Annotated in this window: 178 protein-coding genes, 2 tRNA genes and 6 pseudogenes (1 of these 186 only partly in view); 110 read left to right on the top strand and 76 right to left on the bottom strand. The window is 71.6% G+C overall.

The features are described from left to right. Nucleotides 1-1,123 (bottom strand): IS4 family transposase (locus ABD346_RS22690; protein WP_344377153.1); only part of this gene is annotated, 1,123 nt, incomplete at its 3' end. Nucleotides 1,124-1,322: 199 nt separating this feature from the next. On the opposite strand from ABD346_RS22690, the gene ABD346_RS22685 reads away from it, so the two are divergent. Then, nucleotides 1,323-1,757 (top strand): hypothetical protein, encoded by a 435-nt coding sequence (locus ABD346_RS22685; protein ID WP_344377150.1) that lies wholly within the window; start codon nt 1,323-1,325, stop codon nt 1,755-1,757. Nucleotides 1,758-1,887: 130 nt separating this feature from the next. Beyond that, nucleotides 1,888-2,595, top strand: a pseudogene (locus ABD346_RS38655) (winged helix-turn-helix domain-containing protein); the annotation flags it as partial. 40 nt (nt 2,596-2,635) lie between these two features. Here the strand turns inward: ABD346_RS38655 and ABD346_RS38650 are convergent. After that, nucleotides 2,636-3,139, bottom strand: coding sequence for an RICIN domain-containing protein (locus ABD346_RS38650; RefSeq protein ID WP_381228105.1), 504 nt, complete (start codon nt 3,137-3,139; stop codon nt 2,636-2,638). 141 nt (nt 3,140-3,280) lie between these two features. On the opposite strand from ABD346_RS38650, the pseudogene ABD346_RS22680 reads away from it, so the two are divergent. Then, nucleotides 3,281-3,400 (top strand): annotated as a pseudogene (locus ABD346_RS22680) (hypothetical protein); the annotation flags it as partial. Nucleotides 3,401-3,428: 28 nt separating this feature from the next. Next, nucleotides 3,429-3,614, top strand: coding sequence for a hypothetical protein (locus ABD346_RS22675; RefSeq protein ID WP_344377190.1), 186 nt, complete (start codon nt 3,429-3,431; stop codon nt 3,612-3,614). A gap of 44 nt (nt 3,615-3,658) precedes the next feature. On the opposite strand, the pseudogene ABD346_RS38645 reads toward ABD346_RS22675, so the two are convergent. Beyond that, a pseudogene (locus ABD346_RS38645) lies at nt 3,659-4,085 on the bottom strand (transposase); the annotation flags it as partial. Between the two features lie 32 nt (nt 4,086-4,117). On the opposite strand from ABD346_RS38645, the gene ABD346_RS22670 reads away from it, so the two are divergent. Next, nucleotides 4,118-4,699 (top strand): MepB family protein, encoded by a 582-nt coding sequence (locus ABD346_RS22670; RefSeq protein WP_344377148.1) that lies wholly within the window; start codon nt 4,118-4,120, stop codon nt 4,697-4,699. Between the two features lie 28 nt (nt 4,700-4,727). Here the strand turns inward: ABD346_RS22670 and ABD346_RS22665 are convergent, their stop codons facing one another. From ABD346_RS22665 to ABD346_RS22650, 4 genes are all read right to left on the bottom strand, one after another. Continuing rightward, a complete protein-coding gene (locus ABD346_RS22665) occupies nt 4,728-5,567 on the bottom strand; it encodes a serine hydrolase domain-containing protein (RefSeq protein ID WP_344377146.1) in 840 nt (279 codons plus the stop codon). A gap of 153 nt (nt 5,568-5,720) precedes the next feature. Further along, a complete protein-coding gene (locus tag ABD346_RS22660) occupies nt 5,721-6,986 on the bottom strand; it encodes an NAD(P)/FAD-dependent oxidoreductase (protein ID WP_344377144.1) in 1,266 nt (421 codons plus the stop codon). Between the two features lie 218 nt (nt 6,987-7,204). Further along, nucleotides 7,205-8,797: a serine/threonine-protein kinase gene (locus ABD346_RS22655; RefSeq protein ID WP_344377142.1), complete on the bottom strand. Its 1,593-nt coding sequence runs from the start codon at nt 8,795-8,797 to the stop codon at nt 7,205-7,207. A 91-nt stretch (nt 8,798-8,888) separates the two neighbouring features. Then, nucleotides 8,889-11,126 carry an MMPL family transporter gene (locus ABD346_RS22650; protein ID WP_344377140.1) on the bottom strand — a complete coding sequence of 746 codons (2,238 nt, stop codon included), beginning with the start codon at nt 11,124-11,126 and terminating at the stop codon, nt 8,889-8,891. A gap of 632 nt (nt 11,127-11,758) precedes the next feature. Here ABD346_RS22650 and ABD346_RS22645 point away from each other — a divergent pair. The 6 genes from ABD346_RS22645 to ABD346_RS22620 all read left to right on the top strand — a co-directional run bounded on the left by ABD346_RS22645 (nt 11,759) and on the right by ABD346_RS22620 (nt 19,058). Next, entirely contained in the window at nt 11,759-12,883 is a 1,125-nt protein-coding gene (locus tag ABD346_RS22645) for a sensor histidine kinase (RefSeq protein ID WP_344377138.1), read from the top strand. Then, a complete protein-coding gene (locus ABD346_RS22640) occupies nt 12,880-13,569 on the top strand; it encodes a response regulator (protein WP_344377136.1) in 690 nt (229 codons plus the stop codon). The genes ABD346_RS22645 and ABD346_RS22640 overlap by 4 nt, the downstream gene beginning before the upstream one ends. A gap of 91 nt (nt 13,570-13,660) precedes the next feature. After that, entirely contained in the window at nt 13,661-15,022 is a 1,362-nt protein-coding gene (locus tag ABD346_RS22635; RefSeq protein ID WP_344377134.1) for an aspartate aminotransferase family protein, read from the top strand. A gap of 97 nt (nt 15,023-15,119) precedes the next feature. Further along, a complete protein-coding gene (locus ABD346_RS22630) occupies nt 15,120-15,791 on the top strand; it encodes a GntR family transcriptional regulator (RefSeq protein ID WP_344377133.1) in 672 nt (223 codons plus the stop codon). After that, on the top strand, nt 15,788-18,211 hold the full coding sequence (locus ABD346_RS22625) for a dolichyl-phosphate beta-glucosyltransferase (protein ID WP_344377131.1): 2,424 nt from the start codon (nt 15,788-15,790) through the stop codon (nt 18,209-18,211). Before ABD346_RS22630 ends, ABD346_RS22625 begins: the two co-directional genes overlap by 4 nt. A 196-nt stretch (nt 18,212-18,407) precedes the next feature. Continuing rightward, the gene (locus ABD346_RS22620) at nt 18,408-19,058 is read left to right on the top strand and encodes a hypothetical protein (protein ID WP_344377130.1); all 651 of its coding nucleotides are present in this window, start codon (nt 18,408-18,410) and stop codon (nt 19,056-19,058) included. A gap of 41 nt (nt 19,059-19,099) precedes the next feature. Here the strand turns inward: ABD346_RS22620 and ABD346_RS22615 are convergent, their stop codons facing one another. Continuing rightward, nucleotides 19,100-19,843, bottom strand: a complete 744-nt coding sequence (locus ABD346_RS22615) for an SLATT domain-containing protein (RefSeq protein WP_344377128.1) — start codon at nt 19,841-19,843, stop codon at nt 19,100-19,102. A gap of 387 nt (nt 19,844-20,230) precedes the next feature. On the opposite strand from ABD346_RS22615, the gene ABD346_RS22610 reads away from it, so the two are divergent. From ABD346_RS22610 to ABD346_RS22580, 7 genes are all read left to right on the top strand, one after another. Continuing rightward, nucleotides 20,231-20,566: a YbaB/EbfC family nucleoid-associated protein gene (locus ABD346_RS22610; RefSeq protein WP_344377127.1), complete on the top strand. Its 336-nt coding sequence runs from the start codon at nt 20,231-20,233 to the stop codon at nt 20,564-20,566. Between the two features lie 114 nt (nt 20,567-20,680). Further along, nucleotides 20,681-21,280, top strand: a complete 600-nt coding sequence (gene recR, locus ABD346_RS22605; RefSeq protein ID WP_161248166.1) for a recombination mediator RecR — start codon at nt 20,681-20,683, stop codon at nt 21,278-21,280. A 32-nt stretch (nt 21,281-21,312) separates the two neighbouring features. Then, nucleotides 21,313-21,972: a DUF5063 domain-containing protein gene (locus ABD346_RS22600; protein WP_344377125.1), complete on the top strand. Its 660-nt coding sequence runs from the start codon at nt 21,313-21,315 to the stop codon at nt 21,970-21,972. Between the two features lie 242 nt (nt 21,973-22,214). Further along, nucleotides 22,215-23,495, top strand: coding sequence for an aspartate kinase (locus ABD346_RS22595; protein ID WP_189961838.1), 1,281 nt, complete (start codon nt 22,215-22,217; stop codon nt 23,493-23,495). Beyond that, on the top strand, nt 23,492-24,550 hold the full coding sequence (locus ABD346_RS22590) for an aspartate-semialdehyde dehydrogenase (RefSeq protein WP_344377123.1): 1,059 nt from the start codon (nt 23,492-23,494) through the stop codon (nt 24,548-24,550). Before ABD346_RS22595 ends, ABD346_RS22590 begins: the two co-directional genes overlap by 4 nt. A 268-nt stretch (nt 24,551-24,818) precedes the next feature. Further along, on the top strand, nt 24,819-25,490 hold the full coding sequence (locus ABD346_RS22585) for a SigE family RNA polymerase sigma factor (RefSeq protein ID WP_344377121.1): 672 nt from the start codon (nt 24,819-24,821) through the stop codon (nt 25,488-25,490). A gap of 224 nt (nt 25,491-25,714) precedes the next feature. After that, a complete protein-coding gene (locus tag ABD346_RS22580; protein ID WP_344377119.1) occupies nt 25,715-26,809 on the top strand; it encodes a hypothetical protein in 1,095 nt (364 codons plus the stop codon). Nucleotides 26,810-26,916: 107 nt separating this feature from the next. On the opposite strand, the gene ABD346_RS22575 is transcribed toward ABD346_RS22580, so the two are convergent. The 4 genes from ABD346_RS22575 to tatA all read right to left on the bottom strand — a co-directional run bounded on the left by ABD346_RS22575 (nt 26,917) and on the right by tatA (nt 31,373). Beyond that, nucleotides 26,917-27,753 carry an SURF1 family protein gene (locus tag ABD346_RS22575; protein WP_344377184.1) on the bottom strand — a complete coding sequence of 279 codons (837 nt, stop codon included), beginning with the start codon at nt 27,751-27,753 and terminating at the stop codon, nt 26,917-26,919. A 349-nt stretch (nt 27,754-28,102) separates the two neighbouring features. Beyond that, nucleotides 28,103-29,878 (bottom strand): S9 family peptidase, encoded by a 1,776-nt coding sequence (locus ABD346_RS22570; protein ID WP_344377117.1) that lies wholly within the window; start codon nt 29,876-29,878, stop codon nt 28,103-28,105. Nucleotides 29,879-30,130: 252 nt separating this feature from the next. Then, the gene (locus ABD346_RS22565; RefSeq protein ID WP_344377116.1) at nt 30,131-31,090 is read right to left on the bottom strand and encodes a threo-3-hydroxy-L-aspartate ammonia-lyase; all 960 of its coding nucleotides are present in this window, start codon (nt 31,088-31,090) and stop codon (nt 30,131-30,133) included. A gap of 22 nt (nt 31,091-31,112) precedes the next feature. Then, nucleotides 31,113-31,373, bottom strand: coding sequence for a Sec-independent protein translocase subunit TatA (tatA, locus tag ABD346_RS22560; RefSeq protein WP_344377115.1), 261 nt, complete (start codon nt 31,371-31,373; stop codon nt 31,113-31,115). 174 nt (nt 31,374-31,547) lie between these two features. Here tatA and ABD346_RS22555 point away from each other — a divergent pair, with 174 nt between their 5' ends. The 3 genes from ABD346_RS22555 (at nt 31,548) to ABD346_RS22545 (ending at nt 35,315) form a co-directional block, all read left to right on the top strand. Continuing rightward, a complete protein-coding gene (locus tag ABD346_RS22555; RefSeq protein WP_344377113.1) occupies nt 31,548-33,059 on the top strand; it encodes an LCP family protein in 1,512 nt (503 codons plus the stop codon). Between the two features lie 140 nt (nt 33,060-33,199). Further along, nucleotides 33,200-34,720 carry an alkaline phosphatase gene (locus tag ABD346_RS22550; RefSeq protein WP_344377112.1) on the top strand — a complete coding sequence of 507 codons (1,521 nt, stop codon included), beginning with the start codon at nt 33,200-33,202 and terminating at the stop codon, nt 34,718-34,720. Between the two features lie 76 nt (nt 34,721-34,796). Next, the gene (locus ABD346_RS22545) at nt 34,797-35,315 is read left to right on the top strand and encodes a hypothetical protein (protein ID WP_344377110.1); all 519 of its coding nucleotides are present in this window, start codon (nt 34,797-34,799) and stop codon (nt 35,313-35,315) included. A 27-nt stretch (nt 35,316-35,342) separates the two neighbouring features. Here the strand turns inward: ABD346_RS22545 and ABD346_RS22540 are convergent, their stop codons facing one another. Next, nucleotides 35,343-36,434 (bottom strand): type III polyketide synthase, encoded by a 1,092-nt coding sequence (locus ABD346_RS22540; RefSeq protein ID WP_344377108.1) that lies wholly within the window; start codon nt 36,432-36,434, stop codon nt 35,343-35,345. A 283-nt stretch (nt 36,435-36,717) separates the two neighbouring features. Next, nucleotides 36,718-38,361, bottom strand: a complete 1,644-nt coding sequence (locus ABD346_RS22535; RefSeq protein ID WP_344377107.1) for an IclR family transcriptional regulator domain-containing protein — start codon at nt 38,359-38,361, stop codon at nt 36,718-36,720. A gap of 161 nt (nt 38,362-38,522) precedes the next feature. On the opposite strand from ABD346_RS22535, the gene ABD346_RS22530 reads away from it, so the two are divergent. The 7 genes from ABD346_RS22530 to ABD346_RS22500 all read left to right on the top strand — a co-directional run bounded on the left by ABD346_RS22530 (nt 38,523) and on the right by ABD346_RS22500 (nt 45,328). Then, the gene (locus ABD346_RS22530) at nt 38,523-39,290 is read left to right on the top strand and encodes a CoA transferase subunit A (protein ID WP_344377105.1); all 768 of its coding nucleotides are present in this window, start codon (nt 38,523-38,525) and stop codon (nt 39,288-39,290) included. Next, nucleotides 39,287-40,042, top strand: coding sequence for a 3-oxoacid CoA-transferase subunit B (locus ABD346_RS22525; RefSeq protein ID WP_344377104.1), 756 nt, complete (start codon nt 39,287-39,289; stop codon nt 40,040-40,042). Before ABD346_RS22530 ends, ABD346_RS22525 begins: the two co-directional genes overlap by 4 nt. Continuing rightward, nucleotides 40,039-40,761, top strand: a complete 723-nt coding sequence (gene pcaH / locus ABD346_RS22520) for a protocatechuate 3,4-dioxygenase subunit beta (protein ID WP_344377102.1) — start codon at nt 40,039-40,041, stop codon at nt 40,759-40,761. The genes ABD346_RS22525 and pcaH overlap by 4 nt, the downstream gene beginning before the upstream one ends. Beyond that, on the top strand, nt 40,761-41,345 hold the full coding sequence (locus ABD346_RS22515; RefSeq protein WP_344377101.1) for a dioxygenase family protein: 585 nt from the start codon (nt 40,761-40,763) through the stop codon (nt 41,343-41,345). Before pcaH ends, ABD346_RS22515 begins: the two co-directional genes overlap by 1 nt. A gap of 40 nt (nt 41,346-41,385) precedes the next feature. Continuing rightward, on the top strand, nt 41,386-42,786 hold the full coding sequence (gene pcaB, locus ABD346_RS22510) for a 3-carboxy-cis,cis-muconate cycloisomerase (RefSeq protein WP_344377100.1): 1,401 nt from the start codon (nt 41,386-41,388) through the stop codon (nt 42,784-42,786). Nucleotides 42,787-42,903: 117 nt separating this feature from the next. After that, nucleotides 42,904-44,061 (top strand): bifunctional 3-oxoadipate enol-lactonase/4-carboxymuconolactone decarboxylase PcaDC, encoded by a 1,158-nt coding sequence (gene pcaDC, locus ABD346_RS22505; protein ID WP_344377099.1) that lies wholly within the window; start codon nt 42,904-42,906, stop codon nt 44,059-44,061. 1 nt (nt 44,062) lies between these two features. Further along, entirely contained in the window at nt 44,063-45,328 is a 1,266-nt protein-coding gene (locus ABD346_RS22500; RefSeq protein ID WP_344377097.1) for a 4-hydroxybenzoate 3-monooxygenase, read from the top strand. Here the strand turns inward: ABD346_RS22500 and ABD346_RS22495 are convergent. Together ABD346_RS22495 and ABD346_RS22490 are read right to left on the bottom strand one after the other, a co-directional pair. Beyond that, nucleotides 45,292-45,807 (bottom strand): molybdopterin-dependent oxidoreductase, encoded by a 516-nt coding sequence (locus tag ABD346_RS22495; protein WP_344377096.1) that lies wholly within the window; start codon nt 45,805-45,807, stop codon nt 45,292-45,294. The genes ABD346_RS22500 and ABD346_RS22495 overlap by 37 nt on opposite strands. An 85-nt stretch (nt 45,808-45,892) precedes the next feature. Next, nucleotides 45,893-46,564: a helix-turn-helix transcriptional regulator gene (locus ABD346_RS22490; protein ID WP_344377095.1), complete on the bottom strand. Its 672-nt coding sequence runs from the start codon at nt 46,562-46,564 to the stop codon at nt 45,893-45,895. A gap of 143 nt (nt 46,565-46,707) precedes the next feature. Between ABD346_RS22490 and ABD346_RS22485 the strand changes: the two genes are divergently transcribed. Continuing rightward, complete coding sequence (locus tag ABD346_RS22485; protein ID WP_344377094.1) at nt 46,708-47,241, top strand: GNAT family N-acetyltransferase; 534 nt, start codon at nt 46,708-46,710, stop codon at nt 47,239-47,241. 24 nt (nt 47,242-47,265) lie between these two features. On the opposite strand, the gene ABD346_RS22480 is transcribed toward ABD346_RS22485, so the two are convergent. Together ABD346_RS22480 and pdxR (ABD346_RS22475) are read right to left on the bottom strand one after the other, a co-directional pair. Beyond that, a complete protein-coding gene (locus ABD346_RS22480; RefSeq protein ID WP_344377093.1) occupies nt 47,266-47,832 on the bottom strand; it encodes a Uma2 family endonuclease in 567 nt (188 codons plus the stop codon). 98 nt (nt 47,833-47,930) lie between these two features. Then, entirely contained in the window at nt 47,931-49,331 is a 1,401-nt protein-coding gene (pdxR, locus tag ABD346_RS22475; protein WP_344377092.1) for a MocR-like pyridoxine biosynthesis transcription factor PdxR, read from the bottom strand. A gap of 340 nt (nt 49,332-49,671) precedes the next feature. On the opposite strand from pdxR (ABD346_RS22475), the gene ABD346_RS22470 reads away from it, so the two are divergent. The 14 genes from ABD346_RS22470 (at nt 49,672) to ABD346_RS22405 (ending at nt 64,752) form a co-directional block, all read left to right on the top strand. After that, nucleotides 49,672-51,195: an anthranilate synthase component I family protein gene (locus tag ABD346_RS22470; RefSeq protein ID WP_344377091.1), complete on the top strand. Its 1,524-nt coding sequence runs from the start codon at nt 49,672-49,674 to the stop codon at nt 51,193-51,195. Beyond that, the gene (locus ABD346_RS22465) at nt 51,192-51,779 is read left to right on the top strand and encodes an anthranilate synthase component II (protein ID WP_344377090.1); all 588 of its coding nucleotides are present in this window, start codon (nt 51,192-51,194) and stop codon (nt 51,777-51,779) included. Before ABD346_RS22470 ends, ABD346_RS22465 begins: the two co-directional genes overlap by 4 nt. A 332-nt stretch (nt 51,780-52,111) precedes the next feature. Next, nucleotides 52,112-53,536: a phenylacetate--CoA ligase family protein gene (locus ABD346_RS22460; RefSeq protein ID WP_344377089.1), complete on the top strand. Its 1,425-nt coding sequence runs from the start codon at nt 52,112-52,114 to the stop codon at nt 53,534-53,536. Beyond that, nucleotides 53,520-54,179 (top strand): hypothetical protein, encoded by a 660-nt coding sequence (locus ABD346_RS22455; RefSeq protein WP_344377088.1) that lies wholly within the window; start codon nt 53,520-53,522, stop codon nt 54,177-54,179. Before ABD346_RS22460 ends, ABD346_RS22455 begins: the two co-directional genes overlap by 17 nt. A gap of 344 nt (nt 54,180-54,523) precedes the next feature. Next, entirely contained in the window at nt 54,524-55,813 is a 1,290-nt protein-coding gene (locus ABD346_RS22450) for an amidohydrolase family protein (RefSeq protein ID WP_344377087.1), read from the top strand. Beyond that, a complete protein-coding gene (locus ABD346_RS22445) occupies nt 55,813-57,042 on the top strand; it encodes an MFS transporter (protein WP_344377086.1) in 1,230 nt (409 codons plus the stop codon). Before ABD346_RS22450 ends, ABD346_RS22445 begins: the two co-directional genes overlap by 1 nt. Before the next feature lie 177 nt (nt 57,043-57,219). Continuing rightward, nucleotides 57,220-57,999 (top strand): B3/B4 domain-containing protein, encoded by a 780-nt coding sequence (locus ABD346_RS22440; RefSeq protein WP_344377085.1) that lies wholly within the window; start codon nt 57,220-57,222, stop codon nt 57,997-57,999. 76 nt (nt 58,000-58,075) lie between these two features. Next, nucleotides 58,076-59,290, top strand: coding sequence for an ATP-grasp domain-containing protein (locus tag ABD346_RS22435; RefSeq protein ID WP_344377084.1), 1,215 nt, complete (start codon nt 58,076-58,078; stop codon nt 59,288-59,290). A 4-nt stretch (nt 59,291-59,294) separates the two neighbouring features. Beyond that, entirely contained in the window at nt 59,295-60,533 is a 1,239-nt protein-coding gene (locus tag ABD346_RS22430) for an MFS transporter (protein WP_344377083.1), read from the top strand. 57 nt (nt 60,534-60,590) lie between these two features. Further along, nucleotides 60,591-61,895 carry a TrpB-like pyridoxal phosphate-dependent enzyme gene (locus tag ABD346_RS22425; RefSeq protein ID WP_344377082.1) on the top strand — a complete coding sequence of 435 codons (1,305 nt, stop codon included), beginning with the start codon at nt 60,591-60,593 and terminating at the stop codon, nt 61,893-61,895. Between the two features lie 71 nt (nt 61,896-61,966). Further along, entirely contained in the window at nt 61,967-62,641 is a 675-nt protein-coding gene (locus ABD346_RS22420) for a flavodoxin family protein (RefSeq protein ID WP_344377081.1), read from the top strand. Between the two features lie 34 nt (nt 62,642-62,675). Beyond that, nucleotides 62,676-63,020, top strand: coding sequence for a cupin domain-containing protein (locus tag ABD346_RS22415; RefSeq protein WP_344377080.1), 345 nt, complete (start codon nt 62,676-62,678; stop codon nt 63,018-63,020). Further along, the gene (locus ABD346_RS22410) at nt 63,017-63,346 is read left to right on the top strand and encodes a chorismate mutase (protein WP_344377079.1); all 330 of its coding nucleotides are present in this window, start codon (nt 63,017-63,019) and stop codon (nt 63,344-63,346) included. The genes ABD346_RS22415 and ABD346_RS22410 overlap by 4 nt, the downstream gene beginning before the upstream one ends. Continuing rightward, complete coding sequence (locus ABD346_RS22405) at nt 63,343-64,752, top strand: UbiD family decarboxylase (protein WP_344377078.1); 1,410 nt, start codon at nt 63,343-63,345, stop codon at nt 64,750-64,752. The genes ABD346_RS22410 and ABD346_RS22405 overlap by 4 nt, the downstream gene beginning before the upstream one ends. 17 nt (nt 64,753-64,769) lie before the next feature. Here the strand turns inward: ABD346_RS22405 and pdxR (ABD346_RS22400) are convergent, their stop codons facing one another. The 6 genes from pdxR (ABD346_RS22400) to ABD346_RS22375 form a co-directional block, all read right to left on the bottom strand. Next, on the bottom strand, nt 64,770-66,290 hold the full coding sequence (gene pdxR, locus ABD346_RS22400; RefSeq protein ID WP_344377077.1) for a MocR-like pyridoxine biosynthesis transcription factor PdxR: 1,521 nt from the start codon (nt 66,288-66,290) through the stop codon (nt 64,770-64,772). 61 nt (nt 66,291-66,351) lie between these two features. Next, nucleotides 66,352-68,898, bottom strand: coding sequence for an ABC transporter permease (locus tag ABD346_RS22395; RefSeq protein ID WP_344377076.1), 2,547 nt, complete (start codon nt 68,896-68,898; stop codon nt 66,352-66,354). A gap of 49 nt (nt 68,899-68,947) precedes the next feature. Then, nucleotides 68,948-69,733 (bottom strand): ABC transporter ATP-binding protein, encoded by a 786-nt coding sequence (locus ABD346_RS22390; protein WP_344377075.1) that lies wholly within the window; start codon nt 69,731-69,733, stop codon nt 68,948-68,950. 206 nt (nt 69,734-69,939) lie between these two features. Further along, nucleotides 69,940-71,130, bottom strand: a complete 1,191-nt coding sequence (locus ABD346_RS22385; RefSeq protein ID WP_344377182.1) for a sensor histidine kinase — start codon at nt 71,128-71,130, stop codon at nt 69,940-69,942. A 134-nt stretch (nt 71,131-71,264) separates the two neighbouring features. Further along, on the bottom strand, nt 71,265-71,948 hold the full coding sequence (gene cseB, locus ABD346_RS22380) for a two-component system response regulator CseB (RefSeq protein ID WP_344377180.1): 684 nt from the start codon (nt 71,946-71,948) through the stop codon (nt 71,265-71,267). Nucleotides 71,949-72,209: 261 nt separating this feature from the next. After that, a complete protein-coding gene (locus tag ABD346_RS22375) occupies nt 72,210-73,634 on the bottom strand; it encodes an SNIPE associated domain-containing protein (protein WP_344377074.1) in 1,425 nt (474 codons plus the stop codon). A gap of 1,269 nt (nt 73,635-74,903) precedes the next feature. On the opposite strand from ABD346_RS22375, the pseudogene ABD346_RS22370 reads away from it, so the two are divergent. Then, nucleotides 74,904-75,475, top strand: a pseudogene (locus ABD346_RS22370) (site-specific integrase). 77 nt (nt 75,476-75,552) lie between these two features. Here the strand turns inward: ABD346_RS22370 and ABD346_RS22365 are convergent. Both ABD346_RS22365 and ABD346_RS22360 read right to left on the bottom strand, forming a co-directional pair. Continuing rightward, nucleotides 75,553-75,626 (bottom strand) — tRNA-Pro (locus ABD346_RS22365). 328 nt (nt 75,627-75,954) lie between these two features. After that, nucleotides 75,955-76,884 carry a metallophosphoesterase gene (locus tag ABD346_RS22360; RefSeq protein ID WP_344377073.1) on the bottom strand — a complete coding sequence of 310 codons (930 nt, stop codon included), beginning with the start codon at nt 76,882-76,884 and terminating at the stop codon, nt 75,955-75,957. Nucleotides 76,885-76,972: 88 nt separating this feature from the next. Here ABD346_RS22360 and ABD346_RS22355 point away from each other — a divergent pair, with 88 nt between their 5' ends. Next, nucleotides 76,973-77,437: a GatB/YqeY domain-containing protein gene (locus ABD346_RS22355; protein WP_189961776.1), complete on the top strand. Its 465-nt coding sequence runs from the start codon at nt 76,973-76,975 to the stop codon at nt 77,435-77,437. Between the two features lie 104 nt (nt 77,438-77,541). Here ABD346_RS22355 and ABD346_RS22350 read toward each other — a convergent pair whose 3' ends face one another. Then, entirely contained in the window at nt 77,542-79,821 is a 2,280-nt protein-coding gene (locus tag ABD346_RS22350; RefSeq protein WP_344377072.1) for a transglycosylase domain-containing protein, read from the bottom strand. A 415-nt stretch (nt 79,822-80,236) separates the two neighbouring features. Between ABD346_RS22350 and ABD346_RS22345 the strand changes: the two genes are divergently transcribed. Continuing rightward, nucleotides 80,237-80,605 (top strand): WhiB family transcriptional regulator, encoded by a 369-nt coding sequence (locus tag ABD346_RS22345; protein ID WP_189961774.1) that lies wholly within the window; start codon nt 80,237-80,239, stop codon nt 80,603-80,605. Between the two features lie 13 nt (nt 80,606-80,618). Here the strand turns inward: ABD346_RS22345 and bagB are convergent, their stop codons facing one another. Next, nucleotides 80,619-82,055 carry an ATPase BagB gene (bagB, locus tag ABD346_RS22340; protein ID WP_344377071.1) on the bottom strand — a complete coding sequence of 479 codons (1,437 nt, stop codon included), beginning with the start codon at nt 82,053-82,055 and terminating at the stop codon, nt 80,619-80,621. Beyond that, nucleotides 82,052-83,014 (bottom strand): ATPase BagA, encoded by a 963-nt coding sequence (gene bagA, locus ABD346_RS22335; protein WP_344377070.1) that lies wholly within the window; start codon nt 83,012-83,014, stop codon nt 82,052-82,054. The genes bagB and bagA overlap by 4 nt, the downstream gene beginning before the upstream one ends. A 96-nt stretch (nt 83,015-83,110) precedes the next feature. On the opposite strand from bagA, the gene sp36 reads away from it, so the two are divergent. The 4 genes from sp36 to ABD346_RS22315 all read left to right on the top strand — a co-directional run bounded on the left by sp36 (nt 83,111) and on the right by ABD346_RS22315 (nt 86,111). After that, complete coding sequence (sp36, locus tag ABD346_RS22330) at nt 83,111-83,272, top strand: Sp36 family protein (RefSeq protein ID WP_003975360.1); 162 nt, start codon at nt 83,111-83,113, stop codon at nt 83,270-83,272. After that, nucleotides 83,269-83,736 (top strand): RidA family protein, encoded by a 468-nt coding sequence (locus tag ABD346_RS22325; protein WP_344377069.1) that lies wholly within the window; start codon nt 83,269-83,271, stop codon nt 83,734-83,736. The genes sp36 and ABD346_RS22325 overlap by 4 nt, the downstream gene beginning before the upstream one ends. Nucleotides 83,737-84,265: 529 nt before the next feature. Further along, a complete protein-coding gene (locus tag ABD346_RS22320) occupies nt 84,266-85,153 on the top strand; it encodes an NUDIX hydrolase (protein WP_344377068.1) in 888 nt (295 codons plus the stop codon). 127 nt (nt 85,154-85,280) lie between these two features. Continuing rightward, the gene (locus ABD346_RS22315) at nt 85,281-86,111 is read left to right on the top strand and encodes an MBL fold metallo-hydrolase (RefSeq protein WP_344377066.1); all 831 of its coding nucleotides are present in this window, start codon (nt 85,281-85,283) and stop codon (nt 86,109-86,111) included. An 89-nt stretch (nt 86,112-86,200) separates the two neighbouring features. On the opposite strand, the gene ABD346_RS22310 is transcribed toward ABD346_RS22315, so the two are convergent. After that, nucleotides 86,201-87,028, bottom strand: a complete 828-nt coding sequence (locus ABD346_RS22310; protein ID WP_344377065.1) for a nucleotidyltransferase domain-containing protein — start codon at nt 87,026-87,028, stop codon at nt 86,201-86,203. A 402-nt stretch (nt 87,029-87,430) separates the two neighbouring features. Then, nucleotides 87,431-88,105: a Crp/Fnr family transcriptional regulator gene (locus ABD346_RS22305; protein WP_017947815.1), complete on the bottom strand. Its 675-nt coding sequence runs from the start codon at nt 88,103-88,105 to the stop codon at nt 87,431-87,433. Between the two features lie 461 nt (nt 88,106-88,566). Here ABD346_RS22305 and nth point away from each other — a divergent pair, with 461 nt between their 5' ends. The 4 genes from nth (at nt 88,567) to ABD346_RS22285 (ending at nt 93,273) form a co-directional block, all read left to right on the top strand. Continuing rightward, the gene (gene nth / locus ABD346_RS22300) at nt 88,567-89,538 is read left to right on the top strand and encodes an endonuclease III (protein ID WP_381228120.1); all 972 of its coding nucleotides are present in this window, start codon (nt 88,567-88,569) and stop codon (nt 89,536-89,538) included. A 457-nt stretch (nt 89,539-89,995) separates the two neighbouring features. Beyond that, nucleotides 89,996-90,652 (top strand): NUDIX hydrolase, encoded by a 657-nt coding sequence (locus ABD346_RS22295; RefSeq protein WP_344377177.1) that lies wholly within the window; start codon nt 89,996-89,998, stop codon nt 90,650-90,652. A gap of 13 nt (nt 90,653-90,665) precedes the next feature. Then, nucleotides 90,666-91,865 carry a MarP family serine protease gene (locus ABD346_RS22290; RefSeq protein ID WP_344377064.1) on the top strand — a complete coding sequence of 400 codons (1,200 nt, stop codon included), beginning with the start codon at nt 90,666-90,668 and terminating at the stop codon, nt 91,863-91,865. 55 nt (nt 91,866-91,920) lie between these two features. Next, nucleotides 91,921-93,273: a 6-phospho-beta-glucosidase gene (locus ABD346_RS22285; RefSeq protein ID WP_344377063.1), complete on the top strand. Its 1,353-nt coding sequence runs from the start codon at nt 91,921-91,923 to the stop codon at nt 93,271-93,273. On the opposite strand, the gene ABD346_RS22280 is transcribed toward ABD346_RS22285, so the two are convergent. The 6 genes from ABD346_RS22280 to ABD346_RS22255 all read right to left on the bottom strand — a co-directional run bounded on the left by ABD346_RS22280 (nt 93,270) and on the right by ABD346_RS22255 (nt 101,207). Continuing rightward, nucleotides 93,270-93,467: a hypothetical protein gene (locus tag ABD346_RS22280; protein ID WP_344377062.1), complete on the bottom strand. Its 198-nt coding sequence runs from the start codon at nt 93,465-93,467 to the stop codon at nt 93,270-93,272. The genes ABD346_RS22285 and ABD346_RS22280 overlap by 4 nt on opposite strands. Nucleotides 93,468-93,583: 116 nt before the next feature. After that, entirely contained in the window at nt 93,584-94,531 is a 948-nt protein-coding gene (locus ABD346_RS22275; protein ID WP_344377061.1) for an alpha/beta fold hydrolase, read from the bottom strand. After that, entirely contained in the window at nt 94,528-95,004 is a 477-nt protein-coding gene (locus tag ABD346_RS22270) for a phage holin family protein (protein ID WP_344377060.1), read from the bottom strand. Before ABD346_RS22270 ends, ABD346_RS22275 begins: the two co-directional genes overlap by 4 nt. Before the next feature lie 84 nt (nt 95,005-95,088). After that, complete coding sequence (gene nhaA / locus ABD346_RS22265) at nt 95,089-96,483, bottom strand: Na+/H+ antiporter NhaA (protein WP_344377059.1); 1,395 nt, start codon at nt 96,481-96,483, stop codon at nt 95,089-95,091. A 239-nt stretch (nt 96,484-96,722) separates the two neighbouring features. Further along, nucleotides 96,723-98,678, bottom strand: coding sequence for an acetate--CoA ligase (gene acs, locus ABD346_RS22260; RefSeq protein ID WP_344377058.1), 1,956 nt, complete (start codon nt 98,676-98,678; stop codon nt 96,723-96,725). Between the two features lie 207 nt (nt 98,679-98,885). Continuing rightward, nucleotides 98,886-101,207, bottom strand: a complete 2,322-nt coding sequence (locus ABD346_RS22255) for a SulP family inorganic anion transporter (protein ID WP_344377057.1) — start codon at nt 101,205-101,207, stop codon at nt 98,886-98,888. Between the two features lie 281 nt (nt 101,208-101,488). On the opposite strand from ABD346_RS22255, the gene ABD346_RS22250 reads away from it, so the two are divergent. Continuing rightward, nucleotides 101,489-102,787 carry a polysaccharide deacetylase family protein gene (locus ABD346_RS22250; RefSeq protein ID WP_344377056.1) on the top strand — a complete coding sequence of 433 codons (1,299 nt, stop codon included), beginning with the start codon at nt 101,489-101,491 and terminating at the stop codon, nt 102,785-102,787. Here the strand turns inward: ABD346_RS22250 and ABD346_RS22245 are convergent. Continuing rightward, entirely contained in the window at nt 102,765-103,763 is a 999-nt protein-coding gene (locus tag ABD346_RS22245; RefSeq protein ID WP_344377055.1) for an ATP-binding protein, read from the bottom strand. The two genes, ABD346_RS22250 and ABD346_RS22245, sit on opposite strands and share 23 nt — an antisense overlap. 102 nt (nt 103,764-103,865) lie before the next feature. Here ABD346_RS22245 and ABD346_RS22240 point away from each other — a divergent pair, with 102 nt between their 5' ends. Next, nucleotides 103,866-104,684 (top strand): Fic family protein, encoded by an 819-nt coding sequence (locus ABD346_RS22240; protein ID WP_344377054.1) that lies wholly within the window; start codon nt 103,866-103,868, stop codon nt 104,682-104,684. A 477-nt stretch (nt 104,685-105,161) separates the two neighbouring features. Here the strand turns inward: ABD346_RS22240 and ABD346_RS22235 are convergent, their stop codons facing one another. Further along, nucleotides 105,162-105,998, bottom strand: coding sequence for an HAD-IB family hydrolase (locus ABD346_RS22235; protein WP_344377053.1), 837 nt, complete (start codon nt 105,996-105,998; stop codon nt 105,162-105,164). Between the two features lie 446 nt (nt 105,999-106,444). Between ABD346_RS22235 and ssd the strand changes: the two genes are divergently transcribed. The 7 genes from ssd to ABD346_RS22200 all read left to right on the top strand — a co-directional run bounded on the left by ssd (nt 106,445) and on the right by ABD346_RS22200 (nt 111,640). Beyond that, nucleotides 106,445-107,560, top strand: a complete 1,116-nt coding sequence (ssd, locus tag ABD346_RS22230; protein WP_344377052.1) for a septum site-determining protein Ssd — start codon at nt 106,445-106,447, stop codon at nt 107,558-107,560. 29 nt (nt 107,561-107,589) lie between these two features. After that, nucleotides 107,590-108,786, top strand: a complete 1,197-nt coding sequence (locus tag ABD346_RS22225; protein WP_381228117.1) for a TadA family conjugal transfer-associated ATPase — start codon at nt 107,590-107,592, stop codon at nt 108,784-108,786. Next, nucleotides 108,783-109,661 (top strand): type II secretion system F family protein, encoded by an 879-nt coding sequence (locus ABD346_RS22220; RefSeq protein WP_381228022.1) that lies wholly within the window; start codon nt 108,783-108,785, stop codon nt 109,659-109,661. The genes ABD346_RS22225 and ABD346_RS22220 overlap by 4 nt, the downstream gene beginning before the upstream one ends. Beyond that, a complete protein-coding gene (locus ABD346_RS22215) occupies nt 109,658-110,452 on the top strand; it encodes a type II secretion system F family protein (protein ID WP_344377051.1) in 795 nt (264 codons plus the stop codon). Before ABD346_RS22220 ends, ABD346_RS22215 begins: the two co-directional genes overlap by 4 nt. A 90-nt stretch (nt 110,453-110,542) precedes the next feature. Continuing rightward, on the top strand, nt 110,543-110,776 hold the full coding sequence (locus ABD346_RS22210) for a DUF4244 domain-containing protein (RefSeq protein WP_381228018.1): 234 nt from the start codon (nt 110,543-110,545) through the stop codon (nt 110,774-110,776). 34 nt (nt 110,777-110,810) lie between these two features. Next, complete coding sequence (locus ABD346_RS22205; RefSeq protein WP_344377050.1) at nt 110,811-111,140, top strand: TadE family type IV pilus minor pilin; 330 nt, start codon at nt 110,811-110,813, stop codon at nt 111,138-111,140. Nucleotides 111,141-111,220: 80 nt separating this feature from the next. After that, nucleotides 111,221-111,640 (top strand): Rv3654c family TadE-like protein, encoded by a 420-nt coding sequence (locus tag ABD346_RS22200; RefSeq protein ID WP_344377049.1) that lies wholly within the window; start codon nt 111,221-111,223, stop codon nt 111,638-111,640. Here ABD346_RS22200 and ABD346_RS22195 read toward each other — a convergent pair. Then, on the bottom strand, nt 111,582-114,059 hold the full coding sequence (locus ABD346_RS22195; RefSeq protein ID WP_344377048.1) for a DEAD/DEAH box helicase: 2,478 nt from the start codon (nt 114,057-114,059) through the stop codon (nt 111,582-111,584). The two genes, ABD346_RS22200 and ABD346_RS22195, sit on opposite strands and share 59 nt — an antisense overlap. A 79-nt stretch (nt 114,060-114,138) precedes the next feature. On the opposite strand from ABD346_RS22195, the gene ABD346_RS22190 reads away from it, so the two are divergent. The 5 genes from ABD346_RS22190 to ABD346_RS22170 all read left to right on the top strand — a co-directional run bounded on the left by ABD346_RS22190 (nt 114,139) and on the right by ABD346_RS22170 (nt 120,127). Further along, a complete protein-coding gene (locus ABD346_RS22190; protein ID WP_053728100.1) occupies nt 114,139-114,492 on the top strand; it encodes an STAS domain-containing protein in 354 nt (117 codons plus the stop codon). Nucleotides 114,493-114,597: 105 nt separating this feature from the next. Beyond that, nucleotides 114,598-115,047, top strand: coding sequence for an ATP-binding protein (locus ABD346_RS22185; RefSeq protein WP_344377047.1), 450 nt, complete (start codon nt 114,598-114,600; stop codon nt 115,045-115,047). A gap of 262 nt (nt 115,048-115,309) precedes the next feature. Further along, nucleotides 115,310-117,703 carry a sodium-translocating pyrophosphatase gene (locus tag ABD346_RS22180; RefSeq protein WP_344377046.1) on the top strand — a complete coding sequence of 798 codons (2,394 nt, stop codon included), beginning with the start codon at nt 115,310-115,312 and terminating at the stop codon, nt 117,701-117,703. Nucleotides 117,704-117,871: 168 nt separating this feature from the next. After that, nucleotides 117,872-118,531 (top strand): small secreted protein, encoded by a 660-nt coding sequence (locus ABD346_RS22175; RefSeq protein ID WP_344377045.1) that lies wholly within the window; start codon nt 117,872-117,874, stop codon nt 118,529-118,531. A 96-nt stretch (nt 118,532-118,627) separates the two neighbouring features. After that, nucleotides 118,628-120,127 (top strand): DUF7059 domain-containing protein, encoded by a 1,500-nt coding sequence (locus ABD346_RS22170; RefSeq protein ID WP_344377044.1) that lies wholly within the window; start codon nt 118,628-118,630, stop codon nt 120,125-120,127. Nucleotides 120,128-120,191: 64 nt separating this feature from the next. Here ABD346_RS22170 and ABD346_RS22165 read toward each other — a convergent pair whose 3' ends face one another. Further along, nucleotides 120,192-120,455, bottom strand: coding sequence for a hypothetical protein (locus ABD346_RS22165; protein ID WP_344377042.1), 264 nt, complete (start codon nt 120,453-120,455; stop codon nt 120,192-120,194). A 360-nt stretch (nt 120,456-120,815) separates the two neighbouring features. Here ABD346_RS22165 and ABD346_RS22160 point away from each other — a divergent pair, with 360 nt between their 5' ends. From ABD346_RS22160 to ABD346_RS22135, 6 genes are all read left to right on the top strand, one after another. Continuing rightward, complete coding sequence (locus ABD346_RS22160; protein ID WP_344377169.1) at nt 120,816-121,022, top strand: hypothetical protein; 207 nt, start codon at nt 120,816-120,818, stop codon at nt 121,020-121,022. A 188-nt stretch (nt 121,023-121,210) separates the two neighbouring features. Further along, nucleotides 121,211-124,048: a type I DNA topoisomerase gene (gene topA, locus ABD346_RS22155; RefSeq protein ID WP_344377041.1), complete on the top strand. Its 2,838-nt coding sequence runs from the start codon at nt 121,211-121,213 to the stop codon at nt 124,046-124,048. 141 nt (nt 124,049-124,189) lie between these two features. Further along, nucleotides 124,190-127,468, top strand: coding sequence for a dTMP kinase (tmk, locus tag ABD346_RS22150; protein WP_344377040.1), 3,279 nt, complete (start codon nt 124,190-124,192; stop codon nt 127,466-127,468). A gap of 286 nt (nt 127,469-127,754) precedes the next feature. Beyond that, nucleotides 127,755-128,960, top strand: coding sequence for a DNA polymerase III subunit delta' (locus ABD346_RS22145; RefSeq protein ID WP_344377039.1), 1,206 nt, complete (start codon nt 127,755-127,757; stop codon nt 128,958-128,960). A gap of 120 nt (nt 128,961-129,080) precedes the next feature. Beyond that, nucleotides 129,081-130,640: an alpha/beta hydrolase gene (locus ABD346_RS22140; protein WP_344377038.1), complete on the top strand. Its 1,560-nt coding sequence runs from the start codon at nt 129,081-129,083 to the stop codon at nt 130,638-130,640. 95 nt (nt 130,641-130,735) lie between these two features. Then, a tRNA-Thr gene (locus ABD346_RS22135) sits at nt 130,736-130,809 on the top strand. A gap of 306 nt (nt 130,810-131,115) precedes the next feature. Here the strand turns inward: ABD346_RS22135 and ABD346_RS22130 are convergent. Together ABD346_RS22130 and ABD346_RS22125 are read right to left on the bottom strand one after the other, a co-directional pair. Next, nucleotides 131,116-132,375 (bottom strand): MFS transporter, encoded by a 1,260-nt coding sequence (locus ABD346_RS22130; protein WP_381228005.1) that lies wholly within the window; start codon nt 132,373-132,375, stop codon nt 131,116-131,118. Beyond that, the gene (locus ABD346_RS22125; RefSeq protein WP_344377167.1) at nt 132,372-133,775 is read right to left on the bottom strand and encodes a GH1 family beta-glucosidase; all 1,404 of its coding nucleotides are present in this window, start codon (nt 133,773-133,775) and stop codon (nt 132,372-132,374) included. Before ABD346_RS22125 ends, ABD346_RS22130 begins: the two co-directional genes overlap by 4 nt. A gap of 278 nt (nt 133,776-134,053) precedes the next feature. Here ABD346_RS22125 and ABD346_RS22120 point away from each other — a divergent pair, with 278 nt between their 5' ends. From ABD346_RS22120 to ABD346_RS22110, 3 genes and pseudogenes are all read left to right on the top strand, one after another. Then, the gene (locus ABD346_RS22120; RefSeq protein ID WP_344377037.1) at nt 134,054-134,713 is read left to right on the top strand and encodes a histidine phosphatase family protein; all 660 of its coding nucleotides are present in this window, start codon (nt 134,054-134,056) and stop codon (nt 134,711-134,713) included. 388 nt (nt 134,714-135,101) lie between these two features. Beyond that, nucleotides 135,102-135,608: pseudogene (locus ABD346_RS22115) on the top strand (SigE family RNA polymerase sigma factor); the annotation flags it as partial. A 77-nt stretch (nt 135,609-135,685) separates the two neighbouring features. Continuing rightward, nucleotides 135,686-136,930: a hypothetical protein gene (locus ABD346_RS22110; RefSeq protein ID WP_344377035.1), complete on the top strand. Its 1,245-nt coding sequence runs from the start codon at nt 135,686-135,688 to the stop codon at nt 136,928-136,930. Nucleotides 136,931-136,992: 62 nt separating this feature from the next. On the opposite strand, the gene ABD346_RS22105 is transcribed toward ABD346_RS22110, so the two are convergent. Both ABD346_RS22105 and ABD346_RS22100 read right to left on the bottom strand, forming a co-directional pair. Further along, nucleotides 136,993-138,711 carry a bifunctional 3'-5' exonuclease/DNA polymerase gene (locus ABD346_RS22105; protein ID WP_344377034.1) on the bottom strand — a complete coding sequence of 573 codons (1,719 nt, stop codon included), beginning with the start codon at nt 138,709-138,711 and terminating at the stop codon, nt 136,993-136,995. Between the two features lie 69 nt (nt 138,712-138,780). Beyond that, complete coding sequence (locus tag ABD346_RS22100) at nt 138,781-140,091, bottom strand: LuxR C-terminal-related transcriptional regulator (RefSeq protein WP_344377033.1); 1,311 nt, start codon at nt 140,089-140,091, stop codon at nt 138,781-138,783. A gap of 195 nt (nt 140,092-140,286) precedes the next feature. Here ABD346_RS22100 and ABD346_RS22095 point away from each other — a divergent pair, with 195 nt between their 5' ends. Continuing rightward, a complete protein-coding gene (locus tag ABD346_RS22095) occupies nt 140,287-141,195 on the top strand; it encodes an NADP-dependent oxidoreductase (protein ID WP_344377032.1) in 909 nt (302 codons plus the stop codon). Here ABD346_RS22095 and ABD346_RS22090 read toward each other — a convergent pair. Next, on the bottom strand, nt 141,185-141,955 hold the full coding sequence (locus ABD346_RS22090; RefSeq protein ID WP_344377031.1) for a GDSL-type esterase/lipase family protein: 771 nt from the start codon (nt 141,953-141,955) through the stop codon (nt 141,185-141,187). The genes ABD346_RS22095 and ABD346_RS22090 overlap by 11 nt on opposite strands. Nucleotides 141,956-142,042: 87 nt before the next feature. Between ABD346_RS22090 and ABD346_RS22085 the strand changes: the two genes are divergently transcribed. Then, nucleotides 142,043-143,077, top strand: coding sequence for an SdiA-regulated/phytase-like domain-containing protein (locus ABD346_RS22085; protein ID WP_344377030.1), 1,035 nt, complete (start codon nt 142,043-142,045; stop codon nt 143,075-143,077). Here ABD346_RS22085 and ABD346_RS22080 read toward each other — a convergent pair. The 8 genes from ABD346_RS22080 to ABD346_RS22045 all read right to left on the bottom strand — a co-directional run bounded on the left by ABD346_RS22080 (nt 143,035) and on the right by ABD346_RS22045 (nt 150,461). Continuing rightward, a complete protein-coding gene (locus ABD346_RS22080) occupies nt 143,035-143,697 on the bottom strand; it encodes a DUF4360 domain-containing protein (protein ID WP_344377029.1) in 663 nt (220 codons plus the stop codon). The two genes, ABD346_RS22085 and ABD346_RS22080, sit on opposite strands and share 43 nt — an antisense overlap. A 350-nt stretch (nt 143,698-144,047) precedes the next feature. Continuing rightward, nucleotides 144,048-145,166, bottom strand: coding sequence for a phosphoserine transaminase (gene serC / locus ABD346_RS22075; RefSeq protein WP_344377028.1), 1,119 nt, complete (start codon nt 145,164-145,166; stop codon nt 144,048-144,050). Between the two features lie 102 nt (nt 145,167-145,268). Continuing rightward, nucleotides 145,269-146,516: a cytochrome P450 family protein gene (locus ABD346_RS22070; RefSeq protein ID WP_344377027.1), complete on the bottom strand. Its 1,248-nt coding sequence runs from the start codon at nt 146,514-146,516 to the stop codon at nt 145,269-145,271. After that, complete coding sequence (locus ABD346_RS22065; protein ID WP_344377026.1) at nt 146,513-147,742, bottom strand: cytochrome P450; 1,230 nt, start codon at nt 147,740-147,742, stop codon at nt 146,513-146,515. The genes ABD346_RS22070 and ABD346_RS22065 overlap by 4 nt, the downstream gene beginning before the upstream one ends. Further along, nucleotides 147,739-148,347 carry a GTP-binding protein gene (locus ABD346_RS22060; protein WP_344377025.1) on the bottom strand — a complete coding sequence of 203 codons (609 nt, stop codon included), beginning with the start codon at nt 148,345-148,347 and terminating at the stop codon, nt 147,739-147,741. The genes ABD346_RS22065 and ABD346_RS22060 overlap by 4 nt, the downstream gene beginning before the upstream one ends. After that, nucleotides 148,328-148,675, bottom strand: a complete 348-nt coding sequence (locus ABD346_RS22055) for a DUF742 domain-containing protein (RefSeq protein ID WP_053730805.1) — start codon at nt 148,673-148,675, stop codon at nt 148,328-148,330. The genes ABD346_RS22060 and ABD346_RS22055 overlap by 20 nt, the downstream gene beginning before the upstream one ends. Continuing rightward, complete coding sequence (locus ABD346_RS22050) at nt 148,672-149,073, bottom strand: roadblock/LC7 domain-containing protein (protein WP_344377024.1); 402 nt, start codon at nt 149,071-149,073, stop codon at nt 148,672-148,674. The genes ABD346_RS22055 and ABD346_RS22050 overlap by 4 nt, the downstream gene beginning before the upstream one ends. Beyond that, the gene (locus ABD346_RS22045; protein WP_344377023.1) at nt 149,070-150,461 is read right to left on the bottom strand and encodes a sensor histidine kinase; all 1,392 of its coding nucleotides are present in this window, start codon (nt 150,459-150,461) and stop codon (nt 149,070-149,072) included. The genes ABD346_RS22050 and ABD346_RS22045 overlap by 4 nt, the downstream gene beginning before the upstream one ends. A gap of 419 nt (nt 150,462-150,880) precedes the next feature. Here ABD346_RS22045 and ABD346_RS22040 point away from each other — a divergent pair, with 419 nt between their 5' ends. Both ABD346_RS22040 and ABD346_RS22035 read left to right on the top strand, forming a co-directional pair. Next, nucleotides 150,881-153,670: an FAD-binding and (Fe-S)-binding domain-containing protein gene (locus ABD346_RS22040; RefSeq protein ID WP_344377165.1), complete on the top strand. Its 2,790-nt coding sequence runs from the start codon at nt 150,881-150,883 to the stop codon at nt 153,668-153,670. 176 nt (nt 153,671-153,846) lie between these two features. Next, nucleotides 153,847-154,797: an EamA family transporter gene (locus ABD346_RS22035; protein WP_344377022.1), complete on the top strand. Its 951-nt coding sequence runs from the start codon at nt 153,847-153,849 to the stop codon at nt 154,795-154,797. Nucleotides 154,798-154,999: 202 nt separating this feature from the next. On the opposite strand, the gene ABD346_RS22030 is transcribed toward ABD346_RS22035, so the two are convergent. Both ABD346_RS22030 and ABD346_RS22025 read right to left on the bottom strand, forming a co-directional pair. Beyond that, the gene (locus ABD346_RS22030; RefSeq protein WP_344377020.1) at nt 155,000-155,470 is read right to left on the bottom strand and encodes an NUDIX domain-containing protein; all 471 of its coding nucleotides are present in this window, start codon (nt 155,468-155,470) and stop codon (nt 155,000-155,002) included. 4 nt (nt 155,471-155,474) lie between these two features. Next, on the bottom strand, nt 155,475-156,215 hold the full coding sequence (locus ABD346_RS22025; RefSeq protein WP_344377019.1) for an XRE family transcriptional regulator: 741 nt from the start codon (nt 156,213-156,215) through the stop codon (nt 155,475-155,477). 775 nt (nt 156,216-156,990) lie between these two features. On the opposite strand from ABD346_RS22025, the gene ABD346_RS22020 reads away from it, so the two are divergent. From ABD346_RS22020 to ABD346_RS21985, 8 genes are all read left to right on the top strand, one after another. Next, nucleotides 156,991-157,806, top strand: a complete 816-nt coding sequence (locus ABD346_RS22020) for a TIGR03084 family metal-binding protein (RefSeq protein ID WP_344377018.1) — start codon at nt 156,991-156,993, stop codon at nt 157,804-157,806. Beyond that, on the top strand, nt 157,803-159,506 hold the full coding sequence (locus ABD346_RS22015; protein ID WP_344377016.1) for an acyclic terpene utilization AtuA family protein: 1,704 nt from the start codon (nt 157,803-157,805) through the stop codon (nt 159,504-159,506). Before ABD346_RS22020 ends, ABD346_RS22015 begins: the two co-directional genes overlap by 4 nt. Before the next feature lie 66 nt (nt 159,507-159,572). Beyond that, nucleotides 159,573-161,174, top strand: a complete 1,602-nt coding sequence (locus ABD346_RS22010) for an acyl-CoA carboxylase subunit beta (protein ID WP_344377015.1) — start codon at nt 159,573-159,575, stop codon at nt 161,172-161,174. 65 nt (nt 161,175-161,239) lie between these two features. Further along, complete coding sequence (locus ABD346_RS22005) at nt 161,240-163,111, top strand: ATP-binding protein (RefSeq protein ID WP_344377014.1); 1,872 nt, start codon at nt 161,240-161,242, stop codon at nt 163,109-163,111. A gap of 52 nt (nt 163,112-163,163) precedes the next feature. Beyond that, nucleotides 163,164-164,297, top strand: coding sequence for an acyl-CoA dehydrogenase family protein (locus ABD346_RS22000; RefSeq protein WP_344377013.1), 1,134 nt, complete (start codon nt 163,164-163,166; stop codon nt 164,295-164,297). Between the two features lie 250 nt (nt 164,298-164,547). Continuing rightward, a complete protein-coding gene (locus tag ABD346_RS21995; protein ID WP_344377012.1) occupies nt 164,548-166,158 on the top strand; it encodes a 4-coumarate--CoA ligase family protein in 1,611 nt (536 codons plus the stop codon). Then, a complete protein-coding gene (locus ABD346_RS21990) occupies nt 166,155-166,889 on the top strand; it encodes an enoyl-CoA hydratase family protein (RefSeq protein ID WP_344377011.1) in 735 nt (244 codons plus the stop codon). The genes ABD346_RS21995 and ABD346_RS21990 overlap by 4 nt, the downstream gene beginning before the upstream one ends. Continuing rightward, nucleotides 166,877-167,506 (top strand): TetR/AcrR family transcriptional regulator, encoded by a 630-nt coding sequence (locus ABD346_RS21985; protein WP_344377010.1) that lies wholly within the window; start codon nt 166,877-166,879, stop codon nt 167,504-167,506. Before ABD346_RS21990 ends, ABD346_RS21985 begins: the two co-directional genes overlap by 13 nt. Before the next feature lie 68 nt (nt 167,507-167,574). Here ABD346_RS21985 and ABD346_RS21980 read toward each other — a convergent pair whose 3' ends face one another. After that, nucleotides 167,575-167,979, bottom strand: a complete 405-nt coding sequence (locus ABD346_RS21980; protein WP_344377009.1) for a rodlin — start codon at nt 167,977-167,979, stop codon at nt 167,575-167,577. Between the two features lie 175 nt (nt 167,980-168,154). Here ABD346_RS21980 and ABD346_RS21975 point away from each other — a divergent pair, with 175 nt between their 5' ends. After that, nucleotides 168,155-168,349, top strand: a complete 195-nt coding sequence (locus tag ABD346_RS21975; protein WP_344377008.1) for a hypothetical protein — start codon at nt 168,155-168,157, stop codon at nt 168,347-168,349. 159 nt (nt 168,350-168,508) lie between these two features. On the opposite strand, the gene ABD346_RS21970 is transcribed toward ABD346_RS21975, so the two are convergent. After that, nucleotides 168,509-168,916, bottom strand: a complete 408-nt coding sequence (locus ABD346_RS21970) for a rodlin (RefSeq protein WP_344377007.1) — start codon at nt 168,914-168,916, stop codon at nt 168,509-168,511. A 334-nt stretch (nt 168,917-169,250) separates the two neighbouring features. Here ABD346_RS21970 and ABD346_RS21965 point away from each other — a divergent pair, with 334 nt between their 5' ends. The 5 genes and pseudogenes from ABD346_RS21965 (at nt 169,251) to ABD346_RS21940 (ending at nt 173,640) form a co-directional block, all read left to right on the top strand. Beyond that, the gene (locus tag ABD346_RS21965) at nt 169,251-169,658 is read left to right on the top strand and encodes a rodlin (protein ID WP_344377006.1); all 408 of its coding nucleotides are present in this window, start codon (nt 169,251-169,253) and stop codon (nt 169,656-169,658) included. A gap of 295 nt (nt 169,659-169,953) precedes the next feature. After that, complete coding sequence (locus tag ABD346_RS21960) at nt 169,954-170,181, top strand: chaplin (protein ID WP_344377164.1); 228 nt, start codon at nt 169,954-169,956, stop codon at nt 170,179-170,181. 158 nt (nt 170,182-170,339) lie between these two features. After that, a pseudogene (locus ABD346_RS38640) lies at nt 170,340-170,849 on the top strand (chaplin); the annotation flags it as partial. 993 nt (nt 170,850-171,842) lie between these two features. Continuing rightward, the gene (locus ABD346_RS21945) at nt 171,843-172,028 is read left to right on the top strand and encodes an LPXTG cell wall anchor domain-containing protein (RefSeq protein ID WP_344377186.1); all 186 of its coding nucleotides are present in this window, start codon (nt 171,843-171,845) and stop codon (nt 172,026-172,028) included. A 331-nt stretch (nt 172,029-172,359) separates the two neighbouring features. Then, nucleotides 172,360-173,640, top strand: coding sequence for a glycoside hydrolase family 26 protein (locus tag ABD346_RS21940; RefSeq protein ID WP_344377004.1), 1,281 nt, complete (start codon nt 172,360-172,362; stop codon nt 173,638-173,640). Here ABD346_RS21940 and ABD346_RS21935 read toward each other — a convergent pair. From ABD346_RS21935 to ABD346_RS21900, 8 genes are read right to left on the bottom strand one after another with little or no spacing between them, the layout of a single operon-like run. Further along, nucleotides 173,626-174,756: a GNAT family N-acetyltransferase gene (locus tag ABD346_RS21935; RefSeq protein WP_344377003.1), complete on the bottom strand. Its 1,131-nt coding sequence runs from the start codon at nt 174,754-174,756 to the stop codon at nt 173,626-173,628. The two genes, ABD346_RS21940 and ABD346_RS21935, sit on opposite strands and share 15 nt — an antisense overlap. Further along, nucleotides 174,756-175,433 carry a YveK family protein gene (locus ABD346_RS21930; protein ID WP_344377002.1) on the bottom strand — a complete coding sequence of 226 codons (678 nt, stop codon included), beginning with the start codon at nt 175,431-175,433 and terminating at the stop codon, nt 174,756-174,758. Before ABD346_RS21930 ends, ABD346_RS21935 begins: the two co-directional genes overlap by 1 nt. After that, nucleotides 175,430-176,668 (bottom strand): glycosyltransferase, encoded by a 1,239-nt coding sequence (locus ABD346_RS21925; protein ID WP_344377001.1) that lies wholly within the window; start codon nt 176,666-176,668, stop codon nt 175,430-175,432. The genes ABD346_RS21930 and ABD346_RS21925 overlap by 4 nt, the downstream gene beginning before the upstream one ends. Continuing rightward, entirely contained in the window at nt 176,665-177,450 is a 786-nt protein-coding gene (locus ABD346_RS21920; RefSeq protein WP_189961711.1) for a polysaccharide deacetylase family protein, read from the bottom strand. The genes ABD346_RS21925 and ABD346_RS21920 overlap by 4 nt, the downstream gene beginning before the upstream one ends. Beyond that, nucleotides 177,440-179,050: a murein biosynthesis integral membrane protein MurJ gene (gene murJ, locus ABD346_RS21915; RefSeq protein ID WP_381227974.1), complete on the bottom strand. Its 1,611-nt coding sequence runs from the start codon at nt 179,048-179,050 to the stop codon at nt 177,440-177,442. Before murJ ends, ABD346_RS21920 begins: the two co-directional genes overlap by 11 nt. Further along, on the bottom strand, nt 179,047-180,336 hold the full coding sequence (locus tag ABD346_RS21910) for an O-antigen ligase family protein (RefSeq protein ID WP_344377161.1): 1,290 nt from the start codon (nt 180,334-180,336) through the stop codon (nt 179,047-179,049). Before ABD346_RS21910 ends, murJ begins: the two co-directional genes overlap by 4 nt. Before the next feature lie 29 nt (nt 180,337-180,365). Then, nucleotides 180,366-181,787, bottom strand: a complete 1,422-nt coding sequence (locus ABD346_RS21905; protein ID WP_344377000.1) for a sugar transferase — start codon at nt 181,785-181,787, stop codon at nt 180,366-180,368. A gap of 50 nt (nt 181,788-181,837) precedes the next feature. Further along, nucleotides 181,838-182,932, bottom strand: a complete 1,095-nt coding sequence (locus ABD346_RS21900; protein WP_344376998.1) for a glycosyltransferase family 4 protein — start codon at nt 182,930-182,932, stop codon at nt 181,838-181,840. A 360-nt stretch (nt 182,933-183,292) separates the two neighbouring features. Here ABD346_RS21900 and ABD346_RS21895 point away from each other — a divergent pair, with 360 nt between their 5' ends. The 9 genes from ABD346_RS21895 (at nt 183,293) to ABD346_RS21855 (ending at nt 188,938) form a co-directional block, all read left to right on the top strand. Beyond that, nucleotides 183,293-183,547 (top strand): chaplin, encoded by a 255-nt coding sequence (locus ABD346_RS21895; protein WP_381227970.1) that lies wholly within the window; start codon nt 183,293-183,295, stop codon nt 183,545-183,547. A 195-nt stretch (nt 183,548-183,742) separates the two neighbouring features. Continuing rightward, a complete protein-coding gene (locus tag ABD346_RS21890; RefSeq protein WP_344376995.1) occupies nt 183,743-183,982 on the top strand; it encodes a chaplin in 240 nt (79 codons plus the stop codon). Nucleotides 183,983-184,206: 224 nt separating this feature from the next. Continuing rightward, nucleotides 184,207-184,791, top strand: a complete 585-nt coding sequence (locus ABD346_RS21885) for a hypothetical protein (RefSeq protein WP_344376994.1) — start codon at nt 184,207-184,209, stop codon at nt 184,789-184,791. Between the two features lie 314 nt (nt 184,792-185,105). Beyond that, on the top strand, nt 185,106-185,435 hold the full coding sequence (locus ABD346_RS21880; protein WP_381227965.1) for a hypothetical protein: 330 nt from the start codon (nt 185,106-185,108) through the stop codon (nt 185,433-185,435). A 174-nt stretch (nt 185,436-185,609) separates the two neighbouring features. Beyond that, on the top strand, nt 185,610-185,852 hold the full coding sequence (locus ABD346_RS21875; RefSeq protein WP_344376992.1) for a chaplin: 243 nt from the start codon (nt 185,610-185,612) through the stop codon (nt 185,850-185,852). 211 nt (nt 185,853-186,063) lie between these two features. Then, nucleotides 186,064-186,564, top strand: a complete 501-nt coding sequence (locus ABD346_RS21870; RefSeq protein WP_344376991.1) for a DUF5949 family protein — start codon at nt 186,064-186,066, stop codon at nt 186,562-186,564. A 35-nt stretch (nt 186,565-186,599) separates the two neighbouring features. Further along, nucleotides 186,600-187,247 (top strand): vitamin K epoxide reductase family protein, encoded by a 648-nt coding sequence (locus ABD346_RS21865; protein ID WP_344376990.1) that lies wholly within the window; start codon nt 186,600-186,602, stop codon nt 187,245-187,247. A 313-nt stretch (nt 187,248-187,560) separates the two neighbouring features. Continuing rightward, nucleotides 187,561-188,085, top strand: a complete 525-nt coding sequence (locus tag ABD346_RS21860) for a tyrosinase family oxidase copper chaperone (RefSeq protein ID WP_344376989.1) — start codon at nt 187,561-187,563, stop codon at nt 188,083-188,085. Beyond that, nucleotides 188,069-188,938, top strand: coding sequence for a tyrosinase family protein (locus ABD346_RS21855; RefSeq protein ID WP_344376988.1), 870 nt, complete (start codon nt 188,069-188,071; stop codon nt 188,936-188,938). Before ABD346_RS21860 ends, ABD346_RS21855 begins: the two co-directional genes overlap by 17 nt. Nucleotides 188,939-189,041: 103 nt before the next feature. On the opposite strand, the gene ABD346_RS21850 is transcribed toward ABD346_RS21855, so the two are convergent. The 6 genes from ABD346_RS21850 to ABD346_RS21825 all read right to left on the bottom strand — a co-directional run bounded on the left by ABD346_RS21850 (nt 189,042) and on the right by ABD346_RS21825 (nt 193,221). After that, nucleotides 189,042-189,311, bottom strand: coding sequence for a chaplin (locus ABD346_RS21850; protein WP_344376987.1), 270 nt, complete (start codon nt 189,309-189,311; stop codon nt 189,042-189,044). Between the two features lie 139 nt (nt 189,312-189,450). Next, nucleotides 189,451-190,113, bottom strand: coding sequence for a hypothetical protein (locus tag ABD346_RS21845; protein WP_344376986.1), 663 nt, complete (start codon nt 190,111-190,113; stop codon nt 189,451-189,453). 173 nt (nt 190,114-190,286) lie between these two features. Then, a complete protein-coding gene (locus ABD346_RS21840) occupies nt 190,287-191,267 on the bottom strand; it encodes a glycoside hydrolase family 26 protein (RefSeq protein WP_344376985.1) in 981 nt (326 codons plus the stop codon). A 28-nt stretch (nt 191,268-191,295) separates the two neighbouring features. After that, nucleotides 191,296-191,550 (bottom strand): hypothetical protein, encoded by a 255-nt coding sequence (locus ABD346_RS21835; RefSeq protein ID WP_344376984.1) that lies wholly within the window; start codon nt 191,548-191,550, stop codon nt 191,296-191,298. Nucleotides 191,551-191,608: 58 nt separating this feature from the next. Continuing rightward, a complete protein-coding gene (locus tag ABD346_RS21830; RefSeq protein WP_344376983.1) occupies nt 191,609-192,880 on the bottom strand; it encodes a cytochrome P450 in 1,272 nt (423 codons plus the stop codon). Nucleotides 192,881-192,942: 62 nt separating this feature from the next. Then, nucleotides 192,943-193,221 carry a hypothetical protein gene (locus tag ABD346_RS21825; RefSeq protein ID WP_344376982.1) on the bottom strand — a complete coding sequence of 93 codons (279 nt, stop codon included), beginning with the start codon at nt 193,219-193,221 and terminating at the stop codon, nt 192,943-192,945. A gap of 179 nt (nt 193,222-193,400) precedes the next feature. Between ABD346_RS21825 and ABD346_RS21820 the strand changes: the two genes are divergently transcribed. The 3 genes from ABD346_RS21820 (at nt 193,401) to ABD346_RS21810 (ending at nt 195,105) form a co-directional block, all read left to right on the top strand. Continuing rightward, entirely contained in the window at nt 193,401-193,898 is a 498-nt protein-coding gene (locus tag ABD346_RS21820) for a hypothetical protein (RefSeq protein ID WP_344376981.1), read from the top strand. 38 nt (nt 193,899-193,936) lie between these two features. After that, a complete protein-coding gene (locus ABD346_RS21815; protein ID WP_344376980.1) occupies nt 193,937-194,566 on the top strand; it encodes a hypothetical protein in 630 nt (209 codons plus the stop codon). 245 nt (nt 194,567-194,811) lie between these two features. Then, on the top strand, nt 194,812-195,105 hold the full coding sequence (locus tag ABD346_RS21810; RefSeq protein ID WP_344376979.1) for a hypothetical protein: 294 nt from the start codon (nt 194,812-194,814) through the stop codon (nt 195,103-195,105). 91 nt (nt 195,106-195,196) lie between these two features. Here the strand turns inward: ABD346_RS21810 and ABD346_RS21805 are convergent, their stop codons facing one another. Together ABD346_RS21805 and ABD346_RS21800 are read right to left on the bottom strand one after the other, a co-directional pair. Beyond that, a complete protein-coding gene (locus ABD346_RS21805) occupies nt 195,197-195,403 on the bottom strand; it encodes a hypothetical protein (RefSeq protein WP_344376978.1) in 207 nt (68 codons plus the stop codon). A gap of 123 nt (nt 195,404-195,526) precedes the next feature. Continuing rightward, nucleotides 195,527-196,636, bottom strand: coding sequence for a citrate synthase 2 (locus tag ABD346_RS21800; protein WP_344376977.1), 1,110 nt, complete (start codon nt 196,634-196,636; stop codon nt 195,527-195,529). A gap of 272 nt (nt 196,637-196,908) precedes the next feature. On the opposite strand from ABD346_RS21800, the gene pdxH reads away from it, so the two are divergent. Continuing rightward, nucleotides 196,909-197,565 carry a pyridoxamine 5'-phosphate oxidase gene (gene pdxH, locus ABD346_RS21795; protein ID WP_381227951.1) on the top strand — a complete coding sequence of 219 codons (657 nt, stop codon included), beginning with the start codon at nt 196,909-196,911 and terminating at the stop codon, nt 197,563-197,565. Nucleotides 197,566-197,848: 283 nt separating this feature from the next. Here the strand turns inward: pdxH and ABD346_RS21790 are convergent, their stop codons facing one another. Continuing rightward, the gene (locus ABD346_RS21790) at nt 197,849-198,229 is read right to left on the bottom strand and encodes a VOC family protein (protein ID WP_344376976.1); all 381 of its coding nucleotides are present in this window, start codon (nt 198,227-198,229) and stop codon (nt 197,849-197,851) included. Between the two features lie 183 nt (nt 198,230-198,412). On the opposite strand from ABD346_RS21790, the gene ABD346_RS21785 reads away from it, so the two are divergent. Beyond that, the gene (locus ABD346_RS21785) at nt 198,413-199,780 is read left to right on the top strand and encodes a PAS domain-containing protein (RefSeq protein ID WP_344376975.1); all 1,368 of its coding nucleotides are present in this window, start codon (nt 198,413-198,415) and stop codon (nt 199,778-199,780) included. A gap of 141 nt (nt 199,781-199,921) precedes the next feature. Here the strand turns inward: ABD346_RS21785 and ABD346_RS21780 are convergent, their stop codons facing one another. Further along, nucleotides 199,922-200,680, bottom strand: coding sequence for an SIS domain-containing protein (locus tag ABD346_RS21780; RefSeq protein ID WP_344376974.1), 759 nt, complete (start codon nt 200,678-200,680; stop codon nt 199,922-199,924). 203 nt (nt 200,681-200,883) lie between these two features. Between ABD346_RS21780 and ABD346_RS21775 the strand changes: the two genes are divergently transcribed. Then, nucleotides 200,884-201,047: the beginning of an iron-dependent transcriptional repressor DtxR gene (locus ABD346_RS21775; RefSeq protein WP_189961686.1), read on the top strand. It continues 529 nt past the right edge of the window; the window shows 164 of its 693 coding nt (coding positions 1-164); its start codon is at nt 200,884-200,886; its stop codon lies beyond the right edge, outside the window.

Here is a 201,047-nt window from a genome sequence, read left to right as displayed (position 1 = left end):
GCGCGTAGTGAGCCAGGAGGTAACCGTAGAGCTCCTGGCGGACCATTTCGGGGCCGCGCGAACGCAATACCCGTGCTGGGCCCCGCAGATGCCGCTTGATCTGGGAGAACCCGGTCTCGTGTTCCCATCGTTCGTGGTAGGCGTCGGCCAGTTGCGCAGCGTCCACGTCGGTCGCCTCACACACCGTGGTGATCAGGCAGATCACCTCCCGTTCGTCGTCCGAGCCGCGGTCGGTGACCTCGTACTCCACCACGCGCACCAGGCGCGCCTGCGTGGGGTCGAGCTCGTCACCGACGGCGGCCCGCGTGAGCAGGTTCTGGCGGGCGCCGCCGCGAATCGGAGCGTGGATCACTGAGAAATAGGAGCCGTCGGACAGCAGCTTGAGCACGGGCAGCCGCAATTGGCTGGAGACGCGCCACAGCAGATCCGCGCCGGTGTCGGCAGCGGTGCACCAGTCGGCGAAGGTGTAGAAGTTGCGGTCGGCCAGAACGAGCATGCCCGCTTCGAGCTCGGGCCAGATGTGCCGGGCCAGGGCCTGCTCGGAGGTGCGGATGCCGTCCATGGCAGCGGCGGTGTGCGCGTGCGAGCCGCACTCGGTCAGCGTCACCATCCGCACCTGCGGGAACGCCGAGGCATAGTGGCCCGAGCCGCTCACTCCGAAGGCCTGACGGTTGTCCGGGCTGTCAGGCGCCTCCCACACCACCCCGTCGATCGCCATCAACCGGCGCCCGGCTAGCCATGCCCCGCGTGTCATGACCTCCGCGACAGGCCGGGCGACCTGAGCGAACACCGACGCGAGCACCCCGGACCCCAACCGGGCCCGGGCCTGGGTGAGCCCGCCGGAGGTGGGCACTGCCCAGGCCGGATCCCAGCAGCCCCACGCGCGCAGCGTGCCGGCCAGCTTGGCCATCGCCTCTTCGTAGTCATCGTCAGCGAATAGCGCGAGAGCCATCGCGAAATACACCATCACGTGCGGCGGCAGCTTCCCGCCCGCACGACGCGCCCCTCGCCCGGCGGCGACCACCGCCTCATCGACCACGTCCCTGGGGACCGCCTCGGCCAGCACTCCCAGGGACACCCACTCGGCCAGACCGACACCCGACGTCCCCTCAACTGCCGCCATGGGCACGACGATAGCCGCGGAGCACGCTGTCAGGGGCGCGAAGATCACAGCAAGCTAAGTGGCATTGGGTCTCAACCGGTCACAACTCAACCCCGTCGAATTCGACTGGCCTCAAAGGCAGTTGGGGCTGGTCAACGGCTCCCCGACGGTCCCCATGAGGCCATGGAAAACGCTAGCGGGACGGACCGAAAATGTCCTCGTGGATACGCAAATCGGCGAGGCAAACCTGGACTGGATTCCGCTCTCCGGGTTCCACCTGAGAAAGGCGGGCGTGCAATTCGACGCCGTACGGATCGAAGGGGACGCGGGGCGCTGTGTGGCGGACCTGATGGAGGAGCTGACCGGGGGTGACCCGGGGCCGATCGTGGCGGATTCGGTGGGGCGGCGACCCGTGTACTTCCTGGTGCCGCCGCGCAGCACGCCCCACAGGCCTTGGCCCGAGCTGGCCGTACCGTTCAACTCAGGCCCTGACAGGGTGAGTTACGTACCGGTCCCGGCGCTGTGCGGGCGCACGTGGCCGCTGTCGTGGCGGTGCGTGCCGTCGGGCCCGGACCGGTTCGTCCACACGCCGCTGCTGAACTCGGTGGTGTGGCGGCTCCGCGAGGCGGGTGATTCCGGTGGCCGGCGGCCGTAAGCGACCGAAGGCCGCATGCCCCTCCGGCCGGAGATCGGGTCCTGCCAGTCCTGCCCGTGCACTAGAGATCTTTAACGGCTGGGTTTACGCCGGGTCGTGACGGTTGGTGGCGGCCGCGCTATGCCGAGGGATGAGGCATACCGATGGCGGTGGACTGACGGCCGAGGAGTGGGATCGGCGCGAACAAGTCCGGTTCTCGGCCCCTGACTTGATCGAGGCCGGAGCCGGTGACCGGGTGGTGGCCCAGCGGTTCAGTGTGACCCGGATGTCGGCGAACCACTGGCGTCGGGCACTGGCTTCGGGTGGACGGCAGGCCCTGGTTTCCAAGGGTCCTGGCGGTGCCCGGTGCAAGCTCAGTGCCAGTCAACTGCGTGCTCTGGGGATGTTGTTGGAAGCTGGCCCGGCCGCGTATGGCTGGAGCGACCAGTGCTGGACGCTAGCGAGGATCGCCGAGGTCTTGCGCTGCCGGTTTGGCGTTGATTACACGCGGGCCAGCTCGGTCTGCTGCTACATCGCATCGGCTGGGGCGTGCAGGTCCCAGCCCGCAAGGCCACCGAGCGGGATGAGTCGAGGAACGCCGCCTGGAAGGACAAGCGGTGGCCCGTCATGAAAAGAGGGCGGCGGACCTGGGCGCCTGGGTCTGCTTCTAGGGGACGAGGCAGGTTAGGGCTTGAGGCCGCCCAGGGGCCGCTCCTGGGCCCGCCGTGGCCACACACCGGTCGTGAAGGTCACCGCCGCGGGCACGAAACGTGTCTCGCTGGCTGCGCTGATCTGCACGAAGGACGGCCGTAGGCCACGACTGATCTACCGCATCCACCTTGACCGCGGCCCCGCCAAGGTTGATCTACTGCATCCGTAACCCCAGCCGTTAAAGATGTCTAGACGGAGTACATCCTCCACCGCTCATCCGATGCACCGTTGCAATCCCATTGGATGAGCTGGGTGCCGGTACTCTGGCTTGATCCGGTCCCCAGGCACTTACCGGAATAGACATTCCGGAGCTCGCCGTCTTCGAACCACCACTTCTCATCCGACGCGTTGTTGCAGTCCCACTGTATGACGCCGGCGCCATTTGCCAGACTGGACCCGACACCCAGGCACTTGTCGGAGTAATGATTCCTCAGGAGTGTGACGGCGGTTCCATCACTGGCCGAACCATCCCAGCGGCTCCATTTCATATCCGATGGGGTTACACCGCCGGGGACACAGCCCCATTGGATGGCAGGGGCACCATTTCCGCGCTGGCTGCCCACACCAATACAGAGACCGCTATGCTGATTCTCGATTATCGCTGAACCGGATGCATTTGCCGTGCCAGTGCCCACTCCGATAAAGAGCAGGCTGGCGCCAGCAGTTACACCGAAAATCTTGCCAAATCTCATGTGGATTCAAACCTCACGGCATCGCATTAAAAACAGTAAAGCATAAAATACACAATCATGATCATCCCTGTCAATAAGTGGTATATTTTTAGGATAAAGTATCCTATTTGTACCTGATTGGGAGTCGGTAACTAGTGAGTCGTGATTCCGTCGGCGTTACGGGATGTGCCTGCGGATGTGTCCGCGCGGGCGCGGATCGTGTTGTGGTCGGGCGAGGGGCGTCGGCGCAAGGACGTTGCTGAGCTGCTCGGCGTGTCGCTGCCGACCGGGGACCGGTGGAAGTCCCGTTATGCCCGGCGTGGTCTGGCCGGCCTGGAAGGCGATCGTCCTGATCACGCAGATCCGCAACGACATCGACCCCCGGAACTCCGAGGCCAAACCGTTCATTTGGACCGCCACCGCCGAAGAGATCTTGGCGAAGGTCCGCCTCGTCCAGACCAACATCAGGAAACTCGTTGCAAGCAACTCGAAGTGATACGAACAGGATCACGAGGCAACAGAGATCTTTAACGGCTGGGGTTACGGATGTGGGAGGTCGAGTCCGGTCTTAGCCATGAGGCCCTCGATGAGTCCGCGTCGGTACTGCATCTGTTTGAGTCGGGTCTTCACCAGCGCGGTGAGCTGGTCGAGGTTGTATTTGGTGAGGTTCGCCAGTGACCTCTTCAGGTGCGATCACACACCCTCGACGGGGTTGAGCTCGGGAGCGTACGGCGGCAACTGGTCGACGGTTAGCCATAATCGGGCGGCGATCAGCTCCTGCATGGCGCGGCTGACCTTGCGTGTTCAGGTGTGTCTCACACCAGCACGACAGGCCCGCTGAGCTGCTGGTGGGCGGCATCCAGCAGGCGGGCGTAGTCGGTCTCGGTTAAGCCCTTGCGTTTCCCCTTGGCGAGGCCGCGGTCAAGGTGGAGCGGTAGATCAGTCGTGGCCTACGGCGCCGGGTCGTCCGCACGCATTCCTCTGTGACAGGGTGGACGGATGACGACGAACCACGGGCGCCCATCCGATCCGCACTCGATCGGACTCGGACTCGTACCGTGGTCGGACACCACTTCCCCCCACACTGATCTGCTCGCGGCGAAAGAGCTCGTCTACGACCCGTGTGGATTCGTCTGCTCGCAGCCGGTTCCCGAATCCGAAAGTGCCGAGTACGCGGCCCATGAATTCACCCTGGACGGTCTCGCCGTCCGCTTCCGCGTGGCCAAGACGACTCCCACGAAGGTCGGCCAGTTCGTCACCGTATGGAAGAGGTCTCCGGGTGGGCCCATCGAGCCGTTCGACGTGGCGGATCCCGTGGACCTCTTCGTCATCAGCTGCCGTGCCCCTGACCGGCACCACTTCGGCCAGTTCGTCTTTCCCGTGGATGCGCTTCGGCGGCACGGGGTCGTATCTGTGGACGGTGCGGGCGGGAAACGAGCCTTCCGGGTCTACCCACCCTGGGTGACCACCACCAACCGCCAGGCCGCCAAGTCGCAGGAATGGCAGCTGGACCATTTCCTGCGCCTGGATCGGGGCGAGCCCGTCGATTCCGTTCGCGCTCGGGAGCTCTTCCACCCGTAGGGCGGCGCGGGTTCAGCCACGGGCACGCTCAACTCGCGTTCTGCCCGGCGATGTTACGTAGCCGTTCGATCCCGATCTCGTCGGTCTGCTCGGCATCGCCCGAGAGGCGGTGGACCAGGACCCAGGTGCCGTCGGGGAGGGCGCCGGTGAAGACGGAGGCGTCGCGGGTGGCGCCGTTGTGCCAGCGGAGGGGGCCCGCGGTCTGCCAGAACGGTGTGGGTTCGCCCAGCTTCTGCTCGACGAGCAGGTCCACGGTGAGGCGCGCGGCGGCGCGGGGAGTGGCCCAGAGTCCGCCGGCGGGCAGGATGGCGCCGTCCATGGTCCAGGGGCGGACCGGGCGCCCGAACCTCCCGGTCCGGTGCAACCGCAGATGCGGCGGCGGGCTCACGGATACCTCCGTGACGCCGAGCGGGGCCAGGATGTGGCGCGTCAGGAGTTCCTCGTAATCGGCACCCGCCGCTTCGACGAGAGCCGCACCGAGGATCGCGTACCCGAAATTGGAGTACTCCTCGGCATGCCCCGGAGGGGCGGTGGCCAGCGTGTCGAGCCGGCGTACCAGCGCGTCCAGGGCCTGGGCGTCGAAGGGGGCGTACGGGTCGCGGCGGTGCAGGTTCGGCGGCAGGCGGGGGAGGCCCGAGGTGTGGGCGGCGAGGTGGCGCAGGGTGATGCCTGTGCCGGGTGGTGCGGGAAGGAACTGCTCGACGGGATCGTCGAGTTGGAGCTCCCCGGCCTCGGCGAGGCGTGTCAGCACGGTGGCGGTGAGCGGCTTGGTCAGCGAGCCGATCTGGACGTACCGGTCGAGATCGTGGCCGTCCATGGCCCGAGCGGCATCGGCGCTGCTGAGTATGCAGGTGGGAACGGGACGCATGGGGGGAGGCTTTCAGTTTCGAGCGCGCGGGCACCAGCCCGGCCGGTGGTGGAGCGGATGGAGGGAGGTGCCGAACGTCTGGCGCTTGGCTCAACACACCTCCACCGTCCCTCTCGGCGAGTCGGGGAACCCGCTGAGGAGGGGCGGCCCCGCTCAACGCCCCCGCCGCGCAGCCCCCCTGCCATGCCTGATGTTGACCACCGATGCCCTGGCCAGTGCCGCCGGGTTCAGGAATTGGCGGGGGCCTATCAGGCGGGAGGCGAACAGGTGCATGTGGCGGGCCAGGGATGCGTCGCGTGCTGCCGCCGAGAACATCAGGCGCTCTATGGGGTTGAACGGGCGGGCCCGGGCGTAGTCGGCGGCCAGGTACTGGTGGCCGCGCAGGCGGCGGCGGTGTTCGCGGGCGTACGCCGCGAGTGACCTGTCCAGGTCGCCCCGGCCGGTCGCGGCAAGGGCGACGGCCTCGGTCAGCCACTGGGCGGACTGGAGGGCCCACCCGCAGCCCACTCCCCACAGGGGGTCGCTGGTCAGGGCGGCGTCGCCGATGAGGGCGAGGCCCGGGGCGGTCGGTCTGCGGGTGTGCAAAGGGTAGTTGACCGTGCCGGTGATCTTCGTGATGCGTTCGGCGGAGTCGATGGGCGGTGCCTCGGGGAGAGCGCGGACGAAGGAGAGGAAGCTGCCCTCCAGGTCCTCCCGGAAGGCCGGCAGCCGCTTCTTTTCCGGGAGCACCGCCATGACCGTCACCCCGTCGTCGTTCGGGAACGCGTACGCCATGTCGGGTTCGAGGAACCAGGCCTGACCGATCCCGCCGTGCAGCGGAAGGCCGCGGAAGTGCGCGAGATAGCCGAACCGCTCGTTCTCGTGGCTCCGGGTGGGCGACCCCGCGAACTTCGCCACGGCCGAGTCCTTGCCGTCGGCGCCGACCACCAGGCGGGCCCGGATCTCGCGCTCGCCCTGCGGCGTCGAGGCACGCACCCCCACGGTCCGCCCGGCTTCCCCGACCAGCCCCGTCACCTGGTGCCCCGGCAGCAGATCGACCCCCGGGGTTTGTGCCGCACGGCTTCTGATCAGCGGGTCGAGGGTGCTGCGCCGGACGTTGTACGCGTACGGCAGCTCCGGGCCCATCGGCGCGGGCCTCGGCTCGATCCAGCCCCAACGGGTGTACCAGCGGGCCGTGTTGCGGACGGCGCCCGCCTTCTCCAGGGCCGGGACGAGGCCGAGTTCGTCGAGCACCGGGTAGGCGTTGGCCGTGATGGAGTGGGTGCACAGCGCCTTGTACGCCTCGGGGTCCGCGCGGCGTTCAAGCAGCGCGACGCGGGCACCGCGCCGGGCCAGCAGGATCGCCGCGGCACTGCCCGCGAGGCCGGCTCCGCCGATCACGACGTCGTAGTCGTATCCCGCGCTCTCAGACCTGGCCATGCGCTGATCGCCCCCTTCGGGGTGTGCTGCGGTCCGCGCGAACCATCGCCGACCGGGGTGGTGACGGCGCCTGTCTCATGGACACCTCAAGGTCGCTCCAAGAGTGGCTCACGCCCCCGGCACCGCGCATCCCTCACGCCGTACGAAATCCCGGCCGGCTGCCGCCGATTGGAGGGAGGGTGACTGCGCCCAGCGAGGTCATCCGCGTCCCTCGGGGCTCAGTCACCCACCCTCGTGTAATCGAGGAACTCCCCCGTCCCCACCGTCTGGCGGTGCAGGCGGCCGTCCGGCATCAGGGTTACGGTGCTGGGCTTGCCCGGGTTGCAGGCGCCTGTCGAGCCCGGGGCCACCTCGGACGGGCCGATCCGGAGCGGGGTGTCGGACGAGGCGGGGGTTTCCGTGAGGCGGGCCTCGAAAATGCAGTGGTAGCCCTCTCCGTCGGCCGTCAGGGTGAGGACCTTGTCGCCCGCCCGGCCCGCCCGGATCACCAAGTGGCGCGTGTTGTCACCGGAGTTGCTCGGGATCACCGCGGACCAGCTGCCCAGGTAGGGCTGCGGTACGCCGTCGACGGGGGTGGGGGGTGCCGTCGTACCCGTACCGTCCGGGCTCACGTCTCCGGAATCCGTCGAACCGGCGGACGGGTGAGGGGAGTTGGTGGCCGTCGTCCCGCCCTGCTGGTCGCCGTTGCTCATGAACGCGTACACCGAGCCGCCCGCGCCCACCGCAACCACCAGTGCCACCGCTATCAGCGCCGCCGTCGACTTGGCGCTGCGGGCCGGCGGGGGCTCCGGGGCGGGGGAGTGGTACGGGCCGAAGGACGGGGGCGGGAGTGGGGGCGGGTACGACGGCGGGGGCTTCAGCTGGGTCGGGGCCGTGTGCGCATCCGGGGTCACTTCGGTGCCGCCCGGGTTCTCTATGTCGAGCAACTGCACGGCGTGGCTGCCCAGTTGGGCGACCAGCGGCGCGGGCAGCCACGGGTCGGCGGTGTCCTCGGGGACGCGTTCCAGGATGCGGTCCAGAGTGGGACGGGCCGACGGGTCCTTGTGCAGGCAGTCGCCGATCAGCTCCTGGAGGGACTCCGGTACGCCGTCGAGGTCCGGGGGCTCCTGCGCGATGCGGAACATCAGCGCGTGCACCCCGCTCGACGCCTCCCCGAACGGCAGCCTGCCGCTCGCCGCGTACGACAGGACCGAGCCGAGGCAGAACACGTCGCAGGCCGGGGTGATCCGGTCGCCGCGCACCTGCTCGGGGGCCATGAAGCCGGGCGAGCCGACCAGCGCGCCCGTGCGGGTCAGGCCGGCTTCGGCGCCGGTCTCCAGGGCGCGGGCGATGCCGAAGTCGATGACGCGGGGGCCGTCGATGGTGATCAGGACGTTGGAGGGCTTCAGGTCGCGGTGGACCAGGCCGGCCGCGTGGATGTCCTTGAGCGCGTGGGCCAGGCCCCGCGCCAGGACCCGTACGGAATGCTCCGGCAGCGGGCCGTGCGGGCCCGCCACCACGGACTGGAGGGAGGGGCCCGCGACGTAACCGGTGGCGACCCACGGGACCGGTGCCTCGGTGTCCGCGTCCAGGACGGGCGCCGTCCACTGTCCGCCGACCCGGCGCGCGGCGATGACTTCCTGGCGGAACCGGCCCCGGAACTCGTCCTGCTCGGCGAGGTCGGGGCGGACGAGCTTGACGGCGACGGTACGGCCCCGGTCCGAGCGGGCCAGGTAGACCTGGCCCATGCCGCCTGCGCCCAGGCGGGCCAGCAGGCGGTACGTGCCTATTCGCTCCGGGTCGCCCGGACCCAGCCTCTGAGTGCGGTCCATGGTGCCCCCCGCTTTGTTTGCTTCGACGGGGTGAGGATAGTGCGGGCGCCCTCCGGGGGTGGGGGTGGGTTTGCGTAGTTCCCCGCGCTCCTCAATGGGTTGGCTGGTGGGTGCGGGTTGTGTCCGGCTGGGCGCGCCCGTGCGGCGGAGCCGCATAGGTCGCAGCCCCGGGCTCTTTGGCACCCTGCGGGACCGGCCGGACCGGCCACCACATGGAGCGGCCCAGCAGTGCGGCCAGGGCCGGGACCAGTACCAGGGACAGGACCAGCGCGGAGAGCATGATGCCCAGCGCCATCGCGAAGGCGACCTGCTCGCTGCCCGGCGTCGTGGCCAGGCTCGCGAACGAGCCGGCGAGGACCAGGCCGGCCGTCGCGACGGCCGGTGCCGTGTGGCGCACGGCGCGGGCCACGGCGGCGCGGGCCGGGCCCGGGCGGCGCATCTCCTCCCGGATCCGGTCGGTGATCAGGATGTTGTAGTCCGTGCCGAGCGCCACGACGAACAGGAACAGGACCAGGGGGAGCGTGAAGCTCACGCCCGGCTTGCCCAGGGCGTGCTGGAACAGCAGGGTCGCCGCCCCCAGGGTGGCGGCGAAGCCGAGCCCGACCGAGATCATCAGGATCGCGGGGGCGAGCAGGCTGCGCAGGAGCAGCAGCAGGATCAGCCCGATCAGTGCGGCCGCGACGGGGAAGACGATCCTGAGGTCGTGGTCCACGGCCGTCGAGATGTCGGCGATGATCGCGGGCGTTCCGCCGACATGGGCCGCCGTCCCTGCGGGCGTGTGCCGGGCGACCGTGTCCCTGATCGGCCCGGAGGCCAGGTCGCGGGCCTCGCGGCTCTGCGGGTCGGCGTTCGGGTAGAGGTCGATGCGGGCGGCCCGGTGGTCCTTGTTCAGTACGGTCGGCGCGACCTGGCCCACGCCCTTGACCTGGGTGAGCGCGCGGGAAAGGCCGTCGAGGCGGGCGGTGGTGAGCGGGCCGTCGTCCTTGGCGGTGACGTACACGCTGGTCGGGTCCGAGACGCCGGCCGGCAGCGCGCGGGAGATCTCGGCGGCGGTGGCGGCGGCCGGGGTCGTGTCGCCCGAGCCGCCGCCCTGTCCGTAGTCCATACGGATGCCGATCAGGCCGGCGGCCAGCGCGGCGAGCAGGGCGACGGACGCGGTCAGCATCAGCAGCGGGCGCCGCGTGACCAGTGCGCCCAGGCGGGCGGCCCGGCCCTCGCGCGGCTCGCGGCGCAGCGCCCGGGACGGCCAGAACATCTTGCGCCCGGCGGCCGCGAGCAGCGCCGGCATCAGGGTGAGGCTGCCGAGCAGCATGACCAGGACCGCCACGGCGATCGCCGGGCCGAGCGAGCGGAACTGCCCGAACGTCGCGACGCCCAGGGTGGCGAACGCGGCCACGATCGTCAGCGCCGCCGAGGTGATGGCGGTGCCCACCCGGGCACACACCTGAGCGGCCGCTTCGCGCGCCAACTGCTGTGGCTGGGACCGGAGGTGCTCGCGGAAGCGGAACAGCAGGAACAGCAGGTAGTCGATGCCGATGCCGAGCAGCACCACGTTGATCAGGCCCGGGGTGCTCGCGTCGAGCTTGAGCCCGGTGAGCATCGCGGCCACCGCGACGGCGCCCGCTGCCGCGCCGCCGATGACCGCGACCGCGAGCAGCGGCAGGATCGCCGCCAGCACGCTGCGGAACACCAGCACGTTCAGCAGGACGATGAGCCCCGTCAGAAGGGCGCCGCCGACTGTTGTGGCGGTCTTGTTGGCGTCGGTGGTGTCCACGGTGTCGGCGAGCGCACCGGTGAAGCCCGTACGCATCCCCGCCTCGGCGAACTGCGTCCGGGCGGCGTCCCGGAAGGCCCGGTAGACGCCCTGCACACCGGTGTCCGAGGGGTTCCCGGCCAGCTCGACGGAGAGCAGCTCGAAGCTCCGGTCCGGCGCGGTCATCGCCGGGGCGATACGGGGTGTCTGCGAGCGGTCCGGGACCAGGAACTTCGGCGCGTCGTCCTCCCTCGGCATGTCGACCCGCCGCCCACCGAGCTTGGCAGCCTCGGCCTCGACGCGCTTGTGGTCGGCGGTGCCGAGGGGTTGGCCGTCGGCCCGCCCGACAAGGACGGTCACCGTGGTGGTGTCCGGATCCACCCCGAATCGCTCCTCGGCTATGCGCAGGGCGGCGGCGGAATCGTAGCTGCGGGGCAGGAAGTCGCCGGTCTGGTTCTGGGTGACACGGGCGAACAGGGTCGGGGCGAGGGCGATCAGGGCGAACCCCAGGACGGCCCAGAGGGCGATCACCTTCCAGGGATGTCGGGTGGAGTATCCGGTCAGGGCGCGGATCACGAGGTCCTCCGGCGGACGGGTCGGGGGGTGCCCGACGGGGAGGGGGCGGACAGGCCGTGCCAGGCGTCGCGGCCCTGGCCCTGACCCGTCGCACTCCCTGGGAGCGGTGTACGTCTGCCGGGTGCTCCCGGCCGTTCTCCAGCCCATCAGGGGGAGGTGCGGCCCGGCGTCCTGGCCAGGGATGATCCGGCCGGGGGCCCAGGGGCCCGGCCGGTCCGGCGACCAGGACCGTGGTCCTGGTCGGGGTCTCGCCCGGGCGCCGGTGCCGACAGGGCGACGACCGTGACACGCTGGCCGGGACGGACAGAGGGGGGACGGACATGCGCGGGCCGCGACAGGTGGGGCGGGGCGAGACGCGGGGCGCGGGGGCCGGTGGCGCTCAGGAGTCGCCCGAACCCGGGCCCGGCGCGGCCGAGGGGGTGCCGGGTGCCGGGCCCGGCGACGACCGGCAACTACCGTGCTCCGGGCGCCCCGGCGACGCCCGGGAGCGGCCGCGCACCGGGCCCGGTCACGCGCCGACGGAGCAGTCCGCGGAGCCCGGCAGGATCCCACCCCTGCGGCCCGGCAGCGCTCAAGTTCCCCCGCCGCGCCCCCGCACCCCCCCACCCCCCTGGACCCGCAACGACGCCCTCGTGGCCGGGGCCTCCTGTGCCATCAATCTCCTCAGCTACGTCTTCGTCAGCGACCCCACCGGCCGGCGCGGCATCAGCATCGCCGGGGTCCTCCTCGTCGCGTTCGCCGCCGTGCCCCTGCTCGCCCGGCGCACCCACCCTGTCGCCACCCTCGCCGCCGCCCTGGTCCTCGACGCTGCGGCGTCCTTCGCCCTGCCGCTCTCCACCCACTTCGGGGCCGTCCTCATGGTCGCCCTGTACTCGGTCGCCCGGGCCCGCAGCGGCCTGGTCGCGGCGGGCGCGGTCCTCGTGACCGCCGCGACGAGCCTGCTCAGCCAGAGCGGCGGGCGGGTTCCGCCCTGGCCGGAGGCCATCTCCGCGGTCCTCTCGCCGCTCATCGTCGTCGGCGCCGCCCTGGCCGTCGGCCGCTGGCAGCGCGAAGTGGACGCCAACCGCCGGCTCCTCGCCGACCGCGCCGTGGCCGACGAGCGCCGCCGCATCGCGCGGGAATTGCACGACATCGTGGCCCACCACATCACCACCATGCAGCTCATGGCCGGCGGCGCCCGCGCCAACCTCGCCCACCCCGAGGTGGCCCGGGACGCGCTGGTCACCCTGGAGGCCTCCGGGCGGCTCGCGCTCGGCGAGATGCGCCAGCTCCTCGACGTACTGCGGGCCGGAGACGAGCCGGAATCCGCACCGGCCCAGCCCCAGCCCGGCGCCGACGACCTCGAACGCCTGGTCGACGAGGCCCGGTTCGCCGGGCTGTCGACCGGGTTCAGCGTGCACGGGGCGTCGCGCCCGCTGCCTCCGACCGTCGGCCTCACCGTGTTCCGGGTCGTCCAGGAGGCCCTCACCAACGCCCGCAAGCACGCCGGGTCCGCCCACGCCTGCGTACGGCTGACGTACCGTCAGGACATGGTGAGCGTCGAGGTGTTGGACGACGGTGAAGGCGCGGCGTCCTCGAATCCCGGCTCCGGCGGCGGTTACGGCCTCATCGGCATGCGCGAGCGCGTCGCCCTGCACGGCGGCACCCTCACCGCCGGGCCCCGCGCCGACGGCGGATTCGCCGTGCTCGCCGAACTGCCCCTCGCCCCGGACGGGACGGTCGGCACAGCCGTACGGCAAGAAGGAGTACGTCCATGACCGAGGCGCCGATCAAGGTGCTCATCACCGACGACCAGCCGCTCGTGCGGCGCGGGCTTTCGCTGATCCTGTCCCCCGACCCGTCCTTCGAGGTGGTCGGGGAGGCCGAGAACGGGGCGCAGGCCGTCGACCTGGCCCGCCGGCTGCGCCCCGACGTCGTCGTGATGGACATCCGGATGCCCGTACTCGACGGGGTCGCGGCGACCGGCGAGCTGGCCGCCGCCGTGCCCACCTGCCGGGTCCTCGCGCTGAGCACCTTCGACATGGACGAGTACGTCGTGGGCGCGCTGCGCGCCGGGGCCTACGGGTTCCTGCCCAAGGACAGCTCGCCGGAAGACCTGAGCGCGGCGATCCGTACCGTGCACGCGGGCGAGGCCGCGGTCGCGCCGCGCCTGCTCACCCGGCTGATCTCCACCTACGTCACCGCGCCCCGCGACACGCGGCCCGCCCCGGCGGGACTCGGTGAGCTCACGCCCCGCGAGGTCGAGGTGTGGCGCCTCATGGCCACCGGCCTCGACAACACCGAGATCGCCCGCGCCCTGGAGCTGAGCCTGTCCACGGTCAAGAACTACATCACCAGCATCTTCGACAAGCTCGCCGTCCGGGACCGCGCCCAGGCGGTCATCGCGGCGTACGAGTCGGGGCTCGTGACCGCCCGCGCGGCGGCCGGGGAGCAGCCGAAGTGAGGCCGGGCCCCGACACCTTGCCGAGCCCGGCCGGTCTCGGTGGACAAGATGGTCATGGCCGCTCCCACCTGCGCGTCCTTACCCTGGAAGCATGACCCCTCAAGGCATTCCCGATCCTCAGGCCGGCGCGGCCGTGAAAGCCGCCGACCGTGCGCACGTGTTCCACTCCTGGTCCGCCCAGGGCCTGATCGACCCGCTCGCCGTGGCCGGCGCGGAGGGGTCCTACTTCTGGGACTACGACGGCAACCGCTACCTCGACTTCACCAGCGGGCTCGTCTTCACCAACATCGGGTACCAGCACCCCAAGGTCGTCGCCGCGATCCAGGAGCAGGCCGCGACGATGACGACCTTCGCGCCCGCGTTCGCCGTGGAGGCCCGCTCGGAGGCGGCCCGCCTGATCGCGGAGCGCACGCCCGGGGACCTCGACAAGATCTTCTTCACCAATGGTGGCGCGGAGGCCGTCGAGAACGCCATCCGCATGGCCCGTCTGCACACCGGCCGCCACAAGGTGATGAGCGCCTACCGCTCGTACCACGGCGGTACGAACACGGCGATCAATCTGACGGGTGACCCGCGCCGGTGGGCCTCCGACAGCGGCTCGGCCGGGGTCGCCCGGTTCTGGGCGCCGTTCCTGTACCGCTCGCCCTTCCACGCCACGACGGAGGCCGAGGAGTGCGCGCGGGCCCTGAAGCACCTTGAGGAGACCATCGTCTTCGAGGGGCCCGCCACCATCGCCGCGATCATCCTGGAGTCGGTGCCCGGCACGGCCGGCATCATGACGCCGCCGGCCGGCTACCTGCCCGGCGTGCGCGAGCTGTGCGACACGTACGGGATCGTGCTCGTCCTGGACGAGGTCATGGCCGGGTTCGGCCGGACCGGCAAGTGGTTCGCCTCCGAGCACTACGACGTGGTGCCGGATCTCATGACCTTCGCCAAGGGCGTCAACTCCGGCTATGTGCCGCTCGGCGGTGTCGCCATCAGCCAGAAGATCGCCGAGACCTTCGAGCGCCGGCCCTTCCCCGGTGGGCTCACCTACTCCGGGCACCCGCTGGCCTGCGCCGCGGCCGTCGCCACCATCAACGTGATGGAGGAGGAGCGTGTCGTCGAGCAGGCCGCTCACATCGGAGCGACCGTCCTGGAGCCCGGGCTCCGCGAGATCGCCGAGCGGCACCCGTCGGTCGGCGAGGTGCGCGGCATGGGCGTGTTCTGGGCGCTTGAGCTCGTCCGCAGCAAGGAGACCCGCGAGCCGCTGGTGCCGTACAACGCGACCGGGGCGGACAACGCGCCGATGGCCGCGTTCGGTGCCGCCTGCAAGAAGCACGGGCTCTGGCCGTTCATCAACATGAACCGCACCCATGTCGTGCCGCCCTGCAACATCACCGAGGCGGAGGCGAAGGAAGGACTCGCCGTGCTCGACGAGGCGCTGACGGTCGCGGACCAGCACACCGTGTGACGCTTGCGTCCCGATCCGGGGGCAAAAACCCGCTCTCCTTTGTCCGGTTTCCGGGCACCCCATAGGGTGGCCCGAAGCCGGAGGAGGGGAGCGAGTCATGCCCGCTAGCGGAGCGGTCACCCGCAGCACCCTCCGACAACAGATCGCGGACGCGCTCCGTGACGAAGTGCTCGCGGGGCGTATGCGGCCTTGCGAGGAGTTCACGGTCAAGCAGATAGCCGAGCAGTACGGCGTCTCCGCCACGCCCGTGCGCGAGGCGCTCGTCGACCTCTGCGCGCAGGGCCTGCTCGACTCCGACCAGCACCGCGGCTTCCGCGTACGGGCCTTCACCGTCGAGGACTACAAGGGCATCGTCGAGGCGCGGGCCCTGGTGGTCGACGGGATATTCCGGCGGGCCGCGGTCCCCGGCTCCCTGGAGGCGTACGGACCCGCCCTCGTCTCGGTACGCCGCCGGGGCGAGGAGGCCGCGCGGGCCGCGCGCGGCGGCGACCTGAACATCCTGGTCGGCTACGACCTGCGGTTCTGGCGGGAGCTGTGCGCGCTCGCCGGGAACACCTACATCTCCGAATTCCTGCACCGGCTGCGCATGCAGAGCTGGGTGTTCGCGGTCCCGTACCTGCGCAGTCACAGCGACCTCAGCGACTGGCTGTGGACCGGTCACGGCGAGGTCGTCGACGCGCTCGGCCGGGGCGACTTCGAAGAGGCACGGCTGCTGATCGCCGCCTACAACGACGAATCCCTGATGTGGGCGGAGCGGCTCCCCCGGTGATCAACGAACCGGCCGGACAGGTCGAACTGAGCGTTGTCGTCCCCGCGTACAACGAGGAGCAGCGCCTCGCGCCCACCCTGGAGGCGATCCGCGGCCACCTCGGCGACAGCTGCAGCTGGGAACTCATAGTCGTCGACGACGGTTCCGCGGACGAGACCGTGCGGGTGGCCCGCGAGGCCGCCGCCGTCGACCCCCGCATCAACGTCGTCGTCAGCGAGAGCAACCGCGGCAAGGGCCACGCCCTGCGGCTCGGGGTGCTCGCCTCCTACGGGCGCCGCGTCCTGATCACGGACGCCGATCTGGCCACCCCGATAGAGGAGTTGGACCAGCTCGCCAAGGCGATGACCGAGGGCGAGACGGCCGCCGCGATCGGCTCGCGCGCCCACCCCGAGGCCCGCATCGAGGTCCACCAGAGCCGGCTGCGCGAGCTGCTCGGCCGGATGGGCAACCGGCTCATCCGGGCCGTCGCCGTCCCCGGCATCCGCGACACCCAGTGTGGCTTCAAGCTGTTCGACGGCGACAAGGCGCGCGCCGCGTTCGCCGACGCCCGTCTGGACGGCTGGGGCATAGACGTCGAGATCCTCCAGTTCTTCCGCCGCAGGGGCTGGGCGGTCTCCGAGGTGCCGGTGCGCTGGTCGCACCAGGACGGCTCGAAGGTGGGCGCCGCGGACTACGGCAAGGTGCTGTGGGAGCTGGCCCGCCTCAAGGCGCGCGCGGTCCGCCGCGTCGACCTGGTGCTCGGCGCCCTCTACCTGCTCTCCTCCGTCCTGCTCTACAAGAACCTGTGGGGCGACCTCGGGCGGAGCTACCTCACCGACTCGATGCAGGACCAGAACCAGTGGGAGTGGTTCTTCTCGGTCACCGCGGACAACGTGACCCATCTGCGCGACCCGCTGTTCACGACCGTCCAGAATTTTCCGGACGGCGTGAACCTCATGGGCAACACGCCGATGCTGGGCCTGTCCGTGCCGCTCACCCCGGTCACCCTCGCCTTCGGGCCGACGCTCACCTGGGCGCTCGTCCTCACCCTGGGGATGTCCGCGACCGCGTACGCCTGGTACTGGCTCTTCGCGCGCCGGGTGACCGAGAACCGCTGGGCGGCCGGGCTCGGCGGGGCGCTCGCGGCCTTCGCGCCGCCGATGATCTCGCACGGCAACGCACACCCGAACTTCTGCGTCCTGTTCATGATCCCGCTGATCATCGACCGCGCGCTGCGCCTGTGCGAGGGCCGGAACGTGCGCCGCGACGGGGTGATCCTGGGCCTGTTCACGACGTACCAGATCTTCCTCGGCGAGGAGGTGCTGCTGCTCGCCTCGCTGGGCATGGCCCTGTTCGCGCTGTCGTACGCGCTGGCCCGGCGCGAGGTGGCACGGGCCGCGATCCGGCCGCTGGCCACCGGCATGGCATACGCGCTCGGGGTCTGCCTGGTGCTCGTCGCGTACCCGCTGTACCGGCAGTTCGCCGGGGCGCAGAGCTACCACAGCGTGCTGCACGGCGACGATGCTGGCAATTCGCCGCTCGCGCTCATCGAGTTCGCGGGGCGCTCCCTGATGGGCGACGACGCGACCGCCGACAAGCTGGCCCTCAACCGCACCGAGCAGAACGCGTTCTACGGCTGGCCCCTGGTGGCCCTCGCCTTCGCGCTCGTCGTACGGCTGTGGCGCCGGCCGCTCGTCAAGGCGCTGGCGTTCACGGGTGTGGCGGCCGCGGTCCTCTCGCTCGGCCAGAAGATCCGCATCCCGTACACGGACGTGGTTTTCCCCGGCCCCTGGAAGCTGCTTGCCCACAAGCCGCTCTTCGAGTCGGTCATCGAGGGCCGGGTCGCGATGATCTGCGCGCCGGTGCTCGGCGCGCTGGTCGCGCTTGCCGCGGGGCGCCTCGCGCTCAGCCGGGTGCGGGCCGCACAGGTGGCCGGTTTCGCGGCGATCGCCCTTGCCCTGCTCCCGATCGTCCCGACGTCGTTCCCGACGCACGCGCGCCCCGAGGTGCCCGAGTTCATCGCGTCGGGGATGTGGAAGAAGTACGTGAAGCCGGGGGAGTCCCTGGTTCCGGTGCCGCTGCCCGACCCGGGCTCGGCGGAGGCGCTGCACTGGCAGTCGTCGACGGGCCTCAAGTTCTCCGTGCCCGGCGGCTATTTCAACGGCCCCTGGGGCCCGGACCGCATCGGCATCTACGGGGCCTCGCCGCGCTGGACGTCGAACCTGTTCGGCGACGTGCGCTCCGGCAAGCCCATCCCGGACATCGGCAGGGACTGGCAGAAGCAGGCCCGCGAGGACCTCGCGTACTGGCACGCGGGCGTGCTGGTCCTCGCCCCCCAGCCGCAGGCGCCCGAGCTGTACGAGACGGTGACCCGGCTGCTCGGCCGCGAGGGCACGAAGGTGGGCGGGGTGTGGATCTGGGACGTGTCGTCGGCCCGGTGACACCTTCCGGGTCCGGGGTGCGCTCTCACGTCCGGGTATCCGAGTAACGCACGGGTTGGTGGGTAAACCCTCCCGACCGGGGCGCGGGGGATCCAGTCACCTCGCATCAGGAGTTGACGGGCACTCTTCGCGCGGCGTGCCCGGCGCACTACGCTGTCCCGACCATCGCACGAAACGAGTTGAGAGCGAGCCCGTCTTGGCCTGTGACCTGTGGCTGGTCCCCCTCGTCGATGTGCTGTGCCACAGCCCCGACAACCCGTTCGCGGAGGAGATCGCCTCGTACGACAAGGCGCTCGGCGACGCCGGGCTCCCGCCCGTGCCGGTCTTCGCGTACATGCCGGGCCTGTCCGGCGACGTGGCACCGGTCGCGGGGTTCGACTACGACGCGCTGCACTTCCTGCGCCGCGCCTACCTCCTCCAGCTGTGCGGCCTCGCGGTCACGCCCGTCGACGAGCTCGGCGGCGACTACGAGCAGCTCCTGGAGATGTTCGAGACGACCGCCCAGCAGTCGCACCTGGTGTGGCACTACGACCACGCCGGGGCCTACGTGCCGGTCGACTTCGCGATCCCGCTGTCCAACGAGGAGCTCCTCGCGGGCGGCGGACCGCTCGGTTCCGCCCAGGGGCTGCTGCGGGAGCTGGAGTTCGTGGGGCCCGCGATCGGCATAGATCCGGCCAACCCGCCGACCGCACCCGCCCCGCCGGACCGGCCCACCTCGCTCGAAGAGCCGGCCGGACCCATCCCGTACGACGAGAGCCCCTTCGCGCGCGAGCGGCACGTGTGGCTCGGGCTGCACGCGGCGGCGACCCGCAGCCTCGCGCAGGGCTCGATGATCATCTTCAGCTGAACCCGCTGCCGTGGGGCCGCGCCCCGCCCCCGGCGCCCCGGCTACTGGCGCGGCCCCTCCGGCGGCCGCTGACGCGGCATGTTCGGGCGGGTGGCCGGGGGGAGGGGGAAGCGGCCGGGCCCGGGGGCGCCGTCCGCGCGGGGGGCCGCCGCGCTCAGGGTCTGCATGACGAGCGGCGCCGGCCCCGAGCGGAATTCCACCATCCAGTCCGCCGTCTCCGAGCGGATCAGCTCGGTGACGTCCTCGGTGAACCGGCGCAGCAGCGAGAGGCACCGCTCGGCGGCCTCGCTCGCGGTGCCCTCGGTGGGCCCGAGCACCTCCCGCACGCTCTCCGACGCCCAGTCGAACTGGAGGCTCTGGAGCCTGCGCTGCACGGCCTGGGCGGTGGCGACGTCCCTCATCCAGCCCGAGGTGAGCCCGAAGTAGCGGTCGCAGGCCATGCACGCGGCACCCAGCAGCAGACACAGATAGCCCCAGCCCGCCGCGCCCTTCAGGGCGCCGGTCAGATCGAGCAGCGGGAGCACGGCCCCGGCGATCGCGCCGCTCGCCGTGCCGCAGCGCAGGGTACGGGCGCCGCGGCGCTTCCAGAGCCGGTCGGCGAGGTACCAGTCCGCGGTGCGCAGGGCGCCGTCCTCGGCCCAGCGGTACAGCGCGTCGAGGCGTTCGGCCGGCTCGCCCCAGTCGCCGAGCGGGAACGGCCTCCCGGTCAGATCGCCCGTCTGCGCGCCCTCGTCCCGCCGGGCCTGGCCCGGGGGCCCCTCGGGCTGCATGTCCGGCTGGCTCACCCGGCCGCTCCCTCCGCACTGCTGCTGTGACCCTCTGTGACATCGCGTGACGTACGGGCACCTGGATGTGTATCCGGACGTACTGGACGTGTGCTGGACGTAGTAAATGCCGTGTAAATGCGGTGACGCCGTGCGGTCGTCCGCGGTGTGCGCGTGCGTATTGACGCGTACGGACATACCCGACCGCCATTCCTACCGCCGAATGGAGGGCCGAGGGGGCGATATCCAGGTATTTCCGCCCGGAAGTGGCCCTTGATCAGGTATAGGAACCGGCACCGCATCACTCGAAAGAGTTGCGGAGCAGGGCGCCTGTCGACCACGTAGGCTCGGAGTGCCGAAAGAGACAACCGTCCTGCCGACCCGCCTTACCGAAACCTGGAGTGAATCGTGATCCCTGGTGGTGGCCAGCCCAACATGCAGCAGCTTCTCCAGCAGGCCCAGAAGATGCAGCAGGATCTCGCCCTTGCCCAGGAGGAGCTCGCGGCGACCGAGGTCGAAGGACAGGCCGGCGGCGGTCTCGTCAAGGCGACCGTGACCGGCTCGGGCGAGCTGCGGGCCCTGGTCATCGACCCGAAGGCGGTCGACCCGGAGGACACCGAGACCCTCGCGGACCTCGTCGTCGCGGCCGTGCAGGCCGCCAACGAGAACGCGCAGCAGCTCCAGCAGCAGAAGCTGGGCCCGCTGGCGCAGGGCCTCGGCGGCATGCCGGGCCTGCCGTTCTAGGACCGGGCCACCGGCGTGCGCCCGCCCGTGCGGACGTACCCGTGCGCCCGACCTACTGAGGCGGACGCACAGCAACTACCGTAGGCGTCAGAGCAACCCACGAGAGGCGTTCCGTTGTACGAAGGCGTGGTTCAGGACCTCATCGACGAACTGGGCAGGCTGCCCGGCGTCGGTCCCAAGAGCGCGCAGCGGATCGCCTTCCACATCCTGCAGGCCGAGCCGACCGACGTGCGCCGCCTCGCGCACGCCCTGCTTGAGGTCAAGGACAAGGTCCGGTTCTGCGCGGTGTGCGGCAACGTGGCGCAGGAGGAGCGGTGCAACATCTGCCGCGACCCGCGCCGTGACCAGACGGTCATCTGCGTCGTGGAGGAGCCCAAGGACGTCGTGGCCATCGAGCGGACCCGCGAGTTCCGCGGCCGCTACCACGTGCTCGGCGGTGCCATCAGCCCGATCGAGGGCGTCGGCCCGGACGACCTGCGCATCCGCGAGCTCCTCGCCCGCCTCGCGGACGGCACGGTCACCGAGCTGATCCTGGCCACCGACCCGAACCTGGAGGGCGAGGCCACCGCGACGTACCTCGCCCGCATGATCAAGCCCATGGGCCTCAAGGTCACCCGGCTCGCCAGCGGCCTGCCGGTGGGCGGCGACCTCGAATACGCCGACGAGGTCACCCTGGGCCGGGCCTTCGAAGGAAGGCGGCTGCTCGATGTATGACGCCCACGAGGGGTACGAGGAAGGTCAACTCGATGTCTGACGCAACGCTGCACGCGACCAACCAGGACCCGGACTCCTTCGCGGTCCAGATCGCCGACCAGGTCGAGTCCTTCATCGTCGCGGTCACGGAAGTGGCCAAGGGCGACGAGCCCGACAGCGCCGTACCGTTCCTCCTCCTGGAGGTGTCCCAGCTGCTGCTGGCCGGCGGCCGGCTCGGCGCGCACGAGGACATCGTCCCGGACGAGCGCTACGAGCCGGACCTCGGCCCCGAGGCCGACGTGGACGAGCTGCGCGAGCGGTTCGCCCGGCTCCTGGAACCCATCGACGTGTACTCCGAGGTCTTCGACCCGTACGAGCCGCGCAAGGCGCCGGTGGCGTGCCGGATCTCCGACGACCTCGCCGACGTCGTCACCGACCTGCGCCACGGCCTGGCCCACTACCGCGCGGGCCGCACCACCGAGGCCCTGTGGTGGTGGCAGTTCTCGTACTTCTCCAACTGGGGCTCGACGGCATCGGCCGCGCTGCGCGCTCTGCAGTCCCTGGTCGCGCACGTCCGCCTGAACCAGCCGCTCGAAGCGCTCGACGGCCTCGACACCGACGAGGACCTGACGGAGGACGCCCTGGAGGAGGAGGCGGGCCGCGTCATGGTCGAGGAGCTCGCGGGTCCGCTGGGCCTGCGCGACCTCAAGTAGCCCTGTGCGTACGGGAGTTGTGCGCGGGGTCCGGTTCGCCCCCTTGATCCGGCTTGTGTGACCCCGGCCACATCGTCGCGTACAAACGGAATGCCAGGGCAGGCGGGTCTCGCGAGCGGATCGGACAACGCCCGGTGATCAAGTCGTGAGCGGGACATCTCACGAAGTGATACGGCGCGGGCGAATCCGGCCCGCTCGTTAGACTGAGCCGACCGCAGTAATGAACTGAGCGAGGAGCGCACGTGGGCCTTGTCGTGCAGAAGTACGGAGGCTCCTCCGTTGCCGATGCCGAGGGCATCAAGCGCGTCGCCAAGCGGATCGTGGAAGCCAAGAAGACCGGCCACCAGGTGGTCGTCGTGGTTTCCGCGATGGGCGACACGACGGATGAGTTGATCGAGCTCGCGGAGCAGGTGTCACCGATGCCTGCCGGGCGGGAATTCGACATGCTGCTGACCGCCGGAGAGCGGATCTCCATGGCACTGCTCGCCATGGCGATCAAAAACCTGGGCCACCAGGCCCAGTCGTTCACGGGCAGCCAGGCCGGTGTCATCACCGATTCGGTCCACAACAAAGCGCGGATCATCGACGTCACTCCGGGCCGCATCCGGACCTCGATCGACGAGGGCAACATCGCCATCGTCGCCGGGTTCCAGGGCGTCAGCCAGGAGGGCAAGAACATCACCACGCTCGGCCGCGGCGGGTCCGACACGACCGCCGTCGCCCTCGCGGCCGCGCTCGACGCCGAGGTCTGCGAGATCTACACGGACGTCGACGGCGTCTTCACCGCGGACCCCCGCGTCGTGAAGAAGGCGAAGAAGATCGACTGGATCTCCTTCGAGGACATGCTGGAGCTGGCCGCGTCCGGTTCCAAGGTGCTCCTGCACCGGTGCGTCGAATACGCCCGCCGTTACAACATCCCGATCCATGTGCGCTCGTCCTTCAGCGGACTTCAGGGCACCTGGGTCAGCAACGAACCACGTTCCCAGTCGGAAGGCCAGCAGGTGGAGCACGCCATCATCTCCGGAGTCGCGCACGACGTCTCCGAGGCGAAGGTCACGGTCGTCGGGGTGCCCGACAAGCCGGGCGAGGCCGCGGCGATCTTCCGCACCATCGCGGACGCCGAGATCAACATCGACATGGTGGTGCAGAACGTCTCCGCCGCGTCGACGGGACTCACCGACATCTCGTTCACGCTGCCCAAGGCCGAGGGCCGCAAGGCCATCGACGCCCTGGAGCGCTCCAAGCCGGCCATCGGCTTCGAGTCGCTGCGCTACGACGACCAGATCGCCAAGATCTCGCTCGTCGGCGCCGGCATGAAGACCAACCCGGGCGTCACGGCGGGCTTCTTCGAGGCACTGTCCGACGCGGGCGTCAACATCGAGCTGATCTCGACCTCCGAGATCCGCATCTCGGTCGTGACCCGCGCCGACGACGTGAACGAGGCCGTGCGCGCCGTGCACACCGCCTTCGGTCTCGACTCCGACAGCGACGAGGCCGTCGTCTACGGAGGCACCGGGCGATGACCCGCAGACCGGCGCTCACGGTCGTCGGAGCGACCGGGGGCGCCGGTTCGGTGATGCTCCAGATCCTGTCCCAGCATGCCGATGTCTGGGGTGAGGTCCGGCTCGTCGCGTCCGCGCGCTCGGCCGGCCGCAAGCTGCTCGTACGGGGCGAGGAGTGCGAGGTCCTCGCGCTGAGCGAGGAGGCCCTGGACGGGGCCGACGTCGTCGTCTTCCTCGCCCCCGACGAGATCGCCGCCCACTGGGCGCCGGTCGCGGCCGCCAAGGGCGCGGTGGTGGTGGACAGTTCGGCCGCCTTCCGGATGGACCCGGACGTGCCGCTCGTGGTCCCCGAACTCAATCCCCATGCCGTACGGATGCGTCCGCGCGGCATCGTCGCGAGCCCGCACCCCACCACCCTCGCCATGATCGTGACGGTGGGCGCGCTGCACGCCGAGTTCTGCCTGAGCGAGCTGGTCCTCTCCACGTACCAGGCCGTCAGCGGTGAGGGGCAGGCCGGGGTCGAGGCGCTGCGCCGGCAGATCTCGCTGGTGGCCGGGACCGGGCTCGGCACGAGTCCGGGCGATGTGCGCCGGGCCGTCGGCGACGACCTCGGCCCGTTCGCGGCGCCGGTCGCGCTGAACGTGGTGCCGTGGGCCGGGGAGCTCGCCGAGGACGGCTGGTCCTCGCAGGAGCTGGGCCTGCGGGACGAACTGCGCAAACTGCTCGACCTGCCGCGGCTTCCGGTGGCCGCGACCTGTGTGCGGGTCCCGGTCGTCACGACCCACTCGGTCTCGGTGCACGCCCGCTTCGAGAACGAGGTGGACGTCGCGCGAGCCCACGAGATCCTGGCGACCGCGCCGGGCGTGGTGCTCTTCGACGACCCGGCCGCCGGCGAGTTCCCGACGCCCGCGGACGTGGTCGGCACCGACCCCACCTGGGTGGGCCGGGTGCGCAGCTCGCCGGACGATCCGCGCGTACTGGAACTTTTCGTCTGCGGCGACAACCTCCGCAAGGGCACGGCGCTGAACGCCGCGCACATCGCGGAGTTGGCGGCCCGCGAATTCACCGCGCGATGAGGTCCACCGATTTGTAGGATCTGTGAACGCTCTGTGAGCAAGTCGCTGGTCTGTACCACTTGAACTGCGCCAATGCCGTGTTACACGATTCATTTTCCGTGTCCCTGCAACCGCAGTCCGGCATGGAGCGTCTATGCGGTCGCCCCTCAAGGTGCCGTAAAAATCGGGGCATTGGGGAAGAGCGGGTACGGATGAGGGCATGTGGTGCACCGCCAAAAACAGTGTCGTACGCGTACAACCCTGACGGGGAGGAACGTGTCCAACAGGCGTGGCAGAGGTACTCGATTTCCGAGCGGTACCGGCACGCGGTGGCACGGTCGTCCGCCCGCGTCGGCGCCTCGGTGCGCCCGGCGGCATGCCGGTGATCGCGCCCATGCCCGCCACCCGTCCGGCCCGCGTTCCCTCCCAGGCGCCCTCGCGCGAGAGCGCTGACGAGGTCATGGCGGCCGGCACCACTGTCGATCACCTCACCGAGACCTACCGCGCGCACTACCGCTCGCTGCTCGGCCTCGCGGCCCTGCTCCTGGACGACACCGCCTCCTGCGAGGACGTGGTGCAGGAGGCGTTCATCCGGGTCCACTCGGCGCGCAGCCGGGTGCGCGAGCCGGAGAAGACCCTCGCGTACCTGCGCCAGACCGTCGTCAACCTGTCGCGCTCGGCGCTGCGCCGCCGCATCCTCGGCCTCAAGCTGCTCTCCAAGCCGATGCCCGACATGGCGAGCGCCGAGGAGGGCGCGTACGACCAGCTGGAGCGCGACGCGCTGATCAAGGCGATGCGCGGGCTCCAGCGCCGCCAGCGCGAGGTGCTCGTGCTGCGGTACTTCGCGGACATGACGGAGGCCCAGGTCGCCGAGACGCTCGGGATATCCCTGGGCTCGGTGAAGGCGTACGGATCGCGGGGCATCGCCGCCCTGCGGATCGCCATGGAGGCACCGGCATGACGGGCCCGGACAGGAACGGCGACAGGAACGGCGACAGGCGGCCGGGGGACGGCGGCACCCATGGGGAACATGGTGCCTACGGAAACCGTGGCGCCCACGGAGAGCGTGGTGTCCACCGAGAGCGTGGCGCCCACGGGGAGCAAGGGAAGAGCGGGCCGGACCAGCGGCCCAGGAATGACCTGAACGACCTGACTGGATACGGATTCGTGGACAAAACGCCGGAAATGAACAGCACCGGCAACCTCCCCTTCAACCTCCCGCCCGCCTCGGCGGGCCCGGACGCGGCCGACGAACTCGCGGTGCGCAGGCTGCTGCACAGCGCGGTGGACGACCTGATGCCCTCGGAGGGGGCACTCGACCATCTGCGGGCCGCGGTGCCCGTGCGGCGGGCCCGCAAGCGGCAGGCCGTCGTCGGCTCGGTCGCGGCGGCCCTCCTGGTGGCCACCGCCGTACCGGCGTTCATCCACGTCGCCAACACCTCGGGCAGCGCGGACGACCGGCCCGCCGTCGCCGGACACGGCGAGCAGACACACGGCAGCACCGCGGGCTCGGTCTCCGGCAGCGCGGACGGCGTGCAGGAGAGCACCCCGCCCTCCGGCAGCGGCAGCCCGGCAGGCACTCCCGGCAGCGCTGGCCGTACGCCGCAGCCCAGCAAGGGCACGACGGGCGCCACGGCCGGCGGTGCGACCGGGGCGGGCAGCGGGCCCGTGCAGGCGAACTCGCCGGTGTGCGAGGCGGGCGAGCTGAGCGTGAAGTCGGCGAGCGTCGGCAAGCCCGACGCGACCGGCAAGGTCTACGGCGCCTTCCGCATCGTGAACGCGTCCAGCAAGCAGTGCGCGATAGGCGGCGCCGGCAAGTTCAACGTGCAGGCGCAGGGCGCGGCCAACCCGGCGAAGATCACCGTCGTCGAGCACGCGGCGGGCGACCCGGCCGCCGGGCTCCCCGACCCCTCGCAGGACACCACGCACCTGGTCCTGAAGCCGGCCGCGGCGTACGAGGTGCGGTTCGCCTGGGTGCCGTCGGACACCTGCCCCAAGGCGCCGCCCTCGCCCGACCCGAGCCCGTCGAACGGCAGCTCCGGCAGCACCAGCGGAATCGTCTCCCCGACGACGGCGACGGCCGCCGGCGGCCAGACCGCCCAGCTCGGCGCGGACGGCGGCTCGCCCACCGCCACGGCGGACGGCACGGTCGCGGTGACCCACGTCGCCGAGCCGGGCGCCCCGTCCGCGGAGGCGAAGATCCCGAACGCGTGCGCCGGAACGATCTACAAGACGGGCGTGCTGGACGCGGGAACACCGTCGGTGGCCCCGCAGCAGTAGCACCTGCCGGAAGAGAAATATTGGGGACGGCTCCTCGTTCGCGGAGGGGGAGGAGCACGAAGGGGGGCCCGCCTGGTGGCGGGCCCCCCTTGCTTCATGTCCTCGGCCTACTTGGCCAGTGGGGCGGCGGGCGCGTCAGCCGTCCCGGCTTCGCTCTCGGTCTCCGTCTCGGGGGCGAGTGTCTCGGAGGCGAGTGTCTCGGGGGTGAGCCCGAGCTCGGCGTCCTCCAGGGCCTCGGCCTCGCGCCGGACCAGCCGGAACCACATGAACACCACGAACCCGGCGAAGACGAACCACTCGCCGGTGTAGCCGAGGTTCTGGAACGCCTTGAGGTCGAGCCCGCTGTTCTGCGGGGCGCTGGCGGGGACGGGAGTCATGCCCCCGTCGGCACCGGGCAGCGTCACCCAGGCGTCGTACACCTGGTACGGAACCAGGTTGACCAGGGCCGCGGCGCTGATCATGCCGACCTGGCCCTGCGGGAGCCCGCCCTGTGCGTGCACCCCGTCGGAGCCGGCGTTCTCGGAGGCCTGCAGTACGCCGGTGACGTCGACCTCGCCGGCGGGCGCGGCCGGGGCCTCGGCGCCCCGCGGGATCCACCCTCGTACGACGGGTAGCGCCTTGCCGCCGTCCGTACGGAGCATCGTCAGGACGTAGCTGCCCGACTTGCCGTCGACCTCGCGGTCGGGCACCAGGAACTGCTCGGCGTACCGTCCGCGCGCCTCGGCGGGGCGGCCGGAGGTGCGCTGGTCCACCGGGAGCAGGTCCGCGAGCGGTTCGGCCTTCCGGGTGGCGGGGTCGGGCGCCTTCTCCGCCGCGTCGTGGGACTGCACGCGGTCCTCGAAGCGGCCCAGCTGCCAGCTGCCCATGAAGATGCAGACGGGGATGGCGAGCAGGACGAAGACGTGGATTCCCCACCAGCGGGGTGTGAGCAGGAACCGGTACACAACCACCACGGTACGGAATCCCGCCGGGGGGTGGGGCTGCGGGGTCCCCGCAACTCCCCCGGGGCCCCGGCCCCGGGCCCCCTCGGAGGCTCCGCCCCCGGGCCCCCGAGCTGGTCACTTCGACTGCGGGCCGTCGTTGGCCGGTCGCGCAGTTCCCCGCGCCCCTAGCGGCATGCGGTACGGGCATACCCAGCCTGTCATGGGGGTCCCCCCCTGGCCCTTAAGGCCTTCGGGGAGTTTGAGGACGAGCGCCCTTAAGGTGCGATACGGGGTCTGGGGCGGAGCCCCAGGAGTCCAGCTCAGCCCTCCATCCCCCGGCGGGTTTCGGGAAGGGGCGGGGTGGGGGATCTCACCCCGCCAAGTGGCGGGCCGCGAAGTCGAGTTCCAGGCGGACCTGCTTGATTCGTTCCTCCACCACCAGCGAGCCGTGCCCCGCGTCGTAGCGGTAGACCTCGTGCGCCGCCCCCCGGGCCACCAGCCGGTCCACATAGTTCTCCACCTGCCGGATCGGACAGCGCGGGTCGTTCACCCCGGCGGAGATGTAGACCGGCGCCCGCACGGCGTCGACGTACGTCAGGGGCGACGAGGCCCGGAAGCGGTCCGGAACCTCCTCCGGCGTGCCCCCGAGCAGCGTCCGGTCCATCGCCTTCAGCGCCTCCATCTCGTCGTGGTACGCCGTGACGTAGTCCGCGACCGGCACCGCCGCGAGGCCGAGCGCCCACGCGTCCGGCTGCGTACCGAGGCCAAGGAGCGTGAGGTAGCCGCCCCAGGAGCCGCCCGCCAGGATGAGGCGGGCGGGGTCGGCGAGGCCCGAGGAGACCGCCCAGTCGCGGACCGCCGCGATGTCCTCCAGCTCGATGAGCCCGACCCGGTGCTTGAGCGCGTCGGTCCAGGCCCGCCCGTACCCCGTGGAGCCCCGGTAGTTGACCCGGACCACCGCATAGCCGTGGTCGATCCAGGCGGCAGGTCCCGAGGCGAACGCGTCGCTGTCGTGCCAGGTCGGCCCGCCGTGGATCTCGAACAGGGTGGGGAAGGGGCCGTCGCCGGCCGGGCGCTGGACCAGGGCGTGGATGCGGCCGCCGGGCCCCTCCACCCAGGCGTCCTGCACCGGCACGGACCCCGGCGCCTTGAACCCGGGCGGGTCGAGCACGACCTCGCCCGTCGTGGAGCGCACCTCGGACGGGCTGGCCGCCGACGACCACAGGTACTCCACCGTGCCGTCGGGCCGGGCGGTGGCCCCCGACACCGAACCCGCCGGGGTCTCGATCTCGATCAGCGAGCGCGTCGCGAGGTCGAAGCGGAACAGGCCGCTGCGCGCCTCGAAGCTGTGGACGACGAGCAGCCCCGAGCCGTCCGGGTACCACTCGGCGGACACGTCGCCCGGCAGGTCGAGCGCGAGGTCGGTCTCCTCACCGGAAGATACGTCCCAGATCATCGGCTCCCAGCGGCCGCGGCGCTGGTGCGCGATCAGCAGCCGGGTGTCGCCCGCGAGCGGCGCGAACCCGAGGACCTCAAGGCCCAGCTCCTCGGTGCCGCCCTTGGTGTCGTCGAGCTCGGCGACCGCCGTGCCGTCCGGGCGCACCACGCGCAGTGCCGAGTGCATCGCGTCGCCGTGCTCGGTGTGCTCGAAGGCGATCAGCGTCCCGTCGTGCGACAGGTCGCCCACGCCCGCCGACTCCCGGTGCCGGTAGATCTCGGCGGGCGCGGAGCCGGGGCGTACGACGTGGATCGTGGAGCCGTCGTCGTCGGTGGAGCGGCCGACCACCGCCGTGCCGTCCCGGCCGAGCGCGAGGCCCGCCGGGTAGGACGGGTCGAGCCCCGGCACGGCCGTCTCGTCGGCGCCGCCCGTGAAGGGCTGGCGGCGCCACACCCCGAACTCGTCGCCGTCGGTGTCGTCGAACCACCAGATCCACTGGCCGTCGGGGGTCAGCACCCCGTCGGTGGTGCCGTTGGGCCGGTCGGTGGCCCGGCGCTGGTCGCCGGTCGTCCGGTCCCAGGCATACAGCTCGTACGTCCCCGTCGCGTTCGACACGAACAGTGAGCGGTCCGGGGCGTCCTCCGCCCAGTCGGGAAGCCCCACCCTCGGCGCCCTGAACCGCTTCTCCCACTCCGGCATCTCGTTCATGCCCCCATCATGCGCCGCGCCGCTCGGCCGGGGTGGCCGGGGTTTCGACTGCGGGCACGTCGGGCGCCGATTGCGCAGTTCCCCGCGCCCCTATCGCCGTCTTTGGCCTCGGGCCGTGCGTGGTTGCTCGCGCAGTTCCCCGCGCCCCTTAACGGCATTGGTGCTGGCCAGCACCGGCATCTTGGAATCCAGCTCGCACACCCACACCCCCGGAGGGTCTCGGGAAGGGGCGGGGAGGGGGCAAACCCGGGGCTAACCCACCAGCTCAGCGAAGCGCGGCACGTCCACGTTCCCCCCGCTCACGATCACCCCCACCCGCCGCCCCCGGTACCGCTCGGCCAGAGCAGCCGCCCCGGCCAGCCCCAGGCACCCCGTCGGCTCCACCACCAGCTTCATCCGCGACGCGAACAGCCGCATGCAGGACACCAGTTGGGCGTCCGAGGCCGTCACGATGTCCGTCACGCGGTCCCGGATCACCGGGAAGGTATGCGCACCCAGGTGCTGCGTCTGGGCGCCGTCCGCGATCGTCGCCGGCGTGTCGATGTGCACGATCCGCCCCGCCCGCAGCGAGCGGCGCCCGTCGTCGCCCGCCTCCGGCTCGACCCCGTACACCTCGCAGGACGGCGAGAGCGCGCCCGCCGAGAGCAGGGTGCCCGACAGGAGGCCGCCGCCGCCGAGCGGCACGAACAGCGCGTCGAGGGGGCCGGTCTCCTCGAAGAGCTCCTTCGCGGCGGTGCCCTGGCCGGCCATCACATGGGGGTGGTCGTACGGCGGGATCAGCGTCAGGCCGCGCTCCTCGGCGAGGGCTGCGCCGATCTCCTCGCGGTCCTCGGTGTAGCGGTCGTACGGGACCACGCTCGCCCCGTACCCCTGGGTGGCGGCGAGCTTGGCCGCAGGCGCGTCGTGCGGCATGACGATGGTCGCCGGGATGCCGAGCAGGGACGCGGCGAGCGCGACGGCCTGGGCGTGATTGCCGGACGAGAAGGCGACCACGCCCGCCCGGCGCTGCTCCGCGTCGAATCGCGACAGCGCGTTGAACGCGCCGCGGAACTTGAAGGCCCCCATCCGCTGGAGGTTCTCGCACTTGAAGAAGAGGCTCAGGCCGAGCTCGGCGTCGGTGAGCCGCGAGGTCAGGACCGGGGTGCGGTGGGCGTGCGGGGCGATCCGCTCATGGGCGCGGACCACGTCGTCGTACGTCGGCAGCTGTTCCATGCCTGCCGAGCGTACGGCGCGATCACTGGGCCGGGCGCGCGTCCGCAGGAGTCTGGGCCTGGGCCGGGGCCTGGGCCGGGGTGACCTGCGGGGCCGGGGCGGCCGCGGCGGGCGCCGGGTCGCCGGAGTCCTCCCGCATCGCCTTGGTCTCGCTCTTGAGGATGCGCAGGGACTTGCCCAGCGCGCGTGCAGTGTCGGGCAGCTTCTTCGAGCCGAACAGCAGGATCAGTACTACGGCCACGATCAGCAGATGCCAGGGCTCCAGCCCGTTGCGCAGGAACATCCCGCCGTCCTCCCTCGTTCGCGTCCTACAGCCGTTTTCGTCCAGCCGATTTCTTCGTACGGCTGGGGCTGATGGCTCTCAGTGAGACTTGCTACATTGCGCAACTGTACAACCAGAGTGTGCGACTCACCGTCTCCTCTACAGAAGAGGCGTGAATGAGGGATGAGGGGTCCGATGGCGGGCAGCCACAAAGCGGGAGCGGCAAGCAGGCGCGAGAGCGGCAGCTCCGCCGCGCCACGGCGCCGCAACAAGCGCAGCCGCGCCCGCATCGCCGGGGTCGCGGCCCTGTCGGTCGTCGTCCTCGCGGTCGCCGGAGGCGGCTGGATCTACTTCCAGCTGAACGGCAACATCAAGACCTTCGACGACGGCGGAGTCTCCGCCAACCGACCGGCCGCCTCCACCAACGGCTCGAACGTCCTGATCATCGGGTCCGACACGCGCTCCGGCGACAATGCCGAGTACGGCCACGGCACGGGCGACGTCGGCCGCTCGGACACCGCGCTCCTGCTGCATGTGTACTCCGACCAGAAGCACGCCGTCGCGGTGTCCATACCCCGCGACTCCCTGGTCGACATACCCCCGTGCAAGCTGCCGAACGGGACGTGGACCAAGGAGAAGCACGGTGAGATGTTCAACTCGGCCTTCGAGGTCGGTGAAACGGTTCAGGGCAACCCGGCCTGCACCCAGAACACCGTGGAGAAGCTGACCGGTCTGCGCGTGGACCACACCATGGTCATCGACTTCGCGGGCTTCGCGAAGATGACCGAGGCCGTCGGCGGCGTCCAGGTCTGCGTACCCAACGACGTCTACCAGGGCGACCTCAACCCCAAGCTGGGTCACAAGGGCAGCCTGATCTTCTCCAAGGGCCCGCAGACCGTGTCCGGCCAGAAGGCGCTCGACTACGTACGCATCCGGCACGGCATAGGCGACGGCTCCGACATAGGCCGCATCCAGCGCCAGCAGGCCTTCGTCGGCAGCCTGATCAAGAAGGTCAAGGGCAACGGGCTCGACCCGACCACCCTGCTGCCGCTCGCCACCGCGGCCACCAAGTCGATGACCGTGGACCCGGGCCTCGGCTCGGCGAACAAGCTGATCTCGTTCGCGATGTCCATGAAGGACATCGACCTGCACAACACCAAGTTCGTGACCCTGCCCTGGCGGTACGAGGGCGCGCGCGTCGCGGTCGTCAAGCCCGAGGCCGACGCGCTGTTCGCCGCCCTCAGGGCGGACCGTACGGTCGACGGCCAGGACGCCGCGGGCAAGGGTGGGAAGGCCGCGCCGAGCCCGTCCGCCTCCGCCCCGGCGCCCGCCTCCGGCCAGGGGATCAGCGTCGCCGTCTACAACGGCACCGTCGAGAAGGGCCTCGCGGGCAAGGCCGCCGAATCCCTCAAGGCCGCGGGCTTCACGGTGACCGGCGCGACGACCGCCGCCACCCAGGACTACACGCACACCGTCATCCAGTACGGCGCGAACGACGAGGCCAAGGCCAAGACGCTCGCCACGCACTTCCCCGGCGCGCTCATGCGCCCGTCGAAGACGCCGGGCCTGAACGTCATCCTCGGCACGCAGTACAAGGAGAGCGGAGCGGACGCGGCGCCCAGCGCGCCCGCCTCGGTCCCGCCGTCCGTCGCCGACAAGGCCCGCTCGGCCGACGACAACATCTGCTCCAACCTGTCGTACGGGTAGGACGCGCCCCCGCGGGTAAGGGGCGCGCCCAGAGCAGGCAAAGGGACGGGGCGCAGAAGTTATGCGGAAGGTAAAGGCGTTCGCCTCGCGGTCGCCTGAACCTCCCGGTCCGTTCACATGCGACTCATAGCTTCGCCGCCATGACACACAAGGCAATGAAGGTGCTCGCGGTGTTCGCGGCCGCCTCCGCGGTCGCCGCGGGCTCGGCCGTCACCGCCAACTCCGCGCCCCAGCACGGCGGTCACGGCGGCGGTCGCGAGATACGCAACGTCATCTACCTGCTCGGGGACGGCATGGGCCGCACCCACGTCACCGCGGGCCGCGAGCGCTACTACGGCGCCCAGGGCAAGCTGAACATGGAGCGCCTGCCCTACACCGGCGCGGTCGCCACGTACGCCGTCGAGAAGGGCAGCGACCGGCCCGCCCTGGTGACGGACTCGGCGAGTGCCGCGACCGCCTGGGCCTCGGGCGTCAAGACGTACAACGCCGCGATCGGCGTGGACAGTTACGAGAAGAAGCGTGCCACGCTGATGGAGCAGGCCAAGGCGGCCGGCTTCGCCACCGGCAATGTCTCGACCGCCGAGATCACCGACGCCACGCCCGCCGCCCAGTTCAGCCACGCGCTGCTGCGCGGCTGCCAGGGGCCGACGTACTCGGACGCGGCCTGCCTGCCGAAGAACGCCGACGGCAGCTACGAGAAGGCGCCCGCGGACAAGACGCTGATCACGCCGATCGCCGAGCAGATCGCCCGCAACGGCACCGCCGACGTGGTGCTCGGCGGCGGCCTCGCCCGCTTCGAGCCGGACGACCAGCAGGCGCTCCAGAAGCAGGGCTACCAGGTGCTCGGCTCGTTCGGCGACCCCAAGTTGCCCGCGCAGACGGCCGATTCGCAGAAGGTCGCCACCAAGGCCGACCTCGACAAGGCGCGCGGCAAGAAGGTCGTCGGGCTCTTCAACCGCGGCAACCTGACCGTCGAGCAGGCGAAGGCATCCCTGCCCGCGGGCGCCCCGCAGAAGCAGGAGCCGACGCTCGCCGAGATGGCGAAGAAGTCGATCGATCTCCTCGACGGCCGCTCGAAGAAGGGCTTCTTCCTCCAGGTCGAGGGCGCCCAGATCGACAAGCGCTCGCACGCCAACGACGCCGCTCAGACGCTCGCCGAGGTCAAGGCGTTCGACGACGCGGTGAAGGCGGCCACCGACTTCGCTAAGAGGGACGGCCACACGCTGGTCGTCGTCACCGCGGACCACGAGTGCGCGGGCTTCAACATCATCGAGAAGGGCACGTACACCAACGCCGAGTCGGTGGCGCCCCCGGCCAACACGGACGCGGGCAACCCGGCGAACAACTCCCTTCCCTCGCGCGCCACGTCGGGCGCCAAGGACCCGGCCCGCTCGTCCGGCATCGTGAACGGCGCGGGCGCGGGCGACGCCAGGAACTTCGGCCCGGCCACCTTCCGCACCCCGGACGACCCGAAGAACGTCAAGGACGGCAGCCCCGAGGCGAGCCTGTGGCTGACGTACCTGTCCGGCAACCACACCGGCGCGGACGTCCCGATCTTCGCGTACGGCCCGGGCGCGGACCGCTTCGCGGCCAGCCAGCTCAACACCGACCTGTACGGGAAGATGTACGGCTCGCTGTTCGGCCGCTCGCCCCGCGGCTGACCCCGCCCCGCCGACGAGGGGCCGGGGGCAGGCAGTCCCCGGCCCCTTCCGCACGAGTACGCAGGAGCCGTACGCCATGAGACGCATCGCAGCCCCGGCCGTCCTGGCCGCCCTCACCCTCGCCCTGGTCACGGCCTGCGGCGGCTCCGGCTCCGGCGGGGACAAGGCCGAAGGCGCCCCGAGCCCCGTCCCCTCGGTGAGCTTCGCGGCACCGAAGCAGGCCGCCGCCCCCGCCGCGTACCGGAAGCTGGCGAAGGGTGAAGTGCGCCTGGAGCAGGGCCCGTTCACGGACCGGGTGAAGGTCGCGGGCAGCGCCCTGGCCGCCGGATCCACCGTGACCGGCCACCTCGCCGTCACCTCGGACGTCAGCGAACTGATCGCCCTGGAGCTGAGCGCCGCCTACTACGACGCCGACGGCAAGCTGCTCGGCGCCGGCTCGTTCCAGTACGCGGAGGAGGGCCACGACGACCACAAGGGCGCCCACACCCCGGCCGCCGAGGGCCCCGGCATCGACTTCAGGATCCAGCCCAGGGAGCCGCTGACCGGCACGCCCGCCGGCGCGGTGCTCTCCATCCCGGTGCTGGTCAACGAGTAGCCGAACCGCGGGAGTTCCGGCCTGAGTTCAGATCCGGGCGGCCATGGCGTCGAGCTCGTCGTCCATGTCCGGGCCCGCGTTCCAGCTGCCCACGCCGATCTCCGCGGTGATGCCCGGACCGAAGCCGGCGATCACGCCGCGGGCGCCGTCGGTCATGCCGCCCTCGTCGAAGAGGCGGGCCAGGGCGTCGAAGACCACCGAGCTGGCGATGTTGCCGCGCTGGGTGAGGGTGGTGCGGCTGAAGCGGAACATCTCGGGGCCCAGCTCCAGGAAGTGGCACAGGTCGTCCAGGATGCGCGGGCCGCCGGCGTGGATGATGTAGAAGTCGAGCGCCCCGACCTCCCAACTGTGCTGTTCCACAAGGGATTTGAGGGCAGGGGCGAGCATTTCCATCGTGCCCGGGACCCGCTTGTCGAGCTGGAAGTGGAAGCCCGTCTCGCGCACCGCGTACGAGATCCAGTTCTCGGTGTCCGGCACCAGGTGCGAGCCGTTGCGCTCGATCCGCATGCCGGTGCCGCCCTCGCCGCGTACCACCGCGGCCGAAACGGCGTCCCCGAACAGGCCGTTGGACAGCAGCGAGCCCACCCCGATGTCGGTGGGCTGGTAGAGCAGGGAGCAGAACTCGCACGACACGATCAGCACGTTGGAGCCGGGGTAGGCCTTGATGAAGTCGTGCGCGCGGTTGATCGCGGCGCCGCCCGCCGCGCAGCCGAGCTGGGCGATGGGCAGCTGCCGGGTGTCGGTGCGGAAGCCCATCGTGTTGATCAGCCAGGCGGTGAGCGAGGGCATCATGAAGCCCGTGCACGACACGTAGACGATCAGGTCGATGTCGGCGGGCTCGACCTCGCCGTGGGCGAGCGCCTCGCGCACCACCGCGGGCACCCGTCTCTTGGCCTCGGCCTCGTACACCTGATTGCGGACTTCGAACCCGGGGTGGGCCAGAGTGTCTTCGAGGGGTTGGACCAGATGGCGGGTCTTGACGCCGGTGTTCTCGATGAGGCGCAGGACGAGGTCGCGCTGCGGGTGCCCGTCGTGGGTCTCGCGGGCCAGCGCCAGGGTCTGCTCCTGGGTGATGACGTGGTCGGGCACGGCGACCGCCGGTCGGCACAGGGTGGCCATCTAAGTTCCCTTCGTTGACGGGGGGCCGGTCACCAGGCGGTCTGTGGTCTCCACGAGGCGTACTCCGGTGTGTCAGGGACAGGGGGCAGCGGACTAGCCCTGTATCCCCGAACAAAGTCATGCACATGTCTCTTTTCCACCTAATTAACCGATTAGAGGGAAAATGCGCCCTGCCAAGGTGACAAATCCGCTCCGGTGCGCATGACGAGGCTGCCTCGGTGCGGACAGAGGCGCGGACCAGTGCTGGTGCCTGTGTCTGTGCCAGTGGCAGTGGCGGTGCCTGTTACGACAGCGGCGTGCGGCAGTGGCGGCCGACCACGTGCAGGTCGGCCTCGATGGCCGCGGCCGTGGCGCGCAGTTCGGGCAGCACCTCGGCGAGGCACTGCGGCACGGTGCGCCGCGTCGTGTGCATGGCCACGTTCACGGCGGCGACCGCCCGCCCCCCGGCGTCCCGCACCGGCACGGCGATCGAGCGCAGCCCCTCCTCCAGCTCCTCGTCGACGATCGCGTACCCCTGGTCCGCCACCCACTCCAGGACCGAGGCCAGCGCGTCCGGGGAGGTGACCGTGTGCGGGGTGAGCGGCGACAGCTCCATACGGCCGAGCCGGGCCGCGCGCTCCCCGGCATCCAGACCGGCCAGCAGCACCCGGCCCATCGAGGCGGCGTACGCGGGGAGGCGGGTGCCCAGGGTGATGTTGACGCTCATGATCCGGGTGGTGGCGACCCGGGCCGTGTACTGGATGGCGTCGCCGTCGAGCACCGCGAGCGACGCCGAGTCGTGGACGGTGCGTACGAGGGCGGCCAGGTGCGGCGCCGCGATGTCGGACAGCGTCGTACGGGACAGGGGCGGGCAGCCGAGTGCCAGGACGCGCGGGGTGAGGCGGAAGGCGCGGCCCTCGGTGGCGACCAGGCCCAGATGGTCCAGCGTGATCAGGGCACGCCGGGCGGTGGCGCGGGCGAGGCCGGTGGCCTCGGCGACGGCGCTGAGCGTGAGCTCGGCCCGGCCGGTGCCGAACGCGGTCAGTACGGTCAGGCCGCGGGCCAGCGATTCGACGAACTCCGAGCCGAGCTCCTGCTTCGAGGCGGAGGTCCAGGCGGCGAGCGCCTGGGGCGTGGCGGGAGCCGGGGTGCGGTCGCGGGCCAGCTCGGCCTCCATCGCGGTGGCGGCCGCGCGGAGCCGGGGCAGTACGGCCTTCCGCAGCGACTCCGCGCTGTGGCGGCTGGTGTGGCTGACCACGCTGAGGGCGCAGACGGGGGTGCCCGCGGGGTCGCGGAGCGGCGCGGCCACGGCGATGAGGCCCGGCTCGATGAGCTGGTCGTCGACGGCCCAGCTCGCGGTGCGGGCCGCTTCGATGCGCTCCTCGAAATCGTCGGCCGTCGCCTCCGCTGCGGCTTCGGTGGGCGGGGCCGCGGGGAAGGCGAGGTCCGCCGGGTCGGCCGCGCGCCGGTGGTGCCAGGCCTGCCACTGCTCGGGCGTCCAGTGTGCGGCGAACAGGGGGCCCGGCGCGGTGCGTTCGGCGGGGAGGAGGTCGCCGATGCGGAAGGTGAGGGACATCGCCCGGCGTCGGGTGCTCTGGTGGACGAAGCGGATGCCGTCGCCGTCGGGGACCGCGAGCGACACCGACTCGTCGAGTTCCTCGGCCAGCCGGACCGCGTACGGGCCGAGCAGGGCGGGCAGCCGCAGGGCGCCGAGGTAGGCGTTGGCGAGTTCCATCAGGCGCGGGGCGAGCGTGGCGGTGGAGCCGTCGAGGCGCAGATATCCCATGCGGGCCAGCGTCGCGGCGACCCGGTCGACCGTGGAGCGGGCGAGCCCGGTCGCCCGGACCAGCTCGCCGAGGCTGAGCCGCCCGTCCGCGTCACTGAGCGCGCGCAGCACGGAGACCCCGCGCATCAGCGGGCCGACGGCTTCGGCGGGGGCGGTGCTCATGTGGCCTCCAGAGACGGCGGGTTGAGGCACGGGGTGTTGACGCGTGCGTCGGCGAAACGCACACTCGGGGCGAGCGCAACTCTGAACTCTAGTTCATCTGGCGAACACATGGCGAGAGCCCCGACGGGCGGTCGTCGAGCGAGAACGGGCGTGGGCGTTCCATGGACAAAGTCGTATCGGCCCCCGCCGACGCGGTGGCCGACATCCCCGACGCGGCCTCCCTCTCGGTCGGCGGCTTCGGCCTCAGCGGGGTGCCGAACGTGCTGATAGCAGCCCTGCACACGCAGGGCGCCACCGCGCTGAGCGTGGTCTCCAACAACTGCGGGGTGGACGGCGGCGGCCTCGGCGTGCTGCTCGCGGCCGGCCGCATCGCCCGCGTGACCGGCTCGTACATCGGCACCAACAAGGAGTTCGCCCGCCAGTACCTGGGCGGCGAGCTGGAGGTGGAGCTGGTCCCGCAGGGCACCCTCGCCGAGCGGCTGCGGGCGGGCGGCTGCGGCATCCCCGCGTTCTACACCCCGGCTGGCGTCGGCACCCAGGTCGCCGAGGGCGGACTGCCCCTGCGGTACGGCGCCGACGGCCGGGTGGCCGTGGCCTCCCCGCCCAAGGAGGTCCGCGAGTTCGGCGGGAGCGCGCATGTCCTGGAGCACGGCATCACCACGGACTTCGCCCTCGTACGGGCCTGGAAGGGCGACCGGCACGGAAACCTGGTCTTCCGCCGCGCGGCCCGCAACTTCAACCCCCTCGCGGCGATGGCCGGCCGGGTCACGGTGGCCGAGGTCGAACACCTCGTGGAACCGGGCGACCTCGACCCGGACGGGGTCCATGTGCCCGGGGTGTTCGTGCAGCGGGTCCTGCCGCTGACACCGACTCAGGCCGCATGCAAGGGAATGGAGAAACGGACGGTGCGTGTGGAGGAACGCGGATGAGCGGGTGGACGCGGGAGGGAATGGCGGCGCGGGCGGCCGCCGAACTCGAGGACGGGAGCTGTGTGAACCTCGGCATCGGGCTGCCGACCCTGGTCCCGGGCCATCTACCCCCGGGCGTGGATGTGGTGCTCCACTCGGAGAACGGCATTCTCGGCGTCGGACCGTACCCCTTGGAGGCGGACGTGGACCCGGACCTCGTCAACGCGGGCAAGGAGACGGTGACCGTGCTGCCGGGCGCCGCGTTCTTCGACTCGGCGCTGTCGTTCGGGATGATCCGCGGCGGTCACGTCGACACCGCGATCCTCGGCGCGATGCAGGTGTCGGCGGGTGGGGATCTCGCCAACTGGGCTGTTCCGGGGCGGCTGGTGAAGGGGATGGGCGGCGCGATGGACCTCGTGCACGGGGTGCGCCGCGTGATCGTCCTGACCGAGCACACCGCGAAGGACGGCACGCCCAAACTCGTGGAGCGCTGCACCCTGCCGCTGACCGGCCGGGCCTGTGTGCACCGGATCGTCACCGATCTGGCCGTGCTCGACGTGCACCCGGACGACGGTTTCGTTCTGGTCGAGACGGCGCCGGGGGTCGGGGTGGAGGAGGTGCGCGCGAGAACGGGGGCGTTCGTTCATGTCCGTACCGCAGGCGGCGATACCGCAGGCGGCGATACCGCAGGCGCCGATACCGCAGGCAGCGAAACCGTGGGCAGCGATACCGCGGGCGGCGATTCGGGCTCGGGAGAGGTGGCAGGGCGATGACGCTCACTCAGGGGCAGACCGGCACGGCCGACGAGGCACCCGTGCGCGCCACGGTGGGTCCGTACCGCAGCGGGGCGTTGCGCGAGCCGTTGCGGGCGCCGGTCCCGATGGGCAGGGACCCGGAGGCGGTGGAGTTGTACGGCCCGGTGTTCGGCGTCACCGAGGTGACCCCGCTCGACGCGGACCTGACCCGCCAGCACGTGGGAGATCCGCACGGGGAGCGAATCACCGTGTCGGGGAAGGTGCTCGACCGCTCCGGCCGCCCCGTGTCGGGCCAGCTCGTGGAGATCTGGCAGGCGAACGCGTCCGGGCGTTACGCCCACCGGCGCGATCAGCACGCGGCTCCGCTCGACCCGCACTTCACCGGGGCGGGCCGGTGTCTGACGGATGCCGAGGGGAGGTACGCGTTCACGACGATCAGGCCGGGGGCGTACCCCTGGGGCAACCACGAGAACGCGTGGCGCCCGGCACACATCCACTTCTCGCTCTTCGGCCGGGCCTTCACACAGCGCCTGGTGACCCAGATGTACTTCCCGGGCGACCCGCTCCTGGCGTACGACCCGATCCTGCACACGGTCACCGACCAGGCGGCGCGGGACCGCCTGGTGGCGGCGTACGACCCCGAACTCTCGGTGCGCAACTGGTCGTTGGGCTACCGCTGGGACATCGTGCTCGACGGCCCGGCCGCGACGCTGCCCGACCCGGAGGTGACCGCGTGATGCCGGAGCCGGTTGCCTGTGACCCGACCCCGTCGCAGACGGTCGGCCCCTTCTACGGTTACGCCCTCCCTTTCCCGGGCGGCGGGGAGATCGCGCCGACCGGCCATCCGGAGTCGATCACTGTTCACGGGTACGTGTACGACGGGCACGGGGAGCCGGTGCCGGACGCGCTCCTGGAGTTCTGGCAGGCCGCGCCCGACGGCTCCCTCGCGGGCGGGACCGGCTCGTGGCGCCGGGATGCGGCGAGCGGGGGCTTCCTCGGCCGGGACGGCATCGGCTTCACGGGCTTCGGCAGGGTGGCGACGGGCGCGGACGGCCACTGGTCGGTACGCACCCTGCCCCCGCCGCCGGCCGCGCCCTACCTGGCGGTGTGCCTGTTCGCACGGGGCCTGTCGCGCCACCTCTTCACGCGGGCGTACGTGGAGGGGCTGGGCGGGGAAGGGGAGTTGACGGGGATGGCGGGAGAGCGGGGGGAGACGATGCTGGCCCGACGGGAATCCCGGGAGGGACTCGGGGAGGGGCTGTTCCGCTTCGACGTCCATCTGCAGGGGGAGAAGGAGACGGTCTTCCTTGACTTCGGGTGATGCTCATGCGCGTGAGGGGGATGCCGGTCTGCTCACGCCGGTGAGTGCGGGGAGCCCGGCGGAGGCGGCGACCGGTGACGGTGCGGTGCTGCGGGCGATGCTCGACGCGGAGGCGGCGCTGGCCAGGGCCCAGGCGGGGGTCGGCGGTGTGCCCGGGCGGGCGGCGGAGGCCGTGACGAAGGCGGCGGGGTCCGGCCGGTTCGACGCGCGGGAACTGGCTCTGCGGGCCGGGGCGGGTGGCAATCCCGTGATCCCGCTCGTGGCCGACCTGAGGGCGGTGGTGGCTGAACTCTCCCCCGGCGACGAGGAGTTCGTACACCGGGGTGCCACCAGCCAGGACATCCTGGATACGGCACTGATGCTGGTCGCCGCCCGCACGCTCGACCTGATCGGGGCGGACCTGGCGGCGACGGCCGCGTCCCTGGCCACCCTCGCGGACCGGCACCGGGCCACGGTGATGGCGGCCCGCACCCTGACACAGCATGCCGTCCCGACGACGTTCGGCCTGAAGGCGGCGGGCTGGCGCTCCCTGGTCCTCGACGCGCACGACCGTGTCGTACGGGTCCGGGCCACCCTCCCCGTCCAGCTGGGCGGCGCGGCGGGAACGCTGGGGGCGTTCGAGGCGTACGGAAGGGAAGGAGAGGGGTTGGTCGGGGCCTTCGCCGCTGAACTCCGCCTCTGTGCACCGGAGTTGCCGTGGCACGTCCTGCGTACGCCGGTGGCGGACCTGGCGGGGGTGCTGGCGTTCTGCGCGGGGGCGCTGGGGAAGGTGGCGGCGGACGTGCTGGTGCTGTCCCGTACGGAGGTGGGGGAGGTGGCCGAGGGCACGGGCGGGGTCTCCTCCTCGATGCCGCACAAGAGGAACCCGGTGCGTTCGGTGCTGCTCGCCTCGGCGGCCCGGCAGGTCCCGGCGCTGGTGTCGACCCTGTACGCCTCGATGGCGGCGGAGGACGAACGCCCCCCGGGGGCATGGCACGCGGAGTGGTCCCCCCTGCGGGAGGCGCTGCGGTTGTGCGGGGGCGCGGCGCGGGGGGCGGCGGTGCTGTGCGGGGAGCTGTCGGTGTTCCCGGCGCGAATGCGGGGCAACTTGGCGTTGGGCGAGGCGGTGGGGGGCGTGGGTGCGGCGGAGCGGATGGTGGCTCGGGCGCTGGGGAGGGGGGCGCTGAGGGAGGCGGGGTTCGCCGGGGCTCCGCCCCGGGCCCCGGGGGCGCCTGCCCACCAGCCCGCCCGTGACGGCGTTCGGGAAGGCCGAGCCCTTGGGGCTGCGCCTCAGGCCCTGGGGGCGCTTGCTCGCGTGCCCGCCGGTGACGGCGGTCGGGAAGGCCGAGCCCTTGGGGCTGCGCCTCAGGCCCTGGGGGCGCTTGCTCACGTGCCCGCCTGCGACGGCGTTCGGGAAGGCCGAGCCCATGGGGCTGCACCCCAACCCCCGGGAAGCCCGTGAGCGGAGCCGGAAGGTCGAACCCTGGTTCTGTGCCCCGCCCCCATCCGGAACCCGTCCCAGCCCGGCCCCACCCCACCAGGGCCGAATCCCGCCCACCCTCACCCCCCGGGAGGCCCCATGCTGACCCACCACCTGACCCCCGCCCCAACCCCCACCGCCCGCACCCTCGTACTGGCCCCCTCCCTGGGCACCACCGTGGCCCTCTGGAATCCCCAACTGGCCGCACTCGCCGCACACTTCAACATCCTCCGCTGGGACCTGCCGGGCCACGGAAACTCCCCCGCCTGGCTCCCGCCCCCACCCCGCCCCACCCTCGAAACCCTCGCCACCCACCTTCTCGACCTCCTCGAAGAGCTCCGCATCGACACCTTCGGCTACGCCGGAATCTCCCTCGGCGGAGCCGTGGGTACCTGGCTGGCCGCCCACCACCCCGACCGGGTCGAATCCCTCGCACTCCTCTGCACCTCCGCCCACTTCGGCCCGCCCGAACCCTGGCTGGAGAGGGCGGGCACCGTACGTACCAAGGGAATCGGCGAGGTCGCCGACAGCGCGCCGAACCGCTGGTTCACCCCCGCGTTCGACGCCCCCGAGCACCTCCTCGCCGACCACCACCGCGTGGACCCGGAGTCGTACGCCGCCTGCTGCGAGATCCTCGCCGGGCTCGACCTGCGCCCGGAACTCGCCCGCGTCACCGCCCCCACCCTGGTGATCGCCGGCCGGGACGACGTGGCGACCCCGCCGTCCCACGCCCGCGAACTCGCCGACGGCATCCGGGACGCCCAGCTCCTGGAACTCCCCCGGGCCGGCCACCTGGCCAACGTGGAGCAGCCGGATGACGTGACCGAGGCCCTGCTCAGCCACCTGACGAGCACCAGAACCCGTCCGCCCCTTCGCCGGACGGGCGAGGCCGCCCGCCGAGCCGTCCTCGGCGACACCCACGTGGACCGAGCGGCAGCCCGCACCACCCCCTTCACCGCCCGCTTCCAGGACTTCATCACCCGCTACGCCTGGGGCGAGATCTGGGGAGACGGCACCCTGGACCGCCGCACCCGCAGCGTCATCACGCTCACCGCACTCGTCGCGGGCGGCCACAAGGACGAGCTGGCGCTGCACGTACAGGGCGCCCTGCGCAACGGCCTGACCCCCGACGAGATCGGCGAAGTACTGCTCCAGTGCGCCGTGTACTGCTCCGTCCCCGCCGCCAACTCCGCGTTCGCCGTCGCGGAACGGGCGGTCATCGAGTACGCGGCCGACGCCGACCAGAAGGACAATTGACATGCCCACCAGCGCCCCCGCCCCCACCCACACCTCCGTCGGCATCATCGGCGCGGGCCCCGCCGGACTCCTCCTGGCCCGCCTCCTGCACAACGCCGGAATCGACTGCGTGGTCCTGGAAAACCGCGACCGCGCGTACGTCGAGCAACGTCAGCGCGCCGGCATCCTCGAACAGAGCACTGTCGACGTCCTGCGATCCGCCGGGGCGGGCGAGCGCATGGACCGCGAGGGGCTGCCGCACGACGGCATCGAGCTCCGGTACGACCGCCGCTCCCACCGCATCGACTTCCCCTCCCTCACCGGCGGCCGCCGAGTGATGGTCTACGCCCAGACCGAGATGGTGAAGGACCTGGTGGCCCAGCAACTGGCGGACGGCGCCCCGCTGTTCTTCGAGTCGGAGGTGACAAGAATCGAAGGCGTCGAAGGCGTCGAAGATGCCGACGGCACCAAAGGCATCCACGGCACGAAAGCCCCCACCCCCACCATCCACTACCACCACCAGGACCGAGGCCCCACCACCCTCACCTGCGACTACATAGCGGGCTGCGACGGCTTCCACGGCGTCGCCCGGAACGCCGTCCCCGCCGGGCTCCGCAGAACGTACGAGCGCACGTACCCCTACTCCTGGCTCGGCATCCTGGCCCAAGCGCCGCCCGCGTACGACGAGTTGATCTACGCGCACTCCTCGCGAGGCTTCGCCCTCGCCAGCATGCGCTCGCCCGCCGTCAGCCGGCTCTACCTCCAGGTCCCCAACGGCACCGACCCCGCGGACTGGCCCGACGCCCGCGTCTGGGACGAGCTCGACGCCCGCCTGGCGACCGACGCGGACCCGGGCTGGAAACTGGAGCGCGGTCCCATCGCCGCCACATCGGTGCTGCCCATGCGGAGCCGGGTCGTGGAGCCGATGCGGTACGGGCGGCTCCTGCTGGCCGGGGATGCCGCGCACATCGTGCCGCCGACCGGCGCCAAGGGCCTGAACCTCGCCGTGGCCGACGTCGTCGTGCTGGCCCGCGCGCTGGTCCAGCGGCACGTCACCGGCTCGACGGAACTCCTCGACGCGTACTCCGACACCTGCCTGCGCCGGGTCTGGCGGGCCGAGCACTTCTCGTACGCCATGACCGAGCTGCTCCACGCGGACCCGGCGCACTCCGCGTTCGAGACCCGGCTCCAGCTGTCCCAGCTGGACCGCATCGCCCACTCCCGGCACGCGGCCGCCGAACTCGCCGAGAACTACACGGGCCTGCCGATCGCCCTGCCCTCGCCGTAAGCGAGCTGATCCACTTCCTCGGCCGCGCCCCCGCAGGCACGCAGCCGCACCTGAGTGATCCCGCTGATGTAACGCGCCCCGCACCGGTCGGACGGGACCACCAACTGGGCGCCCACGCCGTCGAGTTGGACCCCGTCCAGGGCGGTGGCGAGCAGCACGGGCGAGTCGCCGAAGTCCTCGTCGATCTCGGCCCAGGACAGCACCGTGGCGTGCCCGTCCTCGCCGGTGATCTCCAGGAGGAAGCGGGAGCGGTCCTTGCGGCGGGCCGCGTCGAACCCGGGCCCCGCCGCGGTGATCACCTCGCGCAGCAGCGGGCCGGTGAAGGTGTGGGCGCGCGGGCCGCTGGTCGCGCAGTCGAAGGTGACCGCCGCCGTCCGCTGCGGCCACCGTGCGCGCAGCTCGGCCACGCTCAGCTCGACCGGACGGTCGACCGCACCCACCACCGCCATGTGCCGCTCGGCCACGCGTTTATGAGTCATGTACGAGATTATGGCTCGCATCTGCCGTTTTGCATCGGGGCGTGCGACGGTGAATGCGAAGGTGGAGCGGACCCGGCCGGTGCGGTCAGAACCGGCCCTCCAGCTCCAGCTCCCGCGCCCGCAGCCCCGCCTGGAACCGGGAAGTGGCCCCCAGCGCCGCCATCAGCTCGGCGACCCGCCTCCGATACGTACGCAGCGACATCCCGAGCTGCCGCGCAGCCGACTCGTCGGTGTGCCCGGCGCCCAGCATCCGCAGGATCCGCCGCGCCTGAGCGTCCAGCTCCGCGGGCCGCCGGCGCAGATGGTCGTCGAGGTCCGGGGAGGACTCCCAGGCGGCATGGATCAGCGACCTGAGCCCCGCGACGACGTCGGGCGTACGGATCACGGTGTACGTACGCGTCCCGCGGCCGGGGGCACTCGCGAGGATCGCGATGCGCCGGTCCAGGACGATGGTCTCCTGGGCGAGCGGCGCCGGGCAGATCCGGATGTGCGCCCCGCCGGCGGCCATCCTGGCCAGCCGCCGCTCGGCCCGGGCGTCGGGCAGGGCCTGCGGGGTGTAGAGCTTGCGCAGCGCGACGCCGCCGGGCTCGGTGGCGGGACGCAGCCCCGCGGCGAAGGCGGTGCGTACCCCGTTCGACCAGGTCCCCGGGTCGGCGGCGGCCACCAGGAACTCGTGCCGCGCCCCCGCGAACAGATGCCCGGCCCGGTCGATGAGCGCCCGCTCGCCGTGGAGCGTCACGATCTGTTGCTCGTCCATGATCCGGCCAGTGTGGGCCGCCCGCCGGACCGGGTCAACGCGCGACGGCTGCCGGAGCGGGCGGCCTCCCTCCGCGGCGCAGGGAACTTCCGACCCCGCTCCCGCCTGTTCCGTGAGCGGCCGTGACCTGCCACGCTGGTGCGATGACAGAAGTGTTCTTGCGGCGGCTGTCCCGATGGCAGGCCGAGCAGCAACGGGAATCCGTCGCGGACCTGTACGTAGCGGCGTACGAAGGTGCCGAGGACGCGGAGTCGCTGGGGCGGCAGGGGTTTCTGCGCCGCTTCGCGGAGGACGTGCAGCGCCCGGGCTTCGACATGATCATCGCGGGGGACCCGTTCCTGGTCGGCTGCGCGTACGGCTACCCGCCGGGGCGCGAGGGCGAGTGGTGGCACGGCTTCCGGGGCGCGGAGACCGACGGCGACGAGGAACTGGCCACCGCGGACCGGGTGTTCGCGCTGGCGGAACTCATGGTGCTTCCCTCCCGCCGCCGCCGGGGCATCGCGACCCGCCTCCAGCAAAGACTCCTGGAACGCCAGGAGGCCGACGTCCTGACGACCTTGATCGCCCCCACGAACATCCCGGCAGCAGCGGCATACGCGGCCTGGGGCTGGACGAGAACCCCCCGCCCGGCCACGACCACCACCACGCTGGACGCCTGGAGCCGCCGCCCGACGTGAGCGGTGCCCCGCCCGAGCCCCGGCTCAGACCTGCCCGAGGTCGATCTCCACCGGGAAGGGCGCCGACACCTTCACGATCCCCGTGAACATGTCCCCCTCCCGGTAGGTCTTCGTCGCGGGGTCGAGGACATACGTGTAGACGAGCGGGACGCCCGTCGCGGCCTGTTCGATCCGCCAGTAGAAGGCGATGCCGGACCGCGCGTACTGGTCCACCTTCACGATCCGGTCGGTGGTCTCCGAGCCGGGGGAGACGACCTCCACGACCAGCAGCACGTGCTCCGGGCGGGTGGGCGTGAGGTCGATCGTGTCCGCGCGGTAGACGACGACATCCGGCCGGCGGTTGGTGAGCGGGACGTCCTGGAGCCGTACGTCGAAATCGGTGTCGGCGTTCCAGTCCGGACCGGCGGCGGCCTCCAGGGCATTCGCCAGGATCCGGGCCAGCCGGTTGTGCCGCTTGGACGCGCTGGGACTCACGACGACCATCCCGTCCACGATCTCGATTCCCGCACACTGCTCCTCGGACCAGGAGTCGTACTGCTCGGCTGTGATCTGCTCGTGCATCCACGCAGGGGCCACCATCGCGGCAGTCATCACGCACCTCCCGGACACCATGCGGGCGGGCCGGATCCCGCTGGCTTCAGCGTACTGGCCCAGCCCGGCCGGCACCGGAGCGCGGCCCGATCCGGGGCTCATCCCCCCACCTCCCGAAACGCCTCCCCCAGCGCCAGCAGGCTCTGTACGAGGCCCGAGCACGGGACCGTCGCGTAGCTCAGGACCAGGGCCGGGGGGCGGGTCGTGTCCGAGAGGGTGTAGAAGGCGCCTCCCCGGGTGAGGACCGAGCGTTGGCGGGCGGCGCGGAGCAGGGGGGCTTCGGCTATGTGGGGCGGGAGTTGGACGTAGGCCTGGAGGCCGCTGTCGCCTCCGGTCAGGCGTGCGCCCGGCAGGCAGGATTCCACCTGGCGGCGGATCGTCTGGCGGCGGCGGTGCAGTTCCGTACGGAGCTGGCGCTGGTGGCGGTCCAGCGCGCCCGTGTCGATGAAGCGGGCGAAGGCCAGCTGCTCCAGGCCCGAGCAGCCGATGTCCCAGCCCGCGCGGACGTACTCCACCGACGCCATCAGCTCCGACGGCGCCGCCAGCCAGCCGAGCCGCAGCGCCGGGGCCAGCGTCTTGCTCGCGCTGCCGGCGTAGACGACCCGGTCCGGGGCCAGGCTCTGCAGGGCCGGGAGGCGGTCGCTGCGGTGCAGGAACGCGTTGTCGAAGTCGTCCTCGATGACATAGCCGCCGACCTCCCGCGCCCAGGCGATCAGCCGCTCCCGCCGCGGCACGCTGAGCCGCACACCCGTCGGGAACTGGTTCGCCGGGGTCAGCAGGCAGGCCCGTACGCCGCTCTGCTCCAGGAGGTCGACCCGCAGCCCGTCCTCGTCCACCGGAATGCCCACCACCTGCAGTCCCGAGCTCGTGACGAACTCCCGCTCGCCCGGATGCCCCGGGTCCTCCACCGCCAGCCGGGTGTGGCCCCGGTCGAGCAGCACCCGGCAGATCAGGGCCAGGCCCTGGGCGAAGCCTGCGGTGACCATGAGGTCCTCGGGACGGGTGTGCACACCCCGCACCCGGCCCAGATAGCCGGTCAGAACCCGCCGGGTCTGCGGCACCCCGGCCGGCGGGGAGTAGCCGAGCTCCTGATGACCCGCGTCGGCGACCACCGCCGTCATGCAGCGGATCCACTCCTGGCGCGGGAAGTCCACCACGTTGGACGTGCCCGTACGCAGGTCCCACATCGCCTCGGGCGCCGCCTCCGGGTCGGGCGGGACGAGGGTGGAGCGGGTGTCCGGCGCCCCGGCCCGTTCCGAGACGGTGGTGCCCGAACCGTGCCTGGTCTGCAAATACCCCTCTGCCGAGAGCTGTTCATATGCCTCCACCACGACGCTGCGGGAAACCCCGGTATCCAGGGCCAGTTGACGGCTGGACGGGATCCGTGTGCCCGGCCATAAAGTTCCGTCCTCAATTAGTTTGCGCAGCGAATTGCGTATCTGAACGGCCAGCGGGAGGCGGGATTCACGGTCCAGAGTGAGGGCGAGCTGCAGAGACAAAGTGGTCTCCTCTCCGGAGGCCGAAGTGGTATGGCTGGGTCGGTCCCACGTTTGATGGAGTCATTGGGCACACACATTCGTCGCCGGGGGAAATCGGCGAGTGGGGGTGGCACGGGGGAGTCCCGCGGGCCGGTCGGGCCGTTCGGGACATGCGTGACGTGCGATGCCTGGTCTTCGGCGCGCTGTCGACGTGTTTGCTCATTCCTCGAAGCCCCTGCGGTCCAGTCGGATCAGGAAGGCTTTCGACGTGTCCTTGTTGTCAGACGTATCAGGGCTATCAGAAGTGTCACACGTGTCAGACCTGCCAAAAATGTCAGAACTACCAGCTTACGACGGTGAATTGCCCCGCTCCCAAGCGGCGGCGACTATTCCGGTCCGGGTCGTTTCCGAGGAACTTCCGCAGGTCGACGCGCTGGGTCTCTACGAAGCCCTTGCCCGTACCCGGGAACAAGGTGACGTCTATCTCTTCGAAAGCCTCGACGGCCCCGACCAGGACCGCCACTACGCCGCCGTCGGCTACGGCCGCCTCGCCGAACTGCGCGTTCACGCCGACCGGCTGGAACTCGTCGCCTCCGGCCCCCTCGGTGACCGGCTGGCCGCCGCGGTCTCGGCAACGACCGGGGAAGCGGGCGCGGTTGCGGATGCGACGGGTGCCACCCGCCAGTGGCCCGTGCGCGAACCCGGCACGGTCTGGCGCATCCTGCGCGCCGTCCAGGCCCTGTTCGACGTCGACACCGCCGTCCCCACGGGCACCTTCGCCTTCGGATTCCTCACCACGCTGTCGTACGAAGCGGCCTGGGCGATGGAGGAACTCCCGTCCGCCCAGCCCGAGTCGGGCCTCCCGCGCTGCACGCTCACCCTCTTCAAGGACACCATCTGGTACGACCTGAAGAGCGGCGGGGTTCATCATCTGGCCGCCCACGGGCCCCAGTTGCCGAAGGAGGCGGGCAGGCCGGCACTGCGTACTGTCGTCGACGCGGTACGGGGACAAGGGGCGGCCGACGAGCGCATACCGGAGGCGCCCGTCGCCTCGTCCGTACGCGACACCGTCGACGAGGCCACCTTCATCGAGCGCGCCGAACGCTGCCTCCACCACATCGGCATCGGCGACAGCTACCAGATCCAGATCGGTCACCGGATCGACGTCGAGACCGAGCTGACGCCGCTTGAGGTGTACCGGCGGCTTCGGCACCGCAACCCGTCCCCCTATATGTATCTCGTGCCCTGGGCGGGGCGGACCGTCATCGGTGCCAGTCCCGAGCTGTTCATCCGGGTCGAGGACGACGCCATCTCCATGCGGCCCATCGCCGGGACCGCGCGCCGCGCCGACGACCCGGCCGAGGACGCACGCCGGGTCACCGAACTGCGCGAGAGCGCCAAGGAGCAGGCCGAGCACGTCATGCTCGTCGACCTGTGCCGCAACGACATCGGCCGGGTCTGCGAGCCCGGCACGCTCTCCGTCGACACGATGATGGAGGTCGAACCCTTCGCGTACGTCCACCACTTGGTGTCCACCGTGTCCGGCACGGTCAGGAGCGGTACGGACGTGTGGGCGGCGATCTGCGCCACCTTCCCGGCCGGCACCATGACCGGCGCGCCCAAGCTGCGCGCCATGGAGATCATCAACGACATCGAGGACCACCCGCGCGGCATCTACGCCGGCGCCCTCGGCCTCGTCGACGTGCGCGGCTTCGCGGTGCTCGCGCTGTGCATCCGCACCGCCGTCCACGACGGGGTCCGCTACAGCACCCAGGCCTCGGCCGGGATGGTCGCCGACTCCGAGCCCGCCGCCGAATGGCGCGAGACACTGGCCAAGATGAGCGCCACGTACTGGGCGCTGACCGGCGAGGAGCTCCAGAAGTGAAGGTCCTTCTCGTCGACGCGTACGACAGCTTCAGCCACATCATCGACCAGTACCTGCTCAGCCTCGGCGCCGAGACCGAGGTCGTGCGCTCGCGCACCCGCTCCGTGGAGCAGCTCGTCTCCTCCGCCCCCGACGCGGTGGTCCTCGGCCCCGGCCCCGGGCACCCGGCGGACTCCGGGCACGTCGAGCTCGTGCACGCCTTCGCCGGACGGGTGCCGCTGCTCGGCGTCTGCCTCGGGCACCAGGCGATCGGGCTCGCGTACGGGGCGAAGATCGCGGTGGCCGAGCGGCTGATGCACGGCAAGACGAGCCCCGTGCGGCACGACGGGCTCGGCGTCTTCACGGGCGCGGCCCACCCGTTGACCGTGACCCGCTATCACTCCCTGATCGTCACCGAGCCGCCGGCCGCCGAGCTGGACGTTTCGGCCACGTCCGAGGACGACGGGTACGTCATGGGCGTACGGCACCGTTCGCTGGCCGTCGAGGGGGTGCAGTTCCATCCGGAGAGTGTGATGACCGAGGGCGGGATGCGGCTGTTCTCCAACTTCCTGGAGGGGGCGGGGGTGGCCGGCGTCGGCCGGTAGCGCGGTCGCGCGCCGCGCTGGATGCGGTAGGCCGGCTGCGGGCTGCCGGGTGCCGTTTGCGCAGTTCCCCGCGCACCATGAACCCGCTTTCGGCCGCGGGCCGGCCGTGGCTGGTCGCGCAGTTCCCCGCGCCCCCGGCAGGGCCGATGCCGTCCCGCACTGAGGCATTTCGGCCTGTTCGGCGATTACGGACGCGAGCCCACTCCTGGGCCGTCCGGCATGTGAGGACGAGCGCCCTTGAGGCGCGATACGAGATCTGGGGCGGAGCCCCGGCACTGACCCGCTCGCAGCATGCCGCCCATGTCACTGACCACTCTCGAAAGGACCCAGCCATGTGGCTGCCCAGCACCGGCCCCGCCGCGGACTTCGCCGCGCGCTACCTGGAACTTCACCGGGCCTTCTACGACCGCACCCTCACCGACACCGCCCTGCGCGACTGGCGTACGCGACAGCTGGCCACCGTCCTTGAACAGGTCAGCACTCAATCCCCGTTCTACAAACGGCACTTGAAGGACGCCGACCTGGCGTCCGTGACTCCCGACGACCTCACCTCGCTCCCCTTCACCACCAAGGAACACCTGCGTGAGGAGATGCTCGACGTCCTGAGCCGGCCACTCGCCGACTCCCTCTTCTTCTACGAGACGACCGGCACCACCGGCCGGGCCACCCCCTGCCCGCGCGACGGGCGCGAGATCGTGGCGAGCAACGCCCACATCACGGAATCCTGGGCGTCGATCTTCCGCCACCACTTCGGCGAACACGCCCCGCGCATCGGCCTGATGGGCCCGACCGAGGTGCACTCGTTCGGCGACACCCTCGGCGACATCGCCCGCAACACCGGCTCGATGAACGCCAAGATCTGGCCGTACTCGCCCGTCATCGGTTTCGAGAAAGCGCTCCAGCTGATGAAGGACCTCGAACTGGAGGTCATCTGCTGCACGCCCGGCGTCGCGCTCACCCTGGCCAAGGCCGCCGAGCACTACGGCTACGACCTGCGCGAGGACTTCTCCGTCAAGCTCCTGTTCGTCACCGGCGAGATGTGCACCCCGGCGCTCGCCCACAACCTGGAGACGGTCTGGGGCGCCGACGTCTACAACATCCTGTACGGCTCGCAGGAGGCGTTCGTCATCGCGACCGCGTGCCGCAACAAGCGGATGCACCTGTCGCAGACGAATTACGTCATCGAGGTCGTCGACCCGGAGAAAGGCGAGTCCCAAGGGCCGCGCGGAAGTGGTGAGTTGACCGTCACCATGCTGGTCGACGGGGTGAAGCCGCTGGTGCGCTATCGCACCGGAGACGCGGTCGTCGTCGAGGAGTCCGACTGCGGGTGCGAGATGCCGGGCGATCTCGTACGCATCGTCGGACGCACCCTGGACCGGCTCGACCTGGGCGGGCGGCGGTTCACCGCCGGGCAGATCGAGACGGCCGTCATGACCGGGGTCACCGGGTCCGCCGGGTACCAGGTGGTCATCGAGCGGGACGAGGCGTCCGGGCAGGACCGGCTGACCGTACGCCTCGAACTGCTCAAGGGTCTTGTCGACGATGCCGGGTCCCTGCGGGATGCGGTGCGGGCCAGGGCCTCCGAGGCGCTCGGGGTGCCCGTCGCCGTCGAGCTGAGCGACGGGCTCGACCCGATCGTCAGCACGGGGGCCTTCGTCAGCTGGAAGGCGGCCCGCATCGTGGACCGGCGCACCGCGCCGGACCACGAGACCCGGGTGGCACAGAAAATGGCGGCGAACCGTGGCTACGACAACTGACCCGGGGGCGCTCGCGGGGGTGCTCGCCGAGGAGTACACCGCGCGCTGGAGCGAGCTCACCGGACGCTGGGCCTCGCGACCCGGCACCACTCTGGGCACGCTCGGCCCTGCCGGTACGTCGAGCGACCTGGCCGCGCGGTTCCTGGCGGCGGAGCACGGTCTGCGGGTCGAACTGTTCGCCACATTCGACGACGTACTGGATCAACTTCTGCGTGAGCGAGTGGAGTTGGCGCTCGTGCCCAGTGCTTACGGCGGGCTCACCGGGTTCCACTGGCATCGGGATCTGCGCCTGCGGGCGTTCTTCCCGCAGGCCACGCCCGAGTACGGGATCGCTGCGGCGCCCGGCGTGCCGCTGCCGCCGGGGGAGGGGCCGGTGTCCGTCGCCGCGATGTGGGAGGTGCGGCGGATCTACGCGGAGGTCGTACCGGCGTCGCTGCGGGGGCGGGAGGTCGTGTGGGTGGAGGCGTCCTCCACTCAGCACGCGGCGTCGATCCTCGCGGACGGGGGTGCGGAACTGGCCGTCACCAACGCGCCGGGTGTGCGTGCGCACGGCTTGCGGTGGGTGGCCACGCGGCCCGGCGCGGAGATCATCTGGACGCTGTTCGGGCGGGCGGAGCGTGAGCCCTCCGGGGGGAGTGGGTAGATGGGGGGTTCGCTCCGGCCGAGCGGGCTTGGTGTGCGGTGCTCTGGCCGCGGATCGTGGGTGGCCGCAGGCTTCCCCGGACTGTGCCCCGGACCCCCGACGGCCGTCAGGCTGCGGACCGTGCGTGGCTGCTCGCGCAGTTCCCCGCGCCCCTGGCAGCGCTGGTCATGGCCGGCACCGGAATCTTCAGCCTGTCAGCCGATGGCAGACCCTGGCTCCCGCTCACCCAGCCCGTCCGGCGATTGAGGACGAGCGCCCTTGAGGCGCGAAAACGGGGTCTGGGGCGGAGCCCCAGGGGGTGCGCTCGGTACTGCGGAATTCATTACCACTGGTTTGGAGAACCCATGTCACGCAAGACCCTGCTCCACCGAGCCACCGTGCAGGAGGGCCTCGGGCGAGCCTCGCTCCCCAACCGCAGCGTGCTGATCGACGGCGGGCGCATCGAGGCCGTCCTCCCCGAAGGCCTCGCCCCCCTGCACGCCGACGGCATCGACGTGCTCGACCTCGACGGCCGCACCGTCATGCCCGGCATGACCCTCGGCCACACCCACATCGCCTACCTGAACGTTCTCGACGGGCGGGAGATGCTGTTCAAGCACTCGATCCCCGAAGTCACCCTCGCCGCCGCCGAGAACACCACCAACCTCCTCGCGCTCGGCTACACCGCGTTCGTCGGGGCCGGATCCGTCGCCGGGATCGACATGGCCCTGCGGCGCGCCGTCAACTCGGGACGCCTCGCCGGGCCCCGGATCACCCCGTGCAGCCGGGACCTGATGGTGTCCGGGCCGCCCGAGCGCCGTAACCCCGAGGTCAAGAAGCGGATCCCGTCCGATCTGATGCGGCTCGCGGACACCCCGGAGGAGATGGCCGAGTACGTCGCCGGCGAGATCGCCCAGGGCGCCGAGATCGTCAAGGTCTTCTCGTCCGGGGACGACACCTTTCCCAATGGGCGGTCTCATGAACTCCTCTTCACCGCCGAGGAGTTGAAGGTTGCCGCCGACACCGCCCACCGGCTCGGCGCGAAAGTCCGGGCCCACTCCCGCGGGCTCGGCGGGATCCGCAACGCCATCGCCGCGGACGTCGACGTCATCGATCACGCCACCTACGCCGACGACGCCGCGCTCGACGCCATCGCCGAGCGCGGGATCTTCGTCGTGCCGAGCCTCTACCAGCCGCACATGCTGCTCACCACCGGCGCCGAGCACGGCAAGACCAGCGAGTACCTGGAGACGCTGGAGTTCGAGGCCGAGATCGACAACACGCTGCGGATCCTGCCGCTCATGGTGGAGCTCGGCATCCCGGTCGTGGCCGGTGACGACTTCGGCTTCGCCTGGACCCCGCACGGCACTTACGCCAAGGAACTCGAGCTGTACGTCACCATGGCGGGCATCCCCGCCCCCACCGTGCTGACCTGGGCCACCGCCAACGGCGCGCGGCTCGCCGGGCGCGGGGACGACGCCGGTGTGGTCGCGGCGGGCCGGCTCGCCGACCTCGTCGTCACGGACGGCGACCCCGCCGACGACATCACCGTCCTCAGCCGCCCCGGCGCCATCGAACTCGTGCTGCTCGGTGGCGCCCCCGTGGCGGGCGACCCCACCCCCTTCCGTACCCGCGTCCCGGCTGGAGCCTCGTGATGAGCAGGACCCGAGCTGTACTTCCCGTCCTCCCGGTCCTCGCGGTGGGCGCGTTCGCCATCGGCACGGACACCTTCGTGGTGGCCGGGGTGCTGCCCGAAGTCGTCGAGGGACTGAAATCCAGCCTTGCCGATGTGGGGTGGGTCAGTACCGTCTTCGCGCTGACCTACGCCGTGCTCGCGCCCGTGCTGGGCGCGCTCACCGGGCGGGTCGATCGGCGTACCGTGCTCGTCGTCTCGCTCGTCGTCTTCGCGTTCGGAAACGCGGCGTCCGCGCTCGCCCCGAGTCTCGGCTGGCTGCTCGCGGCCCGGGTCGCGACCGCAGCGGGCGCCGCGCTCTACATCCCGGCGGCCTCCGCCTCCGCCGCCGCCCTGTCCGCGCCCGAGCGGCGCGGCCGGGCCATGGCGGTGGTGCTCGGCGGGCTTTCCGCGGCGACCGTCGCGGGCGTGCCGTTCGGGACCTGGCTGGCCGCCGACCTGGGATGGCGCTCCACGTTCTGGCTCCTCGCGGGACTCGGCGCGGTGTGCGCGGCCGCCGTCGCGGGCGGGCTTCCCGAGGTGCGGCTGCCCGCGTCGCCCGGGCTCGCGGCCCGGCTCGCCCCGGTGCGGGACGCCCGCGTCCTGTTCACCGTGCTCACCACCCTGCTGTTCATGACCGGCGGCTATCTGGTCCTGACGTACATCGGCGCGGTGCTCGCCCCGGCCACCGACGGCAACGGCACCACGCTCGCGCTGCTGCTCCTCGTCTTCGGCGTGCTCGCGGTGGGCGGTACGGTCCTGGGCGGCCGGGCCACCGACCGGTTCGGCGCGACGCCCGTGCTGCTCGCGTCCGTCGCGGGGCTTGCCGTGGTCCTGGCCACCCTGCCCCTGACCCGGGACGGGCTGGCCACCGCCGTACTCGCCATGGCCGCCTGGGGCATCACCGCGATGTCCACCCAACCCCCGCAGCAGCACCGCCTGTTCGCGATCGCACCCACCTCCGGGCCGCTGCTCCTCTCCCTGAACTCCTCGGCCACCTTCGCGGGCATCTCCCTCGGCGGCTTCATCGGCGGCCGGGTGATCGCCCACGGCGGCGCACACGGCCTGGACCGGCTCGGCCAGCTCGGCGCGGTCCTCGCGGTGCTCGCCCTGGGGACGGCGCTCATCGGCGTACGGGTGAAGGACGGGGGCCCGGCGGCCGGCCGACAGGCCCCCGCCGCGCCCGCCCCGGCGACCGGGAAGTCCGGCTGAGAGGGGGCGGGCCGGGCCCCAAGTGGACTTCTGGATTTCCCGGGAATTGGCCACAGCCGCGCCCCTGCCCGCTCCCTAATGTCGGACCGTCATCAGCGGTCCGCCCCGAAACAGCCACGACCGGTCACGGACCAGCCCCGGACCGGACCGGCCACGGAACCGAAGGAACCCACCTCCATGGAGACCTCCCCCAGCAGGCCCGGCCTCGCCGGCGCCCTCACCGTCACCATCGACGCGCGGCTCGGCGAGCGGGTGCCCGGCTATGTGCTCGGCCTGATCGCCGTACCGGACGTCGATGTGGTGCGGGAGTCGGAGAAGGTGGACGCGCGGCTCACCGCCGCCGAGGACGCGCTGCACACGGCCGGGCTCAGCAAGGCGGACGTGTCCGCGCTGCCCGCGATCGCCGCCTGGCGGGACGCCTACCGCACGGTCGACGTCAACCCGAACAAGTTCCCCTGCGCCGCCGAGTCGGTCCTTCGCCGGGTGGCCAAGGGCGACCGGCTGCCCCGGATCAACGCCCTGGTCGACCTGTGCAACGCGGTCTCCCTGGACAGCCGGCTGCCCGTCGCGTCCTGCGACGTGGGCGACATCCAGGGCGGGCTGGAGGTGCGGCTCGCGTACGGGAACGAGGTCTTCGCGCCGCTCGGCGCACCCGACGCCACCGAGACCCCCGAACCGGGCGAGGTCGTCTACGCCGACGGGCAGGGCCGCGCGCACTCGCGGCGCTGGAACTGGCGCCAGGGCGACGTGGTCAAGACCGACGTGGGCCGCCGCAGGCTGCTGCTCACCGTGGAGTCCGCGCACGAGGGCGGCCGGGCCGTCGTCGACGAGGCCCTCGACCGGCTCGTCGTGGCGCTCACCGAGCTCGGCGGCGAGCCGGGACGGCCGCTGGTGCTCGACCGGACCGCGCCGAGCGGGGAGCTGTTCACCGCCCCGTCGGCCGCGACCGTCCGCTGATGCCGCAGCCCACTCTCCGGAGGAGTCCGGAATCGGACCCGGAACCCGGACTCGTCTCTCGTATGAGGAGCACCGCATGAACCCCTCGATCCTGGTGGTCTACCGGCCCGCCGCGGGGCGCTACACCGCCCAGTTCCGCAGTGTCGTCGCGGCCGCCGCCGAGCTCGGCGTGGCCAGTGTGGTGCTGCTGCCCACCGGCTGGGAGGCACCCGAGGCCGACGGGCTGCCCCAGTACCACGCCGACCTGGACGACACGGCGGCCGTGCGTGCGGCGGTCGGCGCCATCGTCGCCGAGCACCGCATCGAGCGGATCTTCCCGCTGTTCGAGGGCGACGTGCTGCCCGCGAGCCGGGCCCGCAGGGACCACGGCATCCCCGGCCTCACCCCCGACCAGGCACTCAACTTCCGCGACAAGAACGTCATGCACCGCAGGGCCGAGGAGCTCGGCGTGCGCGTCGCCCGCTCCTGCCGCCCCGACACCGTGACGGCCGTCGCCGAGTTCGCCGAGGAGGTCGGCTACCCGGTCGTCATCAAGCCGTACGCGGGCTGGGCCTGCGGCAACACCTACCGCGTGGACGACCGGGACGGACTCGACCGCGTCTGGAGCGAGATGGGGGACGACCGGCACGAATACCGCGTCGAGGAATTCGTCCGCGGCACCGAGTTCCACGTCGACTCCCTCTTCCAGCGCGGCGAGGCCGTCTTCGAGCAGCTCTCCCAGTACACCTACTCCGTCCTGGAGTACCGGGACGAGCCCGGCGGCACCATCTCCCGCAAGCACGACCTGTCCGAGCGCGAGCGCCGCATCCTGGAACTGAACAGGGTGGTGCTGCGCGGGTTCGGCCTGAGCACCGGTGTCGTGCACGCCGAGTTCTTCCTCCTCGACGACGGCGAGATCGTCTTCGGCGAGGCGGGCGCCCGGGCCGGCGGCGGCTCGATCGTGCCCGCCATCGAGGCCGGGCGCGGCATCAACCTCGCGGGTGAGTGGTGCCGCCTGGAGCTCGACCCCGAGCACCGCCCGGCGGCCCGGCTCGGCCCGGAGGTCGGCACGGAATACCTCTCCTCCGGGGAGTACGGGACGATCACCGCCATCACCTCGGCGGCCGAACTCGTCGCCCTGGAAGGCGTGGTGGACGCCGACGTGTGGAAGCACGTCGGCGACGTCCTCGCCCCGCCGACCGCGTCCAACGACGTACTCGGCTGGTACGTGTGCGAAGGCGTCGACTTCGAGGACGTGAAGGCCCGCTTCAAGACCGTCCGGGACAGCTTCCGCGTCGAGACCGAGGCCTAGAGCCATGGTGTGGGTCGCGCGCTTCAAGGAACTCCCGCTCGCCTTACGGGTGTTGTTCCTCGCCTCCTTCGTCAACCGCGCCGGCATGTTCGTCTTCCCGCTGCTCGCCGTCTACCTGGTGCGCGGCAAGGACCTCAGCCCCGGCGAGGCGGGCCTGCTCATCTCCATCGGCAGCACGGGCCTCCTGGTCGGCAGCCTCCTGAGCGGCCCGCTGTGCGACCTGAAGGGCCGGCGTACGGCACTGCTGAGCGCGCTGATCCTCAACGCGGCCGGCTATCTCGGCCTCGCCCTGCTCGACGGCGCGCCCTGGACGTACGCGGCACTGCTCTTCGTCGCCCTCGTCGGCATGGGCATGTTCAGCCCGGCCTCCAACACCCTGGTCGCCGACCTCACCACCCCCGAGCAGCGCCCGTTCGCGTACACGATCAGCTACGTCGGCAACAACCTCGGCATGGGCGTGGGCCCGCTCCTGGGCGGGGTCGCCGCCGCGTACTCGTACCACGTGATGTTCGCGGGCAACATCCTCGCGGGCCTGCTGTGCGCTGCGATGATCACGCTCTGGGTGCCGCGCGACCGGCGCGCCAAGAAGCCGGAGGACGCCAACTCGTCCAAGGAAAAGGGGAGTTCGGGTCTGCTCGGGCACCATCATGTCCTGCTGCTCGTGCTCGTCTCCTTCTTCTACGTCGTGCCGCTCATCGGCCTCGAATACGCGCTGCCGCTCGCGGTGACGACCGTCCTGCACGACTCGGCCGGTCTGGTCGGCGCCGTCTACACGATCAACAGCGTCGTCGTGGTGAGCCTCGGGCTGTTCATGGAGAAGAACATGCGCGGCTACGGCACCAAGACGCTGCTCATGGTCGCGGGGCTGTTGTGGACGCTCGGGCTCTGCGTGATCGTCTTCGGGTTCTCGCTGCCCGCGCTGCTGCTCTCCACCGTGGTGTGGACGCTCGGCGAGATCATCGTGTCGGTCGTCGTGCCCACCTATGTCGCCGACCATGTGGACGAGCGCCGCGTCGGCAGCTTCATGGCCCTGAACGGCTTCGTCCTGGGCCTGGCCCGGCTCGTCGTGCCGGTCGGTCTGGGCGTGCTGTGGTCGTCCGACGGCTACCGGCCCGTCTTCGTGACGCTGCTGCTCGCCCCGCTCATCGGCATGGCCGGCTTCGCGCTCCTGCGGATCAGGCCGTCCGCCGCGCTCAGGACCGGCGCCGACGCGGAGCCTAAGGCGGCCCCGGCGAACACCTAGACCTCCCCCGTCCGAGTCACTCCGTACCGGCTCCACTCCACTCACAGGAAAGTGTCCATGTCCCAGACGAAGTTCCTCCTGTCCGAAGCCCAGATCCCCACCACCTGGTACAACGTGGTCGCCGACCTGCCGAAGCCGCTGGACCCGATGCTGCATCCCGGCACCCGCGAGCCCATCACCCCGGCCGACCTGGAGCCGCTGTTCCCGGCGGAGCTGATAGCCCAGGAGTTCTCCACCGACCGCGAGGTCGACATCCCGGGCGCCGTCATCGACGTCTACCAGCAGTGGCGGCCGAGCCCGCTGGTGCGGGCCCGGCGCCTGGAGAAGGCTCTCGACACCCCGGCCCGCATCTACTTCAAGAACGAGGGCGTCAGCCCGGCGGGCAGCCACAAGCCCAACACCGCGATCCCGCAGGCGTACTACAACAAGCAGGCGGGCGTGGAGCGCCTCACCACGGAGACCGGCGCCGGGCAGTGGGGCAGCTCCCTCTCGCTCGCCTGCCAGTACTTCGGCCTCGTCTGCGAGGTGTACATGGTGAAGGTCAGCTACCAGCAGAAGCCGTACCGCCGGGGCCTGATGGAGACGTTCGGCGCCAGCGTCACCGCGAGCCCCAGCGAGCTCACCGAGGCCGGGCGCGCGGCGCTCGCCGCCGACCCGAATTCCCCCGGCAGCCTGGGGCTCGCCATCTCCGAGGCCGTCGAGGCGGCCGTGAAGAGCGGCGGCACCGCCAAGTACGCGCTCGGCTCGGTGCTCAACCACGTCCTGATGCACCAGACGATCATGGGCAAGGAGGCCCTGCTCCAGATGGAGCTGGCCGAGGACTACCCGGACATCGTGATCGGCGCGGCCGGCGGCGGCTCCAACTTCGGCGGGCTCGCCCTGCCGTTCCTGGGCGAGCAGATGCGCGGCGGCCGCTCGGTGCGGGCGATCGCGGTGGAACCGTCGTCCTGCCCGACGCTGACCAAGGGCACGTTCGAGTACGACTTCGGCGACACGGCGGGGATGACGCCGCTCACCAAGATGCACACGCTGGGCCACGACTTCGTGCCGCCGAGCATCCACGCGGGCGGGCTCCGCTACCACGGCATGTCGCCGATCATCAGCCAGCTGAAGGAGCTCGACCTCCTGGAGGCGCGGGCCGTGCCGCAGACCGCCTGCTTCGAGGCCGGCGTCACCTTCGCCCGCAACGAGGGCATCGTGCCCGCGCCCGAGTCGACCCACGCCGTGCGCGCGGCCATCGACGAGGCGCTGGCCTGCAAGGAGTCCGGCGAGTCGAAGAGCATCCTGTTCTCGCTCTCCGGGCACGGCCACTTCGACATGCAGGCGTACATCGACTACTTCGCCGGAAAGCTCAAGGACTGACCGACGGTCCGGGGGAGGGGCGGGCCGCCACGGCCCGCCCCCGTGGGACCAGTAGGCAAGGGGGGAAGCACATGCAAGGAGCAGTACGTACCGAGAAACCCGTCATCCTCGGCATATCGGGGTCCGAGCGGGCGGGCGGCAACACCGATCTCGCGCTCGACTACGCCGGAGAGCTGGTGCGGGGCCGGGGAGCCGCGTTCCGCACGGTGTATCTGCGCGACCACCGCATCTCGCCGTGCAGCCCGTGCGGCGACTGCAACAGCCGCACCATCCCGTGCGCGCTGCCGGACGACATGCCGGCCATCGTCGAGGAGATGAAGCGCGCCGACGGCATCATCTACGCCGTGCCCGTGCACGGCTTCGGCCTCGCGCACCTCATGCAGATCTTCATCGAGCGGGCGGGCGTCGGGTTTCTGCGCTTCGACCGCCCGCTGGCCAACAAGGTCGGCGGCATCATCGTCACCGGCCGCCGCTACAGCGATGCCTCCGTGCACAACCAGCTCGTCGACAACCTGCTGCTCAACCGGATGATCCTGGTCGGCAGCGGCTTCCCGGCGCTGATCCGCAACACCGCGCCGGAGCCGGGCCTGAACGACACCGAGGGCCTCGACGCCCTGGAGCGAATGACCCACCGCATGATCGACATGACCCTGCTGCTGCGCAGGCACCGCTCGGCCACGGGCGAGCCGGTGCTGCCCCTGGACGACCGCAACGAGCGTGTGGAGCGCAGCCGTTCCGTTTCCTGAGCCACTGATCGCCATCACCGAGGAGAGCCCCGTCATGAGCACCACCACCCCCGCCCTGGTCGGCATCGACTTCGACGCCATCCCGTGGGAGAAGTGGGACAAGCCCGGCGCCGTCGGCCGGGTGAAGATCGCCTACACCGGCGGACGCAGGGTCCGTCTGCTCGAACTGCCCCCCGGATTCAACGAGTTGAAGTGGTGCGAGCACGGCCACCAGGGCTATGTGCTCCAGGGCGAGTTCACGATCCACTTCGACGACCGCTCGGTGCCGTGCCGTCCCGGCATGGGCTTCGTCATCCCCGGCGACGAGCGGCACCGCTCGCAGGGCTCCGACACCGAGCAGACCGTCGTGTACGTGATCGACGAGGTCCCCGCCCCGTGACCGGACCGGAACGCATCGACGAGCTGCGCGTCTCCATCGACGCCCTGGACCGGCAGATCATCGCCCTGCTGGCCCAACGCACGGCTGTGGTACGGGAGTTGACAGAGTTCAAGAACGACGAGGAGACGGTTCGCTCGCCCGGCCGGGTCGCCCAGGTCATCGACAAGGTGCGGCACCTCGCGGCCGAGGAGGGCATGCCGCCGGGCATCGCCGAGAGCGTCTACCGCACCCTGATCACGGAGCTGACCGATCTTCAGATGGGTCTGCTCGCCGAACGCCGGGCCGCCGCGGCCGACGCCCGGAAGGTCCGCGAGGGCGCGGCATGACAGGGCGCCGGCTCGCCGATCTCCGCACCGCGCTCGCCGGGCTCGATCCCATGCCCGGCGAGCTGGTGCGGGAACGGGAGGAGGTCCCGGCCCGGTTCGGGGTCTCCGCCCGGTACGCGAAGTGGGCCGGGACACCGGCCCCGCCGCCGACCGGCCCCGGCCCCGCCGTCCTCTTCGAGCGGGTCGGGCCGAGCGGCCGGGCGGTCCTCATCGGCCTGTACGGAACCCGGCGCCGGGCGGCGGCCCTGCTCGGGACCACCCCGGCCGAACTGCCGCACCGGCTCCTGGCCGCGGTGGCCGCGCCGGTCCCGCCGGTGCGCACCCGGGGCGGCCGGGAGCCCGCGCGCACCCTGCTCGCGCCGGACCTGACGGCGCTGCCCGTGCCGGTCCTGACCGGCGAGGACGCGGGCCCGTACCTGACGCTCGGCGCGGTCCTGGCGACCGACCCCGACACCGGCGTACGCAACCTCTCCGTCCACAGGATGTGCGTCCAGGGGCCCGACCGGCTCTCCATCTGGATGGTGCCGGGCCGCGACCTGGAGGCCGCCCACCTCGCGGCCCGCCGCCGGGGCGCGAACCTGCCGGTGGCGATCCACGTGGGCCTCGGCCCGGCGGTGCTCCTTTCGTCGTGCTGTCCGACATCCCTGGTACCGGCGGGTGTTGACGAACTGGCGGTGGCGGGCGCGCTGGGCGGGGCTCCGGTCGAGCTGACGGACTGCCGGACCGTGGCGGCGGAGTGCATCGCGCACGCGGAGTATGTGATCGAGGGCGAGCTGGTGGGCGATGTGGCTCCGGAGAATCCCCGGGGGCCTTATGCCACACCGGAGTTCCTCGGGTACCAGGGGCGGGCGCACCCCGGTCTGCCGACCGTGCGGGTCACCGGGATCACGGCCCGCGACGGTGCCATCTTCCAGACCGTCTCGGGGCCGGGGCACGAGCAGTCGGTGCTGCTCGGCTTCGGGATGGAGGCGGCGGTGCTCGCGCGGCTGCGGGAGCTGGACGCTCCGGTGCGGGCCGTGCACTGCCACACGGCGGGGGGCGGCCAGCTCATGGTCGTACTCCAGTGGCGGTCCAAGCGGTCGCCGGCGGACGACGAGGCGGTGCGCAAGGCGGCCGAGTCGGTCCTGGAGGAGTTCCGGATGGCCAAGCTGGCCGTCTCGGTGGACGAGGACGTCGACGTCGAATCGGACGCGGACCTGTGGTGGGCGATGACCACCCGGCTCCAGGCCGACCGCGACGTGGCGGTCCTGCCCGACCGGCTCGGCTTCCCGCTGGACCCGACGCAGTCCCCGGCGTACTCGCCCACGGTCTCGGCCGACGGCCGCACGGCGAAGGCCCACTTCGACTGCACGGTGCCGTATGCGTTGCGGGACCGCTTCCACCGGCCGCGCTTCACGGAGCCCTAGCGTCGACGCACCGTGGCTCAGCGGCAGGCGGACGCTCCTCCCGTCGCTTCCCGTACCGCGTCCGCCAAGAGGTCGACGCCTCGGGTGATGCGCGGCGCGGGCAGGGCCGCGTAGCCCATGAGGAAGGTCGGCTCGGCGGGCGGGTCCTGGACGAAGTAGCCCGACGCGGGGTAGATCCGCACCCCGTGCCCGGCCGCGACCTCGGCGATCCGCTCCTCCGGGATGCCGCGCGCGCCGGTCAGCGTGACCAGGACGTGCAGGCCCGCCGCCTCGCCGGAGATGCGGACCTCGGCCCCGAAGTGCTCGTACAGCGCTTCGAGGAGGCGGCTTCGGCGCTGGCGGTAGAGGCGGGTCATGCGGCTGATGTGGCGGGCGTAGGCGCCGGTGGAGATGAAGTCGGCGAGGGCGTCCTGGGCGACCGTGGGAGTGAGCCGGTCGGTGATCCACTTGATGCCGAGGAAGGGCTGCACCAGGGGCTGCGGCAGGACCGCGTAGCCGATGCGCAGCGCAGGGAAGAGCGTCTTGCTGAAGCTGCCGACGTAGACGACGGTGTCGCGGTGCCGCTCGGCGGCGAGCGCGGGAAGGCGCTCGCCGGTGAACGTGAACTCGTTGTGGTAGTCGTCCTCCAGGACGACCGCCCCGTGTTCGTACGCCCAGTGCAGGAGCCCGCGCCGTCGTCCCTCGGACAGGATGACGCCGGTGGGGAACTGGTGCGAGGGCGTCACGTACACCAGCTTCACGCGCGCCGGGTCGTGCCCGTGCGCGCGTACGCAGGCGTCGATGTCGCCCACCCGCAGGCCCTGTTCGTCCACCGGAACGGGCACCACGCTCGCCTGCGAGCAGCCGAAGACCTGACGGAGCACGGTGTGGCTCGGGTCCTCGATGACCACCACATCGCCCGGCCCGACCAGCATCCGGACCAGGATGTCGAGGGCCTGGGTGGCGCCGCTGGTCACCATGATGTGGTCGGGCGAGGCGTCCAGGGCCCGGCTCTGGCGGACCAGCGTGGCGATCTCGGTCCGCAGCGTGGGCGAGCCCTCGGCGGGCCCGTACCCGAGGGCGGCGACGTCGGCGCGGCCGTACGCGTCGTGCAGCGACTGGCGCCAGCGGGCGACGGGGAACTCGGCGAGCGCCGGGGTGCCGTGCCGGAAGTCGAGGGCGGTGCTCGGGTGGTGCGTGGGCGGCGGCTCCCAGGGCTGCCACAGAGCGCTGCTGCCGTCGGTGGCGCGGGGCGGCTGGGGTGCGAACGCGGCCTTCGGCGTGGGGCGTTGGGGCGGGGCGGCCGCCTGGGGCGCGACCTTCGTGCCCGAGCCGCGCCTGGCCGTGATGACGTTGTTGGCCCGCAGCAGTTCGTAGGCCCGGGTGACGACGGTCCGCGACACGTCGAGCTGCTGGGCGAGCTCGCGCGAGGCGGGCACGCTGTCCCCCGGCCGCAGTTGTCCGGCCCGGACCAGCGCCGTGATCTGGTCGCAGACCTGCTGCTGCAACGGCGTACTCCCGTCCCGGTCGAGGACGATGAGCAACTCCGACGACCCCACGCCTTCCCCCCTCCGGCAGGTACTTCTGCCGAGTCTGCCACGGCGTGGGGCCGGGACCGGATCACGTCTCGGCGACGGCCTCCAGCGGGCTCAGCGCGGCGGCCCTGCGGGCCGGGACGGCCGCCGCGACCACGCCGATCGTGAGCGAGACGAGGCACACGAGCAGCAGCGTGCCCCAGGGCAGAGAGAGGGAGTACTGCGTCATCGCCCCGCCCGCGAGCGAGCCGACCGCCCAGGCGCCGAACAGGCCGCCCCCCAGGCCGAGCAGCGTGCCGAACGCGGCGACGGTCACCGCTTCGAGCCGGATCATCCGCCGGATCCCGGACCGGTCCATGCCGATGGCGCGCAGCACGCCGATCTCGCGGGTGCGCTCGGCGACCGACATCGCGAGGGTGTTCACGATGCCGAGCAGCGAGATCACGACCCCGATGGCGAGCAGCCCGTACATCAGGGTCAGCAGCTCGCCCAGGGACCCGGCGGCCTCGTGCACGAGCTCCTCGCGGTCCTTGACCTGTACGAGCGGGCTGTTGCCGGTGGCGGTGCGCAGCCGGTCCCCGGTGGTCTTCGAGACGGCGCCGCCGTCGGTGCGCACGAGGATCCGCTGGACGGTGCCGGGCTTGAAGCTGTGCTCCTGGACCTCGCTGCGGGCGCCGAGCGCGTCGTCGGCGATGGGATTGTCCCGGTAGACGCCGACGACCGTGTACGGCTTGAAGTCGTTGCCCGGGCCGATGTGGGCGTTGACCGTGCCGCCGGTGCTCACGCCCTGCTCCCGGGCGACGGAGCTGGAGAGGGCGATCCGGCCGGGCCCCAGATCCTTCGACGAGCCGCTGACGAAGTCGAGTTGTACGACCCTGTCGACGGTGGCGGGGTCGACGCCGGAGATGCTGCGGACAGTGCCGCCGGTGAACAGGGTGGAGTCGGCGACGGCGGAGGCGGTCTCCACGCCGGGGGTGTCGGCCACGCGTTTCAGGGCGGCCGGGTCGATGGCGGTCGTGGTGGTGCGGCTGCCGATCACGTAATCGGCACTGAGGCCGGACGCGGCCTGGCGGTCGAGTGCCCCCGAGGTGGAGTCGCCGATGACCGCGAGCCCGGCGACCAGCGCCGTACTGATCATGAGGACGGACGCGGTGGCCGCCGTACGTCGCGGATCCCGGAGGGCGTTCTCGCGGGCGAGGCGCCCGGTGACCCCGAACCGGCCGGTCAGCCGACCGCCGAGCCGGATCACGGGGACGGCGAGCAGCGGCGCGAGCGTGATCAGGGCGGCGACGAGCAGAGCGCAGCCGGCCATGGCGTTCTGGAGGTTGGCGTCGGAGGCGTCCTTGGCGCCGGTGAGCGAGACGAGCAGCCCCGCTCCGGCGACGAGCAGGATCGCGCCGAGTGCCGTGCGTGTCCGGGACGCGGCGGGGGTGGGCGGCTGCTCGGCCGAGCGCAGCGCCTCGATGGGCGCGATCTTCGCGGCCCTGCGGGACGGCAGCCAGGCGGCGAGCACGGTGATGCCCACGCCGACGCCGAGCGCCGCCACGACCGGACGCGCTCCGATCACCAACGGACCGTGCGGGAGCGGGTCCTGGGCGGTGCCGAGCAGGTCGGGCAGTACGGAGGCGATGCCGAGCCCGGCGACGAACCCGGCCGCCGACGCGGCGAGCCCGACCAGAACGGCCTCCCACAGCACGGACCGCACCACCTGGCGGCGCGTGGCGCCGATCGCCCGGAGCAGCGCGATCTCGCGGGTCCGCCGCGAGACGAGCATCGTGAAGGTGTTGACGATGAGGAACGACCCGATGAACAGCGCGACCCCGGCGAAGATCTTCGGCATCTTCTGGTGGCCCCGGGTCATCATGTCGACGTTCGTCGCCTGCTGGGCGGCCTGCGCGGCGCCGCTGGTGGCGAGGGCGCGGTCGGCCGGGAGCAGGGCGGTGACCTGGTCGGTCCTGGCTTCGCCCGCGAGATCGATCGAGGTGTAGTGGCCCGGGGTCGTGAACAAGCGCTGCGCCGTGGCCTTGTCGAACAGGGCGAGGGTGCCGCCCGCGGTCACCCGGGTGTCCTCGGTGGTGACGATGCCGACGAGCCGCTTGGTCATGACGGGCCCGTCGGTGGCGAGCGTGACCAGGTCGCCGACGCGGAGATGCCCGGCGTCGGCGGTGCCGCGGTCGACGGCCATCTCGCCGTCGTTGGCGGGCGCGCGCCCCTCGGCCAGGGGATAGCGGCTGTCCTTGCCGTCCGCGTTCGGTACGTAGGCGGCGGCGAGGTTGGCCCACGCCTTGCCGGCCCGCAGCGGGCTGCCGTCGGCGGCGTTGAGGGTGGCCGAGCCGTCGACGGAGGGCCGCACGGCGGTGACTCCGGGCACGCCGGCCAGCTTCCGTACGAGGGCGTCGTCGAGCACGTCGGCGGGCCGGTCGGCGGGGGTCCCGGGCGGGGGGTCCTTCGGGGTCACGGTGACCGCGATGCCGGCGAAGTTCTTCGACGCGGCGCCGCGGTAGGCGGCGGCGGAGGACTCGGCGAAGACGAGGGTGCCGCAGACGAAGGCGACACCCAGACAGACCGCGAGGACGGTCATGACCAGACGGGCCTTGTGCGCGAGGACGTTGCGCAGGGCGGTTCTCAGCATGGGTGGACTTTCAGCAAATGGCCGATGGGACACATGAGGTGACTGGGCGTCAGCTGCGGGCGGGCCGGGTGGTGTCGAATTCCTTCATCCGGTCGAGGACGCGGTCCGGGGTGGGGCGCACCATCTCGTCGACGAGGGATCCGTCGGAGAGGAAGACGACGCGGTCGGCGTAGCCGGCGGCGACGGGGTCGTGGGTGACCATGACGACGGTCTGGCCGAGTTCGCGTACGGAGTCGCGCAGAAAGCCGAGGACTTCGGCGCCGGCGCGGGAGTCGAGGTTGCCGGTGGGCTCGTCGCCGAAGACGATCGCGGGCCGGGAGGCCAGCGCGCGGGCCACGGCGACGCGCTGCTGCTGTCCGCCGGAGAGCTGGGCGGGCCGGTGCGCGAGGCGGTCGGAGAGCCCGACCATGCCGATGATCCGCTGGACCCAGGCCCGGTCGGGCCTGCGCCCCGCGATGTCCATGGGGAGGGTGATGTTCTCCAGGGCGGTCAGCGTGGGGAGCAGGTTGAACGCCTGGAAGATGAACCCGATCCGGTCCCGGCGGAGCTCGGTGAGCTGCCGGTCGTTGAGGGAGCCGAGCTCGGTGGTGCCGATGTGCACCGACCCGGAACTGGCCGAGTCGAGCCCCGCGGCACAGTGCATCAGGGTGGACTTGCCGCACCCGGAGGGCCCCATGATCGCCGTGAACTCGCCCTCCCGGAACCCGATGCTGACCCGGTCCAGGGCGACGACCCGGGTGTCACCACTGCCGTAGACCTTCGACAGCTCGGTGGTGGCGGCCGCGATGCCGGGGGCCGGGCGGGGCGGGAACGGGGCGAGGGGCTGCGCGGTCACGGGGACTCCACTTCGAGTGCGGGAGGGGGCACTGGAAAGGGTGTCCGGGGTACGTATCCGGGCCTGGGCGGCTGTGTATCGGCGAAGGCGCCGGTGCGCAGCAGTTCTGTAGGGCCCGGTGTTTCAGGTGCGGGGTGGCGCGGGCTCCGCGGGTCGGGGCGGTGTTTCAGGTGTGGGGTGCGCGGGCTCCGCCGTCCGGGGCGGCGTTACAGGCGCAGGGTGGCGACGGCCCCGCCGTCCGGGGCGTTGTCGAGGCGGAGCTCGGCGCCGAGGACGTGGGCCTGGCCGAGCGCGATGGTCAGGCCGAGCCCGTGCCCGGCCCCGCGCTCCTCGGCCCCGGTATGGAAGCGGCGGGGCCCGTCGCGCAGCAGGTCGGCGGGGAACCCGGGGCCGTGGTCGCGTACGACGACGGTACGGTCCGAGACGCCGACCTCGACGGGCCCGGCGCCATGCCGGTGGGCGTTGACGACGAGATTGCTGACGATCCGTTCGAGCCGACGGGGATCGGTCTCGACGGTGTGCGTGCCCTCGGCGACGCTGATCCCGGCATCGAGCCCGGTACGGGTGACGGCCTCGCGGACGACGGCGTCGAGGGGGACGTGGGCGTGGACGGGCTGCTCGGCCCCGGCGTCGAGCCGGGAGATCTCCAGGAGGTCCTCGACGAGCCCCCGGAGGTCGCGAACGCGCCCCCGTACCAGATCCACGTCCTCTCCGTCCGGCAGCAGATCGACGGCGGCGAGCAACCCGCCGACAGGGGTGCGGAGTTCATGAGCGACGTCGGCGGTGAACTGGCGCTCGGTGCGGAGCCGGCGGCCGAGGCTGTCGGCCATGAGGTCGACGGTGGCGGCGATCTCGGACACCTCGTCGTTGCCCTGGGTGGGCCCGGTCCGGGCGTCGAGGTCCCCGGCGGAGATGCGCCCCGCGGTCTCGGAGACCCGCCGAAGCCGCCGCCCGATGAGCCCGGCCCCGTACACCGCGAGGGGCACGGCGGCGGCGACCGAGGCGAGCGAGGCGACGGCCATGGTCGCATCGAGCCGGCGCAGCCCGTAGAGATCGGAGTTCATGTTGACCTCGACGGCCAGCACGGGGCTGCCCGGCCCGGCGACGCGCTGGGCACCCCAGACGGTGGGCCCGGAGTTCCCGTCGACGTGGCCGTCGTAGGCGGTGTGCCGGTCGCCGTCGGTGGGGTGGCGGAGCGAGACGGGGAGGTCGGGGGGATCGAGCAGGGCGCCGTCGGAGAGGGTGCCGGTGCGGCGGTAGGTGTCCATGGCGGAGTAGACGGAGTTGAAGGCGCGCATCTCGGCCCGTTCGCGGATGTCGTGCGCGGTCCAGAAGTGCACGAGCAGCCCGACGGCGACGGCGACGAGGCAGGCGGTGACCGCGGCCAGCGCGGCGATCTTCCAGCGGAGGGAGGTGAGGGCGAGGCGGGCCCTGCGGGGGTGGGAGGCGAGGGTGCCTTCACGGGGGCGGGAGGCGGGGCGCGGGCCGGACGCCGGGGTTGCGGGGCCGGGCCGGAAGGGGCGCACGGTGCTCAACGCCGGAACTTGTAGCCGAACCCGCGGACCGTCTCGATCCGGTCCCGCCCGAGCTTCTTGCGCAGCCGTTGCACACAGAGGTCCACGACCCGGCTGTCCCCGTCCCACCCGTACTCCCAGACGTCGCGGAGGAGGGTGTGCCGCTCCAGGACGACGCCGGGGTGAGCGGCGAACGCGAGCAGCAGCTTCAGCTCGGTGGGAGTGAGCGCGACGGGCGCACCGGAGACGAAGACCTCCAGCCCGCCGGTGTCGATGGAAAGCTCCCCGAAGGTGAGCAACTCCCTTTGTCCTCCAGGGAGTTCGGGATTGGTGGAGGTGGCCGGAGTGTAAGTGGCCCGCCGCAGAAGCGACCGAATCCGGGCGACGAGCACATACGTATCGACAGGCTTGACGACGTAGTCATCGGCCCCGGCCTCGAGCCCGGCGACGACATCGAGCCCGTCCCCCCGGGCGGACATCATGAGCACCGGCACGAGACTGCTCTCCCGCACCCGGCGGCAGAGCCCGATGCCGTCGAGCCCGGGCAGCATGACATCGAGGATCAGCAGATCGAACCCGCCCTCCCGGAAGGCCTCAAGACCGGCCAGCCCATCAGCGGCAACCGCGACCTCGTACCCGTACCGCTCCAGCGCCACGGCGAACGACCGCCGCATGAGGTCGTCGTCCTCGACCAGCAGCATGCGGACGGGGTGCGGGGCGGCCGGAGCGGGACCGGGGAGGGGTGAGGACACGGGGGCTCCTGTTCGGGGGGCACCGAGTCCCGGCACCGCGCTTTCCGGTCATAGCGGTACGCAGCGGGCGACTCGGATGGATCGAAAGGAACGATACGACAGGGGGCCGGGCGGGGGAGCGCCCCGTGGGCCCGGCGGGGTGAGCCGATGGGGAACCAAGCGGTGGGTGATACGGGGTGGATACAAACCCGGGGCCTCCGCCGCCGCACGTCATGCCGTACGGGCCGCGAGGCCTCCCGCCCCGGCACCGGACGTCCCGGCACCGCCATTGCATCGGCCGGCGCGCCATTCGAGCGCCTGGGGTTCCTCGGTGAACTCGATCAGATGCTGCCCGGCGAACCGCTGCAGCGCGTCGCGCACCTCGGCCGGGGTGACATGGAAGAACTCCTTGCGGCTGTTGACCTGGTTGACCCGCCGCGAGGCGAACTGCCGGTGGAGTTCCGTCTCCAGTCCGACCGCGTCCTTGCTGAAGATCAGCGCGTGTACGTCAAAGCGGAAGGGCACGGCCGCGCCGCTCAACTCGTATACCCGCTCCAAGGGTTCGAGCCGACGAGTCATGCCGATCTTCACCATGCGGTCGCCGAAGGACCCGATGTTCGAGATGACGTAGACATAGCCGGCGCGGACGTTCGCCGCGCGAGAGTCGACGTCCCGCAGAGCGCTGTCGATCTCGGCGAGTTTGGCCTGCATCTCCGCCACACCCGCCTCGTCCCCGCGCTCGCGCAGGCGTTCAAGGGCTGCCTGGTAGTGGCCGAGCTCCTTGTTCAGCTTCTCGCGCTGCCGGTCGAGTTCCCGCTGGACCGCCGCTTCCTCCCGTTCCCGGGCGCGCACCTCGCGCTGCGCCTCCTTCTCCTCTTCCTTCTTCTGCAGGAAGTCGGCGGTGAGTTCCAACTCCCGTACACGCGCGTTGTGATACTCGTCGGTGATACGGATGTGCATGGTGGCGCCCAGCCTGGCGATGGTCTCGCGGCTCTTGAAGAGCCGGTCCACGAGGGAGTCCAGCCGGTGCGGCCGCATCGACCGCACGGCGTAGTCGGCTTCGGCGTTGTAGGCGCGCAGCATGAGCTTGGAGAAGTCGCGGACCATCTTCTGCCCGTCGCGCTTGGAGCCGTTGACCGTCCAGTCCGTGGCCGCCTGTACGGCGCGGCCGGCCCGGGCGAGCGTTTTGATCTCGTTCTGCAGGGTGTCGAGCCGGCTCCGGTAGGCGATCGCGTCGTGCAGCGCATGCCGGTAGGCGTAGATCCCGGCCTCCTGCAGCATGGCGGTCTCGTCGGCGTTGACGATCCGGGCCTGCAGCTCGGCGAGCCGCCGTCCGGCGTCGAGGACGTCCTTGCGGTGCCGGTCGGCCTCCTTGCGGACCCGCTCGGTCGCCTTCGCCGTCCGGCGCCCGTCGTCGAGGATCTCCTTGGCCGTCTCGCGAGCCTCCTTGCGGATCTCCTCGGCCTCCTCGACGGCTTCGGCGGACGCCTTCTCACGCAGCGCGGCGGCCTCCGCCTCGACCTGCCGTACGAGGCCGGCGACCTGCGCGGCATCCAGCCCCTGTGTCCTCGCGATCCACGCCCGCAGCTCGTCGGCCTCGGACCCTCCATCCCCCCGACGCCGCCCGAACAGCCCGCCCTTCCGCGGCGACGGCACCACGGCGGGGCTCCCGGGAGTGACCGGCCCCGCGAAGCCCGCGGGAGGACCGAAGGCGGGGCCGTCGACGGCGGGGCCGGCATCGGAAACCCACAGCTGCCATCCCACGGGAGGTGGAGGCCAGGAGGGGTCGGGCCGCCAGTCCGGTGGCGGCATCCATCCCGCGGGCGGCACAGGCCAACCCGGCGGCGGATTGAAACGATAAGTACTCATTCCCCACCCCTCACCCCTGAGGTTCCCCAACACACAGGGCGCCGGATATGCCCGGCAACAAACAGACCGACATCTTCGTGCGGACCAGCCCCGCCGGGCCCCCGCATATGCCACGTTGTGACAATTCTGTGACTGTGGGTGACGCAGGCCGGGGCCCCGCGACGCCGGGTCGACCGACGACCCGACGACCCGGCGACTTGGCGGCTGGGCGATCCTGCGGCTTGGCAGCCCGGCAGCCCGGCAGCCCGGCGCTCCGGTGGCTTGGCGGCCGGGCGAAGGACCCGCGGGGTGAAGCCCTGCAGGGCCGAGGTGACCGGGATGCGGGCGGTTCGCGGCATGGGCCGAACTTCGTGGGAGGGGCGGGGGTTGCCGGGTGTGCGGTTCGGCGGGGTTGGTTGCTCGGGGACGTACCGAGCAAGCTTCTGCCGCTCGCGGCACACGGCGAACGCAAATCAGGCCCGGCACTGATTTCTCGGTACCGGGCCGAGCCGTCGCGCTGCGCGCTGTACGTGAGTAACCGCCGTTCCCCGTTGTTTCCCGCTCGATCGGGCACGGCGGGGCACGTCTGCTTCCAGCCCGGATGCCGTCACAGGTCGACTGTCGGTGCCTCTTGCTAGCTTGCTCGTCGAGACCGGTCAGAGAACCCTTGAGGTCCGCGGTTAAGGGGGGTGGGCATAAAGGTCCCCGGGCTTCGCCTCGGGACTGTGAGCCTAAGGCCGTGGCATCCACCCCCCTCCTCAAGCCTCGCCACAACCTCCACCCACTACTTACCCAGCTCCCATCCCGTTCGCCGTCGACCCACACGTCGGTGGAGCGGGCGTGGTTGATGGCGTCCAGGCGGAGGGCGCCACTGCACGAACGACCGGGGCGCCACAGGCCGCGTTTGCTCGGCTCTGCCTGAGGCGATGGCGGACGGGATGGGAGCCCACCACGCTCGCCACATTCGGCGGCACTCGGCAACGGCGCCCCCTCCATCCCGGAGTCGGCCGATCCCCCGCCGGAGGCATTGTTCTGACCGGCAGTTTGCCGACGGGGCTCTCTACTTAGGGCCGTAACTTGCTTGCGGCCCCAGGGACCGGTTCCTGCGCCGAAGTCAAGGACGCGGTGACCGACTGGCTTGCGTGCGGGCTCAACGGCCGGGACGCAGCGAGGTCAAGACGAACACGATCCTCTGCGACACCCACGTAATCCCGGCTCTGGGGGCTCGGAAGCTCCGCGACCTCAGCGCTTATGACGTGGACAAGTGGCTCGCGGCCAAGTCCAAGGTGCTCAGCACCCGTTCGCTGGAAGCTGTCCGTTCCTGCCTGAACCGTGCGGTCAAGCGGGCCAAGGCGCGGGACGAGGTGAAGCGCGTCCGGCGCGAGTTCCGTAAGGTCCTCGCCGGGGCTGCGCAGATACCCGGTATCGAGATCGATCCCCACGAGTGGACGACTCGGGAGACGCGAACGTCCTTCGACTCGATCTTGTCCGACCGAGGTATCCCACTCGAAGAGATCTCGCGGTTGCTCGGCCACTCCAGTACGGCTGTCACGGAGGAGGTCTAACGGAAGCAGATCCGTCCGGTGATCCAGACCGGGGCCATAGCGATGGATGGCATTTTCGGGACGCCGCCGCCTCCGAAACGGTAGTCACGCAGTTAGACACGCAGCAACAGAAAGAGGCCCTCTCCCGGAAGGGAAAGGGCCTCTGACCTTGTGCTTAGCTGTCGGGGTGGCGGGATTTGAACCCACGACCTCTTCGTCCCGAACGAAGCGCGCTGCCAAGCTGCGCTACACCCCGATTGTCTCCGCTTGTCGCGGCGACGTCGTTTACTTTAGCCCACTGGCGGCCGGAGACGAAATCCGGTTTTCGGGGCGCTGTGGGCAGGGGTGGCCCGCCTGTGCACGTCCGTACCGCCTACCAACCGACGGCGAGCCCCAGCAGCACGTTCGCCTTGATCGTGACGTGGCTCAGGGTGGGGCCCGGAGGCCGCCTGCACGAGCCGGCGGCCTACCACGGAGGCGCCCGGGGGAGGGCTGAGCCGTCACCGGACAACACCCGCGGTCGGCCCCTCGGCCTGCCCCGAGGCGCCCCGGCGGCTGAGCGCCGCCGTCCGGTCCCAGCGCCCCTACCCCCGCCGCCCCACCAGCGTCAGCAGCGTCGCCTCCGGGGGGCAGGCGAAGCGGATCGGGGTGTAGCGGTTTGTGCCGCAGCCCGCTGAGACGTGGAGGTAGGCGCGGTTGCCCTCCGTAGAGTGGGTGGACAGGCCCTTTACCCGGTCCGTGTCCAGGTCGCAGTTCGTGACCAGTGCGCCATAGAAGGGGATGCACAGCTGGCCGCCGTGGGTGTGGCCGGCCAGAATCAGGGGATAGCCGTCCCCGGTGAAGGCTTCCAGGGAGCGCAGGTAGGGGGCGTGGACCACCGCGATCGACAGGTCGGCGTCCCGTTCCGGGCCACCGGCCACGCTGTCGTACCGGTCGCGCTTGATGTGCGGGTCGTCCAGGCCCGTGAAGGCCAGCTCCATGCCGTCGAGCTTGAGGCGGCCCCGGGTATTGGTCAGGTTCACCCAGCCCGCCATGTCGAACGCGTCCCGCAGCTCTTCCCACGGGTTGTGGACCACGCCGACGGCCGGCGCGTTGCCGTTGAGGCCGTGCCGGCCCTGGGCCTTCTCCAGCAGGTACCGGGCGGGGTTGCGCAGCTTCGGGCCGTAGTAGTCGTTCGAGCCGAAGACGTACACCCCGGGGAACTCCATCAGCGGCCCCAGCGCGTCCAGCACCTCGGGGACGCCCTCCGGGTCGGAGAGGTTGTCGCCCGTGTTCACCACGAAATCGGGGCGCAGGCCCGCCAGCGACTGCAGCCACGCCCGCTTCTTGCGCTGGCCGCTCACCATGTGGATGTCCGAGACCTGGAGCACGCGCAACGGCCTCACCCCCGGCGGCAGCACCGGCACGGTGACCCGCCTCAGCCGGAAGGATCTGGCCTCGAAGCCGGCCGCATAGGCGAGACCGGCGGCTCCGACCGCCGTGATACCCAAGGGAATTCCGTATCGCGCGCGCATACGCCCATCGTCGCAGACACCGCCGACAACGGCGTACCGGGCGGAAATCGGCGGGCGGGTACCGCTGTGCACCTGACACACTGGGCACATGACCACGCTCAAGGCCCGACTCAAGGACGACCTCACCACCGCCATGAAGGCGCGCGACGAGCTGCGCTCGTCCACGCTCCGGCTGACCCTCACCGCCGTCGCCAAGGAAGAGGTCGCCGGCAAGACCGCGCGCGAGCTCTCCGACGACGAGGTGCTCAAGGTGATCGCCAAGGAGGCGAAGAAGCGCCGCGAGGCCGCCGAGGCCTTCGAGCAGGGCGGCCGTGCCGAGTCCGCGGCGCGCGAGCTGGCCGAGGGCGAGATCCTCGACGCGTACCTGCCCAAGCAGCTCTCCGACGACGAGCTCACGGAGATCGTCGCGAGCGCCGTCGAGGAGGCCAGGGCCGCCGGCGCCGAGGGGCCGCGCGCGATGGGCGCCGTCATGAAGATCGTGAACCCGAAGGTGGCCGGGCTCGCCGACGGCGGCCGCGTCGCCGCCGCCGTCAAGAAGCTCCTCGCGGGCTGACCCACCCCGCACCTGCGAAAGGGGCGCCCCGGATTCGCTGTGAATCCGGGGCGCCCCTTTCGCGTGCGTACGACGCTGCTACTGCCACCTGCGTATGAGCACCGCTACTGCGGCCACCCTCCCGTGTCCCCGCCGATGACGCCCGGCGGGATCGAGATGCCGGGGAAGGGCTGGTTGGGGTCGGGGTTCGGGTTCGGATTCGGGGGCTTGTTCTCGCCGCCCGGCTTCGGCTTGTGCCTGCCCTTGTTCTTGCTCTTGTCGGGGGTGGTGGCCGGCGCGCCGGTCGCCGGGTTGCCGGCCGGCTTCTGGCTGGTGCCGGGGATGTTGACGTTGGCGAAGGGCGCCGACGTCTGGCCCTCCAGCGCGCCGGTCATCGCGTCGCGCCAGATGGGGCCGGGGACCTGGCCGCCGTACACCTGCTCGTACGTCTGGCCGCCGATGGTGATGTTGTTCATCTCGACGCGCTGGGACGGGCTGCCGACCCAGACCGCGGCGGACAGGTTCGACGTGTACCCGACGAACCAGGCGTTCTTGCGGGCGTCGGTGGTACCCGTCTTGCCCGCGTTGTCCCGGTCCTTGAGCCCGGCCTCCTGACCCGTACCGGAGTCGACCACGCCGCGCAGCAGGCTGTTGATGCTGTCCGCGGTGTTCTGCGACATCGCCTGCGAGCAGGAGCTCTTCGGCACCGGCACCGACGAGCCGTCCGCCTTCTTGATCGACTCGATGGCGATCGGCGTGCAGTACGTGCCCCGGTTGGCGAAGGTCGCGTACGCCGAGGCCATGGTCAGCGGCGAGATGCCGGTCGAGCCGAGCGTCAGTGCCGAGGGCACCATGGGCAGCTTCTCGCCGTTGCCCTGGAGCACGTGCAGCTTGTCGGTCATCTGCGAGACCGGGCACATGCCGATGTCGCCGAGCATCTGCACGAAGTACGTGTTGACCGACTTGGCCATCGCGTCCCTCAGCGAGAACGGGCCGATCTCGGACTCGTTCTCGTTCTCCAGGTGGTACGGGTTGGGCTTGCCGTCGTTGACCCACGGCTTGCCGGTGCACGTCTGGACGGACGCCGGATAGTCCATCTCATACGGGGCCGAGTACTGCTGGGTCGGTGGCTTGCCGCCCTCGATCGCGGCCGCGGCCAGGAACGGCTTGAAGGTCGAACCGACCGGGAAGCCGTAATTCGAGCCGCCCATCTGCCGGTTGACCGAGAAGTTGATCTGCGTCTCGTTGTCACCGAAGCCGTACGGCTTGGACTGGCCCATCGCGAGGATCTTGCCGGTGCCGGGCTGGACAAGGGAGACCGCGGTCGCGACGGTGTCCTTCTGGTAGACGTGGTTCTTGATCGACTCCTGCGTCGACTTCTGCGCCTGCGGGTCGAGCGTGGTCTGAACGGTGAGCCCGCCCTGGTTCCAGAGCTTGGCCCGCTCTTCCTTCGTCTTGCCGAAGACCGGGTCGGACAGGAACACCTCGCGCACGTAGTCGCAGAAGAAGCCCGCGCCCTCGACGGCGGTGATGCAGCCGTTCTTCGGCCTGCTCACGCTCAGCTTGATGGGCTCCTGCATGGCCTTGTCGGCCTCGGCCTGCGAGATGTCCTTCATGTCGGCCATCCGCTGGAGCACCGTGTTGCGGCGCTTCTTGGATTCCTGCGCGTCGTTGACGGGGTCGTACCGGCTGGGCGACTGCACGATTCCGGCGAGCATCGCCGATTCGTCCAGGGTCAGGTCCTTGGCCGACTTGGAGAAGTAGCGCTTGGCGGCGGCCTCGATGCCGTACGCCTGCTGCCCGAAGAACGTGATGTTGAGGTAGTTCTCCAGGATCTTCTTCTTGCCGAGCTCCTCCTCGACCTGGATCGCGTACTTGAGCTCCTTGACCTTGCGGCCGATCGTCTGCTGGGTGGCCTCGGCGACCTTGTCGGGGTCGTCCCCGGCCTCCTCGACGAAGACGTTCTTCACGTACTGCTGCGTGAGGGTGGACGCGCCCTGGGCGACACCGCCGCTGGTCGCGTTCTTGTTCATCGCGCGCAGGACGCCCTTGAGGTCGATCGCGCCGTGCTCGTAGAAGCGCGAGTCCTCGATCGCGACGATCGCCTTCTGCATGTACGGGGAGATGTCGGCGAGCGGCACCACGGTGCGGTCGCGCGAGTAGACCTGGGCGATCGTGCTGCCCTTGTTGTCGAGGATCGTGGTGCGCTGGCTCAGCGGCGGGGTCTTCAGATTGGCCGGGATCTCGTCGAACCCTTCGACCGTGCCCTTGGCCGCGAGCCCCAGCGCGCCGGCCGCCGGCAGGGCGATCCCCGCGAGCACGGCCCCCGCCAACACACTCACGCCGAGGAACTTGGCGGCCTGCTGGGTCCCGGTCAGGCCTCCGCCCGATCGCTTCTTTGCCATGGGGGCAGCCTACGTTCTCAATCGCCGGACACAGGTGAAGGCTCTGGCCTAAGCTGCTCTCAACTGTCACAGCAGTGCGGTTCCGTATCAAGTCCTCGGCCGTGCGTGGAAGTGTTCCGCCGTCCCCGAATCCGGCAGGAATCAACCCGGTTGGTGTCCGATTGCGCCTCATGCGTCATCGGGCGTCCGTTGTGGCTCAGCCGATACGTCCGCTTATTTCGGATTCATCGCTCATGTCCTCAGCTCACTCCGTTGGGTGATCTGCCGCGTACGCATAGTCCGTTCGGGCCATTCAAGATTGGGCCCGACGGGGGTGTTGCGCTGTGCCCACCTTCCGTAACGTCCTCAACTGGCAGCGGTGAATATGCCGCTGCCGCCGTGGGGGAGCCTCGATTCGGGAGAGGACGGCGCCGGCATGGGCTGGGTAACCGACTGGAGTGCGCAGGCAGCCTGCCGCACTACCGATCCGGACGAACTGTTTGTTCAGGGTGCAGCGCAGAACAGGGCCAAGGCGGTGTGCACCGGTTGTCCGGTGCGGACCGAGTGCCTGGCCGATGCGCTCGACAATCGCGTCGAGTTCGGCGTGTGGGGCGGAATGACGGAACGGGAGCGGCGCGCACTTCTGCGCAGGCGCCCCACCGTCACCTCTTGGCACCGCCTCCTCGAAACCGCGCGCACCGAGTACGAGCGCAGCACGGGAATCCTGCCCGTGTGCGCGGAGGAGGAGTCGGCGTACGACTACCGGCATTCCTTCGGAGACGAGGCGTACGCCGCAGCGGGCTGACGAGGTCGGAGGATCAGGCAGCTCCGGCCGGGGGACCACCGGCCGCGAGCCGGTCTCCGATGGTCCGCAGCCCCGCCAGGTCGTGCACATCGCCGGGCAGGGCAGCTACTTCGGCGACCGGGACCTCGGGGTGGAGTGCGGTGAAACGGTCGCGCGTCCGCTGTTCACGCGCGAGCACCTGCATCCGCTCGGCATGCAGCCGCAGCAGCCCGGCGGTCAGCCGCTCTACGGATTCTTGATTCGGGTCTTTTCGATCCGGGCCCACCTGATCCGGGTCCATCCGATCCGGGCCTACCTGATCCGGATCTATGCCTGCGCGTGCGCCGGCTGCCTCAGCGTCGGAGGCACGAGCGTGGGAAGCATCCGCGTTGGAAATGTGAACGTGGGAAGCAACAGCGTGGGGAGAGGCATCGCTGGAGCCACGATCTCCAGCCTTCCCGGCCTCCTGATCGACAATGCGACGGTCGTCAAGATTTTCTGCAGGGTTTTCCGCAGCGGGATCTGTTGGGTCCGGCAGTTCTTCGAGGCTCTCCGCCGCTGCGAGGGCGCGCTCGGCCGAGAGGCGGGATGCCGCACTCCCATGTACGCGGTTGAGTACGAGCCCGGCCAGCGGCATGTCGTCGGCGGCGAGGCGCTCCACGAAGTACGCGGCTTCGCGCAGCGCGTCCCGCTCGGGCGCGGCGACGACGAGGAACGCGGTGCCCGGCGCCTGCAACAGCCGATAGGTGGCATCCGCCCTGGTCCGGAACCCGCCGAACATCGTGTCCATGGCCGCCACGAAGGTCTGCACGTCGTGCAGGAAAGGCCCGCCGAGCAGCTTCCCCAGGGTGCCGGTCATCATCGACATGCCGACATTGAGGAACTTCATCCCGGCCCGGCCACCCATCTTCGCGGGCGCCATGAGCAGCTTGATGAACTTGCCGTCGAGGAACGACCCGAGGCGTTTCGGCGCATCCAGGAAGTCGAGCGCGGAGCGCGACGGCGGGGTGTCGACCACGATCAGGTCCCACTCGTCCCTGGCCCGCAGCTGCCCCAGCTTCTCCATCGCCATGTACTCCTGCGTACCCGCGAAGCCGGCCGACAGGGACTGGTAGAAGGGGTTCGAGAGGATCGCCCTGGCCCGGTCCGGATCCGCGTGCGCCTCGACGATCTCGTCGAAGGTCCGCTTCATGTCGAGCATCATGGCGTGCAGTTCGCCGTCGCCCTCCACGCCCTTGACCCGGCGCGGGGTGTTGTCCAGCGAGTCGATGCCCATGGACTGGGCGAGCCTGCGGGCCGGGTCGATGGTGAGCACCACGACCTTCCGGCCGCGCTCGGCGGCCCGAACTCCCAGTGCGGCAGCGGTAGTTGTCTTGCCCACCCCGCCCGAGCCGCAGCACACGATGATGCGGGTGCCCGGATCGTCCAGCAGCGGATCGATCGCCAGCGGCTCGGCCGCGTCCAAAGTCACTCACCCACCCCGAGCTTGCGCAGTTCCGTAGCCAGGCGGTAGAGCCCGGCCAGATCCATTCCCTCGCCGATCATCGGCAGTTCGTACGTCGGCAGCCCCAGCTGGCCGAGCGCCGCCCGCTGTTCACGCTCCAGCTCCACTCGCTCGGCGTGCTCGGCGGCCTGCTCCAGGAGCGGCGTCACCAGCTTTGCCGAACCGGTGACCCCGGCCCGCGTCAGCGTCTTGGCGACCTCCTTGCGCCGGTCGCCGGTGACCCCGCGCACCGCCGCCTCGTCCAGGACGTGCGGCCGGACCATGTTCACGATGACCTTGCCCGTCGGCAGCTCGGCGCCCCGCAGCTCGGCGATCCCGTCGACCGTCTCCTGCACGGGCATCTCCTCCAGCAGGGTCACCAAGTGCACTGCCGTTTCAGGTGACTTGAGGACCCGCATGACGGCCTGCGCCTGATTGTGTATCGGGCCGATCTTCGCCAGCCCGGCCACCTCGTCGTTCACGTTCAGGAAGCGCGTGATGCGCCCCGTCGGCGGCGCGTCCATCACGACGTAGTCGTACGCGTACCCCCCCTGCTTGTTCTTCCGCCGCACCGCCTCACAGGCCTTGCCGGTCAGGAGTACGTCACGTACCCCCGGCGCTATGGTCGTCGCGAAGTCGATCGCGCCGAGCTTCTTCAGTGCCCGCCCCGCGCCGCCCAGCTTGTAGAACATCTGGAGGTAGTCGAGGAGTGCCCGTTCCGCGTCGATGGCCAGCGCGTACACCTCGCCGCCACCGGGCGCGACGGCGATCTTGCGCTCCTCGTACGGAAAGGCTTCCGTCTCGAAGAGCTGCGCGATGCCCTGTCTGCCCTCGACCTCGACGAGGAGCGTGCGCCTGCCCTCCTTCGCGAGGGCGAGCGCGAGTGCTGCGGCGACCGTGGTCTTGCCGGTACCGCCCTTGCCGCTGACGACCTGGAGCCTGCTCACATCTTCGAGCCTAACCAGTCCGCCCGCGGCTCACGCATGTGGTCCGCGTAAGGCGCCCGCGAGAGGGGGCGGCGGGCAGCGGCTACAGTCGGGCCCATGACCAAGTGGGAATACGCGACCGTGCCCCTTCTCGTGCACGCGACCAAGCAGATTCTGGACACCTGGGGCGAGGACGGCTGGGAGCTGGTCCAGGTCGTCCCCGGGCCGAACAACCCCGAGCAGCTGGTGGCCTACCTGAAGCGGGAGAAGCAGGCATGAGCGCCGTAGAAGCCAAGCTGGCCGAACTGGGCCTGACCCTCCCGTCGGTCGTGCCGCCGCTCGCCGCGTACCAGCCCGCCGTGCAGTCCGGGGTGTACGTGTACACCGCCGGCCAGCTCCCCATGGTGGAGGGCAAGCTGCCCGTCACCGGCAAGGTCGGCGGCGAGGTCACCCCGGAGGAGGCCAAGCAGCTGGCCGCCACCTGTGCCCTCAACGCGCTGGCCGCCGTCAAGTCCGTCGCGGGCGACCTGGACCGCATCGCGCGCGTCGTGAAGGTCGTCGGCTTCGTGGCCTCCGCCCCCGACTTCACCGGCCAGCCCGGTGTCATCAACGGCGCCAGCGAACTCCTCGGTGCCGTCCTCGGCGACAAGGGCGTCCACGCCCGCAGCGCTGTGGGCGTAGCGGTGCTGCCCCTGGACGCCCCGGTCGAGGTCGAGATCCAGGTGGAGCTCGTCGAGGCCTGACCCCTCGTGATGGTCGAGGAGGCCTGACTTCTCGTGATGGCCGTCGATACAGGCCTTACCCATCGTGATGGTCGAGCTGGGTGTCGAGCGGCTTGGTCGATGGCCGACCTCCGCGACCTCCTCTTGTCGCTTTGTGGCCGATCTCCGCTCGGCTGATCTCCTTTCGTCGAGGGCCGGTCCCCCAGGGGCCGGCCTTTGTCGGACAGCCGCCGTGCCACTGGTGGCCGGTGACGGCTGACCAGTGATGGCCGGTGACGGCTGATGAGGTGACGGCCGGTGGTGCCCAGCTACGGCTGGTGGTGCCCGCCTTCCGCCGATGGTTCCCAGCCACCGCCGATGGTGCCCAGCTACGGCTGGTGGTGCCCAGCTACCGCCCGTGTTCGGCTGCTTTTGGATCATGGGTGCCGGATCATGGGTGCCCCTTCGGGCACGCCCGTGTGTGTCATGTGTGTCATGCCATGCGTGTCAAAGGGATGTCACCTACACGCACCCCCTCGAACATCCGCACGCCACCCCGTAGCATCCGCCCATGCCCAATGGTCAGTGGTACCCGCCGGAGTGGCCGGACCGCATCCGCGCCCTCGCCGCAGGCGAGCTCACCGCGGTCGAGCCGCGGCGGGCCGCCACCGTGATGCTGCTCCGGGACGGGGCGGCCGGCACGGACACTGGCCCCGACGTACACATGCTGCGCAGACGTGCCTCCATGGCCTTCGCCGGAGGCGCGTACGCGTACCCGGGTGGCGGCGTGGACCCCCGCGACGCCGAGGACGCCGAACTCGGCTGGGCGGGACCGCCCCGCGAGACCTGGGCCGAACGCCTCGGCACCGACCCCGCCTCCGCCCAGGCCATCGTCTGCGCCGCGGTCCGCGAGACCTACGAGGAGGCGGGCGTCCTCCTCGCGGGCCCCGACGCCACCACCGTCGTCGGAGACACCACCGGCGACGACTGGGAGGCCGACCGCCAAGCCCTGGTGACCCGCGACCTCAGCTTCGCCGAGTTCCTGGAGCGGCGCGGCCTCGTGCTCCGCTCCGACCTGCTCGGCGCCTGGGCGCGCTGGATCACCCCCGAGTTCGAGCCCAGGCGGTACGACACCTGGTTCTTCGTCGCCGCGCTCCCCGAGGGCCAGGTCACCCGGAACGCCTCCACCGAGGCCGACCGCACCGTCTGGATCCGCCCCGCCGAAGCCGCCGCCGGCTACGACAAGGGCGAGCTCCTGATGATGCCGCCGACCATTTCCACCCTGCGTGACCTCCTTCCGTACGCCACTGCCGCCGAAGCCCTCGTGGGCGCGGCCGAGCGCGATCTGACCCCGGTCCTCGCCCGGGCCCGCCTGACCGACACCGGAGAACTCGTCCTGAGCTGGCCAGGCCACGACGAGTTCACCAAGCACATCCCGGCCGGGGGCCGTCCCTCATGACCCCTGACGCCGCAACCCCCATCGACCTTGCGATGGACGGCCTCGCGAGGCGCGGTCGCCAGGCACTGCTCCGTTCCGCGAGGCTTGCCCAGGTGACCACCGACTCCGCCACCCCTGGAGGTGCCGTATGAGTGATGCCGCCGCTCTTCCCGGGCAGCCGCGCGGCGGGGTCCTTTCGGGCCCTGCGACCGACCGCGCGACCAACGTCCTCGCGCCCAACCCCTCCGCGATGACCCTGGACGGCACCAACACCTGGATCATCGCCGAGCCCGACTCCGACCTGGCCGTCGTCATCGACCCCGGGCCGCTCGACGACGTGCACCTCAACCACGTCATCGCCACGGCCGAGAAGGCGGGCAAGCAGGTCGCTCTGACCCTGCTCACCCATGGGCACCCCGACCACGCCGAGGGCGCGGCCCGCTTCGCGGAGCTGACCCGTACCCCCGTGCGCGCCCTGGACCCGGCCCTGCGCCTGGGGGACGAGGGCCTCGCTGCGGGCGATGTCATCACCACCGGTGGCCTGGAGATGAGGGTGGTGCCCACCCCGGGCCACACCGCCGACTCGCTCTGCTTCCATCTGCCTGCCGACCGGGCCGTCCTGACGGGCGACACGGTCCTCGGGCGCGGCACGACCGTCGTGGCCCATCCCGACGGCCGCCTGGGCGACTATCTCGACTCCCTTCGCAGGCTGCGTTCGCTGACTGTTGATGACGGTGTGCACACCGTGCTGCCGGGTCATGGCCCGGTGCTCGACGACGCGCAGGGTGCCGTCGAGTTCTATCTGGCCCACCGCGCCCACCGGCTGGCGCAGGTGGAGACGGCGGTGGAGAACGGCCACCTCACGGCGGCGGACGTGGTGGCCCTGGTCTACTCGGACGTGGACCGGTCGCTGTGGCCGGCTGCCGAGCTTTCGGTGCGCGCGCAGCTCGAGTATCTGCGCGAACACGGCCTTATCTGATGGGGCGTCATGAAGGCTGTTGGTGCGGCTGAATGAGGTGAACCGGCGCTCCGTAGAGGAGAGTTGGGTGAGGCGGATGTCCAACTCTCTTACGGGCGCGGCGTCTTGGCGCCATGGACCGTGAGGTATTCGGCGGCGAGCCACGGTCCGAGATTTTCGGTGTACATATCGAGAACGTTCCGGTCCGCGACGGGGTTCCCGGCCAGCACGGCAATTTTTCTCAACTGCTCCGCGCGCTCCGGGTAGTAGCGCCCGAAGATCTCCGCCTGCTCCGCCAGATCGCTGGTCCAGCCGCCGTACCGTGGCATGACCAGCGTGAACGCGGTCCGCACCAGTTTGCGCGAGGCGCTGCGCACCAGCGACCGGAGTGCCGCGTCGGTGGTGGCCGCGGTGGCTTCTGCGGCCCCTGTGGCTTCTGCGGCGCTCGTGGCTTCTGCCGCTTGCCGGCGCCAGCGGGGCAGGGCGTCGCCGAGGTCGCCGTTGGTCTCGCGGGCGAGCAGCGAGGTGGGCCGGTAACGCGGCAGGTGTTCGGCGAGGTCGTCCCCGAGCAGCGGGGTGCACAGGCAGGCCACGAACCAGCCGAGGTCGTACCGCTCGAGCTCGCTCAGCAGCACGTCCCGGCCGAACAGCAGGATCCCGGCCCCGTCGATCGCCTCGAACCCGGCGTCCAGCTCGGCCTCGAGGTTCCGCGCCTCTGCCCGGTCGGCCTCCGTCGGGTCGTCGTGCAGCGCGAGCAGCACATCCAGGTCGGACCGGCCCACCCGCGCCGTGCCGCGCGGCACGGACCCGTACAGGTACGCGCTGTGCAGCCGCCCGCCGAACCGCTGCGCCACCTGGTCGCGCAGGGCGGCGACGACGGCCCGGAACTCCGGTTGCACAAGGCCGAGCGACCCCTCGCGCTCGATATATCCGTGCAAGCTGTCCAATCCGTCGCACCCGTCTGTCCGGCCTTGCTGCTGTGACCTTGTGTTCCTGCGCCTCTGAGCCCATGAGCCCATGAGCACCTGAGCCGTTGCGCCTCTGAGCCCCTGCGCCTTTGTGTCCTGGCGCCTCGCCGCGCGCCGCGATCGTCCGCGCGGAGCACAGCAGTTACGCGCAGAGTAGACCGGGCCACTGACAGCCGGGCTGCTCGTCCGTCCCGCCCGCACGTACGCACGGGCGTGGTCGCGCCGGCCCGCTGCGTGGCCACGCGAAAGTCGGACCACGCGAAAGTCGGAACACGCGAGGCCTACGCGAAAGGGGCCGGTCTCTGGTGAGACCGGCCCCTCAGGCGTACGAACCGACGCGGCCGCGAAGGACGCGGCCGCGGACGGCGGCGCTCAGCGCGAGCGCTTCGCCAGGCGCTCGACGTCCAGCAGGATGACCGCGCGGGCCTCGAGGCGCAGCCAGCCGCGCTGGGCGAAGTCGGCGAGCGCCTTGTTGACCGTCTCGCGGGAGGCGCCGACCAGCTGGGCCAGCTCTTCCTGAGTGAGGTCGTGGACGACGTGGATGCCCTCCTCGGACTGCACGCCGAAGCGGCGCGACAGGTCGAGGAGTGCGCGGGCGACACGGCCCGGCACGTCGGAGAAGACCAGGTCGGACATCTGGTCGTTGGTCTTGCGCAGTCGGCGGGCGACGGCGCGGAGCAGGGCGGTGGCCACCTCGGGGCGGGCGTTCAGCCAGGGCTGAAGGTCGCCGTGGCCCAGGCCCAGCAGCTTGACCTCGGTCAGCGCGGTGGCGGTGGCGGTGCGCGGGCCCGGGTCGAAGAGGGACAGCTCGCCGATGAGCTCGCCGGGGCCGAGGACCGCCAGCATGTTCTCCCGGCCGTCGGGTGAGGTGCGGTGCAGCTTCACCTTGCCCTCGGTGACCACGTACAGGCGGTCGCCGGGGTCGCCCTCGTGGAAGAGGGCGTCGCCGCGGGCGAGCGTCACCTCACTCATCGAGGCGCGGAGCTCCGCGGCCTGCTCGTCATCGAGCGCCGCGAAGAGCGGGGCGCGCCGCAGAACGTCGTCCACGAATCTCTCCTTGTCGACCGGTATCAGGGGAGCCTGCTCCCCATTTTGCCGGACGGTCTAAACAGTGCGATCAATCACAAGGATGACGTACTGGAGTGCCGGACCGTGAGTCAGGGGGCCGATTGGGGCCGTGATTCGCGGTGGCCGGGGCGGATGTCGGTACCGGGCTTTAGGCTGGCCGGGTGTCCAATTCGCCGGTGAGAGCGCAGGCCAGGGGGGCTGGAAGAGTGTCCGCAGAGAACGATTCCGCTGTGGGCGAACAGCCCGCGTCCAAGGCGAAAGACCCCGCGAAGAGGGCCGCGAGGGCCACCGGAGCCGCCTCGTCGGCCCGCGCCGGCGAGCAGGTCGAAAGCGCGGTCGAACCGGCCGGGAAAGCCGCCCGAGTGAAGCCCGCAGCCGAGGAGCCCGCCATGGTCAAGCCCGTCGTCAAGAAGACCGCTGCCAAGAAGGCGGCCTCCAAGGTGACGGCTGCCAAGGGCACGTCCGCCGACGCGACGCGTCCTAAGGAGGCGGCCTCCCCGGGCGGCCGCCAGGCGAAAGCCGCGCCGAGGGCCAAGCGCGCGGCCGCTGCCAAGAGCACTGCCAAGAGCACTGCCAAGAGCACCGCCAAGAGCGCGCCCGAGGCCACCGGCACGGGCAACGCCGACGGCCGGCCCGTCGGAGGGAAGCCGGAGTCGCATCTCGCCATGGTCCGCCGCGCCCGCCGGATCAATCGCGAGCTCGCCGAGGTCTATCCGTACGCGCATCCCGAACTGGACTTCCGCAACCCGTTCGAGCTGCTCCTCGCGACCGTCCTGTCCGCGCAGACCACCGACCTCCGGGTCAACCAGACGACCCCGGGCCTGTTCGCCGCGTACCCGACCCCGGAGGACCTCGCGGCGGCGAACCCCGAGGAGGTCGAGGAGATCATCCGGCCCACCGGGTTCTTCCGGGCCAAGACCAGGTCGATCATGGGGATCGCCGTAGCCCTCAGGGACGAGTTCGGTGGCGAGGTGCCGGGCCGTCTGGAGGATCTGGTCAAGCTGCCCGGCGTGGGGCGAAAGACCGCAAATGTTGTGCTTGGCAACGTATTTGGAGTACCAGGGATCACCGTCGACACCCACTTCGGCAGGCTGGCGCGCCGGTTCAAATGGACCGAGCAGGACGACCCGGAGAAGGTCGAGGCGGAGATCTGCGCGATCTTCCCCAAGAGCGAGTGGACGATGCTCTCGCACCGGGTCGTCTTCCACGGCCGCCGCATCTGCCACGCCCGCAAGCCCGCCTGCGGCGCCTGCCCGATCGCCCCGCTCTGCCCGTCGTACGGCGAGGGCGAGACCGACCCCGAGAAGGCGCGGAAGCTCCTCAAGTACGAGAAGGGCGGCCTGCCGGGCCAGCGGCTGAGCCCGCCGCCGGACTATCCGGGGCAGCCCGCGCCGCCGTTGGGAGCCGGCTGACGTCACCCGGAAGACGGACGCTGGGGCCGGCCGGAACGAAAGCGACCGTCACAGGCGTTGTGGACGATGAATGACGGGGGTGCAGATGACGCACACGAGCGAGACGTACGACGGTGATCTGAGCGCGACCGGCGGTCTGGGCCGCGCCGGCGGCCCGGCCGGCCGCGTGGACGCCGAGCGCGGCCGCAGCAGCGGCCTGAGCGGCCGTATCGGCGGGCCCGGCCACGCCCATGCCGCGAACGGCGCGGACGACCCGGCCGGGCCCGGCACCCCGCGCGGGACGGGCGACCCCGTGGGAGGCCCCACGGCGGACCCCGCCAAGGACACCGCCAGGGCCCGAGCCGTCGGCCACACGGGCACGGGGCGCGCCACCGCCGGCCGCGCCGCCGTCGGCCACCCTGGACCCGGCCGGGGAGGCGCCGAGCCGCACGCCCGCCCCCGTGCGGACGGCCTCGCCGTGACCAGCGAGGGCCTGCCCGACTGGCTGGGGCCGGTCGTGCGGGCGGCCGAGGCCGTCGAGCCCGAGCAGATGAGCCGGTTCCTGCCGCCGGAGAGCGGCGACGGGCGGCAGTCCGCCGTGCTCGTCCTCTTCGGCGAGGGCCCGCGCGGTCCCGAGCTGCTCCTCATGGAGCGGGCGAGCCAGCTGCGTTCGCACGGTGGCCAGCCCTCCTTCCCGGGCGGCGCCCTCGACCCGGAGGACGGCGACCCGGCCACCACGGGCCCGCTGAGGGCCGCGCTGCGCGAGGCCGAGGAGGAGACCGGGCTCGACCCGGCCGGCGTCCAGATCTTCGGCGTGCTGCCGCGGCTCTACATCCCGGTCAGCGGCTTCGTCGTGACGCCCGTGCTCGGCTGGTGGCGCGAGCCGACGCCCGTGCGGGCCGTCGACAGCGGCGAGACGGCCCGTGTCTTCACCGTGCCCGTGGCGGATCTCACGGACCCGGCCAACCGCGCGACCGCCGTCCACCCACGTGGACACGCAGGCCCGGCATTCCTGGTCGAATCGGCGCTGGTGTGGGGCTTCACGGCCGGGGTGATCGACCGGATCGTGCACTACGCGGGCTGGGAGCGCCCGTGGGACCGAGCCAAGCGGGTGCCGCTCGACTGGCACGCGTGACAGGCTGGGGCCCGTGAACGTGCTGGACATCCTGTTGCTGGTCGCCGCCGTGTGGTTCGCGATCGTCGGCTACCGCCAGGGCTTCGTCGTCGGCATCCTGTCGGTGATCGGGTTCCTCGGCGGTGGCCTCATCGCCGTGTACCTGCTCCCGGTCATCTGGGACCAGCTGACCAACGAGTCCCAGGTCTCGACGACAGCGGCCGTCGTCGCGGTCGTCATCGTGATCGTCTGCGCCTCGGTGGGCCAGGCCTTCACCACCCACCTCGGCAACAAGCTGCGCCGGTACATCACCTGGTCGCCCGCCAGAGCCCTGGACGCCACGGGTGGCGCCCTGGTCAACGTCGTGGCGATGCTGCTCGTCGCGTGGCTGATCGGCTCCGCGCTGGCGGGGACGGCCCTGCCGACGCTGGGCAAGGAGGTCCGCAACTCCAAGATCCTGCTCGGGGTCTCCAATGTGATGCCCCCACAGGCGTCGACGTGGTTCAGTGACTTTTCCTCGGTCCTCGCGCAGAACGGCTTCCCGCAGGTCTTCACGCCGTTCTCGAACGAGTCGATCACCGAGGTCCAGGCGCCCGACCCGAAGCTGGCGGGCAGCCCGGTCGCGGCCGCGGCCCAGAAGTCCATCGTCAAGGTCGTCGGCATGGCCCCGAGCTGTGGAAAGCGCCTCGAAGGCACCGGCTTCGTGTTCGCCGACCGGCGCGTCATGACCAACGCGCACGTGGTGGGCGGCGTGGACGAGCCGACCATCCAGATAGGCGGTAAGGGGCGTACGTACGACGCGAAGGTCGTGCTCTACGACTGGCGCCGCGACATCGCGGTCCTGGACGTGCCGGACCTGAAGGCGCCCGCGCTCCAGTTCACCTCCACCGACGCCCGCAGCGGCAACAGCGCGATCGTCGCGGGCTTCCCCGAGGACCATCCCTACGACGTCCGCTCCGCCCGCATCCGCGGCCGGATCAGCGCGAACGGGCCGGACATCTACCACCGCGGCACGGTCCGCCGCGATGTCTACTCGCTGTTCACCACGGTCCGCCCCGGCAACTCCGGCGGCCCGCTCCTGACCCCCGAGGGCAAGGTGTACGGGGTGGTCTTCGCGAAGTCCCTAGACGACCCGGACACCGGATACGCGCTGACCGCCGACGAGATCCAGGCCGACATCCAGCAGGGCCGCACGGCCAGTCAGCAGGTCGACAGCCAGCAGTGCGCCCTATGACCCCCCGAGCACTATGAACGCCCGAGCCCTATGACCCCCTGACGAGAAGGCTCCGATGCGACTGACGATCCTCGGCGGCGGCGGCTTCCGCGTCCCCCTCGTGTACGGCGCCCTCCTGCGCGACCACGCGCCCGGGCGCGTCACCGAGGTGGTCCTGTACGACCTGGACGCGGCCCGGCTGCACGCCATCGGCCGGGTCCTCGCCGACCGGGCGTACGGGATCGAGGACGCACCCCGGGTGCGCACCACCACCGACCTCGACGAGGCGCTGCGCGGCGCGGACTTCGTGTTCTCGGCGATCCGGGTCGGCGGTCTGGAGGGCCGGGCCGCCGACGAGCGGATCGCGCTCGCCGAGGGTGTCCTCGGGCAGGAGACGGTCGGCGCGGGCGGCATCGCCTACGGGCTGCGCACCGTGCCGGTCGCCGTCGAGATCGCCCGCCGGGTCAGGGCGGTCGCCCCCGACGCCTGGGTCATCAACTTCACCAATCCGGCGGGCCTGGTCACCGAGGCGATGGCCGAGCACCTCGGCGAGCGCGTCATCGGCATCTGCGACTCGCCGGTCGGCCTGGCCCGCCGGGTCGCCCGCACGATCGGCGCCGACCCGGACGCGGTGCGTCTGGACTACGCGGGCCTCAACCACCTGGGCTGGCTGCACGGCCTGTACGAGGGCGACAAGAACGTCCTGCCGCGCCTTTTCGAGCAGGGCGACGAACTGCTCACCTCCTTCGAGGAGGGCAAGCTGTTCGGCGCCGACTGGCTGCGCTCGCTGGGCTCCGTGCCGAACGAGTACCTGCACTACTACTACTTCAACCGCGAGGCGGTGACCGCCTACCAGCAGGCCGAGCAGACCCGCGGCGCCTTCCTCAAGGACCAGCAGGCACGTTTCTACGCCACGGCGGAGACCGTGCCCGACGCGTCGGTGTGGGCGGCCTGGGACCGCACCCGGGCCGAGCGCGAGGCCACGTACATGTCCGAGAACCGGGACGTGTCGGGAGCCGGCGAGCGCGTGGCCGACGACCTGGAGTCCGGCGGGTACGAGAACGTGGCGCTCGCCCTGATGCGGGCCATCGCGAGGGACGAGGCGGCGACGCTCATCCTGAACGTGCGCAACGGAACGTCCCTGCGCGCGCTCGACGAGCGGGCCGTCATCGAGATCCCCTGCCGCATCGACGCGGCAGGACCCCGCCCGCTGCCCGTGACGCAGCTGACGGGCCATGAGGCGGGCCTGGTCGGCGCGGTGAAGGCGGTCGAGCGGTGTGTCCTGGAGGCGGCCGCGAGCGGGTCGGTGCGGGCGGCGGTGAAGGCCTTCGCCCTGCACCCGCTGGTCGACTCCGTCCAGGTCGCCCGAAGGCTCCTGGACGGCTACCGGAGCGCCCACCCGGGGCTCGGCTACCTCAGGGCCGACTAGGTCCGCGTATGCCGCAGCCGGGCCGAGACCCAGCGGGCCCGGCGGCGCAGGATGCGCGGAATGCCCACCTCCCGGGAATCGGAGGAGGGGTGTTCCAGCCCCGGCCCCTGCGGGCCGCCCCTCTCGTACGAGACCGGCCCTGCGGCCGTTCGGCGGTTGCGTGCTGCGTCACCGTAGTCGTGCGTCCAGCCCATACCCCGACGTGTGCCCGGGGCCCATGGTCGGTAACCGCGCTGGAGGGGGCCAATTGGCCTATGCGCCGGGCATTTGGCCGTTCGTCGGACAGCAGTTCCCCTGCGGCCATCGGAACTCAGCGATCCGGTTCCGGATCCCTCAGCCAGTTGACCAGTTCGGTCGAGAACGCGACCGGGTCCTCCTCGTGCGGGAAGTGGCCAAGACCGTCGAACAGCCGCCAGCGGTAGGGCGCTTCGACGTACTCGCCCGAGCCGGCCGCACTGCGGGTCCGCATCACCGGGTCGAGCGATCCGTGCAGGTGGAGCGTGGGGACGCGGACGGGCCGCTTCATCCTCCGGTTGAACTGGATGCCGTCGGGCCGCGCCATCGAGCGCACCATCCAGCGGTACGGCTCGATGGAGCAGTGCGCCGTGGACGGGATGCACATGGCACGCCGGTAGGTCTCCACGGCCTCGTCCTCCGGCTGACGCGGGCCCGACCAGTCCCGTACGAGGCGGCCGACCAAGGCGGCGTCGTCCGCGACCAGTTGACGCTCCGGCAGCCAGGGGCGCTGGAATCCCCAGACGTAGGACCCGGCCGAGGTCTGCTTGAGGTCGGCGAGCATCGCCGAGCGCCAGCGGCGCGGATGCGGCATCGACGACACCGCGAGCCGGCGCACCAGCTTGGGACGCATCACGGCCGCCGTCCACGCCAGATAGCCGCCCAGGTCGTGGCCGACCAGAGCCGCGTCCGGCTCGCCCAGAGACCGTACGACGCCGGTGATGTCAAGGGCGAGGTTGGCCGGGTCGTAACCGCGCGGGGTGCGGTCGCTGCCGCCGACCCCGCGCAGGTCCATGGCGACCGCGCGGAAACCGGCGTCGGCCAGCGCGGTCAGCTGATGGCGCCAGGTCCACCAGAACTGCGGAAAGCCGTGGAGCAGCAACACCAGTGGCCCGTCGCCGAGTTCGGCGATGTGGAAGCGGGCGCCATTGGCCGCCACGTCCCTATGGGTCCAGGGACCATCGATACGGACGGGGCTGCCGGTGCCGCCAGGGCTTCCGGTACCGGGATCGGGTGCGGTCATGCAGACGAGCGTGCCACAGAGGCGGGGCTCTCGGTGACCGCGTCCTGGACGGGCGCAGGGCGCGGGTGCGGCTTCACGCCCTGCAGCGTCGCGGCCGTCTGCTTGGCCGAGGCGATGGACTTCTCCGGCGGCTTGACCTTCTTGAACTTGGCGATGGCGAGCACCCCGAGCAGCGCCGCGAGCACCAGGAACGCGCCGCCGACGATGAGGAACGACCAGGCCAGACCCAGCCCCAGGTTGTGGATGCCGTACGCCGCCGCGAAGCTCAGCACCGGCAGCGAGAACAGCGCGAGCACACCGGCCGTGCTGATGGCGATGCCGCCGATCGCTCCGCGCTTGACGTCCTGGCGCAGCTCGGCCTTGGCCAGTGCGATCTCGTCGTGCACCAGCGCGGACATCTCGGCGGTCGCGGAGGCGACCAGCTGGCCGAGGCTGCGCTCGGCGCTGCCGGCGTTGTGGCTGGGGTCGCTCATCGCTGACTCCCTCATCTCTTCTCGGATACCGACGGGTCGTACTTGTCCAACAGGTCTAACAGGTCCAACAGGCCCGTTGTCAGATCATGCCGGACTGTCGCCGTCGTCGCGCCCCGCCCCCGCCAGTTGCGCCAGCCTGCGGTGCTCGGCCGCCTTGTTCTCGTAGATCGTGGCCATCCGCAGGTGGTACTCCGGCTTGTCCAGTTCGTACATGTCGGGGATGCCGTCCTGGTCGTCGTCCCGCTCCTCGTCCTCGACGAGCGCCTTGTACTTGCGTACCCGCATCTTGAGCAGGACGGAGGCGAGGACCGCGGCTGTCAGCGAGCCCACGAGCACGGCCGCCTTGACCTCGTCGGTCAACTGGACCTGGCCGGCGAAGGCGAGTTCGCCGATGAGCAGCGAGACGGTGAACCCGATGCCGGCGAGCGAGGCGACGGCGAAGACGTCGGCCCAGGCCAGGTCGTCGTTGAGCTCGGCCTTGGTGAACCGGGCGGCCAGCCAGGTGCCGCCGAAGATGCCGACGGCCTTGCCGACGACCAGGCCGAGCACGACGCCGAGCGTCTCGGGCCGGGTGAAGACGTCGGCCAGGGTGCCGCCGCTGATGCCCACACCGGCCGAGAACAGCGCGAAGAGCGGCACCGCGAGCCCGGCCGAAACCGGCCGCATCAGGTGCTCGATGTGCTCGCCGGGCGAGTGCTCCTCGCCCTCGGTGCGGTGGCAGCGGAGCATCAGGCCCATCGCGACGCCGGCGATGGTGGCGTGGACGCCGCTGTTGTACATCAGCCCCCAGATGACGAGCGCGAGCGGGATGTAGACGTACCAGCCCCGCACGCCCTTCCTGAGCAGCAGCCAGAAGACGGCGAGCCCGACCACGGCGCCGCCCAGGGCCGCGAAGTTGATGCTGTTGGTGAAGAAGACCGCGATGATCAGGATCGCGAAGAGGTCGTCGACGACGGCGAGCGTGAGCAGGAAGGCGCGGAGCGCGGAAGGCAACGAGGTGCCGATGACCGCGAGTACGGCCAGGGCGAACGCGATGTCCGTAGCGGTCGGTACGGCCCAGCCGTCAAGGGATCCGTTGCCGGACAGGTTGACCAGTGCGTAGACGAGCGCGGGGACCGCCATGCCGCAGACGGCCGCGATCACGGGCAGCGCGGCGGCCTTGGGGTCGCGCAGTTCTCCGGCGACCAGTTCACGTTTGAGCTCGATACCGGCGACGAAGAAGAAGATGGCGAGCAGCCCGTCGGCCGCCCAGTGCTGGATGGAGAGATCGAGCCCCAGGGCGCCGATTCCCAGATGGAAACCCCGGACCGACTCGTAACTCGAACCCAGCGTGTTCGCCCAGATCAGCGCGGCGATCGCGGCCACGAGCAGCAGGACGCCGCCGACGGTCTCGGCGCGCAGCGCCTCCGCGACGAAGTTGCGCTCGGGCAGCGAGAGGCGGCCGAGGAACTTGCGCTTGCTGGGGGTGGGTATGGCCACGAGGGCGACCTCCGGTCGGTTCGGCGGGCATGACTGAGCACGTTGCCGACCAGACTTCCCGGCGCACCTGACCTTCTTGTCGCGTCATTGACGCTTTCCTTACTTTACCTAACTTTGTGGACTGGTGTGCGCGGCGGGGTGAATCCGGTGATCATCACTTTAGGGGCATACCGTCCGCAAGGCGCGCGAAAAGGGCCCGGCCGCCTCCCCGGCCGGGCCCTTCGGCGCTGATCTGCTGCCTAGTCCTCGCTGGCCGCGCTCGGCAGCTTGTTCTGGATCAGTGACATGACCGAGGAGTCGGTCAGCGTGGTGACATCGCCCAGCTCGCGGTTCTCGGCGACGTCGCGGAGCAGCCGACGCATGATCTTGCCCGAGCGGGTCTTGGGCAGCTCGGCGACCGGCAGGACGCGCTTGGGCTTGGCGATCGGGCCGAGCGCCGAGCCGACGTGCGCCCGCAGCTCCTCGACCAGGCCGTCCGTCTCGGCGGCGGTGCCCCGCAGGATCACGAAGGCCACGATGGCCTGCCCGGTCGTCTCGTCGGCGGCGCCGACCACGGCGGCCTCGGCGACCGAGGGGTGCGAGACGAGGGCCGACTCGACCTCGGTCGTCGAGATGTTGTGGCCGGAGACGAGCATGACGTCGTCGACGCGGCCGAGCAGCCAGATGTCGCCGTCGTCGTCCTTCTTGGCGCCGTCGCCCGCGAAGTACTTGCCCTCGAAGCGCGACCAGTACGTGTCGATGAAGCGCTGGTCGTCGCCCCAGATGGTGCGCAGCATGGAGGGCCACGGCTCGGTCAGGACGAGGTAGCCGCCCCCGCCGTTCGGAACCTCGTGGGCCTCGTCGTCGACCACGGTCGCGGCGATGCCGGGCAGGGCGCGTTGGGCCGAACCCGGCTTGGTCGCGGTGACGCCGGGCAGCGGCGAGATCATCATCGCGCCGGTCTCGGTCTGCCACCAGGTGTCCACGATCGGGCACTTGTCGGCGCCGATGTGCTTGCGGTACCACATCCACGCCTCGGGGTTGATCGGCTCACCGACCGAACCCAGGACCCGCAGACTGCTCAGGTCGAACTTGGCGGGGATGTCGTCTCCCCACTTCATGAACGTACGGATCGCGGTCGGCGCGGTGTAGAGGATGGTCACGCCGTACTTCTGCACGATCTCCCAGAACCGCCCCTGGTGCGGGGTGTCCGGGGTGCCCTCGTACATGACCTGGGTGGCGCCGTTGGCCAGCGGCCCGTAGACGATGTACGAGTGCCCGGTGACCCAGCCGATGTCGGCGGTGCACCAGTAGACGTCGGTCTCCGGCTTCAGGTCGAAGACCGCGTGGTGGGTGTACGCGGCCTGGGTGAGGTAGCCGCCGGAGGTGTGCAGGATGCCCTTGGGCTTACCCGTCGTACCCGAGGTGTACAGGATGAACAGCGGGTGTTCGGCGTCGAAGGCGGTGGGCGTGTGCTCCACGGACTGGCGGGCGACAATGTCGTCCCACCACACATCGCGGCCCTCGGTGAACGCGGTGTCCTGGCCCGTGCGGCGTACCACCAGCACATGCTCGACCTGCGGGCACTTGGCGACGGCCTCGTCGATGGCGGGCTTGAGGGCGGACGGCTTGCCGCGCCGGTAGCCGCCGTCGGCGGTGATGACGAGCTTGGCGTCGGCGTCCTGGATGCGGGAGGCGACGGCGTCGGCCGAGAAGCCGCCGAAGACCACGGAGTGCGCGGCGCCGACCCGGGCGCAGGCGAGCATCGCGACGGCGGCCTCGGGGATCATCGGCAGATACACCGCGACCCGGTCGCCGGCCTGAACACCCAACTCCGTAAGGGCGTTGGCGGCCCTTGACACCTCGTCCTTGAGCTCGGCATAGGTGAGGGAGCGGCTGTCGCCGGGCTCGCCCTCGAAGTGGATGGCGACCCGGTCGCCGTGCCCGGCCTCGACATGGCGGTCGACGCAGTTGTACGCGACGTTCAGCTTGCCGTCGGCGAACCACTTCGCGAACGGCGGGTTCGACCAGTCGAGGGTCTCGGTCGGCTCGGTGGCCCAGGTCAGGCGCCGGGCCTGCTCGGCCCAGAAGCCCAGCCTGTCCGCCTCGGCCCACTCGTACGCCTCCGCCGTCACGTTGGCGTTCGCGGCCAGCTCGGAGGGCGGCGCGAACCGCCGCTCCTCCTTGAGCAGGTTGGCCAGGCTTTCGTTGCTCACGACATCTCCCTTTCCCAGGGCGTCCTATGTGCCTATGTGTCCCGGGCCATAGCTCATCAGGCCACAGGCCGGGTGACAAGGGCCTCCAGGGAATTGGTTTAGACCTGTAGTGCTCGCCGGTCATCGGCGCGGCACGCGGACGGCCTCTCCTGCGGCGGGGGAAGCCGCTCGGGAGAGGCCGTACGTTCTCGACGAGGCGAGGCAGGTTCAGGCGTGCGTGTCCTCCAGGAGGTTGACGCCGACGCCCACGAAGACCTCCGCGTGGTCGTCCGGAGCCAGCAGATAGGCCTGCGCCTCGCCGACGTGGAAGTACATGCCGTGCAGGGCGAGGGTGCCCGCCTCCAGCGCGCGGGCCACCGCTTCGTGCTGCCGCAGATGGTCCAACTGCTGGACGACATTGGTCAGACAGAGCTGTTCCACGGCGTCGGCGGGCAGCCGCCCGGCGATCCGGGCCCAGGAGTGCCGCCGGCTCGCCATCCGCTCCAGGCTCGGCCTGCCGTACCGCAGCCAGCGGCGCAGCGGCGTCATCGGCGCCTCGGGGTTGCTGTTGAGCAGTGCCTGCATCGCGCCGCAGCCGGAGTGCCCGCAGACGGTGATCGACTGGACCTGGAGGATGTCCACGGCGTACTCGATGGCCGCGGCGACCGAGTCGTCGACGCCCTCCGCGCCCGGCGGCGGGACCAGGTTGCCGATGTTGCGCACGGTGAACAGATCGCCCGGACCGCTGGACGTGATCATGCTGGTGACCAGGCGCGAGTCCGCGCAGGTGATGAAGAGCTGCTGCGGCCGCTGGCCCTCGCGGGCGAGCCGGGCCAGCTCGTCGCGCACCAGGGGAGCGGTGTTGCGCTGGAACGAGCTGAGCCCGCTGGCCAGTTGGTCCCCGTGGGCGCGCTGTGGCTGATGATCGTGACAGTGGTGGTTGCGCCACGGCGTCCAGGGGCGGCAGCACGTGTGCGCCGTGGAGGCGGGCTCGGCGACCCTGCCGCCGGCGCGCCCGGTGGTGCGTACGCTGCCGCCGCGCGCGCGGTGCGCGTCCTGCCAGCTCTGCAGCGCCTCGAAGGCGGCGTGATCCATGAACGACCCGTCCAGCTCCACGATGGTGTCGGCTCCTTGGGGGACATGGCCGAGCGCCCGGGTCAGCCGGGGCACGGCGAGGAACGTCAACTGGCCGCGGGCACGCACCAGATACGTGCCGTCGGCCTCCTCCTGGACGGTGATCCGGGTACGGGCGAGCCGGTGCAGCGCGACGGCCACGGCCACCGCGATCCCCAGGACCACTCCTTGCAGCACGCCCAGGACGAGCACTCCGCCGACGGCAGCCACATAAACCAGGAATTCGCGGTGCTTGTGGACGTTGCGGATGTGCGCGAAGTTGACCATCTGGATGCCGACCATCATGACCAGGGCGGCCAGCACGGCCAGCGGGATCCACTCCAGTACGGACACGAGCAGCCCGGCCGCGAGCAGCACCCACACGCCGTGCAGCACGGTCGAGGCGCGGCCGGTCGCGCCCGCCCGGACGTTGGCGCTGCCGCGCACCGCGCCGCCCGAGACGGGCATGCCGCCGAGCAGCCCGGAGACGGCGTTGGCAATGCCCTGGCCGCGCAGCTCGCGGTCGAGGTCGGGGCGCGGTGGGGCCGTGGTGCCCGGCCGCTCGGACGCGAGGCGGTTCACGGCGACCGCGGAGAGCAGCGACTCCAGGCTGGCGACCAGCGTCACGGTGAGCACGGCGGCGGCGAGCCCGAGCACCGGCCCTTGTGGCAGCTCGGGCAGCACGTGCGCGTCCCAGGAGGGCAGGGCGACGCGGGCGATGTGCGGGGCGGCGAGCGCGGCGACGCCGGTGGCGACCACCACGCACGCCAACGCGGCGGGGATCCGGCGCAGGGCTTTGCCGATGCGCCCGGGAACGCGCGGCCACAGCAGGAGTACGGCGATGGTCAGCGCGCCGATGAGGGGGGCCGCCGGGCCGACCTGGGCCAACTGCTCCGGCAGGGCAAGGGCGTTGTCCACGACCGAGCTCTGCGGGGAGCCGCCGAGGACGATGTGGAGCTGGGCGAGCGCGATGGCGGCGCCGATGCCGGCGAGCGTGCCGTGCACGATCGAGGGGCTGACCGCGAGGGCGGAGCGCGCGGTCTTCAGTGAGCCCAGGGCGACTTGGAGCAGACCCGCGCACACGGTGATGGCGCAGCTGGTGCGCCAGCCGTACGTCTGGATCAGCTCGGCGGACACCACGGTGAGGCCGGCCGACGGCCCGCTGACGAGGAGGGGCGAGCCGCCGAGCAGCCCGGCGACGATCCCGCCGACGCCGGCCGCGATAAGGCCGGCCTCCAGGGGCGCATCGATGGCGACGGCGAGACCGAGCGACATCGGGACGGCGAGCAGGAAGACCGTGATGGACGCCGAGACATCGGCGCCCTTGATCAGGAAGCGGCGCCTCGACCCGTCCCCGGAAGGGGACGCCTGGTGCCGTCGCCGTATGCGAGGTGTGCGAGCTGGATTCTTGGCACGAGTGGGTACGCAAGCAGGCATGTTCCCGTCTCCTCCGGGGCAGCGCGGTCGCGGAACGTGGGGTCGCGGCCGTGGGTCACGGCATTGCAGCGGCGGGACTCTCAACTCTCGGTAAACGAATCGTAATGCAGAGTAAAGTGCTGCGCTTCACATTTGGAGCAAATGGGTCAATGATTCACCCTCAAGGGTGAATAAGCAGCTTTTCAACCGGCTTGTCGCACCTTCACCTCTGAGTCCGCGTGCGACTTTTGCGGCGCCGTGACGGCATTTCAATCACATAACCGCAAGAAAGAGGTGGGCGGATGATCGCCGCCACGCACGCCACCAAGAGGATCGCTGCGGGTGTCATCACCGCGGCGCTGGCCGCCGGAGCCGCGGGCTGCTCCTCGGACCCGGCCAGGCCGGGCGCGCACGCCGGCCCGCAGGGCGCGGCCGCCCCCAAGATCGTGCCCCACCTCATCGGGGACGGCTCCACCGCGTACACCGGGCTCCAGCCGCACCTGCTCAAGGCCCAGAAGCTGAAACCGGGGCAGCAGCCGCCCCAGTTCGTGGTGTTCTCCTGGGACGGCGCGGGCGAGGACAGCCAGAAGCTCTTCTCTCACTTCCGCCAGGTCGCCAAGGAGTCCAACGCGACCATGACGTACTTCCTGAGCGGCGTGTACCTGCTCCCCGAGGCCAAGGCGAACCTGTACACCGCGCCCAAGCACTCCTCGGGCCTCTCGGACATCGGTTTCAATGACGACACGGGCATCAAGGACACCATCACCCAACTGCGTGCCGCGTGGCAGGAGGGCAACGAGATCGGGACCCACTTCAACGGCCACTTCTGCGGCCCCGACGGCGGCGTCGGCACCTGGTCGGTGGACGAGTGGAAGAGCGAGATCGCGCAAGCCAAGTCCTTTGTGAAGAACTGGAAGACAAACTCCGGCATGAAGGCGGAGGCGCCGCTCCCGTTCGACTACGACAAGGAGCTCATCGGCGGCCGTACCCCCTGCCTGGAGGGACGCAAGAACTTCGTCGCGGCCGCGGGCCAGATGGGCTTCCGCTACGACACCAGCGCCGTCAACGACCAGGTGTGGCCGAAGAAGAACGACAACGGCGTCTGGGACCTGTCGATGCAGCTGGTGCCGGTTCCGGGCCGTGGCTTCGAGACGCTGTCCATGGACTACAACTTCTACATGAACCAGTCCAACGCGATGACCGGTGACGCCGATCAGCACGAGTACTGGGGCAACCAGATGCGCGACGGCCTCCTCCAGGCCTTCGCCCGCTCCTACGACGGCAACCGCGCACCACTGATCATCGGCAACCACTTCGAGTCCTGGAACGGTGGCACCTATATGCGCGCCATCGAGGACACCATCAGGACGGTGTGCGTGAAGCGCGACGTCCGTTGCGTCTCGTTCCGTCAGCTCGCCGACTGGCTGGATGCCCAGGACCCGGCCGTGCTCGCCAAGTTCAACGCGCTGAAGGTCGGCGAGGCGCCCCAGGGTGGCTGGGCAGCTCTGGAGGCCGCCCAGCCCGGGGCCCCCGGGAAGCCGGTCGCCCCGCTGAAGCCCGCGGCGCCCGAGCCGGCCGTCAAGCAGGCTGCGGCTCACTGATCTCGGCGATCAGCCCCTCGCTCAGCACGAAGGCGGGGTCGACCTGCGCGGCCAGGTCGGCCCCGGTCTTCGCGTTGCCCCAGCTCTCCGCGTTCTTCAGATGGAAGTGCACCATCTGCCGCGTGTAGCGCTCCCAATCCCGATTCCCGTACGAATCGTCCGCCGCGTTCTGGAGCGTCTGCAGGGCGAGCCGGTTGTCGGCCTCAAGCAGCTCGAAGCGCGGAGGGCGGCCCTTCTCCATGGCGCGGACCCAGTCGGAGTGGCCCACCGTCACCAGGAGGTCGTCGCCGACCTCGGCGCGCAGGAAGTCCACGTCGTCCTGGCCCTGCACCTTGTTGCCGACGACCTTGAGTGCGACCCCGTAGTCCCGGGCGTACTCCTTGTACTGGCGATAGACCGAGACGCCCTTGCGGGTCGGCTCGGCCACCAGGAACGTCATGTCGAAGCGCGTGAACATGCCGGAGGCGAACGAGTCCGAGCCCGCCGTCATGTCGACGACGACGTACTCGTCCACGCCGTCCACCAGGTGGTTCAGGCACAGCTCGACCGCGCCGACCTTCGAGTGGTAGCAGGCGACGCCCAGGTCGGACTCGGTGAACGGGCCCGTCGCCATCAGCCGGATGTCCCCGTCGTCGAGCACCACCCGGCGCGCGCACGCCTCGTACACCGGGTTCGCCTCGCGCACCCTGAGCAGCCGGGACCCGTGGCCGGGCGGCGTCGTCTTGATCATCGTCTCCGTGGAGGCGATCCGCGGGTTGGTGCCGCGCAGGTACTCCTTGATGAGCGGCAGGTGCGCGCCCATCGCGGGCAGGGCCGCGGCCTCCTCCTCGTCGAGCCCGAGCGCGGCCCCGAGGTGCTGGTTGATGTCGGCGTCGACCGCGACGACGGCGGCCTCGTTGGCGGTGAGGTGGCGGATGAAGAGCGAGGACAGCGTGGTTTTGCCGCTGCCGCCCTTCCCCACGAAAGCGATCTTCATGTTCACCAAGGGTAATTGCATGGTGGCGCTATGTATGCATGTCAAGTGAAGAAGACCACTCGAAGGTGGGGCACGGCTTGCGGACGCGTAGCCTCCTTACCTATGAGTACGAACGCCGCTGACCCTCTCGTCGCCCTCGGTGGGCTGCCGGGCGTCCCGGACGCCGTGGACTCCGTGCGCAAGGCCGTGGACCGGGTCTACGGGCACCGTGTGATGCGGCGCCGCAGCAACGAGATCACCTCGGAAGCGGCGCTGCGCGGGGCCCGCGGCAGTGCCGCCCTGTCCGGCGCGGACTGGGCTCTCGAAGAGGTGCGGCGGCGTACCGACTTCGGCAGCGAGCCCGAGGCGCGCACGGTCGGCGCCGCGCTGCGGCTGACCGCCGAGGCGGGCCAACTCCTGTCCATCTGGCGGCAGTCGCCCCTGCGGGTGCTTGCCCGGCTGCACCTGGTCGCGGCCGCGGACGCCGGTGACGCGGTCGGCCGGCCGCGTCAGCACGGCGAAGCCGTCGACGAGCCGCTCGTCGAACTCCCGCTGCCGGACGCGGACGAGGTCGCGGGCCGCCTCGAAGGCCTCTCCCAACTGATCATCGCGGGCAGCTCGGCCCCGGCCCTGGTGACCGCCGCCATCGTGCACGGAGAACTCCTCGCGCTGCGGCCCTTCGCCTCGTACAACGGACTCGTCGCGCGCACCGCCGAGCGGATCGTGCTGATCGGCAGCGGCCTGGACCCGAAGGCGATCTGCCCGGCCGAGGTCGGTCATGCGGAGCTGGGACGGGCGGCTTACGCGGCGGCGCTCGACGGCTACGCCTCGGGGACCCCGCAGGGCATGGCTGCCTGGATCGCCCACTGCGGCAAGGCGGTCGAGCTGGGTGTGCGCGAGTCGACGGCGGTGTGCGAGGCCCTGCAGCGCGGCGCCGCGTAGGCGACGGGCCTGCCGACTGCTCGCGGCGGGCGCCCGGTTCGCCCTTCCCCGGAAGCCCCGAGCCGTACAGTGCGTACACCTGAAGTCGTACATTTCGTACGGGAAAAGGGTTGCGGCGGTATCGATGTCCGATACCGCCGCTGGCATGTCCACCGTGTTACCAAGCGTCCTCGAAAATTGCCCATCAGGCCGGGATTCTCTGCCCGTTCACCTGGTGCGGCTGGCCCGTAATCGACGGGTCGACGTCGCGTGGGTGCTCGATGTTCATGCTCGGTCCGTGGGGCCTTTATTGCGTAGAAGGTGATCCTCTCGGATGTCCCAGGTCTCGCGGGCCGTTGAGTCCTTTCTACTCCCGTACGGCGGGAAGCGAAACCCCTGACCCCAGTTCTTTACTTTTAGGTTCAAACAGGGGTGAAACGGACGTCTGTTTCCCGTGTGCTCTCCAGGAACGCCCTTCGAGCAGGTTTGCGCGGTGCCTCAAGCGGAGCCGCAGCCACGCCGGCGGCTGGCGTACCAGACGAGACCGGCGGTCGCCGCGGCCGCTCCGACCGCCGCCGCGACCAGCAGCGCCGACCGGGGCGGCATCTTGATGGCGGGCAGCCTTTGCTTGAGACTGACCGGCCTGTTGAAGACGAGAACCGGCCATTCTCGGGCGGCCGCTTCGCGGCGCAGTGCCCGGTCCGGATTGACGGCGTGGGGGTGGCCGACCGACTCCAGCATCGGCACATCGGTTGCCGAATCGCTGTAGGCGTAGCAGCGCGCCAGGTCGTATCCCTCGGACTCGGCCAGCTCCTTGACGGCCTCGGCCTTCGTCGGCCCATAGGCGTAGTACTCGACGTCGCCCGTGAAGCAGCCGTCGTCGCCGACCACCATTCTGGTGGCCACCACCCGGTCCGCGCCGAGCAGTTCGCCGATCGGCTCGACGACCTCCGCGCCGGACGTCGACACGATGACCACGTCGCGGCCGGCGGCGTGGTGCTCCTCGATCAGCGAGGCGGCCTCGTCGTAGATGATCGGGTCGATCAGATCGTGCAGGGTCTCGGCGACGATCTCCTTGACCTGCTGGACGTTCCAGCCCTTGCACAGAGCGGACAGATACTCGCGCATCCGCTCCATCTGATCGTGGTCGGCGCCACCGGCGAGGAATACGAACTGCGCGTACGCGGTGCGCAGTACGGCGCGGCGGTTGATCAGTCCTCCTTGATAGAAGGACTTGCTGAAGGTCAGTGTCGACGACTTGGCAATGACTGTCTTGTCCAAGTCGAAGAAGGCGGCGGTTCGCGGCAACGAGTGGTTTTCCACGAGCCCGAGCATAGGCGCCCACCATTCGGCGTAAGCTGGGGCGCGTGGGTTTGCCTGAGAAGGCTCTCGGGTACACCATGGAAGTCACGGATCGTTCGCGACCGTGCTAACCCGGTCCGACTCCTCCCCCCCCCGAGTCGGCCGTGGGGACGACCCCCGCTCTCCCCCCCGGCGGGGGTCGTCGCATGTCCGGATGCGTTTTCGGCCCTTGGATCCGATCGTCGTCCCCCTCTCTCCGACTCGCGCCCGTCGCTCTCCCACGCCTGAGATGCGTCACTGTGCGTAGTGGTTGCGCTGCGCTCCGGAAGTCACCGGTATAGGTGAACGGGATATTCACAACGCGGATAGTTGTCCACAGATTTCGATCAAGATCCACATTATTTCGGGTCTCCCTCCACCGTGATTCCAGTTCGCGAAGAACGCGGACGCAGGAATCCATGTGAGAGGGGGCGGAAATCATGGGCGGAGTCATGGCTTCCGATCGACCGCCGGGCACGGAGGGGCGGCGCGGCGGACCGCTGATCGTGACCGAGGACGAGGAACTGCTCGACGATCTGCTGCGCCTGTGCGCGGCGGCCGGCGCCGAGCCCGAGGTGTGCCACGGCGTGCCCGACCGCAAGGGCGGCTGGGAGAGCGCACCGCTGATCCTGGTCGGCGACGACGCCGCTCCCCGGCTGCTCGGATCGGCCCGCAGGCGCGGGGTGCTCCTGGTGGGCCGGGACCAGGACGACCCGGGCGTGTGGCAGGCCGCGGTCGAGCTCGGCGCGGACCATGTGCTGCGGCTGCCCGACGCCGAGCCGTGGCTCGTCGACCGGATCGCGGACGCGGCCGAAGGCGTGGGGCGCCCGGCCCTGACCGTCGGGGTGATCGGCGGACGCGGCGGTGCCGGGGCCTCCACGCTGGCCTGCGCCCTCGCGGTGACCGCAGCCCGCTCCGGGCAGCGCACCATGCTGATCGACGGCGATCCGCTCGGCGGGGGCCTCGATGTGCTGCTCGGTGGCGAGCAGGCCGACGGCCGCCGGTGGCCGGATTTCGCCGCTTCGCGCGGGCGGGTCGCCGGGGGCGCGCTGGAGGAATCGCTGCCGCGGCTGCATCAGTTGAGGGTGCTGAGCTGGGACCGGGGGGACTCGGTGGTGATCCCGGGGGAGGCGATGCGCGCGGTGCTGGCGGCGGCCCGCAGGCGCGGCGGGGTGGTCGTCGTGGACCTGCCGCGCCGTGTCGACGACGCGGTGGTCGAGGCGCTCGCCCAACTGGACCTGGGGCTTCTGGTGGTCCCGGCCGAGCTGCGCGCCGTCGCGGCGGCGAACCGGGTCGCCTCCGCGGTCGGCATGGTGCTGCGCGATCTGCGCGCGGTGGTACGGGGCCCGTACGCGTCCGGGCTCGACGAGCAGTGGGTGGCCGACGCGCTGGGTCTGCCACTGGCAGGTGAACTCCCGGTGGAATCAGGACTGTTGGAGGCTCAGGAGGGCGGCGCCCCGCCGGGGAGTGCGCCACGCGGTCCACTGGCCAGATTCTGCACGGCCTTCTGGGACCAGGCACTGGCCGGCGGCCTCGCCGGGGGAGCGGTGTCATGAACACGGTGCAGTCCTCATTGAGTGCGTCGATGTCGGCCGCCGGCGGGGCGCGCCCCGGCGGGACCCCGGTGCGGGGCGTGGGCCCGCCGCTGCTCGACGCCGTACGGCAGCGCCTTGCCGAGAGCGGGGCCGAGCCCACCCCGGCCAGGGTCGCGGCCGCGCTGCGCGCGCAGGGGCGGCTGCTCGGAGACGCCGAAGTCCTCGGCGGGGCCGAGGAGTTGCGGTCCGAGCTGGTCGGTACGGGGCCGCTGGAGCCCTTGCTGGCCGATCCGGAGGTCACGGACGTCCTGGTCTCGGCGCCCGACCGGGTATGGGTGGACCGGGGCGGCGGGCTGGAGCTGACCGGGGTCCGCTTCGTCGACGCGGCGGCGGTGCGCCGGCTCGCCCAGCGCCTCGCCGCGGTGGCGGGACGCCGGCTCGACGACGCCCGGCCCTGGGTGGACGCCCGGCTGCCGGACGGGACCCGGATGCATGCCGTCCTGGAGCCGGTCGCCGTCGGATCGGCCTGCCTCGCGCTGCGCGTGGTGCGGCCGAGGGCGTTCTCGCTGGCGGAACTCGCCGAGGCGGGCACGGTGCCGCCCGATGGCGAGCGGCTGCTGCGGGCGATGATCGAAGCCCGGGTGTCGTTCCTGGTGAGCGGGGGCACGGGCACCGGCAAGACCACGCTTCTGTCCACCCTGCTCGGCCTGGTCGGGAAGGGCGAACGGATCGTACTTGCCGAGGATTCGGCCGAGTTGAGGCCCGACCATCCGCATGTCGTGCGCCTCGAATCACGGCCCGCCAACCAGGAGGGCGCGGGTCTGGTGACGCTGCGGGACCTGGTGCGCCAGGCACTGCGGATGCGGCCGGACCGGCTGGTCGTGGGCGAGGTCCGGGGCGCCGAGGTGACCGACCTGCTGAGCGCCCTGAACACGGGCCACGAGGGAGGTTGTGGGACGGTTCATGCCAATTCCGCCGCAGATGTACCGGCCCGTCTCGAAGCGCTGGGCACGGCGGCCGGACTCGACCGGGCCGCGCTGCACAGCCAGTTGGCGGCCGCGCTGTCGGTGGTGGTCCATCTCGTGCGCGACCGGGCCGGGCAGCGCCGGATCGCCGAGGTGCGCGTCCTGGAGCGGGACACGGCGGGCCTGGTGGTGACGGTGCCCGCGCTGCGATGGGGCGCGGCGGGGTTTGTGCGCGACTCGGGCTGGGAGCGGCTGCGGGCGCTGATCGGGGGTGCTTGGTGACAGATCTTCAGGTGGGGCTGCCCGCCTGGGCGGCGATGTGCGCGGGGGCGGCAGCCTGGATGTGGGCCGGGCAGGACCAGGGGGTGCGGCGGGCCCGGCTGATGTTCGCGGGCGCCGGAAGCGCCGCCCGAGAGGGCGCTTTCGAGGCGTCGCCCCTTGGCCGGTGGTTCGAGGGGATGCGCGGCCGGGCGCGGTGGCGGATGGAGTGGTTGTGCCTGCCGTTGGGGCTTGTGCTCGCCGTCCTGGGCGGATCGGTGCTGCCGTTGATCGCTGGGGCGGTGGCGGTGCCCTTGGTGGGACGGCGGCTGCGGGCCCGGGAGCGTGAGCGGGCCAGGGTGCGGCGGGCCGACGAGGTGATCGCCTGGTGCGCCGCCGTGGCGGGGGAGCTGCGAGCAGGTCGTCAGCCCGGCCAGGCGCTGGCCGTGGCCGCCCGGGACACGGCGGCCCTGGGTACGGCGACGGCCTCTGTGGTGGCGGCCGCGAAGTTCGGCGGCGACGTGCCCGGGGCGCTGCGCGAGGCGGCCAGGGAGCCGGGCGCCGAAGGCCTTGCCGGGGTCGCCGCGTGCTGGCAGGCCGCGGTGGACGGCGGGGCGGGGCTCGCCTCCGGTCTGGAGCGTCTGGAGAGCGCGCTGCGGGCGGAGCGGGAGCAACAGGACGCACTGAGCTCCGAGTTGGCCGGCCCCCGCACCACGGTGCTTCTCCTCGCCCTCCTGCCGGTTCTGGGGCTCGTGCTCGGCACGGCGATGGGCGCGAGCCCGCTGCGGGTGCTGCTGCACAGCCCGGCCGGGTTCGGCTGCCTGCTGATGGCCGCGGTCCTGGAGGCCGCCGGGGTGTGGTGGGCGGCGCGGATCGTTCGGGCCGGGGAGGGGCGATGAGCCTGTGGTCGCCGGAGGTTGTCCACAGGGTGGGGGTGACGGTGGGGGCGGTTGCTCTCGCCCTGTGGACGGCGCTGGGCGTGGCGCGGCGCCGGGAGGAGCGCAGGGTGCGGCGCCGCACGGCCGCACTGCTGGCCCTGGAGGCGCTGAGCCTGCCTCCGTGCCGGAAAAGGAGCCCGGCGTGGACGGCCCGCGCCAAGCAGGGGGGAGCCCCGCTGGGGGCGCTGGCGGCCGGCTGTGTGCTGGTCGGCGGGATCGGGGGCGTACTGGCCGGCCTGGCGGCGGCGTACGGGGCCTGGGTGTGGGGGCGTCGGCGCCGGGCCCGGGGGAACGGGGACAGCGAGCGCCGGGCGGCGGTCCGCGAACTTCCGCTCGCCGCCGACCTGTTGGCCGCTTGTCTCGCGGCCGGGGCAGGGCCGCGCGAGGCGGCGGGGGCGGTCGGGGCCTCGTTGGAAGGGCCGGTCGGCGCACGGCTGGGCAAGGCCGCCGCCGAACTGCGCATGGGCGGTGAACCGGCCGACGCGTGGGGGAGGTTGGGGGCGATACCGGGCGCGGCCGAGCTGGCCCGCTGCCTGGAGCGGGCGGCTTTGTCGGGGGCTCCCGCGGCAGGGCCCGTCGCGAGGGTGGCCGAGCGCTGCCGGGCCGAACGGACCCGCGAGGCATCGGCCCGGGCCAGACGCGCGGGCGTGCTCATTACCGGCCCTCTGGGCCTCTGCTTCCTCCCGGCCTTCCTCGCGGCGGGGGTTGCCCCGGTGGTGATCGGGCTCGCGGGCGGGCTGCTCAGGCGGTGAGGGGGTTCACCTCGCCGAGCCGCCCGGACCTCTTGTCGGCACAACACCGATGTCACTGAACGTATCCATCAATCAAAGGAGTTGGGAATCATGAGCGCGGTAATCAATCGGCACGTCGGTGCCATGACGCGGCGGATGCGGCTCTGGGGGCTCGCACTGCGGCGCAGGGTGCGGGGGGACGCGGGGATGACGACCTCCGAGTACGCCGTGGGCACCCTCGCGGCGTGTGCCTTCGCGGCGATTCTGTACAAGGTCGTCACCAGCGGCGGGGTCGTGTCGGCGCTGACCCAGCTGATCACCAGGGCGCTCGATGTGCAGTTCTGAGCGTGGGAGGCGGTGGCGGGGTGACCGGGGGTTCGTGACGGCTGAGGCAGCCGTGGCGATTCCTGCCCTGGTGGGGTTCGCGATGGCGCTGCTCTGGGCGCTGACGGCGGCCTCGGCGGAGATCCGGTGCGTGGACGCGGCCCGGGCCGGGGCCCGTGCGGCGGCCCGCTCCGAGCCGGAGGCCGTGGCGGTGGCGGCGGCCAGGTCGGCGGCACCGAAGGGCGCCACGGTCACGGTGCGGCGGACCGGGGAGCTGTGGCGGGTCCGCGTGGAGTCCGCCACGCCGGGGCCGCACCACCTGGCCCTGACGCTGAGCGCCGAGGCCGCGGCACTGGCCGAGGACACGGTGGGGGAGGGCTCGTGAACCGGCGCATGCGGGGTCGTGCGGACCGGCGGATACGAGATCTTGTGAACCGGCGGATGCGGGGTCCTGTGCACGGGGCGATGCGAAGTCGCCCGGGCCGCCGGGGCAGGGCTCTGCTCAACCGATGTACGCAGGACCCGAGCTCTGCCGACCGGGGCTCCGCCACCGTCTGGGTGGCGCTCACGGCCGCCACGATGTGCGCCGTGTTCGCGGCCGTGCTGTGCCTCGGCCAGGCGGTGACCGCCCGGCACCGGGCCGGCGGGGCCGCCGACCTGGCCGCGCTCGCGGCGGCCGACCGGGCCCTGTGGGGCTCGCCGGACGCCTGTGCCAAGGCCACCGAGGTAGCCCTGGCCCAGGGCACGGAGATGGTGCGCTGCACGGTGTCCGGGGAGATCGCGGACGTACGGGTGCGGGCGAGGTTCGGCCCGTACGCACCGAGCGTCAGGGCCCGGGCGGGGCCGTCTCCGGCTCTTCCGGGGCTCCCCGCAGCAGTTCCGTGAGGAGGCGGACGGCGCCGCGTTTGTGCAGCGGGTCGTTGCCGTTGCCGCACTTGGGCGACTGGATGCAGGACGGGCAGCCCGCCTCGCACTCGCAGGACGCGATCGCCTCGCGCGTCGCGGCCAGCCAGCGCGCGGCGGTGTGGAAGGCGCGCTCGGCGAATCCGGCGCCGCCCGGGTTGCCGTCGTACACGAAGACCGTGGGCAGCAGGGTGTCCGGGTGCAGCGGCACGGAGACGCCGCCGATGTCCCAGCGGTCGCAGGTGGCGAAGAGCGGCAGCATCCCGATGGAGGCGTGCTCGGCGGCGTGCAGGGCGCCGCCGAGGATCTCCGGGTTGATGCGGGCGGCATCGAGCTGGTCCTCGGTGACCGTCCACCACACGGCCCGGGTGCGCAGGGTGCGGGGCGGCAGGTCGAGCTTGGTCTCGCCGAGCACCTCGCCGGTGATGAGTTTGCGGCGCAGGAAGGAGACGACCTGGTTGGTGACTTCGACGGAGCCGTAGCAGAGGCGGCCGGCTCCCCACGGGATCTCGGTGTCGGTCGACAGGACGGAGATGGAGGTGGTGTCCCTGGCGACGGTCGAATAGGGCGGGCTCGCCTCCTCGACGAGGGCGGCGGAATCTTCCAGGTCCAGGTGCTTCACCAGGTACGTACGGCCCTGGTGGAGGTGGACGGCGCCGTCGTGGACGGTGGTGTGGGCGGCGGACGCGTCGACCGTACCGAGCAGCCGTCCCGTCGAGGCCTCGACGACCTGGACCGGGCGGCCGCCACCGCCCCGGATGTCGGTGAGGTCGGCGGCCCGCTCGCGGCGGGTCCAGAACCATCCGTTGCTGCGGCGCCGGAGCAGCCCCGCCTGCTCCAACTGGGGCATGAGCTCCGGGCTCGCGGGGCCGAACAGGTCCAGGTCGGCCTCGGTGAGCGGGAGTTCCGCCGCCGCCGCGCACAGGTGGGGGGCCAGGACGTACGGGTTGTCCGGGTCGAGCACGGTGGACTCGACGGGCTGCTGGAACAGCGCCTCGGGGTGGTGGACGAGGTAGGTGTCCAGCGGGTCGTCGCGGGCGATCAGGACGGCCAGGGCGCCCTGGCCCGAGCGCCCGGCCCGGCCCGCCTGCTGCCACAGCGAGGCCCGGGTGCCCGGATAGCCCGCGATCAGGACGGCGTCGAGGCCCGAGACGTCGATGCCGAGTTCCAGGGCGGTGGTGGCGGCCAGGCCCAGGAGCTCGCCGGAGTGCAGGGCCTGCTCCAGGGCGCGGCGCTCCTCGGGGAGGTAGCCGCCCCGGTAGGCCGCGACACGCCGGGCGAGGGTCCGGTCGACCTCGTACAGGCGCTCCTGGGTGATGACGGAGATCAGTTCCGCGCCGCGCCGGGAGCGGACGAAGGCGACCGTGCGGACCCCCTGCACGGCCAGGTCGGTGAGGAGGTCGGCGGTCTCGGCGATGGCGGTGCGGCGCACCGGGGCGCCCTTCTCGCCGGCCAGCTCGGTGAGCGGGGGCTCCCACAGGGCGAAGACCAGTTCGCCGCGCGGGGAGGCGTCGTCGGCGACCTCGACGACCGGCAGGCCGGTCAGGCGGCCCGCGGCGACGGCGGGCTCGGCGGCCGTGGCCGAGGCGAGCAGGAAGACCGGGTCGGCGCCGTAGCGGGCGCACAGGCGCCGCAGACGGCGCAGGACCTGGGCGACGTGGGAGCCGAAGACGCCGCGGTAGGTGTGGCACTCGTCGATGACGACATAGCGCAGGGCGCGCAGGAAGGAGGCCCACCTGGGGTGGGAGGGCAGGATGCCCAGATGCAGCATGTCCGGATTGGTGAGGACGTAGTTGGCGTACTGGCGTACCCACTCGCGTTCCTCGACCGGGGTGTCCCCGTCGTACACGGCGGGCCGGACCGCGTTGCCCAGCGGGGCCGCGAGGGCCTTCACCGAGCGGCGCTGGTCGGCGGCCAGGGCCTTGGTCGGGGCGAGGTACAGGGCGGTCGCGCCGCGGCCGTTGGGGGCCTCGGAGCCGTCCAGGAGCGTACTGAGGACGGGCGCCAGGTAGGCGAGCGACTTGCCGGAGGCGGTGCCGGTGGCGATCACCACCGACTCGCCGTTCAGGGCGTGCTCGGCGGCGGTGGCCTGATGGGCCCAGGGATGCTCGACGCCGGCGCCCTGAATGGCGTTGATCACTTCCGGGCGGATGAGGTGCGGCCAGACTGCATGACGGCCCGCGCGCGGGGGCAAGTGCTCCGTATGAGTGATGCGCGCAGCCCGGTCGGCCCCTGCGGTGAGCCGGTCGAGGACCGTGCCGGGGTCGGGTCGTTCACCCGTGCTGTCGGCGGGTGTTCTGGGGCGCTGTTTCCTGGCCATCGGCACCGAGTGTGTCACTGGCGTAGCGGACAATGGTCCCAAGGCGTCGTGCATGGCTGCTGGTAAGTGATTGAATGCCATCGCGGCTGGCGATCCGTTCTCTGGCTCCGCCGGGGAGACTCAGGGGGCGGCCGCTCGATAGCAAGGTGCTGGAGGATCCGTGGACCTGTCCCTGTCGACTCGCAATGTGTCCGGCCCTGGTGGCGACCGTACGGTCGTCGAGGTCGGTGGCGAGATTGATGTGTATACCGCGCCCAAGCTGCGCGAGCAGTTGGTCGAGTTGGTGAACGACGGCAGCTACCACCTGGTTGTCGACATGGAGGGCGTGGACTTCCTCGACTCCACCGGCCTGGGTGTGCTCGTCGGTGGGCTCAAGCGCGTGCGCGCGCACGAGGGCTCGCTGCGCCTGGTCTGCAACCAGGAGCGCATTTTGAAGATCTTCCGGATCACTGGGCTCACCAAGGTGTTCCCGATCCACGGCTCGGTCGACGAGGCCGTCAACGCGACCGACTGACGGTGGCCGTCCTTCGACGGCTCCGGAGGAAGGACAGGGGCGCCGGGCGGCATTGTGGCCCGGGGCCCCTGAGATGTACGCCCGTACGTTCGAGGGGGATCGCCAATGGCCACCGTTGAACTCCGTTTCAGTGCCCAGCCCGAGCACGTCAGGACGGCCCGTCTGGTGGCGGCCGCCGTGGCGCGCCGGGCCGGGGTCGACGAGGCAGTGCTCGACGAGGTCAGACTCGCCGTCGGCGAGGCGTGCAGCCGTGCCGTGGGGCTGCACCGCTCGCACGGCATCGATGCCCCCGTCCGCGTCGTCCTGACCGAGGAGGAGAAGCTGTTCTCCATCGAGGTCGGCGACGGGGTGCCGGGGTCGGGTGTCGGCGCCTCGGCGGTGCCGGGGGTGCGCGGCGGCCCGGCGCCGGACGACGAGCTCGACGACGGCGCGGAGGATGAAATGGGCCTCGCTGTCATCAGTGGGCTTGTGGACGATGTGGAGGTCACCTCCGGCGAGTCCGGTGGTGTCATCCGGATGAGCTGGCCGACCACACCGGCCACGGTGCTTCCCTGATCCACTTCTTTTCGATATTGGGACGGGCCCTGCTGAGCAGGGCCTTTTTCATTTCCCGGGCAAGATTTTTTGGCCCCGTACCTAGATCGTCGATCAAGCGTCAATGCTTTTGCCCCATTACCGCTTTCGGGGGCATTCTCATGACCGGATCTCTCTCTGATGAGCCGATGAAGGTCAATTCCATTTGCGGCGCCCTGTTTTGATCGTGTTCCGCTACCTACAATCCGTCCACATCTTGAGCTTTGAGCGTCAAGGAGGACGAATGGCGGGGCTCTTCAACCCAACGGAACTCGACCACCCCACATCCCTGGCTGCCGCGGTACTGACCGACGGCAACCGAATGATCGTGATCGTCATCGCGGCTGTCGCGCTGGCGGCCCTGATCGTCGCGCAATTGCTGGTGCGCCAGGTCCTCGCCGCGGGCGAGGGCACCGATTCGATGAAGAAGATCGCGGCTGCCGTGCAGGAAGGCGCAAATGCCTATCTGACCCGGCAGTTGCGCACCCTCGGCATCTTCGCCGTCGTGGTGTTCTTCCTGCTGTTCCTGCTGCCGTCCGACAACTGGTCGCAGCGTGTCGGCCGTTCCGTGTTCTTCCTGATCGGCGCCGTCTTCTCGGCGACGACGGGATACATCGGGATGCGTCTCGCCGTGCGCGCGAATGTGCGCGTCGCGGCAGCCGCCCGGGAGGCGACTCCCGCGGAAGGCGAACCCGAAAAGGATCTCACCACGGTCTCCCACAAGGCCATGAAGATCGCTTTCCGTACCGGCGGCGTCGTCGGCATGTTCACGGTGGGCCTCGGCCTGCTCGGCGCCTCGGTCGTCGTGCTCGTGTACGCCGCCGACGCACCCAAGGTCCTGGAGGGCTTCGGCCTCGGTGCGGCCCTGATCGCGATGTTCATGCGTGTCGGCGGCGGCATCTTCACCAAGGCCGCCGACGTCGGCGCCGACCTGGTCGGCAAGGTCGAACAGGGCATCCCCGAGGACGACCCGCGCAACGCCGCCACCATCGCGGACAACGTGGGCGACAACGTCGGCGACTGCGCCGGCATGGCGGCCGACCTGTTCGAGTCGTACGCCGTGACCCTGGTCGCGGCGCTGATCCTCGGCAAGGCGGCGTTCGGCGACTCGGGCCTCGCCTTCCCGCTGATCGTCCCGGCGATCGGCGTGGTCACCGCGATGATCGGCATCTTCGCGGTCGCCCCGCGGCGCGCCGACCGCAGCGGAATGTCGGCCATCAACCGCGGCTTCTTCATCTCCGCGGTGATCTCGATGGTCCTGGTGGCCGTCGCGGTCTTCGTCTATCTGCCGTCCTCGTACGCCAAGTTGAACGGCGTCACGGACGAGGTGATCAAGGGGCATGAGGGCGACCCGCGGATCCTCGCGCTCGTCGCCGTCGCCATCGGCATCGTGCTCGCGGCGCTGATCCAGCAGCTGACGGGCTACTTCACCGAGACGACCCGGCGTCCCGTCCGGGACATCGGCAAGTCCTCGCTCACGGGGCCCGCCACCGTCGTCCTGGCCGGTATCTCCATCGGCCTCGAATCGGCCGTCTACACCGCCCTGTTGATCGGCCTCGGCGTGTACGGGGCCTTCCTGCTCGGCGGCACCTCGGTCATGCTCGCGTTGTTCGCGGTGGCGCTGGCCGGCACCGGTCTGCTGACCACGGTCGGCGTGATCGTCGCCATGGACACGTTCGGCCCGGTCTCCGACAACGCTCAGGGCATCGCGGAGATGTCCGGCGACGTCCAGGGCGCGGGCGCCCAGGTGCTCACCGACCTGGACGCCGTGGGCAACACCACCAAGGCCATCACCAAGGGCATCGCGATCGCCACCGCCGTACTGGCGGCCGCGGCGCTCTACGGCTCCTTCAAGGACGCCATCGGGACGGCCGTCAACGACGTCCACGCCAAGGCGAGCGAACTCACCTTGAGCATGGACATCTCACAGCCCAACAACCTGGTCGGCCTGATGCTGGGCGCGGCGGTCGTCTTCCTCTTCTCGGGGCTCGCGATCAACGCCGTGTCCCGGTCGGCCGGTTCGGTGGTCTTCGAGGTGCGGCGGCAGTTCCGCGAGCACCCCGGGATCATGGACTACACCGAGCAGCCGGAGTACGGGCGAGTCGTCGACATCTGCACGAAGGACGCGCTCCGCGAGCTGGCAACCCCCGGCCTGCTCGCGGTGCTCGCGCCCATCGCGGTCGGCTTCACGCTCGGCGTCGGAGCCCTCGGCTCCTACCTCGCGGGTGCGATCGGCACCGGCACCCTGATGGCGGTCTTCCTCGCCAACTCGGGCGGCGCCTGGGACAACGCCAAGAAGATGGTCGAGGACGGCCACTTCGGCGGCAAGGGCAGCGAGGCCCACGCCGCCACCGTCATCGGCGACACCGTCGGTGACCCGTTCAAGGACACCGCGGGCCCCGCGATCAACCCGCTGCTCAAGGTGATGAACCTGGTGGCGCTCCTGATCGCGCCGGCCATCGTGAAGTTCTCCTACGGAGGCGACGCGAACCCGGCCGTACGAGGCATCGTGGCGGCGCTCGCCATCATCGTCATCGTCGGCGCGGTGTACGTCTCGAAGCGGCGCAGCGTGGCCGTGGGTGACGACGGCAACAACGAGCGGGTCGCGAAGTCGGTTGACCCGGCGGTGGTTTCGTAGCCATAGGCCGGGCAAAGGGCGGGCGGACGGTGGGGTTTGACACACCGTCCGCCCGTTCTGCTTGGTGCAAATGGCTGCAATAGGGGGCAGACCACACGGACGGCAGGCGTTTGTCGCCCACTTGGCGTGTATGTTCCGGGGCCGAGAGCCTTGGAAGGGACCAAACCGGTGAACAAGAAGCTTGCAGCCGCACTGTCCGGCGGTGCGGTACTGATGCTGACGTTGTCGGGCTGCAGCGACGACTCCAACAAGAAGGTCGACGACTGGGCGAAGACCTTCTGCAACACGGCCCAGCCCCAGTTCAAGAAGATCACCGACGCCAACGCCGCCATCCAGGCGCAGACGCGTGACGACAGCAAGCCGGCCGACGTGCAGAAGACCGACTCGGGAGCCTTCCAGCAGATCTCGGACGCCTACAAGGCGCTGGGCGCCGCTGTCGACAAGGCCGGCGCTCCGCCGGTCAAGGACGGCGCCACGACCCAGCAGGAGGCCGTCAAGGAGCTGAACGCCTCCTCCGTGTCGTACGCGAACCTCAAGAAGAAGGTCGACGCGCTCAACGCCGGCGACCAGGCGGCGTTCGCCAAGGGCCTGGAGGACATCGCGACCGAGCTCGGCAAGATCAGCTCGACGGGCGACGCCTCCCTGAAGAAGCTGGAGTCCGGCGACATCGGCAAGGCCATGCAGAAGCAGCCCGGCTGCCAGAAGCAGACGCCGTCCGCCCCGGCGCCCTCGGCTTCGGGAGCGGGCGCCCCGGCCGCGTCGTCCTCGCCGTCGGGTTCCGCATCGCCGTCCGGCGCGGCCTCGTCCTCGGCGAGCCCGAAGTCGTAGTCGTACGCGCCCTCGACCGTGGCCCGGCCTCTCCAACGGGGGCCGGGCCACGGCCGTGATGGGGTGATTGTCAGTGGCAGCGGCCACAATGGCCGGGTGAGTACGACCAGTCTTCCCACGCCCGATCACGCAGCCCGCCTGCGCGACGCCCTGCTCGCCGCCGCCTTCACCGCCGACGGCCTGCTCGACCTGCTCGGCGCGCCCGCGTACGCCGCGCTGGCCCGCAGCGAGACCGTCCCCGCCCTGCGCGCCACCCGCGGCGAGGCGCCGCTCGACACGCTGGTGCGGCTCTTCCTGCTCCAGCAGCCCGTTGCGTACGAGAGCGCCCGCGCGGCCCTGCCGCTGGAGGAGGCCCTCGCGGACGGCTGGGTGGTCCGCGACGGCGACGAGGTGCGGGCCACGGTGGATGTGCGGCCCTACGGCGGGCCCGAGGGGCAGGACTGGTTCATCGTCTCCGACCTGGGCTGCGCGGTCGGCGGTGCGGGCGGGGCGAGCGGCCGCGACGAGGCCATGGTGCTCGGCGTCGGCGGCGCCTCCACGACGCTGGCCGGCATCACGGTCCGGCGGCCCGTGGGCTCCGCCCTCGACCTCGGCACAGGCTCCGGGATCCAGGCGCTGCACGCCGCGCAGCACGCCACCCGGGTCACCGCCACCGACCTGAACCCGCGCGCGCTCGACTTCACCCGGCTCACCCTCGCCCTGTCCGGCGCGCCGGAGGCCGAGCTGCGGACGGGCTCGCTGTACGAGCCGGTGGGCGAGGAGACGTACGACCTGATCGTGTCCAACCCGCCGTTCGTGATCTCGCCCGGCGCCCGGCTCACCTACCGGGACGGCGGAATGGGCGGGGACGATCTGTGCCGCACGCTCGTTCAGCAGGCGGGGGAGCGGCTCAACCCCGGCGGGTACGCCCAGTTCCTGGCCAACTGGCAGCACGTCGAGGGCGAGGAGTGGCAGGACCGGCTCCGCTCCTGGGTCCCGCGCGGCTGCGACGCCTGGATCGTGCAGCGCGAGGTCCAGGACATCACCCAGTACGCCGAGCTGTGGCTGCGCGACGCCGGGGACCACCACACCGACCCGGCCCGCTACGCGGAGCGCTACGAGGCGTGGCTGGACGAGTTCGAGGCGCGCAAGACCAAGGCGGTCGGCTTCGGCTGGATCACCCTGCGCCGCACGGACAGCGAGCAGCCGTCCATCGTGGCCGAGGAGTGGCCGCACCCGGTCGAGCAGCCGCTCGGCGACGCCGTGCACGCGCACTTCGAGCGGCAGGACTATCTGCGCCGCCACGACGACGCGGCGCTGCTCGCCGACCGGTTCCGCCTGGCCGACGAGGTGGTGCAGGAGCAGGTGGGGCTGCCGGGAGCGGAGGACCCGGAGCACGTGGTGCTGCGGCAGAACCGGGGCATGCGCCGGGCCACCAAGGTGGACACGGTGGGCGCCGGGTTCGCGGGCGTCTGCGACGGGCAGCTGCCGGCCGGACGGATCCTGGACGCGATCGCCCAGCTGATCGACGAGGACCCGGTGCGACTGCGGGACCGTACGCCCGAAGCGATCCGGCTCCTGGTCGAGCAGGGCTTCCTGGAGCCGGTGGCGGAGTAGCCCGAGGAGGGGAGGCGGCACGGGGGACAGCCACCAGGCTTAGGGGAACAGCGCGTTGACCGTCCTACGGCCGAGCATGCGTCGGCTCGTCGGGGCCGAAGTCCTGGTCGGGGCCCGGATGTTCGAGACCGGGGTGGCGGCCGGCTCGGGATGCCGCTCGGCTCGGCGGCCCGCGGCCGGGCAACCGCGTGGACGCGCCGTCGTGCCGGGGCAGTTGGCCGGTCCGCCGACCACGGCCGGCCGCGCCGACCTGGCTCAGCGCGATGCCGTCGTCGGCTGCTCGGCCTCCGGGCTCGCGCTCGGCGCGCTCGGCCTGCGCATGCGGCACGTGTTCCCGTATCGAATCTGGCCAGTCGCGCCCTGCTGCTGCTCGCCGGAGCGAACGTGTCCTGGCAGTCGCGGCCAGGGGGGACGCGTACGACGGGTGACGTACTGCCGTCGGCCCGACGGCGCATTCCAGCCGTCCCTCGCCGTGTGGATGGGGTGTGGCAGGTGGCGGTCGACGCCCGATGTGATGTGACGCTCAACGCCTCTCTGTGACGTGCGGGGCCTCGACGGGCTCCGACGGGTGGGGGATCTGGCTGAAATGCGCATGATCGGGTGACCGTTCACCCGGCGTTCTCCGGAATGCGGCCCCGGCTCTGCCTGGGGGTGCCGGGCCGTGACCAGGATCGCGCGCATGAACGCAATGGGTGGGACCGAGACGGGGCCGGCCGTCTTCGCGGGAACGGTGTTCGTCCTGTTCGGGGGCGCTCTGCTGCTGTGGACGGCATCCTGCGTGCGCCGCCGCACGCCGGTCGCACAGGGCGTCTCACCGGTCGCCTCGGCCGTGCTGTCGAGCGTCTTCGGTGCGGCCTTCCTCATACTCGGCCTCTGGTGCTTCGCCCGAATCTAGACCGAAAGGGGATGAAACGCTTTTCGGAAGGCTTCGGGACGGTCCGGGCGGCAGGATCGCGGTAAGTCGGGTTACCGTTCGAGTGGCCGCTGCGGGCTTTTGCTGTTTGACACGGGGGCGGGTTGTACCGTCACACTCCGCAGCGTCATGTACTGACACCCGAGTGCCGACCGGAGAGAAGAGCGAAGTTGTCCCCGACCAGCGAGACCGCAAAGGGCGGCCGCCGACTCGTCATCGTCGAGTCTCCTGCCAAGGCGAAGACGATCAAGGGCTACCTCGGCCCCGGTTATGTCGTCGAGGCGAGCGTCGGGCACATCCGCGACCTGCCGAACGGCGCCGCCGAGGTGCCCGAGAAGTACACCGGCGAGGTGCGCCGTCTCGGCGTGGACGTCGAGCACGACTTCCAGCCGATCTACGTCGTCAACGCCGACAAGAAGGCCCAGGTCAGGAAGCTCAAGGAGCTCCTGGCCGAGTCCGACGAACTCTTCCTCGCCACCGATGAGGACCGCGAGGGCGAAGCCATCGCGTGGCACCTGCAGGAAGTTCTGAAGCCCAAGGTCCCGGTCCACCGGATGGTCTTCCACGAGATCACCAAGGACGCGATCCGGGACGCCGTCGCCAACCCGCGCGAGCTCAACCAGCGCATGGTCGACGCCCAGGAGACCCGCCGCATCCTCGACCGCCTCTACGGCTACGAGGTCTCGCCGGTCCTGTGGAAGAAGGTCATGCCGCGGCTGTCCGCCGGGCGCGTCCAGTCGGTGGCCACCCGGCTCGTCGTGGAGCGGGAACGCGAGCGCATCGCGTTTCGTTCTGCTGAGTACTGGGACCTGACCGGGACGTTCTCCACCGGCCGGGCGGGCGACGCCTCCGACCCGTCCACGCTGGTGGCGCGCCTCAACACGGTCGACGGCCGCCGCGTGGCGCAGGGCCGCGACTTCGGTCCCGACGGACAACTCAAGAGTGACGTCCTGCACCTGGACGAGGCGAACGCGCGGGCCCTGGCCGCAGCGCTCGCCGACTCCTCCTTCGCCGTGCGCTCGGTGGAGTCCAAGCCCTACCGCCGCTCGCCGTACGCCCCGTTCCGTACGACGACGATGCAGCAGGAGGCCTCGCGCAAGCTGGGCTTCGGCGCCAAGGCGACCATGCAGGTCGCCCAGAAGCTGTACGAGAACGGCTTCATCACCTATATGCGTACGGACTCCACGACGCTGTCCGACACGGCCATCGCGGCCGCCCGGGCCCAGGTGACGCAGCTGTACGGCGCCGACTACCTGCCGGACAAGCCGCGTACGTACGCCGGAAAGGTCAAGAACGCGCAGGAGGCCCACGAGGCGATCCGGCCTTCGGGTGATCGTTTCCGCACCCCGGCCGAGACCGGCCTGACCGGCGATCAGTTCCGGCTCTACGAGCTGATCTGGAAGCGGACCGTCGCCTCCCAGATGAAGGACGCGGTCGGCAACTCGGTGACCGTGAAGATCGCGGGACGGGCGAGCGACGGCCGGCAGGCCGAGTTCACCGCGTCCGGCAAGACGATCACCTTCCACGGCTTCATGAAGGCCTATGTCGAGGGCGCGGACGACCCGAACGCCGAGCTCGACGACCGTGAGCGCCGGCTGCCGCAGGTGGCCGAGGGCGACTCCCTGTCGTCCGAGGAGATCTCGGTGGACGGCCACGCGACCAAGCCGCCGGCCCGCTACACCGAGGCCTCGCTGGTCAAGGAGCTGGAAGAGCGCGAGATCGGGCGTCCTTCGACGTACGCCTCGATCATCGGCACGATCCTGGACCGCGGGTATGTGTTCAAGAAGGGCACGGCGCTCGTCCCGTCGTTCCTGAGCTTCGCCGTGGTCAACCTCCTGGAGAAGCACTTCGGCCGGCTCGTCGACTACGACTTCACCGCCAAGATGGAGGACGACCTCGACCGCATCGCGCGGGGCGAGGCCCAGGCGGTGCCGTGGCTGAAGCGCTTCTACTTCGGCGAGGGCGACGCGGCGACGGGCGGCGCCGCCTCGGCCGCCGGCAACGGCGACGGGGACCACCTCGGCGGGCTCAAGGAGCTCGTCACCGACCTCGGTGCGATCGACGCCCGCGAGATCTCCTCGTTCCCCGTCGGCGAGGGCATCGTGCTGCGCGTCGGCCGCTACGGCCCGTACGTCGAGCGCGGCGAGAAGGACTCCGAGGGCCACCAGCGCGCGGACGTCCCGGACGACCTGGCGCCCGACGAGCTGACCGTCGAGTACGCGGAGGAGCTGCTCGCCAAGCCGAGCGGCGACTTCGAGCTGGGCGCGGACCCGGTGAGCGGCCACCAGATCGTCGCCAAGGACGGGCGGTACGGCCCGTACGTCACCGAGATCCTGCCCGAGGGCACGCCGAAGACCGGCAAGAACGCGGTGAAGCCGCGGACCGCCTCGCTCTTCAAGTCGATGTCCCTCGACACGGTCACGCTGGACGACGCGCTCAAGCTCATGTCGCTGCCGCGCGTGGTCGGCGCCGACGCCGAGGGCGTCGAGATCACCGCGCAGAACGGGCGCTACGGGCCGTACCTGAAGAAGGGCACCGACTCGCGCTCCCTGGAGACCGAGGACCAGCTCTTCTCCATCACGCTCGAAGAGGCGCTGGCGATCTACGCCCAGCCCAAGCAGCGTGGCCGAGCGGCCGCCAAGCCGCCGCTCAAGGAACTCGGCGTCGACCCGGTCAGCGAGAAGCCGGTCGTGGTGAAGGACGGCCGCTTCGGCCCGTACGTCACCGACGGCGAGACCAACGCGACGCTGCGGACGGCCGACAGCGTCGAGGAGATCACGCCGGAGCGCGGCTTCGAGCTGCTCGCGGAGAAGCGCGCCAAGGGCCCGGCCAAGAAGGCGGCCAAGAAGGCCCCCGCCAAGAAGACCGCGGCCAAGAAGACCGCCGCGAAGAAGGCTCCGGCCAAGAAGACGGCGGCCGCGAAGAAGACCGCGGCGTCCAAGACGACCGCGGCCAAGAAGGCTCCCGCGAAGAAGACCGCGGCCAAGAAGGCCACGGCTTCGGAGTAGGTCCGACGGCTGACGGGGGGTCGGGGCACACGCCCCGGCCCCCCGTTCCGCGTTGAGCCGCGGTGGAGCCCGAGTCGTGCCGTCCGCCCATATGTTCGGGCACCCCCGCGAGGACCGGCGCGCTCCGGATAGGCTGGGCGGATGACGCGAGGAGCCGAGCACCCCCCAAGCTCTGAAGGAGTCGTGAGCCCCATTTCCGACGCCCTGGCCGCAGACTCACGCGAGCGCGCCGTACGCGCCCTGCTGCGCATCCCTTCGCTGCGGCGGTTGTGGAGCGCACAGCTCGTCGGCGGGATCGGCGACGCGCTCGCCGTACTCGTCACGCTGCTGCTGGCGTTGCAGGCCGCGGTGGAGCAGCAGTCCTTCGGCGGCGGGTACCGGGGGGCGGCGTTCGCCGTCGCCGCGGTGCTCGGCGCCCGGGTGTTCGCGACGGTGCTCTTCGGTGCCGTGCTCCTTGGCCCGGTCTCCGCGCTGACCGCGCCGAAGGGGCCGCTCGACCGGCGCTGGACGATGGTCGGCGCCGACGGCGTACGGGCGGCGCTGCTGATCGTCGCCCCGCTGTGGATCGACTGGACGCCGGCCAACGCCCTGCTCCTCATCCTCGTCACCGCGTTCCTCGCGGGAGTCGCCGAACGGTTCTGGACGGTCGCCAAGGAGAGCGCGGCGCCCGCCCTGCTGCCCGCGCCTCCTCTGGAGGGCGCCGCCGTTCGGCCGCTGCCGGACCACCTGGACGCGCTGCGCAGGCTCTCGCTGCGTACGACCTTCGTGGCGATCCCGCTGGGCGCCGCCGCCCTGCTCGTCGCGGCGCTCGTGAGCAACCTCCTCGGGACGGGCATCGACTGGTTCAAGCTGCACCAGGCCGCGCTCGGCTCGTACCTCGCCGCCGGGCTCTTCGCCGCGTCGATCTCCGTGGTCGCCCTGCTCGAACTGCCCGACACCCAGACGCCGCGGGCCCGTTCGCCCCTTGAGGGGCTGCGCAGGCCCAGCACCGGAAACGGCCCCGACAAGGGACGTACCGGCGCCGTCCCGCTGCTCGTGCTCGCCTGCGCCTCCGTCGTCGGCGCCATCGCCGCGGCCGCCTCGCTCGCCGTGCTGCACGCCGTGGACCTGGGCGGCGGCCCGGCCGCGTTCGCCCTGCTGATCCTCACCCTGACCGGTGGCACGGTGCTCGGCATCCGTACCGCCGCCAAGATCCTTCCGGTGCTCTCCCGGCGCCGCCTGCTCTCCCTCGCGATCGCCGTCACCGGCGTCTCGCTGCTCGCCATGGGCCTCGTGCCGGACCTCGCGACCGTGCTGTTCATCGCGCTGATCGCGGGCGTCGCCGCCGGTGTCGCCGCGAACACCGGGCACGTACTGATCGACCAGGAGACCGAGGAGTACCGCAGGGCCCGCACCGCTGAGCACCTCCAGGCCGTCGTACGGGTCTCGACAGGGCTCGGTGCGATCGTCGCGCCGCTGCTCGCCGCGGCCATCGGCAGCCACCGCGTCGAGGCGGGCTCCTTCGTCTTCGCGCACGGCGGCGCCGGATTCACGCTGATGCTGGTCGGCGCGCTACTCCTGCCCATGGCCGCGGTCGTGCTCGCCAAGGCCGACGACCGCCAGGGCGTGCCGCTGCGGCGCGACCTGGCCGACGCGGTGCGCGGCGCCGACCCGGTCCAGGCACCCGCCGCGACCGGCTTCTTCATCGCTCTGGAGGGCGGCGACGGGGCAGGCAAGTCCACCCAGGCCGAGGCACTCGCGGAGTGGATCCGGGCCAAGGGCCACGAGGTCGTCGTGACGCGTGAGCCGGGTGCGACGCCGGTGGGCAAGCGGCTGCGGTCGATCCTGCTCGACGTGTCGTCGGCCGGCCTGTCCAACCGCGCCGAGGCGCTGCTGTACGCCGCCGACCGCGCGGAGCACGTCGACTCGCTGGTACGCCCCGCCCTGGAGCGCGGCGCGATCGTCATCTCGGACCGGTACATCGACTCGTCCGTGGCCTATCAGGGGGCGGGTCGTGATCTGTCTCCGACCGAAGTCGCCCGGATCAACCGGTGGGCAACTGGCGGACTTGTTCCGAATCTGACCGTTCTGCTCGATGTTTCGCCCGAAACGGCGCGCGAGCGCTTTACAGAGGCGCCGGACAGGCTGGAGTCGGAGCCGCCGGAGTTCCACGGACGGGTGAGGTCGGGGTTCCTCACCCTGGCCGCCGCCGACCCTTCGCGCTACCTGGTGGTCGACGCCGGCCAGGAGCCGGAAGCCGTCACCACGGTCGTACGCCACCGGCTGGACCAGATGCTGCCGCTCTCCGAGGCCGAGGTCAGGGCCCAGGAGGAGGCGCGCAGGAAGGCCGAGGAAGAGGCCAGGAAGCGCGCCGAGGAAGAGGCCGCGCGCAAGGCCGAGGAGGAGCGCCTGGAGCGTGAGCGCCAGGCCCAGCTCGCCAAGCTCCGTGCCGAGGAGGAGGAGCGCAAGCGGCGCGAGCTCGAAGAGGCGCGCCTGCGTGAGGAGGAGCGTCAGGCGGAGGAGGCCCGGCAGCGGGCCGAGGAGGCCAGGCGCCTCGCCGAGGAGGAGCGCGTACGCCGCGAGGCCGAGGAGAAGGCACGCGCGGCCGAGCAGGAACGCCTGCGGCAGCAGGCGGAGGAGGAAGCCCGGCTGCGCGCCGAGGCGGAGGCACGCCGCCTGGAGAAGCAGCGCAAGGCCGAGGAGGCGCTGCTGCGCGCGGAGGAGGCGCGTCGGCTGGCCGAGGCCGCGGCGGTTGCCGCGGTGGCGGAGGCGGCTGCCAAGGAGGCCGGTTCGGCCGCGTCCCGTTCGGCGGGGTCGGCCGGTCCGGCCGCGGCGAACGCGTCCGGGGCGGTTGGCTCGGCTGGTTCCGGCAGGTCGTCCGGTCCCGCCGGTTCGTCCGGCTCGGCCGGTTCTGCCGATGCTTCGGAGTCGGAGATCACCGTGGAGACCCCGGTGGTCAGCCCGAACGAAGTGACCCAGTCGGTGCCGGTCGCCGAGCCCAACGAGGTCACCCAGCCCGTGCCGGTGGCCGAGCCGGGTGAGGCGAGTGGGGCGGGGACCGAGTCCGGTCGTGCCTCCGACGCCGAGGAGACGACGGTTCTGCCGTCGGTGCCGGACGCGGGTCGGAACGCCGGCCGGGACGCCCGGGCCGCCGACGAGACCGCGGTGCTGCCGCCGGTGCGCGACGCCGATCCGGCGGACCGGGTGCCGCCGGGCCTCTTCCGCGACGAGCGGGAGGCCGGGCACCAGGGGGACGGCGGCAACGAGCGCACGCGTGAACTGCCGCAGATCGACCCGGAGACGGGCCAGGAGCGGCCGCGCCGGCGTTCGGACTGGGCGGAGGAGACCCCGCTGGACGACCTGCCGACGCTTGCGGACGAACTGCTCGGCCCGCGCGACGACGAGGACGACAACCCGCGCGGCGGCCGTCGCAGGCGCTGAGCGAACCGGGTGGGTCGGTTCGCACCGATTCGCCCCGGGACCGGCAGGGCAGTACCCGCCCGGATGGGGTCCGCCGAACCCCCGGCATTCGTGCTGGCACGCAGAGGAAGCCGCGTGCCAGCACGATCGTTTCGGGGGCCGGAATTTTCTAGAGTTCTGAGTGCCGCAGGACGGGCGAGCACCACCGCACTCTCCTGACCTGTGGGGTTTTGCCCGCCGGCGTCCGTTGTCAGTGGGGTGGCGCACAATGGGGCGCAGCAGTGACCGCAGGTACGGAGGGCAGTCGATGGCCGTGTGGGACGACCTGGTGGGCCAGGAGCGGGTGCAGGAGCAGCTGGGTGCCGCCGCCCGGGATGCCGATGCGCTCGTCACCGCCGAGCGTTCCGGTCAGCCGCGCCCCGAGGCGTCGAAGATGACGCACGCCTGGCTGTTCACCGGCCCGCCCGGCTCGGGCTGCTCCACCGCGGCCCGAGCGTTCGCCGCGGCGCTCCAGTGCGTCAGCCCGGACCGCGCGCTCGGCGGCGCACCGGGCTGCGGCTTCTGCGACGGATGCCATACGGCTCTGATCGGTACGCACGCCGATGTCACGGTCATCACCACCGAGGGCCTCACCATCGGCGTCAAGCAGACCCGCGAGCTGGTGCGGGGCGCCCAGATGTCACCGTCCGGCGGCCGCTGGCAGGTGATCATCGTCGAGGACGCCGACCGGTTCACCGAGCAGGCCGCCAACGCCGTCCTCAAGGCCGTGGAGGAGCCCGCCCCGCGCACGGTGTGGCTGCTGTGCGCGCCCTCCTTGGAGGACGTGCTGCCCACCATCAAGTCCCGCTGCCGCCACCTCACCCTGCGCACACCGCCGGTCGAGGCGGTCGCCGACGTGCTGATCCGGCGCGACGGCGTCGAGCCCGAGGCCGCGTACGCGGCGGCCCGCGCCACCCAGGGCCACATCGGCCGGGCCCGCCGCCTGGCCACCGACGCCTCGGCCCGGGCCCGGCGGGCCGCGGTCCTCAAGGTGCCGCTGCGGGTCGACGACGTGGGCGGCTGCCTCAAGGCCGCGCAGGAGCTGGTCGACACCGCCGCGGAGGACGCCAAGCAGATGGCCGAGGAGGTCGACGTCAAGGAGACCGAGGAGCTCAAGGCCGCGATGGGCGGGGTCGCCGGCGGCCGCATGCCGCGCGGCACCGCAGGGGTGATGAAGGAGCTGGAGGACAGGCAGAAGCGCCGCAAGACCCGCACGCAGCGCGACAGCCTGGACCTCGCGCTCACCGAGCTGACCGGCTTCTACCGGGACGTCCTCGCGCTGCAACTCGGCACCAGGTCGGCCATCGCCAACGAGGACGTACGGGACGCGGTGGACCGGATCGCCCGCGCGTCCGGCCCCGAGCGCACGCTGCGCCGCATCGAGTCGATCCTGGCGTGCCGCGACGCCCTGGACCGCAATGTGGCGCCGCTCTTGGCGGTGGAGTCGATGACGCTCGCCCTGCGGGCGGGCTGAAACCGGCAGGGGGGACCGGCCATGGGGGATGTGGGGCGGGCGAGGTTGACGGGATCACCCGTACGAGCCGCACCGTCGCGCAGCGCATACATCACGTCACCGGGCGGATACGCTCCGGAGATGGACTCCAGGCGCCTGCTCCGCACTTCAGCCATCGCCGCCGCGACGGCCGGCCTGCTCATCTCCGGCTGCTCGTCGGGCACTTCGTCCACGTCCGCGACCGCCTCCCCGCACGCCGCGACGAAGGCGGGCCCCGCCGATGCCTCGACGGCCCAGCGCCTCGCCCCGTACTACACGCAGAAGCTGAGCTGGCGGGCGTGCGGCGTCGGGAAGTTCGAGTGCGCCACGATGAAGGCGCCGCTCGACTACGCGAAACCCGCCGGGCCCTCGGTCAACCTCGCGGTGGCCCGGGTGAAGGCGACCGGTCCCGGCAAGCGGATCGGATCACTCATGGTCAACCCGGGCGGCCCGGGCGGCTCTGCGGTCGGCTACCTCCAGTCGTACGCGGGCATCGGCTACCCCGCGCCGGTCCGGGCCCGCTACGACATGGTGGCCGTGGACCCGCGCGGCGTGGCCCGCAGCGAACCCGTCGAATGCCTCACGGGCAAGGAGATGGACGCGTACACGGAGGTCGACCAGACCCCCGACGACCCGGCCGAACAGGCCGCCCTGGCCAAGGCGTTCAAGGACTTCGCGAACGGCTGCGAGGCCAAGTCCGGCAAGGTCCTGCCGCATGTCTCCACGGTCGAGGCGGCCCGGGACATGGACATCCTGAGGGCCGTTCTCGGCGACCAGAAGCTGTACTACCTCGGCGCCTCGTACGGAACGTTCCTGGGGGCGACGTACGCGGAGCTCTTCCCCTCCCGCACCGGCCGCCTCGTCCTCGACGGCGCGATGGACCCGTCCCTCTCCTCCCTCGACATGAACCGCGAGCAGACGGCCGGGTTCGAGACCGCCTTCCAGTCCTTCGCGGCGGACTGCATCAAGCAGAAGGACTGCCCGCTGGGCGCGGACTCCGTCGAGGACGCCTCGGACCGGCTGCGGAAATTCTTCAAGGCCACCGACGCCAAACCGATCGCCACCGGCCAGAGTCGCCAGCTCGGCGAGTCCCTGGCCACCACGGGCGTGATCGCCGCGATGTACGACCAGGCGGCGTGGCCCGAGCTGCGCACCGCGCTGACCCGCGCCATGAACGGCGACGGCGCGGGCCTGCTGGCCCTGGCGGACTCGTACTACGAGCGCGACACGAGCGGCAAGTACGCGAACCTGATGTTCGCCAACGCCGCCGTGAACTGCCTGGACCTCCCGCCGTCCTTCGCCGGCCCGGCCGATGTGGCGGCGACGCTGCCCGCCTTCGAAAAGGCCTCCCCCGTGTTCGGCGACGGCTTCGCCTGGTCCGGCCTGAACTGCACGTACTGGCCGGTCAAGGCCACCGGCACCCCGCACCGCATCGAGGCGAAGGGCGCCGCGCCGATCCTGGTCGTCGGCACCACCCGCGACCCGGCGACCCCCTACAAGTGGGCCGAGTCCCTCGCGGCCCAGCTCTCCTCCGGCACCCTGCTCACCTACGAGGGCGACGGCCACACCGCGTACGGCCGCGGCAGCGACTGCATCGACACCGCGATCAACACCTACCTCCTCGACGGCACCCCACCGGCCAAGGGAAAGCGCTGCTCATAGCCCCGAAGGGCGTCGCCACGACCCTGGTCGGGAGCACTCCAGAAACTGTGTAGACTTGGCGACGCTGCTGCTCGCACCATGGTGCGCAGGGCGGTGCCGCCTTAGCTCAGTTGGCCAGAGCAACGCACTCGTAATGCGTAGGTCTCGGGTTCGAATCCCGAAGGCGGCTCTGTAGAAGCCCCAGGACTCACTCGCCGTGACCTGGGGCTTTTGCTTTTTTCCGGGTGGGGTTGCTGCGGGTCTGCGTGTTTCTCCGTGATGCGGATATGCCGTGCCCAGCGGGTGACGGCCCCTACGAGGAGTGCGATCAGGGTCGCTCCCCAGTCGATGACGTGGGGGAGGCCGGGGAAGAAAGCGAAGAAGGCGAGTGCGCCGGCGGAAGCCGCCTGAGTGCCGTTGGACCCGCTCGGTCTGAACGGCCGAGGCCACGGCCTTGGCCTCTGTGCGGACGCCGGGCACAGTGACGCCCGCCCCCTCACCCCACCCCCCGAATCCGCCCCACCAGCAAAGACCCGCCCACCCCGATCACCCCCGCCAGTGCGTACAGCACCCCGTAGCCGCCCAGGTGGGTCACCACCGGGGCGGCTATCGCGGGGGCCAGGACCTGGGGGAGGGCGTTGGCTATGTTGATCAGGCCCAGGTCGCGGCCCCGGTCGGTGGCGCTGGGCAGGACGGCGGTCAGGAGGGCGAAGTCGACCGAGGTGTACACGCCGTAGCCGACCCCGAGGATCAACGAGGCCACCACCGCGCCCGTCCAGGTCTGCCACACCGCGAGCAGCAGCGTCGCCGCCGAGATCACCAGGCCGGACCACACGACGAACACCTTGCGCCGGCCCGTGCGGTCCGACCAGATGCCGCTGATCACCACCGTGCCGAGCAGCGTCACCGCGTCGAGGGCGGTCAGGATGAGCACCCCCGTGTCCGCGTCGCCCTCGTAGCGCACCGCGTCGGTCAGGTAGTACAGCAGGTACATCGTGCTGATCGAGTACGACAGGTTCATCAGGAAGCGGGTCAGCCACGCCCAGCCGAAGTCCGGGAAGCGGCGCGGGTCGATCCAGAAGCCCGATATGAACTCCCGCCATTGGAAAGCCGCTTGATCGGCCGACAGGAGGCGGGTGTCTCGGCGCATCGCCGCGTACGGCACCACCGCCAGGAGCGAGAACGCCGCGCACACCACATACCCCGCGCCGACACCGCCCGCCGCCGTCGCCAGCGCCGTGCCCACCAGGATGCCGCCCACCTGCGACACGCCCAGCCAGCCGCCCACCATGCCGCGCCGTCGGGGTGGGACCTGGTCCGGGACCGCCGCCGTCAGGGCGGCGAACGACGCGTTCAGCGCCAGCTGCACCAGGCACCAGCCTGCCGTCATCACCGCCACCCCCGGCGCCCACGCCAGGATCAGGAGCCCCGCCACCCCGCCTGCGCCGCCCGCCACCACCCACGGGATCCGGCGGCCCACCCTCGCCGTCGTACGGTCCGACAGCGCGCCGAACACCGGGTTCGCCACCATCGAAACGGCGGCTCCCATGCCCGTCACCAGGGCGAGAGTCGATGCCTTGTGGTCGGGGGCGAAGTGTTCGGCCTGGCGGGCCAGGAGGAGTTGCAGCGGGCCGAACCAGCCCACCCACACCCCCAGGTTGGCCAGCGACAGCGCCGCCACCCAGCGCCCGCCCGGCCGCTCCCCCTTGTTCGGCCCCGGCCTGCCCAGGGCTCTGGCCCCGGGCTCCACTGTCACCGCCCGTCCCCGGCTACGTCCGCGACCGCGCCCCGGATGACATCGCGATACCAGGCGTACGAGGCCTTCGGCGTGCGCGCCAGCGTGTCGTAGTCGACGTGGACCAGGCCGAAGCGCTGCCGGTAGCCCTCCGCCCACTCGAAGTTGTCCAGGATCGACCAGATGAAGTAGCCGCGTACGTCCACGCCCTCCGCCATCGCCCGGTGCAGGGCGCGCAGATGCCCGTCGTGGTACGCGATCCGCCGGGCGTCGTCCACCCGTCCCGGGTCCTGCGGGTCGGGGCCGTCGCCGTACGAGCAGCCGTTCTCGGTGATGAGGATCGGGGGGAGTGCATCGCCGTACCGGGTGCGGAAGGTGAGCAGCAGCTCGTGCAGGCCGTCGGGGACGACGGGCCAGCCGAAGTCCGTGCGCTCGTGGCCCTCGATCTCGTGCAGGCCGAACGGGAGGTCCGGCGGGAGGTCGATCCCGGCCAGGGTGGTTACCGCGTCCGCCTTCGGCGCGCCCACCAGGGCCGGGTTGTAGTAGTTGATCCCGTACCAGTCGAGGGGAGTTGAGATCGTCTTCAGGTCCTCGGCGACCGGGCCCGGCATCAGCTCGGCCCAGCCCTCGGGGTAGGCGCCGGTCAGGATCGGGTCGGCGAAGAGACGGTTCATCAGCGTGTCGTACAGCTCTGCCGCCGCGCGGTCCTCGTCCGTGTCGCCCGCCGTCCACACCGGGCTGTGCGAGGCCGCGATGCCGATCTCCCGCGCCCCGGCGGCCCGCAGCGCCTCGACTCCCATGCCGTGGGCGAGCAGTTGGTGGTGCGCGACCGGCAGCGCGTCGAAGATCAGCCGCTTTCCGGGGGCGTGTTCGCCGAGGCCGTACCCGAGGAGCGTGATCTCGGCGGGCTCGTTGAGGGTGATCCAGCGCGGCACCCGGTCCGCGAGCCGCTCCGCGACGATCGAGGCGTACGAGGCGAACCGCCGCGCCGTGTCCCGGTTCAGCCACCCTCCGCGCTCCTCCAGGGCGAGGGGGGTGTCCCAGTGGAACAGGGTGGGGACGGGGGTGATCCCGGCGGCGCACAACTCGTCGACCAGGCGGTCGTAGAAGTCGAGGCCCTGCTGGTTGACCGGACCTTCTCCGGTCGGCTGGACCCGGGACCACGAGATCGAGAACCGGTAGGCCCCGACGCCCAGTCGGGCCATCAGCGCGACGTCCTCGCGGTAGCGGTGGTAGTGGTCGGTGGTCCTGTCCGCGTGCGAGCCGTCCTTGATCCGGCCGGGATCCCTGGTGAACGCGTCCCAGGTCGAGGGGCCCCGGCCATCGGTGTCCACCGCGCCCTCGATCTGGAACGCGGACGCGGACACCCCCCACAGGAAGCCGGACGGGAAGGCGGGCAGCGGCGGCGGAAGCGGCGGCATCATGGGGGAACCTTTGGGCCCGGGGATGTGTCCTGTCAATGGAAAGTGAACAATTTTCATGTTCCGGAGTCCGGGTTCCAGGGTCCGGTTCCAGGGTCCGGTTCCAGGGTCCGGTTCCAGAGTTCGGGCCCAGGGTTCGGGTTCTGGGGTTCAGTTCTGGAGTCGGGTTCCGGAGTCCGGGTTCCGGAGTTCAGGTTCCGGAGTTCGGGTTCTGGGGTTCCGTTCTCCAGTCCGGTTCCAGAGTTCGGGTTTTCAGAGTTCTCCCAGGGAGCAGTAACGTGCAGCACTCCGCGCCACCGACCACCGCCACCCGCTACCTCTACCTCGCCCGGCACGGCGACGCCGGGCACGAGGGGCCCGCGCTGACCCACGCGGGGCGGAGCCAGGCCGCGTTGCTCGGGCGCCGGCTCGCCCGGGTGTCGTTGGACTCCGTGCACCACGGGCCGCTCGGCCGGGCCGCCGAGACCGCGCGGCTGATCGCCGCCCAGCTGGACGGCGCAACGGCCACGGAGGCCGAATGGGCCGGGGACTACGTGCCGTACTGGCCGGAGCGGGGCGAGCTCCCGGAATCGGACGCCGACCGCATCCTCGACTTCCTCGGCGACCCGGAGCCGGCCGAGCGGGAGGCCGGGCTCCGGCTCGTACGGGAGGCGATGGCGCACTGCACCGGGCCCGTCGCCGGTGCCTCCGCCCGCCACGAACTCGTCGTCACCCACAGTTTCCTCATCGCCTGGCTGGTGCGCGCCGCGCTCGACGCCCCGGAATGGCGCTGGATCGGGCTCCACGTCGGAAACGCCGCCCTGACCGTCATCCGGTACGCACCCGACCGGCCCGCCTCCGTACTGCTCCTCAACGACATGGCGCACCTGCCGGCCGAGCTGAAGTGGACCGGGTTCCCGAAGGAGTTCGGGGCCGAGTTCGGCGAACTGGGGGTCTGAGGTCCGCCGATTCGGTCCACCCGGTCCACCCGGTCCACCCGGTCCATCCGGTCCATCCGGCCCATCCGCAGGGGTGGTCTCCCGCTCCGAAAACCCGGGTGAAACATTGCGGGGGGCCTCGCGCGTCAGTGGGGTGTAGGGGGAGAACGAGCAACGGGCGGGGGCGGGGCGAGCCGTGAGGCAGCCGTGGGGGCAGGGGAGGGTGGGCCTTTCGGAGAGGTCGGGTCCATCGCAGACGCCGGGCCTGGCAGAGAGGCCTGGCCCATCTGGCGTACTGGACGGCCCGGACAGTCCGCACAATCCAGATAGTGCGGATAGTTCAGATGGTCCGGACGTTCCTGACGGCCAGGAACGGGTCCGGCGGCTCGGGCGGTCCGAGCGATCCGCCCGGTCCGGCCGCGCCGAGGAGTTCCGGGAGTTCGCCACCGGGCGCGCGGGACAGCTCTTCCGGTCGGCCTGCCTGCTGACCAGCGGGGACACTCATCTCGCCGAGGATCTCGTGCAGGAGACGCTGGGCCGGATGTACGCGCTGTGGGGGCGCGTCTCCCGGATCGACAACCCGGCCGGCTATGCGCAGACCGTGCTCGTACGGACCTTCCTCACCCACCGTCGTCGCCGCTCGGCCACCGAACGGCCGCTCGGTGAACTCCCCGACCGCGCGGCGGCCGGCGGCGAGGACCCGGCGCTGCGTGTGGCCCTGCTCGACGCGCTGGGGCAGCTGTCGCCCAAGGACCGGGCGGTCGTCGTGCTCCGCTACTGGGAGGACCGCAGCATCGAGGAGACGGCCGACGCCATGAACGTCAGCTCGGCCGCCGTCCGCACCCGCTCGGTGCGCGCCCTCGCCAAACTCCGTGAACGCCTCGGCGGCTCCCTCGCGGAGTACGCCGACCACTGACGCCCGGCATCAACTCCCTTATCGCAAACGGCAGTTACGGCACTTTCAGCGACCAGAACAGGAAGGCGTGGTTTGTCATGCCCTTTGAGGACCGGCTCGGCGAGGCCATGCGCCACACCGGAGGCAGCTTCGAACTCGGCGAACGCCGCGACCTGGTGGAGTCCAGCCTGATCCGGGGTCGTCGCCGGCTGGCCCGGCGTCGCACGGCCGCCGTCACCGGCAGTGTGCTCGCGCTCGCCGTGGTGGGCCTCGGCGGCGCGTACGCCGCCGGGCTCGTCGGGGGCGAGGGCGGGGGCTCCTCGGTGGCCGCGCCCCCGAAGCCGACGCGGCAGGCCGACGGGGCCATGAGCGGCGAGCAGATGGTCTCGCTCTTCAAGTCGCTGCTGCCCGCGGGCGGCACCGTGACGAAGGAGCAGGGGAGCGGGCCGGGCGATCCGGGGACCTCCGGCAAGCCGGATGCCTCGTCCGCGGCGTCCGTCTCCGGGGTGTTCGACGACGGGAACGGGCCCGGCCTCGTCGCGCTCGGGGTGAGCCGGGTCGATCCGGCCGCCGAGGCCGGCGGGCAGCAGGTCACCTGTCCCGCCAAGGCCCTCGTGGACTACGACTCCTGCCGGACCGAGCAACGGCCCGACGGCTCCCGGTACATGCTGCTCCAGGGCTACGAGAACCCGAACCGCGGCGACCTGACCAAGGCCTGGCGGGCCGTCCTGCTCACCCCGAAGGGCACCCTGGTCGACGCGAGCGAATGGAACGCGCCCACCGAGAAGGGATCCCGGGTCAGCCGCGAGACACCGCCGCTCACCGCCGGGCAGCTCAAGGCGCTGGTCGTCTCGCCCAAGTGGCTCTCGGTGGCGGACAGTCTCCGTGCGCCCGAGAAGGCGGACAGGCCCGTCGGCAGCGGGCCCTCCGCCGAAGCGGTCGAGAAGCAGCTCATCGCGCTGCTCCCGGCGGGCAAGGGCCTCAAGGCCGGCGAGAAGGGCGGCCAGGACGGCTACGCCTTCGTCGTGGTCGACGACGGCAAGGGCAAGAGCCTGGTGCAGATCAATGTGCAGTCCGGGATGTCGGACGTCGTGCCGGAAGGCGCGACCTCGACGCTGGCGGACGGCACCGTGCTCGGCCTGGCGAAGAAGCCGGGTGAGAAGGGCGGGGCCGGGGTGGTCTCGTGGATCGCCGACACGGTGCGGCCCGACGGGTTCCGGGTCGTCGTCTCCGCCATCAACTCCGAAAGCCAGCACAAGGCGGCCACGCGCACCGAGCCCGCCCTCACCCTGGACGAGCTGAAGGCCATCGCCCTCGACCGGCACTGGCTCACCCTCAAGTAGCGTGGCTCTCCGGTGGCTCTCCGGTGGCTCTCCGGTGGCTCTCCGGTGGCTTGACCGGTCGGCTACTTCGCGTCCGAATAGCGCTCCACCACCGCCGTCGTGAACGGGAACCGCACCGGTGTGTCCCCGAAGGTGATCCGCCCGGCCAGCTCGCCGGCCTCGCGGATCGCCTTCGCCACGGTGTCGGCCTCCTCGGCGGGGCAGTGCACGATCACCTCGTCGTGCTGGAAGAAGACCAGCTCGGCCCGGAGCCCCGCCGTGAAGATCGCCTGGCGCAGCGCGGCGAGCAGCAGCAGCGCCCAGTCGGCGGCGCTGCCCTGCACCACGAAGTTCCGGGTGAACCTGCCGCGCGCCCGGGCGTCGCTGGAGGCGTACCCGGGGGTGAACTCCCGCCCCGAACCGGTCGGTTGATCGCCCTCGTCCTGCGGAATGCCCGCCTCGTCGGCCTCGCCCGCACCCGCGACGGGCGGGCTCGTCCTGCCCAGCCAGGTGCGGACGAGCCGTCCTTCCTCGCCCGCCTTCGCCGCGTCGTCCACGTACGCCACCGCGAGCGGGAAGCGTCTTCGCAGCGCGGCCAGATTCTTCAGGCCGTCGCCCGAGGTCTGGCCGTACACCGCGCCGAGCAGGGCGAGCTTGGCGTGCTCGCGGTCGCCGGAGAACGCCCGGTCGGACAGTGAGGTGTACAGGTCGCCGTCGTGGCCCGCCACCTCCATCAGACCGGGGTCGCGGGAGATCGCGGCGAGCACCCTGGGCTCCATCTGGTCGGCGTCGGCGACCACCAGGCGCCAGCCCTCGTCGGCGACGACCGCCTGCCGTATCACCTTGGGGATCTGCAGCGCGCCGCCGCCGTTGGTCGTCCAGCGCCCGCTGGCCGCGCCGCCCGGGGTGTACTCGGGCCGGAAGCGGCCGTCACGCACCCAGTCCTGCAGCCAGCTCCAGCCGTGCGCGGTCCAGATCCGGTACAGCTTCTTGTACGCGATCAGGGGCTCCACCGCCGGGTGGTCCAGCTCGGCCAGCTCCCAGCGCCGCGTCGACTTGATGCGGATGCCGGCCTCGCCGAACGCCTTCACCACATCGGCCGGCAGGTCCGGCCTGACCCGCCGCCCGAACGCCGCCGACACCTGGTCCGCGAGCTCCGCCAGGCGGCGCGGCTCACCCCCGCCGCCCGTGCGGGGCGAGCCGCTCGCGTACCGCTCGCCGAGCAGGCCGTGCAGCACCGCGCGGTGCACATCGGCCCGCCACGGCAGGCCCGCCCGGTTCATCTCGGCGGCGACCAGCATCCCCGCCGACTCGGAGGCGGTGAGCAGCCGCATCCGCCCCGGATGCTCGGTGCGGTTGTGCCGGCGCTGCTGGTCCGCGTACACCTCGAGCAGCGCCTCGAAGGGCAGTCCCGAGGTGTTCCGGGGCTCGAACAGCGAGGACTGCGAGCCCGGTTCGGCCGCCCTCGGCGGCGGGTCGGCCGGTACGGGTCTGTTGTGCAGGCGGGCCCAGGCGGCCGCCGCCGAGCGGGGCTCGCCGAGCCGACCCTCGTGGCCGAGCAGCAGCAACTCGGCGTCCTCGATGTCGTAACACCGCTCGACCCTGACCCCGGCCGTGAGCAGCCGGGGGTAGATCTCGGCGGTGGACCGCCACACCCAGCGGCCCACCTCGGGGCGCGCGCGGACGGCCGCGACCAGGTCGGCCTCCTCGCGCACCTCGCCCGCGGGCAGCCCGTCGTCCCCGAGGGGTGCGAGCCGTGCCCCGCCGCCCTCGGTCGCCTCGACGGCCCACCGTTCGTTCACGCGATCGAGTCTGGCACCCGCCACTGACAACGGCCCGCAGCCGCGACCCGGCGTGCGAAAAGGGAGCGGCTACGCCACCGCGTGCAGCATCGCCGCCGCCTCCCCGCGCGAGCTCACCCCCAGCTTGGCCAGGATGTTCGCGACGTGGAACTTCACCGTCGACTCGCTGATGTGCAGCTCCTCGGCGATCGTGCGGTTGCGGTGGCCCTGGGCGAGATGGCCGAGCACCTCCGCCTCGCGCGGGTGCAGCCCGGCCAGCGGATCGACGCGCGGGCTAGGGGCCGTGCCCAGCGGCAGGGTCGCGGTGACCGTGGTGCCCCAGCCGGGCAGCGCGTCCACGGCCAGGGTGCCGCCGAGCGCGGCCAGGCGCTGAGCCACGCGGTGGCTGTCGAACGCGGCACGGGACAGCTCGCCGGGCCCGTCGTCCCGTACGGCCGCGATCAACTGGCAGTCGACGATCCGCCAGCGGACGTGGATCCGGCGCACCCCTTGCTGCCCGGCCATGGCGAGCACCAGGGCGCGTACGGCGGCGCGAGAGAGATGGGCGATCTCGGATGCGACCGGCATCTCGGCGGTCTCCGCCTCCGGCGGCGCGCATTCGAGCCGCACCTCGCTGTGGCGGAGCAGCGGCTTCAGGGAGTCGGCGAGCCGGGCGAAGGCTTCGGCGGCCGGCTCCTCCGTGAGCTCCTGGTTCCGGTCGGCCTCGGCGCGCAGCGCGACCAGGGCGGACACCGCGAGGTCGACGGCGCGCGAGCGGGCCGTCCGGTCCTCCAGGTTCTTGCTGCGCAGCACGCCGAGCAGCGCGGTGAGCGCGGCCTCGTGGGCCTCGCCCAGCTCGGCGATCACGCGGGCCCGCTCGGCGGCGGTGGACCGCGACTGGGCGAGCGTGCCCGGCACCGCCTCGATCGCGAGCCGGGCCCGATGGCCGGTCACCAGGTCCCACAGATGCTGGACGATCTCGCCGTCCGCCTCCGTCAGCAACGCTCCCGGCGACTTGCGTACGAGAACGAGCAGCGGCGGCCGCACGGCCATGGGCGCGGCCTCGCTCGCGACCGCCACCACGGCCTGTTCCACCCCGCCGACCACGGCCGTGCCCTGCCAGGGGAGGCCCGGCGTGACGCGCGGGCCGAGCTCCTGGAGGTCGTTGACGGAGACCCGGGTCCCCGCGTCGCCGTGCACCTTGAACGGCGAGTGGCTGCAGTGCCCCGACAGTTCGGCGGCGACCGTGTGCGCGACCAGCGGCGCGACGGCCTCGGAGAGGGTCGGCAGGATCTGGTCCATCGGCCCGTGCACCAGCTCGGCGGCGCGCGCGAGCGCGAAGGCGGCTGGCGTCGTAACGGTGGCGGCGCGGGGTGTACTGCGGCTCGTGCGGGGCTCCATCGCCCCAGCGTACGGTCGGCGCGGCCGTCCGTGCCCAGCCTTGTGGCCAGGTCGAACCGGCCGTAAGACGGGCCGGGTTGGGCCGGCTGGCGACGGAAGCTGGACGCACGACGTGGTGAACCACCCCACGGTGGGCCATTCATGGCGATCCACCACAACGTGGACGGCGTAGTGAGCGATACGAGGAGTGCTGTGATGGAAGCGATCGTGTACGAGCGGTTCGGCGGCCCCGAGGTGCTGGCCCTGGGCGAGGCCGAGAAGCCCTCGCCGGGCCCCGGCCAGGTGCGCGTGAAGGTGGTCGCCGCGGGCGTCAACCCGATCGACTACCGGATCCGCAACGGCTGGATGCAGCACAACTTCCCGGTGACCTTCCCGGCCGTTCCGGGCCTGGAACTGGCGGGCATCGTCGACGAGCTGGGCGAGGGAGTCACCCGTTTCGCGGTCGGCGACGAGGTGTTCGGGCACTCCGACACCGGCGCGTACGCCGAGTACGCCCTGGCCACCCGCGTCGTGCGCAAGCCGGCCGAGCTGACCTGGGAGCAGGCCGTCGCCCTTCCGGTGGCGGGCGAGACCTCCGAGCGGGTCCTGCGCCTGCTCGAACTGGCCGAAGGCGAGACCCTGTTGATCCACGGTGCCGCGGGCGTGACCGGCTCGGCCGGCGTGCAGCTCGCCCTCGCCCGGGGCGCCAAGGTCATCGGCACCGCGTCCCCCGGGAACCATGACTTCCTGCGCGAGCTGGGCGCGATACCCCTGGCGTACGGGCCGGGCCTGGTCGAGCGGGTGCGCGAGGTCGCCCCGCAGGGCATCGACGCGGTGTACGACGCGGCCGGCAAGGGCGCGCTGCCCGACTCGATCGAGCTGCGCGGCGGCACCACCTCCCGCATCGTCACCATCGCCGACACGACCGCCGCCGACCACGGTGTCCCTTTCAGCGGTGTGGCCACCCCGGACCCCGAACCGATCTACGAGGCCCACGCCCGCCTGGTCGCCGAGGGCCGGCTGCGCATCCGCCACGCCGAGACCTTCCCGCTCGCCGACGCGATCAAGGCTCTGGAGCTGAGCGAGGGCGGCCACACCAAGGGCAAGCTCGTCGTCACGCCGTGACGCCGGCCTGCTCCGGCGGTCCCGGCGCCTTCGAAGTGCCGTGCGGGGCGGGCCGGTTCGCGGTCAGGGACCGGTCGTCCTGCGGCGCGTAGCGGGCGCCCAGTTCCCAGGCGCCGTGCAGCGTGTCCGCGAAGGCCGCCGCCAGCTTGTGCTCGCCGCTGGGGCCCGGGTGCGTGCCGTCGTAGGTGTCCTTGTGAATGTCGTACGAGTCCGGGACGGTGGCGAGCAGCAGCGGCGAGGCGGCCGTGTCGAGGTCGGCGACCGCCTTGGCGAGCAGCTCGTTGAAGCGGGCCACCTCGGCCGCGAAGGGGGCGTCCTCCTCGGCCCGGATGTTCGGGATGACGGGCAGCAGGGCGATGCGGACCCGCGGGTTGGCCTCGCGGGCGCCCTCGACGAAGCCGCGCACATTGGCGGCGGTCTGGCCGGAATCGGTGTAGAAGCCGAGGTCTATCAGGCCGAGCGAGACGAGCAGCACGTCCGCCCGGCTCTCCGCGACCGCAGGGCCGATCACCGGGGCCATGTGCAGCCAGCCCTCGCCCCAGCCCGCGAGGTGGCGGCGGGCGGCGGCCGGGAAGGCGGGGTCGGCGTACTCGTGCGAGACGGGCGCCCCGGCCGCCGTGTCGTACAGCGCGGTGCGCGGGCCGACGATCTCGTACGGGCCGTCGAAGCTCGCTTCGAGGTGGCGCCACATGCGGTAGCGCCAGGTGAAGTCGCCGGGGCATCCGATGGTCATGGAGTCGCCGACGAAGAGAAAACGCATGGGGGTCATCATTACCGATCGGTACGCGGTGCTGCGACGTGACGGTGGACACCCCGGGTGCCGGACGCGGCCGTGGACACTGGGGGGATGCGTTCGCTTCTGAGGGTGTGCGGGGTGGCCGGGCTCGTCCTGGTGTGTGCGGCAGGGCCGGCCGTGGCCGACGACGGCGGGTTCACCATCAAGGACCCCCGCATCAAGGAGTCCAGCGGCCTCGCCGCGAGCCGCGCCCACCCCGGCATCTACTGGACGCACAACGACAGCGGCGACGGCCCGTACGTCTACGCCGTGGACGCGAAGACCGGGCAGACCGTCGCGCGGGTCACCATGGAGGGCATCGGCCGGCCGCGCGACGTGGAGGCGATCTCGATCGGACCCGACGGCGACCTCTATGTCGGCGACATCGGCGACAACCTGGACGGCTCCTGGAGCCACGTCTGGATCTACCGCTTCCACGAGCCGGCCCAGCTGAAGGACCAGACGGTCAAGGCCACGCAGTACGTCGTCCAGTACGCCGACGGGCCGCGCAACGCCGAGGCGCTGATGGTCCATCCGAAGACCGGCCGGGTCTACATAGCCTCCAAGCGCGAGAGCGGCGGCGGCCTCTACGAGGGTCCGGCCTCGCTCTCCGCCTCCGGTACGAACGTCTTCCGCCGGGTGGGCGAGGTGCCCTGGGTGACCGACGGCGCGTTCTCGCCGGACGGTACGAAGCTGGCGCTGCGGGGGTACTTCGCGCTGGCCGAATACGCCTGGAAGGGCGGGGCGAGTCCGCTCGGCGACTGGCACGCGGTGCCGGGCACGCCGGTGCAGGCCCAGTCCGAATCCGTGACGTACACCCCGGACGGTACGGCCCTGATGGTCGGCTCGGAAGGGGCGGACAGTGACGTCGTACGCGTCCCTCTGAAGGAGGACGGCGCCAAGTCGCCCTCGGAGGGCGGCAGTTCCACCGGTTCGGGTGACGGCGCCGGCGGCGGGAACTATCTGCTCGGCGCGATGGTTCTGGCGGGCGCNGCGCCGCGGCCGCTGAACGGCCGCCCCGGCCGAGGGGCCCGCACCTCGCGGTACGGGCCCCGTGACGCGGCTCAGCGCCGCTGGTCCGGGCACTCCTTCCAGGCCAGGTGGTAGATGGTCTGGATGTTGCCGTCGGTGGAGTCCATGGCGATGAAGCTGTTGGTCTTCGGGTCCGAGGTGCCGGCGTTCGCGCGCAGCTCGGTGTTGATGTTGAAGTTGCGCTGCACGCCGCAGGGGGCCCAGACCAGCTGGCCCCAGTCGGTGGAGTCGGTGGCCTCCCAGTCGCTGTCGTACGGGCCGTTGAACGGGTGCGTTCTGCTCGCCGTGTCCGGCGAGCCCTGGAAGTAGTACGAGGCCTTCTGGGTGGCGCTCGCGCCGCTCTCCAGGTGCGCGTAGCCGCGGTAGTCGGCGCTCGCGATGGCGTAGGTGAAGCCCGAGGGCACGTGCACGATCAGGTTGAGCTGGCAGTTCTTGCGGAAGTCGGTGGGCTTGGAACCGACGCCCACCTGCGCCAGGTACTGGCTGTAGGTGACGGTGAAGGCGGTGTTGTCCGGGGCGACGGCGACCGCTGCGGTGCCGATGGGGCAGCCGGATCCGTTGACGGTCGCGACCTCGATCACGATCTTGTCGGGCGGGGCGATGATGCTGGACGGCGCGATGGGGGCCGCCTGGGTGAAGAGCGAGGACGCGAGGAACGCTGCGGTCGCGCCGCCTGCGAGAAGTGCACCGGGCATGGTGAAGCTCCGATCGGTCGGTCGGTGGCCTTGCGTGGATGTGGGGAGTCCAGCCGAGCGTTCATGCCCTCGACGCGACATGGCCGAGCCATGATGGTTGAGGCATGAACATGTCAAACCTTCGGACCGGTCCGGCCGTGGTGCGGTGCGCGCCGGACCGCTTTGGATGGTAGGGACCAAGTCCGGTGCGGCATAGGGCGGTTATCGGCCGCAGCGCTCCGCTGGGGCGGCGGGGATCCATGTGCGGGTCGGGTGGGGGCCGGTCGCCCGGTTCCCCGCGCCCTTTCACGGCATGCGAAGGGCCCGGCACCCATGACGGTGCCGGGCCCCTGTTCGCGGAGCCGAGGGGCTCAGAGCTGTTCGATCACGTAGTCGATGCAGGCCGTCAGGGCCTCGACGTCGGCCGGGTCGATCGCCGGGAACATGGCGATGCGCAGCTGGTTGCGGCCGAGCTTGCGGTACGGCTCGGTGTCGACGATGCCGTTGGCGCGCAGCACCTTGGCGATCGCGGCGGCGTCGATGTCGTCCGCGAAGTCGATCGTGCCGATGACCTGAGAGCGCTTGGCCGGGTCGGTGACGAAGGGGGCGGCGTGCTTGGAGTCCTCGGCCCAGCCGTACAGGGTGCCCGAGGACTCGGCGGTGCGGGCCGTCGACCAGGCGAGGCCGCCCTGGCCGTTGATCCACTTCAGCTGCTCGTTGAGCAGGAACAGGGTGGACAGGGCGGGGGTGTTGTACGTCTGGTTCTTCAGCGAGTTGTCGATCGCGGTCGGCAGCGAGAAGAACTCCGGGACGTGGCGGCCGCTCGCGTGGATGCGCTGGGCGCGCTCCAGGGCGGCGGGCGAGAACGCCGCGAGCCACAGGCCGCCGTCCGAGGCGAACGACTTCTGCGGGGCGAAGTAGTAGACGTCCGTCTCGGTGATGTCGACGGGCAGGCCGCCGGCGCCGGAGGTCGCGTCCACCAGGACGAGGGAGCCCTCGTCGGCGCCCGCCACACGCTTGATCGGGGCGGCGACACCGGTCGAGGTCTCGTTGTGCGTGAACGCGTACACGTCCACGCCCGCCTCGGCCCGCGGGTCCGGGTGCGTGCCCGGGTCGCTGCTGATGACGGTCGGCTCGGCCAGCCAGGGCGCGAGCTTTGCGGCCTTGGCGAACTTCGACGAGAACTCGCCGAAGTTCAGGTGCTGGGACTTGTTCTCGATCAGGCCGTGCGTCGCGACGTCCCAGAACGCGGTGGAGCCGCCGTTGCCCAGGATCACCTCGTAGCCCTCGGGGAGGGAGAAGAGATCGCGGATGCCCTGGCGGACCTCGCCGACCAGGTTCTTGACCGGGGCCTGGCGGTGGGACGTGCCGAGGAGGGAGGTACCGGTGGCGGCCAGGGCGTCCAGCGCCTCCGTACGCACCTTGGAGGGGCCCGCGCCGAAACGGCCGTCGGCGGGCTTCATGTCAGCGGGAATCTGGATCTCAGCCACGTTCGCGAGCGTATCCGGTTCTGGGCCACCCGGTCCGCCGGGTCCGCCGGATGAGACGGTCCCCACAGGCCGGGCGGAGCCCCCCCGGGCGAGCGGGTCGGCCTAGGTCAGGCGTACCGGCAGGTCGAACAGGTCGTTCTGGGTCACTATCGGCTTGTTGCGGAGCTCGGCCCGGGGGACCGCCAAGGTCAGGGAAGGGAAGCGGGCGTACAGGGCCGGGAGGGCCACGCCCGCCTCCAGGCGGGACAGGGCCGCGCCCGGGCAGACGTGCGGGCCGTGGCCGAAGGAGAGGTGCCGCGCCGGGGCCGGGGTGCGGGTCACGTCGAAGTCGCCGGCCGTCGCGCCGTGCTGCGCCTCGTCGCGGCCTATCGCCCCGAAGGAGACGATCAGCGCCTCCCCCGCCGGCAGGACACGGTCACCCACCACCACATCCTCCGTCGCGAAGCGGAACAGGACGTGCGAGGTCGGCGTCGACCAGCGCAGCGTCTCCTCGATCACGTTCTCCCACGGCACCGCACCGTCGAGCACCAGCTTGCGCTGCGAGGGATGCGTCTCCAGAGCCACCACCGCGTTCACGATGAGGCTGATCGTGGTCTCGTGGCCCGCCGCCACCATCAGCTGGAGGGTGTTGGTGATCTCCTCCGTCGTGAGGTGATCGCCGTCCTCGGAGGCGGCGATCAGCGCGCTCGTCAGGTCGTCGCCCGGCGCCTGCCGCTTGGACTCGACGATCCGTCCGAACAGCTCGCCGAGGTCCGCCATCATCTGCGGCACCTCCTCGGGAGGCGTCTGCGTGGAGAAGAACTTCTCGAAGAGGGCCTTCAGGCGCGGATGGTCAGCCGCGTCCACGCCCATCAGCTCGCTGATCACGTTCATCGGCAGGGGGTAGGCGAACTCCGCCTTCAAGTCCACCACGTCGCCTGCCGGGAGCGCCGCGAGGCGGTCCAGCATGGACGTCGTCAGCGCCTCGATGCCCCCGCGCAGCCGCTCCACACGCCGTACGGTCAGCGCCTGGGCGACCAGGGTGCGCAGGCGGCGGTGCTCGTCGCCGTCCACCGTCAGCATCGAGCGGCCCGGGTTGGCCAGCCCGATCAGCGGCCAGTCCGGCGGGATCTCGCCGCGCTGCCAGGCGCCCCACACGTCGATGTCCTTGACCAGGCGCGAGTCGGTCAGGAGCCGGCGGGCCTCCGCGTGGTGCGTCACCGCGTAGCAGGCCACCCCGCCCGGCAGCACGACCCGTACCAGCGGACCGGCCGCGCGCAGCGCCGCGCTCTCGGCGTCGAGGTCGCTGACGAACGGGTCCAGGGTGATCGCGCCGCCGTGGTCCACGGGGCACTTCGTCGGGCTGCTCATCGGGCTGCTCCAAGGGCGGGAGTGGGAGTGAACGTCACGGGAAGCTCGGTCAGACCCCGCAGCCACGGGGACGGGCGGCGGGTCAACTGCCCGGCGGGCGCGGCGAGATCGACGTCCGGCAGCCGGTCGAGCAGCACCTCGATGCCGGTCCGCGCGATGACCTCGGCGACCTCCTGCGCGGGAAACGGGCAGCGGTGCTCGCCGTGCCCGAACGAGAAGAACGCGCTGTTGCCGCCGGTCAGCGCGCCCGCGTCGGTGCGTACCTGAGGGTCGCCGTTGGCCGCGGCCAGGCCGAGCAGGAGCAGGTCGCCGGCGCGGATGTGCTGCCCGCCGAGGTGGGTGTCGCGGGCGGCCCAGCGGCCCGCCACGTTCTGGGTGGGCGTGTCCTCCCAGAGCACCTCGTTCATGGCCTCGCCGACGCTGTGCCGACCGCCCGCGAGCGAGGCCGCGAACCGGTCGTCGGTCAGCATCAGGCGCAGCGAGTTGCCGATCCAGTCGGCGGTGGGCTGGTGCCCGGCGGCCATCATCACCATCAGGTCCTGGCCGACCTCCTCGACGGAGAAGCCGTACGGGTTGGCCAGCATCCGGGATGCCACGTCCTCGCCGGGCTCGACCTGCTTGGAGGTGAGCAGCGCGTACATCGACTCGGCCAGATGGCGCTGGCCCTCCAGGGCGCCCTCCCGGCCGTTGATCATGTCGTTCATCGCGGTGACCAGGCCCGGGCCCTGCTCGTCGGCGAACCCGTAGAGCCGGGCCAGGACGCGTACCGGCAGGAGCATCGCGTACTGGCCGACGATGTCGCAGCTGCCCGCGCCGCACAGCGCGTCGATCAGCTCGTCCGCGAACCGCTCGGCGTGGCTGCGCAGTTCGAACGGGTCGACGGCCTCCAGGGCGCCCGAGACCATCGCGGCCCGTTCGCGGTGGCGCTCGCCGACGGTGTAGAGGATCGACGGCTGCTTGCGGCCGATCATGGGAAGCAGCGGCCAGTCGGCGGGGATGCGGTCCCACTGGCTCCACAGGTCGGAGTCGCGCGAGAACAGCACCGGGTCGCTGGTGACCTGGTGCAGTTCGCGATAGCCGAGCACCAGCCAGGCCGGCACGTCGCCGTCCAGGACGACGGGCGCCACCGCGCCGTGGTCGCGCCGCAGGTCGCGGTACAGCTCGTTCGGCTCGGTCTGGAACCGGGGGCCGCTCAGCGGGACGGGGGCGGGGGTGTGGCTCGTCACGGTGTGGGCTCCGGTGCCTTCTGCAGGCGTGCGAGATGTTCTACGAGGGTGATCAGGACGGTCTTGCTGGACGCGCGGGAGCGGGCGTCGCAGCGGATCAGCGGCACTTCGGGCGGCAGGTCGAGGGCCTCGCGGACCTGGGCCTCGGTGTGCGGCGGCCCGCCGAAGTCGTTGCACGCCACCACGAACGGCGTGCCGTGGTGCTCCAGACGGTCGATGGCGTACCAGGAGTCGGCCAGGCGCCGGGTGTCGACGAGGACGACCGCCCCGAGCGTGCCCGCGAACAGCCGGTCCCACAGGAACCAGAACCGCTCCTGGCCGGGCGCGCCGAACAGGTACAGGACGTTGTGCGCGTCCAGGGTGATGCGGCCGAAGTCGAAGGCGACCGTGGTGGCCGTCTTCGTACGCACCCCGTCGAGGTCGTCCACGGCCTCGCCCGCCTTGGTCATGGTCTCCTCGGTGTTCAGCGGACGTATCTCGCTGACCGAGCGCACCATGGTCGTCTTTCCGACGCCGAAACCACCGACGACGACGATTTTCAGGCCGTTGTCCGCGGTCCCCGCCAGCGCGGGCCGTGCGGGCCGTTCAGAGGTTTCGGAGGCCAACGAGCACCTGCTCCAGGATGTCGGGGTCGGGAAGGCGATGGGCCGAGCGGGGGTGGCGGGCGCTGATGCGGCCCGTGTCGTGCAGGTCGGCGAGCAGGATGCGGACCACCGTGACGGGCAGGCCGAGCTCGGCCGCGATCTCCACGACCGCCGTCGGGAAGCGGCACATGCGCAGGATCGCCACGTGCTCGGACTGCATGCCGGGCACCGGGTCCGACTCGGTGACCACCAGCGTGACCAGGTCGAAGGCGTCCGAACCGGAGCGGCTGCGGCCGCCGGTGAGGGTGTAGAGCCGGTCCGGCGAGTCGTCCCGGCCCGGCCTGCTCATGCCCGCGGCTCGGCGCTCAGGTATTCGCCGAGCTGCTCCACCAGCTCGGACATGTTGTGGCCGACGAGCCCCGCGTCCGCGTCCTCGGCGGCGACCACCGCGAGGTGCGCGCCCTCGCCGGCCTCGACGATGAAGAGGATCCCGCCGTAGAACTCGGCCATCGCGGAACGCACTCCGCCGCTTCCGTCGCCGAACTCCATCGACGCCCCGTGCGACAGGCTCTGGATGCCCGCGGCGATCGCGGCCAGCTGGTCGGCCTGGTCGACGGAGAGCTCCGGCGTACGGCACAGCTTGAGGCCGTCGCGGGACAGGACGAGGGCGTGCCGGGCGCCGGGGGTGCGCTCCAGGAGGTTCTCCAGGAGCCAGTTGAGCTTCTCGTCGGTGGTGGTGCCGGTCATTCGGTGTTGCCTTCCGGGGTGGGGGAGTTCGCGCGTACGGCCTGGCGGAAGCTGCTGAAGCGGGCGGCCGCGTCCGATGCCGCGGTCGAGGCGCGGGCCGGGGCCGCCGGGGCGTCGGGGCCCTCGGGGTGCGCCGCGGCGAGCGCCCGCCCGCGCTTGCGCCTGGGCAGCCCGCTCTCACCGAACTGCGGGAATTCGCCGCTGGTTTCGGCGCTGGTGACGGCGACGGGCTCGACGGCGGCCTCCGGCTCGGCGGCCGGCTCGTGGGTGGCCTCCGGCTCGGCGTCCGCCTCCCGCGCCTTCGGCGTCCTGGGTTCCCGCGGTACGTCGATGGCGGGCGCGGCCGGGGCCGGAGTGACGTGGGTGATCAGCTCGTGCGGGAGCAGCATCAGCGCGCCGGTGCCGCCGCGCGCGGAGGGCCGGAACGACACCGTGAGGCCGTGCTTGCGGGCGAGGCGGCCGACGACCGCGAGGCCGAGCCGGGTGCCGGAGAGCCCGGCCAGGTCCAACGACCGGCCGGAAACGGCCTGTTCGGCCCGGCGCAGCTGCACCTCGCTCATGACCAGACCGCTGTCCTCGACCGTGATGATCACCCCGGCCGGCACTTCCTCCACATACACATGGACCTCGGCGGTCGGCGGCGAGAAGTTGGCCGCGTTGTCGAGGAGTTCGGCGAGCGCGTGCATGACGCCCTCGGCGGCGTGCCCGGCGACGGCCGCGTCGCTGGTCGAGTGCAGACGAACGCGCTGGTAGCCGCCGATGCGGCCCATCGCGCCGCGCAGGATGGACTCCATGACGATGGGCCTGGCCCAGCGGCGGCCCGAACGCGCACCGGTCAGTACGGCGATGGAGTCCGCGAGGCGGCCCGCCTGTGCCGTGCGGTGGTCGAGGTGGAGGAGGTCGCCGAGCACTTCCTCGTCGGCGTGCCGGTGCTCCATGTCGCGCAGGTCGGCGAGCATGCCGGTGGCCAGTGCCTGCATGCGGCCGGCCGCGTTGGCGGTGGCGGCGAGCGCGGCGGCACGCGCCGACTCGGCGCGGCGGAGCTCGGCGGTGTGGGCGGCGACCAGGGCCTTGCGCTCGGCGGCCTGAGCCGCGTCGAGGCGTACCGCGTCGGCGCTGCGCCGGGCGGCGTTGGCCTCCTGGGCGCTGATCTGGCCGTTGAGCGAGGCGAGCCGGGAACGCAGCACACGGTTGCGCAGCACGTTGTGGGTCACGGCGTACGCACCGGCGCTGAGCAGGGCCGCCGCGGCGCCGAGGCTCCAGCCGACTACGGCACGGGTGCCGGGCGCGGCCGCGACCACCGCCACCGTGCAGAACGCGCCGGTGACCACCGCGGTGATCAGCAGGGCCAGCGCGGAGGGGCGGGTGAGGGAGGGCGACGCCGTCATCGATCAATGCCTTACAGCGCTTATGGCGGTCGAGGGGCAAGCGGGGGTGGGGGCCGGTGTGGAAGGTGGTGTTCCTGTTCCTCGGGGAACGAGGGGCAACTATAGGAGAGTTGGTGATCGATTTGGATAGTTCTTGGTGAAGATTCCCGCTCAGCAAGGTCGTTGACCGGCCACATTCGGCTCATCTTGGTCTGTTTCCGGACACGGGACGGACACGGGACAGCCACGGCGTGGCCTGTGTGGCGCTGGGCCCGTACGGGAGCGCCGCCGGGCATCCTGGGCCCATGGCAGATGGTGCGAAGGCCCACGGACGGAAGCGCGAGCAGGGGCAGGAGCAGAACCGGGAACCGGAACGAGGGCAGGGCTCCGGCCCGGCCCGCGACGCGGCCCATGACGTGGACCGGAGCCTGGCCCGTGACATGGAGCGGGAACTGTCGCGGGTGGTGCGCGGCCGGGTGGACCTCGGTGTCACCGCCCGGGCCCTGACGACGATGGACGCCTCGAACTACCGCCGGGTGCCGCTGGGCGTGGTCGCGCCGCGCGACGCCGACGACGTGGCGGCGGTGCTCACGGTCTGCCGGACGTACGGGGTGCCGGTGGTGCCCCGCGGCGGCGGAACCTCGATCGCGGGCCAGGCCACCGGCACCGGCATCGTGCTCGACTTCACCCGCTTCATGCGCTCGCTCGTCTCGGTGGACGCGGCGGCCCGAACCGCCGTGGTGCAGCCGGGGGTTGTGCTCGACACGCTGCGGAACGCGGCCGCGCCGTACGGGCTCACCTTCGGCCCCGATCCCTCGACGCACAGCCGGTGCACGCTCGGCGGGATGATCGGCAACAACGCGTGCGGGGCGCATTCGGTGCGGTGGGGGACGACGGCCGACAACATCCGTGATCTGACAGTCGTAGGCGCCCAGGGCAATGTTCACCATCTGTCACAGGGATGGCAGAACTCAACGGTGCCCGTCGGACTGCGCGATTTTGTCATCCGTCATCTGTCAGCGCTCCGTACCGGCTATCCCCAGGACCTTCCGCGCCGCATCTCCGGCTACGCGATGGACGCCCTGCTCCCCGAGCGGGGGGCCGATCCGGTGCGGGCGTTCTGCGGCAGCGAGGGCACGCTCGGCGTGGTCACCGAGGCCACCGTACGCCTGGTGGAGGCGCCGCCCGCCCGCGCGCTCGCCGTCCTCGGCTACCCGGACGAGAGCGCGGCCGCCGAGGCGGCGCCCGGGCTGCTTCCGTACCGCCCGCTGACCGTCGAGGGCATGGCCGCCGATCTCGTACGGGTACGGGGCGACGTCGGGCTGCCGCGCGGCGGGGCATGGCTGTTCGTCGAGACGGGTGGGGCGACGGAGGCCGAAGCGCGTGCGCGCGCCCAGGAGTTGGCACGTGCGGGCGACGCCCTGGAGGCCACCGTGGTGAGCGACCCGGCCGGGATGCGCGCGCTGTGGCGGATCCGCGAGGACGCGGCGGGCACCGCGACCCGTATGCCCGACGGCACCGAGGCCTGGCCGGGCTGGGAGGACTGCGCGGTCCCGCCCGCCCGACTGGGAGCGTATCTCCGGGAGTTCAGAGCCCTCCTCTCCTCGTACGGGCTGCGTGGCACCCCGTACGGGCACTTCGGGGACGGCTGCATCCACGTCCGCATCGACTTCGATCTGCTGACACCCGCCGGAATCGGGCGCTTCCGGACGTTCTCCGAGGACCTGGCCGACCTGGTGGTCGCGCACGGCGGCTCGCTCAGCGGCGAGCACGGCGACGGACAGGCCCGCGCGGAACTGCTCCCGAAGATGTACGGGGATGAACTGGTGGGCCTGTTCGGCGAGTTCAAGGATCTGTGGGACCCGTACGGAATCCTGAACCCCGGCATTCTCGCCCGGCCCGCGCGGCTCGACGAGAACCTGCGCTTCGGGGTGCTGCCGAAGCGTCCGGTGGACGTGGAGTTCGGCTATCCGCACGACGGCGGCGACTTCGCGGCGGCGGTACGCAGATGCGTCGGGGTCGCCAAGTGCCGTACGGACACGGTGAGTTCGGAGAGTGACGTCATGTGCCCGTCCTTCCGGGCCACCGGTGAGGAGGAGCACTCCACGCGGGGCCGGGCGCGGCTGCTGCACGAGATGCTGGCGGGCGAGGTGGTCACGGACGGCTGGCGCTCGGAGGAGGTGCGGGACGCGCTCGATCTGTGCCTGTCCTGCAAGGGCTGCCGGAGCGACTGCCCGGTGGGCGTGGACATGGCGACGTACAAGGCGGAGTTCCTGCACCACCACTACGAGGGGCGCCGCCGCCCGGCCTCCCACTACGCGCTGGGCCGGCTCCCCGAGTGGCTGCGCGCGGCCGCGCCGCTGGCCCGCCCCCTGAACGCGGCGGCCCGGGTCCGGCCGCTGGCCGCCCTGGCCAAGCGTCTCGCGGGGATCGCGCCGGAGCGGGCGATTCCGCCGCTGGCCCCGCGCACGCTGGTCGGCGAGCTGCGAAAGCGGCGGGTGCCGTCCGCCGCAGCGGTCGTGCTGTGGCCGGACACGTTCACCAACCACCTTTCCCCGGAGGTGGGGCGCGCGGCCCTGCGGGTGCTGTCGGACGCGGGAGTGGAGGCCGAGGTCCCGGCGGGGCGGGTCTGCTGCGGGCTCACCTATGTGTCGACGGGACAGCTGGACCGCGCGAAGGTGGTGCTCGCCCACACTCTGGACGCGATGGAGCCGTACCTCGGCGAGGCGGGCCGCCGTCCCGTTGTCGTACTCGAACCGAGCTGCGCGGCCACCCTGCGCACGGACCTGCCGGAACTGCTCCCCGCCGACCCGCGCGCGACCCTGCTGTCGTCGGCGGTACGCACCTTCGCCGAGGCCCTGGAGGAGTGCGCGCCGGACTGGGCTCCGCCGCGCCTCGACCGCCCCGTGGCCGGCCAGACCCACTGCCATCAGCATGCGGTCCTGGGCGACGCGGCCGACCGCCGCCTGCGCGAGAAGGCCGGCCTGACGGGCGAGCTCAGCGGCGGGTGCTGCGGCCTCGCCGGGAACTTCGGGTTCGAGCGGGGCCACTGGGAGGTGTCGGTGGCCTGCGCGGAGGACCGGCTGCTGCCCGCCGTACGTTCCGCTCCGCCCGGCACGGAAGTCCTGGCCGACGGCTATTCCTGCCGTACGCAATTGGCGCAGCTGGCGGGCCGCAGGGCGAGGCACCTGGCGGAGGTCCTCGCGGACGGGCTGGAGGGTGAGGGGTAGGGCTGCTCGGCGCCGCTTACATTGGATGGAGTGTGTCCTTCCGTTTAGCGCGGAAAGACGGTTGCGCCAGACGGGCGAAGTCCAAGATACTGAATGAGTTGGTTCATTCTGGTGGACTGGTGGCGGGCTTGTGAGCTGCCGCCCGGGATGCAGGATCCGATGGGAGAGGAGCGCCGGTGAATCCGGTCAAGGGCGCGGGTGCGGCGGAGCCGGTCGCGGCGGCCGCCGTCGCCGTACCGGAGGCTGCCGGTGCGCTGAAGGGCACGGGCCCGGGCGGGCGCCGGGCGGCGTTCGGGCCGGTCGCACTGGTGGTGGCGGGCGGCATATCCGTGCAGTTCGGGGCCGCGGTGGCGGTGACGCTGATGCCGAGGGCTGGGGCGGCCGGAGTCGTCACGCTGCGGCTCGTGGCCGCAGCCCTGGTGCTGATGCTGGTGTGCCGGCCGAAGCTGCGGGGGCATTCGCGGGCGGACTGGGGAACGGTGGTCGCGTTCGGGGTGGCGATGGCCGGCATGAACGGGCTGTTCTACCAGGCCGTCGACCGCATCCCGCTCGGCGTCGCGGTCACCCTGGAGGTGCTCGGCCCGCTGGCCCTGTCGGTGTTCGCGTCGCGCCGCCTGGTGAACGTCCTGTGGGCCGCGCTGGCCCTGGCGGGTGTCGTCCTGCTCGGCGGGGGCGGCTTCGGCAGCCTGGACGCGGTGGGGGTGGCGTATGCGCTGGGGGCGGGTGCGTGCTGGGCGGTGTACATCCTGTTCAGCGCGCGTACGGGGCGTCGCTTCCCGCAGGCCGACGGGCTCGCCCTCGCCATGGCGGTGGCGGCGGTCCTGTTCCTGCCGATCGGCATCGCGCAGGCGGGCGGGAAGCTTCTCGTCCCCACCACCATGGCGCTGGGCGCGGCGGTGGCCGTCCTGTCCTCGGTGCTGCCCTACACCCTGGAACTCCTGGCCCTGCGCCGCCTGCCCGCGTCCACCTTCGCGATCCTGATGAGCCTGGAGCCGGCGATCGCGGCGACGGCGGGCTTCCTCATCCTGGGCCAGGCCCTGTCCTGGCCCCAGGCGCTGGCCATCGCCCTGGTGATCGGCGCGAGCATGGGGGCGGTGCGGACGCAGATCCGGGCGGTCTCGGGTTAGCCCCGGGTTGAGCGGGGTGGCTCCCTTGGCGGGGGGCGCCCGCGCGTGCGGGGTGGTCGGGCAGGGCCCCCTGGGGCTCCGCCCTGGCCCCCGGGGCGTTTGCCCGCCCGTCCCCCCCCCAGCGACTGGGGGTGGAGGGAGTCGATCCCCAGGGGGTGCGCCCTGGACCCCGCCGGGTTCGAGCGCATCGAACCCCGGTGGTTCAGCCGAGATGGGGCCGGTCCCGGTGCTCCAGGTAGTGCGTCAGCCGTAGCCGCTGTGTGTGGTGCATGGGCAGCGCGTCGAGGTCGGCGGGCGAGACGTAACGCAGCTCTGTCGACTCGTCCGACAGGGCGAGTTCCCCGCCGACCACGCGCGCCGTGAAGACGACAGCGAACTGCCGACGCACCTCGCCGTCGCTGTACGCGATGACGTGCCGGGGGTCCGTGTACGTGCCGACCAACCCCGTGATCTCCACGTCCAGACCCGTCTCTTCCCTGACCTCCCGGACGGCCGTACCGGGCAGCGAGTCCCCCATGTCCATGGCCCCACCGGGAAGCGCCCACAAGCCGTTGTCCCGGCGCCGCTGGAGCAGGATGCGGCCCTGGTCATCCGTGACGACGGCGGAGGCGGCAACGACCAGGCTGTTGGGCTCCGGTGCGTTCGGGTCGTCGTAGTACTCGGTCCGTGCCATGTGATCACCCTTCCACGGGTCGGGCCGTCCCCCATACGGCGTCGAAGCTCTCCGCGTAGGTGTCGAACATGCCCCCGCCACCGTTGCGCCGGAGATGCCACACGGGCGCGCCATAGGCGTTCACGCCCCATACGTGGGCGTTGACCAGCGCCTCGTCGTCAGCGCGGAACACGCTGTTGTAGAGCGTAGTTGCGTGGGTCCGCAGCTCAATGCCGGGTACCCCCAGCAAGGGCCGATAGTGCATGAGTGCCAGACGGCAACGGCTCTCGATGCCGTGGCCGAACCTCTCTTCCTGGCCGCGCTGTTGAACGTTCGTACTGGCCGCGTCGCCTAGGGCAATCCGCACTGAGCACCCTTCGGCTGCGCGCTCTCTGAGCAAGTCGTTCAGTCGGGGGTAAGCCTCGTGAAGGAACACGGCGGCGTACACCAACACGTCGATCTGCTCCCGTGCCGCCGCAAGTAGATCCACGTACATGGACACCGGCAAGTCCGCCCGCTGGCCGTACAGTGCCACGAGCTCCGGGCCGACGGCTCGCGCGGAACGTGCCTGCCTTAGCGACGGCCAAAGGGCGTGCACGTCTTCCCCTAGCGTCTCGGCGGCCTTGAGCGCCGTTGCCCGCCGTGGCGTTCGGCCGAGATTCACCCATCGTTCAACGGATTTCGGATCGACTCCCGCCGCCTCGGCCAAGCTCCCGTGCGTCCATCCTCCAGACGCCATGACTGCCCGTAGGCGCTCATTCGACATGGCCAGACCTTCCCCCGACTCATCGACGTACCGGGGACGTTCTACTCCTGCTGGGACGTCCCAGAGTGGGAAACGTACGAGGTTCCTCCGTCCTGGCGACCAGCGGGAGGATCACCACACCAAGACGTGAGAGGACGGTGAACATGTCCGCCAGTGCGCAGATCAAGGACGAGTACAGCACCTACCCACCCGCCGAGAGCCGGTGCTCGGAGTGCGATGAGAGGTTCAGGCCGCTGATGCCCGCGCGCCGCTTCCAGAGTGCAGGTGATGAGCCAACCACCGTGCGGTACAGGCACTTTGAGTGCACCGAAAGGGCAGGGCATTGATCTCCATGGAGCAGTACAAGAGCTCCCTTGCGGAGGCTGACCACGTGGCGGACCTGTTGCGAGCCGCTCTCATGGGTGCGGGTGTGCCTGAAGAGGAGGTGGTGCGAGTTCGGGCCCTGGTGACGGGATCGGGGCGAGCGTACGTCGAACTTGGCGCGCTGCGCACGACCTCCGCCGTGAAGCTGTGCGAGGCGCTACCGCCGCCACTGTGACCTCTTGCCCCATGTGCGAAGTACCCACTGGCTCACCCTCGGCGGTCTGTCGCACCGCTCCTGTGCCGCCCGGTAACGCATGAATGGGGGGCTCCCCTTTGAGTGCGCCCTCGGGAACATCGGGAAGGGGCGGGGTGGGGAAAAACAAGGCCGGAAATAAATGCAAGCACGCTTGCTTGTTTCTGGCCCGCCTGCCATGCTCCGGGGCACACCCGCTGTCCCGGAGGGGAGCGCACCGTGTCCGAACCGGCCCGCCCTGCCGACGCCGTTCTCGCCGTCCTCGACGACCTGCGCGACGAAGGGGGTGAACTCGACGTTCTGATCGGGGAGTTGAGCCCGGCCCAGTGGGCCACTCCCACCGCCGCCCCCGGGTGGAGCATCGCGCACCAGGTCGCCCACCTCGCCTGGACCGACACCGCCGCACTGCTCGCCGTCACCGACCCCGAGGCGTTCGCGCTGGAGGTCGAGAAGGCCGTCGCGGCGCCGGACCGCTTCGTGGACGACGGGGCCGAGGCCGGGGCCCTGCTCCCGCCCGCCGAGCTGCTCGCGTGGTGGCGCGACAGCCGCGTACAGCTCCAACAAGCCCTGCGGGACGCGCCGGTTGGGGCACGCTTCCCCTGGTACGGGCCGCCCATGTCCACCGCGTCCATGGCCACCGGCCGCCTCATGGAGACCTGGGCCCACGGTCAGGACGTCTTCGACGCCCTCGGCCGCACCCGCAAGCCCACCGACCGGCTCCGCCACGTCGCCCGCATCGGCATCCGCGCCCGTGACTACGCCTTTACGGTGCATGGGCTGACGCCACCGGATGATGAATTCCGGGTCGAACTCACCGCGCCGGACGGCGCGAGCACGTGGACGTACGGGCCCGAGAACGCCCAACAACGCGTCACCGGACCCGCGTTGGACTTCTGCCTCCTTGTCACCCAGCGCCTGCACCGCTCCGACACCGCCGTACGCGCGGAAGGCGTCGACGCCGACCGCTGGCTCGACATCGCCCAGGCCTTCGCCGGCCCGGCGGGCCCCGGCCGACCGCCCAAGGACGCCTCATGAGCGACAGCGGGCGAATACTGCGGATCGGCAACGCCTCCGGGTTCTACGGCGACCGCTTCGACGCGATGCGGGAGATGCTGACCGGCGGCCCCCTCGACGTCCTCACCGGCGACTACCTCGCCGAACTCACCCTGCTCATCCTCGGCCGCGACCGGCTCCGCGACCCACGGCTCGGGTACGCGAAGACATTCCTGCGGCAGCTGGAGGAGTGCCTCGGGATCGCGCAGGAACGCGGGGTGCGCATCGTCGCCAACGCGGGCGGGCTCAATCCCGCCGGACTGGCCGGTGCCGTAAGGGAGTTGAGCGAGCGTGTCGGCGTTCCCGTACGCGTCGCTCACGTCGAGGGCGATGCCCTGCCGCTGCCCGACGGGGCGCTCACGGCCAACGCGTATCTCGGTGGCGGTGGCATAGCGGCGTGTCTGCGCGGCGGGGCGGACGTCGTCGTCACCGGGCGGGTCACCGACGCGGCCCTGGTCACGGGGCCCGCCGCATGGTGGTTCGGCTGGGGGCCCGAGGAGTACGACGCGCTCGCGGGCGCGGTCGTCGCCGGGCACGTCCTGGAGTGCGGCACCCAGGCCACCGGCGGGAACTACTCCTTCTTCACGGACTTCGCGGGCCGCGACCTCGTCCGGCCCGGCTTCCCCCTCGCCGAGATCCACGCCGACGGCAGCAGCGTCATCACCAAGCACCCCGGCACCGGCGGAGTCGTCGACACCGGCACGGTCACCGCGCAACTCCTGTACGAGACGTCCGGTGCGCGGTACGCCGGGCCCGACGTCACCGCGCGGCTCGACACCGTACGGCTCGACCAGGACGGCCCCGACCGGGTGCGCATCACCGGCGTACGGGGCGAGGCGCCGCCGCCGACCCTCAAGGCGGGGATCAACCGCATCGGGGGCTGGCGCAACGAGGTCGTGTTCGTGCTGACCGGGCTCGATGTCGAGGCGAAGGCCGACTTGGTGCGGGAGCAGGTCGAGGATGCCTTCGCGCGGGCCAAGTCCCGTCCAGCAGTGGTGAATTGGGAGCTGTCTCGTACCGATCGTGAGGACGCTTCCACCGAGGAGTGCGCCAGTGCGCTGCTGCGGCTTGTCGTGCGGGACTCCGATCCCGAGGCGGTGGGGCGGGTGGTGAGCGGCGCGGCGATCGAGCTGGCGCTCGGCAGCTACCCCGGTTTCCACGTCACGGCTCCGCCGGGGAAGGGGGCGCCGTACGGGGTGTTCTCGGCGGTGTATGTGGACGCGGGGGCGGTCGAGCATGTGGCTGTACTTCCCGATGGCGTAAGGGAGTTGATCCACCCGGGCGCCGCGACCGCTCGCCTTGAGGTGGTCCCCGAGCCGCCCCTTCCGCCCTTCGCGCCTCCGGGTCCGACTCGGCGGGTGCCGCTCGGGTCGGTGGCAGGGGCCCGAAGCGGGGACAAGGGCGGGGACGTGAATGTGGGGGTTTGGGTGCGGTCGGATGCGGCTTGGCGGTGGCTGGCGCATGCGCTGACCGTTGACAACTTTCGTCAACTGATTCCTGAAGTACGTGAGTTGACCGTTGTCCGGCATCTGCTGCCGAACCTTCGGGCGCTGAATTTCGTGGTCGAGGGGCTGTTGGGAGAGGGGGTCGCTTCGCAGGGGAGGTTCGATCCCCAGGGGAAGGGAGTGGGGGAGTGGTTGCGGAGCCGGGAGGTGGCGGTGCCGGTGGATCTGCTGGGCTGAGCCCCCACACGCGCAAGCCGCAGGCGCACCCACCCTCCGCATGACCCCCACCCCCATGGAGCCCCCATGCCCCCCCTCCCCACCGCCCTCACCCCCACCACCCCCGAACACCGTCAGGCCGCCGCAGCCATGCGGGGCAAGCTCGACGAGCTCCAGCGCGAGCACGCGAAGGCGATCGCCGGCGGCGGGGCCAAGTACACCGACCGGCACCGCAGGCGCGGCAAGCTGCTGCCTCGCGAGCGCATCGAGTTGCTGCTCGACCCCGACACCCCCTTCCTCGAACTGTCGCCGCTCGCGGCATGGGGCAGCGACTACCCCGTCGGCGCCTCGATGGTCACCGGCATCGGCACCGTCGAGGGCGTCGAGTGCATGATCACCGCCAACGACCCCACCGTCCGCGGCGGCGCCTCCAACCCCTGGACGCTCAAGAAGGCCCTGCGCGCCAACGAGATCGCGTACACCAACCGGCTCCCCTGCATCAGCCTCGTCGAGTCCGGCGGCGCGGATCTCCCCTCCCAGAAGGAGATCTTCATCCCGGGCGGGGCGATCTTCCGGGACATCACCCGGCTGTCCGCGGCAGGCATCCCCACCATCGCCGTCGTCTTCGGCAACTCCACGGCCGGTGGCGCGTACGTGCCCGGCATGTCCGATCACACCGTGGTGATCAACAAGCAGTCCAAGGTGTTTCTCGGGGGGCCGCCCCTCGTCAAGATGGCCACCGGCGAGGAGAGCGACGACGAGTCGCTCGGCGGGGCCGAGATGCACGCCCGTACCTCCGGGCTCGCCGACCACTTCGCCGTCGACGAGCACGACGCGATACGCCAGGCCCGCCGCATCGTCGCCCGCCTCAACCACCGCAAGGCGCACCCGGATCCGGCCGAGATCGTCCAGCCGCCCAAGTACGACGAGGACGAGCTGCTCGGCATCGTGCCCGAGGACCTCAAGACCCCCTTCGACCCGCGCGAGGTCATCGCCCGGATCGTGGACGGATCGGAATTCGACGAGTTCAAGGGGCTCTACGGGCCCAGCCTCGTCACCGGGTGGGCCGAGCTGCACGGCTACCCCATCGGCATCCTCGCCAACGCCCAGGGCGTCCTCTTCTCCGCCGAATCACAGAAGGCCGCGCAGTTCATCCAGCTCGCCAACCAGCGCGACATCCCGCTCCTCTTCCTCCACAACACCACCGGCTACATGGTCGGCAAGGAGTACGAGCAGGGCGGCATCATCAAGCACGGCGCGATGATGATCAATGCGGTGTCGAATTCCAGAGTTCCTCATCTGTCCGTGCTCATCGGTGCCTCCTATGGCGCCGGGCACTACGGCATGTGCGGGCGCGCCTACGACCCCCGCTTCCTCTTCGCCTGGCCGAGCGCCAAGTCCGCCGTCATGGGGCCGCAGCAGCTCGCCGGCGTTCTGTCGATCGTGGCCCGGGCCTCCGCACAGGCCAAGGGGCAGCCGTACGACGACGAGGCGGACGCCGCGCTGCGTGCCATGGTGGAGCAGCAGATCGAGGCCGAGTCGCTGCCGATGTTCCTGTCCGGGCGGCTGTACGACGACGGGGTCATCGACCCCCGCGACACCCGCACCGTCCTCGGAATCTGCCTGTCGGCGATCCACACCGCCCCCATCGAAGGCGCCCGCGGCGGCTTCGGCGTCTTCCGGATGTGAGCGACATGAGCGATAGCAGAGACAGCAGGGACAGCAGGGACGTCGGGGGGAACAAGGTGAGGGGCATGATCAGGTCCGTACTTGTCGCCAACCGGGGCGAGATCGCCTGCCGGGTCTTCCGTACCTGCCGTGAGCTGGGCATTTCCACAGTCGCGGTGTTCTCGGACGCCGACGCGGGCGCCCTGCACGTACGGGAGGCGGACACCGCCGTACGGCTGCCGGGGGCCTCGCCCGCCGAGACCTATCTGCGCGGTGACCTCATCGTGAAGGCCGCCCTCGCCGCGGGCGCCGACGCCGTGCACCCCGGGTACGGCTTCCTTTCGGAGAACGCCGAGTTCGCGCGGAGCGTCACCGGCGCCGGGCTCACCTGGATCGGCCCGCCCCCCGAGGCCATCGAGGCCATGGCGTCCAAGACTCGCGCCAAGGAACTCATGGGTCTGCCGCCCCTGGACCTCGCCGGCGTCACCGAGGACGACCTCCCTCTCCTCATCAAGGCCTCGGCGGGTGGCGGCGGACGGGGAATGAGAGTGGTCCGTCAACTGACAGATATCGATGGTCAGTTGATGTCGGCCGAAGCTGAGGCTCTGGCCGCCTTCGGCGACGGGACCGTCTTCGTCGAGCCGTACATCGAGGGCGGGCGCCACGTCGAAGTCCAGGTCCTCGCCGATGCCCACGGCACGGTCTGGGTGCTCGGCACCCGCGACTGCTCCCTCCAGCGCCGCCACCAGAAGGTCATCGAGGAGGCCCCCGCGCCCGGCCTCGGCCCCGAGCTGACCGACGAGCTGCACGCCCTCGCCGTACGGGCCGCGAAAGCCACCGACTACCGGGGCGCCGGCACCGTCGAGTTCCTGGTCGCGGAGGGCCGGGCCCACTTCTTGGAGATGAACACCCGCCTCCAGGTCGAACACCCCGTCACCGAGGCCGTGTTCGGCGTGGACCTCGTAGCCCTCCAGCTCCGAATCGCCGAAGGCGAAGCCCTCCCGCCGACCCCGCCCGCCCCCCGGGGCCACGCCATCGAGGCCCGCCTCTACGCCGAGGACCCGGCCGCCGACTGGGCCCCGCAGACCGGCACCGTCCACCAACTGGCCGTCGAGGGCGTCCGGTTGGACTCCGGGTACGCGGCCGGTGACACCATCGGCGTCCACTACGACCCGATGCTCGCCAAGGCCGTCGCCCACGCCCCCAGCCGCGCCGAAGCCGCCCGCAAGCTGGCCCGCGCCCTCGAACGCGCCCGCATCCACGGCCCCGCCACCAACCGCGACCTGCTCGTCCGCTCCCTCCGGCACCCCGAGTTCGGCGAAGCCCGCCTCGACACCGGCTTCTACGACCGCAACCTCCCCGACCTCACCACCCCGGCTCCGGGCAGTCGCCACGCCGCCCTCGCCGCCGCCCTCGCGGACGCCGCCTCCCGGGCCGGCCGGTTCGGCGGCGGCTGGCGCAACGTACCCTCGCAGCCGCAGGTCAAGCGGTACGGCGAGCACGAGGTCCGCTACCGGCTCACCCGCCACGGCCTCGAAGCCGAGGGGTACCCCGAGGTGCGTCTCGACGCCGCCGCGCCCGATCGCGTACGGCTCGAAATCGACGGCGTGCTAAGGGAGTTCGACATCGCGCGGTACGGAGGCGGGGACGGCGGCATTGTCTACGTCGACACCGCATCCGGGGCCCACGCCCTCACCGTGCACCCCCGGTTCACCGATCCCGGCGACCTCGTCGCGCCCGGCTCGCTGCTCGCTCCCATGCCCGGGGTCGTCGTGCGGGTCGCCGACGGGGTCGAGGAAGGCTGTCGCGTCACCGCCGGACAGCCGCTGCTCTGGCTGGAGGCCATGAAGATGGAGCACCGCATCACCGCTCCCGCCTCCGGCACGCTCGCCGCGCTCCACGCTGCCCCCGGCGGCCAGGTCGAGGTCGGCGCCCTGCTCGCCGTAGTCGTTCCGTAGTCCCTCGAACCGCTCGCCGTCGTCCCGTGATCGCTCAGGAGGCCGAACCAGCATGACCGGAGTCATCGAGAGCCAAGAGAACCAGGACCTGCGCGCGGCGGTCGCCGCACTGGGCGCCCGGCACGGACGCGGGTTCGACCGCGCGGCCCTGTGGTCGGAGGCCGCCAAGCTCGGCTACCTCGGCGTGAACCTGCCCGAGCAGTACGGAGGCGGAGGCGGTGGCATGGCCGAACTGTCCATCGTCCTGGAGGAGTTGGGCTCGGCCGGCTGCCCGCTCCTGATGATGGTGGTCTCGCCCGCCATCTGCGGCACGGTCATCGCGCGCTTCGGCACGGACGCGCAAAAGCGGAAGTGGCTGCCGGGCCTCGCCGACGGCTCGCTCACCATGGCCTTCGGCATCACCGAGCCCGACGCCGGGTCCAACTCGCACCGCATCACCACCACCGCCCGCCGGGACGGCGACGGCTGGGTCCTCACCGGCCGCAAGGTGTTCATCTCGGGTGTGGACATAGCGGACGCGACCCTCATCGTGGGCCGCACCGAGGACGCCCGCACCGGCAGCCTCAAGCCCTGCCTCTTCATCGTCCCGCGCGACGCCCCCGGGTTCCGGCGCTCGCAGATCGACATGGAACTCCAGGCGGCGGAGAAGCAGTTCGAGCTCGTCCTCGACGACGTACGCCTGCCTGCGGACTCCCTGGTCGGGGACGAGGACGCGGGGCTGCTCCAGCTGTTCGCCGGGCTCAACCCCGAGCGGATCATGACGGCCGCGTTCGCGATCGGCATGGGGCGTTACGCTCTCGCGCGGGCCGTCGACTACGCCACGGCCCGGCAGGTGTGGAAGCTCCCCATCGGCGGCCACCAGGCCATCGCCCACCCCCTGGCCCAGGCCCACATCGAGCTCGAACTCGCCCGCCTGATGATGCAGAAGGCTGCGGCGCTGTACGACGCGGGGGACGATGCCGGGGCGGGGGAGGCGGCGAACATGGCCAAGTACGCGGCGGCGGAGGCGTGTGTCCGGGCGGTCGACCAGGCTGTTCACACCCTGGGCGGGAATGGGCTCACCCGGGAGTACGGGCTTGCTTCGCTGATCACCGCGGCTCGGGTGGCCCGGATCGCGCCGGTCAGCCGCGAGATGATCCTCAACTATGTGTCCCACCAGTCGCTCGGGTTGCCCAAGTCGTACTGATCGCTGCCGCGGGGGGTGGGTTTGGTGCGGGGCGAAGGGGGCTTGCGCAGTTCCCCGCGCCCCTTGAATCCGCTTTCGGTCACGGGTCGTGGGCGGCTGGTCGCGCAGTTCCCCGTGCCCTTGGCGGCGTTGGCGTTGTTCGCGTGCCACCCACGCGGCGGAGGCCGCACAATGTCACCGTCCCGCGCCCCAATCCGCACGTACTGCACCCGACTCCGACAGGTCGCTCTGACGTACCAGGAGGCCCCGCATGGACTCCCCCCGGATCTTCCGCAGCGAGTACGCCGACGTTCCCCTCGTCGACGAGGCCATTCACCAGGCCGTTCTCGCTCGGTCCACTGCCACTCACCCCGATGCCGTCGCCCTCATCGATGGCGCCGATCCCAGTGGGGCCACCAACCTCACCTACGGCCAACTCGACGTATGGCACCGCAATGTGGCCGGGGCGCTCGCTGCTTCCGGGGTGCGCAAAGGGGACGTGGTTGCTCTCCACAGTCCCAACTCCCTGCTCTACCCCGTCGTCTTCTACGGGGCCAGCCGGGCCGGAGCGGCGGTCACCACCGTCCATCCGCTGTGTACCGCCGAGGAGTTCGCCAAGCAGCTCGCGGACTCCTCCGCACGCTGGATCGTCACCGTGGCCCCGCTCCTGGAGACCGCCCGCCGGGCCGCCGAACTCGTCGGGTGCATCGAGGAGATCTTCGTCTGTGATCGGGCCGAGGGGCACCGCTCGGTCCTTCACGATCTGCTGACCAGCGGCGACGCCCCCGAGCCCGATGTCGTGATCGACCCCGCCGAGGACATCGCCGTACTGCCGTACTCGTCCGGCACCACAGGCGTCCCCAAAGGCGTCATGCTCACCCACCGCAACATCGCCACCAACCTGGCCCAACTGCACCCGCTGGTCCCGATGGTGCCCGGCGAGCGCATCCTCGCCGTGCTGCCCTTCTTCCACATCTACGGCATGACCGCGCTCATGAACGCGCCGCTGAGGTCCGGCGCGACCGTCGTCGTGCTGCCGCGCTTCGAGCTCGACCAGTTCCTCGGCGCGATCGAGAAACACCGCATCACGGGCCTGTACGTCGCCCCGCCCATCGTGCTCGCCCTGGCCAAGCACCCGGCGGTCGCCCGGTACGACCTCTCCTCCCTGGAGTACATCGTCAGCGCGGCCGCTCCGCTCGACTCCCGTCTGGCGGCCGCCTGTTCGGCCCGGCTCAAGCTGCCGCCGGTACGCCAGGGGTACGGCATGACCGAGCTGTCGCCCGGCACGCACACGGTCCCGCTGGCCACCCCGAACCCGCCGCCCGGCGCCGTCGGCAAGCTCCTGCCGTCCACCGAGATGCGCATCCTGCGCCTGGACGACCCGGCCCGCGACGCCGGGCCCGGTGAGGAGGGCGAGGTCGCCGTTCGCGGCCCGCAGGTCATGAAGGGCTACCTCGGCCGCCCCGAAGCCACCGCCGACATGATCGACGCGGACGGCTGGGTGCACACCGGCGACGTCGGCCACGTCGACGACGACGGCTGGCTGTACGTCGTCGACCGGGTCAAGGAGCTCATCAAGTACAAGGGCTTCCAGGTCGCCCCGGCCGACCTGGAAGCCCTGCTGCTCACCCACCCCGCCGTCGCGGACGCCGCCGTGATCGGCGTGTACGACGCCGACGGCAACGAGGTCCCCAAGGCCTTCGTCGTACGCCAGCCCGGAGCGCCGGACCTCTGCGCGGACGAGCTGATGGCGTACGTCGCCGAACGCGTCGCCCCGTACAAGAAGGTCCGCCGCGTGGAGTTCGTCGCGAGCGTGCCCCGCGCCGCGTCCGGCAAGATCCTGCGACGCGAGCTGCGCCAACGAGAGAAGGACCGGACGTGACACTCATACGGGCCGACCACGAGCGGGGCATCACCACCCTCGCCCTCGACTCGCCCGCCAACCGCAACGCGCTGTCGGCACCCCTGGTGGCCGAGCTCGGCGAGGCGCTGGCGCGGTGCGCCGGGGACGCGGATGTACGGGCCGTGCTGCTCACCCACACCGGCGGCACGTTCTGCGCGGGCGCCGACCTGAAGGCCCCGCCGGACCCGGCGGCCTTCGTGCATCTGATGCGTACGGTCGTGGAACTCCCCAAACCGGTCGTGGCGCGCGTCACCGGACACGTCCGCGCGGGCGGCCTCGGGCTGCTGGCGGCGTGCGACATCGCGGTCGCCGGGCCCGGGTCCTCGTACGCGTTCACCGAGGCGCGGCTCGGCCTCGCGCCGGCCGTGATCTCCATGCCGGTGCTGCCCCGCATGGACCCGCGCGCCGCGAGCCGCTACTACCTGACGGGCGAGCGGTTCGACGCGGCGGAGGCGGCCCGCACCGGTCTCGTCACGCTCGCCGCCGACGACGTCGACGAGGCGCTCGCGCCTGTCCTCGACGGGCTGCGCCGGTCCTCGCCGCAGGGCCTGGCCGCGTCGAAGGCTCTGGTCACGGCTACCGTGGCGGAGGCCTTCGACCGCTGGTCCAAGGAACTGACCGCCCGCTCGGCGTCCCTCTTCGCCTCCGCCGAGGCGCGGGAGGGAGTGACGGCCTTCCTCGAACGACGGGACCCAGCATGGGTGTTGTGACCACACCGACGACCCCACCGACGACGACCCCACCGAAGTCGACCCCGCCGAAGACCCCGAAGCAGGACCGCAGCCGGGCCACCCGGCAGCGGCTCCTGGAGGCCGCCGTGGCGTGCCTGGCCGAGCACGGCTGGGCGGGCTCGACCGTATCGGTGGTCGCCGAGCGCGCCGGGGTGTCGCGGGGCGCCGCCCAGCACCACTTCCCGACTCGTGAGGATCTGTTCACGGCGGCCGTCGAGTACGTCGCCGAGCAGCGGTCCTCCGCGCTGCGGGCCCTGGACCGCACGGACCGGCGGGAGGTCGTGGCCGCACTGGTCGGCCTGTACACGGGCCCGTTGTTCCGGGCCGCGCTGCACCTGTGGGTCGCCGCGTCCAACGAGCCCCAGCTGCACGCCCGGGTCACCGACCTTGAGGCGAGGGTGGGCCGCGAATCGCACCGCATCGCGGTGGAACTGCTCGCCGCCGACGAGTCCGTACCGGGCGTACGGGAGACGGTGCAGGGCTTCCTCGACATGGCGCGGGGCCTGGGCCTGGCCAACCTGCTCACCGACGACGAGGCCCGCCGGGAGCGGGTCGTGGCGCAGTGGGCGGTGCTCCTCGACGAGGTGCTGGCCTGAGGCACCGGACCCCGGGCACACGAAACGGCCGGCCCGGGTGACCCGGGACCGGCCGTCGGCCGCGCTGCTCAGCCCCTGCCGTTGCCGGACCGGATCGGGATCTCGTCCAGGATGTGTGAGAGCGGTTCGTCGCCCTTGACCTGCGCCGAGTTCTCCGTGCACTGCTGGTTCTGCGGCGCGGACAGGACCGGCACGTCCTGGAGTACGGAGACCGGCACGAAACCGACGATCGAGGCGAAGTTGGCCTTGACCGGAACGCCGAGGCAGGGCTTGTTCAGGGACCCCTGGACCAGGGTCATCTGCGGAGCCATGTCACCGTCGGTCTTCGAGTTGCCGAAGGCCTGCTGCGCACCGTTGCCGCTGAGCGTCTTCGTGCCGCCGTGGTCGCCGACGGCCATGGCCTGCGGCGCGGCCGTCATCGCGACACCGGACACGACTGCGGCGACGGCTGCGGCCGACCACAACTTCTGCATGTCTACTCCTGTTGGTCTGATTCCACCGACGGGGATCCGTCGGCAGAAACGGAAAGAATCTCTTTAGGATGTGCCCGTTCCCCCGAACGGGGCATTGTGGAATTCAACCCCGCTCGGCCGTGGTAATACGCAGGCACCGGTAATACGCAGTCATCACGACCGATGGTGAGGAACCATGACTGAGACGCAGGATGCCTGGCGCCGGCAGACTTTCATTCCGATCACTCGTCGTCAATTCGAGAGCGAGGCGGCGGCCGAACCCATGTATGCGGCTCTGGTGCGTTCCTGGGTCACCGAAGGGCGTACGGTCCCCGGCCGCCCCGACTGGGAATGGAACCAGCTCGTCAACGGGTTCTACTGGCCTTCCTGAGTACGGCCTTCCTGCATTACGTCGCCCGGTCCCGGGCACAACAAAAAGACCGGACCCCCGGAATTCGCCGGTGCTCCGGCCGTGGAAAGCAGGATGCCGGACCGCCGAGGGGATTGGCAGCGGTCCGGCCGTCCTGGCGAAACGGGGGCTTCGTGCTGCTCAGCCCTTGCCGTTTCCGGAGAGGATCGGGATCTGGTCCAGGATGTGCGAGAGCGGCTCGTCGCCCTTGGCCTGCGTCGAGTTCTCCGTGCACTGCTGGTTCTGCGGCGCGGACAGGACCGGCACGTCCTGGAGTACGGAGACCGGGACGACACCGACGATCGAGGCGAGGTTGGCCTTGGCCGGCAGGGCGATGCAGGGCTTGTTGAACGAACCCTGGATCAGGCCGATCTGCGGGCTCATGTTGCCGTACGTGGAGGAGTTCCCGTACGCCTGCAGCGCCTCGTTGCCGCCGACGGTGGTGGTGCCGCCGTGGTCTCCGACGGCCATGGCCGGGGCGGCAAGGATGGCGGACGCGCCGACCAGCGAAACGGTGGCAGCGGACGCGGCCATAACCTTCTTGATCACGGTGGGCCCTTTCTGGTGGATGCCCCATACAGAGCCACCTGCCCAACTGGACCCCTGCGGATTGGTTTCTGCTCTTCACCCTTTCAGCCGTACGAAAATGAGATGGACCGAGTCCCGTTCGCCTTTACGGGTTGGGATTATATGGAGATCCGATGCGGTAGGGGGAGTTGTCTTCCCGGCCTTTTTGTTCGGGTTCCTTGAGGCCTCTCGGGGAACCGTTCGGGTGAAGCGCCGGAACCAAACAAGTGCCGTGAAGTTGACCCAGGAAGTAGTACGGCGCAGTAGATATGAGCGCGGTGCTGCGTGTGCTCTCCATACAAGAAAAGGGAAGACCATGCTCAAGAAGGTCATGGCTGTGTCCGCCGCAGCCGTTTCGCTGGTCGGCGCCTCCGCCATCCTCGCGGCCCCGGCCATGGCCGTCGGCGACCAGGGCGGCACCACCACCGTCAGCGGGAACGGCGCGCAGCAGGTCTTCGGCAACTCGAAGACCGACGGCGACATGAGCCCCCAGCTGTCGCTGGTCCAGGGCTCGCTGAACAAGCCCTGTCTCGGCGTTCCGGTCAAGGCCAACTTCGCCTCGGTCGTCGGTTTCGTCCCGGTCTCCGTACTCCAGGACGTGCCGGTCCTGTCCGCGCCGCAGAACCAGCAGTGCACGGAGAACTCGGCGCAGGTCAAGGGCGACGAACCGCTCTCGCACATCCTGGACGAGATCCCGGTCCTGTCCGGAAACGGCAGGGGCTGAGCAGCGCCGATTCGCCTGCGCGCCGGCTCGGGCCGCCGCGGTCCCCTCCGACCGCGGCCGGCCCGAGTTCTTTTGGGCGCCAAATGCCTTTCGGGTAAAGGGCCGAAGAGGGAAAGCATCCCTTCCTGCCATTTGGGTGAGGAACTCGGCAGGGCCTTCCCGTCCGGTTTCCTTTGCCTGGACCGATCGTTACCAGTTCGTCAGCGGCTCCTGGGCGAAAGCTCTGGCTACGCGCCGTGAGCAACGACTGGTTGCGCGACTTTTTGACCGAGGGAAGGAAAACCACGTGAACTACATGAAGGCCGCGACGGCCATGGCCGGTCTGGCCATCGCCGCGGGTGGTGCCGCCGCTCCGGCGTTCGCCGACGCGCAGGCCGACGGTGCCGCCGTCGGCAGCCCGGGTGTCCTGTCGGGCAACCTGCTCCAGGTTCCGGTCCACGTGCCGGTCAACCTGTGCGGCAACACCGTCAGCGTCATCGGCGCCCTGAACCCGGCGTTCGGCAACGTCTGCATCAACAAGTGATGTAGCGCAGGAACTCTTCACTCAGATTTTGGGGCGTGCCCGTCGCACGCCCCAAAGTCGATTTCCCCCCACCTCACCGCGACACGGAAGACAGCCCATTGCGTCAGGTCATCAGCAAGACTCTGTTCACTGCCGTGGCAGCCACGAGCGTCCTTTCGATGAGCGGAAGTTACGCCCAGGCCGCCGGCACCAATGCCGAGACCATGGGCTCGCCGGGCCTGCTGTCGGGGAACTCGATCTCGGCGCCGGCCGACGTCCCGCTCCAGGCGTGCGGGAACACCGCGAACCCGGTCGGGGCGCTCAACCCGTCCTTCGGCAACCACTGCGCTCCGGGCTCGTCGAGCGCCGTCGACGCTGCCGAGGAGCGGGCCGACCACGCGGCCGACGACGCTGTTCGGCACGGCGCCGAGGACGTGTACGGGTCCGCGTTCAAGCGTTGGTTCGAGAGGGAGTACGCGAAGGCGCACGGCCCCCAGTACCAGCAGGAGGAGCCCGCTCAGACGCACGAGCCGGAGGAACACCGGGGCCCCGCCAGTCAGGCGCGGTCCGTGGCGAGCGGCTCCCAGGGCGTCCTGTCGGGCAACTCCGCGGCGGCACCGCTCGACGTGCCGGTGCAGGTGTGCGGAATTACCGCGGATGTCGTGGGGCTGCTCAACCCGGCGATGGGCAACCACTGCAAGACCGGCCCGGGTGCGGCCCCGCACGGGCCTGAAGCACACCCTGCCCCGCCGGCGCACCAGGCGCCACCCAAGCACCAGGCGCCGCCCGCACATCACAACCCGCCGGTGCGTCATGCCCCGCCGGCCCCGCACACGCCGCCGGTTCACCATGCACCCCCGGTGCACCATGCTCCGCCGAGCCATCACGCGCCGCCCGCGCACCATGCACCGCCCGCGCACCATGCACCGCCAGTCCACCAGGCGCCGCCTGTGCATCACGCGCCTCCGGTCCACGAGGCGCCGCCTGTGCATCACGCGCCTCCGGTCCACGAGGCGCCGCCTGTGCATCACGCGCCTCCGGTCCACGAGGCGCCGCCTGTGCATCACGCGCCTCCGGTCCACGAGGCGCCGCCTGTGCATCACGCGCCTCCGGTCCACGAGGCGCCGCCTGTGCATCACGCGCCTCCGGTCCACGAGGCGCCGCCTGTGCATCACGCGCCTCCGGTCCACGAGGCGCCGCCTGTGCATCACGCGCCTCCGGTCCACGAGGCGCCGCCTGTGCATCACGCGCCTCCGGTCCACGAGGCGCCGCCTGTGCATCACGCGCCTCCGGTCCACGAGGCGCCGCCTGTGCATCACGCGCCTCCGGTCCACGAGGCGCCGCCTGTGCATCACGCGCCTCCGGTCCACGAGGCGCCGCCTGTGCACCACGCGCCTCCGGTCCACGAAGCACCGCCTGTGCACCACGCGCCCCCGGTCCATCACGTACCGCCCGCGCGCCAGGCGCCTCCGGCCCACAAGACGCCTCCCGTGCACCACGCACCCCCCGCCCCGCCGGCCTCGCACGAAAAGCCGCGGCGCCATCACTGCCCGCCCAAGCATCTGGAGCCTCCGGTTCACGAGGCCCCGCCGGTGTACAAGGCGCCGCCGGTTCACCACACGCCCCCGATGCATCACGTACCGCCGGTCCACGAGGCGCCCCCCGTGCACCACACACCGCCCATGCACCACGTTCCGCCCGCGCGGCACACCGCACCCCGGGTCTTCGCTCCCCCGGCCGCGGCGCACGTCCCGCAGCTCGCCGCTACCGGGGCCGAGTCGCTGCTCGCCGCCGCGGGCGGGGCCGCCGCCCTCATCCTCGGCGGGGGCCTTCTCTACCGGCGCGGCCGGGCGATGGCCGGCGTCTGACGGTGTCCGCCAGGACCCCCACCCGTGGCAAGTGACGGCCGAGGGCTCGGGGTGGGGGTTGGGTCCGGTTCCGCCGTAACTCCCGTATACATAACGACAGTTGGTCGCACGCGTTCGTACGCCGAAGGGTCCGGCTCCTCCTCGGGAGCCGGGCCCTTCGGCGTACCGGCCCCTGCCCGGAGGGTTGGTGAGGGGGCCTCAGAATGCCGCCATTTCCCCGTACCCCCGTTCGGGGGGCTTACGGCGTGGGCTGCTTATCTTCCCTATCGGCGCAATAAGAATATTTTCCAACCGGGAATCCGGGGAGGTCCTCAGAACCAAGGGAGCGCACATGCGTCAGCGACGTCATCGAGCGGCCACCTTCACCACGAGCGTTCTGGCGGCGGGCGCCCTCTGCAGCCTGGCACTGGCGCCCGGTGCCGATACCCCGCACCCCAGGGTCCACCAACCCGGGGCGGGCAGCGATCCTCCCCCCGCCCACCCCTCCGTCGCGCATTTCGGCGCCTTTCTGGATTCCGGCGCCCTCGGGGTGAAACGCATCGCGGCCCTGGAGAAATGGCTGGGCGGCGCCGACATCCGGGTCGGGCACACGTATCTGCCCGGGAACAACTGGTCCGACATCGAGGGGAAGGCGGGGTTCCTCGACGACTGGGCCACCTGGCGCCGCGAGCGCGCGGACCGCACCCTCGTCCTCAACGTCCCGATGCAGGCCCTCAACGAGGAGGGTCTGCCCGACGCCCGGGTACGCCGGCTGCTGGCGCGCGGCGCCAACGGGGACTACGACGAGCACTTCAAGAAGCTGGCCGAGCGGCTGGTCGAGCTCAAGATCCCGGACACGGTCATCGTGCTCGGCTGGGAGATGAACGGCACCACGTACACCCATCGCTGCGGGCCCGATCCGGCCGCGTGGAAGAAATACTGGAAGAGCGCGGTCACCGCGATGCGTTCCGTGCCGGGGCAGAAATTCCGCTTCGATTTCGCGCCGAGCCGGGGCCGCGACGCGGTGCCGTGGACGGATTGCTATCCGGGTGACGATCTCGTCGACATCATCGGAATGGACTCATACGACCAGCCCCCGGGCCAGGATTTCGACAAGCAGGTCAAAGAGCCGTACGGACTCCAGCAGCACGTGGACTTCGCCGCCGCGCACAAGAAGCCCATTTCCTATCCGGAATGGGGGCTCTTCCGCAACGGCGACAATCCCGAATACATGCGCCGCATGCTGGCCTGGATGGACACGCACCAGCCGGTCTACAACACCATCACCGACTACTGCCCGCACGGCGTGTGGGAGTGCACCGACAACCCCCTCGCCTCGGAGGTCTACCGCTCGCTCCTGTTCGGCCGCAAGGACCCCGTCCCGCAGCCGACGGCGCCCGCGACCCCGGTCACGCCGGTCACCCCGGTCGCTCCGGTCACGCCGGTCACCCCGGCCGTCCCTGCGGCCCCGGTGACTCCCCAGCCCCCGACCGCGCCCAGCCCCAAGCCCACCGCGCCCGTCACGCCCACGCCGCCCGCCAACTGCACGCCGCTCGACCTCAACCCCTGGGTCGAGTACTGGATCGGAGGCAAGCTCTGCCTCCGCCTCGACTGGTACTCACGCCGGTCCTGAGGGCTCCGTGGCGGGGCGGCGCCTGCCGTCCCGCCACTGCCGCAGCGCCCGCAGCGCGGCGCCCGCCCGGCGCCGCAGGCCCGCGTGCAGCGCGCTGGCCCACAGCAGCGGCAGGGTGCGCCGCCGGGCCAGCAGGAAGCGCTGGTTGACCCGGACCTCGGGCCGCCAGTGCTGCTTGTACGGCTCGTTGCCGCGCAGCATGCTCAGCGCGGCCCGGCCGCTGCCGTCGATGCGCTGGGCGCAGGACCGCAGCAGCATCGTGGCCACGTCCACCTTGCGGCCGCGCAGTCCGGGGTGCGCCCCGTACAGATAGCCGCCCGCGAGCGCCGGGGAGAGCAGGGTCAGATCGGCCGCGACCACCTCACCGTCCAGGCGGAACTCGGTGACCACCGCGTCGCCCTGCCGCGTCATCTCGCCCACCGCGCGCGCCAGATGCTCCTCGAACCGCGGCCGCAGGTGCTCGCGCGTCACCCCGCGGCCCTGCCACTGGAGCCCGTGCAGTTCGAGCAGCGTGCGCAGCGCTCCGGGTACCTCCTCGGGCGGTACGTCGCGCTGCTCGATGCCCAGCGCGTCGATCTTGCGGAGCTTGGCGCGGGCCCGCTGGGCCCGGTTCGACGGGAGCCGCGAGAGGAGCGCGTCCATGCCCTCGGCGGGCAGTTCGAGGCAGCGTGAATCACTCAACTGGCGTCGTGCGGAAGGCCAGTGGGCGTGGATCCGCTCGGCGCCGCCGCCCGCGCGCACCTCGCCCAGGTCGATCAGGGCGCCGCGCGCCGAGGCCATCAGCGCCCCCGTGAGGGCGTCCGCGGCCTCCTCTGCGCAGGTGTCGTCCAGGAGTACGTCCGTGAAGTCGGAGATGGTGCCGCCCAGCGGGACGAGCGCCGGAAGCGGGCGCAGCACCCGCATCAGCGGAGCCGCGCCGACCAACTCGCCGTCGCGATAGGCGAGATGGACCCGCAGCCGCCCCCGCGCCCCGTACGACAGCCACCAGGAGTGCAGCCACGCGTGGCTCTGGAACGGCGTCGCCGTGCGGCAACTCCGGTGCAGCCGGCGCCAGTGGGGGGCGAGGTCGGCGAAGCCCAGGTCGTCCGTGCACACCTCCACGCGGAGCCGCGACATCAGCCGACCTCCTGCGGTACGGAGGAGGCGCCGGCCGGGGCCGGTACCGAGGCCGCGGCCTCGGTACCGGATGCGGATGCGGATGCGGGCCTGCGGCGCGGCCGGGCCAGGAGGGTGAGGCCGCCGAGGAGCCCGCCCGCGCAGCCGCCCACCAGTGTCGTCAGCGTGGCCGACGGGGACGAGGGGGCCAGGGGCTTGGCCGCGCGCGAGAACTGAACCACCTTCACCCCGGTGGCGGCCTGGGTGTGGGCGCCGTTCAGGGTGAGGGCCCGGGCCACCGCGTTGGCCATGCCCGCGGCGTCCCCGGCCCGGGGCGAGGTGGCCGTGATCGCGATCATCGGCGCGTCGGGCGAGGTCGCCGTCTGCACGCTGCCGCGCAGGGTGTTCGCGCTCACCCCCGCCCACACCTGGGCGTCCCCGATGACCGCGACCTGGGTGGCGACCCGGCCGTACGCCTGGGCGAAACCGAGCGCGACCGACGGGTCGGCCTTCTCGGCGGGGGTGACCACGACATAGCTGGTCGCGGTGTACTCCGGGGTCTTCACCACGCCGTACGCACCGCCCGCCGTCGCGCCGAGCAGCGCGCACACCGGCAGCGGCCACCAGCGCGGCAACGTCCGGGAGCGCAGTGGGCGGCGGATGCTGCGACGCTGCCGCGGGCCGGAGAATCTGCTCATCTGGACTCCTCTTTAGCCGAGTTGTTCGCCGAGTTGTTCGCCGAGACGTCCGTCGGGGCGTGCGCCGGGCCGGGCAGGCGGAGGCCTGCCCGGTCGTACGCCGGGTGCGGCCGTGGCGCGCGGGCCGCGGCCGCCTCGTACACCTCGACCAGCTGGGCCGAGGTCGTGGTCACGCAGTAGCCGCGCACCGCGTCGGGGACGGGGAGGCGGGCGCGGCCCGCGTGCCGGAATTCGTCCAGTACGTCGGTGAACGCGGCGGCCGTGCGGCCGGTGCGCCGCGCGCCGGGCGCTGATCCGGCGGGCAGGTCGTCGATCGCCGGGCAGGTCACGTACGCCACCGGGAGCCCGGCCGCCAGGCCCTCCACGACGGCCAGGCCGAAGGCCTCCTCACTGGAGGGGGAGGCCAGGCAGTCCACCGCGGAGAGGAGCCCGGCCAGGCTCGGGCGGTGGCCCGCCGGGGTCGTGCCGTCCTGGACGCACTCGCCCGCGAAGACCACCCGGGCGGCCACGCCGAGCCGTTCGGCGCGGGCCCGCAGCGGCTGCTCCTGTGCGCCGCCGCCCGCGATCACCAGCCAGGCGTCCGGGAGTGCGGCGAGCGCGTCGATGAGGACGTGGAACCGCTTGCCCGCCGCCAGCCTGCCGACCGCGCCGATTGCGAACGCCTTTATCGGCAGCCCGAGTTGGTGGCGCACGGAGACGCGGGCGGGAATGCTGAAGGCGAACTGGGCGGCGTCGATGCCGTTCGGGACCACCTGGATGCGGTGCTCGGGCACACCCCAGCGGGCCAGGCGCCGCGCGATGGTGGGGGACACCGCGACGGTCGTGGTGCCGAGCCGCTCGCTCGCCAGGTAGAGGCCGCGTACGGCGGGGCCGAGCCGGCGGCCCTCGATGCGGGCCTCGCCCAGGGAGTGCTCGGTGGCGACGATGGTGCGCACCCCGGCGAGCCTCGCCGCGAGGCGGCCGTACAGGCAGGCCCGGTACAGGTGGGTGTGGACGACGTCGTAGTGGCCGCGCCGGATGAGCCTGGTGAGCCGGGGGACCGCCATGAGGTCGCGGTTGCCCGCCATGTCCAGGTTCCGCACCCGGCCGCCGTCGCGGACGATGGCGCGGGCCACGGCGCCGGGGTTGGTGAGCGTGACGACGTCGGCCTCGTAGGGCAGCTGCCCCAGCAGCAGCCGGAGTTGCTGCTCGGCGCCGCCGATGCCGAGGCCGGTGATGACGTGCAGGACCTTCATGGGCCCTCCGGGAGGTCGGCCGGCTCGTGCCGGCGCCAGCGGTGCAGGGCGCGCTTGAGGTGCAGCCGCCAGGCGGTGTCGCGCTCGCCGACGTGGACGCGCGGCAGGGCGTAGCGGCCGGTCAGCGGGCCCGGGTCGATGGCGCAGGCGTACTGGTAGCCGGCCGCGCGGACCGCGGCGACGGCGCGCAGGTCGACGGCGCCGTACGGGTAGCAGAAGCCCGCCACGTCGTGCCCGACCAGGTCGAGGAGGAGCTGCCTGCTCTCGTGCACCTCGCGGCGCAGGGTGTCCTCGTCGGCGTGGGTGAGGTCGAGATGGCGCAGGCCGTGCGAGGCGACCTCCATGCCCCAGGTGGCGGCCTGCTGGATGCCGCGCTCGTCGAGGAGCGGCTTGCGCGGGCCCAGCGGGTCCCACTCGTTGGTGGAGCCGAGCAGGCCCGGCAGGACGAACACGGTCGCCGTGCACTCGTAGCGGCGCAGCAGGGCGAGGGCCTCGGCCGTGAAGTCGGCGTACCCGTCGTCGAAGGTGAGGCCGACCAGGCCCTGCACGGTGCCGGCCGTGCGGGCCCGGATGAGCTCGGCCATGCTCACCCCCTTGAGGCCGCGTCTTCGCAGCCAGCGCAGTTGCCGTTCGAACCGGCGCGGGGAGACGGTGATGCGGTACGGATCGTCCGTGGTGTGGGTCACCGAGTGGTACATGGCCACCCACAGCGGTGCGGCGGGGCGGGGGCGCGAACCGGTCAGCGGACCCCACGGGTCGCCGACTGCCGTGTCAACGGGCATGCCAGAGCTTTCGTGTGACGGGACGGAACAGCAGACAGAACTCCCGGACCCGCAGCAGACGGGCCACGACCGCGAACACGACGACGGCCGAGGTGGCCCCGACTGCCAGTGCCAGTACGGGATGTGATGTTTCGTGCGCCGTCCACCAGCAGACGGCGGTCGCGCCGGCCGCGGCCGCCACGAGCCGGGCGAGCTGGCCGCCCACCCAGCGCACGGACAGCGCCGTGCGGCGCCGCCCGCTGCCCCACAGGAGCAGGAGCGCGGTCAGCGTGATGCCGAGCGCGTTGGCGGCGGCGATGCCGGGCGCGCCCCACACGGGTACGGCGAGGGCTCCGGCCACGGCGGTCGCGGCGAGGCCGGCGAGCATGGAGCAGGCCGGGAACCACAGGGGCCGGGCCTCGGAGAAGTAGGAGCGGGCGAGCACCCCGACGAGGGTCTGGCCGAGCAGCCCGAGCGCGTACATGCGCATCACGTCCGCGGTCGCCGCGGTGTCGTGGACGGTGAACGCGCCGCGCTGGAAGAGGACTTGGATGATCTGCGGGGCGCACGCCACCACCACGGAGGCGCCGACCAGCACGATGGTGCCCGCCACGATCAGGTCGCTCTCCACCCGGCGCCGGGCCCGCTCGGTGTCGCCCGCGGCGAGGGCGCGCGCGATCACGGGGAAGGTGACCGTGCACAGCATCAGCGAGAGCACCATCGGCATCTGCGCCACCTTCTGGGCGTAGTTCAGATGCGAGATGGCCCCGGCGGGCAGCGGCGCCGCGAGGAACCGCTCGATGAGGACCTGTGTCTGGCGGCTGAGCGCGAACACCACGATCGGGGCGACCAGGGCGAGCCGGAGCGCCTGCGCCGTGCCCCGGTCCGGCCGCCGCGCGGCGGGCAGGGAGACGACGGGCTCCCGGTCCCGCCAGCTGCGCCACAGCGCGGGCAGCTGGACGAGGATCATGAGGACGCCGCCGAGGGCGACCCCGGCCGCCGCGGCCCGCACCCCCCACGCTCGGCCGAGCACCAGGAGCAGCGCGATGATGCCCACGTTGTACGCCACGTAGATCGACGCGGGGGCCAGGAAGCGGCCGTGCCCGCGCAGGGCGGCGCTGCAGTATCCGGTGAGCCCGAAGGTGACCACGCACGTCGCGGTCAGCCGGGTGCAGTCGACGGCCAGGTCCGCGCGGGGCAGCCCGGGCGCGAGCACCGCGACCACGGCGGGGGCGGCGGCGATCAGTACCGCGCCGCCCCCGGCCAGCGCGAGCATCAGCCGGGGCAGGGTGGCCGCGACCAGGGCGCGTACCGGATCGGGGCCGGTGCGCCGGGCCCGTCCGACCAGGGCGAGACTGAACGCGGGTACGAGGACGAAGGCCAGGCCGTCCTCGATCAGCAGCGTCGCCGCGACCTCGGGGACCGTCCAGGCGACCAGGAAGGCGTCGGTGTCGGTGTCGGCGCCGAAGTAGTGCGCGAAGGCCTGGTCGCGCAGCAGGCCGAGGAGGGCTCCGGCGACCGTGAGCCCGGCGGTGAGGAGCGCGGCCCGCGCCAACAGCCGCCCGGAGGTGCCGAGTTCGGGTGTGTTCGTGGGGGCGAGCGGCGGAACGATCTTCGTCACGGGCGTGCCGTCCTGTGCGCGGCCAGTGCCCACCAGGCGGCGAGGCCGAGGACGAGCGCGGTCACCGCGGTCGAGGGGCCGCCGATGTCACCGTAGAAGAAGTCGACGAGCAGCCAGATCAGGAGGCCGTTCGCCACGAGCGCGCAGTCCATCGGGGCGCCCCGCCTGCGCGTGAGGCGCAGCCTGCGTACGCCGGCGACCAGGAGCGCGGCCCAGGCGCCGACGAGGGTGACCACGCCGAGCAGGCCCTGCTCGCTCAGGACGAGGAGGTACATGTTGTGCGGGGAGAGCAGGGGCTGGCGCTTGAAGGCGGCGCCGGCGCCCGCGGTGTCGCTGCCGGAGGACAGGGCGAGCGAGGAGTTCGCGTCGCGGTGGTCGGGAAAGCCCTTCAACCCGACGCCGGTGAGCGGGGACTGACGCCACATCAGTTCTGCTGCCGCCCACATGGTGTAGCGGTCGGTCACGGACTGGTCGGGGGCGCTCTCGACCTGGGTGATGCTGGCGAGCCGCTCCTGGAGCATCTGGGTGCCGGACCCGCTCGCGCCCGCCAGGACGACGGTGGTCGCCGCGATCACCGCGAGGACGGCCAGCGCGCGGCGCACCCCGGAGAGCAGCAGCAGGGCGCAGGCCGCGACGGCCGTCGCGATCCAGGCGCCCCGGCTGAACGACACGGCGAGCGGAAGCAGCAGGAGGGCCGCGCAGGCGAGCGCGGCCCGGCGGTGGGCGCGGCTCGCGCCGGGGTCGAGGGCGAGGCCGACCGAGCAGAGCAGCCCGCAGGACACCACGGTGGCCATGCCCATGATGTCCGAGGCGCCGAAGGTGCCGACCGCCCGGATGTCCTCGTTCATGTAGGAGGCGCCGGTGGAGGTCAGGTACTGCACGACGCCGACGCCGCCCTCGAACAGGGCGAGCGCCACCACGGCCGCCGCGGCGACCCGGAAGTCGTCGCGGTCGCGCAGCAGGAGCAGCACGGCGAGCGGCACGAGCACGAAGATCTGGAGGTAGCGCCCGAGCCCGGCGACGGCCGTGCCGGGACCGGCCGCCCCCATCGCGGCCACGCAGATCCCGGTCACCGGAAGCCCCATGACGAGAGCGGCCGTACGGCTCAGCGGCCGGGCACCCTCGCGCAGGACCCGCACCACCGCCCACACCACAAGCACCCCGCAGGCCGCGTCGGCGGCGGTCGCCGAGCCCTCGCTGCCCAGCGGGGGAGTGGCGAGCAGGGCGATCACCGCGAGCAGCGGCAGCAGGTGCAGGGCCCGGCGCAGCGGGGCCGGGACGGACATCGGCGGCGCGGCCGCGAGGGCGTGCACGCTCAGCTCCCTGTGGGGCGGACGAGACAGACCGCGGTGCGCAGCAGGATGCACAGGTCCTGCCACAGCGACCAGTGGTCGATGTAGTAGTTGTCGTAGCGGGCCCGGTCCTCGATCGAGGTGTCGCCGCGCAGCCCCTGCACCTGGGCGAGCCCGGTCAGCCCGACCGGCATCCGGTGGCGGGCCGCGTAGCCGGGGTGCGCCTGGCTGAACTGGGCCACGAAATAAGGGCGTTCGGGCCGCGGGCCGACGAGGCTTATGTCGCCGCGGATCACGTTCCACAGCTGGGGCAGCTCGTCCAGGGACGTACGCCGCATGAAGTTCCCGGCGCGGCTCATGCGCTGGTCGTCGGCGATGGTCCAGCGGGTGGCGGCCTCGTGCGCGGTGTCGGGACGCAGCGTGCGGAACTTGAGGAGGGTGAACGCCCGCCCGCCGAGCCCGATCCGCTCCTGCCGGAACAGGACCCCGGGCCCGTCGCTGCGGCGCAGGACGAGGGCGCACACGGCGAGGACGGGGGCAGCGACCATCAGCGCGGGCACGGTGACGGCCAGGTCGAGGAGCCGCTTGAAGAACAGGCCCGGCGCGGTGGCGGGGGCGGTGGTCAGCGGGCGGCAGGGGAAGGCGGCCACCTCGTCCGACTGCTGGCGGGGTACGGCATGGCCGGGTGCGCGCGTGTCCAGCTGCCACAGGGTGCAGCCCAGGCCCTCAAGCAGCTCCGGGGATACGGAAGTCGTGGCCTCGTGGGTGAACAGGCAGTCCTGCACCCCGTTTTGGATGACGGCGCGCTGGACGTCCTCCAGGCTGCGCAGCACCGGCACGGGCCCCGCCTCGACGGCGCTCTCGGACGGCGGCACGACCATCCCGACCGGCCGGATGCCGCCGCTCGACTGGCGCACCAGCGCGGCCGTGACTCGGACGGCGCTGGCCGCCGGGCCCACCACCAGGGTGGGCCGGGGCCTGCGGACGGCCTGCCGGCGCCGCAGCCACAGCGCGGCGCCGCGCCCCGCGCAGCTCACCAGCGTCTGGACGGCGCAGCCCGCCGCGACCGCGGACACCGCGAGCGGCGCGGCGGACGGCTCGTGGACCAGCGCGCTCTGGTGGGCGAGCACGGTCGAAAGCAGGCACCAGCCGATCAGGGCGCGGAAGAACAGCGCGGGCACGTCGGCGAGCACCCCCCGCGCCATCGTCGGCCGGTAGAGCCCGGCCTGGGCGTTGAGCACGAGCACCGCGGCCACGAGCAGCGCGGCGGGCCCGGGCGGCAGCCCGGAGTACGGCAGCACGAGCATGCCGAGCAGCCCGGCCGCGCAGTCCACCGTGAGCAGGGCGGACACGAACGCCCGTCCCGTGCGCGGCCGCCCGGCCGGCAGGGCGAAGTGGTCCGGCGCCTCGCGGGGCGTGACCACCGAAACGGTTCCCGATGACATCCCGGTGCCGTGGGGCGGCCCCCCGGCGGACGGGACGATGCTTTCCGCGGTCACTGGCTGATGCGTTCCCTGTGCTCGGAGCGCTGCAGGGCGGCCACGTCGCGGTACACCTCCGCGATGCTTCGGGCCGTCTGCCGCACGTCGTGGGTGGTGGATACGTGCTCGTGCCCCTGGCGGGCGAGGACGGTGCGCAGCGCCGGGTTGGTCAGCAGATGCGTGATCGCGCGCGCCAACCGGTCCGGTTCGTCCGGCGGTACGAGACAGAGGGGGGCGTGTCCCGGTGCGAGGCTCTCGGCCGAGCCCCCGACATCGGTGACCACCACCGGCCGGCCGCACGCCATCGCCTCCAGCGGGGCGAGCGCCATCCCCTCCCAGCGCGAGGGCAGCACGACCAGATCGGCCGCCCGGTACCAGGCGGCGGTGTCGGACACCGACCCGGTGAAGGACACCGAGCGGGGCGCGCACGCGCGCAGCGCCGGGAGGTCCGGACCGTCGCCGACCAGCACGAGATGCGCGCCGGGAACCGCCGCGCGCACGTCCTGCCAGGCGCGGAGCAGTACGTCCTGGCCCTTCTGCCGGCACAGCCGTCCGACACAGACGACCAGGGGAGCGTCGTCGGGGGACGGTGTGTCGTCGGGCGCGCGGTAGTGGTCGAGGTCGACGCCGTTGGGGATGACCGAGCAGGGTGCGAGGACGCCGGCCCGCAGCCCCGTGGCCCGCTCGCCCTCGCTGACGCACACGACGCGCGAGGTCCAGCGCACGGCGGCGCGCTCCCAACCCCGGGAAAGGCGGGCGGTGATCCCGTCGACCGCCTCGAACGACCAGGCGTGCGGCTGGAAGACGGTGGGCACCCTGCCGCGCGCCGCGAGCCGCGCGGCGACGCCGGCCTTCGCGCTGTGCGCGTGGATGACATCGGGGCGTACGCGCCGGATCAGCCGGGCCGCCCGCAGCGTCTCGCCGAGCAGCGCGGGGCTGGGCGAGCGGGTGGCCCGCCACGGGTGCACCCGGGCACCCAGGCGGGCCAGTTCGGCGCTCAGCGGGCCGGCCTCGGGGCATGCCACGGCGACCCGGAATCCGTCGCGCAGCTGGTCCCGCACCAGGTCCGTGACGACTCGGGCCACGCCCCCCTCGACGGGCTGGACCACGTGCAGGACACTCAGGCCCCCCGCGGGCCCCGGTCCACCGGGTCCGCCCGGGGAGTTCGCTCTCGTCGGCATGCGCGGTCACTCCGGTCTGGCGCTCGAAATGAAAGCTGAACAAATGATGCTGCGGGGCTCGCCTCGCAGCGTCCCGCCCTGCGAATTACGCATAACCGGTCCTCCGGCTGCCGCAGTTCCCCGCGCTTTGACCTGCCCGGGGCGGCGGGGAGCACTGTAACCGTATTTACAACCTGGTTCCGTCATGAATGCGTACGCCGGAGTGTCTCCTTCGGGGGATCGCGCGTATCCAGTTGACGGCCCTCTCGTTGTATCGGTGCCCTCTTCTCCAGCCGAAAGGAAATAGCAATGAATCGAATGGCCAAGTCTGCCGTGTCGACGGGTGCCGGCGCCGCGATCGTGCTGCTCGGAGCCAGTATGGCGGCGGCCACGGGACACGGCGGCGGGGCGAGCGCCGAGGGCGTTGCCGAGGACTCGCCGGGCGTCCTGTCGGGCAACCTGCTCCAGGCCCCGGTCCATGTACCGGTGAATCTGTGCGGAAACACGGTGACCGTGATCGGTCTGCTGAACCCCGCATTCGGCAACCCCTGCGTCAACAAGTAATCCGCAGGGGTGACGCCCCCGGACCGTGGACGCGGCCGGCGTTCACGGTCCGGACCCGCCCTTTGGCCGATTTCGCGGTCTCCGAAACCCCGGTTCACCCGTTAGGGGCAAAACCGTGCGCCCGGGGCCGCGTTGGGGTGTAGGTCGAGTGACCACACCCGGTCAATGACTTTCTCAATCTAGGAGTGCTTCTCCATGTCGCGTACCGCGAAGGCCCTGGTCCTGTCCACCGCTGCCGCCGCAGCCATCGCCGGTGGGGCCGGCGTCGCTTCCGCCAATGCCGACGCGCACGGCGCGGCCACCCACTCCCCCGGTGTCGCCTCCGGCAACGCGGCGCAGGTCCCCGTCCACATCCCGGTCAACGTCTGCGGCAACACGGTGACCGTGATCGGTCTGCTGAACCCGGTGTTCGGCAACACCTGCGTCAACAAGTAGTTCCTCGCCGAAGCCCCGGCCGCTCCCCTCCCGGAGCCGCCGGGGCTTTGTGCTGCCCCGGATGGCGGTAGGTCACCAGGGGGCTCGGTGTTCGGAGTTGTGCCAGCTAGAGGCGGTGCTCTGCCGACCTGACGGTCCGACAGGACGGCCATGCGGTTGCGGGCGTTCCGGTGCCCGCGGACGGTGAGAAAGATTCACACGTCTCACCGAAGGAGCACCGTTTCATGCGCGTACGCACACCGCGGCGACTGGTCGCCGTGGCCCTTTCGACCGCGATCGTCATCGGATCCGCTGAAACGGCGATGGCCGCCGACTTCCAGCCGCCGCGATCGGTCCGTGCCGACGTACCGGTACCGGGTGCCGACGCCCTGCTCGCACAGATCAAGCAGCTGGGCCCCATCGGGCCGCTGCTCTCGACCGTGACCGACCTGCTGAACGGCGTGCTCGGCGGGGCGTCCCCGGCCGACGCCACGGCGCTGGCCGCCAAGGCGACGGCCGCCCTCGACGCGGTCAAGGCGGCGGCCCCGGCGGCGCCCACCGCCCCCGGGATTCCGCTCGGCGGACCGCAGAAGTCCGGGGCCCCGGTGGACATCAAGGACGACGCGATCGCGGCGGCCAAGAAGGCCATCGCCGATCTCGTCGCCGCCGTCACCAAGGGCGATGTCGTCGCCATCCTGGCCGCGGCGACCGCGGTGCTCACCGGCCTCATCGGCGTCATCCTGGCCGTCCTGCTCGGCAGCGGCCTGCCGCTGCCCGCCCTGCCGGGCCTCCCCCTGCCCGCGCTGCCGGTGCCCCTGCCCGTCGGCTGAGCCGTATCCCCGCCGAGAGCGCCGGCCCGCCATCGGGACCGGCGCTCTCGGCCGTCCGGGAACCGGCGCGGATCCTCAACTCGCCTTCCGCGCACCGCAATTCATGAAATCCCATACGAGTATCTGCGGATTTCCGCAATTGGGCGGCAGCAGCCCATGAATCGGTGCCCGAAGGGTTTCCCAATCGTCCGGGAGTCGTTACCCAGGGCGAAGCAGCGCAATGCTTTCAGAGACACGCACGGCGCCAGCGGTGTGCGGTGCGTGCGGCCCATTCGGCGATCCAACTCGCCGCGGAAGGAATGATGATGAAGTCGATGAAGGTTGCTGCGGTACTCGCCGGCTCCCTCGCGGTCGTGGGCGCGGCGGCGCCGGCCTTCGCGGCCGGCAACATCACGCCACCGGCGGCGCCGGCCTTCAAGGCCGGTGAGCTCACGCCCATGAGCCTCAATGGCGGTCTCGACACCATTGCCCAGAACGTCGCCGACGCGAACCTGTCCGACGTGCAGCCCATCCATACCAGCCTGCTCACCCCCGAGGCGGACGACTCGCTGCACCACACCGTGGTCGGCACCGCCAAGAGCATCAGGAAGACCGACGGGGCGACCAGCCCGGACCAGCTCATCGGCGGCCTTCCGGTCGGCTGATCGCCGCATGCTGGTCGCCTCAGGGTGAACTCCTGTTTTCCCAGAGTGAATTGATCGGACAATCCGTCCGTTCGTGCGCTGTACGAGGGAAAGACAATAAACCCGGCGTGTTCGCTTCCGGCGCCTTCTGGGTGTTTGCCTACGCTGAAGCCATCCCGAACGGAAGGTTTCACCATGAACACAGCCAAGATGACCGCTCTGGCGTTTGCTGCCGCGGGCCTTGTCACGGGTGCCGCTTCCGGTGCCGCCTTCGCCGACGCGGGTGCGCAGGGTGAGGCCAAGCACTCGCCCGGCGTCATTTCGGGCAACGTGGTGCAGGTTCCCCTGCACGTGCCGGTCAACGTGTGCGGCAACACCGTCAGCGTCATCGGCGCCCTGGACCCGGCGTTCGGGAACGCGTGCGCCAACTCCGACTGAATCGGCGCCGGTTCTCGCCGGTCGCGTAGTTCAGGACGGGCGGCTCCGTGGAGTTGGGGATCACGGGGCCGCCCTGCTGCGTCCCGGCACGGAAAGGCCGCGGAGGGCCGCGGAAGCGATGCGAGGGGGCGCGCGAAGACGCGAAGGCGCGTTTCATCCGGATGGGTGACGGCAGCGAAGCGCCGGGTCCGGAATGTCCTAGAGTCCCGGCATGACTTCAGCCACCAGCGCCGTGGAGCCGTCCAGGGCCGTCCTGTTGGGCTCGCTCGTCGTCATCGCGTGGAGCGGCGAACACCCCGACGAGAGCGATGACGTGCCGTTCCTCATGGCATACCCGCTCGGTGACGGGACCGAGGGGCCCGAGGGCGCCGAGACCGCGGCGCGGGCGCTGCTCGACGAACTGGGCATGCCGGCCGGCAGCGTGCTCGACAAGGACCGCGGGGCCGCGCTCCCGGTGACCCTCGTCGTCCAGGGCGGCCAGGCCGTCCTGACCATGCCGTCGCTGACCGTCCAGTGCCCGGTGCCGCCCGAGTGGCTCGTCGCCGCCGAGCGGCGCGGCACCGTCCAGTTCATGTTCGCCACCCGCTCCTGGCCCGAGGCGCTGCCCGGGATCGCCGTGGGCGACGAGCGCCTGAGGGCGTTCGCGGGAGACGAGGACACCATCTCCACCGCCGGTCACTGCGTCCTCCCCGTCCGCCGCCTGCGCGGCTGACCCCCACCGCCGGACAAGAAGTGGAGACGACAGCCATGCCCACTCCCGGGACGATCCCGCACCAGGCGCCGGCCACCGATCCGTCCGGCCCGCCGCCGGGCCGCACCCCCTTCGGCGCGGGCCGCGGCTTCGCCTGGCTGGTCGTGCTCACCGGCGTGGCCGGCCTGCTCGCCTCGTGGGTCATCACCCTCGACGAGTTCGAGCTCCTCAGGAACCCGGACTTCGTACCCGGGTGCAGCCTCAACCCGGTGATCTCCTGCGGCAGCATCATGAAGAGCGCCCAGGCCTCCGTCTTCGGCTTCCCGAACCCGATGCTGGGTCTGGTCGCGTACGGGATCGTCGTCTGCGTCGGCATGAGCCTGCTCGGGGGCGGCCGGTTCGGCCGCTGGTACTGGCTGACGCTGAACGCGGGGGCGCTGGCCGGGGTCGTCTTCGTCAGCTGGCTCCAGTTCGAGTCGCTCTACCGGATCGACGCGCTGTGCCTGTGGTGCTGCCTGGCGTGGGTCGCCACCATCGTCCTGTTCTGGCGGGTCACCGCGCTCAATGTGGTCAACTCGGCGCTGCCCGCGCCAAGTTGGGCCAGGCCGCTGTTCGCCGAGTTCGGCTGGGCCGTGCCCGTGCTGCACATCGGGGTGGTCGGGATGCTGATCCTGACCCGCTGGTGGGACTTCTGGACCGGCTGAGGCCGGCAGGAACGTTGGGCCGACCGCGTGAATCGTCCGCGCACGCCGACACACCACGCGAGCGGAAGCGTTGACTCCACTGACCAGTCGCATGGTTGAAGCCTCCCCGGGCCGTGCAACCAGTACCGGCCCGGGGAGAGCCCGCGCGCTGCCGTGCCGTGAGGCGGCGGCCGTTTCCTGTGACTCCGGGTCTCGTTGAACCGGCATCGAACAAGGAGAGCGGACGCTTGGAGGGGCCCCGGGACCACGAAGGCTTCCGGGGCCCACGCATGTGCCGGACGAGTCCGCGCGAGCGAGCACGAGGGAGACGCCGATGAACGACGCGACACACTTCTGGCACGCACACCGGACGGGCCGCACCCGCCCCAGGGGCCGCGCCCCCGAACCCACCCGGCCCGGCACGCCCCCGCCCCGTACCACCTGGCGCATCGCCCGGCGCGGTCTGCTGCGCGCCCTGTTCGCCTCGGCGACCGTCGCCTTCACCGCGGCCGCGCTCTCCCGCATCCCGGCCGCCCCGGCCTATGGCGAGCCCGCGGGCGCGGCCACGCCGCAGCCGGACGACGGGTTCACCTTCGACGAGATGTACGCCGGGCACCGCATCCAGGGCTGGCCCATCGAGGCCGACAGCACCGAGGTCACCGCGTTCGTGGACGGCCGGCAGCTCGACCTGATGCGCCGCGCCGACGGCAGCTACCTGAGCTCCGTCGACCACTACGAGTCGTACGCCACCGCCCGCGAAGCCGCGCGCGCCGCCGCGGCCGAGCTCGGCGCTGCCCGGCTCGCCTTCGTCCCCGTGCACGGCCACGAGGAGGGTGCCGTCAGTGGTGTACACGCGTAAGAACCAGCGGAACCTTTCCAGCGCCGAACGCCGCGCCTTCGTCAGCGCCGTACTCGAACTCAAGCGAACCGGCGTGTACGACCAGTTCGTGCGGACCCACATCGCGTTCTACGTCTCGGACGGCGACGTCGGGCTGCGGGTCGCGCACATGGCGCCGTCGTTCCTGCCGTGGCACCGCCGGTTCCTGCTGGTCTTCGAGCAGGCGCTGCAGCGGGTCAACCCCCGGGTCACGCTGCCCTACTGGGACTGGACGCGGGACAACTCGCCCGCCTCGTCGCTCTGGGCCGAGGACTTCATGGGCGGCAACGGGCGGCGCGGCGACTTCCAGGTCATGACCGGTCCCTTCGCGTACGCCCGCGGGCAGTGGGAGATCTCGGTCAACGTCACCGAAGGCCGTTTCCTGACCCGGGACATGGGCCGCCCCTCGCATCCCATCCACCTGCCCACCCCCGCCGACGTGAACCGCGCACTCGCCGACCCCGTCTATGACGTCCCGCCGTGGAACTCCACCAGCAGGACCGGGTTCCGCAACAAGATCGAGGGCTGGACGACGGCTTCGGGCGAGGCCCGGTTCCGCAACCACAACCAGGTGCACCGCTGGGTCAGCGGCGTGATGGTCGGCGCGGCCGCCGTGAACGACCCCCTGTTCTGGCTCCACCACGCGTACGTCGACAGCCTCTGGTCGCGCTGGCAGGCCGCCCATCCCGGCTCCAAGCGCTACCTCCCGGAGGCGCCGCCCCCGGAGGGGGACCCGCAGCACGGCCGGGTGGCCTCGCTCAGGGAGCTGATGCCGCCGTTCGACGTCACGCCCTTGTCGGTCCTGGACCACAGCGGGATCTACCGATACGCCTGACACGGCGACGGCCTCCCGGGGGGAGAAATCCGGGAGGCCGCTGGTACCGCTGGACTCATGACCGGCCGACCGCCGCGTGGGCGCCCGGCCGGAGGGTGGGGATCTACTCCCCGTAGCCGCCCTCGTGGTGGCTGTCCTCGTTGACGCAGGTGTTGCCGAACGCCGGGTTCAGCACCCCGATGACGTTGACCGAGTTGCCGCAGAGGTTGACCGGGACGTGCACCGGAACCTGGAGCAGGTTGCCGGAGAGGACTCCGGGGGAGTGCGATGCGACGGCCTCGGCGCCAGCGTCGGCTGCGGCAATACCCGCACCGGCCAGCGCCACGGCGCCCGCTCCGGCGACGACAGCGGCCGTCTTCGCGATACGAGACATCAGAGTTCTCCTTGGATGGACACGCGACCGCAGACACGCAGTCGTCATTTCACTTCAACGTGTCGATCGGTCATAGGTAACGGACACCTGCGTCCAAAACGGTTCTGCACCGGTCACGGGCGGGAAGGGCCGCTGCTGGCTACTTCTCGCACTTGCTCCGCGAAGCCCGCCGGGTGAGCGCCACCGCCGCGGCCCCCGTGACGATCGCGCCCGCGCTCAGCGCGCCGAACAGGGAGGCCTTGGATCCGGCGCCGGTGTGCGCGAGGTGCGGCGGGGCCGACGGGGACGAGCTGCTCCCGGGCGTGCCCGGCGTCGACTCTTCCGGCGGGGTGGGCGTCGGGTACGTCGGCGTGGGAGTCGGCGTCCAGGTGTCCGGGGGAGACGACGGGGGTCCGGTCGGCGGCGTGCTGGCCGGCGGGGTCTCCTCACCCCAGGTCGGTTTGACCGTCGGGGTCGGGGTGGACGTGTGCTGCGGCGGGGTCTCGGTGGGTCCGGGCGACCACGGCGTCTCCTCGCCGTAGCTGTAGCCGTAGCCGTAGTCCTCGACGCCGTAGCCAGGGGGCTCCTCGCCCCACCGCACGGCGAAGGAGGGGTGTCCGTGGTGCGGTCGGGGAGCGGCCTCGGGTCCGTTGCCCGAGCCGTTCCCCTTGCCCTGCCCGGCGTCGGAGTGCGGGGCGGACGTGCTGTGCGGCGAGGCCGGGACGGGATGGTCCGTGGCGTGCGCCGCGTATCCGGCGCCCAGCACGGAGACCAGACCCGCGACGAGAGCGGCCCGCGCTGCGGGACCCGTGAACTTGTACATGCCTGCGACCCTTCAACAGGAAATCCGGAGGGGGAATCAGATGCTGATACGCATAATTGGGATCAGCGCCGACGCGGCCCCTGGACCACGCGAGCCGCGACCGGCAGACAACCCGTCCGGCGCAGCCCGCGCCCCCACACGGCGCAACCCACGGCGTCCGGGGATGCCGCAGGTCACCTCGCGCGATAGGCACGCGCGGCCTCCGGATGGGCGGCGCACTCCCACACGCCGTGCGGGCAGTAGTCGGTCAGGGTCTGGTAGACGGGCCGGTAGGTGCGGAACCAGCGGGCCATGTCGCGCATGTAGTCCGCGTCGTCCCCGTTGCGGAAGAGCCCCCACTCCGGGTACGAGACCGGCTTGTGGTGCCGGGCGGCGAACCGCACCTGCGCCCGCAGCCCGTACGGCTCCTCGACCTGGCCGCGGAAGGACAGGCCCTCGGGCTGGTCGTAGGAGTCCATGCCGATGATGTCCACATAGGCATCGCCCGGATAGCAGTCCGTCCACGGCACGGCGTCCCGCCCCCGGTTCGGCGCGAAGTCGAACCGGAACCGTCGGCCCGCCACCGTACGCATCGCCGTGACGATCCGGCGCCAGTACCTCTGCCACGCGCCGGGGTCGGGGCCGCAGCGGTGGGTGTAGGTGACACCGTTCATCTCCCAGCCCAACACCACGATGGTGTCCGGGAGTCGGAGATCCATCAGGTGCTGGGCGAGGCGCCTGAAGTGGTCGTCGAAGGCGCCCCGGGCGCCCTGCCCGAGCAGCGCGCGGACCTGCTCGTCGGACAGGCCATCCTCGCTGTGGTCGAGCATCGGCACATTGAGGACGAAGACCCGGTCCGCCCGCTGGTGGCGCCAGCGGGCCCAGGGTGCGAGCAGCTCCGGCGGGCCCTCGATGTCGCGCCACGTGCCGCCCGGCAGATAGGTGTGGCCCGCGAGCAGCAGGCCCCGGCCGCGCCACTTCTCGACCGCCGCGAGCCTGCCGATGCCGGTCGCGTCCGACCCCGTGAAGACGCCCGCCGCGGTGCGGGACGCGGGGGGCAGCGGGCCCTGCCGGAGACTTTCGGACGCGAGCGGAACCAGCGCCGACAGCAGCAGGACCAGCGCGCACAGCGCGGCCTTCCACGAGGGCGGGACGCTCCGGGGCGAGGGGGCCATCGGGGAGGCCTTCCGGCGGGCCCGGGTCTCAGTTGGCTCCGGTCGTGCCGCCTCCGCGCTGGAGGGCCCCGCTCATCATGGCCATGCCGTTGCTGAGCGCCTCGCCGACCCTGCCCTGCCCGCCGAGCACCTTGGACTGGCCGAACTCGGAGACGCTGTCGTGTCCCGCGCTTCCCTCGGCGCCGTGTCCCGCACTTCCCTCGGCGGCGGCGATGCCGGGCGCGGCCAGGAGCAGGAGCGACGCCGCGACGGTGGCGGCCTTCAGACGGTGGTGAATGTTCATGCCCGGTACAACGCCGCGTGCGCTGGGAGGGCACGGATGCCGGGCCGGGCCCGGGAATTCAGGGGTTGGTCACATCAAATGCGAAATGCTGCTTGCGTACGCGGTGGTCGAAGTTGGAGGTGCCCAGCTCGGGTTCGCCGAGCGTGCGCAGGGTCAGCGGCCGGGTCAGCAGTTCGCGCAGTACGGCCTTGATCTCAAGCCGTGCCAGATGCGCCCCGAGGCAGTAGTGCGGGCCGCCGCCCCCGTACCCCAGGTGCGGATTGGGATCGCGCGTGATGTCGAAGGCGTCCGGGTCGGCGAACACGGAGGCGTCACGATTGGCGGACGCGTAGAGGAGCATCACCTTGTCGCCGGGCAGGAAGGTGTGGCCCGACATCGCATAGCGGGTGGTCACGGTCCGGCGGAACTGGATGATGGGCGTCGAATGGCGCACGATCTCGTCGACGGCGCCGTCCGCGTACTTCTCGAAGTCCGAGAGCAGCAGGGCATGTTGATCGGGATGGTTGATCAGCAGGGCCAGGGCGTGAGCGATCGCGTTGCGGGTCGTCTCGACGCCGGCTACGAGCAACAGCGAGAAGAACGAGCCTAGTTGACGATATGTCAGCCGCTCGCCGTCCAGATCGGCACACACCAGCGCCGAGATGAGGTCGCCGGTGGGGCGCCGCCGCCGCTCGCGGCCCAGCCGGGCCACCGTCAGCTCCATCCGGGCCAGCGCCCGCAGGCCCTTGCCCGGGCTCAGCAGCCGGGCACCGAGACCGCGCCGTACGCCCGCGTGCTCGGAGGCCCGGTCGATCTGGCGGGCGATGCGGTACCGGTAGGCGTCGGGGACGCCGAGCATCGCGCAGATGACCTCGAACGACATGCGGGAGGCCACCGCCGAGACGAACTCGTCGGGCCGCTCGGCGACCATGTCGTCGACGATGCGTACGGCGAGATCACGGATGCTGACCTCGGCGGCGGCAAGGAGGCGCGGGGTGAACGCCTGCTGGACGATGCGGCGCAGGCGGGTGTGGTCGGCGCCGTCGAGGTTGACCATCGAGTCGCCGAACACCGCCCGCACCCAGCGGGCCGGCTCCGGCGAGGTGACACCCGGGGCACTCGCGAAGACACGCGGCAGACGGCTCGCCTTCAGGACGTCGGCGTGCCGGACCAGTGCGTAGAAGCCCCGCTCGGGGCGGTGCCGGGTGGCCCGGCGCTCGGTGAAGAACACCGGGCGCGGCTCGCTGCGCAACTCCGCGAAACGCGCCAGGCGTTGAGCGGGCGGCTGCTTCCAGAATGCCGGGTCGGCGAGATCGGCGGCGGGGGCCGGGAGGGTCCGGGGGTGGTTCACGCTCGCACCGTCCTGGCCGCCGCGCGGCCTTCGTGCACGGGAGTCGGGGGCGGGTCGGGGGTTCAGCTCACCAGTGCGTGACCGGCACGCACCGCGTCGTTGGCGGCCGTGACCGCTTCGGTCCCGGCCCGCACGCCGTTCTTCAGGGCGGTCACCTTCCGGCCCAGCCTGTCCCCGACGGCGGTTTCGGCCGCGGGCTTGACCTGCGCGCCCGCGGCGCTCGTGGTCCTGGCCGCACCGCTCAGGGTGTTGCCCAGGTCGAGGGCGTGGGCGCTGGGGGACAGGGCGGCGGCGAGCGCGGTTCCGGCAGCGGCGGCCGCGAGGTATCGACGTACGTTCATGTCGGCTACAACGCCCGAGCCGGGCCAAGGGCACGCCCCGTCAATACGAGCACCCCGTATTGACTTCGCATTGCTGCAAGCGTTGCTGCAAGCAGGCGAACTTTGCAGTGATCGGGGCGCCGGGGTCGTTCTTGCAGGGCGACACGGCAGGGTAGGCCAGGGAAGGAAACAGAACACCCATGGGAATCACCTCACGTACGGGACTGGTGGGCGTCATGGCATGCATGGCGACCGCGGCGGCGGTGGCGCCGGCCGCGGCGGAGGTGCCGGCTGTTCCGATCAACGTCCCCCTGTTCGTTCTGAACACGGCCCTCCCGATCGACGCCCCGACCCTGCGGACGGGCATGCCGCTCCCCATCCCCGGCGCGCCGAACGGCCCGCGCTACGAGAAGGGCAAGGTCCTGCCGACGAACATGGTCCCGGCCATCCCCTTCGACAGCGCGCTGCCCAGCACGCACATCGGCACCCCGCTGCCCAACCCGCTGACCGACGGCAACCTCGGCACCCCCGAGCTGGTCAGCCCCGGCTCCGAGCTGCGGGCCGCCACCCCTGGCGCGGACCTCGGGGCCCCCATCAGCCGGCCCGAGCCCGGGCGGCTGCCCGACCTCACCATGCCCGTGGCCGACGTGAGCGCGCCCGCCGTGCAGGGCGACCCCGACGCCGCCGCGCTCCTCTGAACTCCCTCAAGTCGGCCTCTACGCACCGGAGTTTGCCCATGGCCCGTCCGTCAAGGAACGTCCTCGCCACGGCGCCGCTCGGCAGGGCCGTCGCAGCGCTGCTCGCCGTCACCGCCGCGGCCCTCCTGTCCGGCGGCGCCTCGGCGTCGCCCGGACGGCCCGACCCGCACGGCGTGGGCGCCGGCCAGGGCGCGCTGCCACCGTGGCCCGCGCCCGCCGACGCCTCCGCCGCGGTCGCGGCGGCGGGCCTGGAGATGCTGTCCGCCGAGGGGACGGTGCAGCACACCCACACCCACCTGGATGTCCTCGTCGACGGCAAGCCCGTCACCGTCCCCGCCTCGATCGGCATCGACGAGCCGCGCCGCCGCATCAGCCCCGTGCACACCCACGACACCAGCGGCGTGATCCACGTCGAGTCGCCGCGGCCGGCGGTCTTCACGCTCGGCCAGTTCATGGCCGAATGGCGGGTGCCGCTCTCCGCGGACCGCATCGGCGGCCTCCACGCCGGCGGCGGCCGCCACCTGACGGCGTACGTCAACGGCCGCAAGACCCCCGGGAATCCCGGGGCGATCGTGCTGCGCGCCCACGACGAGATCGCCCTCGTCTTCACCCGGGACACCGACACCAGGCCCGTACCCAAGACGTACGACTGGCCGCAGGGCCTCTAGGGCATCACCCGCGCGGGGTGGCGCCAACGGCCCCGGCAGAACGTTTCTCCGCACCGGTCGTTGGACCGAGCGGAACAGGATCCGTGTCGCGGCGCGGACAGTGCGCCAGCAGCTCCCGTCCGGGGTTCTACTCCCCCCGAGCGGGAGCTGTTGCCTTGTGCGAGCGGGCTGTTCGGGCAGGTAGGCGTTTCGGGTGAGAGCCGGGGGCGACCGTGTCCGGCGCTGCCGCTCCCCGTTGTGCAGACGTGATCTCAACACGACGAATCGCCACAGTCCTTGTCGTCGCCGCCGGTGCCGCGGGCCTCGCCGCGTCCGCGGCGAGCGCCGAGAGCCCCGTAGACCGCCTCGTCAAGGCGGCCGACCCGGCCACCGAGCTCGACGCCATCGCCACCAGCGGCATCCCCGAGGAGTACCGGGCCCAGTTCCCCACCACCAGGGACCAGCTGGCCGGGCTCAGCCACCTCAATGACGCGAGCAAGGTGACGCAGCTGGCCGACCAGGCGGCCCCGCTGGCCAACCTCGTACCCGAGGTGGAGTGACGGGCGCCCGCGGACGCGGACGAGACACGGGCGCGCGCCCGGAACACAGGGTTCCGGGCGCGCGCCCGTGCTGTTCCGGGCGGAGCCCCGGCTAGAGGATGTCGATGAAGTTGTGCTCGTGGTCCCCCCAGCCGCCGCCGTCCCCCCAGCCGCCGTGGTGGTGGCCCGAGTAGCCGTCGTCATCGTCGGCCGCCACGCGAGGGGCGGGCTGCGGGACCGCCTGCGCCGACGCGGCGGTGGGGGCGATGACGGCGGCGGAAAGCGCGACCACAACGGCGGCGCGTCGTATGAGGCTCACGTTGAACTCCATATGTCGGTGGACAAACCTGACAAATCCGACGCTAGCTCGAACGTGGCACAGTGTCGCGCTGAGTGGCCTAACGGCTACTCCATGCGCGCGGTCCGCTTTCCACCCACCGGCTCAGTGTGAGATGTCCGTGATGTCTGCGTATCCCTCGATCGAACGCGGATCGCGCGAACCCGGGCCCACATAGCGGGCCGACGGCCGCACCAGACGGCCCGTCCGCTTCTGCTCCAGGATGTGCGCCGACCAGCCCGCCGTCCGGGCGCAGGTGAACATCGACGTGAACATGTGCGCCGGGACCTCCGCGAAGTCCAGGACGATCGCCGCCCAGAACTCCACGTTCGTCGCCAGGACGCGGTCGGGCCGCCGTGCGTGCAGCTCGTCCAGGGCCGCCTTCTCCAGCGCCTGAGCCACCTCGAAGCGCGGCGCGCCCAGCTCCTGCGCGGTACGGCGAAGGACCCGGGCGCGCGGGTCCTCGGCGCGGTAGACGCGGTGGCCGAAGCCCATCAGGCGCTCGCCGTTGTCCAGGGCCCGCTTCACATACGCGGTCGCGTCCCCGGTCCGCTCGATCTCCTCGATCATGCCGAGCACGCGCGAGGGGGCGCCGCCGTGCAGCGGACCCGACATGGCGCCGACCGCGCCGGACAGCGCGGCCGCCACGTCCGCGCCCGTCGAGGCGATGACGCGGGCGGTGAACGTCGAGGCGTTCATGCCGTGCTCCGCGGCGCTCGTCCAGTACGCGTCCACCGCCTTGACGTGCTTGGGGTCCGGCTCGCCGCGCCAGCGGATCATGAACCGCTCGACGATGGACTCCGCCTTGTCGATCTCCCGCTGCGGCACCATCGGCAGGCCCTGACCGCGCGCCGACTGGGCGACGTACGACAGCGCCATGACGGCGGCCCTGGCCAGGTTGTCGCGGGCGGTGCGCTCGTCGATGTCGAGCAGGGGTTTGAGGCCCCACACGGGCGCCAGCATGGCCAGCGCGGACTGCACGTCCACCCGGATGTCCCCGGAATGGACGGGGATCGGGAACGGCTCGGCGGGCGGCAGGCCGGGGTTGAACGCCCCGTCCACCAGGAGTCCCCAGACGTTCCCGAACGAGACGTGGCCGACCAGGTCCTCGATGTCGACGCCCCGGTAGCGAAGGGCGCCGCCCTCCTTGTCCGGCTCGGCGATCTCCGTCTCGAACGCGACGACTCCCTCAAGTCCGGGTACGAAGTCGGACATCAGGCGGCTCCTCAAGATGTGTGCGTCGGGCTGCGGGCGGGCCGTGCCGCCCCGGGTCCCTCGGTCATGCCCCGTACGGCGGTCAGGAATCCCGCCGGAGGCTTCACGCGTGTATGGAGGCCACAGTGGCCCAGCCGAGAGTTTGGCGGGTCCCGCCGATGCGGGGAAGCGTGACATCCGGCACACTGCCCCAATTCGTCGGCACAGGGTTAACGCCCCGCCGCCGCGGGCACACTGGACCCCCGCCGGGACCATGGCGGCGGTGCGGCAGGATGGGGCACGTGACCGACCTGGACCCCGCAGCGATGCGCGAGCAGTACCGCACCACCCTCCTCGCCGAGGAGGACCTGGCCACCACGCCCATGGGGCAGTTCGCACGCTGGTTCAAGGAGGCCGTGGCCGGCGGGCTGCACGAGCCCAACGCGATGGTCGTCGCCACCGCCACCCCGGACGGGCGTCCCTCCACCCGCACGGTGCTCCTGAAGTCCTACGACGAGCACGGCTTCGTCTTCTTCACCAACTACGCCTCGCGCAAGGCCGCCGAACTCACCGCCAACCCGTACGCCTCGCTGCTCTTCCCCTGGCACCAGCTGGCCCGCCAGGTCATCGTCACCGGAACCGCCTCCCGCGTCCCGCGCGCCGAGACCGAGCGCTACTTCCGCAGCCGCCCGCACGGCTCGCAGCTCGGCGCCTGGGCCAGCGCCCAGTCCACGGTGATCGCCTCCCGCGCCGAACTGACCGTCCGCTACGAGGAGTTGGCGACCCGCTACCCTGAAGGCGGCGACGTTCCGGTCCCCGAACACTGGGGCGGCTTCCGGGTCGCCCCGCAGACGGTGGAGTTCTGGCAGGGCCACGAGAACCGCCTCCACGACCGCCTCCGGTACGTCGCGGACGGCGCCGCCTGGCGCGTGGAGCGCCTCGCGCCCTGAGCCCGGGCGAGCTTCCCGCCCCGGGCATGCAGAAACCCGCGGGCTCGGGATCCTCCGGAGAGGAGCCGGCCGGACGTACCGGCGAGCCCGCGGGTCGGTGACTGCTTGGGAATTCGGCCGACGGCATGTCGGCACCGCACTAAGAGTGCGACTGGCAGGCCGTTAGCCCGCAGTCACCTCACGCGTCCGGTTTGCATACATCTGTCAAACCACCTCCCTTCTCGTGTGCACCACACATTAGGCAGCCCCTCGGCGCCCCTCAACCGATTTATCGGGTGCGCTTCTACTGGGTACGCGCCCGCTCCGCCGCGCTGCGTTCCACGCAGAACTCGTTGCCCTCGATGTCGGCCAGGGTGAGCCAGCCCCTGCCGTCCGGGAGGCGGTGGTCGGCGAGGAGGGTGGCGCCCAGGGCCACCAGGCGGTCGGCCTCCTCGTCGCGGGTGCGGTCCTGGGGCTGGAGGTCCAGGTGGATGCGATTCTTCACCGCCTTGCCCTCGGGCACCTGGATGAACAGCAAGCCGATGCCCTCGGCCTCGACGAGGACCTCCGGGTCGTCGGGCTCGTCCTCCTTGCTCACGGTGCCGCCGAGCGCCTCGGCCCAGAACGTGGCCAGGCGGTAGGCGTCGGCGCAGTCGAATGTCACATGGCGTACGAGAGAGGTCATGGGCGTCACTATGTGCGCGCCCCGGCGGAGGCGTCCAGAGGCGGCCGGTAACTGCCGTCGGCCGGAAGGGATTTCGCCGAATTCGGTGTGGGGTGCGTCACGTTCGAGTTGAATGATCCGACGTGCCTACGTCTGCGCGTCAGCCGTGTGATGCGGTGACCACGTCCTGCAGGGGGTGCCAGGATGACTGCTTCCCGGAGTGAGACCGCCAGTGCTCCGGTTCCGGACGGATCCGGAGCCGGGCCCGCGCATACGGCCGTCCCGGAACCCGGAGGGGACCTCCTCGCCGCGCTGCTCGACGGGATGGACGCGGCCCTGTGCGCGTTCGACGCGGACGGCGTGGTCACCCACTGGAACCGCGAGGCCGAGCGGATCCTCGGCTGGGCGGCCGAAGAGGCCGTCGGGCGGCGGGGGCTCGCGGGCTGGGCGGTGCGGCCCGCCGACGCCGACGAGGTGCAGGGCCGGCTCATGGCCGTCATGGACACGCCGGGCCGCCAGGTCCATGAGTTCGCCCTCCTCAGGAGGGACGGCGGCCGCGTCCTCGTCCGTACGCAGTCGGCGGGCGTGCGGGGCGCCGACGGGACCCCGGCCGGGGTGTACTGCGCGTTCAGCGAGGTGCACGCCCAGATCGACCTGGAACGGTCCATCGCGCTCAGCGAGGCCCTGTTCGAGGACGTGTCCTGGGGCGTCGTCCTGGTCGACGTCGACCTGCGGCCCACCGTCGTCAACGCCTACGCCGCCCGAGCCCTCGGCACCGGCCGCGCGACCCTCCTCGGCCGCCCCCTGGGTGAGCTGATCGTCCAGGGCGTCGAGGACCTGGAGGGCGCGCTCCAGCACGTCCTGTCCGAAGGCGCGCCGGCCAGCCCCGCCGAGGTGTGGGTCACGCTGCGCACCGCGGAGGGCGAGCGGCGGCGCTGCTGGCGCAGCGGGTTCCTGAGGCTGTCCTCGCCGCTCGCGGAAGAACCGGTTCCGCTCGGGGTCGGCTGGCTCTTCCAGGACGTCACCGACGCCCGGCTCGCCGAACAGGACGCCGACCGGCTCCGCTTCCGCTCCAACCAGCTGCACCGCGCGTCGCGGACCGCCGCGGAGTGCGAGGACCCGATGGAGGCGGCGACCTCCCACCTGGATTACGCCCTGGCCGGTTTCGCCGACCACGCCCTGGTGGACCTGGCCGTGGGCGAGCGGCTCGTGCGGGCCGCGGCGACCCCGGCCGGCGAGCCCGGCCCGGCGGCTCCCGTCGCGGGCGGCGGCATCCCGGTCCGCTATCCGGCGGGCCACCCCGCGCTGCAGGCGGTGGACCGGACCGGTTCCGTACGGGACAGCGCGGGCGGGGCGGACGAATCCTGGGCGGCGGAGCGCCAGTGGCCGCCGGACGCGGCCCACGCCCTGTGCGTGGTGCTGCGCAGCCGCGGCCGCACCCTGGGCGTCCTGACCTTCCTGCGCGGTCCGTCGCGTCCGGCCTTCGAACGCCCGGACGCGGCGTACGCGGAGAGCGTGGCGGCGAGGGTGGCCGCAGCGGTGGACCTGGCGCAGGCCCTGGGCACGCATTGAGCCAGTCCTCGGGAAAATCAGCCCCTCCGGCGATCGAGGAGCGGGGTCCGGGGCAGAGCCCTGTGCCCACCGGCCGCAGCGGAAATCGAGCCCTCCGGCGTTTGAGGAGCGGGGGCGCGGGGGCGGAGCCCCCGGGAATGGCTAGCCGTGGCGGAAGAAGATGCGGTCCCCGTACTCCGACATGACCCGCCCGTTCCACTCGTGGCCCCCGTCGACATTCCCCGAACGCAGCAACGGCGGCTCGATCCCCCGGGCGACCAGCGCCTCCACCGCCGCGGCCATCGTCGCCTGCATGAGCGCGCTGGTGACCACGGTGGACGCGGGCGCGAAGGGCGCCTCGATGCCCTCGTGGGTCAGCTCGGCGTCGCCCACCGCGATCTTGCTGTCGAGCACGATGTCGCAGTGGTCGCGCAGGAACGTACCCGAGACGTGCCGTGACCTGGTGCCCTCGGCGTACGCCAGCGAGGTGACCCCGACGACCTTGAGGCCGAGCGCCCGCGCGTTCATGGCCATCTCGACGGGCAGCGCGTTGCGCCCGGACAGGGAGATGATCACGAGGACGTCGCCGGCCCGGGCGGGGCTGGAGTCGAGGACCGCGCCCGCGAGGCCGTCGACCCGCTCCAGGGCGGAGCCGAGGGTGGCGGGCATGACGTCGACGCCGACCACGCCGGGCACCGCGAGCAGGTTCATCAGGGCGAATCCGCCGGCCCGGTAGACCACGTCCTGGGCGGCCAGCGAGGAGTGCCCGGCGCCGAAGGCGAAGAGCCGGCCGCCCGCCTCGACGGTGTCGGCGATGAGGGACCCGGCAGCCGCGATGTTCAGCGACTCCTCGTCCCGCACCCGCCCCAGGAGCCCGATCGCGGCGTCGAAGAACTGACCGGCCAGCTTGCTCTCGCTCATCGCCGAGGACCCTTTCCGGGGTGGGGTAACGACCGTGCGCCGATCACGGTGCGGTCTGGACCTTTCCCCTGTCAATACGGGGTCCGCGGGCAGCCGGTCAAGATGGCGGGCGGTCGCTGCGGCACGGTTGTCAGTGCGATGCGTCAGAATTGGTTCAGGGCCAGCGGTACGACGTTTTTATGTCACAGCATCGAGGGGCACGTATGTCCGGACTGATCGACACCACGGAGATGTATCTCCGCACCATCCTCGAGCTCGAGGAGGAGGGTGTGGTCCCCATGCGCGCCCGCATCGCCGAGCGCCTGGACCAGAGCGGCCCGACGGTGAGCCAGACCGTGGCGCGCATGGAGCGCGACGGCCTGGTGCA

This window comes from Streptomyces mauvecolor (genome assembly GCF_039532965.1).
Lineage (GTDB): Bacteria > Actinomycetota > Actinomycetes > Streptomycetales > Streptomycetaceae > Streptomyces > Streptomyces violascens.
Note: the sequence above shows the minus strand (reverse complement) of the source record. Positions and strands in the feature narration are given on the sequence as shown.

What these genes read in the sequence shown, in the direction of transcription:
- ABD346_RS38650 (WP_381228105.1), bottom strand. Translation starts at nt 3,139, where the DNA reads ATGAGATTTGGCAAGATTTTCGGTGTAACTGCTGGCGCCAGCCTGCTC.
- ABD346_RS22675 (WP_344377190.1), top strand. Translation starts at nt 3,429, where the DNA reads ATGCCCGGCGTGGTCTGGCCGGCCTGGAAGGCGATCGTCCTGATCACG.
- ABD346_RS22670 (WP_344377148.1), top strand. Translation starts at nt 4,118, where the DNA reads ATGACGACGAACCACGGGCGCCCATCCGATCCGCACTCGATCGGACTC.
- ABD346_RS22665 (WP_344377146.1), bottom strand. Translation starts at nt 5,567, where the DNA reads ATGCGTCCCGTTCCCACCTGCATACTCAGCAGCGCCGATGCCGCTCGG.
- ABD346_RS22660 (WP_344377144.1), bottom strand. Translation starts at nt 6,986, where the DNA reads ATGGCCAGGTCTGAGAGCGCGGGATACGACTACGACGTCGTGATCGGC.
- ABD346_RS22655 (WP_344377142.1), bottom strand. Translation starts at nt 8,797, where the DNA reads ATGGACCGCACTCAGAGGCTGGGTCCGGGCGACCCGGAGCGAATAGGC.
- ABD346_RS22640 (WP_344377136.1), top strand. Translation starts at nt 12,880, where the DNA reads ATGACCGAGGCGCCGATCAAGGTGCTCATCACCGACGACCAGCCGCTC.
- ABD346_RS22635 (WP_344377134.1), top strand. Translation starts at nt 13,661, where the DNA reads ATGACCCCTCAAGGCATTCCCGATCCTCAGGCCGGCGCGGCCGTGAAA.
- ABD346_RS22630 (WP_344377133.1), top strand. Translation starts at nt 15,120, where the DNA reads ATGCCCGCTAGCGGAGCGGTCACCCGCAGCACCCTCCGACAACAGATC.
- ABD346_RS22600 (WP_344377125.1), top strand. Translation starts at nt 21,313, where the DNA reads ATGTCTGACGCAACGCTGCACGCGACCAACCAGGACCCGGACTCCTTC.
- ABD346_RS22590 (WP_344377123.1), top strand. Translation starts at nt 23,492, where the DNA reads ATGACCCGCAGACCGGCGCTCACGGTCGTCGGAGCGACCGGGGGCGCC.
- ABD346_RS22580 (WP_344377119.1), top strand. Translation starts at nt 25,715, where the DNA reads ATGAACAGCACCGGCAACCTCCCCTTCAACCTCCCGCCCGCCTCGGCG.
- ABD346_RS22570 (WP_344377117.1), bottom strand. Translation starts at nt 29,878, where the DNA reads ATGAACGAGATGCCGGAGTGGGAGAAGCGGTTCAGGGCGCCGAGGGTG.
- ABD346_RS22565 (WP_344377116.1), bottom strand. Translation starts at nt 31,090, where the DNA reads ATGGAACAGCTGCCGACGTACGACGACGTGGTCCGCGCCCATGAGCGG.
- tatA (WP_344377115.1), bottom strand. Translation starts at nt 31,373, where the DNA reads ATGTTCCTGCGCAACGGGCTGGAGCCCTGGCATCTGCTGATCGTGGCC.
- ABD346_RS22555 (WP_344377113.1), top strand. Translation starts at nt 31,548, where the DNA reads ATGGCGGGCAGCCACAAAGCGGGAGCGGCAAGCAGGCGCGAGAGCGGC.
- ABD346_RS22550 (WP_344377112.1), top strand. Translation starts at nt 33,200, where the DNA reads ATGACACACAAGGCAATGAAGGTGCTCGCGGTGTTCGCGGCCGCCTCC.
- ABD346_RS22545 (WP_344377110.1), top strand. Translation starts at nt 34,797, where the DNA reads ATGAGACGCATCGCAGCCCCGGCCGTCCTGGCCGCCCTCACCCTCGCC.
- ABD346_RS22540 (WP_344377108.1), bottom strand. Translation starts at nt 36,434, where the DNA reads ATGGCCACCCTGTGCCGACCGGCGGTCGCCGTGCCCGACCACGTCATC.
- ABD346_RS22535 (WP_344377107.1), bottom strand. Translation starts at nt 38,361, where the DNA reads ATGAGCACCGCCCCCGCCGAAGCCGTCGGCCCGCTGATGCGCGGGGTC.
- ABD346_RS22530 (WP_344377105.1), top strand. Translation starts at nt 38,523, where the DNA reads ATGGACAAAGTCGTATCGGCCCCCGCCGACGCGGTGGCCGACATCCCC.
- ABD346_RS22525 (WP_344377104.1), top strand. Translation starts at nt 39,287, where the DNA reads ATGAGCGGGTGGACGCGGGAGGGAATGGCGGCGCGGGCGGCCGCCGAA.
- pcaH (WP_344377102.1), top strand. Translation starts at nt 40,039, where the DNA reads ATGACGCTCACTCAGGGGCAGACCGGCACGGCCGACGAGGCACCCGTG.
- ABD346_RS22515 (WP_344377101.1), top strand. Translation starts at nt 40,761, where the DNA reads ATGCCGGAGCCGGTTGCCTGTGACCCGACCCCGTCGCAGACGGTCGGC.
- pcaDC (WP_344377099.1), top strand. Translation starts at nt 42,904, where the DNA reads ATGCTGACCCACCACCTGACCCCCGCCCCAACCCCCACCGCCCGCACC.
- ABD346_RS22500 (WP_344377097.1), top strand. Translation starts at nt 44,063, where the DNA reads ATGCCCACCAGCGCCCCCGCCCCCACCCACACCTCCGTCGGCATCATC.
- ABD346_RS22495 (WP_344377096.1), bottom strand. Translation starts at nt 45,807, where the DNA reads ATGACTCATAAACGCGTGGCCGAGCGGCACATGGCGGTGGTGGGTGCG.
- ABD346_RS22490 (WP_344377095.1), bottom strand. Translation starts at nt 46,564, where the DNA reads ATGGACGAGCAACAGATCGTGACGCTCCACGGCGAGCGGGCGCTCATC.
- ABD346_RS22485 (WP_344377094.1), top strand. Translation starts at nt 46,708, where the DNA reads ATGACAGAAGTGTTCTTGCGGCGGCTGTCCCGATGGCAGGCCGAGCAG.
- ABD346_RS22480 (WP_344377093.1), bottom strand. Translation starts at nt 47,832, where the DNA reads ATGACTGCCGCGATGGTGGCCCCTGCGTGGATGCACGAGCAGATCACA.
- ABD346_RS22460 (WP_344377089.1), top strand. Translation starts at nt 52,112, where the DNA reads ATGTGGCTGCCCAGCACCGGCCCCGCCGCGGACTTCGCCGCGCGCTAC.
- ABD346_RS22450 (WP_344377087.1), top strand. Translation starts at nt 54,524, where the DNA reads ATGTCACGCAAGACCCTGCTCCACCGAGCCACCGTGCAGGAGGGCCTC.
- ABD346_RS22445 (WP_344377086.1), top strand. Translation starts at nt 55,813, where the DNA reads ATGAGCAGGACCCGAGCTGTACTTCCCGTCCTCCCGGTCCTCGCGGTG.
- ABD346_RS22440 (WP_344377085.1), top strand. Translation starts at nt 57,220, where the DNA reads ATGGAGACCTCCCCCAGCAGGCCCGGCCTCGCCGGCGCCCTCACCGTC.
- ABD346_RS22435 (WP_344377084.1), top strand. Translation starts at nt 58,076, where the DNA reads ATGAACCCCTCGATCCTGGTGGTCTACCGGCCCGCCGCGGGGCGCTAC.
- ABD346_RS22430 (WP_344377083.1), top strand. Translation starts at nt 59,295, where the DNA reads ATGGTGTGGGTCGCGCGCTTCAAGGAACTCCCGCTCGCCTTACGGGTG.
- ABD346_RS22425 (WP_344377082.1), top strand. Translation starts at nt 60,591, where the DNA reads ATGTCCCAGACGAAGTTCCTCCTGTCCGAAGCCCAGATCCCCACCACC.
- ABD346_RS22420 (WP_344377081.1), top strand. Translation starts at nt 61,967, where the DNA reads ATGCAAGGAGCAGTACGTACCGAGAAACCCGTCATCCTCGGCATATCG.
- ABD346_RS22415 (WP_344377080.1), top strand. Translation starts at nt 62,676, where the DNA reads ATGAGCACCACCACCCCCGCCCTGGTCGGCATCGACTTCGACGCCATC.
- ABD346_RS22405 (WP_344377078.1), top strand. Translation starts at nt 63,343, where the DNA reads ATGACAGGGCGCCGGCTCGCCGATCTCCGCACCGCGCTCGCCGGGCTC.
- ABD346_RS22395 (WP_344377076.1), bottom strand. Translation starts at nt 68,898, where the DNA reads ATGCTGAGAACCGCCCTGCGCAACGTCCTCGCGCACAAGGCCCGTCTG.
- cseB (WP_344377180.1), bottom strand. Translation starts at nt 71,948, where the DNA reads ATGCTGCTGGTCGAGGACGACGACCTCATGCGGCGGTCGTTCGCCGTG.
- ABD346_RS22360 (WP_344377073.1), bottom strand. Translation starts at nt 76,884, where the DNA reads ATGCGCGCGCGATACGGAATTCCCTTGGGTATCACGGCGGTCGGAGCC.
- ABD346_RS22355 (WP_189961776.1), top strand. Translation starts at nt 76,973, where the DNA reads ATGACCACGCTCAAGGCCCGACTCAAGGACGACCTCACCACCGCCATG.
- ABD346_RS22350 (WP_344377072.1), bottom strand. Translation starts at nt 79,821, where the DNA reads ATGGCAAAGAAGCGATCGGGCGGAGGCCTGACCGGGACCCAGCAGGCC.
- ABD346_RS22345 (WP_189961774.1), top strand. Translation starts at nt 80,237, where the DNA reads ATGGGCTGGGTAACCGACTGGAGTGCGCAGGCAGCCTGCCGCACTACC.
- sp36 (WP_003975360.1), top strand. Translation starts at nt 83,111, where the DNA reads ATGACCAAGTGGGAATACGCGACCGTGCCCCTTCTCGTGCACGCGACC.
- ABD346_RS22325 (WP_344377069.1), top strand. Translation starts at nt 83,269, where the DNA reads ATGAGCGCCGTAGAAGCCAAGCTGGCCGAACTGGGCCTGACCCTCCCG.
- ABD346_RS22320 (WP_344377068.1), top strand. Translation starts at nt 84,266, where the DNA reads ATGCCCAATGGTCAGTGGTACCCGCCGGAGTGGCCGGACCGCATCCGC.
- ABD346_RS22315 (WP_344377066.1), top strand. Translation starts at nt 85,281, where the DNA reads ATGAGTGATGCCGCCGCTCTTCCCGGGCAGCCGCGCGGCGGGGTCCTT.
- ABD346_RS22285 (WP_344377063.1), top strand. Translation starts at nt 91,921, where the DNA reads ATGCGACTGACGATCCTCGGCGGCGGCGGCTTCCGCGTCCCCCTCGTG.
- ABD346_RS22280 (WP_344377062.1), bottom strand. Translation starts at nt 93,467, where the DNA reads ATGGGCTGGACGCACGACTACGGTGACGCAGCACGCAACCGCCGAACG.
- ABD346_RS22275 (WP_344377061.1), bottom strand. Translation starts at nt 94,531, where the DNA reads ATGACCGCACCCGATCCCGGTACCGGAAGCCCTGGCGGCACCGGCAGC.
- ABD346_RS22270 (WP_344377060.1), bottom strand. Translation starts at nt 95,004, where the DNA reads ATGAGCGACCCCAGCCACAACGCCGGCAGCGCCGAGCGCAGCCTCGGC.
- ABD346_RS22255 (WP_344377057.1), bottom strand. Translation starts at nt 101,207, where the DNA reads ATGCCTGCTTGCGTACCCACTCGTGCCAAGAATCCAGCTCGCACACCT.
- ABD346_RS22250 (WP_344377056.1), top strand. Translation starts at nt 101,489, where the DNA reads ATGATCGCCGCCACGCACGCCACCAAGAGGATCGCTGCGGGTGTCATC.
- ABD346_RS22245 (WP_344377055.1), bottom strand. Translation starts at nt 103,763, where the DNA reads ATGAAGATCGCTTTCGTGGGGAAGGGCGGCAGCGGCAAAACCACGCTG.
- ABD346_RS22240 (WP_344377054.1), top strand. Translation starts at nt 103,866, where the DNA reads ATGAGTACGAACGCCGCTGACCCTCTCGTCGCCCTCGGTGGGCTGCCG.
- ABD346_RS22235 (WP_344377053.1), bottom strand. Translation starts at nt 105,998, where the DNA reads ATGCTCGGGCTCGTGGAAAACCACTCGTTGCCGCGAACCGCCGCCTTC.
- ssd (WP_344377052.1), top strand. Translation starts at nt 106,445, where the DNA reads ATGGGCGGAGTCATGGCTTCCGATCGACCGCCGGGCACGGAGGGGCGG.
- ABD346_RS22225 (WP_381228117.1), top strand. Translation starts at nt 107,590, where the DNA reads ATGTCGGCCGCCGGCGGGGCGCGCCCCGGCGGGACCCCGGTGCGGGGC.
- ABD346_RS22215 (WP_344377051.1), top strand. Translation starts at nt 109,658, where the DNA reads ATGAGCCTGTGGTCGCCGGAGGTTGTCCACAGGGTGGGGGTGACGGTG.
- ABD346_RS22210 (WP_381228018.1), top strand. Translation starts at nt 110,543, where the DNA reads ATGAGCGCGGTAATCAATCGGCACGTCGGTGCCATGACGCGGCGGATG.
- ABD346_RS22200 (WP_344377049.1), top strand. Translation starts at nt 111,221, where the DNA reads ATGCGAAGTCGCCCGGGCCGCCGGGGCAGGGCTCTGCTCAACCGATGT.
- ABD346_RS22195 (WP_344377048.1), bottom strand. Translation starts at nt 114,059, where the DNA reads ATGGCATTCAATCACTTACCAGCAGCCATGCACGACGCCTTGGGACCA.
- ABD346_RS22185 (WP_344377047.1), top strand. Translation starts at nt 114,598, where the DNA reads ATGGCCACCGTTGAACTCCGTTTCAGTGCCCAGCCCGAGCACGTCAGG.
- ABD346_RS22180 (WP_344377046.1), top strand. Translation starts at nt 115,310, where the DNA reads ATGGCGGGGCTCTTCAACCCAACGGAACTCGACCACCCCACATCCCTG.
- ABD346_RS22160 (WP_344377169.1), top strand. Translation starts at nt 120,816, where the DNA reads ATGGGTGGGACCGAGACGGGGCCGGCCGTCTTCGCGGGAACGGTGTTC.
- tmk (WP_344377040.1), top strand. Translation starts at nt 124,190, where the DNA reads ATGACGCGAGGAGCCGAGCACCCCCCAAGCTCTGAAGGAGTCGTGAGC.
- ABD346_RS22145 (WP_344377039.1), top strand. Translation starts at nt 127,755, where the DNA reads ATGGCCGTGTGGGACGACCTGGTGGGCCAGGAGCGGGTGCAGGAGCAG.
- ABD346_RS22140 (WP_344377038.1), top strand. Translation starts at nt 129,081, where the DNA reads ATGGACTCCAGGCGCCTGCTCCGCACTTCAGCCATCGCCGCCGCGACG.
- ABD346_RS22125 (WP_344377167.1), bottom strand. Translation starts at nt 133,775, where the DNA reads ATGCCGCCGCTTCCGCCGCCGCTGCCCGCCTTCCCGTCCGGCTTCCTG.
- ABD346_RS22110 (WP_344377035.1), top strand. Translation starts at nt 135,686, where the DNA reads ATGCCCTTTGAGGACCGGCTCGGCGAGGCCATGCGCCACACCGGAGGC.
- ABD346_RS22100 (WP_344377033.1), bottom strand. Translation starts at nt 140,091, where the DNA reads ATGGAGCCCCGCACGAGCCGCAGTACACCCCGCGCCGCCACCGTTACG.
- ABD346_RS22095 (WP_344377032.1), top strand. Translation starts at nt 140,287, where the DNA reads ATGGAAGCGATCGTGTACGAGCGGTTCGGCGGCCCCGAGGTGCTGGCC.
- ABD346_RS22090 (WP_344377031.1), bottom strand. Translation starts at nt 141,955, where the DNA reads ATGCGTTTTCTCTTCGTCGGCGACTCCATGACCATCGGATGCCCCGGC.
- ABD346_RS22080 (WP_344377029.1), bottom strand. Translation starts at nt 143,697, where the DNA reads ATGCCCGGTGCACTTCTCGCAGGCGGCGCGACCGCAGCGTTCCTCGCG.
- ABD346_RS22070 (WP_344377027.1), bottom strand. Translation starts at nt 146,516, where the DNA reads ATGAGCAGCCCGACGAAGTGCCCCGTGGACCACGGCGGCGCGATCACC.
- ABD346_RS22055 (WP_053730805.1), bottom strand. Translation starts at nt 148,675, where the DNA reads ATGAGCAGGCCGGGCCGGGACGACTCGCCGGACCGGCTCTACACCCTC.
- ABD346_RS22050 (WP_344377024.1), bottom strand. Translation starts at nt 149,073, where the DNA reads ATGACCGGCACCACCACCGACGAGAAGCTCAACTGGCTCCTGGAGAAC.
- ABD346_RS22045 (WP_344377023.1), bottom strand. Translation starts at nt 150,461, where the DNA reads ATGACGGCGTCGCCCTCCCTCACCCGCCCCTCCGCGCTGGCCCTGCTG.
- ABD346_RS22040 (WP_344377165.1), top strand. Translation starts at nt 150,881, where the DNA reads ATGGAGCGGGAACTGTCGCGGGTGGTGCGCGGCCGGGTGGACCTCGGT.
- ABD346_RS22030 (WP_344377020.1), bottom strand. Translation starts at nt 155,470, where the DNA reads ATGGCACGGACCGAGTACTACGACGACCCGAACGCACCGGAGCCCAAC.
- ABD346_RS22025 (WP_344377019.1), bottom strand. Translation starts at nt 156,215, where the DNA reads ATGTCGAATGAGCGCCTACGGGCAGTCATGGCGTCTGGAGGATGGACG.
- ABD346_RS22015 (WP_344377016.1), top strand. Translation starts at nt 157,803, where the DNA reads ATGAGCGACAGCGGGCGAATACTGCGGATCGGCAACGCCTCCGGGTTC.
- ABD346_RS22010 (WP_344377015.1), top strand. Translation starts at nt 159,573, where the DNA reads ATGCCCCCCCTCCCCACCGCCCTCACCCCCACCACCCCCGAACACCGT.
- ABD346_RS22005 (WP_344377014.1), top strand. Translation starts at nt 161,240, where the DNA reads ATGATCAGGTCCGTACTTGTCGCCAACCGGGGCGAGATCGCCTGCCGG.
- ABD346_RS22000 (WP_344377013.1), top strand. Translation starts at nt 163,164, where the DNA reads ATGACCGGAGTCATCGAGAGCCAAGAGAACCAGGACCTGCGCGCGGCG.
- ABD346_RS21995 (WP_344377012.1), top strand. Translation starts at nt 164,548, where the DNA reads ATGGACTCCCCCCGGATCTTCCGCAGCGAGTACGCCGACGTTCCCCTC.
- ABD346_RS21985 (WP_344377010.1), top strand. Translation starts at nt 166,877, where the DNA reads ATGGGTGTTGTGACCACACCGACGACCCCACCGACGACGACCCCACCG.
- ABD346_RS21980 (WP_344377009.1), bottom strand. Translation starts at nt 167,979, where the DNA reads ATGCAGAAGTTGTGGTCGGCCGCAGCCGTCGCCGCAGTCGTGTCCGGT.
- ABD346_RS21975 (WP_344377008.1), top strand. Translation starts at nt 168,155, where the DNA reads ATGACTGAGACGCAGGATGCCTGGCGCCGGCAGACTTTCATTCCGATC.
- ABD346_RS21965 (WP_344377006.1), top strand. Translation starts at nt 169,251, where the DNA reads ATGCTCAAGAAGGTCATGGCTGTGTCCGCCGCAGCCGTTTCGCTGGTC.
- ABD346_RS21960 (WP_344377164.1), top strand. Translation starts at nt 169,954, where the DNA reads ATGAAGGCCGCGACGGCCATGGCCGGTCTGGCCATCGCCGCGGGTGGT.
- ABD346_RS21945 (WP_344377186.1), top strand. Translation starts at nt 171,843, where the DNA reads ATGCACCACGTTCCGCCCGCGCGGCACACCGCACCCCGGGTCTTCGCT.
- ABD346_RS21940 (WP_344377004.1), top strand. Translation starts at nt 172,360, where the DNA reads ATGCGTCAGCGACGTCATCGAGCGGCCACCTTCACCACGAGCGTTCTG.
- ABD346_RS21935 (WP_344377003.1), bottom strand. Translation starts at nt 174,756, where the DNA reads ATGTCGCGGCTCCGCGTGGAGGTGTGCACGGACGACCTGGGCTTCGCC.
- ABD346_RS21930 (WP_344377002.1), bottom strand. Translation starts at nt 175,433, where the DNA reads ATGAGCAGATTCTCCGGCCCGCGGCAGCGTCGCAGCATCCGCCGCCCA.
- ABD346_RS21925 (WP_344377001.1), bottom strand. Translation starts at nt 176,668, where the DNA reads ATGAAGGTCCTGCACGTCATCACCGGCCTCGGCATCGGCGGCGCCGAG.
- ABD346_RS21920 (WP_189961711.1), bottom strand. Translation starts at nt 177,450, where the DNA reads ATGCCCGTTGACACGGCAGTCGGCGACCCGTGGGGTCCGCTGACCGGT.
- ABD346_RS21910 (WP_344377161.1), bottom strand. Translation starts at nt 180,336, where the DNA reads ATGTCCGTCCCGGCCCCGCTGCGCCGGGCCCTGCACCTGCTGCCGCTG.
- ABD346_RS21905 (WP_344377000.1), bottom strand. Translation starts at nt 181,787, where the DNA reads ATGTCATCGGGAACCGTTTCGGTGGTCACGCCCCGCGAGGCGCCGGAC.
- ABD346_RS21895 (WP_381227970.1), top strand. Translation starts at nt 183,293, where the DNA reads ATGAATCGAATGGCCAAGTCTGCCGTGTCGACGGGTGCCGGCGCCGCG.
- ABD346_RS21890 (WP_344376995.1), top strand. Translation starts at nt 183,743, where the DNA reads ATGTCGCGTACCGCGAAGGCCCTGGTCCTGTCCACCGCTGCCGCCGCA.
- ABD346_RS21885 (WP_344376994.1), top strand. Translation starts at nt 184,207, where the DNA reads ATGCGCGTACGCACACCGCGGCGACTGGTCGCCGTGGCCCTTTCGACC.
- ABD346_RS21880 (WP_381227965.1), top strand. Translation starts at nt 185,106, where the DNA reads ATGAAGGTTGCTGCGGTACTCGCCGGCTCCCTCGCGGTCGTGGGCGCG.
- ABD346_RS21875 (WP_344376992.1), top strand. Translation starts at nt 185,610, where the DNA reads ATGAACACAGCCAAGATGACCGCTCTGGCGTTTGCTGCCGCGGGCCTT.
- ABD346_RS21870 (WP_344376991.1), top strand. Translation starts at nt 186,064, where the DNA reads ATGACTTCAGCCACCAGCGCCGTGGAGCCGTCCAGGGCCGTCCTGTTG.
- ABD346_RS21865 (WP_344376990.1), top strand. Translation starts at nt 186,600, where the DNA reads ATGCCCACTCCCGGGACGATCCCGCACCAGGCGCCGGCCACCGATCCG.
- ABD346_RS21860 (WP_344376989.1), top strand. Translation starts at nt 187,561, where the DNA reads ATGAACGACGCGACACACTTCTGGCACGCACACCGGACGGGCCGCACC.
- ABD346_RS21850 (WP_344376987.1), bottom strand. Translation starts at nt 189,311, where the DNA reads ATGTCTCGTATCGCGAAGACGGCCGCTGTCGTCGCCGGAGCGGGCGCC.
- ABD346_RS21845 (WP_344376986.1), bottom strand. Translation starts at nt 190,113, where the DNA reads ATGTACAAGTTCACGGGTCCCGCAGCGCGGGCCGCTCTCGTCGCGGGT.
- ABD346_RS21840 (WP_344376985.1), bottom strand. Translation starts at nt 191,267, where the DNA reads ATGGCCCCCTCGCCCCGGAGCGTCCCGCCCTCGTGGAAGGCCGCGCTG.
- ABD346_RS21835 (WP_344376984.1), bottom strand. Translation starts at nt 191,550, where the DNA reads ATGAACATTCACCACCGTCTGAAGGCCGCCACCGTCGCGGCGTCGCTC.
- ABD346_RS21825 (WP_344376982.1), bottom strand. Translation starts at nt 193,221, where the DNA reads ATGAACGTACGTCGATACCTCGCGGCCGCCGCTGCCGGAACCGCGCTC.
- ABD346_RS21820 (WP_344376981.1), top strand. Translation starts at nt 193,401, where the DNA reads ATGGGAATCACCTCACGTACGGGACTGGTGGGCGTCATGGCATGCATG.
- ABD346_RS21815 (WP_344376980.1), top strand. Translation starts at nt 193,937, where the DNA reads ATGGCCCGTCCGTCAAGGAACGTCCTCGCCACGGCGCCGCTCGGCAGG.
- ABD346_RS21800 (WP_344376977.1), bottom strand. Translation starts at nt 196,636, where the DNA reads ATGTCCGACTTCGTACCCGGACTTGAGGGAGTCGTCGCGTTCGAGACG.
- pdxH (WP_381227951.1), top strand. Translation starts at nt 196,909, where the DNA reads ATGGGGCACGTGACCGACCTGGACCCCGCAGCGATGCGCGAGCAGTAC.
- ABD346_RS21790 (WP_344376976.1), bottom strand. Translation starts at nt 198,229, where the DNA reads ATGACCTCTCTCGTACGCCATGTGACATTCGACTGCGCCGACGCCTAC.
- ABD346_RS21785 (WP_344376975.1), top strand. Translation starts at nt 198,413, where the DNA reads ATGACTGCTTCCCGGAGTGAGACCGCCAGTGCTCCGGTTCCGGACGGA.
- ABD346_RS21780 (WP_344376974.1), bottom strand. Translation starts at nt 200,680, where the DNA reads ATGAGCGAGAGCAAGCTGGCCGGTCAGTTCTTCGACGCCGCGATCGGG.